Origin of the sequence: Streptomyces sp. ADI95-16 (assembly GCF_003721495.1) — a bacterium.
In the GTDB taxonomy this organism is placed as follows: Bacteria; Actinomycetota; Actinomycetes; order Streptomycetales; family Streptomycetaceae; genus Streptomyces; species Streptomyces goshikiensis.
Map to the genome: position 1 here is coordinate 4,116,001 of NZ_CP033581.1, position 228,751 is coordinate 4,344,751.

Here is a 228,751-nt window from a genome sequence, read left to right on the forward strand (position 1 = left end):
GCGCCTGCGACCTGGTTGACGGAGCTGCCGCGGAGCTGGCGGACGGCCTCGGCGATGCCGTTCATACCGTGCAGGTACGCCTCCCCGAGCTGGCCGCCGTGGGTGTTGACGGGCAGCGCGTCGGAGGCCATGAAGTCGGCGGCCTCTCCGGGCCCGCAGAAGCCGAACTCCTCCAGCTGCATCAGCACGAACGGGGTGAAGTGGTCGTAGAGGATGCCGACGTCGATGTCCGACGGACGCAGCCCGCTGGTCCGCCACAGCTGGCGGGCGACCACGTCCATCTCCGGGAGTCCGGTCAGGTCGTCGCGGTAGAAGGAGGTCATGGCCTCCTGGCGGCGGCCGGCGCCCTGCGCAGCCGCCGTGATCACGGCGGGTGCGTGCCTCAGATCCCTGGCCCGTTCGGTGCTGGTGACGACGAGGGCCTGGCCGCCGTCCGTCTCCTGGCAGCAGTCGAGCAGCCGCAGCGGTTCGACGATCCACCGCGAGGCGGCGTGGTCGGCGAGGGTGATGGGCTTGCCGTAGAAGTGGGCGGCGGGGTTGTTCGCGGCGTGGCGGCGGTCGGTGACCGCGACGTGGCCGAAGGCGTCGGGCGTCAGGTTGTAGGTGTGCAGGTAGCGCTGGGCGGTCATGGCCACCCAGGAGGCGGGGGTGAGCAGCCCCCAGGGCAGTGCCCAGCCGAGGGCGGCGCCCTCGGCGGACGGTTCGCGCTGCTGCACGCCGGAGCCGAAGCGGCGCCCGGACCGCTCGTTGAAGGCGCGGTAGCAGACCACGACCTCGGCGACCCCGGTCGCGACGGCGAGGGCGGCCTGCTGGACGGTGGCGCAGGCCGCGCCGCCGCCGTAGTGGATGCGGGAGAAGAAGGAGAGGTCACCGATGCCGGCCGCCTGGGCGACGGTGATCTCGGGGCTGGTGTCCATCGTGAAGGTGACCATGCCGTCGACATCGGCGGGGCTGAGCCCGGCGTCGTCGAGCGCGGCGTGGACGGCCTCGACGGCGAGCCCCAGCTCGCTGCGGCCTGAGTCCTTGGAGAACTCGGTCGCGCCGATGCCGGCGATGGCCGCGCGGCCGCCGAGTCCGTCGCGGTTGCGCACGCTCATGCCGGGCCCTCCTCGGCACCGAGGGTGACGGTGACGGTTCCGGTGACGTGGTGGCCGATCCCGTTGGCGCCGGTCACCCGGATCTCGGCGGTGTTCCCGTCCAGGGCGGTGACGGTGCCGGACAGGGTCATCGTGTCGCCGGGGTAGTTGGGGGCGCCGAGGCGGATGGCCACCTTGCGCAGGACGGCGTACGGCCCGAGGCGGTCGGTGATGTAGCGGCCGACCAGGCCGTTGGTGGTCAGGATGTTCATGAAGATGTCCGGGGAGCCCTTCGCCCTCGCGAGCTCGGCGTCGTGGTGCACGTCCTGGTAGTCGCGGGAAGCGATCGCGCCCGCGACGATCAGGGTGCGGGTCACCGGGATCTCCAGCGGCGCCAGTGTGTCGCCGACGTTCATGCGTCGTCCCCCTCGGGTGTGTCGGACACGTGCGGCGCGTCCGGTGCGTCCGGCACGTCCGGCACGTCCGGCTCTTCGGCGGATATGAGGGCGCCCAGCTCGGCCAGCAGCTCGCTGCCGCAGCCCAGGTACGCGTCCAGCTGGCGTCCCCACAGGAAGTGGCGGTGGACGGGGTGGTCCAGGTCGGCGCCCATCCCGCCGTGCAGGTGCTGGCCCGTGTGCACGACCCGCTTGCCCGCCTCGGAGGCCCACCAGGCCGCCGTCAGCGCGTGCTCGCGCGCCGGCAGCCCCGCGTCGATGCGCCAGGCCGCCTCGTAGGCGGTGACCCGGATCGCCTCGATGTCCATGTGGGCGTCGGCCGCGCGCAGCATGACCCCCTGGTTCGTGGACAGCGGGCGGCCGAACTGCTCACGGGTGGAGGTGTACTCCACGGCGCGGGCCAGCGAGCCCGCGCAGACCCCCGCCTGGAGCCCGGCGAAGGCGGTCCGGGCGGCGGCGAGGACCTGGTCGTGGGCGTCCCCGGCGCCGAGCCGCTCGGCCGGCGCACCGGTCAGCGTCAGCCGGCCCGCCGACCAGGGGGCCGTGGTCTCGACCGGCTCGGTGCGCACGCCGGGCGCGTCCGTCCGTACGAACCACAGGGCCCGGTCCGCGTCGGGGACCAGGACGTGGGTGGCCTCGCGGAGCCAGGGCACGACGGGCGCGGTTCCGGTGAGCCGCCCGTCCGGCGAGGCGGTGATCCGGCCGCGGGCCGGGAAGGCGCCGGTGGCCACCGCCTCACCCGTCCCGAGGGCGGGCAGCAGCCGGGCCCGCTGCTCGGGGCTGCCGTGTCCGGCGACCGGCAGGATGCCGTACACGCAGGTGGCGGCGTACGGGACCTGCGCGGTGGTGCGGCCCTGCTCCTCCAGCAGCAGCACCAGGCCGAGCAGGCCGACGTCCTCGACGGCGGCGGTCAGGCCGGCGGCGGTGAGGGCCTTCCACAGCTCGGCGCCGCTGCCGGTGCCCGCGGCGGCGAGGCGGTCGTGGGTGGCGAGGTCGCCGAAGATCCGGGCGGCGAGTCCGGCCGCGGCGGCCTGCTCCTCGGTGGGACGGAAGTCCATCAGCCCTCGCTCCCCCGGAAGACGGGCAGTTCCAGGTCTTCGTCCACGCGCAGGAACTCCAGCCGCACCGGCATGCCGATGCGCACCTTGTCGTACGGGACACCGGTGATGTTGCCGATCATCCGGACGCCCTCCGCGAGTTCGACGAGCGCGACCGCGTACGGCGGGTCGAAGGCCGGGAACGGCGGGTGGTGCATGACGACGTACGAGAAGACCGTGCCGGCTCCGGACGCCTCGACGGTGTCCCACTCCGGGCTCGCGCAGGCGTTGCAGCCGGGGAGCCACGGGAAGCGGAGCGTCGCGCAGGAGGAACAGCGCTGGATCAGCAGCCGGTGCGCGCGGACGCCCTCCCAGAACCCGTGGTTGTCACGGTTGATCACGGGGCGGGGGCGCCGGGCGGGCTGCTTCGGCGGCAGTGGCAGCGCGGGTTGCGGTGCCGCGGTCGCCGGCCGGTACTTGAGGATCCGGAAGCGGTGCGTCCCGGCGGGCTCGCCGTTCGCGCGGACGTCCATGCGGGTGGTCACGAAGTGGCCGGTGCCCAGCTTGGTCGTCTTGCGCGGCGACACCGACTCGATGACGGCGTCGAAGGTGACCGCGTCGCCCGGGCGCAGCGGCTTCAGGTACTCCTGCTCGCAGTCGGTGGCGACCACGGAGGTGCAGCCCGCGCCGTCGAGCAGCGCGAGGAGCTGATCGTAGGCGGAGGAGCGGTCACTGTGGCCGGAGAGCCCGCCCATCGTCCAGGCCTGGAGCATCGTGGGCGGTGCGATGGCGTCCGGACCGGTGTAGGCGGGGCTGGTGTCGCCCATCGCCTCGCACCAGTGCCGGACCATCGGCTCGTTGACCGGGTCCTTGGCGCGTCCGGCGGTGGCCGCGGGGCGCCCCTCGAAGGCCTTGAGCAGTTCGTGGAACCGGGCCGCCTCTTCGTCGGCCGTGGCCGTCATCGCTTCCTCCCCTTCATGCCGAGCCGCATCATGGCGACGATCTCCCGTTGGACCTCGCTGACCCCGCCGCCGAAGGTGTTGATCTGGGCGGCCCGGTTCATCCGCTCCAGTTCCCCGCCCGCGAAGGCCCCGGGCCCCCGGACGAGGGCTTCCTCGCCCACCACCTCCTGGCACATCCGGTACACCTCGACGGTGGATTCGGTGCCGAGGAACTTGACGCCGCTGGCGTCTCCGGGGGCGAGGGCGCCGGCGCCCACGTCCTGGACGAGGCGCCAGTTGAGCAGGCGTACGGCGGCCAGGCGGGCGTGCGCCTCGGCGAGCCGGGACCGCACCCAGGGCCGGTCGGCCGGGCGCTCGCCGGTCACCGGGTCGGGGGTGCGGGCGTGGCGGAGCGCGTCCTCGTAGAAGTCCTCGGCCTGCATGCCGATGGCGGCGAGGGCCACGCGCTCGTGGTTGAGCTGGTTGGTGATCAGTCCCCAGCCGCCGTGCTCGGGCCCGACGAGGTTGCCGGCCGGTACGCGCACGGAGTCGTAGTACGTCGCCGTGGTGGTCAGCCCGCCGACGGTCTCGATCGGGGTCCAGGCGAAACCGGGGGCGTCGGTGGGGACCAGGATGATGGAGATGCCCTTGTGCTTGGGTGCCCGCGGATCGGTGCGGCAGGCGAGCCAGATCCAGTCCGCGTTCTGGGCGTTGGAAGTGAAGATCTTCTGTCCGTCGATCACCCAGTCCCCGGCGGCGTCCCTGCCGGCGCCGTCGTCGTCGCGGACGGCCCGGGTGCGCAGTGAGGCGAGGTCGGTGCCGGCCTCGGGCTCGGAGTACCCGATGGCGAAGACGAGCTCCCCCGCGAGGATGCGGGGCAGGAAGTACTCCTTCTGCTCCCGCGTCCCGTACTTCATCAGGGTCGGGCCGACGGTGTTGAGGGTGACCATGGAGACGGGTGCCCCGGCCCGGTAGGCCTCGTCGAAGAACACGAACTGCTCGTCGGCGCCGCGGCCTTGGCCGCCGTACTCGACGGGCCAGCCCAGGCCGAGCAGCCCGTCGGCGCCGATGCGGCGCAGCAGCGCGCGCTGGGCCGCGGGGTCCTCGGGGGCTCCGTCGGGCAATAGATCGCGGAAGTACTCACGCAGTTCGGCGCGGAGCCTCAACTGACCTTCGGTCGGGGCGAGGTGCACGGCGCGGGCCTCCCGGACGACATCGACGAGTGAACCTGACTGTCCGTCAGATTCCTGGTCGGTGTCAAGGTCAGGGACGCGCGAGGGCGCCTGCGGTACCGGACCCCAGCCGGTCCGGTCACACAGGCGCCCTCAGTGGTCAGAGCGACTCAGGAAGCGTCTACGGCCACGGAAGGAAGTTCACCGCGATGTTCTGGCTCTCCTGGTTGAGCACCGTGGAGGCCGAGCCGTTGACCTGCGCGGTGTTGTTCTGGTTCGACGCACCGGAGCCCGTGGCGACCTGCTGCGAGGTGGCGGAATTGCCGTTGTTGTCGCCACCCACGCCGCTGCCGAGGACGCCGGCGACGCTCGCATTCGATCCGTCGTTCGCGAGGGCGCCATTGTCTGCCGAGGCAACCCCGCCGAGAACCGCGAGGGCGAGGGGGAGAGAGGCGATGACGGCGACGACGCGGGCGGTACGGATGCTTGCCATGTATTCATCCTCCAGAAAACCGAAATGGGCTTTGCTCCAGGACAGTTGGCCGACTGCCCGGATCGATCTGCGCGGTGACGTCTTCGCGAGATCAGAGTTGCCCACGAATCCCCGGCGAACCACCCGAGAGGCCCCGAATCCCCCGCAAGCATGAGCAACATCGGATAAACCTCATTCGCGCCCCCAACCCCCCAGGTCAGCGCCCTGTAACCCCTTGAAACCCGGGCGCCCCACGGGATGAACGTTCCGGCAAAACGGCGCACCCCGGACATGCCAATGAGGACCGCGTCGTTCGGGAACCCCACCGTTTCCCGAGCCTGCGGCCCTGCGCTACCAAGCTTCGCGCCCCCTGCGCGCCCCCGGCGCCCGCCGGGGCGATCACGCGGTGCCCCACGCCGGGGCACGGCACGGCGCGATCCACGGCCGTCACCGACCGGTCTCCAGCGCCTGCGTTCGCGTTACGTCTTACATCGACTGCGTGGACTGCGTGGACTGCGTGGACTGTCTGAGTTACATGCTCTGCGTGCTCGTCGTGCCCTGCACGGCCTGTGCGGCCTGTGCGGCCTGTGCGGCCTGCGTGCCTGCGTGACCCATGCGGTCCCGCTCGGCCAACGCGCTCTCCACGACCTCTACGGCTTGTACGGCTTCCACTGCTTGTACGTGGACTCGCAAGGGCTACGCGGCGAGCGCCAGCGCGTCGCGGGCGGCTCCGGCGGACGCTCCGGCCGGCATCGCAGCCGACGTTCGGGTGATCGATCGGCCCGTTGCTCCCGTCGGCGTACCAGCAGACGCTCCGGCAGGTGCTCCGTCGGACAGGGCGGCGGCAGCGGTGGTCGAGCGGCGGACGGACGGGGTCTTGCCGTGGGCCTCGGCGCGGATGCGCTGCTTGATGGTCGGCGGGAGCGAACCGCCCCGCATCATCGCCCGCCACGTCCGCCGGGCCATCATCACCGGGCGGCGCACGGCGGCGGTCGCGGGAACGGCGGCGGCGACGGGGACGCCGGCGGCGGAGGCGGCGGCCGGGGCCGTCTTACGGGCGAACCCGAGGATGGCGAAGAGCGCCACGAGAGCGGCGAGGACAGTGGTCCAGATCGACGTGGTGCTGCGGTGAGCCATGGCGGCGTGCCTCACTTCTCGATAGTCCGACGGACGATGTTCCGACGGGCGGATCTGCATACATTCGTCATGATGTGTTCGCAACCGCAGCGCTCCCACCACGCGCGCCGATCTTCCGACAAACACCACCCGGAAGGCCTACCGACGCCTCCGGGCCCCTGGACTCGCGCCCCGTGGCGATCGGCATGACGCTGATTCCATGAGCGCGTCACGGCCGGACCCGCCACCGCCTTCCGGCCCACCACAGCAGCCCTGGGGCCCGAGACCCCCCGCGCCACGCCGACGCAGGCGCTGGCCGTGGGTCGTGCTGGTCCTCGCGCTGTTGCTGGTCGGGGGCTGTGTGGCCGTCATCGGGGTCGTCGTCAACAAGGTCTCGAAGGAGTCGTCGCGCACCGTGCGGATCGCGTACGCGGCCGCCGGGAACACGCAGGACGTGGACATCACCTACTCGACCTGGCGCGACGGGAACCTGGAAGTGAACCAGGACAACGACGCGAGGCTGCCGTGGACCAAGGAGATCCACACGAAGGGCTTCCTCAAGGGCGGGGCGCTGGTCGTCACCCTCGGCCCGGACGGTGGCACCGCCACCTGCTCGGTGACGGTCGACGACGCCCGCCCGATCACCGCGACGGCCTCCGGAGCGTTCGCCTCGGCCGTGTGCAAGGGCTTCTGACCACCCGCTCCTGCCCCACTTCCGACCGCGCCGGGGGACGAAGAAGGGGCGCCCCTCACGAGGGGCGCCCCTTCGGACCCGCGCATGCGCCGGCCTGGTGCGGTGGGTGTGGGATTTGAACCCACGGTGACTCGCGCCACGACGGTTTTCAAGACCGTTCCCTTAGGCCGCTCGGGCAACCCACCTGGCCGGTACAGAGTACCGGCAGGTGGGGGGCGGGCGGGTCAGGAATTCTGGGCCTTGTCGTAGGCGGCCTTCGCCTCGTTGCCGAAGTACGGCCCGTACATCCGGTTGGGCAGGAAGCTGTAGCCGAAGCTGTTCACCGAGACCTGGGTGCCCAGGCCGGTGGCCTCGTTGAAGTCCTGGAGCCAGGGGCCGCCGCTGGAGCCGCCGGTCATGTTGCAGGCCAGGCTGTGGTCCTTGGTCAGCAGGAAGTCCTTACCGGTGTTCCCGCTGCAGTAGACCAGCTTGGTGCCGTCGTAGGGCGCCGCGGCGGGGAAGCCGAAGGAGTACATCTTCTTGTTGTAGCCGCCGTTGAAGAGGATTCCCTGGGCGCCGACCACCTGGCTGAGCTTCTGGCCGTTCAGCGGGGCGACGACGGCCAGGCCGACGTCCATGTTCATGTCCTCGCTGGCCGCCCACTGGTCGGTCGCGAAGGTCTTGGTGGCCGACCACTGGCCATAGGGCGCGTTGCCGTTGTTGTAGGCCGGGACGAAGACCCAGTTGGTGTGCCAGGCGCCCTGGTACTTCACGCAGTGCCCGGCCGTGATCACCGTGCTGCCGTTGGCGCTGGTGATGGAGTCTCCGGAGCAGGAGGCCGTCCGGTCTCCCATGGTGAAGAAGACCCGGCCGGAGGTCTTCACCACCGCGCCGCCGCCCGTCCACGCGCCGCCCGCCTGCGGGAAGGCCGTGGGGGAGGAGGCTGCCGTCGGGGCGACGGCCGTGGGCCGGTCCGCCGCGGTGACCGCGGTGCGGAGGGATCCCGGGGCCGCCGTCACATCGAGCGGGGTGGCGTTGCGCATCCGCTCGGCGGTCCAGAAGCCCCGGGTGTGCTGCTGCCGGAACGAGGCCGAGTCCGCGGGGGCGGCCGCCGAGGGGGTGGCCGCCGTCAGCGCGCCCGCGATCAGGGCGCCCGCCGCCAGGAGGACCGATGCTGCCGTGCGATGACGATTCACGCAGGACTCCTTCTGCCGTGCCCGGTCCGGTCGGTGCCGGGCAGGGTGGGGGTGAAGAGCTGTCGGTGCGGATCGGCTGCAGGGTCGCACGCAGGGCGCGAGATGTCAGGGGACGGTCAGAACGTTCGGGCGGTTCCGGCCAGGAATTGGCCAACTCCCTTCCCTCCGGGCCTCATACGGTGAGTGCCACCCCGGCGTACGAGACCCCGGCCACCACCACCCAGGCCCCGAGCCCCAGCACCGCGGCCCGCCCTCCCGTCCGGGCCAGCGTCGGCAGGTGCACCGCGCTCCCCAGACCGAACAGGGCCGCCGCGAGCAGGGCCTCCTGCGCGGTGTGCGCCCACTCCAGCGCTGCCTCCGGCAGCACCCCGGTGGCGCGCAGCCCGGCCGCCACCAGGAACCCGGCGACGAACAGCGGCACCGGCGCCGGCCTGCGTCCCGAGGCCGTGCGCACCCCGCGCCGGCGGGCCCGTACGGAGAAGGCCACGGCGGCCACCAGCGGGGCCAGCAGGGCCACCCGCATCAGCTTGACCAGCACCGCCTCGCCGAGCGCCCCCGGGCCGGCCGTCTGGGCGGTGGCCACCACCTGCCCGACGTCGTGGACGCTCGCGCCCACCCAGCGCCCGAAGGCCAGGTCGGAGAGGCCCAATGGCCCCTGGAGCAGCGGAAGTACCGCGATGGCCAGGGTGCCGCACAGCGTCACCAGTGCCACCGAGGAGGCCACGTCCTCCTCGTCGCTGCCGGACACCTCGCTGACCGCGCCGATCGCCGATGCCCCGCATATCGAGTAGCCGGTGGCTATCAACAGCGGCTGATCCCCCGGCAGTCCGAGCTTGCGGCCCAGCCAGAGCGTTCCGAAGAAGGTGGCCGCCACGACTCCGACGACCATCGCCACCGTCGCCCAGCCCAGCCGGAGCACCTGGTCCAGGCCCAGGCCGAGGCCCAGCAGGACGATGCCGATCCGCATCAGCCGTCGTCCGGCCAGGGAGAGCCCGGGGCGGGCGGTGCCGCGCACGAAGGTCCGTATGCCGGGGAGGTGGGCCACCGCGATGCCCAGGACCACCGAGGCCGTGAGCATCGGCACCGCCGGGACCAGCCAGTGGATGCTCCACGCGACGACGGCGCCCGCTGTCGCCAGCGCCAACCCCGGCCAGGAGGTGGATGTTTCACGTGAAACACGAGGCGCCCGCACCACCTGGTGGGTGGGGCGGTTCAGCAGCGCCATCAGTCGGTGGGGAGCGTGTAGACGCGGCGGACGCTGCTGCCGAGGCGGGCGACGTCGGCTCCGTAGACGTGCAGGGAGATCGCCGTCGTACGACAGGAGTTACGGACCTTGTGGATGTCGCCGGGCGGGGCGAACCCGCAGACGTCACCGGGGCCGTTGACCACCTCTTCGGTCGCCACCAGCCGGGCGCCGACGGATCCCGTGGCGGGGGCCAGCCGGTAGCGGAGCTCGCTCTCCTCGCCCTCGTGCACGCCGGCCACGCACCACGAGACGTGATCGTGGATGGCGGTCTCCTGACCGGGCAGCCACACCAGCGCCACCACCGAGAAGCTGCCGTCCGGCTCGGCGTGCAGGACGTGCTGGCGGTACCGGTCGGCGTGCCCCACCCGCTGCTCGGGAGTGAGCAGGTCGCGGGTGCCCAGGTGCGGGGCCACGCGCTCGCCGACCAGGTAGGCGGTCAGATCGGGGGCGAGTCCCCGGTCCACGACCGTGCGGATCTCACTGACGAGTGCGGCCATCCTCGCGGTGGTGCGGGCCTGGGTGGTGGTGGTCATATGGGCAGCGTCGAACAGTCAATCCATCACGTCCAACGACAGTTCTGACCCGAAATCCCAAGTACCGCTTATGGATCGCCCCGGCGAGATCGCCCGGTCAGCAGCCGACCCGGTTCGACGCCACCCGCTTCAGCTCGTCCAGCACCACCGCGGTCGCCGGGATCCGCAGATGGTCCCGGTACACGTACGCGGCGATGTGGCGCCGCGCGGCGGGTTGCAGCGGGCGCCCGCAGACCCGGGTCAGGGAGAGGGAGGGCAGCACCAGGGCGGGCATCATGGCCACGCCGAGCCCCTGGGCGACCAGGGACTGCACCACCAGGTTGTCATCGGTGGCGAACCGGATGTCGGGTACGAAGCCCAGCTCGGCGCACTCGTGCAGCAGGTTCGCCCGGCAGCGCGGGCAGCCCGCTATCCACCGCTCCTCGGCGAGGTCGCCCAGGTTCACGGCGCGGCGCCGGGCCAGCGGATGGCCGGTCGGCAGCAGCACCGTCAGCTGGTCCTCCAGCAGCCTGACCTCGGCGACCTCGTCCGGGATCTCCTCGTGCAGCCCCGGGTAGGTGAAGGCCAGGGTGATGTCGCACTCCCCGCGCTCCAGCCGCCGCAGCGACTCCGGGGGCTCCCCCTCCAGCAGCTCCACCTGTACGCCGGGATGGTTCTTGGCGAGGCCGCTGAGCGCCTCCGGGACGAGGGTGACGTTGGCGCTGGGGAAGCCGCAGAGCCGGACCCGGCCGGTGCGCAGCCGGGCGTACGCCTTCAGCTGGGCTTCGGCGGCGGAGAGACTGCCGAGGATGGACTCGGCGTGCCGGGCCAGGGACTCCCCGGCCTCGGTGAGCTGCATCTTGCGGCCCACGCGGGTGAACAGCGGGGTGCCGACGGCGCGTTCGAGCGCCTTCATCTGCTGGGTGATCGCGGGCTGCGTGTACCCCAGGACGCGAGCGGCCGCCGAGTACGACCCCGAGGCGACCACTTCGTGAAACGTACGTATGTGCCGCGAATCGAACACGGGGGAATCATAAGCGGACGTTGGGAGGGGCCGTAGACGGATTCCCGCCCACGGCCCCGCACCATCAGGCCACGGTTCTCTACTTGTCGCCGACCCGCGAGCCGAGCGTGATGTCGACCGTGTTCGGCTTGCCGTCGCGCACGTAGGTCAGCTTCACGACGTCGCCCGGCTTGTGCGTCCAGATCTCGCTGATCAGGCTCGGGCCGCTGTCGATCGGCTTGCCGCCGAACTGGGTGATGAGGTCGCCGGGCTTCAGGCCCGCCTTGCCGGCCGGACCGTTCGGGTCGACCAGGTCGCCGGCGGAGGCCCCGCTGTCGGAGATCTTGGCGCCCTCCGCCTTGGACTGGATGTCCACGGAGACCGAGATCACCGGGTAGACCGGCTTGCCCGTCTTGATCAGCGACTCGGCGACGTTCTTCGCCTGGTTGATCGGGATGGCGAAGCCGAGGCCGATGGAGCCGGCCTGGCCGCCGCCGAAGCCGCCGTTGCCGGCGGACTGGATGGCGGAGTTGATGCCGATGACCGCGCCGCGGCCGTCGATCAGCGGGCCACCGGAGTTTCCGGGGTTGATCGAGGCGTCCGTCTGGAGCGCGCTCATGTACGAGTTCTTGCTGCCGGAGCCGTCACCGGAGGCCACCGGGCGGTTCTTGGCACTGACGATGCCCGTCGTGACCGTGTTGGAGAGGCCGAACGGCGCGCCGATCGCGATGGTCGGGTCGCCGACCGCGACCTTGTCGGAGTCACCCAGCGGCAGCGGCTTGAGGCCGGACGGCGGGTTCTTCAGCTTCAGCACGGCCACGTCGTAGCCCTGGGCACGGCCGATCACCTCGGCGTCGTACTTCTTGCCGTCGGAGAAGGTCGCGGAGAGCTTGCCGCCGTTCGCGGCGGAGGCCACCACGTGGTTGTTGGTGAGGATGTGGCCCTGCTGGTCGTAGACGAACCCGGTGCCGGTGCCGCCCTCGCCGTCGCCGGCGGAGGCCTCGATGGTGACGACGCTGGGCAGCGCGCCGGCGGCCAGACCCGCGATGGAGCCGGAGTCCCTCTTGAGGTCCTTCGGGGTGTTGCCGGCGGTGATCGTGGTCGAGCCGATGCCGTTGCCGCCCGCGTCGTTGCGCTCGGCGGCCCAGTAACCGATGCCGCCGCCGACGCCGCCCGCGAGGAGGGCCGCCACGAGCACGGCGGCGAGCAGGCCGCCGCGGCCCTTCGGCTTGGGCGCCGGCTGGCCGTCGGCCGCGAGGTGAGCGCCCCAGCCGCCGTGGCCGCCGCCACCGTAGGCCGGGACGGTGGGCGGGGCCGGAGGCCAGCCCTCGGCGCCGTACGCGGCCGGGGCCGGGGCCTGCGGCGCGGGCGGCTGACCAGGGTGACCCGGCTGGCCGGGCTGGCCCGGGTGACCGTAGGCGGGAGCCGGGCCCTGCTGGCCGTAGGCCGGGGTCGGCGGGATCTGCTGGGTGGGCTCGGTCCCCGGTGCCGGGGTCGGCGGGATCTGCTGGGTCACCGGCTCGGCGGCGGCCGGCGCGGGACCCTCGGCGGGCGCCGCGTCAGCGGGTACGGCGGCCGGCGCGGGCGCCGCGGACGTCTCGGCGGCCGGGGCCGCGTCGGCGTTGGGAGCGGCCACCGGCACTGGGGGTGCGGACGGGGCCGCGGGGGGCGTAGGGGCCGCGGTGCCCTCGTTCTCGGTGCTCACAGCGCTCTCTCCTCGTCACACACAACACACACGGCTTCTGCACTATCGGGACCATCGGGGTGATGTCGGACAAGCTGAACGTTCGACATTCCGCACAAGTTCCTGGGCAAGCCTTTCCCATCACCCGTCAGAGCACTGTAAGCCGGACCTGTGCGTCACCCCCCATCCTTTATCCCCGGCATTTCGGACGCATCCCCAGGGCTCCCCCCGACGTACGGCACCCGCTCGGTGGCACCATGACCCGGTGACCCACGCAACGCCGCGCCCCATCCAGGTCGTCGCCCACCGCGGCGCCTCGGAGGATGCCCCCGAACACACCCTGGCCGCCTATCGCAAGGCCATCGAGGACGGCGCCGACGCGCTCGAATGCGATGTCCGGCTCACCGCGGACGGCCACCTGGTCCTGGTCCACGACCGCCGGGTGAACCGCACCTCCAACGGCCGCGGCGCCGTGTCCGCCCTGGAGCTCGCGGAACTCGCCGCCCTCGACTTCGGCTCCTGGAAGGACCGCGAGGAGTCCCCCGACTGGGACGCGGACCCCGAGCGGACCTCCGTCCTCACGCTGGAGCGCCTGCTCCAGCTGGTTTCCGACGCCGGGCGCCCGGTGGCCCTCGCGATCGAGACGAAGCACCCCACCCGCTGGGCCGGACAGGTGGAGGAGCGCCTCCTCTTCCTCCTCAAGCGCTTCGGCCTGGACGCTCCGCCCGCCGACGGCCCGCACCCGGTCCGGGTCATGAGCTTCTCCGCGCGCTCGCTGCACCGGGTGCGGGCGGGCGCGCCGACGATCCCGACGGTCTACCTGATGCAGTTCATCTCCCCGCGGATGCGGGACGGGCGGCTGCCGGCCGGTGTGAAGATCGCCGGACCGGGCATGCGGATCGTGCGCAACCACCCCGCCTACATCCGCAAACTCCAGGCCGCGGGCCACTCCGTACACGTGTGGACCGTAAACGAGCCAGAAGACGTTCAGCTCTGCGCTGATCTAGGTGTCGAAGCGATCATTACGAACAGACCGCGACAGGTTCTGTCACAGCTGGGGCGCTGACATCCCGGTTTGCGCACCCGCCCCGCAGGGCCCGTCCGTCACAGGGTGTGCCCCGGCGCATCCGCTCCGCGTTCAGTGGTCATGAATGCGTCAGAGCTCTCCGTTTCGGCGGTTTCCGGTCCAGGCCACGGGGGCATCCAGACCATGGCGTGGGGCTAAGGAGGTTCCGGGGGTGGCGTTGGTGGTGGCACAAGAAGTGCCCACGTCGTCGTGCGTGGACGTGACCCATGGTCCTGCGGGCGTGGGCGAGGCGAGGCACCGCATGCGCGAGCAATTGCGCATGAGCGGGGTGTCCGAATCGGTCGTGGACGACGCCGTACTGATCCTTTCCGAACTTCTCAGCAATGCCTGCCGACACGGCCGGCCGCTGGGCTCCGGGGAGATCGGGGACGGGGAGATACGCGCCGCCTGGCGCGTCGACAGGGCTGGGCGGCTGACGGTCGAGGTCACGGACGGGGGCGGACCCACCCGCCCGGTTCCGGCCACGCCCTCGGTCACCGCGCGGGGCGGCCGGGGGCTGAACATCATCAGCGCCCTGGCCCAGGACTGGGGTGTCCGGGACGGTGCGGCGGGCGAGGTCACCGTATGGGTGATCGTCGCGTGCGGGGCCCGGCACGAGGATTTCGCTACGCGCGTTGCGCCCCCGGCGATCGACTTCGTCACGGCCTTCGACGATCTGAGTTCCTGACCGGATTCCGCTCGGAATCAGGCCGGGATCCGGACGGAATCCAGACGGAATCCGCTCGTGATTCCACACGCGGCCGACCGGGAGCGCACGCCGACCGTGCTCCCGGCCGCACCCCGCCGGTTGCGGCGGTACGAACGGCTAGGCTCGCGCCAGACACAACGCCGTACCGCCGCAACCGGGAGACACCCACGATGGCCAAGAAGCGCCCCGCAGCGAAGACTGCAAAGCCGCAGCTCAACAACGGGGAGATCCCGGTGGTGGGCGCCCGCGAGCCCTGCCCCTGCGGATCCGGCCGCCGCTACAAGGCCTGCCACGGCGCCGCCGCCGCGCACGCCGTCACCGAGCACGTCCAGCGCCCGTTCGAGGGTCTGCCCGGCGAGTGCGACTGGGTCGCGCTGCGCGAGCTCGTCCCGGCGGCGACCATCCCGCTCACCCTCAAGGGCGGACTGCCCGAGGGCGTCCCGTCCGTCACGCTGGTGACCGTACTCCCCATGGCCTGGCCCGCGCTGCGCCGTGAGGACGGCTCCGTCCTCCTCGGCCTGCAGAACGACTCGACCACCGGGGACCTCTCCCGGGACATGGCCGACACCCTGGAGCGCGCGCTCGTCGCGGAGCCGGGAACTCCGGTTCCGGCCCGCCGAGTTCCCGCCGAGGGTCCCCGACTTCAGGATCTCCTGGACACGGACGGCGCTTTCGAGCCGGTTGTGCACAGCGGCTTCGAATTCTGGATTCCGGAATCGGAGAGTGCCCAGAACTCCTCTCCGGAGATCGCCGCCTCGCTGGAGCGCGCCAACGCGGCCGCCATCCCGACGGTCAAGCTGGCCGGCGTGGACGCGGCCTACTGGTGCGAGACCCCGGAGAAGAACCACCTGCGCTGGGTCATGCCGCACGCCGAGGAGAAGCTGCTCGACGCCCTCGCGCGGCTGCACGCCGCCGGCACGTCCTCCCTCGGCGAAGGCACCAAGCTCGTTGGTTCCTTCCGCGCCCACGGCCTGATGGTCCCCGTCTGGGACCTGCCCACCGGGGTCACCGCCGACGACGTCGAGAAGCCCGCCGCGGAGTTCGCCGAGCGGCTGGTCGCGGCCCTCGCCGCGGACGCCCCGCTCACCACGGAAGAGCGCCGGGCGCGCGGTGGACTGACCAACCGCCAGGTCACGCTGAGCTGACGGCCGCACACGCGCGGGTCCGGTGACTGGGGTCACAACTCCCGCTAATCGCCTGCAAATCGGTGTCTGAATATCAGAGATCGAATTTGCGAACAGGCGATCTCTTGTTACGGTTCTTGTAGCCCGGTCGCTGGTGCATCCCCCGTCGCCAGCGACCGGGCCCTCATATTTCCCACGCTGTTCAACCATCTCGCGGTGCCGGTGAGTTGCTCCCGGACCGCAGCAGCAGCGCCCCTTCATCATCCGGAACTGCAAACTCCGCAACAGCCGAGTAGTCGTCCTGCGTTCCCGTCGATGCCTCGCGCGGCGTCTCGCACAGCCCCGGCTCGTCGCCCGCGTTGATCCCGCAGCGGATCTGCACCGTGCGTCCCGCCGGTCCCATCACCGTCAACACGGCTTCCAGCGGACGGCCGCTGGTGTTGCGGTAGTAGCTGCGGCCCCAGGTCCGGCCCTCGCCCACCAGCACACAAGTCTGCGCTTCCACGCCCTGGGGCGAGGAGAGTTCGGGGCCGCACTGGGAAGCCGTACGGGGCTGCTCCGCCGGACCGGGCGATCCCGCTTCGGCGGCCCGGCCGGCCGGCCTCGCGGAATCGGCGGACTCGCCCGAACGCCCCGAACGGCCCGGCTGGTCCGGGCGCGCCCCACCCGACGTACGCGTGGAGTCCGCCGGATCGGACAGTCCCAGCGAGGTGAGCAACCCCCCGCCCTTTCCGTCATCCTGACCGGCGAAATCCGGCCCGGCGATCGCTCCCGCGAGGGGAAGCGACAAGATGACCAGCACACCGGCACCGATACCGATCAAGCGGAGATTCATTCGCCGAAGATAGCGACGCCGGAATGGGGCTCGGAGATCCCCGCGCCCAATTCCCTTGGAAACTCGCCCCGCTGACACCCGTACGAGTGATGCGGCGAATGGGTTGTCGCGCGGAGAACGATCAGTATGCGAGCCGGCTGCCGCCGCCGGGCGCCCCGCTGCTCGCCTCGACCAGCGCGTGGACGACGTCCTCGACCTCCGGCAGCCACAGGCCGTCGGAACCGGCCACCGGCTCCCGCTCCCAGTGCACCTGACCGCCGCCGGACGCGGCGGAGGGCGGCAGCAGCAGATAGCCGCCCTCGCCGTGGAAGCGCAGCGAGGAGGGCACGTGGTCCTTGGAGTAGAGGAGTTCGCCGAGCCGCTCCAGCGAGTACGGAGCCACCAGCAGCGACCACCGGGTCGGCGACGCGACGATCGGGCCGAGCCGCATGCCCTGCGCGTCCAGCCGTACGACGGCGCGCGCGGCGGCGACCGCCGGGAGGCTCACCGCGCAGGGGGCGGTCCCGCCCGTGGCCAGCAGCACCGGGGCCGAGGGCCGCCTGGCCCACCACCAGGCCACCATGCGGGCGTCGGCGCTGGCGGCGAGCAGCCCCGGATCGAAGGGATGCGCGCCGGGCACCACGCAGTCGGGGTCGGGGCAGGCGCACCGCGCGCTGTCGGCGCCGGAGCGGCCGACTCCGGGCAGCACCGGCCACTGCCAGGCGGTGGCGCAGGTCAGCGCCGCGTCGAGGAGGGTCGGGGTACGGGTCACCGGGGTGCGGTTCGTCGGGGTTCGCGTCGTCGGGGTTCGCTTGGCCGGAGTACGGGTCGCCGGAGTACGAGTCGCCGGGGCATGGGTCGTCGGGGTGCGGGTCGTCGGAGTGCGGCCGTCCGCCGCGCGGTAGCCCGGGAACCGGGCGGCCGAGCACAGGGACCGCAGACGATCGCGGAGCCGCTGGAGACGCCTTCCGAGGATCTCGCGCATGAGCGCTCGTTCCTTTCCGTTGAACGCCGAGGGCCACATCACACCATGTAAGCGGTGTTTCACCACACGTACACGTTTCGCGTCACTGTCCGCCTTGAAGCAGGTTCACACGGTTCGTGCCGGTTTCTTACGGGTCCATGAAACGTCCGGCGGGGCGGAGCGCAACCCGCGCCGATACCCAGACCGGCTGCCGCCGCTAAGGACGACGGCTCGTGCCGGGCGGTTCCCGGCGGGTGCCGGACCACGTCAACTCTCCCTGGGCATCACCGATTACGTACCCGGAGCGACTTCGACGCCCGCTCAGTCGATCGCAAAAACAGCCCGCTTCCAGCTTTTTCCGGCCAAGTTCTAGCCTTGGCTCGACGGTGAGTTGCCGTCTCACGGACACCAGGATTCCCACCTGGGCAATGCTGGACATCGCTCCTCGTGTGCGTGTAGATGTGGATTCAATGATGGCGGCGCAGCACGATCTGGGGGTTTGCGATGCTACGTGGCGAATCGCACCAGGTGGAAAGGCGGACGCCATGAGCGCGCCGCATCTGCCGAAAGTGGCTGGAATCGATCCAGCAGTTACCGCGTCGCCGCACACTGCGGCGCCCGCACCCGCGCGCACCACTCCCGCACCGGCCCCTACCCCTCCCGCCGGCACCCTCATCCAGGACCGGCTGGCGGGCATGGTCTCCGACCTCACCACGCTCAACGAACTCACCGAGCGGCTGGCCCGGGCCGACGACCTCGACTCCTCGCTGCACGAGTTCCTGCGCGCCGGCGCCGCACTCGTCGGCGCCCGCCGCGGCCTGATCGTCCTGGAGCCCTCCGACGCACTCGGCCCCAGCACCACCGTCGGCCTGGGGCTCGGCCGCGCCGACCTCGGCCACATCGAGACCGTGCCGCGCAGCGCCACCTCGTACGGCCGCATCCTCGACGGGCTCCCCGACGCCCGGGGCGGCTCCGAGGTGCTCCCCGAACCCGGCGCGCCCCCCGGCACCGGAGGGTACGGCGCCCCCGTCGACCCCCGTCACCGCGAGGTCGCCGCCCGCCTCGGCTACGCCGCCAGCTACGCGCTGCCGCTGACCGCCGAGGCCACCGGGCGGCTCGGCGCGGCCGTCTGGCTCTACGACGAGCAGGCCGAACCCAGCGAACGCCAGCGCGACCTCGTCGGGCTGTACGTCCGGCACGGCTCCGAGCACCTGGCCCGGATGGTGGAGATCGACCGCTCGCGCTCCCGCCTGGCCAGCGTCGCCGAGGAGCTGCTGCCCAGCCGGCTCCCCCGGATCCCCGGCGTCCAGCTCGCCGCCCGCCACCACACCGGCCCGTTCGGCGGCGGCGACTGGTACGACGCGCTGCCGCTGCCCGAAGGGGCCATGGGGCTCGCCGTCGGCTCCGTCACCGGGGCCGGCCCGAGCGCCGTCGCCGCGATGGGGCGGCTGCGGGCGTCGCTGCGCGCGTACGCCGTCATGGAGGGGGAGGATCCCGTCGCGGTCCTCTCCGATCTGGAGCTGCTGCTGCGCCTGACCGAGCCGGCGCGCTCGGCGACCGCTCTCTTCGCGTACTGCGAGCCCGCCCAGCGGAAGATCATCCTGGCCGGGGCCGGGCACGCGCCACCGCTGCTCATCGGCGAGCGCCGCACCGAGTACGTGGAGACCTCGCTCTCCGCGCCGCTCGGGATGCTGGCCTGCTGGGAAGCACCGAGCGTGGAGATCGAACCCGCACCCGGAGAAACGGTGCTGCTGTACACCGACGGGCTGCTGCGGCGCACCGGTGACCCCATGGACCGGGCGTACGCCCGGCTGCACGCGGCGGCCGCGGGGGTCCCCCGTAGCGCCCGGGACGACCCGGCCGCCATCTGCGACCACATCCTGCGCAACGTGCTCCCCGAGGGAGTCGCCGAGGCGGCACTGGAGGCCGCCGTCGAGGACATCGTGCTGCTCGCCGTCCGGTTTGACTGATCAATCACACATAAAGGGGTTTATCTTCCCCTCGCGCCTACGATGGACGGGGTCCTCACCAGGACCGCGCCCAAACCGTTCCGTCGCAGCTGAGGAGAAGAAGTGGCTGACGAGCTCACCCCGGAGACCCCGGAAGAAGAGCAGCCCCAGAAGAAGCACGAGCAGCGCAAGAACGGGCTGTACCCGGGCGTCAGCGACGAACTCGCCGACAGCATGCGCGCCGGCTGGGCCGACACCGAGCTGCACGGCCTGAAGCCCGTCGCCCAGGCCGCGCACACGGCCGAGCGCCGTGCCGCGCTGTCCGCGCGCTTCCCGGGTGAGCGGATCGTGGTCCCCGCGGGCCGGCTCAAGACCCGCTCGAACGACACCGAGTACCCGTTCCGCGCTTCGACCGAATACGCGTACCTCACCGGCGACCAGACCGAGAACGGCGTTCTGGTCCTGGAGCCCACGGGCACCGGCGGCCACCGCGCCACCATCTACCTGCTGCCGCGCTCCAACCGCGAGAACGGCGAGTTCTGGCTGTCCGGCCAGGGCGAGCTGTGGGTCGGCCGCCGCCACTCCCTCACCGAGGCCGAGCAGTTGCTCGGCATCCCGGCGAAGGACGTCCGCGAGCTCGCCGACGCCCTCGCCGAGGCCGGGGGCCCGGTCCGCGTGCTGCGCGGGCACGACGCGGTCATCGAGACGGCCCTGACCGACAAGGTCACCGCCGAGCGGGACGAGGAGCTGCGCGTCCACCTCTCCGAGGCCCGCGTCGTGAAGGACGCGTTCGAGGTCGCCGAGCTGCAGAAGGCCGTCGACTCCACCGTCCGCGGCTTCGAGGATGTCGTGAAGGTGCTCGACAAGGCCGAGGCCACCTCCGAGCGCTACATCGAGGGCACCTTCTTCCTGCGCGCCCGCGTCGAGGGCAACGACGTCGGCTACGGCTCCATCTGCGCCGCCGGCCCGAACGCCTGCACCCTGCACTGGGTCCGCAACGACGGCCAGGTCCGCCCCGGCGACCTGCTGCTGCTCGACGCCGGCGTGGAGACCCGCGACCTCTACACCGCCGACGTCACGCGCACGCTGCCGATCAACGGCACGTACAGCGACATCCAGCGCAAGGTCTACGACGCCGTGTACGAGGCCCAGGAGGCGGGCATCGCCGCCGTCCGGCCCGGCGCGAAGTTCCGCGACTTCCACGACGCCGCGCAGCGCGTGCTCGCCGAGAAGCTCGTCGAGTGGGGTCTGCTGGAGGGTCCGGTCGAGCGCGTCCTGGAGCTGAGCCTCCAGCGCCGCTGGACCCTGCACGGCACCGGCCACATGCTCGGCATGGACGTCCACGACTGCGCCGCCGCGCGCACCGAGGCGTACGTGGACGGGACGCTGGAGCCCGGCATGTGCCTCACCGTCGAGCCCGGTCTGTACTTCCAGACCGACGACCTGACCGTGCCCGAGGAGTACCGCGGCATCGGTGTCCGGATCGAGGACGACATCCTCGTCACGGAGGACGGCAACCGGAACCTGTCGGCCGGGCTGCCCCGCGCGTCGGCCGAGGTCGAGGCGTGGATGGCGGCGCTCAAGGGCTGACCTCCGGCGCGCGACCGGTGGGCGGGTTCTCGTACGCGAGTCCCGCCCACCGGCGTTCCCGGACGGCGCCGCGGCATCGTCGAGGCGTGCTTCCGCGCGGCGGTTACGACACCTTGAGCAGCGCTCCCTCGCGCCACTTGAGGATCTTGTCGAAGCTGACCTCCGCGCCCCGGCCCGGCCGGTTGCGGAACCGGACGTGATCGGCGAGTTCCGTGATCAGCCCCAGCCCCCGGCCGTGCTCCTTCTCCGAGGGCCCCACCGGCCCCGGTCCGTGCCCCGCCACGGTCGCCGGCGGGAAACCCGGACCCGAGTCGGTCACCTCGATGCGGCAACAGTCCCCGTCCAGATACGCCGTGACGCGGTACGCCGCGCACGCCTCCGGGGCCGGGTCGTCGTCCGGGCCGGGGCCCGCACCGGTGGCCGGGCCGCCGTGTTCCACCGCGTTCGCGCAGGCCTCGCTCAACGCCACCGACAGATCGAAGGAGATGTCCGGGTCCACCCCCGCGGTCTCCATCGTCCCCAGCAGCAACCGCCGGGCGAGCGGGACGCTCGCGGCTTCGCGCCGCAAGTGGAGAGACCACCAGATGCTCATACGGTTACCTATTGCCTCCCGCGGTCGGCCGTAAGCCCCCGGCGACCGCCACAGCCCTCATTCGGCCGATGTGACACTCCCGGGCCCCGGTGTATGACCACGATCGGTCCCAACAGCCGCTGCGCGGACGGCGTCCGGAGCGGCCCGGCGACGGACGCACCGGACGTTTCGGACCTGCCGTATGGGAGACCTAAGCGCAGTGCGATGATGACCCGGCCATGTCTGCCCCCCACACGACGCCCCCCGGAGCCGGTCTCCGGACGATCCGGGCCGCGGTGTTCACCGCGGTCTGCGTCGTGCTGTCCGCGGCCGGGCACGCCGTGGCGTCCTGCGCCACCGTGCCCTGGTGGGTCCTCGGCATCGCCTTCCTGGCCGTCTTCGCGGTCGCGGCCACCCTCGCGGGACGCCGGCACACGCTGCCCGGCATCGCCGCCGGGCTGACCGTCGGCCAGCTGGGACTCCACGCGTTGTTCGGCCTCGGCCAGCACAGCGCCGCGGCCACTCCGGCGGCGGGCGGCGCCGCCTCCTCCGCCGACACCTCGCTGGCGGCGCTCGCCGCCCAGCTGGTCTGCGGCGGCAACTCCGTTCCGCTCAGCCCGGCCGACGCCCGGCGGGTCCTGGAGACCGCCGGCCTCGACCCGGCCGCCATGGCCGGACAGGCCGCCGCGCAGGGACACACGGCCCACGCGCACCTCGCCCAGGCCGCCACGGAGCCCACGACCGGCCTGTTCAGCCCGGCCATGATGATGGGCCACCTGCTGGCCGCACTCGCCGCCGGCTGGCTGCTCGGGCGCGGCGACGCCGCCCTGTTCCGGCTCGTCGAGCTGTCCCGGCTGTCCGGCGACACCGACCCGGTCCGTCCGCTGCGGGCCGCGCTGGCCTTCGTACGCACCCTCGTGTCCGGTCTTCCGGGCACGCCGCCCCGTACCGCGCGGGGTTCCCGGACCGCGGCCGCTCCGGCGGCCCCGACCGGCCGGGAGGCGCTCCAGCACACGGTGATCAGGCGCGGTCCGCCCGCGGCGGCTTTCGTCCTCGCTGCCTGACGCGGCACCCCACTCCCCGGGACACCCGGCGGGAGCACCGGTGCCGCGAACTCCGCGCGCGCCCGCGCCCGGAGCCACCGTCATCCCTGCTTCCGTGGAGTGATCCCGTCATGAAGACCTCTCGCGTCTCGTTCGCCGCCGCCCTTGCCGCCGGCTCCGTCCTCGTCCTCTCCGGCACCGCCTTCGCGCACGTCAGCGTGCAGCCCGGCGACGCCGCCAAGGGCGGCTACGCGACCATCAACTTCAAGGTCCCGAACGAGCGCGACAACGCCTCGACCACCCAGCTGGAGGTCAACTTCCCGATCGACCAGCCGCTCACGTCCGTCATGCCGCAGGACATTCCCGGCTGGACCGTGAAGATCGAGAAGAGCAAGCTCGACAAGCCGCTCACCGTGCACGGCAAGCAGATCAACGAGGCCGTCACCAAGGTCACCTGGAGCGGCGGCAAGATCGAGCCCGGCAAGTTCCAGCAGTTCCCGGTCTCCGTCGGCAAGCTGCCCGAGGACGCCGACCAGATGGTCTTCAAGGCGATCCAGACGTACGACAACGACGAGATCGTCCGCTGGATCGAGGAGACCAAGGAAGGCGCCGCGGAACCGCAGAACCCGGCGCCGGTCCTGAAGCTGACCGCCGCCAAGGACGCCGACCACCACGACGCCGGCGACAAGAAGGCGGACGCGGCCGACGGCGGCAAGAACGCGGACAAGAACCACGAGGACGGCCGGGCCAAGGCCGCCAAGGGCGGCTCCGACACGACCGCGCGCGCCCTCGGCGTCGCCGGCATCGTCGTCGGACTCGGCGGAATCGCCTTCGGTGTCGCCTCGCGCCGCCGCGCCTCCTGACCTGCCGCACCCGTAGAACATCCTCAGCATCCCCGATCCCAGGGACATCTCCTCATGCGCACCACACGCGTGACCGTCGCCGCCCTCGCGGCGGCGGCCGCCCTCACCCTCACCGCCTGCGGCGGCGAGACAGCAAAGAGCAGCTCGGTCAAGCAGATCAGCGGCCAGGCCAAGGCCGGCGCCGCGACCGTGCTCGACCGCCCCTTCAGCAAGCCGGACCTCGTCCTGACGGACACCACCGGCAAGCCCTGGAACCTGCGCGAGCAGACCAAGGGCAAGCCGACGCTCATCTACTTCGGCTACACCAACTGCCCCGACGTGTGCCCCCTGACGATGAGCAACATCGCCGTCGCCAAGAAGGCACTCCCCAAGGCCGACCAAGAGAAGCTCCAGGTCGTCTTCGTCACCACCGACCCCGAACGGGACACCCCCGAATCCCTCGGCGCGTGGCTCAGGTCCCAGGACACCGCCTTCACCGGCCTGACCGGGGACTTCGCCACCATCCAGGCCGCCGCGCGCAGTCTCGGCATCGGTATCGAGGCCGCCAAGAAGGAGGCCAACGGCGACGTCGTCTCCATGCACGGCGCGCAGGTCATCGCGTTCTCTCCCAAGACGGACGAGGGCTACGTCCTCTACGGCGAGAGCACCTCCGTCGATGACTACACCAAGGACCTGCCGAAGATCGTCAAGGGAGAGAACCCGTGAACCGCCGCACCACCCGCACCATCGCCGCCGCCCTCTCCCTGACGGCAGCGCTCGCCATATCCGGCTGCTCCTCCGACTCGGACTCCGGCTCCGGCTCCGGCTCCGGCTCCAAGAGCGGGGCGGCCAAGCCCGAGATGACGGTCAGCGGCGGCTACATGCCCGAACCCGTCAACGACAAGATGGCCGGCGCGTTCATGGTCATCAAGAACGGCTCCAAGACCGCGGACAAGCTCGTCGGCGTCACGAGCCCGCTCTCGGACGATCTCCAGATCCACGAGACCAAGGACCAGAAGATGCAGCAGGTCCAGGCCATGGACGTGCCCGCCAACGGTGAGCTGAATCTGGAGCGCGGCGGGAGCCACGTCATGTTCATGGGGCTCAAGAACACCCCGAAGGTGGGCGAGAAGGTCACCGTCGAGCTGCGCTTCGAGAAGGCCGACCCCGTCAAGGTCGAGCTGGACGTCAAGGAGCGGACGTACAACGCCAAGAACTCCACCGCCCACTGACGGACCGAGGGACTGACACGCCATGACGGCCACCGCCCCATCCACGGCCCGCGTCCGGGCCACGGCACTCCTGCCGCGGCTCGCGCTGGTCCTCGCCGCCCTGCTGGCAACCCTGTTCACCGCGGCCACCCCGGCCACGGCGCACGCCGCACTCACCGCGAGCGACCCCAAGGACGGGGTGGTGGTCGCCACGGCCCCCGCCCAGGTCAACCTCTCCTTCTCGGAACAGGTCGCCATGGGCGGCGACTCCATCCGCGTGCTGGACCCCCAGGGCAAGCGCGTCGACACCGGTGAACTGCGCGACCTGTGCAGCGGGTCGATCATCCGCTACGGCACCGCCCTGCACACCGGCCTGCCGAACGGCACCTACACCGTCGCCTGGCAGGCCGTCTCGGCCGACAGCCACCCGGTCTCCGGTGCCTTCACCTTCTCCATCGGAGCCCCTTCGCAGACCAGCGTCAGCCTGGCCGGCCAGGAGGCGGGCGGCGGTCCCGTCGGGGTCGTCTACGACATCGCCCGCTACGCCGCGTACGGGGGCTTCGCCGTTCTCGTCGGAGCCGCCGCCTTCGTGCTGCTGTGCTGGCGCCGGGGCGCGGCCGAGCGTCCCCTGCAGAAGCTCGTCGTGGGAGCCTGGGTCACCCTCACCGTCGCCACCCTGGCGATGCTGCTGCTGCGCACCCCGTACACCGGCTCCGGGAATTTCGCCGACGCCTTCGACCTCAGCGGGCTGAGGGCCGTGCTGGAGACCAAGACCGGAGCCTCCCTGGTCTCCCGGCTGCTGCTCCTCGGCGCGGCCGCGCTGTTCATCGCCGTTCTCTTCGGGGCGTACGCGCGGAGCCAGAGCGCCGCCGCCGGACGTCCGAAGGCCGCCAGGTCCTCGGGAGGCCCTAACGGGGCGGACACCGCCAAGGACAACAACGACCTCGCGTTCGGCCTGGGCATCGGCGGAGCGGTCGTCGCCGCCGGCATCGCCGCCACCTGGGCGCTGTCCGAGCACGCCTCCACCGGCATCCAGACCGGTATCGCCATGCCCGTCGACATCCTGCACCTGCTGGCCGTCGCCACCTGGCTCGGCGGCCTCACCGCGCTGCTCGTCGCCCTCCACAAGATCCCCGAGATCGAGCGCGAGGCCGTCCAGCGGTTCTCCCGGGTCGCTTTCATCAGCGTCCTGGTCCTCACCGTGACGGGCGTCTACCAGTCCTGGCGCCAGGTCGGCAGCTGGTCCGCCCTGACCGGCACCAGCTACGGGCAGCTCCTGCTCGTCAAGGTCGGCCTCGTCGCCGTCCTGGTCACCATCGCCTACGTCTCCCGGACGTGGACCACGCGGCTCGCCGAGACCCCCGCCGGGAAGAGCGCCAAGGTCGTCTCCCAGCGCGATGTTTCACGTGAAACAGAGTCCGTGACCGTCCCCGCCGACCCCAAGCGCGCCGCCCAGCTCGCCCGGCAGCGGGCCGCCCGTGCCAACGCGCGCGAGAAGCAGGTCCGTGACGCCGACTCCGACCGGGTCGGCCTGCGCCGCTCCGTCCTCGCCGAGGCGGCGGTCGCCGTCGTCCTGCTCGCCGTCACCACCATCCTGACCAGCACTGAGCCCGGCCGGACCGCGGAGCTGGAAGCCGGCAGCACCAGTGCTGACACCGCCACGGCCGTCCCCGACCGCGCCGTCAAGATCAGCCTTCCGTTCGACACCGGCGGCCCGGCCGGCAAGGGAACCGTGCGGCTCGAACTCGACCCGGGGCGGGTCGGCGCCAACGCCGTCCACCTGTGGGCGGACACCCCGGACGGCCAGCCCCTCGACCTCCCCGAGGTCAAGGTCGCCTTCACCCTGCCCACCAAGGACATCGGCCCCCTGCCGCTCGTCCCGGAGCGGGCGGCGCCCGGACACTGGAGCGCCACCGGCGTGCAGCTGCCGCTCGCCGGCGAATGGCGCATCGACGTGACCGTCCGCACCTCCGACATCGACCAGACGACCGTCCAGAAGAACGTGAAGATCGGCTGACCCGCGTGACCGAGAACAACGAGAGCAACGAGAGCAACCCCGACATCGAGATCTCCCGGCGCCGGCTGCTGGGCACGGTCGGCGCCGCGGGTGCCGTCGGGCTCGCACTCGGCGCCACCGGCGGGGCCCTCGTACAGTCCGCGGTGGGCGAGCCGGGGGCGACCGGAGCCCATGGCGGCGCCGGAGCGCTCAGCTCTCTCGGAGCGACCCGGATCGCCTTCGACGGGGACCACCAGGCCGGCATCACCAACCCGCTCCAGGCCAAGGGCCACGTCATCGCCTTCGACCTCGCCCCCGGCGCCGGCCGCAAGGAGGCGGCCGCCCTGCTGCGCCGCTGGTCGCAGACCGCTCGCCGGCTCATGGCCGGTGAAGCCGCCCCGACCGCCGACACCGGCATCGCCCTCGATGCCGGGCCGTCCTCGCTCACCGTCACCTTTGGCTTCGGCCACTCCTTCTTCGACCGCACCGGACTCACCGACCGCCGCCCGCCCGCCCTCGATCCGCTGCCGGACTTCTCCGGCGACCGGCTCGACGCCCAGCGCAGCAACGGTGACCTATGGGTCCAGATCGGCGCTGACGACGGGCTCGTCGCCTTCCACGCCCTGCGCTCCCTCCAGAAGGACGCCGGTGAGGCCGCGCGCGTGCGCTGGCAGATGAACGGCTTCAACCGCTCTCCCGGAGCCACCGGCTCCCCGATGACCGCCCGCAACCTGATGGGCCAGATCGACGGCACCGGAAACCCCAAGCCGGCGCAGCCCGACTTCGACAAGCGGATCTTCGTCCCGGCCGTCGGACCCGGACCCGCCGAGCACGCCTGGATGGGCAACGGCTCGTACGCCGTCGTCCGGCGCATCCGCATGCTCCTCGACGACTGGGACAAGCAGTCCACCGCCGCGCAGGAACAGGTCATCGGCCGTACCAAGGCCACCGGCGCGCCCCTGACCGGCGGCAGCGAGACCACCCCGATGGACCTCGCCGCATTCGGGGCGGACGGCAAGCCCGTGATCCCCTCCAACGCCCACGCCCGGATCTCCGCCCCCGAACAGAACGGCGGAGCCGCCATGCTGCGGCGCCCCTTCTCCTTCCACGACGGGATCGGCGCCGACGGCACCCCGGACGCCGGACTGCTGTTCATCTGCTGGCAGGCCGACCCGCTGCGCGGGTTCGTCCCCGTCCAGCGCAAGCTCGACCGCGGCGACGCGCTGTCCGCGTTCATCCGGCACGAGTCCAGCGGTCTGTACGCCGTACCGCCCGGACCGCGGGCCGGAGAGTACGTGGGACAGCGGCTGCTCGAAGGGTGAACAGGCCCGCCCCGGCCGGTGACCCGGCATTAGGCTGATCGCATGTCGGCCACCCGTTTCACCTATCTCGGTCCCGAGGGCACGTTCACCGAAGCCGCCCTTCGCACCCTCCCGGAAGCCGCCACGCGGGAGCTCGTCCCGATGGTGTCCGTTCCGGCCGCCCTGGACGCCGTGCGGGGCGGTGAGGCCGCCGCCGCGCTGGTGCCCATCGAGAACTCGGTGGAGGGCGGGGTCACCTCGACCCTCGACGAGCTGGCGTCCGGCGAACCGCTGATGATCTACCGCGAGGTGCTGCTGCCCATCGCGTTCGCGCTGCTCGTGCGGCCCGGGACCAAGCTGTCGGACATCAAGACGGTCACCGGGCACCCGGTCGCGCAGCCTCAGGTGCGCAACTGGCTTCGGGCCAACCTGCCCGAGGCGGTGTGGGAGTCGGCCGCCTCCAACGCCGACGGCGCCCGGCTGGTGCAGGAGGGCCGCTTCGACGCCGCCTTCGCCGGTGAGTTCGCCGCCGCCACCTACGGGCTGGAGGCGCTGGTCACCGAGATCCACGACGCGCAGAACGCCGAGACCCGGTTCGTCCTCGTGGGCCGACCCGCGCGCCCGGCGGCGCCGACCGGCGCCGACAAGACCTCCGTGGTGCTGTGGCTCGGCGACGACCACCCCGGCGCGCTGCTGGAACTGCTCCAGGAATTCTCCGTGCGCGGGGTCAACCTGATGCTGATCCAGTCCCGGCCGACCGGCGCGGGCATCGGCAACTACTGCTTCGCCGTCGACGCGGAGGGACACATCTCCGACCGCCGGGTGAGCGAAGCGCTGATGGGTCTCAAGCGGACCTGCCCGCAGGTCCGTTTCCTGGGCTCCTACCCGAGGGCCGGTGTCGCTGTGGGTGACGTACGTCCCGCGCGGCCCGGAACCTCGGAGGGTGACTTCACGGCCGCGTCGGACTGGCTGACGCGTTGCCTCGACGGCCGGGCGTAGGCGCTCGTCCACTGTCCACAGAGTTATCCACAGGGCGAGATGGGGACCTGGGGACAAGTCGACAGAGCAGCGCGACAAGGTCGACAAATCGGTCGGGGGACCCGGGTTTCGCGCTGGCGAGCGGGAGGTGAACGGCGTCACCGCCGTATCGCCGAGCAACTCTTTGGGGCGAGTCATTCCCACCCGAATGAGTGTGTGAGGGCGGTTTGAACCCCGATTCGCCCCGACCGGCCACCGGTCACGAATGATCTATTTCCGTGTCCACAGATACCGCGCACAGCCTGTGGATAAGGTGGGTCCAGCGGGAATTCCTGTGGACAAGGAAGAGCCTGCGAGCCTGTTCAAGAGCCGACGACCGTTCGACGATCTGCCCCATTTCGGGGAATGGGCCGCATTTATTGACAACCTGCCGGGCGATCCCTTCCAGCCAGCAGGCCAGTCTTTTCCATTCACCTCAATTGGGGCATAGCGACACACAGCGTGATATCGGTGTGATCCCCAGAAGCCCGGCCCGGTAGCCTGGAGGGGTGATTGACCTCCGGCTGCTCCGTGAAGACCCTGACCGTGTCCGCGCCTCGCAGCGCGCCCGTGGAGAGGACGTCGACCTCGTCGACGCATTGCTCTCCGCCGACGAGCGCCGCAGGTCCTCCGGCATGCGCTTCGACGAACTGCGCAATGAGCAGAAGTCGCTCGGCAAGCTGATCCCGAAGGCCTCTCCGGAGGAGCGGGCGGAACTCCTGAAGAAGGCCGAGCAGCTCAAGGGCGACGTCAAGGCCGCGGAGGCCGAGCAGAACGAGGCCGACGAGGCCGCCAAGCGGCTTCTCCTCCAGCTCGGAAACATCGTCCACACCGATGTCCCGGTCGGCGGCGAGGAGGACTTCACCGTCCTCGAAACGCACGGCACCATCCGCGACTTCGCCGCCGAGGGCTTCGAGCCCAAGGACCACCTGGAACTCGGCGAGTCGCTGGGCGCCATCGACGTCGAGCGCGGCGCCAAGGTGTCCGGCTCGCGGTTCTACTACCTGACCGGCGTCGGCGCGCTGCTGGAGCTCGCCCTGGTCAACGCGGCGATCGCGCAGGCCACCGAGGCCGGCTTCATCCCGATGCTGACCCCGGCGCTGGTCCGGCCGCGCGCCATGGAGGGCACCGGCTTCCTCGGCCAGGCCGCGGAGAACGTGTACCACCTGGAGAAGGACGACTACTACCTCGTCGGCACCTCCGAGGTCCCCCTCGCCGCGTACCACATGGACGAGATCATCGACGCCGACAAGCTGCCGCTGCGGTACGCCGGCTTCTCGCCCTGCTTCCGCCGCGAGGCCGGTACGTACGGCAAGGACACCCGCGGCATCTTCCGCGTCCACCAGTTCGACAAGGTCGAGATGTTCTCGTACGTCGCGCCGGAGGAGGCCGAGGCCGAGCACCAGCGCCTCCTGGAGTGGGAGAAGCAGTGGCTGACCAGCCTGGAGCTGCCGTTCCAGGTGATCGACGTCGCCACCGGTGACCTGGGCTCCTCCGCCTCGCGCAAGTTCGACTGCGAGGCCTGGATCCCGACCCAGGGCAAGTACCGCGAGCTGACCTCCGCCTCGAACTGCGACGGCTTCCAGGCGCGCCGCCTGTCGATCCGCTACCGCGACGGCAAGAAGACCGCGCCGCTGTCGACGCTGAACGGCACGCTGTGCGCCGTACCGCGCACGATCGTGGCGATCCTGGAGAACCATCAGCAGGCCGATGGGTCGGTGCGCGTACCCGCGGCACTGCGTCCCTACCTCGGTGGCCGCGAGGTTCTGGAGCCGATCGCCAAGTGAGCCCGGTTCCGTTCCCGTACAAGCTCGTCGCGACCGACCTCGACGGCACGCTGCTGCGCGGCGACGACACCGTCTCGGAACGCACCCGTGAGGCGCTCGTCGCGGCCACCGCGGCGGGCGCGGCACACATCATCGTCACCGGCCGGGCCGTGCCCTGGACCCGGGGAGTGCTCGACGACCTCGGCTACAAGGGGATCGCGGTCTGTGGTCAGGGCGCCCAGGTCTACGACGCGGGCGCGCACCGGCTGCTGACCTCGGTGACCCTGGACCGGCAGCTCGCCGGACTGGCGCTGTCCAAGCTGGAGGCCGAGATCGGCCCGCTGGCGCTGGCGGCCAGCCGGGACGGGGTGGACGGCGACGTGCTCATCGGGCCCGGCTACCAGGTGCAGGAGGGCCTTCCGGCCGTCTACCTGGAGGACACCACCGCGGTGTGGACGGCCCCGCTGAACAAGCTGTACATCCAGCACCCGACGCTGGGCGACGACGAGCTCGTCAGAGCGGCCCGGCAGACCGTGGGCAGCCTGGTCGACATCGTCATGGCGGGCGCCGGGATAGTTGAGATCCTGCCGCTGGGGCTGACGAAGGCCACCGGCCTGTCGCTGGCCGCGCGCCGGCTGGGTGTGAAGGCGGCGGAGACGATCGCCTTCGGTGACATGCCCAACGACATCCCGATGTTCGGCTGGGCCGCGCACGGGGTGGCGATGGCCAACGCCCACGCGGAACTGAAGGCCGTGGCCGACGAGGTGACGGCCTCCAACGAGGAGGACGGCATCGCGGTGGTGCTGGAACGTCTGCTCGGCGCCGCCTGACGGCTCCGCCCGGGACGGGGAAAGGTCCGGAACAGCCCGCGCCGTGAGGCGCGCTCGAAGTGGCTGCTCCGGACCTTTTTGTTGCTCCCCGCACGGCTCACTCTGCCCCGGCCGCAGGCCCCGTACCAGTGAATTTCCGCGCATCAGCGGTGAATCCGGCGGCCGCCCCGGGGACGGGTCCCGCTCATGTTTCACGTGAAACGGTGGTCGGCTGCGGGTGCCGGGTGAGCGGCCAGGCGAGCAGGCCGACGGCGAGGGCGATCGCGTGCCCGAGGTCGGTGAAATTGGCTCCGGTGAGGAGCGGGATCCCGAAGAAGGCGACGACCCCGGCGAGGTAGAACCATCGCCACGGATGGGGGAGCCGGTAGGTCAGGACCCCGATGGCGGCGGCGAGTCCGTAGCTGACGCCGATGTCGACGACGTGGACCATGCTGCGCGGGGCGCGGTGGGCCCGGATGGCCGAGAGGACCACTCGCTGGCTGACCAGGGTGGCGGTGATGTGGGCGGTCGCGACGATCACGAACCAGCGCAGGGTGCCGAGCCAGCGTTCGACGGGGGCGTGGAAGAACTCGAAGAGCACGGCGTAGAGGGCCAGGGAGGCCGGGTTCTCGATCCAGAAGGCACTGGAGATCAGGGACCGTATCGGGTGCCGGGTGAGCTCGTGGAGGTTGCTGCTGTTGCGGTGGAGCAGGACGTGATCGAGCTGGTCGGGCGCGATGACCACGATGACGCTGGTGAGGGCGATGATCAGCAGCCACAGATGGGTACCCGGCGAGGAGCGTATCCAGGACCTCAGAGGCCTGGACAGCTCGGGCTCGGGGTGCTCGATCATGCACTGATGATGGCCTGCGCGGCTGTGCCCCGCCTGGCCGGTGGGCCGGGCGGGGCACAGTACGCGGAGCGGGCCGGGCTGGGTCCTACTCCTCGCCCGCCAGGGTGAGGCGGCGCAGCTTCTGCCCGGCGTAGACGGTGGCACCGACGGTCACGACGGCGAGCAGCACCGCCGCGGTGGGCAGGCCGACGCTGGCGTCCACGTATCCGGCGCCGGCGACCTTCTCGGCGACGGACAGGGCCCACTGCTGGACGCTGAGGGTCTTGGCACCGGAGACCAGGCTGCCGAAGAGCGACTCCCAGATCAGCGCGTAGACGAGGCCGAAGACGACCGCGTGCCGGCTGACGGTGCCCAGCAGCAGGAACAGCGCGCTGTAGGCGATCGAGGCGACGAGGGCGGCGACCGTGTAGGCGACGGCGATCTGCTGTCCGTTGCCGTTCAGGATGAAACCGGCGATCAGCGTGGGGATCGCGGAGAAGGCCATGGTGACGGCGATCGCGACGATCAGCTTGGTCATGATGATCGTCGGGCGCTTCACCGGCTTGGAGAGCAGGTAGACGATCGAGCCGTCGTCGATCTCGGGGCCGATGGCTCCGGTGCCAGCGATCACGCCGATCAGCGGGACCATCGTGGCGAGGGCGAACCCGCCGAGCAGGTCGGCGGCGACCTTGTCGTCCACCCCGGTGAAGGCGCGGACGGCGACGGCGATGACGATCAGCAGGGCGGGCAGCGCGAAGAGGATCAGCGCGCGGCGGCGGCCGAGCAGGGCCCGGTAGGTGAGCCGGGCGACGGTGGGGTTGTACATGGTGCCAGCTCCTTCAGGCCGCGACGAGGTAGGAGAAGACCGACTCTAGGGACTCGTCGGAGGGCGAGACCGTCAGCAGCCGGATGCCGTGGTCGCGGGCGACCCGCGGCAGCAGCTCGGTGAAGCGTCCGAAGTCGACGGCCTGGATGCGCAGGGCGCCTTCCTTGTGGTCGACCTCGATTCCGGCGGTGGACGGGTCGGCGATCAGGGCCGCGGCAAGGGCCCGGTCGTCGGAGGAGCGGACGAGGTAGCGGTGCGGGCGGTCCGTCATCAGGCGACGGATCTTGCGGAAGTCGCCGGAGGCCGCGTGCCGGCCGGCGACGACCACCTCGATGTGGGAGGCGAGCTGCTCGACCTCTTCCAGGATGTGCGAGGAGAACAGGACGGTGCGTCCCGAGTCGCCCATCCGCCGCAGCAACTCCATGAGCTGCATGCGCTGGCGCGGGTCCATGCCGTTGAAGGGCTCGTCGAGGAGGAGCACGGACGGGTCGTGGACGAGGGCGGAAGCCATCTTCACGCGCTGGCGCATGCCCTTGGAGTACGTGGAGATCTTGCGGTCCTGGGCGTACTCCATCTCGACGGTGGCGAGCGCCCGCTGGGCGGCCGCGTCGTCGAGCCCGTGGAGTTCGGCGTTGGCGACGACGAACTCACGGCCGGTGAGGAAGTCGTACATGGCCTCGCGCTCGGGTACGACCCCGATCTGCTTGTAGACCTGCTCGTTCTGCCAGATCGGCGCGCCGTCGAGGGTGACGGTGCCGGTCGAGGGGGCGAGGAAGCCGCCCATCATGTTGATGAGGGTGGACTTGCCGGCGCCGTTCGGGCCGAGCAGCCCGGTGACCCCGGGGCCGATACGCATCGAAACGTCGTTCACGGCCACGACGTTTCCGAACCAGCGGGAGGTGTGGTCGATGTCGATGAAGGTCACAGCCCGGCCTTCCGGTAGCGGGCCATCAGGGCGGCGTAGGAGCCGGCGATGAGGCCGAGGACGACGAGCAGGTAGACGATGCCGACACCGGTCGAGGGTGCCTCCTGGCCGGGGAAGGCGGAGGTGGCGTCGAGGAAGGAGGCCTGGACCCCGTCGATCAGGCTGATCGGGGAGAAGAGGCCCATCCACTCGATGGCGCCGGTGGCGCCGGTGGAGTAGGCGACGGCCTGCACCGTGGAGACGGCGCCGTAGGGGATGAGGAGCAGGGCGATGACCGCTGCGACGCCGAACCCGCGGCGCGGGGTGAGCGCGGCCATGACGAGGCCGAGGCCGGCGAAGAGCAGCGACAGCAGCAGTACGGACACGAGGCCCCGCGCGAATCCCCCGGTCTGGTGGGCGAAGTCGAACTTGGCCAGCAGCGAGCCGATGTACATGATCAGCAGCGGCGTGGCGGTGAGGATGAACAGCGCCGAGGCCATGGCCGCGTACTTGGCCAGGACGTAGTCGGCGCGCTCGATGGGCCGCGAGAAGTACAGCGGCACCGTCTTGAAGCGGAGGTCCCGGGAGACCGACTGCGGTGCCTGGGAGGCGAGGTAGAGGCCGATGACCACCTGGGTGGTCAGGGCGTACGTCGTGTACTTGAGCGGCAGGTCGGTGGAGCCGGGGACCGCGATGGCCACCGCGACGATGATCAGCGCGGGCACGCACATCACCGCGAAGAGGATCATCGGGAGGACCTTGGACTTGGCGGACCGGCCCAGCCCGTAGGCGCCGCGCAGGGACTGCGAGAACAGCGACTTGCGGGCGTAGGCGCGGCCGAGGCGGGGCCCTTCGTAGGACCGGTATCCGATGTTGTGGATCTGCGTGGAGGTGTCAGGCGCCATCGGAACCGGCTCCCTTCCGGACGAGCTGCTGCTGGTCGTTGTCGCGGAAGACCTCCGCGATGTGGTGGCGGCGCTGCTCCATACGGACCAGGCCGAGGCCGAGGTCGGCGACGGTGTCGCGAACCCGGTCGTACGTCTCTTCCCCGGTGGCCTCGACCAGCAGGATGTGGCCGGCGCCGGGCAGGCCCTGCTCCTCGCCCTCGTGCAGGGTGAGGCCCGCCGCGGTGAGCGCCTCGCGCAGGGCGGCGGTGCCGTCCGGGTGAGTGTCGGAGTCGGTGACCTCGACCGCGAGGGTCGTGGTGGTCTGGGTGAAGTCGCTGGTGGAGCTGGAGCGCAGCAGCTTGCCGCCGTCGACGACCACGACGTGGTCGCAAGTCCGCTCCAGCTCTCCGAGGAGGTGGGAGGTGACCAGCACGGAGATCCCGAAGTCGGTGTAGACGCGGCGGATCAGGCCGAGCATCTCGTCGCGGCCGACGGGGTCGAGGCCGTTGGTGGGCTCGTCGAGGAGGACCAGCTGGGGGTCGTGGACGAGCGCCTGGGCCAGCTTGACGCGCTGCTTCATGCCGGTGGAGTAGCCGCCGATGGGGCGGTAGCGCTCCTCGTACAGCCCCACGTGGCGCAGGGTGTCGGCGGTCCGCTCGCGGGCCGCGGTCGGCGGCAGTCCAGACATGCGCGCCATGTGGACGACGAACTCGGTGGCCGAGACGTCGGGTGGCAGGCAGTCGTGTTCGGGCATGTATCCGACGCGCTCACGGATGGCGCTGCCGTGAGTGGCGACGTCGAGTCCGAGCACGGCGGCGCGCCCCTCGGTGGCGGGGGACAGTCCCAGCAGGATTTTGATCAGCGTGGACTTGCCGGCTCCGTTGGCACCCACGAGTCCGGTAACGCCGGGCCCGATGTCCAGGGAGAGCCGGTCGAGTGCGGTTACTCGGGGGTACCGCTTGCTCAGGCTTTCGGTCGCGATGACAGTCACGAGTCCGACGTTATCGGCGGGATCCCCGGGAATCGTCAGACCTTGAGCTGGATCCCGTCTCCGCCTTCCGGCGTACACACCCGTACTGGAGGCTGACGGGACAGCGCGGCTACGGACCGTGCGCGGGCCGGGTCCGGCCAACTTTATCCACAGGTGCGCGCACGACCCTTGACGTGATCTCCGGTCATTGTCACATTCATCAGTGTCAACTTACGGGCGCGTACGGCTCTACGGACGGACGGCTGGCATGGCTGGGGACACCAAGCGACGCACGGGGCAACTCTCCGCCGACCTGCGCGGGTTCAGGGAGGTCCAGCGTCTCGCCTACGCGTGCGCGGAGACCGTCGCGGCGCAGCTGCGGCCCGGGGTCACCGAGCGCGAGGCGGCCCGGATGCAGCGCGACTGGCTGCGCGAGCGCGGGGTGCGGGACTGGTTCCACCTGCCGTTCGCCTGGTTCGGGGACCGCACCGCATTCGCGAACTTCAAGATCCCCCTCCAGTTCTTCCCCACCAACCGGAAGCTGGAGCCGGGGATGCCGTTCATCCTCGACATGGCGCCCGTCCACCAGGGGTACGCGGCCGACATCGGGTACTCGGGCAGCCTCGGGCTCAACCCGGTGCAGGACCGGCTCATGTCCGACCTGCGCCACCACCGCGCGCTGATCCTGGAGCAGGCGCGCGAGCGCCGCTCCCTGCGCGAGATCTACGAGAACGTCGAGCGGCTGATGACGCGGCAGGGCTACGCCAACCGGCACCGTGCCTACCCCTTCGGCGTGATCGCGCACAAAATAGACAGGGTCAAGGAGCGGCGCTGGTCGCCGACCGCGTTCGGGTTCGGCACCCAGTCCCTGAAGGGCCTGGCCGGTGATCTCCTGCACGGACACCGCGAAGGCTGGTCCCCGCTGTGGAGCCCGTACCGCTTCTCCGACCATCCGCCGCAGCCGGGTCTGTGGGCGGTGGAGCCGCACCTGGGCTTCCGGGGCACCGGCGCGAAGTTCGAGGAGATCCTCGTCGTCACCGACTCCCGGGACCCCGAGGAGAGCGCGTTCTGGCTGGACGAGGAGCTGCCGCACGTGCGGCGCTGGGCTGAGGAGAAGACGGCATGAGCGGGACTGCATTCGCGGGGGCGCGCGAGCGCCGGGTGAGCACGGGCGGGATCGAGCTGTGCGTGGTCGAGCTCGGCGATGCGGACCGGCCCACCGTGGTGCTGGTGCACGGCTACCCGGACAGCAAGGAGGTCTGGTCGGAGGTCGCCGAGCGGCTCGCCGCCCGCTTCCACGTGGTGCTCTACGACGTACGTGGGCACGGGCGCTCCACGGCTCCGGTTCCCCTGCGCGGCGGCTTCACCCTGGAGAAACTGACGGACGACTTCCTGGCGGTCGCGGACGCGGTCAGCCCGGACCGGCCGGTGCACCTCGTCGGCCACGACTGGGGCTCCGTACAGGGCTGGGAGTTCGCGACGACCGCCCGTACCGAGGGCCGGATCGCCTCCTTCACCTCGATGTCGGGCCCCTCCCTCGACCACTTCGGGCACTGGATCAAGAAGCGGATGGCGCGGCCCACCCCGCGCCGGGCCGCTCAGCTGCTGAACCAGGGCGCGAAGTCCTGGTACGTCTACATGCTGCACACGCCGGTCCTGCCGGAGCTCGCCTGGCGCGGTCCGCTCGGCAAGCGGTGGCCCAAGATCCTCCAGCGGATCGAGAAGGTCCCGGCCGGCTCCTACCCGACGGCCTCGCTGCCCTCGGACGCGGCGCACGGAGCCTGGCTCTACCGCGACAACGTACGGTCGCGGATGCGCCGGCCGCGCGCCGACGCCTATGCCCACGTACCGGTCCAGCTGATCACGCCGACGGGCGACGCCTTCCTGTCCGAGCGGCTCTACGACGATCTGGAGCTGTGGGCGCCGGACCTGCTGCGCCGCACCCTACCCGCCAAGCACTGGGTGCCCCGGACCCGTCCCGACCAGCTGGCCGCGTGGATCACCGACTTCGTCACCTCGCGGGAGGAGCCCGCCACCCGCGCGCCGGAGCGGAAGGCGCCGGGGAGGTACGCCGACCGCTTCGGCGGCCAGCTGGTCCTGGTCACCGGCGCCGCCAGCGGCATCGGGCGGGCCACCGCGTTCGCCTTCGCCGAGGCCGGCGCCCGGGTGGTGTGCGTGGACCGGGACGCGGAGGGCGCGGCGCGCACCGCCGACATGGCCCGTCTCGTCGGGGCCGCCGAGGCCTGGGGCGAGTGCGTCGACGTCAGTGACGAGCAGGCCATGGAGAAGCTCGCGGCGAAGGTCGCCGCCGAGTACGGCATCGTGGACGTGCTGGTCAACAACGCCGGCATCGGGCTGTCGGGGCCCTTCCTGGAGACCACGTCCGAGGACTGGAAGAAGGTCCTCGACGTCAACCTGTGGGGCGTCATCCACGGCTGCCGGATCTTCGGCAAGCAGATGGCCGAGCGCGGCCAGGGCGGCCACATCGTCAACACCGCGTCCGCCGCGGCCTATCTGCCGTCCCGGACCCTGCCCGCGTACAGCACTTCGAAGGCGGCGGTGCTGATGCTGTCCGAGTGCCTGCGCGCCGAGCTCGCGTCGAAGTCCATCGGCGTCTCGGCGATCTGCCCCGGCATCGTCAACACCAACATCACCGCGACCTCGCGGTTCGCCGGGGTGGACGAGGCGGAGGAGAAGCGCCGCCAGGAGCGTTCGTCCCGGCTGTACGGGCTGCGCAACTTCCCGCCGGAGAAGGTCGCCGACGCGATCGTGCTCGCCGTGGTGCGCAACCAGGCCGTGGTACCGGTGACTCCGGAGTCCAAAGGTGCGCTGTGGATGTCCCGTTTCGCGCCGGGGACGCTGCGGCGGCTCGCGAGGCTGGAGCCCAAGCTGTGAGTGAGCCCGGCACGGCCATACCCCGCTCCTCCCGGCGGTCGTACCATCCCTCGCAGGAGGGCTCGCCGCGCAAGGCCGTCGAGTACCTGGCGGCTGCACGTGCCGCCCGGGCCGCGGCGGGCGCGGTCGGCCGAGCCGTCATGTCGTAGGGAGCCGGGATTGTCCGATCAGGCGGTAGCCGAGTACCGGATCGAGGATCTGGCCCATCACAGCGGGGCGACGGTGCGCACGATCCGGGCGTACCAGGACCGCGGTCTGCTGCCGAAGCCTGAACGGCGAGGCCGCTCCAACGTCTACCGGGACACGCATCTGGCGCGGCTGCGCCAGATCGCGGACCTGCTCGACCGCGGCTACACCCTGGCCTCCATCAAGGAATTGCTGGAGGCCTGGGACGCGGGCCGCGGGCTGGGCGGCGTACTGGGGCTGGTCGCCGAGGTGCACGGGCCGTGGACCGACGAGGAGGCGGCCCGGATCAGCCGGGACGAGCTGAACGAGCGGTTCGGCGGCAGGCCCGACGACGACGCGGTGGGCGAGGCGTGCGAGCTGGGCGTGCTGGAGCGGATCGCGGGGCGCCCGGACGAATTCCTGGTGCCCTCACCGCAGGAGCTGGCGGTGGCCGCCGAGCTGTACGCGGCCGGGGTACCGCTGGTGGCGATCACCGGGCACCTTCGGGAGCTGCGCGGACAGGTGGAGCACATCGCCTCGCGGTTCCTGGAGTTCACCACCGAGCACGTCTTCGCGCGCTACCTCGGGCACGTACCGCCGACGGACGCGGACGCGGCGGAGGCGGCGACGATGGTACGGAGACTGCGGCCACTGGCCCAGCAGACGGTGGACGCCGAACTGGCGCGGGCCATGCGCCTGTTCGCCACCCGGCATCTGCAGCGGCACCTGGGCGCCGTCGGCTCCGCGCAGCCGTCCGGGCCGTCCCCGGTGGCATTGCCCGCCGAGACGGTGCGGGCCGTGCAGGAGCTCGTGGGCCCCGACCACGTGGCGGAGTTCGTCCGGGCCGCGACGGAGCGGGAACTCCAGGCCCGGACGATGAACGACTTGGCGCGCCGGGGCGGCCGGTAAAGCTCGCTCGGTCTCGCTCAGTAGTCCACAGGGCGGATCACGCGTTTGGCATCAAAACCGGGCCAACCGGCTGTGGACAACTCGGGTTTCCTTGTGGGCAACCGCGGTCGCGTCCGGGCCGATGGGCTCGCACTCCTCGTTGGTGCGGGTACTTTCGGCCACCGGAGACACGGGCGCCGGCCCGAGGGCGCCGTCGGGCACGCCCTGGCGGGGGTTCCCGTACAGGAGGCCGGCGAGAACCAGTCCGACCACCCCGCCGACCAGTTGGGCGGCGACGAACCCGGGCAGCGACTGCGGGGCTATCCCGGTGAAGGAGTCACTGAACGCGCGCCCGATGGTGCCGGCCGGGTTGGCGAAGGAGCCCGAGGAGGTGAACCAGATCGCGGCGGCGATGTACGCGGCGACCGCGGCCGGGATCAGCTTCGGCCGGCCGATGCGGCCCAGCCCCTGGATGACCAGGACGAGTCCGGCGGTGGCGACGACCTCGCCGACCAGCAGGTGACCGCCGGTGCGGACCTGGGTGGCGAAGGTGCCGGGGACGCGTCCGAACATGACTTCGGCGAGGACGGCGCCGCCGACGGCCCCTGCGGTCTGGGCGGCGGTGTAGACGAGGGCCTCCCCGCCGCCGACCCCCTCACCGCCACTGCGCCGCCCCCACCAGGAGGCGAGGGTGACGACTGGGTTGAGGTGGGCACCGGAGAGCGGCCCGAACAGGGTGATGATCAGGCCGAGGCCGATCGCGGAGGCGGCGGAGTTGGCGACGAGGGCGACGCCGGTGTCGCGGCTGAGGGCCGCGGCCTGGATTCCGGATCCGATCACGACCACGAGAAGGCCGGCGGTACCGATGAGCTCGGCGGCCGCGCGGCGCGGCAGAGATACGCGGACTGTCATGGTTCCCCCCTCTGGGCAGCACTACAGTGGAAAATGTATTCCGTATCTTGGAAGTGCGATAGAGGGGTCCAGGCCTCGGCGCCCGCGGAAATTCCCTGCCGGCAACCCCCACGACCCGGCACGCTGGGGACATGGACGACAGACGCACCGTGAAGGTGTCCAAATACGTCTCGAAACACCTGCGGCATCAGCCGGATCGCATCGGACTGGTGCTCGACGGCCAGGGCTGGGTGGAGATCGACGACCTGCTGCGGGCGGCCGCCGCGCACGGCTTCCACGTCAGCCGCGCCGAGCTCGACCACGTCGTCGCGACCAACGACAAGAAGCGCTTCGCCGTCGAGGGCACCCGCATCCGGGCCAGCCAGGGACACACCGTCGCGGTGGACCTGGACCTCCCGGAGTCCGAGCCGCCGGCGTACCTGTACCACGGCACCGTGGCCTCCGCCCTGGACGCGATCCGCGCCGAAGGGCTGCGCCCGATGGCCCGCCACCACGTCCACCTGTCCCCGGACCGGGAGACCGCGACCCGGGTGGGCGCGCGGCGCGGACGGCCGGTCGTGCTCAGCGTCGACGCCGGGGCGATGCGGGCGGCCGGGCACGTCTTCCGGATCAGCGCCAACGGGGTGTGGCTGGCGGACGCCGTACCGCCGGAGTTCCTGCGCTTCTCCTAGCGGGCGGCGTGGCGGCATGCGGTCGACGACATGCGGTGGGTGGCATGCCCCGGGGCGGGGGAATTCACAGGGAGATTGTCAGATCATCGCCCTACTCTGTCCTCATTCCGGGATCTGTGAGGGGGGGTACCTCGCGATCGCCGAACTTTCCATGCGAGCACGCGAGGTGACACCCCATGACATCCACATCCCCGAACGAGACACCCGAGGCCCCCGCATCCGCCGGAGCCGCCGGCACCTTCCAGGTCGACCTGCGCGGCCTGGTCGACCTGCTCTCCCACCACCTCTACTCCAGCCCGCGCGTCTACGTCCGCGAGCTGCTGCAGAACGCCGTGGATGCCGTCACCGCCCGGCAGGCACACGAGCCCGGCGCGCGGATCCGCATCCGTCTGTCCGCCTCCGCCGGCCGCGTCACCATCGAGGACTCCGGCATCGGCCTGACCGCCGCCGAGACCCACTCCTTCCTCGCCACCATCGGCCGCAGCTCCAAGCGCGGCGACCGCGAGCTGGCGGAGCGTGGCCTGGAGAGCGCCCGCCAGGAGTTCCTGGGCCAGTTCGGCATCGGCCTGCTCGCCTGCTTCGTCGTGGCCCGCCAGATCCGCGTGGTCACCCGCTCCGCCCGCGACCCGCAGGCCGCGCCCGTCGAATGGCTGGCCACGGACAACGGTTCGTACACCGTCCGCGAACTCCCCCACGAGGCCCGCCCGGAGCCCGGCACCACCGTCATCCTGGAGTCCCGCCCGGGCGCCGAGGAGTGGACCACCCCGGCCAAGGTCGAGCAGCTGGCCCGCGACTACGGCTCCCTGCTCCCGTACGACATCACCTTCGACGACGGAGAAGGCGGCGAGCCCCGCCCGATCACCGACCGGCCCGCCGTCTGGGACCGCCCCCACCCCACCCCCGCCGCCCGACGGGTCGCGCTCGCCGGCCACTGCGCGCAGCTGTTCGGCTTCGCCCCGCTCGACAGCATCGACCTCGACCTGCCGGTCGCCGGAGTGCGCGGCGTGGCGTACGTCCTGCCGGAGCCGACCAGCCCCGCCCATCGGGCCGGACACCGCGTCCACCTCAAGGGCATGCTGCTCACCGACCAGGCCGACAACCTGCTGCCCGACTGGGCCTTCTTCGTCCGCGCCGTCATCGACACGGACACCCTGCGGCCCACCGCATCCCGCGAGAACCTGTACGACGACGAGACCCTGGCCGCCGTACGGGAGGCCCTCGGCGCCCGCGTACGGGGCTGGCTCGCCGAACTCGCGGCGAGCGAACCGGAGCGCCTGGCCGCGTTCTTGGGCGTCCACCACCTCGGGGTGAAGTCCCTGGCCCGGCACGACGCGGAACTGCTCGGCCTGATGCTGCCCTGGCTGCCGTTCGAGACCAGCGACGGTTCGATGAGCCTGGAGGAGTTCGCGGCCGCCCACACCGAGATCCACTTCACGCGCACCGTCGAGGAGTTCCGCCAGATCGCCCCGATCGCGGCCGCCCACGGCCTCGGCGTCATCAACGCCGGCTACACCTACGACGCGGACCTGCTGGCCCTGCTGCCCTCCGTACGGCCCGACCTCAAGGTCGCCGAGCTGGACGCGGGAGCCGTCACCGAGCGCCTCGACCCCGTCCCGAGCTCGGCCGAACTGGCCCTGGCCGCCTTCCTGTCCACCGCGCGCACCCGCCTGGAGCCGCAGGGCTGCGATGTGGTGCTGCGTGCCTTCCAGCCCGTCTCCGTCCCGGCCCTCTACCTGGACGACCGGCAGGCCCGGCAGGAACGCGACCGCACCGCCGCGCTGGAGAGCGCCGACTCGCTGTGGACCGGCATCCTCGGCGCACTGCGCGGTTCGGCGCCGCGCGCCCGCCTGGTCCTCAACCACAACAACCCGCTGATCCGACGGATCGCCTCACTGCCCGACGAGACCCTGACCGGCACCGCCGTCGAATCGCTGTACGGGCAGGCCCTGCTGATGTCCCAGCGGCCGCTGCGCCCCGCCGACTCCACCCTGCTCAACCGGGCCTTCCTCGGGCTCCTGGAATGGGCGACCCACCCCGCCGAGGCCCAGGAGGGACCGAAGTGAGCACGATGACGCGCGAGGAGATCGAGCAGGGCCTCCAGGAGAACCGCTTCGCGCCCGGCGGCACCGCCCGCAACGCGCACGCGGAGGTGCTGGCCGCCGCCGCCGAGGCGAGCGGGGACTCCGAGCTGTTCCGCGACGCGCTGGACAACCTGATCAACTCGTACTTGTACAGCTCTGAGTCGACGAAGATGCTCGTGCCCTTCGCCCGGCTGCTCCAGGAGTACGACAAGGACCCCGGCGCCTTCTCCAAGGGGGACGCCCATTCGCTGTTCTGGCAGTTCAAGTGGGTGGCCACGGCCATCAGCGAATCCCCCGAGATCCCCCTGGAGTCCGCCACCGGCTGGCTGGACGAGATGGAGCGCCGCTACCGGATCGCGGGCTACAGCGAGCGGCCCGTACGCGAGTCCGAGCTGTGGTTCGCCGATGTGATCGGTGACGACGAGCGGGCCGAGCGGGCCTACGCGCGCTGGCAGGCCGCCGACCGCGACGACATGAGCGACTGCCACGCCTGCGAGCTCAACGGCCAGGGCCACTACGCGATGCTGCGCGGCGATGACGCCCGGGCCCTGGAGGTCTGGCAGCCGGTGCTGGCCGGCGACAAGACCTGCGCCGAGGAACCGCACCGGGTACTGGCCACCGCGCTGCTGCCGCTGCTGCGGCTCGGGCGGTTCGAGGAAGCCCGTGCCCAGCACCTGCGCGGTTACCGCATGGCCCGGGGCAAGGAGAGCCTGCTGCCCTCGGTCGGCAAGCACATCGAGTTCTGCGCCCTCACCGGCAACGAACCGCGCGGCCTGGAGATCCTGGCCGAACACGCCGCGCACGTGGCGCCGCTGGCCAACCTCGACGACCGGCTGTCCTTCCACGGCGGCGTCCTCGTCCTGCTGCGCCGGCTCAATGACCTGGGGCACGGCCACCTCCCGGCCGTCCCCTACGAGGGCGTGCCGCGCACCGTGGCCGAGCTGTACGAGGTGCTGCGCGCGGACGCCCTCGACATCGCCCGGCGGTTCGACGCGCGCAACGGCACCACCCGGGTCTCGGAGCGGTTCCTCGCCCGGATCGGCGGGACGCCGCTGGTCGACGTACTCCCGCTGGGGGTGCGCAGCGCGGCCCTGCCGCAGCCGGCGCCCGCCGCCGCGCCGGTGGCGGCACCGGTTCCCGCCCCGGCCGCGGACGGCGCCGCTCTCGCCGAGCTGGTGCGGCGCGCCCGGGCGGCGCGTGACCTGGGGCATCCGGGTTCGGACGGCCTCTGGGCCGAGGTGGCCGCACGGGTGGGGACCGGGCCCGAGGACGGGGCGGGCCCCGTTGACGCGGTGGGCCCGGTCGACGCGGTGGATCCGCTGGTGCGGGTCGATGTGGCGGACCACCGGGCCCTGGTGGCCGCGCGCGCCGGGGCCGGCGACGCGGCGACGCTGGTGAAGGCGGTCCGCGACGACTACCGGGCGCTGGGTCGGGAGGAGCGTGCGGCGCTGGCGGAGCTCCGGCTGTCGAGCCTGGCCGCGCAGTCCGGGGCCGCTCCGGGGGAGATCCGGGAACTGCTGGCCGTGGCCCTGCGGGCCGCCGAGGCGCTGGACGCGGACGAGCCGCTGCGGGTCCGCCGGATCGCGCTCGCGGAACTGTCCGCGATCCGCCTGGAGTCGTACCTGCGCTCGCTGGAAGCCACTGACGCCCACGATCACGGCCACGGCCACGGCCACGGCCACGGCCAGGATCGCGGGCACGGGGAGCTGGCGGCGGAGCTCACCGCTTTCGTCGCCGCCTATGCGCAGTCGCTGCCCGACCTGGTGGCGGAGGCCGAGGAGATGCTCGGCCGGATCGCCCTGTCGGAGGGGGACCCGGAGCGGGCCGTACCCCTGCTGGCCGCGGCCGCCGCCCGGGCGATCGCGGCGGGCCGGCCCTGGCAGGCGGTGGACCCGCTGGTGCTGCGGGCCGGGGTGCTGATGTCCCTCGGCCGCCCCGAGGAGGCGGAGGAGGACGCGCGTTCCGGGCTGGCGCACGCCGGGGAGCTGACGGACGCCGAGCAGCAGGCCGTCGTACGGCTCACCCTCGCTGACATCCTGCTGGAGCGGGCCGCCGCCGCGGAGGCGGCGGAGCTCGCGCTCACGGCGGCGCACTGGTTCGACCAGGCCGGCCTCACCGCCGACGGCGGCGCCCAGGCCCGGCTCCTGCTGGCGCGGGCGTACGCGCACCAGCACCGCAACGCGGACGCGGCCGAGGTGCTGCGGTCGACGCTGCCGGACCTGCTGGAGCACGGCGAGCAGCAGGCCCTGGCCGTAAGGGAGTTCCTCGGGGATCTGCTGCGCGAACTCGGGGAACCGCGTGAGGCGGCGGAGCAGTACCTGCTGGCGGCGGAGCTGGTGAAGGGCTGGGAGGACCCGCGTCCACAGGCGGGCCTGGCGCAGTCCGCCGCCGACCAGCTGAGCGAGGCGCGGCTGACACCGGAGGCGGTCGCCGCGTACGAGCGGGCCCTGGAGCTGCACCGGCTCTCGGGGGACGCGCCGGTGGCCGAGGTCCGCGTACTGCGGTCCCTGGCCTGGCTGGCGATCCGCAAGGAGGTCAGTGCCACGGGCGTGGCGCGGGCCCGGGCGCTGATGGCCGAGGCGGCCGGGATCCTGGAGACGGCGCGGGGTGACGCCCCGGACTCGCCGGAGCTGCGTTCCGAGCTCGCCCAGACCTGGCATCAGCTGGCGCAGGTGCTGGACCGGTGGGTCTCCGTCCACGTCCAGGAGGACGATGACGAGGACTCCGGCCCCGCGGAGGCGCTGGAGGACGCCGAGCTGACCGCACTGCGGCTGGAGGAGGTCCTGCTGTGGGACCGCGCGGCCGGTGTCTACACCGACCTCGGCGGCGACCATCTGGCGGAGCGTTTCCAGTGCCTGAACAACGCGGCCTGGACCGAACGCGAGCTGGGCCGCCCCGAGGCGGGCGCCGCCCGGCTCTCGGCTCTGATCGAGGAGCTCCGCACCTGGCCCGAGGACGCCGTGCCGGAGTGGATCCTGCCCCGCGCGGAGCGGACCGTCGCCCATCTGACGGACTGACCGGACGAGCGAGCGACCAGGCCCCCGCCACCTCATGGTGGCGGGGGCCTGGCGTCAGCTCAGTTGGGCGAGCCCCTCGGTGGCGATCTTCTCGAAGACGGTCTCGTCGGCCGCGAAGTCGGAGTCCGGGATGGGTGCGTGGATCGCGATTTCGGTGAAGCCGAGCTCGCGGTGTCGGCCCGCGAAGTCGACGAAGGCGTCCACGGACTCCAGCATCGTGTTGCGCTCCGGGGTGAACCCGGTGAGCAGGATCTTCTCCATCTGCGCCGCGTTCCGCCCGATCTCCGCGCACGCCTTGTCGAGCTTGGCGAGCTGGCCTCGGATGGCCTCCAGCGAATCCTCGGGCGTGCCGTTCTCGAAGACCTTCGGGTCGCCGGTGGTCACCCAGGCCTGGCCGTACCGGGCGGCGAGCTTGAGCCCGCGCGGTCCGTTGCCGGCCACGGCGAACGGCAGGCGAGGCTCCTGCACGCAGCCGGGGATGGTGCGGGCCTCCTCCGCGGAGTAGAAGGTGCCCTGCTGGGTCACCGCGCCCTCGGTCAGCAGTCGGTCCAGCAGCGGAACGAACTCGGCGAAGCGGTCGGCCCGCTCGCGCGGGGTCCAGGCCTCCTGGCCCAGCGCGGTCGCGTCGAAGCCGTCGCCGCCGGCGCCGATGCCGAGAGTGACCCGGCCGCCGGAGATGTCGTCGAGGGAGATGAGTTCCTTGGCCAGGGTCACGGGGTGCCGGAAGTTCGGCGAGGTGACCAGCGTGCCCAGGCGCAGCCGCTCGGTGGCGGTGGCCGCAGCGGTGAGGGTCGGCAGCGCCCCGAACCACGGGCCGTCGCGGAAGGTCCGCCAGGAGAGGTGGTCGTAGGTGTAGGCGGTGTGGAACCCGAGCCTTTCGGCCCGCGCCCACTGGTCGCGGCCTCCTTCGCGCCACGGACGTACCGGCAGGATCACAGTGCTCAGACGCAGACTCATGCCGCCGAGCCTACGGCGCGTGCTGCGCCGCCCGTGCGCCACGCCTACGATGTTTCACGTGAAACATGCGCTCCGAAGCGAATGTTTCACGTGAAACACAGGAGCCTCGAACGGATCTTGCCAACACCTGTCCGGGTGGTCCGGGGCCATGGGCGAAGATGGAGCTGTGACCTCGGCTCCCCAGCGCCCGGACGGGCAGACCCCCGCACCCCGGCTCATCGCCACCGACCTCGACGGCACCCTGCTCCGCGACGACAAATCCGTCTCGCCGCGCACCGTTGCCGCGCTCGCCGCCGCCGAGGAGGCCGGGATCGAGGTCTTCTTCGTCACCGGCCGCCCGGCACGCTGGATGGACGTGGTCGCCGACCATGTACACGGGCACGGCCTGGCGATCTGCGCGAACGGGGCCGCCGTCGTCGATCTACACGCCGGCCGGGAATTCGTGCAGGTGCGGGCACTGCCCCGGGATACCGCGCTGACCGTGGTGAACGCGCTCCGGGCCGCCGCCCCCGGCACGTCCTTCGCCGTGGAGCGCACCACCGGCATCAACTATGAGCCGAACTACCCGCCCTTCTTCCAGGACCCGGGCGCCACGGTGGCGACCGTCGAGAAGCTGCTCCACGAGGAGCCCGACACCACCGCGGCACCCGTGCTGAAGCTGCTCGCGCACCACTCCGAACTGTCGCCGGACAAGTTCCTGACGCTGGCCCGCTCTGCGGCGGGCGACCACGCCTCCATCACCCGGTCCAGCCCGACCGCCCTGCTGGAGATCAGCGGGCTCGGCATCTCGAAGGCCAGCACCCTGGAGCTGTGCTGCGCCGAGCGCGGGATCTCCCCGGCGGAGGTCGTGGCCTTCGGGGACATGCCGAACGACGTGGAGATGCTCCGCTGGGCAGGCACCTCGTACGCGATGGGCAACGCCCATCCGGATGTGATCGCGGCCGCGTCCGGCCGTACCGTCGCCAACAACGAGGACGGGGTCGCCGTCGTCATCGAGCGCATCATCGCCGAGCGGGCCGCGGCCCGGCCCTAAGCCCGGCCCGCAAGCCCCGGCCCGGCCCTAAGCCCCGGTCACAGGGACATCCGCTAGAGCGGCGCTTCCCAGACCAGGGTCGTGCCGCCGCCGTCCTCGCCGATGCCGGGGCGCTGCGAGCTGGAGCCGCCCAGGGATTCCGCCCGGCGGCGCAGGTTCCGCAGCCCGCTGCGGCGGCCGCCCTCCACGATGCCGACCCCGTCGTCGGCGACCTCCAGCCGCACCCCGGGCCGGCCGTCGGACAGGGTGGCCGTACAGTCCACGACCACCTCGATCCGGGTCGCCTCGGCGTGCCGGAAGGCGTTCGACAGGGCCTCGCGCAGAGCGGCGATCAGGTTCTTGCCGACCAGCTCACCGACGACCGCGTCGATGGGGCCGAGGAAGCGGTGCGCGGGCTTGAACCCCAGCGGCACCGCGGCCATGTTGATCTCCCTCAGCACCCGGGTGCGTAGCCCCGAAGGCGCTTCCGCGGGGCCCTGCTGGAGCGCGAAGATCGCGGTCCGGATCTCCTGGATCGTCACGTCCAGCTCGTCCACGGCCTTGCCGACCCCGTCACGCACCTCGGGGACGATGGACCGGCGCTGGGCGCCCTCCAGCATCATCCCGGTGGCGAACAGCCGCTGGATGACGAGGTCGTGCAGGTCGCGGGCGATCCGGTCGCGGTCCTCGAACACCGCGAGCCGCTCCCGGTCGCGCTGCGCCTCGGCCATCATCAGCGCGAGCGCCGCCTGTGAGGCGAACTGCGTGGCCAGGGTCCGCTCGGACTCGGTGAAGGGCCGCTTGCCACGGGCCCGGGGGGTGACGAGGGCGCCCAGGACCCGCCCGCCGCTCTGCAGGGGGAGCATCATGCAGGGCCCGTACTGGCTGGTCAGCGGGCTCATCATGCGCGGATCCGAAGCGGCGTCGTCTGCGAAGACCGCATCGCCCTGGAGCAGCTTCTCCACCACCGGACTCCCGGCCGGGATCACCACACCCAGCGAGGTGGCCGGGTTGTCGGCGGAGACGGCCACGATCTCCATCCCGCCCTCCTCGGTGGGCAGCAGCACGATTCCGGCGGAGGAATCGGCCAGGTGGCGGGCCTGTTCGGCCACGACGGCGAGCGCGTCGTCCGCGTCCCCGCCCGACAGGAGGGCGGTGGTGACGGCCACCGAGCCGTCGATCCAGCGCTCGCGCTGGGTGGCCGCCTCGTACAGGCGGGCGTTGCCGATGGCGATACCGGCCTCGGTGGCCAGTACCCGGACCATGTGGACGTCGTAGTCGTTGAACTCGCCGCCGCCGTTCTTCTCCGCGAGGTAGAGGTTCCCGAAGATCTCGCCCTGCACGCGGATGGGGACGCCGAGGAACGACTTCATGGGCGGGTGGTGCGCCGGGAAGCCGGCCGAGCGCGGATCCTTCGTCAGATCGGGGAGCCGAACCGTGTCGGGGTGCGAGATCAGTGCGCCGAGCAGGCCCCGCTTGCCGTCGGGCCGGTGCCCGATCTTGCGGGCCAGCTCGGTGCTCATGCCGTGGGTGACGAAGTCGGAGAGCCCGCGGCCCTCCGTGTCGACGACGCCGATCGCCGCGTAGCGGGCGTCCGCGAGCTCGGCCGCGGTCTCGCAGATGCGGTCCAGGGTGGAGTGCAGTTGAAGGCCGGTGCCGACCGACCGCATCGCCTCCAGCAGCTGCGGGACGCGGGCGGTGAGCTCGGTGGACAGGCCCTGGAGGCTGTGGGCGGCCCGGGTGGCGGCCTCCAGCGTGTCCGGAGCCGCCCCCGGTTCCGCGGCGTCCGGCCCGTCCGGTGAATCCGATGAGCCCGGTGAGGGCTCGGGTGATTCCTGCGACTCCTGCACTGACATGCCCTTGAGCGTAGTTAGTCCCATTTACTGGGGAAAGTCGGCCAACGTCCTGTCCGCAGCGCGTTCGCGCTCCAGCAGGCTGCGCAGCGGCCCCTCGACGGCGGCCAGCTCCTCGTACGCGCCGCGCTGTACGACCTCACCATGATCCAGCACGATCACCTCGTCCACCGCCTCCAAACCGGCCAGCCGGTGCGTGATCAGGACAGTGGTGCGGCCCTCGGTCGCGGCCAGCAGATCCGCCGTCAGGGCGTCGGCGGTGGCCAGGTCCAGGTGCTCGGCCGGCTCGTCCAGGACGAGCACGGGGAAGTCGGCGAGCAGCGCCCGGGCCAGGGCCAGACGCTGACGCTGCCCCCCGGAGATCCGCGCGCCGTGCTCGCCGACCAGGGTGTCCAGCCCGTCCGGGAGCCCCTCGGCCCAGTCCAGCAGCCGGGCCGCCGCCAGCGCGTCGCGCAGCTGCCCCTCGCTCGCGCCGGTCCGGGCGAGGCGCAGGTTCTCCCGCACCGAGCTGTCGAAGATGTGCGCGTCCTGGGCGCAGAGCCCCACGAACCGGCGTACGTCGTCGCTGTCGAGCGCCCGCGCCTGCGTCCCGCCCAGGCTGTACGCGCCTTCGTGCGGGTCGAGGAAACGCAGCAGGAGCTGCGCCAGTGTGGTCTTGCCCGAGCCCGAGGGGCCCACGACGGCGATGCGCCGGCCGGCCTCCAGCGTCAGGTCCAGCCCGTGCAGCGCGTCGCGCTCCTGTCCGGGGTGCCGGACGGCGATCCCGGTCAGCCGCACCGGGAAGGGGGACTCGGGCACCTCGGCGGCCTGCTCCGGCTCGGCGACGGGGACCGGCGCGTCGATGACCTCGTAGACCCGCTCGGCGCTGCGGCGCACCCGCTGCCGGTACTGGACCGCCAGCGGAAGCCCGTTGACGGCCTCGAAGGCGGCGAGCGGGGTCAGCACGACCACCGCCATGGCCACCCCGGAGAGCCTGCCGTCGGCCACGGCGCCCGCTCCGGCGGCCGCGGCGAGCAGCACGGTCAGCCCGCACACCAGGGCGGTCAGTCCGCTGCCGAGCCCGGTGGCGGCCGCCCCGCGAGCGGCGATGGCGGTCAGCGTGCGGTCGCTCTCGCGGGCCCGGCCCTTGCGCTCCTCCAGGGCGCCGGCGACGGTCAGCTCGGCGGTTCCGGTCAGCAGATCGGCCACCCGACTGGCGAGTTCGCCGCGGGCGGGTGCAAGCCGCCGCTCCGCACGGCGAGCGCAGGCCCCGCTGACGAGCGGCGCGCCGACCCCGGCGGCGAGCAGCCCGAGGGCGAGGGCGGCCCCGGCCTGCGGCAGCAGCCAGGTGGTGAAGGCGACCGAGCCGGTTCCGACGATCAGCGCGGTGCCGACCGGCAGCAGCCAGCGCAGCCAGTAGTCTTGGAGGGCGTCGGCGTCGGCCACCAGCCGGGCCAGCAGATCCCCGCGCCGCTGTTCCCGCAGCCCGGCGGGCGCGATCCGCTCCAGCCGGCGGAACACCGAGACCCGCAGGTCGGCGAGCATCCGCAGCACCGCGTCGTGCGAGACGAGCCGCTCGGCGTACCGGAAGACGGCCCGCCCGATGCCGAAGGCCCGGGTGGCGGTGACCGCCATCATCAGATAGAGCACCGGTGGCTGTTCGGAGGCCCGCGAGATCAGCCAGCCCGAGACGGCCATCAGTCCGACCCCGCATCCGACGGCCAGCGCACCGAGCAGCAGCCCGAGCCGGAACCGTCCCCGCCAGGCCCTCGCCACGTCCCGGACCCTGCGGAGCGGATCGCCCGCGCCCGAGACGCTTCCGGCGGCCCGGGACGGCTGCTCCGGCGCCGCACCGAGGATCCATTCCCCGGGATCCGCCGCCGCGCCCGGGGGCGGCGTCCTGAGAGCCGCCCCGGCGACGGTGCGGGACGCGTCGGGGGAGCGCTCCGCGGGGTCCGTTCCGGCGTCCGCCAGACCCACCGTGACCACCCGGCCGGCGACGGCCAGCAACGCCGGCCGGTGGACGACCAGCAGGACCGTGCGCCCCACGGCGAGGCGCCGGACGGCGTCCACCACGGCGGCCTCGGTCTCCCCGTCCAGCGCCGCCGTGGGCTCGTCCAGCAGCAGCACGGGCCGGTCCGCGAGGAACGCCCGCGCCAGCGCCAGCCGCTGCCGCTGCCCGGCGGACAGCCCGGCGCCGTCCTCGCCCAGCGCGGTGTCCACACCCCGGGGCAGCGCGGCCACGAAGGCCCACGCCCCGGCGTCCTTCAGCGCCTCGGCCACGTCGGCGTCGGACGCCCCGGGCCTGGCCAGTCGTACGTTCTCGGCGATCGTCCCGGCGAACAGGTGCGGCCGCTGGGGCACCCAGGCGATCCGCTCCCGCCACTGCTCCGGCGACAGCTCCGCCAGGTCCACGCCCCCGACCCGGACCCGGCCGGCCGTCGGTGTCACGAACCCCAGCAGCACGTGCAGCAGCGTGGACTTGCCCGCCCCGCTCGGCCCGGTGAGCGCCACGCACTCGCCGGGCTCCACCGTCAGCGACACCGGCCCGGGCGAGTCCTCGCCGCGCCCCTCGTACCGGACGGCCACCCCGTCCAGCTCGATCCTCAGCGGGGCCCCGGCGGGCAGGACGGCGGAGCCGCCCGTGCCCACGGCCGGGGTCTCCAGCACCTCGAAGATCTCCTCGGCGGCCGCCAGGCCCTCGGCCGCCGCGTGGTACTGCGCCCCGACCTGCCGCAGTGGCAGGTACGCCTCGGGCGCCAGGATCAGGATGACCAGCCCGGTGTAGAGGTCCAGCTCCCCGTGGACGAGCCGCATCCCGATGGTGACCGCCACCAGCGCCACCGACAGGGTGGCCAGCAGCTCCAGCGCGAACGACGACAGGAACGCGATGCGCAGCGTCCGCATCGTGGCCTGCCGGTAGTCATCGGTGATCTTGCGGATCGACTCGGCCTGCGCCTTGGCCCGTCCGAACACCTTCAGCGTCGGCAGCCCGGCCACCACGTCCAGGAAGTGGCCCGACAGCCGCGACAGCAGCCGCCACTGGCGGTCCATCCGCGACTGGGTCGCCATGCCGATCAAGGCCATGAAGAGCGGGATCAGCGGCAGCGTGACCACGATGATGGCCGCCGACACCCAGTCCTCGGTGACGATCCGGGCGAGCACCGCCGCCGGGACGACCACCGCGAGCCCCAACTGGGGCAGGTAGCGGGAGAAGTAGTCGTCGAGCGCGTCCACACCCCGGGTGGCCAGGGCCACCAGGGATCCGGTCCGCTGCCCGCTGAGCCAGCCGGGCCCCAGCTCCGTGGCACGGTCCAGCAGCCGTCCCCGTAGCTCCGACTTGACCGCCGCGCTCGCCCGGTGGGCGGCCAGTTCGGTCACCCACGCGACCAGGGCCCGCCCCAGTGCCACCGCGGCGAGCAGCAGCAGTGGCGTCCTCAACGCCGCTCCGTCCAGGCCCTCCTCGAAGGCCCCGACCACGATCTCGGCGATGAGCATCGCCTGGCCGACGACCAGCCCCGCCCCGGCCAGCCCCAAGGCCACCACTGCCGCCAGGAAGAGGCGAGTGGAGCGGGCGTACCGGAGCAGGCGCGGGTCGATCGGTTTCACGTGAAACATCCCCCAGAGCAGGGTCAGGCAGAAGGATCAGGCAACGGCGATCGGTGTGGGGCGGGGCTCAGTGCGCGTCGGCGATGTGCTGTGTGCCGATGCGCTTGCGGAACACCCAGTAGGTCCAGCCCTGGTAGAGCAGGACGACCGGGGTCGCCACGCCCGCGCACCAGGTCATGATCTTCAGGGTGTACGGACTGGACGAGGCGTTGGTGACCGTGAGGTTCCAGGCGTCGTTCAGCGAGGACGGCATGACGTTCGGGAAGAGCGTCAGGAACAGCATCGCGACGGCGGCCGCGATGGTGACTCCGGACAGGGCGAACGACCAGCCCTCGCGGCCCGCCAGATTGCAGCCGAGGGCGCCCAGCAGGGCCACCACGGCGACGATCATCGCGATCAGGCTCCAGCCGTCACCGCGCGAGAGCTGGGTCCAGATCAGGAAGCCGAGGGCCAGCACCGCGGTGACCACACCCAGCCGGGTGGCCAGGGCGCGCGAGCGGTCCCGGATGTCACCGACCGTCTTGAGCGAGGTGAACACCGCGCCGTGGAAGGTGAACAGGGTGAGGGTGACCAGGCCGCCGAGGAGCGCGTACGGGTTCAGCAGGTCGAAGAGGCTGCCGACGTACTCCATGTCCGCGTCGATCTTCACACCGCGCGTGATGTTGGCGAAGGCCACACCCCACATGAACGCGGGGATCAGCGAGGTCCAGAAGATCGCGTGTTCCCAGTTGGTCTGCCACTTGTCCTCGGGCCGCTTGTGCCGGTACTCGAAGGCGACACCGCGGATGATGAGGCAGACCAGGATGAGCAGCAGCGGCAGGTAGAAGCCGGAGAAGAGGGTGGCGTACCACTCGGGGAAGGCGGCGAAGGTCGCGCCGCCCGCCGTGAGCAGCCAGACCTCGTTGCCGTCCCACACGGGTCCGATCGTGTTGATCAGGACCCGCTTCTCGGTGCGGTCACGGGCGAGCAGCTTGGTCAGGACGCCGACGCCGAAGTCGAAGCCCTCCAGGAAGAAGTAGCCGGTCCACAGGACGGCGATGAGTACGAACCAGACGTCGTGGAGTTGCATGGTGTGGTCTCCTCAGCCTCAGTACGAGAAGGCCATCGGCCTGTCGGCGGTGTTGTCGTCCCCGCCGATCTTGGTGGGCGGGTTGAGGTCGGCCTCCGTGAGCTCCGGCGGGCCGGCCTTGACGTACTTCACGAGGAGCCGGACCTCGATCACCGCGAGCACGGCGTACAGCAGGGTGAAGACGACCATCGAGGTGATGACCTCACCCTGGGAGACACCCGGCGAGACGGCGTCCCGGGTGCGCAGGACCCCGTAGACGACCCACGGCTGGCGGCCCATCTCGGTGAAGATCCAGCCCCAGGAGTTGGCGATCAGCGGGAACCCGAGCGTCCAGATCGCGGTGAGCCAGTACAGCCGGGTCAGGCGCGGGCTGAGCGGCTTGTGGAACGGGACCAGGTGCGGCCGCTCGTCCTCGCCGGTCCGCAGGGCCGGCGGCAGCAGGAACTTGCGACGGGTCAGCCACAGCCCCACGGCGCCGATGGCGAAGGAGGCCATGCCGAAGCCGATCATCCAGCGGAAGCCCCAGTACGCGACCGGGATGTTGGGCCGGTAGTCCCCGGGCCCGTACTTCTCCTGCTCGGACTTGTTGACGTCGTTGATGCCGGGCACGAACGAGTCAAAGGTGCTGTCGGCCAGGAAGGACAGCAGACCGGGCACCTCTATGGCGACCTTGTTGTGGCCCTTGTCCACGTCTCCGTAGGCGAAGACCGAGAAGGGCGCGCTGTTCTCGCCGTCCCACAGTGCCTCGGCGGCGGCCATCTTCATCGGCTGCTGCTTGAACATGACCTTGGCGAGGGTGTCGCCGCTGATCGCGGTGAGCAGGCCGCCGATGACGACGGCGACGAGGCCGAGCCGCAGCGAGGTGCGCATCACCGGGATGTGCTTCTTGCGCAGCAGGTGGTAGGAGGCGATGCCGACCATGAAGGCGCCGCCGGTCAGGACGGCCGCGGTCAGCGTGTGGAACACCTGCGCGAGGGCGGTGTTCTGGGTGAGCACGTGCCAGAAGTCGGTCAGCTCCGCGCGCCCGGTCTCCTTGTTGATGCGGTACCCGACGGGGTGCTGCATCCAGGAGTTCGCCGCGAGGATGAAGTACGCGGAGAGGACGGTGCCGATCGAGACCATCCAGATGCAGGCCAGGTGGATCTTCTTCGGCAGCTTGTCCCAGCCGAAGATCCACAGGCCGATGAAGGTCGATTCGAAGAAGAACGCGATCAGCGCCTCGAAGGCCAGGGGCGCCCCGAAGATGTCACCGACGAACCGCGAGTAGTCGGACCAGTTCATGCCGAACTGGAACTCCTGGACGATGCCGGTGACGACACCCATCGCGATGTTGATCAGGAAGAGCTTGCCCCAGAACTTCGTCGCCTTGAGGTACTTCTCCTTCTCCGTCCGCACCCACGCGGTCTGCAGGATCGCGACCAGCGCGGCGAGCGAGATCGTCAGCGGGACGAAGAGGAAGTGATAGACGGTCGTAATGCCGAACTGCCATCGCGCCAGGGTCTCCGGCGCCAGAGCCAGATCCACGTCGTCGTCTCCTTCGGGTCGCCACGGTCACAGCCGAAGTTTGCCTGTGATGTCCCGCCCAGTACGGGACAAACAGGACGCGCTTGTGAACGCGTTCACATTCACAAGCATTATGGCGCACAGGGTTTCGGATCTTTCGCGGGGGGGGTCCCTCTAGGCAACAACTTCAACAGATTGTTGAATGCGGCTCATGCAGATACGCATCTCCTGGCCCTCCGGCCAGCTCACCGCAACCCTCGAAGAGACTCCGACCAGCAAGGCGCTGGCCGAAGCCCTCCCCCTCTCCGCGTCCGCCAACACCTGGGGCGAGGAGGTGTACTTCGACACCGGCGTCCGCGTGGCGCCGGAGCCCGACGCCCGGCAGATCGTCGACCCGGGCACCGTCGCGTTCTGGACCGAGGGGAACGCCCTCGCGCTCCCCTACGGCCCGACGCCCATCTCCCGCGGCGGCGAGAGCCGCCTGGCGAGCCCGTGCAACGTGCTCGGCTCGTTCGACGGCGACCCCCGCCTGCTGTCCACCGTCCGTGACGGCGACCCCGTCCGCGTGGAACTGGCGTAACGGGCCCCTACCGGTCTACAGCTCCTTGAAGAACGCAGCCGCCGTGTGCAGGAACAGGTCGTTCGCCTCGGTCTCGCCGATCGTGACCCGCAGGCCCTCGCCCGCGAAGGGCCGGACCACCACACCGGCCTTCTCGCAGGCCGCCGCGAACTCGGCGGTCCGCTCCCCCAGCCGCATCCACACGAAGTTCGCCTGCGTCTCGGGGACCACCGTCCAGCCCTGGGCGAGCAGCGTCGCGTGGACCCGCGTCCGCTCGCTCACCAGCGACCCGACCCGGCCCATCAGCTCGTCCTCGGCCCGCAGCGAGGCGACCGCCGCGTCCTGCGCGAGCTGGCTGACGCCGAAGGGCACGGCCGTCTTGCGCAGCGCCGCGGCCACCGGCTCGTGCGCCACCGCGAAGCCGACCCGCAGGCCGGCCAGCCCGTACGCCTTGGAGAACGTCCGGAGCACGCAGACGTTCGGGCGGTCGCGGTAGAGCTCGATGCCGTCCGGCACATCGGTGTCGCGGACGAACTCGCGGTACGCCTCGTCCAGCACCACCAGGATGTCCGAGGGCACCCGGTCCAGGAACCGCTCCAGCTCCGCACGGCGCACCGCGGTGCCGGTGGGGTTGTTGGGGTTGCAGACGAAGATCAGCCGGGTCCGGTCGGTGATCGCCGCGGCCATCGCGTCCAGGTCGTGCACGTCCCCGTCGGTCAGCGGGACCTCAACGGACGTCGCACCCGAGATCTGCGTGATGATCGGGTAAGCCTCAAAAGAGCGCCAGGCGTACATGACCTCGTCGCCCGGGCCGGCCGTCGACTGGATCAGCGACTGGGCCACACCCACCGAGCCGGTACCGGTGGCGATGTGCTCGACCGGCACCCCGAAGCGCTCCGCGAGCTCGTTCACCAGGCCGGTGCAGGCCATGTCGGGGTAGCGGTTGAACTGGCCGGCCGCGGCGACGGCGGTCTCCAGCACCCCTTGCAGCGGCGGATAGGGGTTCTCATTCGAGGACAGCTTGTACGCAATCGCCCCGCCCGTGGCCGCGGGCTTGCCCGGCTTGTAGGTGGGAATGCCGTCCAGCTCGGCGCGCAGCTTGGGGCTCTTCTCGCTCACCGCAGGTCCTCCTCGACCGTCCCGTCCGACGTCGCCGTCGACTCAATACTGCTCACCTTATGAGGATTCCGTCGTTCCGAGAATGGAGGGCGCCAGGAATGCGGGGGAGCGCACGCATATATGCGCGCGCCGGTGGCCTGCGCCGTGGCGCGCATCCCTCGTGCAGGTGAGTTGAGACCGACCCCAAACCGCTCCGTTTTGGCATGCTCGGACCCGCCGACAAGCGCCCCAATCACCCTGGGCGACCAAGAACCTTGGTTTCCAAGGTCATTGGGGGTGGCGAACCATGCAGAAACGTGCCTGTCAACGCGTGCATATGCATCCGGACCACCCAGCCCCCCGAGCCCTACTATCGGCTCGCCATGACAGCAGCAGGGAAGCATCAGGTGAGCCGGACCGAGACCACCCGGCGGGCCGCCGGCCGACAGGGCCGGGCAGGCATCAGGGACGTGGCCGCTGCGGCGGGCGTCTCGATCACGACCGTCTCCGACGCGCTCAATGGCAAGGGGCGACTGCCGGACGCCACCCGCCGCCACGTTCGCGAGGTCGCCGACCGGCTGGGCTACCGCCCGTCCGCCGCGGCCCGCACCCTCCGTACCGGCAAGTCCGGCCTCATCGGCCTGACCGTGACGACGTACGGGGATGAACCTTTCACCTTCACCGAATTCGCGTACTTCGCCGAGATGGCCAGGGCCGCCACCTCCGCGGCGCTCGCCCGCGGCTACGCCCTCGTCATCCTCCCCGCCACCTCCCGACACGACGTCTGGTCCAACGTGGCCCTCGACGGCACCGTCGTCATCGACCCCTCCGACCACGATCCCGTCGTCACCGAGCTGGTCCGCCAAGGCCTGCCGGTGGTGTCCGACGGCCGCCCGGCCGGCTCCCTCCCCGTCACCGCCTGGGTCGACAACGACCACGAGGCCGCCGTCCTCAACCTGCTCGACCACCTCGCCGCCGCCGGCGCCCGCCGTATCGGGCTGCTGACCGGCACCACCACCGACACCTACACCCGGCTCTCCACCACCGCCTACCTCAACTGGTGCGAGCGCATCGGCCAGGACCCCGTGTACGAGTCCTACCCCGCCCACGACCCGTGTGCGGGAGCCGTCGCCGCCGACCGCCTGCTCGCCCGCCCCGACCGGCCCGACGCCGTGTACGGGCTCTTCGACCCCAACGGCACCGACCTGCTCGCCGCCGCCCGGCGCTACGGCCTGCGCGTCCCCGAGGACCTGCTGCTCGTCTGCTGCAGCGAGTCCACCGTGTACGCCAACACCGAACCGCCCATCACCACCCTGTCCCTCAAACCCCGTCGCATCGGCACCGCCGTCGTGCAGCTGCTGATCGACGCCATCGAGGGGGTCGGCACGGGGCGTCCCGTCGAACAGGTCGTCCCGACCGAATTGATCATCCGTACCTCCTCCCAGCGCAGGCAGACCCGTACGACCGTCAGCCCACCCCGCTCTCCGGCGTCGGACTGACCGCCCTCACCGGCCCGGATTTGGGCACCGCAAGGCGGGGCTGATGGCCCCGCCGAGATTTCCGCAATACCGATATCGGGAGAAATCGGCAGGAACGATCGGCTCCGGCCAGGATTCACCACCCCTGGTGCGTCACAGAGCGCGAGCCGCATTCCTATGATGGGCGCACGACATCACGGACCCTCCGACCCGGAGGTCAGGAGGGTCCGCAGGTGTACGGCAGCGCGACGGTGGTGGAGGGGTCGATGACTCAGGGGGCCGGTCAGGGACCCGCGATGCGGACGGAGACGCTGCGGGACTTCCGGGTTCCGGTCACCGAACCCGCCCCGTACGCCGGGTCCGCCGGCCTGGACGGGGAGGTTCCCGTCTACGGCGAGTACCCGGCGTACTACGGAGAGAGCCCCGTCGCGCCCGCGCGCCCGGGCTACGCCGCGTCCGTGCCCGCGCAGCCCGATCACGCGCCGCCCGCGCCAGTCGCGCCGCCCGCCGCGCCCGAGCCCGCGGACCGGGACGAGGACTTCGAGGGCTACACCCCCACCCAACGCGACCTGCCGATCATCGGCCGCGGTGGACCGGGGGACACCGTCCAGGTCCAGTACGTCCCCGAGGAAACCGCGGCCGCCGGCCCCGGGCCGCTCTACGTGGTCGGCGACGTGCACGGCTACCTGGACGAACTCGTCACCGAGCTCCAGGCCCAGAACCTCATCGACGCCGATCGCCACTGGTCGGCCGGCAACGCCCGGCTCTGGTTCCTCGGTGACTTCACCGACCGCGGCCCCGACGGCATCGGCGTCATCGACCTCGTGATGCGGCTGTCCGCCGAGGCCGCCGCCTCCGGCGGCTACTGCAAGGCCCTCATGGGCAACCACGAGCTGCTCCTGATCGGCGCCAAGCGGTTCGGCGACGCCCCCGTGGCCTCCGGCGCAGGCACCGCCACCTTCCAGGCCGCCTGGCTCCTCAACGGCGGCCAGCGCACCGACATGGAGCGTCTGGAGGACGTCCACCTCCAGTGGATGTCCCGGCTCGACGCGGCCGTCCTGGAGGACGGGCACCTGCTGCTGCACTCCGACACGACGGCCTACCTCGACTACGGCGACTCCGTCGAGGACGTCAACGACACCATCCACGAGCTGCTCAACCGCAACGACGCCGACATCACCTGGGACCTGTTCCGCAAGTTCACCAAGCGGTTCGCCTTCCGTGACGAGGAGACCGGCCCGGGGGCCGTACGCGAACTCCTCGACACCTACGGCGGCGGCCGCGTCGTGCACGGGCACAGCCCCATCCCGTACCTGCTCGGCGAGGTGGGCACCGAGGACGGCGACGAGCCGCGCGGCCCGGAGGCGGTGGACGGCCCGCACGTGTACGCGCAGGGCCTCGCCATCGCGATGGACGGTGGTGTGACGATGGCCGGGAAGCTCCTCGTCGTGCAACTCCCCCTGAGTGACTGAGCGTCCTTGGGGAGGGGTATTTCAGCAAAGCCCCTGTCACCTCGTGGCATGGTCGCTCTACCATCGCTCTATCCGTAGCAGGCTCTCCTCCGTTTGTGCCGGCGCCCGGGTTCTACGCGGGCAAACCGGCATCTACGGAGCATCGGGGGATGCACATGACCAGCGCTCCGCACCTGCTGTCCGAAGACCGACCGGAGTTCGATCGGCTCCTCGACGAGGCGTTGCGCACCGCGCACGACCGGCCCGAGCTCGCCACGCTCGGCGAACGTCTGAACGCCGAACAGCTGCGCACCATGGCCATGGGTGCCCGGGCGCTGCTGACCGCCGCGGCGGCGGCCGAGTACGACCACTACGTGAAGGTCCGTGAGGACCTGCGCGACGAGGCCCTGTCGGCTCCCCGTACGACGGGGGACGAGGACACCGGCCTGGACGCCGGCGGCGGCGCGGGCGCCGGCGCGGTCGTCGCGGTTCTCGCGCCGGTCCTCGCCGGCACCGCCATGCTGATCTTCCTGCTGATCGGCTACAGCCTGAAGCTGATCGAGCCCGAACCGGCCTTCGCTGAGACGATGCTGACGGCGGGTTGGCTGTTCGGCGCCCTCACCGTCGCCGGGCTGCTCTTCGCGGTGATCGGACTGCTGGTGACGGCCGTCCGCAACGGCTCGACCGAGGTGTCGGCACAGGAGACGGTGTCCATACCCGACGAGCTCTCGCGGGCCCGGGAAGCCTGGCGCCACGCCCTCCTGGAGCGGAGCATCGTGCCGTTCCTGCGGGACGCGCTGGCCGACCCGAGCGCGGGGCCGGGCTATCCGGTACCGCGTACGCCGCGGGCCGGGCGCATCCCCGATCTGGGATACACCCGGCCCGACTTCACCAGCCCGGGTTCCGCCTCGCAGGGGCCCCGGCCCGGCTACACACCGCCGGACTTCACGAGCCCGGACTTCGGCGGCCCGGACCGCGAGCCGGAGTGACGCCGGCCCCTGTTTCACGTGAAACATCGGCGCGGGAGGCCTCCGGGAGGCCGCCAGGAAGCGCCAGAACCGCTCCCTCGGCCCCTACGCCAGCAAGTGCTGTGAACCCTTCCGGTCACAGCACCAGACCGCCTAGCCGGCCGATCGGTCTCCCAGCGGCCGGCGCCGCTGCGCGAGGTCCGTCAGGGACGGCGGCTGCCAGACCCCGTCCGGGCGGTAGAGGTTCGTGCCGGGCGGGACGATCTCGTCGATCCGGTCGAGGACCGCGTCGTCGAGCACCAGATCGGCGCCGTTCACCAGGGCCTCCAGTTGCTCCATGGTCCGCGGGCCGATGATGACCGAGGTGACACCCGGGTGCGCCACCGGGAAGGCGACGGCCAGCTCCGGCAAGGTGCGGCCGATGGAGTCGGCGAGTTCGACGAGCCGCTCCACCGCCTCCAGCTTCGCGACGTTGCCCGGGATCGCCGGATCGAACCGCGCCGGCGTCAGCGCCGCGCGGCCCTGGGTCAGGTCAACGGGCCCGCCGAGCCGGTACTTGCCGCTCAGGAACCCGGAGGCGAGCGGACTCCACGTCAGCACACCCATCCCGTACCGCCGCGCGACGGGCAGTACATCGGCCTCGATGCCGCGCGCGAGGATCGAGTACGGCGGCTGCTCGGTCCGGAACCTCGCCAGTGCCCGCCGCTCGGCGACGTGGTGCGCCTCGACGATGTCCTCGGCGGGAAACGTGGAGCATCCGAAGGCGCAGATCTTCCCGGCCCGCACCAGATCGCCCAGTACGGACAGCGTCTCCTCGATGTCGGTCGAGTGGTCCGGCCGGTGCACCTGGTAGAGGTCGATCCACTCGGTGTCCAGCCGCCGCAGGCTGTCCTCGACCGCGCGCACGATCCAACGCCGTGAGTTCCCGCTGCGGTTGCGTCCCTCCCCCATCCGGAAGTGGACCTTGGTCGCGAGGACGACCTCGTCCCGGCGCCCCTTGAGCGCCTTGCCGACGATCTCCTCGGACTCCCCGGCGGAGTACATGTCCGCGGTGTCGACGAAGTTGATGCCCCGATCGAGGGCGGCATGGAGGATCCGCGCGCACTCCGCGTGATCCGGGTTCCCGACCGCCCCGAACATCATCGTGCCCAGGCAGTGGGCGCTCACCTCAATGCCGGTCCCACCGAGATTTCTGTAGCGCATGGTCATGGGCACGCACTGTAGGAGCTGGAGCGCACTCCAGCGCAAGGGCCGCGGGCCGCGCGTCCCGCCCGGGTCCGGGCGTGCGGGAGCGCCGCTCCGGGGAGTCCCCTCCGCCCCCCGGCGCGGCGCTCACCGCGCTCATGCCGGCCGGGTCAGTCGGCCAGCGGCAGGTACACGCGGTTGCCACTCGCCGCGAACTCGGCGGACTTCTCCGCCATGCCCGCCTGGATCTCATCAGCCTTCAGGTCGCCGCCGTGCTCCCGGCGGATGTCCTGCGAGATCTTCATCGAGCAGAACTTCGGACCGCACATGGAGCAGAAGTGCGCGGTCTTCGCCGGCTCGGCCGGCAGGGTCTCGTCGTGGAACTCGCGGGCGGTGTCCGGGTCGAGGGCCAGGTTGAACTGGTCCTCCCAGCGGAACTCGAACCGCGCGTCCGACAGGGCGTCGTCCCACTCCTGAGCGCCCGGGTGGCCCTTGGCCAGGTCGGCCGCGTGCGCCGAGATCTTGTACGTGATGACGCCGGTCTTCACGTCGTCGCGGTTCGGCAGGCCCAGGTGCTCCTTCGGCGTGACGTAGCAGAGCATCGCGGTGCCCCACCAGGCGATCATCGCCGCGCCGATGCCGGAGGTGATGTGGTCGTAGGCGGGCGCGACGTCAGTGGTCAGCGGGCCGAGCGTGTAGAACGGCGCCTCTTCGCAGATCTCCTGCTGGAGGTCGATGTTCTCCTTGATCTTGTGCATCGGGACGTGGCCCGGGCCCTCGATCATCGTCTGCACGTTGTGGCGCTTGGCGATCGTGTTCAGCTCGCCCAGCGTCTTCAGTTCCGCGAACTGCGCCGCGTCGTTGGCGTCCGCGATGGAGCCGGGGCGCAGGCCGTCGCCCAGCGAGTACGTGACGTCGTACGTCGCGAGGATCTCGCAGAGCTCCTCGAAGTTCGTGTAGAGGAAGTTCTCCTTGTGGTGCGCCAGGCACCACGCGGCCATGATCGAGCCGCCGCGCGAGACGATGCCGGTCTTGCGGCGGGCGGTCAGCGGGACGTACGGGAGCAGCACGCCGGCGTGGACCGTCATGTAGTCGACGCCCTGCTCGGCCTGCTCGATGACCGTGTCCTTGTAGATCTCCCAGGTCAGGTCCTCGGCCCGGCCGTCGACCTTCTCCAGCGCCTGGTAGAGCGGCACGGTGCCGATCGGCACGGGCGAGTTGCGCAGCACCCACTCGCGGGTGGTGTGGATGTTGCGGCCGGTGGAGAGGTCCATGACCGTGTCGGCGCCCCACTTGGTCGCCCAGGTCATCTTGTCGACCTCCTCCTCGATGGAGGAGGTGACGGCGGAGTTGCCGATGTTGGCGTTGACCTTCACCAGGAACTTCTTACCGATGATCATCGGCTCGATCTCCGGGTGGTTCACGTTCGCAGGGAGCACCGCGCGGCCTGCGGCGATCTCCTCGCGGACGACCTCGGGGGAGACGTTCTCGCGGATCGCGACGTACTCCATCTCCGGGGTGATCTCACCGCGGCGGGCGTACGCGAGCTGTGTGACGGCGGCGCCGCCACGGCCCCGGCGGGGCTGGCGGGGGCGGCCCGGGAAGACCGCGTCGAGGTTCTTGAGGCCACCGCGCGGCGAGGTGTGCTTGATGCCGTCGTCCTCGGGGCGCACGGGACGGCCCGCGTACTCCTCGGTGTCGCCGCGGCCGATGATCCAGTTCTCGCGCAGCGGGGCGAGGCCCCGGCGCACATCGGTCTCGATCTGCGGGTCGGTGTACGGCCCGGACGTGTCGTAGAGCGTCACGTCCTTTCCGTTGGTGAGGTGGACCTGGCGGACCGGCACCCGGATGTCGGGGCGGGAGCCCGCGACGTAGCCCTTGTGCCAGCCCGGCTGGCGCTCGGTCTGGCCGTCGGCGTCCTGGCTGACGGCAGGCGTGCGTGCGTCCTGAATGGTCATGAGACCTATCTCCCTACGCCGGCATTACCCGGTAACAGGTTCGGCGGTCGGCGCAGCCTCTTCCCGTGCGCGTCTGTCGACGCGCCTACGGTGATCAGCGCCCTCTCAGCCCGGTGCTCCGAGCTCCCGCGTTGTGCAAAGGTGCCCCCACGCTAGCGTCATCTATGGCGTGCTGAACAGTGGGCCCCCTCATCTCTTGCGATGATCGGGCAGTGACGATCTCGCCGCAGCCCCCCATCGAGCACACCGAACCCTCTGGCCATTCCGGGCACTCGCACACTGCCCCAGGAGCCGGCCACGGGCATTCCCACAGCCACAGTCACGGCCCGGCGGCCCCCGTCTCGAAGCACCTGCGCAAGGTCATCGCCGCCGTGCTGATCCCCTTCGCCGCCGCCGTCGTCATCGGCCTGATGGTGCTCTGGCCGGGCGGTGCTCCCGCCCACGAGCGCTCGGGGGTGGGCTTCGACCGGCAGACCCAGCAGGGCGAGGTGACCGCCCTGGAGCGGGTCGACTGCAAGTCCGTGAACGCCTCGCAGGTGCCTCCCACCGCCGACGTCTCCACTCCCGAGGGGCGCGAGGCACGGGCCGCGCAGACCGGCGAGTGCAAGAAGGCGACCGTCGAGGTCGTCAGCGGTCCGGAGAAGGGCCGCACCTTCATCGAGATCGTCCAGCCCGGCGCACCGCGGCAGTTGGCGGACGGCCAGGAGGTGGTGGTGGCGTACGCGCCCGACGCCCCCCGGGACCTCCAGTACTCCGTGATCGACGTGAACCGCAAGCTCCCGATGGCGGTGCTGGCCGGCATCTTCGCCGTGGCGGTGGTCCTGGTCGGCCGGATGCGCGGGCTGTTCGCCCTGATCGCGCTCGGCGTCAGCTTCGCGGTACTGACCCTCTTCATCCTGCCGGCGATCCTGCAGGGCTCGAATCCGCTGGTCGTCGCGGTCGTCGGGGCCAGCGCCATCATGCTGATCGCCCTGTACATGTGCCACGGGCTGACCGCCCGTACCTCGGTCGCCGTCCTCGGCACGCTCGTCTCGCTGCTGCTGATCGGGCTGTTGGGCTCGGGGTTCATCGACTGGGCGTTCCTCAGCGGCAACACCGACGACAACACCGGGCTGATCCACGGGCTCTACCCGAACATCGACATGAGCGGTCTCCTCCTCGCCGGTGTCATCATCGGATCGCTGGGCGTCCTCGACGACGTGACGGTCACCCAGACCTCGGCGGTCTGGGAGCTCCGCCAGGCCGACCCCACCATGGGGCCCCGGGCCCTGTACCGGGCGGGCATCCGGATCGGCCGCGACCACATCGCGTCGGTGGTCAACACGCTGGTCCTGGCGTACGCGGGCGCGGCGCTGCCGCTGCTGCTGCTGTTCTCCATCGCCAACAGCAGCGTGGGCTCGGTGGCCAACAGCGAGCTGGTCGCGGAGGAGATCGTACGGACGCTCGTGGGCTCGATCGGCCTGGTGGCCTCGGTCCCGGTGACGACCGCCCTGGCCGCGCTGGTGGTCTCCGCGGACCGGCCGGGATCCCCGGACGCCGCACCGGCCTCGGGACCGGTCCTCGGCGGCCGGGGCCGGCGGCGCAAGCGCTGACACGGGCCCGCCCGCTTCGGATCAGTCCGAGCCGCTCCGCACCGGCCGCTCCGGACCGGCGTTTCGGCCCCGGTCAGCCCGCGTTCTGCTCGTTCTGCCGCGACTCGGCCAGGATCTTGCAGAGTGCCTCGTCCAGGCTCTCCTCGAAGTCCCCGAGATTGCGCTCCTGACCGAGGGGGACCAGCCGGTCGGTGCGGTCGAGGAACGCGACGAGGGGCGCCGCGCTCGCGCGGAACAACGCCCGGTCGCCGCCGACCTGAAGGCGGATGTGGACATCGGACAGGCCCTCGGGACTGGTGGGCGCGATGTGCACATCACCGTCACCACATGGCTTGTTGATGCCGTCGAGGAGGAGTTCCCGGCCGAACGCCCAGGTCACGGGCGCGTCTCCGGGAAGGTGGAAGGTCAGGCGGACCGCGTAGGGGTCACGGGCTTCGTACCCGAGTTCCACGGGAATCCGGAACGCGAGCTCCTCGGAAACGAGGAAGCTCATCATGACCTCTGCCTGTACCGACTCGCGCATTGCCTACCCCGCTGTAGTGGAAGTGGCCAAGATTGATCCCCCCAGGCTCTCTTGACAAGAGTGGTGGAAGCACGAGCAGATCACAAGGAGTGAGTTTTCAGATACTGATAGAGAACGAGAGGGTGCTCAACAGCGCGCCTACTTCACTCCGTAGTCGATCGACTACATACAGCAATCGTTCTTCCTGATGCAGTGGTAGAGAAATGGCCATGGTCGCGACGGTGTCCCCGGCGGTGATCGGGATGGCCGCGCACACCGTTCCCAGGGCGTACTCCTGCCGCTCGACCACAGGCCGATTCCGCCCCATCGCGGCGATCCGGTTCTCCAAAGAGCGCAGGTCGGCGACTGTGTACGGCGTGATGGCCCCGACCGGGTGCCGATCGTAGTGGTCCTTGCGCGCCCTCTCGTCGAGCTGGCTCAGCAGACACTGCCCGATGGCGTGCGCATGGCCGGTCGCGCGGAAATCGGCCCACTCCTCGCAGGCCGGGCCGTCCGGAGTGTCCGATACGGCGATCAGCTCGATCTCACCCTCGCGGTACGCCGCGAAGTAGACAGGGGCCCCGACCGCGTCGCGGAAGTACGCGAGCGAGTCGACGATCATGCTGCGACGTTTCTGCTGGAGTCCCCCGTCGGCGAGCCTTCCGGCGGCGGGGCCGAGCACGAAGACTCCGCCCTCCCGGCGCAGGTAGCCCTCGTGCGTCAGGGTGCGCAGCAGGTGGTACGCGGTGGGAAGCGGGAGCCCGGCTTCGCGCGCCAGTTGCTTCGCCGGGGCTCCCTCGCTGTGGGATCCCGCCGCTTCGAGCAGCCTCAGCGCCCTCTGCACCGAACCGATCAGGGTCGGCACACCGGCATTGTGAACCGCAGCCAAAGCTCACCCCCAAGCGTGGCGGCGGGCCTTGGGGCCCACCCTGCGGGGGCCGCCCCCGCGTATGCCGTGGCTCCTGGGGGCGTACGCGCCAGCTGCTCTGTACAACCGCAGGTCAGGGGCGGTGTTACCGACTAGTCGGTGCCCAGGGATCGGCACAGATTGCCACTCTATCCACCGATTCCCGGCCCGTGAGGGGTTTGGCCCCTCACGTTCCCTCACCTGGGTCAATCCCGGTACGGCCCGGACCGGGCCGAACTACCACTCCCCGGAGGAGGACTTCGCGCCGCCGCCGGTGAACTTCTTCACCACGAAGATCAGACCGCCGACGAGAGCGGCGAGCAGCAGCAGCTTGAACACGAATCCGATGAGGGCGCCGATGATGCTGGTGATCACACCGCCGAACACGAAGAGCACGAGCAGCGGAACAGCGACCCACTTCACCCACCAGGGCATGCCCGCGAATATCTGCCGGATCCCGTCCATGTCCACAACCTCTTCCTCGTCCGTGACTTCCTGCTCCCGATGCTAGGAGTCCACCGGTCCGAGCGGGGGCCCGCGAGCCCCCGGAGTCCCCTGATCCGGCCCCTAGGGGGACCAGGGCCGCGCCCCTCACTCCCTGGTACTCCCCGGCGCCCCGCTCCCCCTCAGTTCTCCGGCGGGGAGAAGACCACCATCACCTTCAGGTTCTCCGTGATGTGGTGGAACTTGTGGGGCACACCGGCCGGAACGTAGACCACGCTCCCGTTCGCCACCGTCGTCGTCTCCTCCCCGACCGTGATCGAGGCGCGGCCGCTCACGACGAAGTACACCTCGTCCTGACGGTGCGGCTGCTGGGGGTCGGTCTGCCCCGCGTCGAGCGCGTACAGGCCGACCGACATGTTGCGCTCCCGCAGGAACTGCAGATAGGCGCCGTCGTTGGCGGCCCGCTCCGCTTCGAGCTCGTCCAGCCGGAACGCTTTCATCGTCCTTGTGCCCCTTGTGCTCTCTTGTGCCGCGGCATCCGCTGATCTGCCGATGTCCCGCCGGGATCTTCTCTGCCACGATCAGACACATGACCAATTTCGTAGTCAAGACGCTCGCCAACGCGGCGGCCCTGGCCGTCGCCGTGTGGCTCCTCGCCGGCATCACCCTCGACGACGGCAGCAGCCTGGGCCGCCGCACACTTACCCTGATCCTGGTCGCACTGGTCTTCGGACTGGTCAACTTCATCGTCAAGCCGGTGGTGAGGCTGCTCTCGCTGCCGCTGTTCGTCATTACCCTCGGGCTGTTCACCCTCGTCGTGAACGCCCTGATGCTGCTGCTGACCTCGTGGCTGGCCAAGCAGCTCGACCTCAGCTTCCACGTGGACGGTTTCTGGACCGCCGTCGTCGGCGGCCTGATCATCTCCGTCGTCTCCTGGGCCGTGAACATGGTCCTGCCCGACAAGGACTGAGCAAGCACCGTGTACCGCGTCTGTTTCGTCTGCACCGGCAACATATGCCGCTCGCCCATGGCCGAATCCGTCTTCCGCTCCCACGTCACCGAAGCCGGGCTCGACGGCCTGGTCGAGGTGGACAGCGCCGGCACCGGCGGCTGGCACGAGGGGGACGGCGCCGACCCGCGCACCATCGCCGTCCTGGAGGCCGCCGGATACGAGCAGGACCACCGGGCACGGCAGTTCCGGTCCTCCTGGTTCGACCGTCTCGACCTCGTCATCGCCCTCGACGCCGCCCATCTGCGGGACCTCCGGGCCCTCGCGCCCACCCCCGGACACGCCGCCAAGGTACGGCTGCTGCGGTCCTACGATCCGTCCGCCCGGGCCACCGAGACCGACGTACCGGATCCCTACTACGGCGCCCTCGACGGGTTCGAGGACTGCCTGGAGCTGATCGAGGCGGCCAGTCCGGGCCTGCTGGACGCCGTACGCGAGGCCGTGCGGGCCGGCGCCGTTGAGCCGTGAAGTCCGCCACGCCGCGAAGGAGCACCTCACCGTGACCGACCGCACCCCCGAACAGGCCGGGACCGACCGGATCGGCGACGGCACCCGCGCCGTGCGCGCCGGACTGCCCGAGCCCGTCAAGAACGAACCGCCCCTGCCCGGACCCGTCTTCGCCGCGCACTTCCACCTCCCGGGCGATGTCGAGGGCCCGTACACGTACGGCCGCGACACCAACCCCACCTGGACCCTGCTGGAGCGGGCCATCGGGGAGCTGGAGGCGCCCGGCCCGGACGGCGCGCAGACCATCGTCTTCGCCTCCGGGATGGCCGCGATCTCCGCCGTCCTCCTCTCCCAGACGCGCACCGGCGACACCGTCGTCCTCCCCGACGACGGCTACCAGGCGCTGCCCCTGCTCCGGGAGCAGCTGGAGGCCTACGGGGTCCTCGTACGCACCGCCCCGACCGGGAACGACGCCCAGCTCGGCGCTCTCGAAGGCGCCCGGCTGCTGTGGATCGAGACCCCGTCCAACCCGGGACTCGACGTCTGCGACGTACGCCGCCTGGTCGAGGCCGCCCATGCCGGCGGCACGCTCGTCGCCGTCGACAACACCCTGGCCACCCCGCTAGGCCAGCGGCCCCTGGAACTCGGCGCCGACTTCTCCGTCGCCAGTGGCACCAAGGGCCTGACCGGCCACGGCGACCTGCTGCTCGGCTACGTCGTCTGCCGCGACCCCGAGCTCGCCGCGGCCGTCCGCCGCTGGCGCAAGATCGTCGGCGCGATCCCGGGTCCCATGGAGGCCTGGCTCGCCCACCGCTCCCTGGCCACCATCCAGCTGCGCGCCCAGCGCCAGTGGGCCAACGCCCTGGCCGTCGCCGAAGCGCTGGCCGACCGCGGCGAGGTCACCGGGCTGCGCTACCCGGGGCTGCCCTCGGACCCCTCCCACAAGACCGCCGCGCGGCAGATGGCCGGCTTCGGCTCGGTCGTCTCCTTCACCCTGCCCGACCGCCGGCACGCGGAACGGTTCATGAGCGCCCTGCGGCTGGTCGAGGACGCCACCAGTTTCGGCGGCGTACGGTCCACCGCGGAGCGGCGCGGACGGTGGGGAGGTGACGCCGTGCCGGAAGGGTTCATCCGCTTCTCCGCGGGCGCCGAGGACACCGAGGACCTGGTCGGCGACGTCCTGCGGGCCCTGGACTCGGCGGGCCCGGCCGGCTGACCGGCGGGGCCGCAGGCGCCGCGCTCGCGCGGACGGGCGATCCGAGCCTCCCCCCTGGTGGCTCGGACCGCCCCGGGTTCCGCGCGCGAAGAACCACGGGCACAAGGCTAGTTGACCCTCTGTCAGAGTCCAATCACGGTAACGACAGGGGCCTATCGACATATTTATAGTTGTAGGCCCCCACCGAGAGGGGCCGACATGGACCTGGCCCTGCTGCGCACCTTCGTCGCCGTGCACCGGGCGGGCTCGTTCACCCGGGCCGCCGCACTGCTCGGGCTGTCCCAGCCCGCCGTCACCTCACAGATCCGCACCCTCGAACGCCAGCTGGGCCGACCGCTGTTCCACCGTCGGGCCCGCGGCGTCACCCCCACCGCCGTCGGTGACGAGCTCGCCCACAAGGCCGCCCCCCACCTCGACGCGCTGCTGCGCATCACCGAGACCGAGCGGGAGGACGCCGGCGCACCCCGCACCCTGCACATCGCCGGGCCTCCCGAGTTCCTGTCCCTGCGCGTGCTCCCCGCCCTCGCGCCCCTCGTCGGCCAGGGCCACACCCTGCGCACCGTCCTGCGGGCCGGATCCGAGGAGCTGCTCGACGCACTCGCCGCCGGCCACCACGACCTCATCACCACCACCGCCCGCCCGCGCCGCGCCCTCTTCACCGCCACCGCCCTGTGCGACGAGGAGCACGTGCTGGTCGCCGCGCCCTACTGGGCCGCGCTCGTCGACCCCGACCGGCTGAGCGAAAGCGGTCCGACCGCCCTCGACGGCATCCCGCTCGTCGAGGTCCACGAATCGCTGCCCCTCGTCACCCGGTACTGGGCCGCCGTCTTCGACACCCGGCCGGACACCCGGCCCGACGCCGCCACCGTGGTCGCCCCCGACCTGCGCGCCGTACTGGAATGCGTCCGGGGCGGCGCCGGGCTCGCCGTACTGCCCCGCTACCTGTGTCGGGACGCGCTCGCGCGCGGCGAGGTCGTCGCCCTGCTGGAGCCGGCCGTACCGCCGCTGCGCACCTGGTTCCTCGTCGCCCGCGCCGGAAGCCTGGCCCTCTCCCATGTCTCCCGCGCTCACGACCGGCTACTGCGCGCCGCCGCGCACTGGTGAGCCCCCCGGTTGTGCGGCCCGGCGCGTTTCAGAAGCGGAGTCCTGGGCCACTCTTCTCCCATGACCGAACGTCCCGTGGTCAAACGCACCGCCCGCGCGATCCTGCTCGACGGTGACGACCTGATCCTCATCAAGCGCACCAAGCCCGGCGTCGATCCCTACTGGCTCACCCCCGGCGGGGGAGTGGAGCCCTCGGACGCCACCGTCACCGACGCCCTCCACCGGGAGGTCCACGAAGAACTCGGCGCGAAGATCACCGATGTGGTGCCCTGCTTCGTCGACACGATCGAGCACATCGCCGACGGCGGGGTGACCGGTGTGAAGGTGCAGCACTTCTTCGTCTGCCACCTCGAATCGATGGACCCCGGCCAACGGCACGGACCCGAGGTCGACCAGCCCGACGGGACCTACGAAATCGTCCGGGTTCCGTTCAGCCGGGTCGGCATCGCCGCCGTCCATCTCGTCCCGCTGTCCCTGCGCCACTACCTCGACGGCAACATCGAGGGGGTACGCGCCATGCACGCCCCCGACCTGGGCTGATCCGGGTCCCGACTGCGGTACGTCTGGGGCCGGCGAAAGCCCGTCGGCCTCAGTCCTCGTCGGCCTCAGCCTCCGACGGCTTCCAGTTCCTCCACGGCGTCGTGCCGGATCCGGTCTCCGGGGATCCCGATCCGCTTGAGGGCGTCCACGCCACTGCGGATCATCGCCGACGGCCCGGAGATGAACGCGTCGTACGAACTCCACGGTCCGTGCTCACCGACCGCCTGCGGCAGCTGGCCGGCCAGCCCCTCTCCGACCACCGGGCGCACCGACAGCCACGGATGCGAACGCTGCAGCCCCAGCAGGGTGTCCTTGTCGTACAGGTCGTTGTCACAGCGCGCCCCGAAGAAGACCTCCACCGGGCGCCGTTCGCCGTGCTCGGCGACATCCTCGATCAGGGCCTTGATCGGCGCGATGCCGGTACCGCCGCCCAGGCAGAGCATCCCGTTGTCGGTGCTGTGGTCCACCACCATCGACCCGGCCGGCGGACCCAGCCGCAGTACATCGCCCGGCCGGGCGTGCCGCACCAGCGCGTTGGAGACCCAGCCCGCCGGCACCGCCTTCACGTGGAAGGACAGCAGCCCGTCGGCACGGGGGGCGGAGGCGAAGGAGTAGTGCCGCCACACGCGCGGCCACCACGGGGTCTCCATGCTCGTGTACTGGCCGGCGACGAACGGGTACGGCTGGTCGGGGCGCACCGTCAGCACCGCGATGTCCGGGGTGCGCAGATCGTGGGAGACCACCTCCGCGTGCCACCACGCCGGGCTCGTCCGCTCCTCCTCCGCGGCGGCATCGATCATGATCTGAGAGATCGCGGTGTAGGCGCGCACCCACGCGGCCTGGGGCTCGGGCCCCCAGGTCAGCTGCGCGTACCGGGCCAGCGCGCCGATCAGGGCCTCACCGACCACCGGGTAGTGGCCCGCCATCGTGCCGTACTTGCGGTGGCCACTGCCCAGCCGGCGCAGATAGGGGACGAGTACGTCCGGGTCGTCGATGTGCTCCGCGGCCGTGAGCAGGGCCTTCAGCAGCCGGTCCCGCTGCATGTCCATGGCCGCGGGGAACATGCTCCGCACTTCGGGGTGCCTGGTGAACACCAGGGCGTAGAAATACGAGGTCATCTTGTCGGCGACGGGTCCGATCTCCGCCAGGGTCCTGCGGATGAGCAAGGCATCCGGAGAGGGTTCGACCTCACCGCCCTGGGGGGGTATCCGGCCCGTCCTCGGTCTTGCCGATCTGGTGGGCGCAGCGTCCATGCGGTGCCTCGCTTCGAGCATCTCGGTCGGGTCTGCACACGCCACGGCCTCGAATCCGTGGTTCCGGGTTCCACAGCGTGCCAGCCGACCGAGAGGCCTGCGGGGGAATGCGGGAATTCCGCGTTTCGAACCTTCCTTCCCCTTAGGATGTCTCAACTCCCGGGCGTGCCAACCCCAATAGCTGGTACGCCTCGCGCAGATCCCGCCCCTCATAGACATAGGTCGCACGCTCCGCCAGATAGGGCCGCGCGTTGACCGCCACCGACCTCGGCACCGCTTCGAAGAGCGCCGAATCCGTCAGGGAATCCCCGTACGCGACGCACTGGGACCGGTTCACCCCGAACCGCTCGCACAGCCGGTCCGCCACATCGACCTTGCCCTCGGGCGTCAGGATCCCCGCCACGTCCAACGGCCCGGTGAACGGGACCGACGGGTAGACCGATCCATGGGCGGCGTGCGCTCCCCACTCCAGGAGCAGTTCCACGAAAAAGGACGGAGACAGCGAGATCACCGCGCAGTAGTCCCCGCGCTCGTGGATCTCCCGCCACACCTCGCGGATCCCCGACAGCCAGGGAGCACCGTCGAACGCGGCCCGGACATGCACCGGCGTCAGCTCCGACCACAGCCCGTGTGCCGCGATCGAGAACTCCTGAGGAGTGAGCTCCCGCGCGGCGAACGCGCGCTCCAGCTCGCCGATCTCCGTACTCACGCCGAGCTGCCGGGAAATCTCGACCGGCGCGGCCGAGCCGTACATCAGCGTCCCGTCGAGATCAAAGAGGTGCAGGAGAGTCATAACAGTGGAGGCTAGCCCGTGCGTTTCACCCAGGGCACTGCCGAACGTCAGCTGCGGGAGAAACAGCGTGTTTCACGTGAAACATCGAGCCCTTTCCCGGAAGGCATGTGGATGTTTCACGTGAAACATCCACTCCAAATCCTCTGGACGACCTCCCATCCATGATCCACTCTGAGGCCGTGACACCACCACAGCTCACCGAACTGCCGATCCGCGCGCTGACACCGGGGGACCTCCGCCGCTGCGCCGACCTGTCCCAAGACCGCGGCTGGCCCCGCGAGGACCACAAGTGGGGGCTGCTCCTCGCCGCCGGCGACGGCTACGGCATCGACGCCCCTGACGGGCAGGGCCTCGCCGCCGCCTGCGTCGTCACCCGGTACGGGCCCGACCGCGCCGCGCCTGACCTCGCCGCCATCGGGATGGTCCTCGTCGCCGACCGCTACGCCCGCCAGGGCCTCGGGCGCCGCCTGATGACGCACGTCTGTGACGACGTACTCAAGGGCATCCCGCTGACCCTGCACTCCACCCCCTACGGCCGGCCCCTCTACGAGGAACTCGGGTTCGACACCACGGGCCGCGCGGAGATGCTCCGGGGCACGTTCACGTACGACCCCGAGAACACCACCCCCGCGCCGGCCGCCGTCCAGGTCCGGCCGGCCACCGCCGAGGACCTCTCCCGGATCCTCCGCCTGGACGCCGACGTCTTCGGCGCCGACCGGACCCACATGATCACGCGGCTGCCCGCCTTCGCGGACCGGCTCGTGGTCGCGGAGGACCCGGCCGGCGAACTCATCGGCTACGCCGCCCTCTGGCCCAACATGGAGACCCATGTCATCGGCCCCCTGATCGCCCGCGACACCGCCGGCGCCCAGGCACTCGTCACCGCCCTCGCCGCCACCACCGACCGGCCCCTGCGCACCGACGTCGACGAGCGCCACGAGGAGCTCCTCGCCTGGCTCAAGGACCGCGGCCTCGGCTCCATCGCCTTCAACGCCGTCATGACCCGCGACATCCCGGGCCTGCCGGGTGACTGGACCCGCCGCTGGGCGCCCCTCACCGTGGCAGCCGGCTGAGAAAGGACCACCACATGACCGACACCCCCGAACTGGCCATCCGCCCCGCCACCGAGGAGGATCTGCCGGCCATCGTCGCGATGCTCGCCGACGACCCCCTCGGCGCCACCCGTGAGTCCCCTGACGACCTCACCCCGTACGCCGCGGCCCTGGGGCGGCTGGTCGAGGACCCTCACCAGCACGTGGTCGTCGCCGTACGGGGAGACCGGGTCGTGGGCACCCTCCAGCTCACCATCGTCCCGGGCCTCTCCCGCAAGGGGGCCACCCGCTCCATCATCGAGGGCGTACGCGTCCACGCCGATGAACGGGGCAGCGGCCTCGGTACCCGCTTCGTCGAATGGGCCGTGGACCAGTCCCGCCGTGAGAACTGCCAACTCGTCCAGCTCACCTCGGACGTGACCCGGACCGATGCCCACCGCTTCTATGAGCGGCTCGGGTTCACCGCCTCCCACGTCGGCTTCAAGCTGCAGCTCTGACGAGCGCCCGGCAGGGCCGGGTCGCCGTCGGCGGCCCGGCCTACGATCGGGAGAATGAGCCCCAGCCTCCCCCTCGTCACCACGGCCGAGCGCCGTCACCGGCTCGGGCGCCGGCACCGCCTGGCTCCCTCCGCCCGGGCCACCAGCGCCGCGCAGGCAGCGGACGCCGTCGTCGCCCTGCACGCCACCGACGCCGCGACCGTCTTCCTCTCCGCCCGCGCCCGCCTCTCCGAGGGGGACGGCCCGGCCGAGATCGAGAAGGCCCTCTACGAGGACGTCAGCCTCGTCCGGCTGCTCAGCATGCGCAACACGCTCTTCGCCGTCTCCACCGAACTCGCCCCGTACGTGGACGCCTCCACCGCCCGGGGTATCGCCGCCAAGGAACGCCGCACCCTCCTCAAGCACCTCGCCGAGGACGGCCAGGGCCTCGATGCCGCCTGGCTCGCCCAGGCGGAAGCCGATGCGCTCGCGGCCCTCGATGCCCAGGGGGCGTCCACCGGCAGCCAGATCTCCGCCGCCGTACCCGCCCTGCGCCGGAAGATCACCATCGGCCGGGGCAAGAAGTACGAGACCGAGGCCGGCGTCGCCACCCGCGTCATCCGTCTGCTCGCCGCCGACGGCAGGATCCGCCGCGACCGGCCCCGCGGCTCGTGGACCTCCAGCCAGTTCCGGTGGGTCCACACCCAACCCTGGCCCGCCCTGCCCGCTGCCGAGGCCCGCGCCGAGATCGCCCGCCGCTGGCTCCACGCCTACGGTCCGGCCACCGAGGCCGACCTCAGATGGTGGACCGGCTGGACCCTCACCGACGTACGCAAGGCCCTCGCCGCCGCCGGCGCCGACCAGGTCCGCCTCGACGACGGCAGCACCGCACTCGTCAGCCCCGGCGACACGGCGCCCGAACCCGCCCCGGAACCCTGGGCGGCCCTCCTGCCCGGCCTCGACCCCAGCGGCATGGGCTGGGCCGACCGCGGGTTCCACCTCGACCCCGCGCACCGGCCGGCCCTCTTCGACTACGCCGGCAACCTCGGACCCACCGTCTGGTGGAACGGCGAGATCGTCGGGGGCTGGGCACAGCGCCCCAGCGGCGAGATCGTCTGGCGTCTGCTGAGCGACCCCGGCCGAGCCGCCGGGGAAGCCGTCACCGCCGAGGCCGTCCGCCTCGCCCAGTGGCTGGGCGAGGCCCGTGTCACCCCGCGTTTCCGTACCCCGCTCGAACGCGAACTCGTGGCCTGAGCCCGCGGGAACGGGTCCGGGCGGTCCTGGAGAGGGGTCAGCCGATGCCCCGCCAGCCCTGCGGGTCCACCCCGCCGGGCACCGGCGCCTGGGGGTCGTAGGGCTCCCGGGTGAACACGAACGAGCCCAGATCGAGGTGGCTCACCGAACCGTCCTCCCGGCGAACCGCCCTCAGCGTCTCCCCCGCGTAGTAGCCGGACAGACCCGTCCAGCTGCCGTCCGGCCGGGCGCGGAACCGGGCGGCCCGGCCCACCGCGCCCACCGGGCGGAGCTCCAGCAGCCCGTCCGCCGTCAGCCGCAGCACCTGGGCCGAGGTCCCCCAGTACCAGGGCCCGCACAGCTCCAGCGCCACTTGGTCCGCCTCCCGGAACGGCCGCCACGGCTCCGGGAACCGCGGCTCCGCGTCCGCGACGATCGCCACCAGGTCGGCGGCCAGCGCCGTCGCGGGCAGCCCCGACGTGCAGTTGGCCAGCACCACCGCCGCCACGTCGTCCGCCTCGCTGAGCCACAGCCCCGCGACGAACCCCGGAAGCGAACCGCTGTGCCCCACGAGCCGGCGGCCGTCGCCGTCCATCAGCTGGAGGCCGAGCCCGTAGCCGACTTCGGCGAGGCCGGGCTCCGGCGGAGCCGCCGACGTCCGCATCTCCCGTACCGAATCCGCGCTCAGCACCCGCTCGTCACCGCGCGCCAGGAACGCCGCGAACCGCGCCAAGTCACCGGTCGTGGACCACAGCTGACCGGCCGGGGCCATCAGCCCCAGGTCTTCCAGCGGCTCCGGCATCATCACGTCCGCCCACGGATGCACCGCCCAGCCGCCGGCGTGCGGGGCCTGCGGCAGCGGGCTCGTACGGCCGAGCCCCAGCGGCTCCAGCACCTCGGCCCGCAGCACCTCGGCCCACGGCTTCCCGCGCACGGCCTCGGCGAGCGAACCGAGCAGCGTGTAGCCGGGATTGGAGTAGTGGTGGCGCCGCCCGGGCTCGTGCCGGAACGGCTCCTCCCCCAGTACGTCCGACAGCTCCGGCCGCAACGCCGCCGAGGACCGCTCCCACCACTCACCCGGGGTCTCCGCGGCCAACCCACCGGTGTGGGCCAGCAACTGGGCGACGGTCACCTCTCCGGCGCCGGTCCCCGGGAGGTGCTTCTCCAGCGGGTCTGCGAGCGCCAGCCGGCCCTCGTCGCGCAGCCGCATCACGAGAACAGCGGTGAAGGTCTTGGTGATCGACCCGATCCGGTACTGCACGTTCCCGTCGGGCCCGTGTCCCTCGACCGAGGTCCGGGAGCCCTCCCAGACCAGCTCGCCCCCGCGTACGACGGCCGCCACCACCGACGGCGCCCGCCCTTCGCTCTGGGCGACGGCGATCCGGTGCCTCAGCGCGCGCCGGGTCGCGGGGAGCAGATCAAGATCTTCAGATACGGCATCCATGATCGGATGCTACGTGTTGGCCATGTCCACGAACCGTGAGTAGTGGCCCTGGAAGGCCACCGTGATCGTCGCCGTGGGGCCGTTACGGTGCTTCGCCACGATCAGGTCCGCCTCGCCCGCGCGGGGCGACTCCTTCTCGTACGCGTCCTCACGGTGCAGCAGGATGACCATGTCGGCGTCCTGCTCGATCGAACCCGATTCACGAAGGTCGGAGACCATCGGCTTCTTGTCGGTGCGCTGCTCGGGACCACGGTTCAGCTGGGACAGCGCGATCACCGGGACCTCCAGCTCCTTCGCCAGCAGCTTGAGGTTTCGGGACATGTCCGAGACCTCCTGCTGACGGCTCTCGGGACGGCGCGAGCCACCCGACTGCATCAGCTGGAGGTAGTCGATGACCACGAGCGAGAGGTCGTGGCGCTGCTTGAGCCGACGGCACTTGGCCCGGATCTCCATCATCGACAGGTTGGGTGAGTCGTCGATGTACAGGGGGGCCGCGGACACGTCGGGCATCCGGCGGGCCAGCCGGGTCCAGTCGTCGTCCGTCATCGTGCCGGAGCGCATGTGGTGCAGCGCCACCCGGGCCTCCGCCGACAGCAGCCGCATCGCGATCTCGTTGCGGCCCATTTCGAGGGAGAAGATGACGCTCGGCAGGTTGCTCTTGATGGAGCAGGCCCGGGCGAAGTCCAGCGCGAGGGTGGACTTACCCATGGCGGGCCGGGCCGCGATGACGATCATCTGGCCCGGGTGCAGGCCGTTGGTGAGCGAGTCGAGGTCGGTGAAGCCGGTCGGAACGCCCGACATCTGGCCGCTGCGGGAGCCGATCGCCTCGATCTCGTCGAGGGCGCCTTCCATGATGTCGCCGAGCGGCAGGTAGTCCTCGGAGGTCCGCTGCTCGGTGACGGCGTAGATCTCTGCCTGGGCGCTGTTGACGATCTCGTCGACGTCGCCGTCGGCCGCGTATCCCATCTGCGTGATCTTCGTACCGGCCGCGACCAGCCGGCGCAGGACCGCCCGCTCGTGGACGATCTCGGCGTAGTACTCGGCGTTCGCCGCCGTGGGCACCGACTGGACCAGGGTGTGCAGGTACGAGGCCCCGCCGACCTTGCTGATCTCGCCGCGCCGGGTGAGCTCGGCGCCGACCGTGATCGGGTCGGCCGGCTCGCCCTTGGCGTACAGGTCGAGGATGGCCTGGTAGATCGTCTCGTGCGAGGGCCGGTAGAAGTCGTGTCCCTTGAGGACCTCGACCACGTCGGCGATGGCGTCCTTCGACAGCAGCATGCCGCCGAGGACGGACTGCTCGGCGTCGAGGTCCTGCGGCGGGACGCGCTCGAAGCCGCCGCCTCCGCCGTCCCAGGAGCCGCCCTCGCGGCCCCGGTCCTGCTGGTCGTCCCCGCGGCCGCGTCCCTCGCCGTTACGGCGCGGACGGGCGGGCAGACGGTCGCCTGGACCGCTGTCGGCCCAAGGGTCGTCCATGGGCTCGGGCATGCTCACCGGGCCGCCTCCTCCCGTCCGCAACGCGGACCTCGCCGTGCCACTCTTTCTACGACACGGCTCTGACATTTGGGGCACCCGAATCGGCTCTCGGCACGTCGGGCAACGCACAACGGTAGGGCCGTTGGCGACGTCAGCCAATCTTGTTATCCACAGGGTGTGTGGATGAGATGTGGATGACGGCACCAATGCTGTGGGTAACTCCGCCGAAGCTGTGCACGGACCGGGGGACGGGGCTGTGGACAAAATCACCTGCCCTACCCACACACCCATTTTGACCTGCGATTTCTTCTTCCACTGACTGTGGGGAAGAAAAATCTTGGCCACCACCTCAAGATCGCCTCCAACGGGGTGCGAAGAACGCCCAAGTCAGCACGTTAGTAAGGATCAAAAGACCCTTGTATCTATTACCTGTGGAAGATTAGATTGAGCACATGACACAGGCCACCGCAGCGCCGAAGGCTGCCCCGAGACGGCACGACCGCGAGATCCTCGCACTCGCCGTCCCCGCCTTCGGCGCCCTCGTCGCCGAGCCCCTCTTCGTGATGGCCGACAGCGCCATCGTGGGGCACCTCGGCACGCCCCAGCTCGCCGGCCTCGGCATCGCCGCCGCCCTGCTCACCACCGCTGTGAGCGTCTTCGTCTTCCTCGCCTACGCGACCACCGCGGCCGTCGCCCGCCGCGTCGGCGCGGGAGACCTCCAGGCGGCCATCCGGCAGGGCATGGACGGCATCTGGCTCGCCCTCCTGCTCGGCGCGGCCGTCATCGCCGTCGTCATGCCCGCAGCGCCCTGGCTGATCTCCCTCTTCGGGGCCTCGGACACGGTCGCCCCGTACGCGGTCACCTACCTGCGGATCTCCGCCCTCGGTATCCCGGCCATGCTGATGGTGCTCGCCGCCACCGGCGTCATCCGCGGGCTCCAGGACACCAGGACCCCGCTCTACGTGGCCATCGGCGGGTTCGCCCTCAACGGCGCCCTGAACGTCGCCCTCGTCTACGGCGCGGGTCTCGGGATCGCCGGATCCGCCTGGGGCACGGTCATCGCCCAGTGCGCCATGGCCGCCGCCTACCTCTTCGTGGTCGTCCGGGGCGCCCGCGAGCACCAGGCCTCCCTGCGCCCCGACCCGGCGGGCATCCGGGCCTGCGCCCAGGCCGGTGCCCCTCTGCTGGTCCGCACCCTGTCCCTGCGCGCCGTACTCATGATCGCCACGGCGGTCGCCGCACGGCTGGGCGACGCCGACATCGCGGCCCACCAGATCCTGCTCGCACTGTGGAGCCTGCTGGCCTTCGCCCTGGACGCGATCGCGATCGCGGGGCAGGCCATCATCGGCCGCTACCTCGGAGCCGGTGACACCCACGGGGCCAAGGCCGTCTGCCGGCGCATGGTGCAGTGGGGGATCGCCTCGGGCATCGTGCTCGGCCTGCTGGTCGTACTGGCCCGCCCGGTGTTCATTCCGCTGTTCACCAGCGACCCCACGGTAGAGAAGGCCCTGCTGCCCGCCCTGCTGGTCGTGGCGGTCTCCCAGCCCGTCTCCGGGATCGTCTTCGTCCTGGACGGTGTACTGATGGGCGCCGGCGACGGCCGTTACCTCGCCTGGGCGATGCTGCTGACCCTCGCCGTGTTCACCCCGGCAGCACTGCTCGTCCCGGCCCTCGGCGGGGGCCTGACCGCGCTCTGGTGGGCCATGACACTGATGATGGTGGTCCGGATGGCCACCCTCCAGCTCCGCGCCCGCTCCGGCCGCTGGCTGATCGCGGGGGCGACGCGTTGAGCGGGTTCCCTTGCCGCTGTGTTTCACGTGAAACACAGCGAGAGGTCCGCCCCTGTTTCACGTGAAACATCGCCCGGCAACGACGAAGGGCCGCACCCCATCGGGGTGCGGCCCTTCATGCGCAGCCCTTAGGCGGCGACGACCTCGATGCCCACGTTCGCGGCGACCTCGGCGTGCAGACGCACGGAGACCTGGTACGAACCGAGGGTCTTGATCGGGGAGCCCAGCTCAACGCGGCGCTTGTCGACCTTCGGGCCACCGGAAGCCTCGATCGCCGTGGCGATGTCGGACGGAGTGACGGAACCGAAGAGACGACCAGCGTCACCCGCGCGGGTGGCCAGACGGACCTTCACGCCCTCGAGCTTGGCCTTGAACTCGTTGGCCTGCTCGATGGTCGCGATCTCGTGGATCTTGCGGGCGCGGCGGATCTGCGCCACGTCCTTCTCGCCACCCTTGGTCCAGCGGATCGCGAAACCACGCGGGACCAGGTAGTTGCGAGCGTAACCGTCCTTGACGTCGACGACATCGCCGGCGGTGCCGAGGCCAGAGACCTCGTGGGTCAGGATGATCTTCATTATTCGGTCACCCTTTCCTTATCGCGCGGTGGACGTGTAGGGCAGCAGCGCCATCTCACGGCTGTTCTTCACGGCCGTGGCGACGTCACGCTGGTGCTGCGTGCAGTTGCCGGTAACGCGGCGGGCACGGATCTTGCCGCGGTCGGAAATGAACTTCCGCAGCATGTTCGTGTCCTTGTAGTCCACGTAAGCGGTCTTGTCCTTGCAGAACGCGCAGACCTTCTTCTTAGGCTTGCGCACAGGCGGCTTCGCCATTGTGTCTCTCCTGTGTGATCAAGAAGTGGGGATACGAGCTGCCCTAGAAGGGCGGCTCGTCCGAGTAGCCACCACCGGAGCCGCCGGAGCTTCCGCCCCAGCCGCCCCCGCCGCCGCCCTGCTGCTGCTGGCCGCCGGCCGGCGCGCTGGACGCCCACGGGTCGTCGGAGGGAGCTCCGCCGCCCTGAGGGGCGCCGCCGCTGGGGGCTCCGCCCCAGCCACCGCCGCCGCCACCCTGCTGCTGACCGCCGCCGCCGTATCCACCCTGAGCGCCGCGACCGGTGGTCTTGGCGACCTTGGCCGTGGCGGTCTTCAGGCTGGGGCCGACTTCCTCGACGTCCAGCTCGTAGACCGTGCGCTTGACACCCTCACGGTCCTCGTACGACCGCTGCTTCAGCCGGCCCTGCACGATGACGCGCATGCCCCGCTGAAGGGACTCGGCGACGTTCTCCGCCGCCTGACGCCAGACCGAGCAGGTCAGGAACAGGCCTTCGCCGTCCTTCCACTCATTGGTCTGCTTGTCGAAGATGCGGGGAGTGGACGCGACACGGAACTTCGCGACCGCCGCACCCGAGGGGGTGAAGCGCAGCTCGGGGTCGTCGACGAGATTGCCGACGACCGTGATGACGGTCTCGCCTGCCATGGATGAACCTCTCGGCGGGGATTGCTGCTGGGCTGCTGTGCTACTCGTTCCCGATTACCGCTGAACCGAAGTTCAGTGGGTCTCGGGGCGAAGGACCTTGGTCCGGAGAACCGACTCGTTCAGGTTCATCTGTCGGTCAAGCTCCTTGACGACCGCAGGCTCGGCCTGAAGGTCGATGACCGAGTAGATGCCCTCGGGCTTCTTCTTGATCTCGTAAGCGAGACGACGACGGCCCCAGGTGTCGACCTTCTCAACCTTTCCGTTGCCCTCACGGACGACGGAGAGGAAGTTCTCGATCAGCGGGGAGACAGCGCGCTCCTCGAGATCGGGGTCGAGGATGACCATCACTTCGTAGTGACGCATGTGGAACCCACCTCCTTTGGACTCAGCGGCCACGGTCGTTCCGTGGCAGGAGGGTCGTGATGCGTGGCACGGTGCCTGAGAACAGACACCGCGCAGACCGTACAGACTACCTGCTCGACTCCTTCCGGTTGAAATCCGGCAGGAGGAGGCCACAATCTGTACTCAACGGGTGCGCTCGGTGCTAGGCCCCCGGCTCCTCGCGGAGGCGGCCCCGGTGCACCGCTCTGCTTCAGCCAGGAGGTGCCTTTCCTATGGCACAGGCAATGCGACGCCAGTCCTCCATCTCCCTCTTCGCGACCGACGGCAAGCCCCACCCCCTGCAGGACACCCTGCTGGCGGTCACGCTGGTCCTCGGGGCCGTGGCGTTCGTCACGGCGTTCTTCCACAATCTCCACCTGCTCAGCTCGTGGACCGGGCTGATCGGAATCCTGACCGGCGCGTACGGACAGTTCATCTCCGTCACGACACGCGAGCGCTTCGCACTGATCATCGGCCTTGGCGCCTCGGCCATCGGCTTCTACCTCGGCATGGCGCACGGCGGTCTCTTCGGCGGCTGAGCGGCTGACCGGGGCATCTCCGCGACAAGGGCGCCGGCCGCCACGGGGACGGGCACGGCCCGTCCCCCAGATGGGTGGCGCCCTTGTCGCAGTAGGCTTCGCGCCATAGCCAGCGAAGCCGCCGGAGGAGACGCCCCGCATGAGCCTGTCCCTGAGGACCATCAGTCGAGAGCAGCATCTGGATTACCTCCAGAGCCTGCCCTCGGCGAGCCACTGCCAGGTCCCGGCGTGGGCCGACGTGAAGAACGAGTGGCGCTCCGAGAACCTCGGATGGTTCAACGAGTCGGAGGAACTCGTCGGCGCCGCCCTCGTGTTGTACCGGCAGCTGCCCAAGGTGAAGCGCTACCTCGCGTACCTGCCCGAGGGGCCGGTCATCAACTGGTACGCCCCGAATCTGGAGGAGTGGCTCCAGCCGATGCTGGCGCACCTGAAGCACCAGGGCGCCTTCACCGTGAAGATGGGCCCGCCCGTCGTGATCCGCCGCTGGAACTCGGCGGCCATCAAGGCCGGTATCCAGGACCCGAACGTCAAGCGACTGCGCGACGTGGAGGCTTCGGTCATCGAGCCCCGCGCCTTCGAGGTCTCGGACAAGCTGCGCCGGATGGGCTGGCAGCAGGCCGAGGACGGCGGCGCCGGCTTCGGCGACGTCCAGCCCCGTTACGTGTTCCAGGTGCCGCTGGCCAACCGCTCGCTGGACGACGTCCTCAAGGGCTTCAACCAGCTGTGGCGCCGCAACATCAAGAAGGCCGAGAAGGCCGGTGTCGAGGTCGTCCAGGGCGGCTACGACGACCTGCCGACCTGGCAGCACCTGTACGAGATCACGGCCGAGCGCGACAAGTTCCGCCCGCGCCCGCTCAGCTACTTCCAGCGTCAGTGGACGGCCCTCAACTCCGAGGACCCCAACCGGATGCGGCTGTACATCGCCACCCACGAGGGGGAGCCGCTGGCCGCCGCCACGATGCTCACCGTCGGCCAGCACGTCTGGTACTCCTACGGCGCATCGGCCAACCACAAGCGCGAGGTTCGGCCGTCGAACGCGATGCAGTGGCGGATGCTGCGCGACTCGTACGCGCTCGGTGCGAGCGTCTACGACCTGCGCGGCATCAGTGACACCCTGGACGAGAACGATCACCTGTTCGGTCTCATCCAGTTCAAGGTCGGCACCGGCGGCGAGGCCGTCGAGTACGTCGGCGAGTGGGACTTCCCGCTCAACAAGATGCTGCACAAGGCCCTCGACATCTACATGTCGCGGCGCTGATCCACACCGCACCGCACTGCTCCACACACACCGCACCGCTGCACAGGCAGCTGTTTTCCAGAGAGGCTCCGGACGGGCATGGCGCTCACGCTCTACGTCGACACCGCGCGCTGGCGTGCGCACCAGAAGCAGATCCAGGACCAGTTCCCCGGGCTGATCCCCGTCTGCAAGGGCAATGGCTACGGCTTCGGCCATGAGCGGCTGTGCGACGAGGCGACCCGGATGGGCGCCGACATCCTCGCCGTCGGCACCACGTACGAGGCCGCCAGCATCAAGGACTGGTTCGGCGGCGACCTGCTCGTCCTCACGCCGTTCCGGCGGGGCGAGGAACCGGTTCCCCTGCCGGACCGGGTCATCCGCTCGGTGTCCTCGGTGGACGGGGTCCGCGGCCTGGTCGGCGCCCGGGTGGTCATCGAGTGCATGAGCTCGATGCGCCGCCACGGCATCTCCGAGCAGGACCTGGGACTGCTCCACTCGGCGATCGAGGACGTCCGCCTGGAGGGCTTCGCCCTGCACCTGCCGCTGGACCGCCCCGACGGCTCGGACGCCGTCGAGGAGGTCATCGGCTGGATGGACCGGCTGCGCGCGGCCCGGCTGCCGCTGCACACGATGTTCGTGAGCCACCTCAAGGCCCAGGAGCTGACCAGGCTCCAGCAGCAGTTCCCGCAGACCCGCTTCCGGGCCCGTATCGGCACCCGGCTGTGGCTCGGCGACCACGAGGCCACCCAGTACCGCGGCGCGGTCCTGGACGTCACGCGCGTGTCGAAGGGCGACCGGTTCGGCTACCGCCAGCAGAAGGCCGCGTCCGACGGCTGGCTCGTCGTGGTCGCGGGCGGCACCTCGCACGGGGTGGGGCTGGAGGCTCCCAAGGCCCTCCACGGGGTCATGCCGCGCGCCAAGGGCGTGGCCCGCGCGGGCCTGGCCACGGTGAACCGGAACCTGTCCCCGTTCGTCTGGGCGGGCAAGCAGCGCTGGTTCGCGGAGCCGCCGCACATGCAGGTGTCGATCCTGTTCGTGCCCTCGGACGCGACCGAGCCGAAGGTCGGCGACGAGCTGGTGGCGCACCTGCGGCACACCACCACCCAGTTCGACCGGGTGCTCGACGCCTGATCCACCGGGTGGTGACGGGCCGGCCGCGGGGGCCGCTCAGTCCCTGAGGTCCGCTCCCCACTCGACCCGCTGTCCCTGCGAAGGCGCCGCGTACTGCGGCGCCTTCGTCATGTGCGACAGGGTGAACACGTCCTCGGCGCCGTCCAGGACGCCGCCGGAGGGGTCGTCCGAACCGTCCTGGCGCACCACGTCCCGTTCGGGCAGCAGGATGTCGCGGACGACGACGGCGCACAGGTAGAGCGTCGCGATCAGGTGGGCGGCGATCGCCACCTGGTAGCCCTCCACGGGCAGGCCCTGGTGCTTGTCCCCGCTGGTCGTGTAGGCGAGGTAGAACCAGATGCCGAGGAAGTACATGACCTCGCCGGCCTGCCAGATCAGGAAGTCCCGCCAGCGCGGCCGGGCCAGCGCGGCGAGCGGGATGAGCCACAGCACGTACTGCGGCGAGTAGACCTTGTTGGCCAGGATGAACGCGGCCACGACGAGGAAGGCCAACTGCGCGAAGCGGGGACGCCGCGGGGCAGCCAGGGTGAGCAGGCCGATGGCGGCGCACAGCAGCAGCGTCAGGACCGTCGCGTAGGTGTTGGCGCCGTCGAGGGGGTTGCCGGAGCGCTGGGAGATCAGCAGCCACACGGAGCCGAAGTCGATGGGCCGTTCCTGGCTGAAGACGTAGAACCGCTTCCAGCCGTCCCAGGCGAAGTACATGACCGGCCCGTTGACCAGGAGCCAGGAGCCGGCCGCGCCCAGCAGGGCGGCGCCGAACGCGCGCCACTTCCCGGCCCGCCAGCAGAGCACGAACAGCACGCCGAGCAGCAGTACGGGGTAGAGCTTGGCGGCGGTGGCCAGGCCGATGAACACGCCGAACAGGACCGCGCGGCCACGGGCCCACATCAGCGTCGCGGCGGCGGTCAGGGCGATGGCCAGCAGGTCCCAGTTGATCGTCGCGGTGAGGGCGAAGGCGGGCGCGAGGGCGAAGAGCAGCGCGTCCCAGGGCCGGCGGCGGTGGGTGCGGGCGACACAGTAGGCGATGACCACGGCGCAGATCATCAGCATGCCCGCGTTGACCATCCAGTACATCTGCTCGCGGTGCTGGATGGAGCCGCCGCCCGGGGTGAGCCAGGAGGCGAACTGCATGAAGGCGCCGGTCAGGACCGGGTACTCGACGTACTGCATGTCGCCGTACTTCGGGTCGCCGTCGGGGAACCGGTCGAAGTACGGGACGAGGCCGTCGGCGAAGCCGCGCGCGGAGTACAGGTGCGGGATGTCGGAGTAGCAGGCGTGGGTGTACTGCGAACCCGCTCCCTGGAACCAGGCCCAGTCGTAACAGGGGAGCTTCTGGACCATGCCGAGCGCGAACATCCCGAGGGCGACGAGGATGACGACCCGCACGGGAGTCAGCCAGTGGCCGCCCAGCCGGGCGCGGCGGCCGAGCGGGCCGCCGATGAGTTCGCTGCCGGCCGCGGCGACCTCGTCCTGCTGGGTGGGCAGTACGGGCCGTTCCTCGTGCACCTTCGTCATGCGCACATCCTGCCGTACGGGGCCGGGCATGAGGGAGGGCCGCCGCACGGAGTGCGACGGCCCTCGTCAGCGCGGGGCGGGGCGGGTCAGCCCCCGGTACCGGCGGTGGTCCCGGTGGACGTGCCGCCCCAGCCGGTGATGCCGCCCGGCCGGCCCGGCTTGCCCGTGGGCGGCGACGGAGTCCCGGAGGTTCCGCCGTCGGCGCCTCCGCCAATGGCGCCTCCGCCGTTGACACCCCCTCCGTTGGCTCCGCCGTTGTCGGCGCCGCTGGTGGTGCCCCCGTTGGTCGTCGGGTCGTAGCACACCCGCCACGGCTTGCAGGAGGGCTTGCCGCCGTTGGACGGGCTCGGGGAGACCGGGGGCGAGGTGCTCGGCGACGTGGACGGCGACGGCGGCACGGACGGCGAGGGGGCGACCGAGGGGCTCGGGGAGGGCGCGCCGGAGGCGTCCGCGGTGACGCCGATGTCGTCGGGCTCGGGGAACTCCTTGGACGGGAGTCCCTTGAGCGCCTCGCGCATGTACTCGGTCCAGATCACGGTCGGGATGTCACCACCGTGGATGGAGTCGACACCACCCACGTGGTTCATGGACATCAGCTTCTTGTCCGCCGAGGTGGGGTCGGTACGGAACAGGGTGACCGCGGTGGACAGCTCCGGGGTGTAGCCGACGAACCAGGCCGACTTGTTCTTGTCGGTGGTGCCGGTCTTGCCCGCGACGGGCCGGTTGAGCTTCTTGGCCTTGACGCCGGTGCCGTTCTGGACGACGTTCTCCAGCACCTTGGTGACGTTGTCGGCGACGGCGTTGTCCATGGCGCGCTGCGCCTTGGGAGCCTCGAAGCCGGGCAGCTCCTTGCCGTCCTGCTCGACCTTGGTCACCGAGAACGGCTCGTGGTGGGTACCGGAGGCGGCGAAGGTGGCGTACGAGTCGGCCATCCGGATGGCGCTGGGGGTGGAGGTGCCCAGCGCGAAGGAGGCGGTGTTGTCCGGGTCCATCGAGTCGGTGAGGATGCCCGTGGACTTGGCCACGTCGCGGACCTTGCTGTGGCCGACGTCGAAGACGAGCTGCGCGAACGGAACGTTGATGGACTTCTCCATCGCCTCGTTCAGGGTCACGTATCCGTAGGGGGTCGAGCTCTCGTTCTTCTGCTGGAACGGCTTGCCGTTGCTGCCCGTCAGCGGCTTGCCCTGACGGTTGTTGATCACGGTGAGGTCGTTGGCCGGGTACTTGCTGTCGACCGAGAGGCCCGACCCGTTCGAGTTCTGGGTGCCGTACTCCAGCGCCGCCGCCAGCACGTACGGCTTCCAGGTCGAGCCGACCGGTACACCGATGGTGTTGGCGTTGTTGGTGAAGTGCTTCTTGTCCCAGCCCGGACCGCCGTACATGGCCACGATCGCCCCGGACTTCACGTCCACGGAGGCGGCGCCGAACTGCACGAAGGTGTCGTAGTCAGGACGCTTCTTCTCGTCGAGGAAGTCGTCGCGCGTCTCCTCGACGGCCTTGACCAGGGCGTCCACCCTCGGCTTCTCGAAGGTGGTGTGGATCTGGTAGCCGCCCAGGGCCATCTTCTCGGCCGGGATGTCCTTGGTCTTCATCACGTACTGCTTGGCGGTCTCGACCAGGTAGCCGATCTGGCCGGACATGCCTCGGGCCAGTTCGGAGTCCACCAGCTTGGGGAACTCCTTGATCTGGTCCCGGTCCGCCTTCTGCATCCGGCCGACCTGGACCTCGCGGTCCAGCACCCAGGCCCAGCGCTGCCGGGCTCGCTCGGTGTTGGCCTGCGGGGTGGCGGCGGTGCCGATGCCACCGTCCGGGTTGTACAGGTTCGGCCCCTTGAGCACGGAGGCGAGGAAGGCGCTCTCGGAGGGCGTGAGCTCCTCGCAGTCCTTGCCGAAGTAGGCCCGGGCGGCGGCCTGGATGCCGTAGGCGTCCCGGCCGTAGTAGGCGGTGTTGAGGTAGCCCGCGAGGACGTCGTCCTTCTCGGCGCTCACACCCAGCTTGATTGCGATGAAGAGCTCGGTGACCTTGCGCTTGAGCGTCTGGTCGGAGTCGAGGTAGGTGTTCTTCACGTACTGCTGGGTGATGGTCGAGCCGCCCTGGGTCGAGCCGCCCTTGGCCATGTTCCACACGGCGCGGGCGATACCCATGGGGTCGACGCCCTTGTCGGTCTCGAAGGACTCGTTCTCGGCCGAGATCACCGCGTCCTGCATCGAGCGGGGGATCTTGGAGATCGGGACGATCTGCCGGTTCATGGAACCGCCGGTCGCGACCATCTGAGTGCCGTCGGCCCAGAAGAAGACGTTGTTCTGCGCCTGGGCGGCCAGATTCGGGTTCGGCGTGTTCACCATGGCGATGCCGATGCCGGCGCCGGCGGTGACGACCGCGAAGAAGCCCAGCGCGGTGCCGCCGACGAGCTTCCAGGACGGCACGAAGCGCTTCCAGCCGCCCTTGTCGGACCGCGGGTAGTTGATCAGCCGCTTGTCCGGGCGCCCCGCGCCCCTGCCCGCCTGACCGCGGCCGCGGGGGCCGGACCCCCGCTGGGTGGATCTGCGGGCATCGGCGCGGCCGGCCGGCTCGCCGTAAGGGACGCTCGGGGACGCGGTGGGTACGTCGCGTCCGGCGCCGGGGCGCTGCTGGGCGGCCCGGCGGGGCGCGGCGCGTCCGCCGCCCTGGGGTTCGGGCTGGGGCGGTTTGCGGCGGTGCTCGCTCATCGAACGACTACTCCTCGGCCAGGCGAGTGGCCTGGAAGCGGCAGGTGAGTTCCGGTCCCCCCGGTGTCATGGCGCACAGACTACGCACGCTCAAAACCCAATCAGTGTCGAAGTTCACCCCAAATCAGGCAACTTGCCTCGTACGAATTGGTGATGTGATGCCGGTCACTACGCCACCTCTTGTCGCCGGGGGCAGCCCGTTCTATCGTCTGGATGTATCGAGTCGATACATCAGCTCGACATAATGACTCAGGGGCGGAGGAGAGGCAGGCGGATGAGCAGACGCTCAGGCATCCTCGAGTTCGCCGTCCTCGGCCTGCTTCGCGAATCCCCCATGCACGGCTACGAGCTGCGCAAGCGGCTCAACACCTCGCTGGGTGTGTTCAGGGCGTTCAGCTACGGGACGCTCTATCCCTGCCTCAAGACGCTGGTCGCCAACGGCTGGTTGATCGAGGAACCGGGCAGCGCCCCGGAAGACGCTCTCGCCGCTTCACTCGCAGGGCGCCGCGCCAAGATCGTCTACCGGTTGACGGCGGCGGGTAAGGAGCACTTCGAGGAGCTCCTTTCCCACACCGGGCCGGACACCTGGGAAGACGAGTCCTTCGCCGCCCGCTTCGCCTTCTTCGGCCAGACCGAACGTGAAGTGCGGATGCGGGTGCTGGAGGGTCGCCGCAGCCGGCTGGAAGAGCGCCTGGAGAAGATGCGGGCTTCGCTCGCCCGCACGCGGGAACGCCTCGACGACTACACGCTTGAACTGCAGCGACACGGAATGGAATCCGTGGAGCGCGAAGTCCGCTGGCTGAACGAGCTGATCGAGAGCGAGCGGGCGGGACGGGACCAGAGAAATCCCGGCCCGCCCGACGAAACTGCAAAGTGAGGTCTGCGATCTCGCAGACCTCGTCCGAGAACAAACAGGGAGCAACCGGAATGGGTTCGGTTCGCGTAGCCATCGTCGGCGTGGGCAACTGCGCCGCCTCGCTGGTGCAGGGCGTCGAGTACTACAAGGACGCCGACCCGGCGGCCAAGGTCCCCGGTCTGATGCACGTCCAGTTCGGCGACTACCACGTGCGTGACATCGAGTTCGTCGCCGCGTTCGACGTCGACGCGAAGAAGGTCGGCCTCGACCTCTCCGACGCCATCGGCGCCAGCGAGAACAACACCATCAAGATCTGCGACGTCCCGAACGCCGGTGTGACCGTTCAGCGCGGCCACACCTACGACGGTCTGGGCAAGTACTACCGCATGACCATCGAGGAGTCCGCCGAGGCTCCGGTCGACGTGGTGCAGATCCTCAAGGACCGCCAGGTCGACGTTCTGATCTGCTACCTGCCCGTCGGTTCCGAGGACGCTGCGAAGTTCTACGCGCAGTGCGCCATCGACGCCAAGGTCGCGTTCGTCAACGCCCTCCCGGTCTTCATCGCCGGCACCAAGGAGTGGGCGGACAAGTTCACCGAGGCCGGTGTCCCGATCGTCGGCGACGACATCAAGTCGCAGGTCGGCGCCACCATCACGCACCGCGTGATGGCGAAGCTGTTCGAGGACCGCGGTGTCCGTCTTGAGCGCACCATGCAGCTCAACGTCGGCGGCAACATGGACTTCAAGAACATGCTTGAGCGCGACCGCCTGGAGTCGAAGAAGATCTCCAAGACGCAGGCCGTCACCTCGCAGATCCCCGACCGTGAGCTCGGCGAGAAGAACGTCCACATCGGCCCGTCCGACTACGTCGCGTGGCTCGACGACCGCAAGTGGGCCTACGTCCGCCTCGAAGGCCGCGCCTTCGGCGATGTCCCGCTGAACCTCGAGTACAAGCTCGAGGTGTGGGACTCCCCGAACTCCGCCGGTGTCATCATCGACGCCCTGCGCGCCGCGAAGATCGCCAAGGACCGCGGTATCGGTGGCCCGATCCTGTCGGCTTCCAGCTACTTCATGAAGTCCCCGCCGGTGCAGTACTTCGACGACGAGGCGCTGGCCAACGTCGAGAAGTTCATCAGGGGCGAGGTCGAGCGCTAGTCGAACCCCAAGGGTCCGCGAGGACACCTGGACTTCGGCTGTTCTTCCGCGGAGGGTCCCCGGGCAATACGCCCGGGGACCCTCCGCGTATGTGACCCTTGCCCTCATGCCTGTCGTACGTGATCTGCGCGTACTCCTGCGCTTGAGGGATTTCCGCAACCTGCTCGCCGTACGGCTGCTCTCCCAGGCCGCGGACGGCGTGTACCAGGTCGCGCTCGCCACGTACGTGGTCTTCTCCCCGGAGAAGCAGGCCTCGCCCGCGGCCATCGCCTCGGCCATGGCGGTCCTGCTCCTGCCCTACTCGGTGATCGGCCCCTTCGCCGGCGTGCTGCTGGACCGCTGGCGGCGCCGCCAGGTCTTCCTCTACGGCAACCTGCTGCGGGCCGTCCTGGCCTGCGTCACCGGCCTGCTGATCGTCGCGCACGTCCCCGACTGGCTCTTCTACGCCTCAGCCCTGTCCGTGACCGCCGTCAACCGCTTCGTCCTGGCCGGACTCGCCGCCTCGCTGCCCCGGGTCGTCGGCCCGGACCAACTGGTCACCGCCAACGCCCTGTCGCCCACCGCCGGGACCCTCGCGGCGACCGCCGGCGGGGGACTGGCCTTCCTCGTACGGCTGCTGGCCTCGGACTCCAATGCCCTCGTCGTCCTGCTCGGGGCCCTGCTGTATCTGGCCGCCGCCCTGATGTCCCTGCGCCTGGCCATCGGGCTCCTCGGACCCGACCACCCCCCTGGCCACTCCCATCCGTCCGTAGCCGAGGGGATCGCCCTGACCGTCCGGGGCATGACCGAGGGCCTGCGGCACCTGGCCGAGCGGCGCGAGGCCGCCCAGGCGCTCGCCGCGATGACCATGATGCGGTTCTGCTACGGCGCGCTGACGGTCATGCTGCTGACCCTCTGCCGCTACTCCTGGTCGGACAACGAGTCGGACGGCCTGGCCCTGCTGGGCATCGCGGTCGGGGTCTCCGGCGCCGGATTCTTCACGGCCGCCGTCATCACGCCCTGGCTCGTGGGCCGGCTGGGCACGCGCGGCTGGATCACGGCCTGCTCCGCCGGCGCCGCGGTCCTGGTCCCCGCACTGGGCCTGTTCTTCGCCCCGGGCCCGATGCTGGCCGCTGCCTTCGTACTGGGCCTCGCCACCCAGGGCGCCAAGATCTCCACCGACACCGTCGTGCAGTCACAGGTGGACGATGAGTTCCGGGGCCGCGTCTTCTCCGTCTACGACGTGCTGTTCAACGTCGCGTTCGTCGGGGCCGCCGCGGTCGCCTCCCTGATGCTTCCCGCCGACGGCCAGTCGGTCGTACTGATCATGAGCGTGTCCGTCGTGTACGCCGTGACCGCGGCGCTCCTGCGGCGCCAGGGGCGATGTTTCACGTGAAACATCGGCTCGGGCTGATCCGCTCGGGCTGATCCGCTCCGGCTGATGTTTCACGTGAAACGGGGTCGATGTTTCACGTGAAACATCGACCCCGTCGACCGCTGCGGTCCGGTGTCAGGCCTGTGCGGCCCACCACTCCTTCAGGGCCGCGACCGCCGCTTCGTGTCCCATCGGGCCGTTCTCCAGCCGCAGGTCCAGCAGGAACGCGTACGCCTTGCCGATCACCGGGCCGGGGCCGACGCCCAGCACCTGCTGGATCTCGTTGCCGTCCAGGTCGGGCCGGATCGCGTCGAGCTGCTCCTGCTCCTTGAGCTGCTCGATGCGCTCCTCCAGGCCGTCATAGGTCCGGGAGAGCGCGTTGGCCTTGCGCTTGTTGCGGGTGGTGCAGTCCGAGCGGGTCAGCTTGTGCAGGCGCTCCAGGAGGGGACCCGCGTCACGGACGTAGCGCCGCACCGCGGAGTCCGTCCACTCACCGTCCCCGTAGCCGTGGAAGCGCAGGTGCAGCTCCACCAGCCGGGACACGTCCTTGATCATGTCGTTGGAGTACTTCAGCGCGGTCATGCGCTTCTTGGTCATCTTCGCGCCCACCACCTCGTGGTGGTGGAAGGAGACCCGGCCATCGCTCTCGAACCGGCGGGTGCGGGGCTTGCCGATGTCGTGCAGCAGGGCGGCCAGCCGCAGCACCAGGTCCGGACCGTCCTCCTCCAGGGCGATCGCCTGCTCCAGCACGATCAGCGAGTGGTCGTAGACGTCCTTGTGCCGGTGGTGCTCGTCACTCTCAAGCCGAAGCGCGGGCAGCTCGGGCAGCACGTGGTCGGCCAGGCCGCTGTCCACCAGCAGGCCGAGCCCCTTGCGGGGGTTCGCCGACAGCAGCAGCTTGTTCAGCTCGCCCTGCACCCGCTCCGCGGAGACGATCTCGATCCGGTCGGCCATCGCCGTCATCGCGGCCACGACCTCGGGAGCCACCTCGAAGTCCAGCTGGGCGGCGAACCGGGCCGCGCGCATCATGCGCAGCGGATCGTCCGAGAACGAGTCCTCCGGCGTGCCAGGGGTGCGCAGGATGCCTGCCTGGAGGTCTTCCAGGCCCCCGTGCGGGTCCACGAACTCCTTCTCGGGCAGCGCGACGGCCATCGCGTTCACCGTGAAGTCGCGACGGACCAGGTCCTCCTCGATCGAGTCGCCGTAGGAGACCTCCGGCTTGCGCGAGGTCCGGTCGTAGGACTCGGATCGGTAGGTGGTCACCTCGATCTGGAAGCCGAGCTTGTGGGCGCCGACGGTGCCGAAGGCGATGCCCACGTCCCACACCGAGTCGGCCCACGGCCGGACGATCTTCAGAACGTCCTCGGGGCGGGCGTCGGTGGTGAAGTCGAGGTCGTTGCCGAGCCGCCCGAGCAGCGCGTCGCGGACGGACCCCCCGACCAGGGCAAGACGGAATCCCGCCTCCTGGAAACGGCGGCCGAGCTCGTCGGCGACAGGGGCGACCCGCAGCAGTTCACTCACCGCGCGGCGCTGCACCTGACTCAGGGCACTGGGGTTGTCTTCATTGGCGTTCGGCACAACAGAAAAGGGTACGTGCCCGGCCCGGCGGGGGCTCCCTCGTTTGTGGCCACCCCGGCACACGGCGGCGGGCGGCCGGCCCCGATCATGTGGAGCAAGGCGCGGCACTCGCGCACGGCGGGTCTCGTTACCATGCGTGGACGCACAAACGACGACCACTGACACTTCGAGGACGGGCGGGCGCGTGGCCGAGGCGGCAGACAACCAGGGGGCAGTACCGGCCCCTGCCCGGCGTCGCTGGCTGCGGCGCGCCGTCGTCCTGCTCGCCGGGACGCCGGTGCTCGCCGCTCTGGTCTATGCCCCCGCGCCGCCGGCCGAGGCCGCGGACGCCCCCGTCGATGTCCAATTGGACACACTGGCGCCCACGGCTCCGGTCAAGGGCGACACGCTGACGATCTCGGGCACGGTGGTCAACAACACCCGCGAGAAGATCAGCAACGCCCACGTGGGGCTGCGGGTCGGGTCGGCGCTGGGAGACCGGGCCGCCATCGACGAGGTGGCGGACCGCACGGCCTTCCGGCCCGGCACTGACCCCGCGGAGATCGACTCCGCGTACGCCGCGAAGATCGACTCGCTGCCCGCGAAGGCAGGCCAGGCGTTCACCCTCAAGGTCCCGGTGAACAAGCTGCCGCTGGACAAGGACGGCGTCTACCAGCTCGGCGTGTCCCTGTCCGGGGAGAGCGGGAGCCGCTCGTACGAGCAGGTCCTGGGCATCAAGCGGACCTTCCTGCCCTGGCAGCCGGAGGCTGCCTCCAAGCGCTCCCACCTGGCCTACGCATGGCCGCTGATCTCCACGACGCACCTGACCGCGGAGACCGGCTCGGACGAGACGCAGACGCCCGTCTTCCAGGACGACAACCTCGCCGACGAGCTGAAGCCCGGTGGCCGCCTGGAGCAGATGGTCACGCTCGGCAAGGAGCTGCCCATCACATGGGTCATCGATCCCGACCTGCTCTACACGGTCGACGCGATGACCAAGGGCTACCGGGTCCGCACCCCCGACGGCCGGACCGTCCAGGGCAAGAACAAGGCCGTGGCCGAGCAGTGGCTCAGTTCGCTGGAAAGCGCGGTCCAGGGCAAGAAGGTCGTCGCGCTGCCGTTCGCCGACCCCGACATCGCCTCCCTCGCCCACCGCGGCAAGGACGTGTCGGGCACCCTGGGCCAGCTGCGGCCCGCCACCGACAAGGCGAAGCAGGCCGTCGAGACCGTCCTGCACGTGCCCGCGTCCACCGGCTTCTCCTGGCCGGTGGACGGCGCGATCGACCCGTCGATCGTCAACGTCGCCACCTCGGCCGGCGCCCACAACGTGCTCACCCGCAGCGACAGCCTCCGTGAGACCGGCTCCCTGGGCTACACCCCCTCGGCCGCCCGGCCCATCGGCGCGGGCAGCACCGCGGTCGTGGCCGACGCGGACCTCTCCACCACCTTCGAGGGCGACATGCTCGGCGCCGGGAACTCCACGCTCGCCGTGCAGCGGTTCCTCGCCCACAGCCTCGCCCTCAACCTGCAGAACACCGGGGAGCAGCGCAGCTTCGTCGTCGCCCCGCAGCGGATGCCCTCGTCCAGCCAGGTGCAGACGATGGCGGCCGCCCTGCGCGGCCTGCAGAGCGGCCGCTGGACGCAGCCGACCGATCTGGAGGCCGCGGCCGCGGCGAAGCCCGACCCGGGCGCCGCCACCCAGGTGCCGGGGGCCGGCCAGTACCCGGATTCCCTGCGCAAGCAGGAGCTGCCGGTGTCCGCGTTCGAGGACATCCGCACCACCCAGAACACCCTCGACCACTTCAAGGTGATCCTCTCCGCGCCGGACCGCGTGGAGATCCCCTTCGGCAACACCATGAACCGCGAGATGTCCTCCACGTGGCGCGGCCGCCCCGAGGAGGCCAAGGACTACCGGGACCAGGCTCAGCGGTACCTGCTCGGCCTGACCGAGAAGGTCAAGGTCATCCCGAAGTCCGACGCCACGCTGTCCGGGCACAGCGCGACGATCCCGGTGACCGTGCAGAACAGCCTGGTCCAGGACGTCCACGACCTCGTGCTGCGGGTGAAGTCCGCCAACCCGACCCGCCTGATGTTCGGCGACAGCGGCACGGCCCAGCAGGAAGTCACCGTCCAGGCCGACCACAGCCAGACGCTGAAGTTCACCGCGAACGCCACGGCGAGCGGTCCGGTCGAGGTCTCGGCGCAGCTCTTCACGAAGGACGGGGTGCCGTACGGCAAGGAACGCAAGTTCACCGTCGACGCCACCGAGATCACTCCCACCGTCATGCTGGTGATCGCCGGCGGCGTGCTCCTCCTGGTACTGGCAGGCATCAAGATGTACGCCAGTCGCAAGCGCGTCGCAGCCCGCGCGGCCGCCGAGGAGGACACGCAGCCGAGTGACGAGTCCCCGGACACCGGACCGCAAAGCGCGAGCGGGTCCGGCACGGGTGAGACAGTGGACCGTTGAGCGATGCCGTGGCCGGTCGGGCCTGGGACGATGAGGTGGGGTTTCGATGAACGCGCCGTACAACGGTGACCGCGCGCAGGGCACTGGCGGGCCAGCGCCCTCCCAGGGCACTGCCCCGGGCACACCGGTGCCCGGGCAGGTTCCCGCGCCTGCGCCCGCGCCGGATCATGACCCTTATGTCCAGGACGCCTACGATCACGACCCCTACCGGTCGCAGGATCTCTCGGCCCAGGACCCGGTGGCGGAGGTGCTCTACGACCGTGCCTCCCACCCGCCGCCCCCGCCCGGTACCTTCCAGGAGCCCGGCCCCCTCTACGCGGCCCCGGCCACGCCCGTGCACGGTCCCGACCCGCGCGTGTGGGCCCAGACCCCGCCGCCCGAGCCCGACGGCCCCTCCCGCCACCTGCCGTACGGGGACCACGCCACCACCACGCAGTTCGTCGGCGTGGACTCCCTCGTGACCGGCGCGACGGACGACCGGCCCGGGCCCGACGCGTTCGCGCACCTCTACCGGGACCAGCAGGCCGCGCCCCGCACCCCGGTCGAGGAGGCCCCCGTCGCCGCCCCGGCACCGAGCAAGCCCGCCGGGCGCGCCGCGGGTCTGCTCAAGTCCAGCGCCCTGATGGCCGCCGGAACGATCGTCTCCCGCATCACCGGCTTCCTGCGGACCCTGGTCATCGCCGGCGCGATCGGCGTCGCCACCCTCAACGACAGTTACCAGGTCGCCAACACCCTGCCGACGATGATCTACGTCCTGGTCGGCGGCGGCGCCCTCAACTCCGTCTTCATCCCGCAGTTGGTGCGCGCGATGAAGAACGACGAGGACGGTGGCGAGGCCTACGCCAACCGCCTGCTGACCCTCGTCATGGTGCTGCTCGGCGCGGTCACCACCATCTGCGTCCTCGCGGCCCCGCTGTTCATCGGCATGATGTCGCAGAAGATCGCCGACGACCCGCAGCGGATGGACGTCGCCGTCGCGTTCGCCCACTACTGCCTGCCCACCATGTTCTTCATGGGCGTGCACGTGGTCCTCGGTCAGATCCTCAACGCCCGCGGCCGGTTCGGCGCCATGATGTGGACCCCCGTCCTCAACAACATCGTCGTCATCGCCACCTTCGGCGCCTTCATCTGGGCCTTCGGCGGCTTCACCAGCACCGGCGTCACCGAGGCCGGCATCACCCCCGAGGGCGTCCGCCTGCTGGGCCTGGGCACCCTGCTCGGCCTCGCCGTGCAGTCCCTCGCGATGATCCCCTACCTGCGCGACGCCGGCTTCAAGCCCCGTCTGCGCTTCGACTGGAAGGGACACGGCCTCGGCAAGGCAGCCGGCCTGGCCAAGTGGACGTTCTTCTTCGTCCTCGCCAACCAGATCGGCCTCGTCGTCGTCACCCAGCTCGCCACCTGGGCGGGCGGGGTCGCCGACAAGCAGGGCCACGGCGGTACCGGCATCACCGGCTACAACTACGCGCTGCTGCTCTGGCAGATGCCGCAGGCCATCATCACCGTGTCCGTCATGACGGCCGTCCTGCCGCGCATCTCCCGCTCCGCCCACGACGGCGACGCCGCCGCCGTCCGCGACGACATCTCCTACGGTCTGCGCACCTCGGCCGTGGCGATCGTGCCCTGCGCCTTCGCGTTCCTCGCGCTCGGCGTCCCGATGGCCACCCTGCTCTACTTCAAGTCCGGTGTGGAGAGCGCCCAGAACATCGGCTTCATCCTGATGGCCTTCGGCCTCGGACTGATCCCGTACTCCGTCCAGTACGTCGTCCTGCGCGGCTTCTACGCCTACGAGGACACCCGGACGCCCTTCTACAACACCGTCATCGTCGCCGCAGTCAACGCGGGTGTCTCCGCCCTCGCCTTCGTCGTCCTCCCGGCCCGCTGGGCCGTGGTCGGCATGGCGGCGGCCTACGGCCTCGGCTACGCCGTGGGCGTGGGCGTCGCCTGGCGCCGGCTGCGCGCCCGCCTCGGCGGCGACCTCGACGGCGCCCACGTGATGCGCACCTACACGCGGCTCATCGGCGCCTGTGTCCCGGCCGCCGCCGTCGCCGGGGCCGTCGCGTACGGGATCACCCAGTGGCTCGGCAGCGGACCCCTGGGTTCCACCGCGGCCCTGGTCGCCGGACTCGTCGCCCTGGCCGCCGTGTTCCTCGCCGCCGCCAAGCGCATGCGCATCGAAGAGCTCAACGCGATGGTCGGAATGGTCCGCGGGCGCATGGGGCGCTGATGCGCACAACCGTTGCCCCTCTTCGCGTGTCGTGCATAGCGCCAGACTGTGGGCACAATTGGCATGGCTTCGCAGACTGGCCGACAGCGCGCAACGGATGGGGAGGCAGGGACGACGGTGGCGGAACGTAGCACGGCTGCCGTCGACGTGGCCGACAACAGCGGCGACGAGCCGCTGGCCGCAGGAGCGGCCAAGGCCACGGCCGACGGGGTGGACACCCAGAACCGACAAGCCGCGGACGGACCCATGCCCGAGAAGGAAGGCGAACGCGCGAGCGTGGCCCCCTCGGCTGCGCCCGAACTCCACAGCGGTCACAAACTCGCCAGACGCTACCGGCTCGAAGAGTGCGTCACCCGTCTGGACGGATTCAGCAGCTGGCGCGCGATGGACGAGAAGCTCCGCCGCGCCGTGGGCGTCCACCTGTTGCCCGCGGACCACCCGCGGGCCCGCTCCGTGCTGGCCGCGGCCCGCTCCTCGGCCCTCCTCGGCGACCCCCGGTTCGTCCAGGTCCTCGACGCGGTCGAGGAGAACGACCTCGTCTACGTCGTCCACGAGTGGCTGCCCGACGCCACCGAGCTCACCGCGCTCCTCGCGGTGGGGCCGCTGGAGGCCCACGAGGCCTACCAGCTCGTCAGCCAGGTCTCCCAGGCCATGGCCGCCGCCCACCGCGAAGGCCTGTCCCACCTGCGCCTGACGCCCAGCGCGATACTGCGCACCTCCACGGGCCAGTACCGCATCCGCGGCCTCGCCGTGAACGCCGCCCTGCGCGGCATCACCAGCGAGACCCCGCAGCGCGCGGACACCGAGGCCATCGGCGCCCTCCTGTACGCCGCCCTCACCCAGCGCTGGCCGTACGAGAGCGACGCCTACGGCCTCACCGGCCTGCCCAAGGGCGTCGGCCTGATCGCTCCCGACCAGGTCCGCGCCGGCGTCCACCGGGGCCTGGGCGAGCTCGCCATGCGCGCCCTCGCCAACGACGGGGCCACCGCCTCGCGCCAGGAGCCCGCCTGCACCACCCCCGAGGAACTGGCCAAGGCCGTCGCCGCGATGCCCCGCATCCGGCCGCCGGAGCCCGTCTTCACCGCCCCGCCCGAGTACCAGCACACCACGTACCAGCAGGGCAGCTACGGCCGTCCCACGCCTCCCGGCGGGCCCGCCGTCCAGACCCTCTCCGTCGCGCCCCCGCCGCCCCCGCTGCAGAGCCGCACCGGCAAGGCCCTCAAGTGGGGTGTCGCGGCCCTGCTGATCGCCGCCCTCGGCCTGGGCAGCTGGCAGCTCGCCGACACGCTCCTGGAGCACAGCAACCAGAGCAGCGACAACCAGCACCAGCAGACCACCACCGGCGACGACGCACCGGAGAAGAAGGCGCCCGAGCCGATCGCCATCAAGCGGGGCGAGGAGTACTACCCCGACGGCACGCCCCAGGACCTCGACGGCGTCCCCCACACCTACGACGGGGACTCCTCCACCTTCTGGCGCACCCGCACCTTCTACGACGGTCCCGAGGTGAAGGTCAAGGAGGGCCTCGGCATCGTCTACGACCTCGGCGCCGAGCACGACGTCAGCGCCGCCGAGATAGCGCTGAAGTACGCCGGCAACCACACCACCGTCACGCTGTACGCGACCAAGAACATGTCCTCGCAGACGCCGGTCTCGTCCATGAAGAAGATCGTCGGCGCCACCAGCTCGGGCAGCGCGCTCAAGCTGACCGCGGAAACCCCGGTCAAGACGCGCTACGTCCTCCTGTGGATCACCGCCATGCCGCAGGCCGGTGCGGACGACTACACCAAACCGGGGTACAAGCAGGCCATCACGGATGTGAAGTTCGCCGGCTGACGCCGCAGGGGAGGGGCTCACCGTTGGACGACGCCGAGACCGGCGGCCGCAGCGACCAGGAACTCCTGGCGCTGCACGCCGCCGGAGACCCCGACGCCTTCGGTGAGCTCGTACGCCGTCACCGGGACCGGCTGTGGGCCGTCGCCCTGCGCACCCTCGGGGACCGCGAGGAAGCCGCCGACGCCGTCCAGGACGCCCTCGTCTCCGCCTACCGGGCCGCCCACACCTTCCGCGGCGAATCCGCCGTCACCACCTGGCTGCACCGCATCACCGTCAACGCCTGCCTCGACCGGGCCCGCAAGGCGGCCTCCCGCAAGACCTCGCCCCTGGACGACACGGAGCGCCTGGAGCGCCTCCTGGAGCCCCACGAGTCCGCCGAGGCACCCGCGGAACGCCAGGACCTGCACCGCCAGCTGCTGGCCGCCCTGGCCACCCTCCCGGCCGAACAGCGGGCCGTGCTCGTCCTCGTCGACATGCAGGGATACCCGGTGGCCGAGGCCGCCCGCATCCTCGACGTCCCCACCGGCACCGTGAAGAGCAGGTGCGCGCGCGGTCGGGCGAAGCTCCTCCCGATGCTCACCCATCTACGCACCAATGCCGGGGATAACACCGCCACCGAGCGGGGAAGGAACCGAACGCCGGGGACACCCGTCCCACCAGCGGCAAGCCCCGTGCATCCGGCCCCGCACCCGGCCCCGGATCCAGACGCTGTGAAGGGCGGAGGTGGACGAGCGTGACTCACACAACCGGCACGATCCGGCACCCGGACGTCTCGGAGATCTCCGAACTGACCGAAGGACTCCTCTCCCCGGTCCGCACCGCCGAAGTGCGCCGCCACCTCGGCGACTGCGGCCTGTGCGCCGACGTCCAGGCCTCCCTCGAAGAGATCCGCGCGCTCCTCGGCACGCTCCCGGGCCCTGCCCGGATGCCCTCGGATGTCGCCGGGCGCATCGACGCGGCCCTCGCCGCCGAGGCGCTCCTCGACGCCACCGCGCACCGCACCGATGACCCGCCTTCCGCTCAGGACCACACCGGTGTCCCGCCGGTGGCGTCGCCCGCGGAAGCCGACACGGACACATCGGCCGCACCGGCCGCACCGGCCGCGGGATCCGGCGGCCGCCGGCCCGCCGGTCACCCGTCCGGCGCAACCGGACCAGGCCGGCGACGCGCCCGCCGCCGGATCGCCGTCGTGGCGGGGCTCGCCGGAGCCGGCGCCTTCGCCCTCGCCGTCTTCCTGCTGGGCGGCCCCACCGGCACGCCCTCCCACGACACGGCCACCCGCGGCAGGGCCGAAAGCAGCGCCGCCCAGCCCTCGACGGACACCTACACCGCGCAGGGCCTGCGGAGCAGCGTCCAGCAGCTGCTCGCCGCCTCGGACGGCGCCAAGCCCGAGACGGGAGGGGGCAACAAGACCTTCGGGCTGGAGAACACCACGCCCGCTCCGGGAGTCGCCCCCGAGGACCGCGCGGTCCCCTCCGTCCCGCCCTGCGTGCAGGACGCCACCGGCCGCCCGGACGCCCCGCTGGCCACCGAACGCGGCAGCTACCAGGGCACCCCCGTGTACCTCGTCGTCCTCCCCCACCCCGGCGACGCCGCCCGAGTGGACGCCTATCTCGTCGACGCCGGCTGTGTGAACACCCCCACGACAGCCCCCGGAAAGCCCCTGCTGACCAGCACCTACCCGCGAAGCTGACCCGATCGGGGCGGCACGCGGACAAGTGGGGAATGTGCGCGCCTTAGGATCCGTTGGGTGGGGTGAGAGTCCGCACCGGCCCCCAGTAGGCAGCACGCAGTCCGCAGAGACGAGGAAAGTACCCGTGAGCGACGTACGAAACGTGATCATCATCGGCTCCGGGCCGGCCGGTTACACGGCCGCCCTGTACACCGCCCGCGCTTCGCTCAAGCCCCTGGTCTTCGAAGGCGCCGTGACCGCCGGCGGCGCGCTGATGAACACCACCGAGGTCGAGAACTTCCCCGGGTTCCAGGACGGCATCATGGGTCCCGACCTCATGGACAACATGCGCGGCCAGGCCGAGCGCTTCGGTGCCGAGCTCATCCCCGACGACATCGTCTCCGCCGACCTGACGGGCGAGATCAAGACCGTCACCGACACGGCCGGCACCGTGCACCGCGCGAAGGCCGTCATCGTCACCACCGGCTCGCAGCACCGCAAGCTCGGCCTGCCCAACGAGGACGCCCTCTCCGGCCGTGGCGTCTCCTGGTGCGCGACCTGTGACGGGTTCTTCTTCAAGGACCAGGACATCGCCGTGGTCGGCGGCGGCGACACCGCGATGGAGGAGGCGACCTTCCTCTCCCGCTTCGCCAAGAGCGTCACCATCGTCCACCGCCGCGACAGCCTCCGCGCCTCCAAGGCCATGCAGGACCGCGCCTTCGCCGACCCGAAGATCAAGTTCGCCTGGGACAGCGAGGTCGCCGAGATCCACGGCGATCCGAAGCTCTCCGGTCTGACCCTGCGCAACACCAAGACCGGTGAGACCTCCGAGCTGCCCGTGACCGGCCTCTTCATCGCCGTGGGTCACGACCCCCGCACCGAGCTGTTCACCGGCCAGCTGGACCTGGACGAAGAGGGTTACCTCAAGGTCGAGGCGCCCTCCACCCGCACCAACATCACGGGTGTCTTCGGCGCCGGCGACGTCGTCGACCACACCTACCGTCAGGCCATCACCGCCGCCGGCACCGGCTGCTCCGCCGCCCTCGACGCCGAGCGTTTCCTCGCCGCCCTCGCGGACGCCGAGCACGCCACCGCGACTGTCTGACCCCCCAGTTCACCCCCACACCACACCCCGCAGGAATAAGGAGGCCGCTGTGGCCGGCACCCTCAAGAACGTGACCGACGCTGACTTCGACACCGAGGTCCTCGCCAGCGACAAGCCCGTGCTGGTGGACTTCTGGGCCGCCTGGTGCGGCCCGTGCCGTCAGATCGCGCCGTCCCTGGAGGCCATCGCGGCCGAGTACGGCGACCAGATCGAGATCGTCAAGCTCAACATCGACGAGAACCCGGCCACGGCCGCCCGCTACGGCGTCATGTCCATCCCGACCCTGAACGTCTACCAGGGCGGCGAGGTCGCCAAGACCATCGTCGGTGCCAAGCCGAAGGCCGCCATCCTGCGCGACCTGGAGGGCTTCGTCCAGGCCAAGGCCGTCTGACGCACCCGCTTTGTTTCACGTGAAACGGGGCCGCCCCCTACCGGGGCGGCCCCGTTCGCGTAGCGCCGCTCACAGCGGGCGCAGTACCGGTTCCTTACGGGCCGCGCCCAGCAGCCGGTCCAGCGCCAGCTCTACGTCTTCCTTCCACGACAGCGTCGAACGCAACTCCAGCCGCAGCCGTGGATGAACCGGATGCGGCCTCACCGTCTTGAACCCCACCGACAGCAGATGGTCCGCCGGGAGCAGACAGGCCGGCCCGTCCCACCGCGCGTCCCCGAACGCCTCGATGGCGCGGAAGCCCCGCCGCAGCAGATCCTTCGCCACCGTCTGGACCATCACCCGCCCCAGGCCCTGCCCCTGATAACCCGGCATGATCCACGCCGTGATCAGCTGTACCGCGTCGGGGGAGACCGGGCTGGTCGGGAAGGCCGTCGAACGCGGCACGTACGCGGGCGGCGCGTACATCACGAACCCCACCGGGACCTCGTCCACGTAGACCACCCGGCCGCACGAGCCCCACTCCAGAAGGACGGCGGAGATCCACGCTTCCTTCTCCAGCTCCGGAGTCCCCGCCTTCACGGCGGCCTCACCACTCACGGGATCGAGTTCCCAGAACACACAGGACCGGCAACGCTTGGGCAGGTCCTGGAGGTTGTCCAGCGTGAGCGGTACCAGCCGACGACCCATGACGGCATCGTATCCAGAGCTCGAATCAGGTGAAACCGCAGCAAGGCAAAGGGGCGGACCGCGCCGGCTCCCACCGGTACGGCCCGCCCCCACGGCGGAACCCGGGCATCACTCCCCGGGAAGACCCTGCTCCAGCACCCGGCCCTCGCCCGGCGCCAGCGTGCCCAGAATCCGCTCCAGATCCTCCATCGACGCGAACTCGACGGTGATCTTGCCCTTCTTCTGGCCCAGGTCCACCTTCACCCGCGTCTCGAACCGGTCGGACAGCCGCGTCGCCAGCTGACTGAGCGCCGGAGCCACCCGGGTACCCGCACGCGGTCCCTTCGGCTTCACCACGCTCTCGGGCTCCGAGGACATCAGCGCCACGATCTCCTCGACCGCGCGCACCGACAGTCCCTCGGCCACGATCCGGTGCGCCAGCTTGTCCTGCGTCTCGGAATCGCTTACCGACAGCAGCGCCCTCGCGTGCCCCGCCGACAGCACGCCCGCCGCCACCCGGCGCTGAACCGACGCCGACAGCTTCAGCAGCCGCAGCGTGTTCGACACCTGCGGACGCGAACGCCCGATCCGGTCCGCCAGCTGGTCGTGCGTGCAGTTGAAGTCCCGCAGCAGCTGGTCGTACGCGGCCGCCTCCTCCAGCGGATTCAGCTGCGCCCGGTGCAGGTTCTCCAGGAGCGCGTCCAGGAGGAGCTTCTCGTCATCCGTCGCCCGGATGATCGCCGGGATGCGCTCCAGCCCGGCTTCCCGGCAGGCACGCCACCGGCGCTCGCCCATGATGAGCTCGTAGCGGCCCGGGGCCGCCTGCCGCACCACCACCGGCTGGAGCAGACCCACCTCCTGGATGGAGGTCACCAGCTCCGCCAGCGCGTCCTCGTCGAACACCTCACGCGGCTGCCGCGGATTCGGGGTGATCGAGTCCATCGGAAGCTCCGCGAACGTCGCCCCCGCCACCTCGTTCGTCGCCGGCTCCGGCTCACTCGGCGACGTCGCTCCCCCGGCCACCGCCGGGGACGCCTCCAGTGATCCATCCGCCTGCGCCAGCGCGGCAAGCTTCGCCGCCGCGATCCCGCGCTCCGAGGTCAGCACCGGAACGACCGACGCGGACGCAGACCCTCCGCCCATCGCCTGCGGCGTCTTCTCCTGCGGAGCGGCGGGAATCAGCGCGCCGAGCCCCCGCCCCAGACCCCTACGTCGCTCACTCACTGTGGATCCCCTCCGCCATACTCTGCGTGCTGTTCATGCCCGCGCCCAGATGGGCCTGCGAGGCGTCGTACGAAATTCCGGCCCCCCGCAGCGCGATCTCCCGCGCCGCTTCGAGGTAGGACAGCGAACCGCTGGACCCCGGGTCATAGGTGAGCACCGTCTGCCCGTAGCTGGGGGCCTCGGAGATGCGCACCGACCGCGGGATGCTCGTGCGCAGCACCTCTTTGCCGAAGTGCGTACGCACCTCCTCCGCCACCTGCGAGGCCAGCCGCGTCCTGCCGTCGTACATCGTCAGCAGGATCGTCGAGACGTGCAGCGTCGGGTTCAGGTGCGCCCGCACCAGGTCGACATTGCGCAGCAGCTGCCCCAGACCCTCCAGCGCGTAGTACTCGCACTGGATCGGGATCAGCACCTCCGCGCCCGCCACCATGGCGTTCACCGTCAGCAGGCCCAGCGAAGGCGGGCAGTCGATCAGGATGTAGTCCAGCGGCTGCTCATACGCCTGGATCGCCCGCTGAAGCCGGCTCTCCCGCGCCACCAGCGACACCAGCTCGATCTCGGCACCCGCCAGGTCGATCGTGGCCGGAGCGCAGAACAGGCCCTCCACATCCACCACCGGCTGGACGACCTCCAGCAGCGGACGGCTGTCCACGAGCACGTCGTAGATCGACGGCACATCCGCGTGGTGGTCGATACCCAGGGCCGTGGAGGCATTGCCCTGCGGGTCGAGGTCGACCACCAGGACGCGCGCCCCGTGCAGGGCCAGCGAGGCCGCCAGATTGACGGTCGTGGTGGTCTTGCCCACGCCGCCCTTCTGGTTGGCGACCACCATGATCCGGGTCTGCGCCGGACGCGGCAGACGCTCACCGGCACGGCCCAGCGCATCGACGGCCAGCTGAGCGGCTCGGCCGATGGGGGCGTCGTTGTCTACAAGGGGCGGAGACGATGTTTCACGTGAAACATCGTCCGCCGCCGATTCAGAGCGGGGACCGGGGACCGGATCGGCCATCGGCCCCGCGAGGTTGGCGTCGGACCGCACGGTGTCACTCTCCTCGACAGCGGGCTCGCGATGAACAGAGCCTGCCATGTCCCCGGGGTCGCGAACCAGCGGGGCCCGTACTCCTGTGGATGAATCCACCGATGTGGACAACTCCGTCCCCCCTGCTCCCTTGCGGGGACGGGGGGACGCAGCGGCGCGACCGCGGCTGATGATTCCGTGCAGCAGAGAGCGACGTTTCACGTGAAACACGATGCCCGGGCCGAGTCATCCGGCCCCTACGACACTCCGAAATCCATACCTATAGGGCGCAACGGGCCCTCATTCCCAAGGGAACAGGGGTGTCAGCGCCGCCGACGCGTACGGCTCACCCGAGCCGCCTTCGCCCGCTTCGTCGCGAAGCGCACGCCGCCGGGGCTCTCCCCCACCTCGACCCGCACCACGGTCGACAGCGGATCCACGACGCCCTCGCCCACATGGAGCACCGAGGTCTTCACCACACCGAGCTTCGTCAGCGCGACCTTCGCCGCCACCAGCTCCTCCTCGGCGGTGTCACCCTTCAGGGCCAGCATCTCGCCGTAGGGACGCAGCAGCGGCACACCCCAGCCGGCCAGCCGGTCCAGCGGAGCCACCGCTCGCGCCGTCACCACGTGCACCGGCTGCAGCTTGCCCAGAACCTCTTCGGCCCGTCCGCGCACCACCGTGACATGGTCCAGGCCCAGCAGCTCCACGGCCTCCTGGAGGAAGTTCGTCCGTCGCAGGAGCGGCTCAAGCAGCGTGATCTTCAGGTCGCGCCGCACCAGGGCCAGCGGGATGCCCGGCAGGCCGGCCCCCGAGCCCACGTCGCACACGGTGACACCCTCGGGCACCACCTCCGACAGCACCGCGCAGTTCAGCAGGTGCCGCTCCCACAGCCGCGGCACCTCGCGCGGACCGATCAGGCCCCGCTGGACACCCGCATCCGCCAGCAGCTCCGCATACCGCACAGCTTCCGGGAAAAACTCACCGAACACCGCGCGCGCCTCTTCAGGCGCCGGGGGAAGCTCCGCTGCCTCCGTCACGGGGACCGTCCTTCCGTACAGAACCGATGGTGTCGTCAACTGTCAGGCTTACAAACATCGGCCCCGCCTGCGATCCAGACGGGGCCGACCACACACACTTCCGGTCAGGCCGGGAGCACAACGACGAAGCGCTGCGGCTCCTCGCCCTCGGACTCGCTCTTGAGACCGGCGGCCGCCACGGCGTCGTGGACGACCTTGCGCTCGAACGGCGTCATCGGAGCGAGCTTCAGCGGCTCGCCCGAGGCCTTCACATCGGCCGCGGCCTGCGCGCCCAGCACCGCGAGCTCCTCGCGCTTCTTCGCACGGAAGCCGGCGATGTCCAGCATCAGACGGCTGCGGTCCCCGGTCTCCCGGTGCACGGCGAGGCGGGTCAGCTCCTGCAGAGCCTCCAGAACCTCACCGTCGCGGCCCACGAGCTTCTGCAGGTCACGGGCGGAGTCACTGACGATCGACACCGCGGCACGGTCGGCCTCGACGTCCATGTCGATGTCGCCGTCCAGGTCGGCGATGTCCAGCAGACCCTCAAGGTAATCGGCCGCGATCTCACCCTCCTGCTCAAGGCGGGTCAGGGTGTCGCCACTCTCAGCGGCGGCGGTGGTGGTGCCTTCCGTCACGGGAGGGACTCCTTCTTACTTCTTGGAGGGCTTGCTGGGGGGCGTCTGACGCTGCGACTTCGACTGCCTCTTGGGCTGCTGTCGCTTCGAAGCACCACCGCTCGCCGCATCGGCGTCGGCCGTGGCCTCGGAACTCTTGATCACGGAACCGTCCGCCTGAGCGGCCATGCCCTGCTTGGTCAGCGCCGTGATGAACTTGCGCTCGTTGTCGTTGCGGTCCGGGCCCTTGGCCACGATCGCCGCGACGATCTTCTTCTTGCCCCGGCCCTTGACGTCACCGTGCGAGCTCACGTGCTTCAGCAGACGGGTCAGGTACTGGTCCTGCGCCTTGCTGCCCGGCGTCGGGTTCTGGTTGATCACGTACATCTGCTGACCCATGGTCCACACGTTCGTGGTCAGCCAGTAGACGAGGACACCGACGGGGAAGTTGATGCCCATCACGGCGAAGATCACCGGGAAGATGTACATCAGCATCTTCTGCTGCTGCATGAACGGCGTCTTGACCGAGAGGTCGACGTTCTTCTGCATCAGCTGGCGCTGCGTGTAGAACTGCGACAGCGACATCAGGACGATCATGACCGCGGTGACGATGCGCACATCGGTGATCGAGGCGTTCAGGCTCGCGGCCTTCTCGGCGCTGTCCGTGAACTTCGCGGCCAGCGGCGCACCGAAGATGTGCGCCTGACGGGCGCTCTCCAGCAGCGACTGGTTGATGACGCCGATGGTCTGGCCGTTGGCGATGGCCGACAGCACGTGGTACAGCGCGAAGAAGAACGGGGACTGCGCCAGGATCGGAAGGCACGAGGAGAGCGGGTTGGTACCCGTCTCCTTGTACAGCTTCATCATCTCTTCGGACTGACGCTGCTTGTCGTTCTTGTAGCGCTCCTGGATCGCCTTCATCTTCGGCTGGAGCGCCTGCATGCCTCGCGTCGCCTTGATCTGCTTCACGAAGAGCGGGATCAGGCAGATACGAATCAAGATCACCAGGGACACGATGGACAAGCCCCAGGCCCAGCCGCTGTCCGCGCCGAAGATCGCGCCGTACACGCTGTGGAACTGGACGATGACCCACGAGACAGGCGTGGTGATAAAGCTGAACAGACCGGCAATCGTGTCCACTAATCAGGCTCCTTGAGCATTGCGAGATCTACGCAACGCACTGCGCAGCTGCTCGTGCCAACGCGGGCGTTTACGGGGTGGGACGTGATCCACGCCACCCGGGGACCACGGATTGCACCGCAGGATCCGCCAGGCGGTCAGGACCGTCCCCTTGACCGCACCATGCCGGTCGATGGCCGTGAACCCGTAGCGCGAGCACGACGGGTAATAACGGCACACCGGGCCGAGCAGCGGACTGATCGTCCACTGGTACAGCTTGATCAAAGCGAGCAGCGGGTACTTCATCGAGCCGTGCCTCCCAGCAGCCGCGCCAAGGCGGCATCCAGGTCACGGGCCAGCTCGTCAAGGCCGGCATCACCCGATCCGGGCAGAGCCCGCACCACCACCAGGCTACCGGGGGGCAGCTGAGACAGCCGCTCCCGTACGAGATGGCGCAAACGGCGCTTCACCCGGTTACGGACCACAGCGATGCCGACAGCCTTGCTGACGACGAAACCCGCACGCGTCGAGGGATCGATCTCCCCCGGCTCGTGCGGGTCCGTTGCACCGCTTGTACGTAGGTGGACGACGAGGAGCGGGCGACCTGCCCGCCGCCCTCGGCGCACCGCGCTCGCGAAGTCCTCGCGCCGCCTCAGCCGATTTTCGGGAGACAGCACGACGTCACGACCTGCGTGTTGTTACGCGGAAAGGGCGGCGCGGCCCTTGCCACGACGGTTCGCGAGGATCGCGCGACCGGCACGGGTACGCATCCGCAGGCGGAAGCCGTGGGTCTTGGCACGACGGCGGTTGTTCGGCTGGAAGGTGCGCTTGCTCACTCGGGGGCTCCAGAGAATGAATCGTTGTGGCGGGACATCGCCTGGCTGTCACCGTGCGCCCACGAAGGAAAACTCGCGTGTTCGCCCGAGTGGCACCGCTAAATGATCACAATTCAGTGATCTTCGCCCATCGGTAGGCAGGCGGCAGCAGCCATCGACAACTCGACCTCGTTACGGTACGCGCGGCTACGCCATCCGGTCAAACCGAGCCTTCGGTGCCCCACACTGTGCACAGGCTGTGGACAACGACTTGAACCCTACCCACCGGCCTGACTACCGTTGTCTGATCCCGGATTCTTTTGTCCCGACCGTCCCAAAGAACCACACATACGTGGGACCGGGACCTGTGAGAGAGCGTGCTCTGTGGCTGACGTACCTGCCGATCTTGCCGCAGTGTGGCCACGAGTGCTCGAGAAGCTCCTCGGGGAGGGCCAGCAAGGGATCGAGCCCAAGGACAAGCAGTGGGTCGAACGCTGCCAGCCCCTGGCCCTCGTCGCCGACACCGCACTCCTCGCCGTCCCCAATGAATGGGGCAAGCGCGTCCTCGAAGGCCGCCTCGCCCCCCTCATCAGCGACGCCCTCAGCCGCGAGTGCGGCCGCCCCATCCGGATCGCCATCACCGTGGACGACTCCGCCGGCGAGCCCGCGCACCCGGCCCCGCCCTCCTCCTCGCAGCGCGACGCCTACGAGCCGTACGGCGGCCAGCGCCCCGGCGGCCCGGGCGGCCACGGCGGCGGCCCCTCCGACGACCAGCTGCCCACCGCCCGCCCCGCCTACCCGGACTACCAGCAGCAGCGCCCCGAGCCCGGCGCCTGGCCCCGTGGCGGACAGCAGGACGACTACGGCTGGCAGCAGCCCCGCCTCGGCGGCTTCCCCGAGCGCGACCCCTACGCCTCCCCGCAGCCCGGGTACCTCCAGCAGTCCGAGCCCTCCGGCTACGACCAGGGCTCCTACGAACAGCAGAAGTACGAACAGCAGAAGTACGAGCAGTCCGGGTACGAGCCCCAGCAGAACCACCAGTACGAGCAGCAGCAGTACGAACAGCCGGCCCCGCGCCCCGCGCCCGGCCGGCCCGCGCCTCCGGCGTCCTCCGGCGGCTCCACCTCGGGCCCGCTGGAGCCGACCGCCCGGCTGAACCCCAAGTACCTCTTCGACACGTTCGTCATCGGCGCCTCCAACCGCTTCGCGCACGCCGCCGCGGTGGCCGTCGCCGAGGCGCCCGCGAAGGCGTACAACCCCCTCTTCATCTATGGGGAGTCGGGCCTCGGCAAGACCCACCTGCTGCACGCGATCGGGCACTACGCGCGGAGCCTCTACCCCGGCACGCGCGTGCGCTACGTGAGCTCCGAGGAGTTCACCAACGAGTTCATCAACTCCATCCGCGACGGCAAGGGCGACGCGTTCCGCAAGCGCTACCGCGAGATGGACATCCTGCTCGTCGACGACATCCAGTTCCTCGCGAGCAAGGAGTCGACGCAGGAGGAGTTCTTCCACACCTTCAACACGCTCCACAACGCCAACAAGCAGATCGTGCTCTCCTCCGACCGGCCGCCCAAGCAGCTCGTCACCCTGGAGGACCGGCTCCGCAACCGCTTCGAGTGGGGCCTGATCACCGACGTCCAGCCGCCCGAGCTGGAGACCCGTATCGCGATCCTGCGCAAGAAGGCCGTCCAGGAGCAGCTCAACGCCCCGCCGGAGGTACTGGAGTTCATCGCCTCCCGCATCTCGCGCAACATCCGCGAGCTGGAGGGGGCGCTGATCCGGGTCACGGCCTTCGCGAGCCTGAACCGGCAGCCGGTCGACCTGGGCCTGACCGAGGACGTCCTCAAGAACCTGATCCCGGGCGGCGAGGACAGCGCACCGGAGATCACCGCGTCGGACATCATGGCCGCCACCGCCGACTACTTCGGCCTGACGGTGGACGATCTGTGCGGCTCCTCGCGCAGCCGGGTGCTGGTCACCGCCCGGCAGATCGCGATGTACCTCTGCCGGGAGCTCACCGACCTCTCGCTGCCCAAGATCGGGGCCCAGTTCGGCGGCCGCGACCACACCACCGTCATGCACGCGGACCGCAAGATCCGCGCCCTGATGGCGGAACGCCGCTCCATCTACAACCAGGTCACGGAGCTCACCAACCGCATCAAGAACGGCTGACGCGCGCCCTGAGGGGGCCGTGTGAGGGTCTGCGAGGGCTCTTCCGCGGCCCCCTCAAACGTTTCTACAGGGCGCTCCCGGAGTACTTGGGGGGCGCCCTCCTTCAGCCCCGCGCCCCCAACCTGTTCGAATGCGCCCCCAACGGGCCAACTCATCCACAGATTCGCGGACTTTTTTCCGTCCACACCCTGGGGACGGGTTCCGTCACCCACAATCTGTCCACAGGGCCGCTGGTTGAGGCACCATCAGCCCAGGTCAGCCACCTGTGGAATTGTGCGCAAGCGTCATCCACAACCTGTGGACGGAATATTCATCCACAGGCTCGTCCACGCCTCTGTCCACCGCCGACCCACAGGTTGCCGCATCCTGTGCACAGGATCCGATGAGTTACCCACACCGTTGTCCACTGTTCGGCAACACACCACCCCCTCTCACCGCCCCGAGTGAAAGCGGTCACACGGAAGTAGACGTTTGGGCTGTGGAGTACTGGGGAAAAGCTGGGGACGCAGCTGTGGAGTACTCGGGGTCACCTGGGGACGGCCTGTGCAGAACTTTTCGTTCTCCACAGCACACCCCTGTTTTCCACCGGTGTCACCCACAGGGTGTGGGGATAAAAAACGTGGGCTGACCTGCGAGAACGGGCTTATCCACCGTTTCCACAGGCCCTACTACTACCCCCATAGAGATTGAGGCCGGTTTCGGTTTTCAAGCAGGTCCTGTGCACAACTCGGTGGGCAGCCTCGCCGCCGCCGCGCTCCCGACTTGACCGCCAGCCGCGACGACTGTCGGCGCCGTACGTCAGACTGGTCCCCGGCACCGAGGCCCCGGTCCGCTGAGACCGGGAGGCACCGGGAGCCGACGACGAAGGCCGGCCAGACGAGCGAGCAACAGCAGGAGGCGGTTCCGGTGAAGATCCGGGTGGAGCGCGACGTACTCGCGGAGGCGGTGGCCTGGGCGGCCCGTAGCCTCCCGGCCCGGCCGCCGGTGCCCGTCCTCGCGGGCCTGCTGCTCAAGGCCGAGGACGGCACGCTGAGCCTCTCCGGCTTCGACTACGAGGTCTCGGCCCGCGTCTCCGTCGAGGCGGACGTCGAGGAGGACGGCACCGTCCTGGTCTCCGGCCGGCTGCTCGCCGACATCTGCCGCGCCCTCCCCAACCGGCCGGTGGAGATTTCCACAGACGGTGTACGGGCGACCGTGGTCTGCGGCTCCTCGCGATTCACACTCCACACCCTTCCTGTGGAGGAGTACCCGGCGCTGCCGCAGATGCCGACCGCGACCGGCACCGTGCCCGGCGAGGTCTTCGCCTCCGCCGCGGCCCAGGTCGCCATCGCCGCCGGCCGCGACGACACGCTGCCCGTGCTGACCGGTGTCCGCATCGAGATCGAGGGCGACCGCGTCACCCTGGCCTCCACCGACCGCTACCGCTTCGCGGTCCGCGAGTTCCTGTGGAAGCCGGAGAACCCGGACGCCTCCGCCGTGGCCCTGGTGCCGGCGAAGACGCTGCTGGACACCGCCAAGTCCCTGACCAGCGGTGACACCGTCACCCTGGCGCTGTCGGGCTCCGGTGCGGGCGAGGGCCTCATCGGCTTCGAGGGCGCCGGCCGCCGCACCACCACCCGGCTGCTCGAAGGCGACCTGCCGAAGTACCGCACGCTGTTCCCGACGGAGTTCAACTCCATCGCCGTGATCGAGACCGCCCCGTTCGTCGAGGCCGTCAAGCGCGTGGCCCTGGTCGCCGAGCGCAACACCCCGGTCCGCCTGAGCTTCGAGCAGGGCGTGCTCATCCTGGAGGCCGGTTCCTCCGACGACGCACAGGCCGTGGAGCGCGTCGACGCCATCCTGGAGGGCGACGACATCTCGATCGCCTTCAACCCGACCTTCCTGCTGGACGGCCTCAGCGCGATCGACTCACCGGCCGCCCAGCTCAGCTTCACCACGTCCACCAAGCCGGCGCTGCTCAGCGGCCGCCCGGCGGTCGACGCCGAGGCGGACGAGGCGTACAAGTACCTGATCATGCCGGTGCGCCTGTCCGGCTGACGCCCTCGTACGTCGGGCCCGGTCTCGCAGGCTGCGGGACCGGGCCCGACGGCGTTCGTCCCCCTTCGTCCACCCCGGCGCGGGGGGCTCACGGACCCTCCTCCGAGCGCTCTGGAGCGCCCGTGGGGCCCGGCGGGGCGGCCGGGCGTAGGCTCGGGGCCGGGGGTGTCCCCGGGTAGCAGGGGAACCCCGGCACAGACGGCCACAACGCTTAAGGAACCACCTGATGGAGCTTGGTCTCGTCGGTCTCGGCAAGATGGGCGGCAACATGCGCGAGCGCATCCGCCGCGCCGGCCACACCGTCATCGGATACGACCGCAACCCGGACCTCGCCGATGTCCACAGCCTGTCGGAACTTGTGGACAGCCTGCAGGCCCCCCGCGTGGTGTGGGTGATGGTCCCCGCGGGCGCGGCGACGCAGTCCACCGTCGACGAGCTCGCGGAGCTGCTGTCCCCGGGCGACATCGTCGTCGACGGCGGCAACTCCCGCTGGACCGACGACGAGAAGCACGCCGAGGAACTGAAGGCCAAGGGCATCGGCTTCGTCGACTGCGGCGTCTCCGGCGGCGTGTGGGGTCTGGAGAACGGCTACGCGCTGATGTACGGAGGCGACAAGGAGCACGTCGCGACCGTCCAGCCGGTCTTCGACGCCCTCAAGCCCGAGGGCGAGTTCGGCGCCGTACACGCGGGCAAGGTCGGCGCCGGCCACTTCGCGAAGATGGTCCACAACGGCATCGAGTACGCCATGATGCAGGCCTACGCCGAGGGCTGGGAACTCCTGGAGAAGGTGGACTCGGTCACCGACGTCCGCGAGGTGTTCCGGTCCTGGCAGGAGGGCACGGTCATCCGCTCCTGGCTGCTGGACCTCGCGGTGAACGCGCTGGACGAGGACGAGCACCTGGAGCAGCTGCGGGGCTTCGCGCAGGACTCGGGCGAGGGCCGCTGGACGGTGGAGGCGGCGATCGACAACGCCGTGCCGCTGCCCGCGATCACCGCCTCGCTGTTCGCGCGGTTCGCCTCGCGTCAGGACGACTCCCCCCAGATGAAGATGATCGCCGCGCTGCGCAACCAGTTCGGCGGCCACGCGGTGGAGAAGAAGTAGCGGCCCCGTCCACAGACCGGGCCGCACAGCGGTGACATCGTAGGAAAAGAGCAGCAGGAAGCCGGGGGAGGTCGGCGCCGTATGCACGTTTCGCATCTCTCACTGGCCGACTTCCGCTCGTACGCCCGGGCCGAGGTTCCCCTCGACCCGGGCGTCACGGCTTTCGTGGGCCCCAACGGCCAGGGCAAGACGAACCTGGTCGAGGCCATCGGCTACCTGGCGGTGCTGGGCAGCCACCGGGTGTCCTCGGACGCCCCCCTGGTACGGATGGGCGCGGACCGGGCGGTCATCCGCGCGGCCGTCACCCAGGGCGAGCGCCAGCAGCTGGTGGAGCTGGAGCTGAACCCGGGGCGGGCGAACCGGGCCCGGATCAACCGGTCCTCGCAGGTCAGACCCCGGGACGTGCTGGGGATCGTACGCACGGTGCTGTTCGCACCGGAGGACCTGGCGCTGGTGAAAGGGGATCCGGGCGAGCGGCGCCGGTTCCTCGACGAACTGGTCACGGCGCGCTCGCCGCGGATGGCGGCGGTGCGCTCGGACTACGAGCGGGTGCTCAAGCAGCGCAACACGCTGCTGAAGTCGGCGGCGATGGCCCGCCGGCACGGTGGCCGGTCCATGGACCTGTCCACCCTCGACGTGTGGGACCAGCACCTCGCGCGCGTGGGCGCGGAGCTGCTGGCGCAGCGCCTCGACCTGATCGCGACGATGCTGCCGCTGGCGGACAAGGCGTACGAGCAGCTCGCGCCCGGCGGTGGCCCGCTGGGGCTGGCCTACAAGTCCTCGGCGGGCGAGGCGGTGGACGGCGGCGAGGCGCGGACCCGGGAAGCGCTGTACGAGGTGCTGCTGGGCGCGCTGTCCGACGTGCGCAAGCAGGAGATCGAGCGGGGCGTGACCCTGGTGGGTCCGCACCGCGACGACGTGCTGCTGCGCCTCGGCGAGCTGCCGGCCAAGGGGTACGCGAGCCACGGCGAGTCCTGGTCGTACGCGCTGGCGCTGCGGCTGGCCTCGTACGAGCTGCTGCGCTCGGAGGGCGCGGAGCCGGTGCTGATCCTGGACGACGTGTTCGCGGAGCTGGACGCGCGGCGCCGGGAGCGGCTGGCGGAGCTGGTGGCCCCGGGTGAGCAGGTGCTGGTGACGGCGGCGGTGGACGATGACGTTCCGGGTGTGTTGGTGGGAGCGCGGTTCGGGGTGTCCGGCGGTGAGGTGACCCGGCTGTGAACGAGCAGGAGCGGGAGCCGCGCAAGGCCCCGGAGCCGTCCGGGGTCGACCTGGCGCGGCAGGCGCTGGCGGCGGCCCGGGAGCAGGCGCGGGCGCGGGGCAACGCGGCGGCCGGGAAGAAGCGGCAGCATCCGGGGCTGCGGTCGGGCGCGCGGGCGGACGGCCGGGATCCGATGCCGTTGATGGCGGCGCTGGACCGGCTGCGGACGGAGCGCGGCTGGGAGATGCCGATGGCGGTGGCGGGCGTGATGGAGCGCTGGCCGGAGATCGTCGGACCGGAGATCGCGGCGCATTGTGAACCGGAGCGCTACGAGGACCGTGAACTGGTGGTGCGGTGCGATTCCTCGGCGTGGGCGGCGCAGCTGAAGCTGCTGGCTCCGCAGCTGGTGGCACGGCTCAACGCCGACCTGGGGCAGGGCACCGTACGGCTGATCAAGGTGCAGGGCCCGGGCGGGCGGCCGAAGCGGTACGGGCCGTGGCGGGCGCCGGGGAGCACGGGTCCGGGGGACACGTACTCCTGAGGCCCGCACCGCCCGGCGGTTCCGGGAGGCTCGGAGGCTGCCCGGCGGCGGTTCCGCGAGCCCGCCCTGCGGGGGTCCGGCACTGCGCCGAACGGGTGTCCGGCGGCCCGGGCGAGCGTCTGCCGCGCCCCCGCCGCGACCCGGCGCCGGGTGGCGTCCCTCACCGTAGCGGGAGGTTGACAGGCCGAAGCGCTGGATGCCCGCGTGAGCCTCTTTGAGCCCCTTCCCGGATATGGGGAGTCGGAGAGAGGAGGTTCAGGGCGGCACATGCGGACTCAGGTACCGGCAAACCCCCATTCATGTCCGTGGTACCGGTAGACTGAAGCGAATCCCGCGCGCTCGCGGGATCTAGCTGATACACGCTGACAACGCAGATCGACGCAGCCGCTCCCGCTTGCATGCCTGCTGGCCCGGAGTACGGCCTGTGCTGTGCCAGAAAGGGCGCTTCGTGGCCGATTCCGGCAACCCCAACGAGAAGAACGAGTCCACAGCCGGCGAGAACGGCGAGGTAACCGCCTCGTACGACGCCAGCGCGATCCAGGTCCTCGAGGGCCTGGACGCGGTCCGCAAGCGCCCGGGCATGTACATCGGCTCGACCGGTGAGCGCGGGCTGCACCACCTTGTCTACGAGGTTGTGGACAACTCGGTCGACGAGGCCCTGGCCGGGCACGCGGACACCATCGACGTGACGATCCTCGCCGACGGCGGTGTGCGGGTCGTCGACAACGGCCGCGGCATCCCGGTCGACATCGTGCCGTCCGAGGGCAAGCCGGCCGTCGAGGTCGTGCTGACGGTCCTGCACGCGGGCGGCAAGTTCGGCGGCGGCGGCTACGCCGTCTCCGGCGGTCTGCACGGTGTGGGCGTGTCCGTCGTGAACGCCCTGTCGACGAAGGTCGCGGTCGAGGTCAAGCGCGACGGATACCGCTGGACCCAGGACTACAAGCTCGGCGCTCCCACGGCCGCCCTCGCGAAGAACGAGGAGACCGACGCGCACGGCACGACGGTCACGTTCTGGGCCGACGGCGACATCTTCGAGACGACCGAGTACTCCTTCGAGACGCTGTCGCGGCGCTTCCAGGAGATGGCCTTCCTCAACAAGGGCCTGACCCTGACGCTGACGGACGAGCGCGAGTCGGCGAAGGCGACCGTCGGTGCGGACGACCCCGACGCGGACGCGGTCGAGCCCCCCGCGCGCACGGTCAAGTACTACTACGAGGGCGGCATCGTCGACTTCGTGAAGTACCTGAACTCGCGCAAGGGCGAGATGATCCACCCGACCGTCATCGACGTCGAGGCCGAGGACAAGGAGCGCATGCTCTCGGTCGAGATCGCGATGCAGTGGAACTCGCAGTACACGGAGGGGGTCTACTCCTTCGCGAACACGATCCACACGCACGAGGGCGGTACGCACGAGGAGGGCTTCCGTGCGGCGCTGACGGGTCTGGTGAACCGCTACGCGCGCGACAAGAAGCTGCTGCGGGAGAAGGACGACAACCTCGCCGGCGAGGACATCCGCGAGGGTCTGACGGCGATCATCTCGGTCAAGCTGGGCGAGCCGCAGTTCGAGGGCCAGACGAAGACCAAGCTGGGCAACACGGAGGCCAAGACCTTCGTGCAGAAGGTCGTGCACGAGCACCTCAACGACTGGTTCGACCGCAACCCGGTCGAGGCCGCGGACATCATCCGCAAGTCGATCCAGGCGGCCACGGCGCGCGTCGCGGCCCGCAAGGCCCGCGACCTGACGCGCCGCAAGGGTCTGCTGGAGAGCGCCTCGCTGCCGGGCAAGCTGTCGGACTGCCAGTCGAACGACCCGACCAAGTGCGAGATCTTCATCGTCGAGGGTGACTCGGCCGGTGGTTCCGCGAAGTCCGGCCGCAACCCGATGTACCAGGCCATCCTGCCGATCCGTGGCAAGATCCTGAACGTCGAGAAGGCCCGTATCGACAAGATCCTCCAGAACACCGAGGTCCAGGCGCTGATCAGCGCCTTCGGCACCGGTGTGCACGAGGACTTCGACATCGAGAAGCTCCGCTATCACAAGATCATCCTGATGGCGGACGCCGACGTCGACGGCCAGCACATCAACACCCTGCTGCTGACCTTCCTGTTCCGCTTCATGCGGCCGCTGGTCGAGGCGGGTCACGTGTACCTGTCGCGCCCGCCGCTGTACAAGATCAAGTGGGGCCGGGACGACTTCGAGTACGCGTACTCGGACCGTGAGCGCGACGCCCTGGTCGAGCTCGGCAAGCAGAACGGCAAGCGGATCAGGGAAGACTCGATCCAGCGCTTCAAGGGTCTGGGCGAGATGAACGCCGAGGAACTGCGCATCACCACCATGGACGTGGACCACCGCGTGCTCGGCCAGGTCACCCTGGACGACGCCGCGCAGGCCGACGACCTGTTCTCGGTGCTGATGGGTGAGGACGTCGAGGCGCGGCGCTCCTTCATCCAGCGCAACGCCAAGGACGTTCGGTTCCTCGACATCTGAGTCGGCTCAGCTGACCGCCTGAAAGGATTTCTGACCAGCAATGGCCGACGAAACCACCCCCACTGCCGAGAACTCCGCGGAGGAGCAGCCCGTGCTGCGGATCGAGCCCGTCGGGCTTGAGACGGAGATGCAGCGCTCCTACCTCGACTACGCGATGTCCGTCATCGTCTCCCGCGCGCTGCCCGACGTACGGGACGGCCTCAAGCCGGTCCACCGTCGTGTGCTGTACGCGATGTACGACGGCGGCTACCGGCCCGAGAAGGGCTTCTACAAGTGCGCCCGTGTCGTCGGTGACGTCATGGGCACCTACCACCCGCACGGTGACTCCTCGATCTACGACGCCCTGGTCCGCCTGGCCCAGCCGTGGTCGCTGCGGATGCCGCTGGTGGACTCGAACGGCAACTTCGGCTCTCCGGGCAACGACCCGGCGGCCGCGATGCGCTACACCGAGTGCAAGCTGATGCCGCTGGCCATGGAGATGCTCCGGGACATCGACGAGGAGACCGTCGACTTCACGGACAACTACGACGGCCGCAACCAGGAGCCGACCGTCCTGCCGGCGCGGTTCCCGAACCTGCTGGTCAACGGCTCCGCCGGAATCGCCGTCGGTATGGCCACCAACATCCCGCCGCACAACCTGCGCGAGGTCGCGGCCGGCGCCCAGTGGGCGCTGGAGCACCCGGACGCCTCGCACGAGGAGCTGCAGGACGCGCTCATCGAGCGGATCAAGGGCCCCGACTTCCCGTCGGGCGCGCTGGTCGTGGGCCGCAAGGGCATCGAGGAGGCGTACCGGACCGGGCGCGGCTCGATCACGATGCGCGCGGTGGTGGAGGTCGAGGAGATCCAGAACCGCCAGTGCCTGGTGGTGACGGAGCTTCCGTACCAGACCAACCCGGACAACCTGGCGCAGAAGATCGCCGACCTGGTGAAGGACGGCAAGATCGGCGGCATCGCCGACGTGCGCGACGAGACCTCGTCGCGGACGGGTCAGCGCCTGGTGATCGTGCTCAAGCGCGACGCGGTCGCGAAGGTCGTGCTGAACAACCTGTACAAGCACACCGACCTGCAGACGAACTTCGGCGCGAACATGCTGGCGCTGGTGGACGGCGTGCCGCGCACGCTGTCGATCGACGCGTTCATCCGCCACTGGGTGACGCACCAGATCGAGGTCATCGTCCGGCGCACGAAGTTCCGCCTGCGCAAGGCGGAGGAGCGGGCGCACATCCTGCGCGGTCTGCTCAAGGCGCTGGACGCGATCGACGAGGTCATCGCGCTGATCCGGCGCAGCAACACCGTCGAGATCGCGCGCGAGGGCCTGATGGGCCTGCTGGAGATCGACGAGATCCAGGCGAACGCGATCCTGGAGATGCAGCTGCGGCGCCTTGCGGCGCTGGAGCGGCAGAAGATCGTCGCCGAGCACGACGAGCTCCAGGCCAAGATCAACGAGTACAACGAGATCCTGCGCTCCGAGGCGCGGCAGCGCTCGATCGTCAGCGAGGAACTGGCGGCGATCGTCGAGAAGTTCGGCGACGACCGGCGTTCCAAGCTGGTGCCCTTCGACGGCGACATGTCCATGGAGGACCTGATCGCCGAAGAGGACATCGTCGTCACGATCACGCACGGCGGCTACGTCAAGCGCACCAAGACCGAGGACTACCGCTCGCAGAAGCGCGGCGGCAAGGGCGTGCGCGGCACGAAGCTGAAGCAGGACGACCTCGTCGACCACTTCTTCGTCTCGACCACGCACCACTGGCTGCTGTTCTTCACGAACAAGGGCCGGGTCTACCGCTCCAAGGCGTACGAGCTCCCGGACGCCGGGCGCGACGCGCGCGGGCAGCACGTGGCGAACCTGCTGGCCTTCCAGCCGGACGAGAAGATCGCCCAGATCCTCGCGATCCGCGACTACGAGGCCGCGCCGTACCTGATCCTGGCCACCAAGGGCGGCCTGGTGAAGAAGACGGCGCTCAAGGACTACGACTCGCCCCGTTCGGGCGGCGTGATCGCGATCAACCTCCGGGAGACGGGCGCCGACGGCGCCGACGGCGCTGCCGACGAGCTGATCGGCGCCGAGCTGGTGTCCGCCGAGGACGACCTGCTGCTGATCAGCAAGAAGGCGCAGTCGATCCGCTTCACGGCCACCGACGAGGCGCTGCGTCCGATGGGCCGCGCGACCTCGGGCGTGAAGGGCATGAGCTTCCGCGAGGGGGACGAGCTGCTCTCCATGAGCGTGGTGCGCCCCGGTACGTTCGTCTTCACGGCGACCGACGGCGGTTACGCCAAGCGGACCCCGGTGGACGAGTACCGCGTCCAGGGCCGTGGTGGTCTGGGCATCAAGGCCGCCAAGATCGTGGAGGACCGCGGGTCGCTCGTCGGGGCCCTGGTCGTGGACGAAACGGACGAGATTCTCGCCATCACGCTCGGCGGTGGTGTGATCCGTACGCGCGTCAACGAAGTCAGGGAGACCGGCCGTGACACCATGGGCGTCCAGCTGATCAATCTGGGCAAGCGGGATGCCGTGGTGGGTATCGCGCGCAACGCCGAGGCCGGTCAGGATGCTGACGAGGTCGACGAGAACGACATCGACATCGATACCGAGACGACCGAGGCGGCAGTCGAAGGACAGGCCGCCGAGGCCGCCGGGGGCACGTCGCCTTCGGCTGGGGAGCACGAGGAGTAAGCGTGAGTGGAGCCACGGGCGCCGGACCGGCAAAGACTGGAGCGGATGGTGCCCGTGGCCCCGCCGCGGACTCCCAGGGTGGGGACACCACCGCCGAAGGCAGGGGGACAACGGTGACGGATACCCGAGGACCGCAGTCGCAGTCGAAGCCGAAGAACGGCTCGAAGGCGGGCGCGGGCAAGGGTTCGGGCACGGGCACGGCGGCGGGCGCCGCCGGCTCGGGCGCGGCCGCGGGCAAGGAACAGGGCGGCGGCGCACAGCCGTACCAGCCGTCGCAGGCTCACACGGCGCCTTCGGGCCCGGTCGCCCCGCGGAGCGGCTCGGAGACCGCCGCGGGCGCCGCGGCGCAGAAGAAGGCCCGTACGGCGGTCCGTACGGCGCCGAGGACGCGCAAGGCGCGGCTGCGGGTGGCGAAGGCCGACCCGTGGTCGGTGATGAAGGTCAGCTTCCTGCTGTCGATCGCGCTCGGCGTCTGCACCATCGTGGCGTCGGCGGTGCTGTGGATGGTCATGGACGCCATGGGCGTCTTCTCGACCGTCGGCGGCACCATCAGCGAGGCCACCGGGTCGAACGAGGGCAACGGCTTCGACCTGCAGTCGTTCCTGTCGCTGCCGCGCGTACTGATCTTCACGTCGGTGATCGCGGTGATCGACGTGGTGCTGGCGACGGCGCTGGCGACGCTGGGCGCGTTCATCTACAACCTGTCGGCAGGGTTCGTCGGCGGCGTGGAGCTCACGCTCGCCGAGGACGAGTGACCTGCTGATTGACCTGCGCGGACGCCCGGCAGGAACGGATTTTGGCGGGACCGCGTCTGTGCGCTAATCTTCAGGAGTCAGCGCGCAGCGCGGATGGGGCTATAGCTCAGTTGGTTAGAGCGCATCCCTGATAAGGATGAGGCCACAGGTTCAAATCCTGTTAGCCCCACAGTGTCGAAGACCCCCAGGCCCACCGGCCCGGGGGTCTTTGTCGTTGGGTCAGTTGGCGGGCCGGTGGCTCACGGGCGTCGTGCCGGTGCCGTGCCGGTGCCGTGCCTGGTGCCGTACCGGCTGGGGTCTGCCGGGGCCTTCCCAGGTAACCGATCGGTATCGGTCGGTGTGTATTGTTGGCCGCCAGAAGTCCCCAACGTCAACGAAAGACGAGGTCGCGCGGTGAAGAAGCTGCTCCTGGTCGCACTGGCCGCCATCGGCGGGCTCCTCGTGTACCGCCAGATCCAGGCGGACCGCGCCGAGCAGGACCTGTGGACGGAGGCAACTGACTCCGTGCCTTCTGGTTCCGGTGTGTGAGACCCGAGATTGATCTCATGGAGCCCCGGTTGCCGCTGCGGCCGGGGCTTTGTGCTGTTCCGTGACGGAAAATTGCGGTTTGCAAGGATTTGGCTTGCGCTAGCAAATGCGGGGTGGGCGTGATGGGTCGGGGCCGCGTTCGGAACCGGGTGCCGCGCACGGCGGTGGCCGGGGCGGTGGCCCTGGCCGCGGCCGTCGCCGTCCTGGGGTCGCCGGGGGGCGCGTATGCGGCGCGTGCCGGGTACGCCGCCGAGCCGTCCCCGCAGGCGGGGGCGGCGGCGTACCGGCCGGCCGAGGGCGCCAGGAAGGTCGAGGGCAAGCCCACCACGGCCGACGCCCCGCTCGTGGACGTGGGCGGGGTCTACTCGGACACCCTCGGCCCCGGGGAGCGCCTCTACCGGCTGAACCTCGACGACGACTCCAGCGTGTACGTCTCGGCCGTCGTCCAGCCGCCGCGGGGGGCCAAGGTCGGCTACGGCGACGGCATCGAGGTGGAGATCATCACCACCGAGGGGCGGCGCTGCCAGAACAACACCGGCCGGGCCGGCTTCGGTTACGATCCCGTCCCCGTCAGCGCCGTGGCCGTACGGCGGCTGGAGGAGGACGCCGAGTGCCAGGGCCGGGGCACCTACTTCGCGCGGGTCACCCGTACCGCCGCCAAGGACTCCGACCAGCGGGCGTGGCCCGTGGAGTTGAAGATCCAGCGCGAACCGGGCCTCGGCACCGGCAGCGCCCCGACCACCGCGCCCAGCGTCTGGCCCTCCGCCTCCCCCGCGCTCCCCGGCACCGATCCGGTGGCCCGCACCGGCGGCACCGGGTTCAACGACGCCCGGGCCCTGGACAGCGGGGTGTGGCGCGACGACCTGCGCCCCGGCCAGACCCGCTACTACCGGGTCCCGGTCGACTGGGGGCAGCAGCTCGGGCTCAGCGCCGAGATCGCCAAGGCCGCCATGACCAAGCAGTACGGCTCCGCCTCCAACGGGCTCTCCGTCGCCCTGTACAGCCCGTACCGCGCCCTGGTGGACTCCAAGGAGACCTCCTACGACGGCAAGCAGGCGGGCGTGACCCTGCCGAAGACGGCGCCCGTGGCGTACGAGAACCGCTTCTCGGGCGACGCCGAGGTGCGCGGGGCCCGGCTGGCCGGCTGGTACTACCTGGCCGTGACCCTGGGCGGGAAGGTCGCGGAGTTCACCGAGGACGCGACCCCGGTCCCGCTGACCCTGCGCGTGCAGGTCGGCGGCGACGCGGCCAAGGCGCCCGCGTACGAGGAGAGCCTGAGCGCCGCCGGGTTCGGGGTGGGCGCCGACGAGCGGAACGCTGCCAGGGACGGGCTGACCGCGCCGGAGGCCGCCGACGCCGCCGAGAACCGCTCGGCGATGCGGGTCGTGGCCGGGGCCGGGTTCGGCGCCGGGGCGCTGCTGCTGCTCGTGCTGGGCGGGTGGATCCTGCTCGCGCGGCGGGGGCGCGGGACCCCGTAGCCACATCCGTCGCCACATCCGGAGCTACATCTGGGTCAGCGCCCAGACGCCGAGGGCGAAGCAGAGCAGCGCCGCCGCGAGGAAGGCGGCGGTGACCAGCGGCGCGGGCGGGGCGATCCCGCCGGGACGGGCGGGCGGCGCCGTCGGTGTCGTCGGGGCCGGGGGAGACGCGGGCGACGGCGGGGAGAGGTGGAAGCTGCCCGTCTGCGAGGGCCCGTACGACGCCGGCGGCGGCCCGAACCCGGCGGGCGCGGCAGCGGGGGCCGGTGCCGGGGCGGTGGCCGGGTTCGGGGCCGTGGCCGTGGCCGGTGCCGGGACGGTGGCCGGAGCCGGAGCCGGAGCCGGAGCCGGAGCCGGAGCCGGAGCCGGAGCCGGGACGGTGGCCGGGGCGGTGGCCTGAGCCGGGGCCTGAGCGGTGGCCGGGGCGGCGACGGTTGGCGAGCTCGGGGTGACGGCGCCGGTGCTCGACGGCCCCTGGGGGCCGAAACCGGCCGGGAGCGGACCGAGTTGGTCGAACACCTCCACCGGGTACTCGTCCGGCGAGGACACGGGCAGCAGCTCCACTGCCTCGGCAAGGGCCTTGCGGGCCCCTGTGGCGGTCCGGAACCGGCTCTGGGGGTCCGGACGCAAGAGGTTCGCGATGACGTCCCACAGGGGCGCGGGGACGCCCTCGGGCGCGCCGGGCGTGCCGTGGGCGAGGTAGTGCTCCACCAGGGCCCGGGAATCGGGCTTGCTGCCCGTCAGGAGGTAGAGCGCGACCAGCCCGACGGCGAAGAGGTCGGCCGGGAAGTCGGGCTCGGCGCCCAGCATTTGCTCGGGGGCGAAATAGCCGGGCGTGCCCACCACGTAGTCGGTCTCGGTGAGCCGGGGCTCGCCCTTGCGCATCGAGATGCCGAAGTCGGACAGCCGCAGGTGCGGCCGCCCGGTTCCGGTGGCCTCCATCAGGATGTTGGCCGGTTTGATGTCGCGGTGGACGACCCCCTCGGCGTGCACGGCCGCCAGGCCCGAGAGCAGCTGGTCGAGCAGGGTGCACACGAACCGCGGAGGCAACGGTCCGTAATCCCCGATCACATGGGCGAGGGAACCGCCGGCGACGAGGTCCATGGTGAACAGGACCTTGTCGTCGTCCGCCGCCCAGCTGGCGGGGGCCAGCACATGGGGGTGGTCGATCCGCACCGCCTGCTCCCGGACGAACCGGAGCAGGGTGTGGGCGTCGCTCTGCAGGAGCACCTTCGCCGCGACGTACCGACGGCGCCGGTGGTCCCAGGCGCGCCAGACGGCACCGGCGCCGCCGCGCCCGATCGGATCGGCCAGCTCGTACCGACCGGCGAAGATCTCACCCATCGCTGCGCCCGTCCCCCGTCACCCTCGTCGTCCTCGTGTCAGTTCTGGTGCGCCTCGTAGTGGGCCACCGCGTCCGCGGTGCGGCCGGCGCCGTACACCCGGAGGAACTCTGCCAGCTCGGGATGGCTGGGAGCGAGGGTGTCCGCGGCGTCGATGATGTCGCCGGCCGCGGAGACCGAGCGCAGCAGCGACTGGATCTCCCGGACGACCCGCTTGACGGTCGGCGCGCCGCTGCTGGTGGCGGTCTGACCGCTGTTGCTGAGGACCGAACCCCCCTGGGTCTTCTTGATCTCGTCCATCCGGTCGGTCGCCTCCACCGCGCTGACGCTCCCGTCGGCGACCTGGCCGGCGAGATCCTGGAGGGCCTGGACCCGCTGGACCACGGCCGGGTTCCCGATCTTGGCGCGCTGGCCGCTCATCAGCTGGGACAGCATCGGCGCCGACAGCCCGAGGACGGCAGCGAGGCGAGCCTGGTTCAAGCCGAGGTCATCTATGAGCCGGCGGAAGAGCGCCCCCAGCGGCTCCCCGTACCAACTGCGCTGAAGCTCTCTGGCTCTGGCCGTGGCCTCTTGCTGTACTGCGTCCACTCTGACTACTCCCCTTCGCTGGTGCGAACCTCGCGAGCATCTTACGGAGAGTGGTCGCACGGCGGGAGTCCCTATCATTTTGCGGGAAGAGGGGGTACACCCGGTACTCTGTTCTGCGGAACGGCCAATCCCTCCCGGGAGACGGTCGCGTCCGGTTCCACGGGGCTTTAGCTCAGTTGGTAGAGCGCTGCCTTTGCAAGGCAGATGTCAGGAGTTCGAATCTCCTAAGCTCCACAGTAAAAAGGTCCCCTGACCTGCGGAAACGCGGCCAGGGGGCCTTTTGTGTTTCACGTGAAACATCAGCTGCCGCGTCCGGCGGCGAGGGCATCGCCGAGGGTGAAGGCCAACGGGCAGCCGGCCGTGAGGGATTCGCCGCGATGCCCGCGGAGACCGCGCCGGCCGGGGTGTCGCTCGGATGGGTCGGTCGTGGGGCCGTCCGGGGGTTCGTGGTCGACAGTGGGGGGAGGCACCCAGACCGGGAAGCCACGGCCCGCCGGAGGCGTATGTCCATGGGAATCTTCGACTTCCTGAAGTCCGACAAGAAGAAGGCGCACGAGGCCGCCGACATGGCGAAGGAGCAGGTGGAGGAGAAGGGCGCCGCGCCGCCGGTCGTCGCCGCCGGCCCGGGTTCCGCGATGGGCGGTAAGTACGTGGACGCCGCCGAGGCCACCAAGGCCGCCGCCGAGCGGATGGCGGCCGCGGCGCCGCCGAGGCGCGTGTCGCACACCCCCACCCCCGGTTCCGCGGCGCACAAGTCCGTCGCCGCTGCCCCCGAGCCCCCCGTCGCGCGCACCCGGCCGGCGCCTCCCCCGGCCATGCACGCCCCCTACACGCCCACCCCCGGTTCCGCCGCGCACAAGTCCGTCGCGGCGGCGCCCGTCGCCGCGAAGCGCGCGTACACCGTGAGGCCGGGTGACTCGCTCTCCGAGATCGCCCGCCGTGAACTCGGCAACGAGGCGCGCTGGCGCGAGCTCTACGCCATGAACCGGGGCGTGATCGGCTCCAACCCCGACCTGATCCGGCCGGGGATGATCCTCACGCTCCCCCACTGATACGGAAAGGGGCCCGGACGTGGTCCGGGCCCCTTTCCGCGTGGCGTCAGCTGTCGTCCGAAGACGTCCGCGCCTCGCGCTCCTTGTCCGCCAACTCGTCATCGAAGCTGGCCGGTTCGGAGTCCTGCGCCGACAGTTCCGTCGCCGCCGGCGGTTCGACCAGCCAGTCCGGGTTCGACTGCTGGTCCCACCAGCGCCACGCGAGGTAGACGCCGCCCGCGACCAGGCCGACCACGGCCACGCCCTTGGCCAGGCGGGCCAGGTGCGCACGCCGCTCGTGGCGCCGTACCAGCCGCCGTACCTCCTCGGCCGTCACCTGGCCGCGCAGCGCCGCCACGGTCGCCACCGACCGCGACGCGGCCTCCTCCGCCACCGGCTGGGCCGAGGCGATCGCGCTCTCGATACGGGGCTGGGTGTACTCGGCGGCCTGCCGGGCCGCGCGCCGCGTCTCGTGGACCGCCTTCGTCGCCGCCCGGTCCACGTTCGGCGGCACGTAGGAGCGGGCGGCCTGCATCCGGGGATGCAGATGGGTGTCATACGTCGAACGCGCGTGCCGCGAGGCCTCCAGGGCCGCGTGCGACACCATCGGCGCCAGCCGCTCGTTCGCTTCCTGCGCGTAGTGCACGGCAGCGCCCTTGGCGGTTTCCGCGTATGGCGCCACCGCTTCCGCCGCGTGCTTCACGGTGTCCCTGGCGCTTTCGGCGGCCAGGCGCACGCTGTCCTTGCGGGTCACAGGATCCTCCTCCTCGGTGGCGGACACAGTTCACCTTTCCACCCTTTGTCGGATCATGCCTGCCATCTTGTCGAGAGGCATGCGCGACAGGGCATCCGGGTGGGCGAATCTCTGTACCTGGATGCGCAGCGTGGGAGTATCTGAAACCGACAGTGATGACTATGGAAGGCAGATCCGTGGCCGAGAAGCTCTACGCCACCCTGAAGACGAATCACGGCGACATCGAGTTCGAGCTCTTGGAGAACTTCGCGCCGAAGACGGTCCGCAACTTCGTGGAGCTGGCCACCGGCGCCCGTGAATGGACACGTCCCACGGACGGCCAGAAGACCACGGACCCGCTGTACGACGGCACCGTCTTCCACCGTGTCATCTCCGGCTTCATGATCCAGGGCGGCGACCCGCTCGGGAACGGCACGGGCGGCCCCGGATACCAGTTCGGCGACGAGTTCCACCCCGACCTGGCCTTCACCAAGCCCTACCTGGTCGCGATGGCCAACGCGGGCCCGGGCACCAACGGCTCGCAGTTCTTCATCACCGTCGCCCCCACCGCCTGGCTGACCCGCAAGCACACCATCTTCGGCGAGGTCACCGACAAGGCCAGCCGGAAGATCGTCGACGCGATCGCCGGCGGCCGGACGAACCCGCGCACCGAGCGGCCCCTCGACGACGTGATCATCCAGTCCGTCGTCATCGAGAGGCGCTGACGAGCCGCCGGCCCTTCCGCAGCGACCGCCCGGGAACCTTTCCGCCCCGCCCGTCCGTCCTGGATACATGGACCGGCGGGGCATCCCTGTCTCCCGCCTCTGATCGAGGGGACCGATGGACACCGACCGCCTCCCGGGCTGCTATCGCCACCCGGACCGCGACACGGGGATTCGCTGCACCCGCTGCGAACGCCCCATCTGCCCGGAGTGCATGATCAGCGCCTCGGTCGGCTTCCAGTGCCCCGAATGCGTCCGTGAGGGCTCCGGCACCGGCCACCGCCCGGCCGCCGGCGTCCCGCGCACCATCGCGGGCGGCGCGATCGCCGCCGATCCCCACCTCGTCACCAAGGTCCTGATCGGGATCAATGCCGCGGTGTTCCTGCTGGGCTTCGCCGTCCCGGGGCTGGTCGTCCAGGCGGAGCTGCTCGGCCGCTACGTGGACTACCTCGGCGGTCCCGTGCAAGGCGTCTCCACCGGCGAGTACTACCGGCTGCTGACCTCGGTGTTCCTGCACGTGCAGTGGTGGCACATCGCCGGCAACATGCTCGGCCTGTGGGTGATCGGCTCTCCACTGGAGGCGGCCCTCGGCCGGTCCCGGTACCTCGCCGTCTACCTGCTGTCGGGGCTGGGTGGCAGCGCCCTCGTCTATCTGCTCACCCCGGTGTACGTTCCGACGCTCGGCGCGTCCGGCGCCGTCTTCGGTCTGCTCGGCGCGACCGTCGTGCTGGTGCGCCGGCTGCGGTACGAAATGCGGCCCGTCATCACGATGGTCGTACTGATGCTGGTGCTGACCTTCGTGCCGTTCGGCGGTCTGAGCGTGTCCTGGCAGGCCCATGTGGGCGGCCTCGTGACCGGTGCGCTGGTCGCGGCCGGGCTGCTGCGGCCGGCGACGGGCCGCAGACGCACCCTCATCCAGTGGGGAACCTGTGTGGCGGTGTTCCTGCTGGCAGCCGCCCTGGTAATGGCCCGGACGGCCGCACTCACCTGATCACACCGGCGTCAACTCTCCACAGAGTTATCCACAGATCTTCTGTCTTTTCCTCAGGTGTGGATGACGCTGTGGATAACTCATGGGGAGAGCTTTCGCGGAGGCCCCGACTGCGCTAAGGCGGGGGGCTTACTTCCACTGCGTGGAGACGCCGAATCCCGCCGCGATGAATCCGAAACCGACCACGATGTTCCAATTGCCCAGCGCCTCGATCGGCAGCTGGGTGTCGGTCACGTAGAAGACGACAATCCAGGCCAGGCCGATCAGGAAGAAGGCCAGCATGACCGGGGCGACCCAGCTGCGGTTGGTCAGCCTGATGGTCTGCGCCTGCTTCGCCGGCGGCGGCGTGTAGTCGTCCTTCTTGCGGATACGTGACTTCGGCACGAGGGGCTCTCCTGTCGATGCGCTGGGGACCTTGCCTGCCCCGGGCGTCCGTTAGCGTAGTGGACCTGTGGCGTTGAAGGAGAAGGGTACGTTGAGCAATTCCGACGACTCCTCCGCGGGTCCCCGTCGCCGGCTGCGACCGGCCCGGCTGCTGACGGCCGCCGTTTTCGCCTTGGCAGGCCTGATTTTCGTCACCAGCTTCAACACGTCCAAGGGTACGAACATCCGGACGGACGCGTCCCTCCTGAAGCTGTCCGACGTGATCCACGAGCGCAGCCAGAACAACGCCCAGCTGGAGCAGAGCACCGCGGCCGTGCGCGGCCGGGTGGACGCCCTTGCCGAACACGGCGACAGCAGCACCAAGGCCGAGGACGCCAAGCTCGCCGCCCTGCGCACCGCGTCCGGTACCGAGGAGCTCACCGGCAAGGGCCTGACCGTCACGCTCAACGACGCCCCGCCGAACGCCACCGCCCGCATCCCCAACGTGCCCGAGCCGCAGCCCAACGACCTGGTGATCCACCAGCAGGACCTCCAGGCGGTGGTGAACGCCCTCTGGCAGGGCGGCGCCGAGGGCATCCAGGTCATGGACCAGCGACTCATCGCCACCAGCGCGGTGCGCTGCGTCGGCAACACCCTGATCCTCCAGGGCCGCGTCTACTCGCCCCCCTACAAGGTGTCGGCGGTCGGCGACCCGGCGGCGCTGCGCAAGGCCCTGGCGGCCTCCCCGGCGCTGCAGAACTACCAGCTGTACGTCAACGCGTACGGGCTCGGCTGGAAAGTGGACGAGCACAGGTCGCTGACACTGCCGGGGTACTCCGGCACAGTGGACCTCCACTATGCGAAGCCCGTGGTCCCCTCGTCCGCGACGAGCACGCCCTGACGTCGTACTGCGCCTGGTGGTACGGACGTTCAGCGAGGCGTGCCTGACCGTCGGCACCCTGATCGTGCTGTTCGTGGCGTACGTCCTGCTGTGGACCGGGGTCAAGGCCGACCGGGCCATGGACGAGGAGATGGCGCGGCTGCGCGACAGCTGGTCGGCGGCGGCCCAGGCTCCGGCACCCGTTCCGGCACCCGCTCCCGCACCCTCGCCCGGCGCGGAGGCGTCGCCCGAGGCGCCCGCCGGCTATCCCGCGGGCCGGGCCTTCGCCGAGATGTACGTCCCGCGCTTCGGCGCCGACTGGCACAAGCCCGTGCTGGAGGGCACCGGCACCGAGTTGCTGAAGAAGGGGCTCGGCCACTACGCGGGCACGGCCCGTCCCGGCGGCACCGGGAACTTCTCCGTGGCGGGACACCGGCGGACGTACGGGGACCCCTTCAAGGACTTCCCCGAGCTGCGCCCGGGGGACGCCGTCATCCTCAAGGACGCGACGAGCTGGTACACGTACACCGTCCGCGCCGAGCCGCTGCGGATCCTGCCGACCGAGACCGGGGTGGTGGGCCCGGTGCCGGACAGGTCGCCGTTCACGGTCCCCGGCCGGTACCTGACGCTGACGACCTGCGATCCGGAATGGGGGCACAGCCACCGGCTGGTCGTCTGGGCGGAGCTGACCGGGACCCGGCCCGTCGCACGGGGCGGACCGGAGGGATTGCGCAGCTGACCCCCCGGGCGGGGCCGCTGCCTTTAGTCTGTTGCGGTACCGCCTCCCGCGGTGTGCGGGACGAACGTGGAACGGAAGGCAAGCAGACGGCATGTACGGCTGGATCTGGCGGCAGCTGCCGGGCAACGCGTGGGTGCGCGCGCTGATCTCCCTCGTACTGGTCCTCGCGGTGGTGTACGTGCTCTTCCAGTACGTCTTCCCGTGGGCGGAGCCCCTGCTTCCGTTCAACGACGTGACGGTGGACGAGGGATCGGGAGCCACTCCGTGAGCGCGCGCATTCTGGTTGTCGACAACTACGACAGCTTCGTCTTCAACCTGGTCCAGTACCTCTACCAGCTCGGCGCCGAATGCGAGGTGCTCCGCAACGACGAGGTCGGGCTCGCACACGCGCAGGACGGCTTCGACGGCGTCCTCCTCTCGCCCGGACCGGGCACCCCGGAAGAGGCCGGCGTCTGCGTCGACATGGTCCGGCACTGCGCGGACACCGGAGTTCCGGTCTTCGGCGTCTGCCTCGGCATGCAGTCGATGGCCGTCGCCTACGGAGGGGTCGTGGGCCGGGCGCCCGAGCTGCTGCACGGCAAGACCTCGCCGGTGGTCCACGAGGGCCGGGGCGTCTTCGAGGGCCTTCCCTCGCCCTTCACCGCGACCCGCTACCACTCCCTCGCCGCCGAGCCCGGGACCCTGCCGGACGCGCTGGAGGTCACGGCGCGCACCGAGGACGGGATCATCATGGGGCTGCGGCACCGGGAGCACGACGTGGAGGGTGTGCAGTTCCACCCCGAGTCGGTGCTGACCGAGTGGGGCCACCGGATGCTCGCGAACTGGCTGGTGCGGTGCGGTGACGCGGGAGCCGTGGAGCGGTCGGTGGGGCTGGCCCCGGTGGTGGGCAAGGCCGTCGCGTGACCGCCCTCGCGCCGTCCGCGCCCGCCGAGGGCCGGGCCGCGCGGCGCAGGGCGGCGCAGGAGGCCGCGAAACGCGCGCGCAGGCGCGGCGGCGGCCGGCGGCGGCGCCGTCCGCGCTCGGGCGGTCCGCTGGTGGTCGCCAGCCGGCTGGCCGGGGAGCTGTTCATCACGCTGGGCCTGGTGATGCTGCTCTTCGTGGCCTACCAGCTCTGGTACACGAACGTCCTGGCGGAGCGGACGGCGAACGGGGCCGCGGGCTCGCTGCGCAAGGACTGGGAGCAGCCGGCCCCGGACGGGGCCGCCGCGCCGCCGGTGACGGCGTTCGAGCCCGGGCAGGGCTTCGCGATCCTGTACATCCCGAAGCTGGACGTAAAGGTTCCGGTGGCCGAGGGGATCAGCAAGCCGAAGGTGCTCGACAAGGGGATGGTCGGGCACTACGGCGAGGGCGCGCTGAAGACGGCGATGCCGGCGGACAAACAGGGCAACTTCGCGGTGGCCGGGCACCGCAACACCCACGGCGAACCGTTCCGTTTCATCAACCGGCTGGTGCCCGGTGACCCGATCGTGGTCGAGACGCGGGACGCGTACTACACGTACGAGATGACCTCGGCGCTGCCGCAGACCCCGCCGGCGAACGTGTCGGTGCTGAAGCCGGTTCCGCAGGGTTCCGGCTTCACTTCGGCCGGCCGGTACATCACGCTGACGACCTGCACGCCGGAGTTCACGAGCACCTTCCGGATGATCGTGTGGGGCAGGATGATCGATGAACGCCCGCGCAGCCAGGGCGCTCCGCCCGCGCTGACCAGCCCGTAAGGACGGATCCGCAGTGTCTCGTTCCCGCCGCCGCGCCGCGGCACCGACCGGCAACCGCAGCGTGCTCGCGGGGTTCCTGAGCCTGCTGGGCGAGTTCCTGATCACGCTGGGCCTGGTGCTGGCGCTGTTCGTGGCGTACTCGCTGTGGTGGACGAACGTCCTCGCGGACCGGCAGGCGTCGGCGCGGGGCGACGAGGTCCGCCAGCTGTGGACGCGGCCGCCCACGGCGGGGGCGCAGGCCGCGCCGGGGGCGCTGGACACGCAGGGCGGGGTCGGGTTCCTGCACGTTCCGGCGATGCGCAACGGCGAGGTGCTGGTCAAGCGGGGTACGGCGCCGGACGTCCTGAACGACGGAGTCGCGGGGTACTACACGGAGCCGGTGAAGGCGGGGCTGCCGTGGGACGCGTCGGGGAACTTCTCGCTCGCCGCGCACCGGGACGGGCACGGGGCGAAGTTCCACAACATCGACAAGGTGAAGAACGGCGACGCGGTCGTCTTCGAGACCCGGGACACCTGGTACGTCTACAAGGTGTTCGCGGAGCTGCGGCAGACGTCGAAGTACAACGTGGACGTGATCTCCGCGGTCCCGAAGGAATCGGGCAGGACGGCCCCGGGCCGGTACATCACGCTGACGACCTGCACGCCGGTGTACACCTCGAAGTACCGCTACATCGTGTGGGGCGAGCTGGTGCGGACCGAGAAGGTGGACGCGAAGCGGACCCCTCCGGCGGAGCTGCGCTAGCACCGGAGCCGCCGGAAGGCCGCTGTGGGGCGTCGTGGAACCCCCCCGGGCGGCGATGGCCAAGGCTTCACGTGTGACGCCTCAGACGGCCACACAGCGGCCCGTGTGAGCCCGCTGCGGCCCGTGTGAGCCCGCTGGGGCCCGCGTGAAGCCCGCTGGAGCCCGCGTGAGCCCGCTCGAACCCGCTGAAGCCCGCGAGACCCCCCGAGCGGGCGCACGACCACGGCCCGGACGACGAAAAGCCCGGCCCCTCGCACACGACGAGGGGCCGGGCTTTCGCGTCTGGCTAGCGGCGGCCGGTGAGCCCGCCGAAGAAGCCGTTGCCGCCGTCCTGCTGACCGCCGCCACCGGCGATCGTGGTCACGTTCACCACGGTGCCCGGCGGGACCTGCGTACCGGCCGGCGGGTCCGAGATGATGACCTTCGCGTTCTCGTCACCCGGGCCCGCGACGACCGCGCCGAAGGTCAGGCCCTTGCCGGCCAGGATGCCCCGGGCCTGGGACACCGTCTTGCCGGCCAGGTTGGGGACGTCGGTCGTCTGCGCGGCCTTGGCGACCGTGATGCTGACCGAGCTGCCCGGCTTGAGCTGCTCGCCGGGCGGGAACTGCTGCTGGAACACCGTCTTCGGCGCCGTCCCGGCGGGAGCGTCGGCCTCGGTGGTGCTGCCGAGCTTGAGGTTCGCCTGCTGGAGCAGCTTGGCGGCATCCTCCTTGGTCTTCCCGGTGAGGTCGGGCACCTCGGTCTTCGAGACCTCCTTGGCCACGATCAGCGTGATCACCGAGTTCCTCTCGGCCTCGCTGCCGGCCTTGGGGTTCTGGTCGAGGACCGTCCCCGCCGTGCGCTCGGACTCCTGGGTCTTGCGCTCGACCTGGAAGCCCTTGTCCTTGAGCGTCTTCTCCGCGTTGTCGAACGTCAGGTTGATGACGTCGAGCACCGGCACCTTGGGGGCGCCCGAGGAGATCTTCACCTTGATCGCTTCGCCCTTGTCGAGCTTGGTGTCGGGCTGCGGGTTCTGCGAGCAGACCTTGCCCTTGGGCTGGCTGTCGCAGGGCTCGTCGGCTTCCTTCACCACCTTGAGGCCCACGTTGTTGGCGTCGCTCTGCGCCGCCTCCAGCGTTTCGCCGATCAGCTTGGGCACGTTGGGCCGGTTGTCGGCGCCGCCGTTGAAGACGGAGCGGCCGATCAGGATGGCGCCGACGAGGACGAGCACGCCGGCGAGGACCAGCAGGATCGTCGAGGCCCGGCTCTTCTTCTGGCGCCGGCCGTGGCCCTGGTCGTAGCCGCCGTGACCGCCCTGGTCGCCGTACCCGTAGCCGTTGTCGCCCGGGGGCATCGGCGGGAGCATCGACGTCTGGCCGCCGGAGTCGGTGGCGCGCAGTGCGGTGGTGGGCTGGTCGTAGCCCTGGTGTCCGTAGCCGCCCTGGTCGGGGTAGCCGTATCCGGCGGCGCCCATCGAGGCGGTCGCGGCGACGGGCTGGCCGTCGAGGCAGGCCTCGATGTCGGCGCGCATCTCGTCGGCGGACTGGTAGCGGTAGTCGGGGTCCTTGACCAGAGCCTTCAACACGATCGCGTCCATCTCGGGCGTGATCTCGGGGTCGAAGTTCGACGGGGGCTGGGGCTCTTCCCGTACGTGCTGGTAGGCGACGGCCACCGGGGAGTCGCCGATGAACGGCGGCCGGACGCTGAGGAGCTCGTAGAGCAGGCAGCCGGCGGAGTAGAGGTCGGACCGCGCGTCGACCTGCTCGCCCTTGGCCTGCTCCGGGGAGAGGTACTGGGCGGTGCCGATGACGGCGGCGGTCTGCGTCATGGTCATGCCGGAGTCACCCATGGCGCGGGCGATGCCGAAGTCCATGACCTTGACCTGGCCGGTGCGGGTCAGCATGACGTTGGCGGGCTTGATGTCGCGGTGGACGATGCCGGCCCGGTGCGAGTACTCCAGGGCCTGGAGGATGCCGGTCGTCATCTCCAGGGTGCGCTCGGGCAGCAGCTTGCGGCCGGAGTGCAGGAGTTCGCGCAGGGTGGAGCCGTCGACGTACTCCATCACGATGTACGGGATGGAGATGTTGTCGACGTAGTCCTCGCCGGTGTCGTAGACCGCGACGATCGCCGGGTGGTTGAGCGACGCGGCCGACTGGGCCTCGCGCCGGAACCGGGCCTGGAAGGACGGGTCGCGGGCGAGATCGGCGCGCAGGGTCTTGACGGCGACGGTACGGCCGAGCCGGGTGTCGTGACCGAGGTAGACCTCGGCCATGCCACCGCGGCCGAGCACGTGGCTCAGCTCGTACCGGCCGCCGAGGCGACGCGGCTCTTCCATAACGTTGCAGCCCTCTCCGTCAGTCCCGACCGCACCCTCGTGTGGTCCGGCGGTGTGCTGTTCGCGCAAAGGCTACCGGCCGATCGTCGGTGATCGGTTCGCGGCCACAGGCTGATACCGGACCGGTACAGTACGCTCCGATCCGGGCGTCTTCTGTGGCCCGTATCACTCCGGTGGGGTCGTTCAGCCCTTGTTGCTCTTGAGTACGGCTTCCATGACCGCCTTGGCGACCGGGGCCGCGAGACCGCCGCCGCTGATGTCCTCACGGCTGGCGTCACTGTCCTCGACGACGACCGCGACCGCGACCGGCGAGCTGCCGTCCGGGTTCTCGGCGTAGGAGATGAACCAGGCGTAGGGGCGCTTGGCGTTCTTCTCGCCGTGCTGGGCGGTGCCGGTCTTGCCGCCGACGGTGACGTCCTTGATCTTGGCGTTGCCGCCGGTGCCCTTCTCGACGACGTTCACCATCATCTGCTGGAGCTTCTGCGCGTTCGCGGCGGAGAGGGGCCGGCTCATCTCCTGCGGCTCGTGCTTCTCGATGACGTCGAGGTTGGGGGCGGTCAGCTGGTCGACCATGTACGGCTTCATCAGCTTGCCGTCGTTGGCGATCGCGGCGGTGACCATGGCCATCTGGAGCGGGGTGGCGGCGGTGTTGAACTGGCCGATGGAGCTCTGGGCGTTGCCGTCGCGGCTCATGGTCTTGTCGTAGACGCTGGAGAAGGCCCGGACCGGGGTGTCGATCTTGTCGTCGTTGAAGCCGAACTTCTCGGCGGTCTTCACCATGTTGTCCCGCCCCACCTTGTCGCCGACGTTGGCGAAGACGGAGTTGCAGGACACCTCCAGCGCCTTGTTGAGGCTGGCCTTCTCGCACCCGCTGGCGTGGTTGACCATCGGGGTCTTGGTGCCGGGGAGGATGTACGGCTCGGGGGTGTCCGTCGGGGCGTTGATGTCGGTGACGACGCTGTTCTCCAGCGCGGCGGCGGCGGTGACGACCTTGAACGTGGAGCCGGGCGGGTACGTCTCGCGCAGGGCGCGGTTGACGAGCTTCTTGTCCTCGCTGTCCTTGAGGGACACCCAGGCCTTCTCGTCGTTCTTCGAGTTGCCCGCGAAGCTGGAGGGGTCGTACGAGGGGGTGCTGACCAGGGCCAGGATCGCGCCGGTGCGCGGGTCGATGGCGGCGACCGCGCCGACCTTGTCGCCGAGCTTCTCGAAGGCGGCCTTCTGGGCGGCCGGGTTCAGGGTGGTGACGACGTTGCCGCCCTGCTTCTTCTCCCCGGTGAACATGCCGACGGTGCGGTCGAAGAAGAGCCGGTCGTCGTTGCCGGTGAGGATGCCGTCTTCGAGGGATTCGAGCTGGGTGGAGCCGAAGGCCTGCGAGGCGTAGCCGGTCACGGGGGCCCAGAGCGGGCCGTCCGTGTAGGTGCGCTTGTACTTGTAGTCGCTGCCGTCGGTGGTGGCCGAGCCGGTGATGGGGTCGCCGCCCTTGACGATGATGTTGCCGCGCTGGGTGGCGTACTGGGCGATCTGGACCCGGCGGTTCTCCTTGCGCGTGCTGAGTTCCTCGGCCTGGACGTACTGCAGCCAGTTGGTCCGGATCAGCAGCGCGAGGACGAGCAGCCCGCAGAACAGCGAGATGCGGCGCAGGGGCTTGTTCATGACGGGCGGACCACCTGTGTCATCTCGGAGTCGGGGGACGGGGCGGGTGCCGGGGCAGGTCGGCGTGCGGTGTCGCTGATCCGGATGAGGATGGCGATGAGCACCCAGTTCGCGAGGACGGAGGAGCCGCCGGACGCGAGGAAGGGCATGGTCATGCCGGTGAGGGGGATGAGGCCCATGACTCCGCCGGCGACGACGAAGATCTGGAGCGCGAAGGCGCCGGAGAGGCCGATGGCGAAGAGCTTGCCGAAGGGGTCCCGGGCGGCCAGGGCGGTGCGGACGCCGCGCTCGATGATCAGGCCGTAGAGCAGCAGGAAGGCCATGACCCCGGCGAGGCCGAGTTCCTCGCCGACGGTGGAGAAGATGAAGTCGGAGTTGGCCGCGAAGCCGATGAGGTCGGAGTTGCCCTGTCCCCAGCCGGCGCCGAGGACGCCGCCGGAGCCGAAGCTCATGATCGACTGCCCGACCTGCTCGCAGGCGCCGGAGGTGCTGTAGCAGTCGAAGGGGTCGAGCCAGGCGGTGACACGGGCCTTGACGTGGCTGGCGGTGGCGCCGACGACGACGGCGCCGCCGATGCTCATCAGGAGGCCGATGACGATCCAGCTGGTGCGCTCGGTGGCCACGTACAGCATGATCACGAACATGCCGAAGAAGAGCAGCGAGGTGCCGAGGTCGTTCTCGAAGACCAGGACGAGCAGGCTCATCGCCCAGATCATGAGGATCGGGCCGAGGTCGCGGCCGCGCGGCAGGTAGAGGCCCATGAAGCGGCGGCTGGCGAGGGCCAGGGCGTCGCGCTTCACCATCAGGTAGCCGGCGAAGAAGATCGCGATGACGATCTTCGCGAACTCACCGGGCTGGATGGAGAAACCGCCGACGCTGATCCAGATCTTGGCGCCGAAGACGTCGGCGCCCAGGCCCGGGACGACGGGCAGGATCAGCAGGACGAGCGCGGCGGCCATGGAGATGTACGTGAACCGCTGGAGCACGCGGTGGTCCTTGAGGACCAGCAGCACGACGGAGAACAGGGCGATGGCGAGCGCCGTGTAGAGCATCTGCCGGGGGGCGGACTCGGTGAAGAGGCCGAACTGGCGCTTGGCGAGGTTCTGCAGGCGCTCGGACTGGTCGAGGCGCCAGATGAGAACGAGGCCGAGGCCGTTGAGCAGGGTGGCGATCGGCAGCAGCAGCGGGTCGGCGTACTTGGCGTAGCGGCGCACCACGAGGTGGGCGACGCCGGCGAGCGCACCCAGGCCGAGGCCGTAGAGGAACATGCCGGGCGGCAGCTTGCCGTGGATCGCGAGGCCTACGTTGGCGTAGGCGAAGATCGGGATGACCACGGCGAAGCCGAGCAGCAGGAGCTCGGTGTTCCGCCGGCTCGGCAGCTCGATGGCGCCGATGGTGGTCGTATTGGTGACAACGCTCATGGTGTGGCAGGCCCCCTGTGCCCGCGGGTGTCTACTTGCCGCAGAGGCCGACCAGCGCTTGCTCCGCGGGAGTCAGGCTGGGGCTGGGTGTCTGGGCGTTCTGCGATTCGGCGTTGCGGCGTTCTTCGTCCTTCTTGCAGGCGGACACCTGGACGCCGAGTTCGTCGATCTTCTGGCGGGCGCCATCGAGGCTGTTTTCGGTGATGGTGGCCTCGACCTGCTTGCGCTTGAACGGCGGCAGGTACTTCAGCTCGATGTCGGGGTGGTCCGTCTCGACCTGGTTGAGGTGGATCCAGCCGAGGTTCTGGCTGATCCCCCGGTAGAGCGCGACGTGCTCACCCTTGACGCCGACGTAGTACTGCGTCTGCGTCCAGCGGTGGGCGCCGTAGAGACCGCCGCCGATGGCGCCGGCGACGATCAGGAGGAGCAGCGTACGCGTCGTCCACTTGCGGCCTTTGCCGCGCCGCCTGCGGGGGTGGTCGTACGTGTCCTCGTAGCGCTGGTCTCCCTCGAAGGAGTTCGCCTCGGGGTCGCCGTAGCCGCCGCCTCCACCGTAGCCGCCGCCCTGGCTCTGCTCGGGGAATCCGTAGCCGGGGTTCTCGCCGCTGCCGGGCGGGCCGAAGGAGCCGGCGGGCGGGGAGGCCTGGCGGCCCAGGCCCGAGGCCCGGCCGGCCGGGGTCTGCATGGCGTTGCCGTCGAAGAGCTGGTGCTGGTTCTCGGCGACCGCGCCGACGACCACCGGGGTGTCGTTCAGCTGGGCGGCGAGGGTGTCACCGCTGTCGGTGCTCAGGACGTCGGCGACGATGCAGGTGATGTTGTCGGGTCCGCCGCCGCGCAGGGCGAGCTGGATGAGGGCCTGCACCGTCTCGTGGGGGCCGTGGTAGTCGGCGAGGGTCTCTTCCAGGGTCTGGTGGGAGACGACGCCGGAGAGCCCGTCGGAACAGATCAGGTAGCGGTCGCCGGCCCGGACCTCGCGGATGGAGAGGTCGGGTTCGACGGTGTCGCCGCTGCCGAGCGCCCGCATGAGCAGGGAGCGCTGGGGGTGGGTGGTGGCTTCCTCTTCGGTGATGCGGCCTTCGTCGACGAGGCGCTGCACCCAGGTGTGGTCCTGGGTGATCTGGGTGAGGAGGCCGTCGCGCAGCAGGTAGGCGCGGGAGTCGCCGACGTGGACGAGGCCGAGGCGCTGGCCGGTCCACAGGAGGGCGGTGAGCGTGGTGCCCATGCCTTCGAGCTGGGGGTCTTCCTCGACCATGACGCGCAGCTGGTCGTTGGCCCGCTGCACGGCGGTGGCGAGGGAGGTGAGGATGTCGGAGCCCGGGACGTCGTCGTCGAGCTGCACCAGGGTGGAGATCACCTCGGAGCTGGCGACTTCGCCGGCGGCCTGGCCGCCCATGCCGTCGGCGATCGCGAGGAGACGGGGGCCGGCGTAGCCGGAGTCCTCGTTCCCCTCGCGGATCATGCCCTTGTGCGATCCGGCGGCGAACCGCAGGGACAGACTCATGCGCACCTCGCCGGTCGGCTCCGGGTACAACCGGTCTTGAGCCACACTGCCCACCCTCCGGTCGGGAGCGCGCGCGGGTCCGTGTCCTGGATGGGACGGACCGTCGCGGCTCGCTCGCTCCGCTCGCTCATTCTCGTACTACTTCCGCAGCTCGATGACGGTCTTGCCGATGCGGATCGGGGCGCCCGGCGGAATGGGCGTCGGTGTGGTCAGCCGGGTCCGGTCGAGATACGTGCCGTTGGTGGACCCGAGATCCTCGACGATCCACTGGCCGTCACGGTCGGGATAGATCCTGGCATGGCGGCTGGAGGCGTAGTCGTCGTCCAGCACGATGGTCGAGTCGTGCGCCCGGCCGAGCGTGATCGTCTGGCCCGCCAGGGCCACCGTGGTGCCCGTGAGGGTGCCCTCGGACACGACGAGCTTGGTGGGCGCTCCGCGGCGCTGGCGCTGCTGTGGCGGCGCGCTCTGCCGGCCACCCGCCTGCTGTGGCGCGCTGGTGGCGCCGCCGCCGCCGCGGCGTGAGCCGCGTTGCGTGACTCGCGTACCAAAGAGGTCGCTGCGGATGACCTGTACGGCCACGATGACGAACAGCCACAGAACGGCCAGGAAACCCAACCGCATGACCGTCAGGGTCAGCTCTGACATTGCCCCCGCTTCACCCTTCGGCTTGCCGGTAAATGATGGTGGTGCTGCCCACGACGATCCGCGAGCCGTCGCGGAGCGTAGCGCGGGTGGTGTGCTGCCCGTCCACCACGATGCCGTTGGTGGACCCGAGATCCTGGATCGTCGGAGGCGTTCCGGTCCGGATCTCACAGTGCCGGCGGGATACGCCGGGGTCGTCGATCCGCACGTCGGCTTCGGTGCTTCGGCCGAGTACGAGCGTGGAGCGCGAGATCTGGTGGCGTGTGCCATTGATCTCGATCCAGCGCCGCGTCGTGCCGGGGGCGCCGGGTGGTACGGGTGCTGCGGGTCCGCCGGGGGCGGGCCTGCGTGCGGCTCCGCCGGGAGGCGGGGCCGCGGGCATGGGGGGAGCGGCGGCCGGGGGGTAGCCGTAGCCGCCGGGCTGCTGCTGCTGGCCCTGGGGGGCCTGCGGCTGAGCCTGGGAGGTGCTGGAGGCGAGCGTACGGCTACGGACCCGGTAGAGACCGGTGTCGAGGTCGTCGGCCTTCTCCAGGTGGACCTTGATCGGGCCCATGAAGCTGTAGCGCTGCTGCTTGGCGTAGTCGCGGACGAGGCCCGCGAGCTCGTCGCCGAGCTGGCCGGAGTAGGGGCTCAGGCGCTCGTAGTCGCCGGTGCTGAGCTCCACGATGAAGTCGTTCGGGACGACGGTCCGCTCGCGGTTCCAGATGGTGGCGTTGTTGTCGCACTCCCGCTGGAGGGCGCCGGCGATCTCCACCGGCTGGACTTCGGACTTGAACACTTTGGCGAAGGTGCCGTTCACCAGACCTTCGAGTCGCTGCTCGAACCGCTTCAGGACTCCCATGGGGCACCTCCTCCGTCGTTGTCGCCCTGTACTGCTTACTGATCGTATCCACGCGTGGCGGATTCGGCTGGTTCCCCATCGGTCCTGTGGCGAGGAGTGTTGGTCCTCACAAGGGATCGTAGGGGCGCTCCGATGACAGTGTCCCGCACCGGGAGCGGAGTGCGGGAGGGGCCCGTCGTGGCGGGTGCGCGGGGTGCGGGGAAAGCGATGTGAATCCACCCCCTCCGACGTGCTAATGTTCCGATGTCGCCAGGGGAACGGCCCGCAAGGGAAGAACCACTGGGACGCTGCTCGGGCGAGTGGCGGAACGGCAGACGCGCTGGCTTCAGGTGCCAGTGTCCTTCGGGACGTGGGGGTTCAAATCCCCCCTCGCCCACATCGACGAGACGGTCGTCACCACGAAAGTGGTGGCGGCCGTTTCGTGTTTCCCCCTGCGGGTCAGGTGAGTTCGGGGCCGGACCGCGGCCCGTCTCCCGCCCGCCGCCCCAGCGGCGTTGCGCCCCGGGCGGGTTGTCGAGTGATCCCGGCCACATCTGTTCGGGCGGGGGGTGTTGACGGGGGGTCGGCCGTCCGACTTTCGTCGGGCCGGGCGCGACGAAAGAGGGCGGCGGGCGGCGGGTGCGGATGTCTAGGGTCGGGCCCGTGGATGCGACGGCGAGGGTGCGGGCGGGCTGGGACTGGCTGAAGGGGCCCGAGCCCTGGACCCGGCGGATGCTGGCGGGAGACCTGGCGCTCGCGACGGTGGCGGCGGTGCTGGGGCTCGGCGTCGAGGAACTCGACCGGGGCTCCGGGGCGCGGATGCTGGCCAGCGCCGTGCTCGTCGTGGCGCTGACGCTGCTGCGCCGCAGGCTGCCGGCGGCCACGCTGGTGGCGGGCTCGGCGCTGAGCGCGGTCCTCCCCGGGGCGCTGCTGGTGACCGGCCTGCTCGGCTGGTCGGCCGGGCGCCGGATCGAGGGGGTGGGCCGGGCGCTGGCCGCCTTCAGCCTGGCGTTCGTCGCGGCCGTCGGCCTCGGTGTCGTCAGCGAGTCCGAGATGCGGCCGCTGCTGGTGATCGTGTTCACCATGCTGCTGTTCATCGTGACGACCGTCATGCCGGGTCTGGCCAGCCGGTACTGGTCGCAGCGCCGGACGCTGCTGCGCGCGCTCCAGGAGCGCAACGCGCAGCTGATGCGGGAGCGGGCGATGATCGCCGGGCAGGCCCGGCTGCTGGAGCGGCAGCGGATCGCCCAGGACATGCACGACAGCCTGGGGCACCAGCTGGCGCTGATCTCGGTGCACACCGGGGCGCTGGAGGTGGACCCGAAGCTCACCGACCGCCAGCGCGAGGCCGTCGGCGTACTGCGGCAGGCGTCGGTGGCGGCGATGCACGAGCTGCGCGAGGTCGTCGGGATCCTGCGGGACGGGGTGGCGGCGCCGGTCCCGGTGGAGGAGGCCGCGCAGCCCGCGGCGCGCGGGGTGGCCGGGATCGCGGGGGTCGTGGAGTCGGCGCGGGGCGCGGGCACGCACGTCGGGCTGGCCACGACCGGGCGGCCCCGTCCGCTGGTCGCGGCCTGCGACCACGCCGCGTACAGGATCGTGCAGGAGGCGCTGACGAACGCGTACAAGCACGCGCCGGGCGCGGCGATCGCGGTGGAGCTGCGGTACGAGGACGACTCGCTGGTGGTGGAGATCGCCAACGGGCCCGCGGCCGGGCCGGGCGCCGGCGAGGTGGTCTCGGGCGGGCAGGGCCTGACGGGGCTGCGCGAGCGGGCGCGGCTGGTGGGCGGCATGGTGCACGCGGGCCCGACCGAGGGCGGCGGGTTCCGGGTGGCCGGGGTGCTGCCGTACGGCGCCGAGCCGGCCGGGGTGGAGGAAGCGGCGGACGACTTCGGGCAGCGGCTGCGGCCGCACGTACTGGACGGCACGCCGCCGATGGACTGGGCGGCGGTGGACCGGGAGCTGACCGTACCCCGCCGCAGCCGGGCCGGTGGCGTCGCGATGGGCTGCGGGATCGCGTTCGCGGCGGGGGTGCTGTTGCTGGTCGCGCTCGGGGTCGTGGTCGTCCTGATGGCGGGTTCGTTCAAGGACGGGGTGATCGACAGGGAGGAGTACGACGCGGTACGGATCGGCACCGCCGAGCAGGAGGTCCGCGACCGGCTGCCGAGCGGGGACTCCGTCCTGACCTCGGGACTCGACCGCAAGGGCCCGACGCGGCCGGCCGGCTCGGAGTGCCTGGCGTTCCTGGCGGCGGACGGGCCGTCGGATCTGGGCAAGGATCTGGTTTTCCGGTTCTGCTTCACGGACGGCAAGCTCGTCGACAAGCAGGCGTACGAGGTCAAGCAGTAGGAGCGCGGGTGACAGCCAGGGTGGTCCGAGTGGTGATCGCTGACGATGAGCCGCTGATCCGGGCCGGGATCAGGATGATCCTGACCTCGGCGCCGGACATCGAGGTCGTCGCGGAGGCGGCGAACGGGCGGGAGGCGGTCGAGCTCGCGCGGGCGCACGCGCCGGACGTGATGTTGCTGGACATCCAGATGCCGGTGATGGACGGGCTGACGGCCCTGGGCGAGCTGGGCCGGGCGGCGCCCGAGGTGCGCGCGCTGATCCTGACCACCTTCGGGGAGAAGGAGAACGTGCTGCGGGCCCTCGGTCAGGGCGGCGCGGGGTTCCTGCTGAAGGATTCGGCGCCGGGCGAGCTGATCGGCGCCGTACGGGCGGCCGCGGCCGGGGACGCCTACCTGTCACCGGCGGCGACCCGGCACGTGGTGGACCAGCTGGCCTCGGGGCAGGCCGCGGGGCGCGGTGAGGCGGCCCGGCGCCGGGTGGCGGAGCTGAGCGAGCGGGAGCGCGGGGTGCTGGCGCTGCTGGGCGAGGGCCTCTCGAACGCGGACGCGGGCCGGCGGCTGCACATGAGCGAGGCCACCGTGAAGACGTACGTGAGCCGGATCCTGGCGAAGCTCGGGTGCGAGAACCGCGTACAGGCGGCCCTGCTGGCCAGGGACGCCGGCCTGTAGATACGGTTCGGGCCGGAATTGATGATGTTGGCCGGGACAGTACGACGGGTACGGGTGGGGGCGGCGCGCATGGTGGCGATACCGGAGCAGCGGGTGGCGGGGCCGGACCGGACGACGGGGGGCGGGCGGATACCCGTCGTCGCGGGGTTCGCACCCCGGACGGTCTCCGGTTCGCCCCGTGCGGCGGGCAAGGCCCTGCGGGAGCGCGTACCGCGCGCGGCGCACGCGGGCTTCGAGGCACCCGCCGGCCGGCCGGACGCCGTGCGCGCGGTCGAGGAGTCCAATGCCGGGCGGGTCGCCGAGCTGGCGCCGATCCGGGTGGGACGGATGGCCGCGAACCCGTTCGCCTTCCTGCGCGGGTCGGCCGGGCTGATGGCCCACGACCTGTCCGGCGGGCCGGTGACCGGGGTGGGCGCGCAGATCTGCGGTGACGCGCACGCGGCCAACTTCGGCCTGTACGGGGACGCGCGCGGGCGGCTCGTCATCGACCTGAACGACTTCGACGAGACCGTGTTCGGTCCGTGGGAGTGGGACCTGAAGCGGCTGGCGACCTCGCTGGTGCTGGCCGGACGGGTGGCCGGCGCGGACGAGGACACCTGCCGGGCGGCGGCGCTGGACACGGTGGGCGCCTACCGGCGGACCATGCGGCTGCTGGCGAAGCTGCCCGCCCTCGACGCGTGGAACGCCATCGCGGACGAGGAACTCGTCTCGCACACCGACGCCCGGGACCTGCTGGGCACGCTGGAGCGGGTCTCGGAGAAGGCCCGCAACAACACCTCCGCCCGGTTCGCCGCCAAGTCCACCGAGGCCGGTACGGACGGCGTACGGCGCTTCGTGGACGCCCTGCCGGTGCTGCGCCGGGTCGGCGACGGCGAGGCGGCGGCCGTGGCGGCCTCGCTGGGCCCGTACCTGGAGACCCTGCAGGGGGACCGGCTGCCGCTGCTGGCCCGGTACGCGATCCATGACGTGGCCTTCCGGGTGGTGGGCACCGGGAGCGTGGGCACCCGCTCGTACGTCGTGCTGCTGCTGGACCACCGCGGCGAACCGCTCGTCCTCCAGGTGAAGGAGGCACGGCCCTCGGCACTGCTGCCGTACCTGCCGGCCCTGGGGTTCACCTCCGCTCCGGAGGAGCACGAGGGGCGGCGGGTGGTGGCCGGCCAGAAGCGGATGCAGGTGGTCTCCGACATCCTGCTGGGCTGGACCACCGTGCGGGGGCGGCCCTACCAGGTCCGCCAGTTCCGCAACCGCAAGGGCAGCGTGGATCCGGCGGCCCTGGCCCCCGAGCAGATCGACGACTACGGGCGGATGACCGGCGCGCTGCTGGCGCGGGCGCACGCGCACAGCGCCGATCCGCGGGTCCTGGCCGGGTACTGCGGCAAGAACGACGAGCTGGACGAGGCGATGGCCACGTTCGCCGTGGCGTACGCGGACCGGAGCGAGGCCGACCACGCGGACCTGGTGGCGGCGGTGCGGAGCGGCCGGATCGCGGCGGAGGCGGGGGTCTGAGCCGCTTGCCGACCGGCTTTCTCGGGTCTCGGTCCCGGGCCGGTGTTTCACGTGAAACACCGGCCCGGGCGGACCGGCCTTAGGCTGGCCGGGTGAGCGAGCAGCAGACTGAACAGACGGTCCCCGGCGAGGAGCGCCCCGAGGCACGCCTGGAGCGGGCCGTCCGGGCCGCCGAGCAGGCGCTGATCGAGTTCGAGATCGCGGTGGAGACCTTCCGGGTGGAGGTCGAGAACTTCTCCCGGCTGCACCACCAGAAGCTCGGGCCGATGTACTCGCGGCTCGACGAACTGGACGCGCTGATCGCGGAGGCGAAGGCGGCGCGCAGCGGTGATCCGGAGGATCTGCGGCGGGCCCGCGAGGCGCGCTCGCTGGTCATGCCGATGCCGGGGGTGGACGAGCTCTTCCACGACTGGCTCGACACCGACGGGATCTCGGACGACGCGGGCGCGATGCTCACCGAGCGGCCGGTGCGGCCGCCGGAGCGGGTGCGGCCGTCGGAGGAGGTACGCCGGCTCTACCGCGACCTGGTCCGCCAGGCGCATCCGGATCTCGCCCAGGACGAGGCCGAGCGGACGCGGCGCGACGAGTTCATCGCGCGGGTCAACGCGGCGTACGGGCGGGGCGACGAGCGGTTGCTGCGCGAGCTGGCGCAGGAGTGGGCCGAGGGTCCGGCGCCGGAGGCGGCGGGGCCGAGCGAGAGCGAGGAGCTGTACGCGCGGCTGGAGTGGCTGTCGCGGCGCAAGGAGCTGCTGGCGATGGTGGCCAAGGAGCTGGAGGACAGCGCGATCGGGTCGATGCTGCGGATGGCGCCGGAGGATCCGGACCGGTTGCTGGAGGAGATCGCGGAGCAGTTGCTGGCCACGGTGTCCGAGCGGGAAGCGGAGCTGGCGGGGCTGGCCTGATCCCTGCCGGGCCGTGGTGAAGGTCGGGGCCGAGGGCCGTGCGGGGCTGTGCCGCACGCGGCCCGGGCTGCGCCCGGCTTTCCGGGGCTCCGCCCCGGACCCCGCGCCTCAAACGCCGGCGGGGCTGGATGTGGCCCGCGCCTGTGGCTGATGCGTTGGCGGGGCTCGGATAGGTTGAGGGTCAGACCTGCGATGAGAGAAGGCGACGTATGAACTTCGGACCGCTCCCCTCGGTGGACGCCGCCGCGGTGCCCTCCGAAGGCTTTGTCCTGGACGTCCGCGAGGACGACGAATGGGCGGCCGGGCACGTGGAGGGTGCGCTGCACATTCCGATGAGCGACTTCGTGGCCCGCTTCGGTGAGCTGACGGAGGCCGTCGAGGACGGCCGCCGCGTCCATGTGATGTGCCGGGTCGGCGGGCGTTCCGCCCAGGTGACCCAGTACCTGGTGCGCCAGGAGATCGACGCCGTGAACATCGACGGCGGCATGCAGGCTTGGGAGGGCGCCGGGCGCCCGATGGTGACCGACAACGGGAACCCGGCCTTCGTGCTCTAGCGGGGCGTCACGCGAGGGGATGGGCGGCCAGCAGGTCGCCCAGGGCCTCCTCGTGTGCCGCGGCCGGGCCGAGCTGGAGCTCCAGCTGTTTGGCCCAGGCGTGGTAGCGGTGCAGAGGGTAGTCGGTGTCGGCGCCGAAGCCGCCGTGCAGGTGCTGCGCGGTCTGTACGACCCGGCGTACGCCCTCCGAGGCCCAGATCTTGGCGACGGCGACATCGCCCGCGCTCGGCAGCGGTCCGCCGGCGCCGCCGGTCGTGGCGTCGAGCCGCCAGGCGGCCTGCCAGAGGGTGACCTCCATGGCGCGCAGGTCGATGTAGCGGTCGGCTGCCTGGACGGCGACGGCCTGGAAGGTGGCCACCGGAAAGCCGAACTGCTCGCGCTTGCCGGTGTACTGGCTCGTCATGGCGAGCACGTTCTCGCCGAGTCCCAGTGCCAGGGCGCAGGTTCCGGTGGCGAGGAGCTGGCGGAGCCGGTCCCAGGCGCCCGGGGTGTCGATGAGGTGCGCCTCGGGCACCCGTACGCCGTCCAGGGTGAGTTCGGCGAGCCGCTCCCCGCTGGTGGAGTACTGGTCGGCGAGGGTGAGCCCGTCGGTGGTGCGCGGGACCAGCGCGAGGACGGCCTCTCCTTCGCCGGTGTGGGCGGGTACGGCGATCCAGTCGGCGCTGTGGGCCCAGGGCACGGAGGTCTGCACCCCGTCCAGGGACCACCGGGTGCCCTCGCGGCGGGCGCTGACGGCGAGTTCGGCGGGGTCGTGGCCGGTGCGGCCGTGGGCGGCGGCGGTGAGGACGAGCTCGCCGCGCCCGGCGCGGGGCAGCAGGGCGGAGGCCAGTTCGGGGCTGCCGTGGGCCTGGACGGCCATCGCGGTGGCGCAGTGCTCCAGCAGGGGCACCCGGGCCAGTACCTTCGCCGCCTCGCGCAGCACCAGGCACAGGGCGACGGCGTCGAGGCCGGCCCCGCCGTGCCGCTCGGCGAGGACCAGGCTCAGCAGGTCGGAGGCGGCCAGCTTGGCCCACAGGGGCCGGTCGAACTCCTCTGCCACGGCCCCCGGGGTGAGCGCCGGGCTGGGCACGCTGTCGGGCGCGACATCCGCGAACACGGCCTTCGCCGCCTCGACGGCGGCCTGCTGTTCCTCGGTGAAGGTGAAGTCCACTGCCTGTCCTCCCGCGTGCACCGGATCCCGGATCCCGTTCAGATCTGACGGAGCGTCAAGATAGAACAGGTTCCCGGAATTGCCCAGTGCGCGGGGCTCGCGGGCAGCGGACGCCGGGCCTCAGCGGTCGAAGTCGATCTCCACTTCCTCCGTCACCGGATGCGACTGGCAGGCCAGCACGAATCCGGCCTCCGTCTCCTCCGTCTCCAGCGCGAAGTTGCGGTCCATCCGGACCTCGCCGGCGACCACGAACGCCCGGCAGGTGCCGCACACCCCGCCCTTGCAGGCGTACGGGGCGTCCGCGCGGTTGCGGAGCACCGCGTCCAGCAGGGATTCCCCGTCCCGGACCGGCCAGGTGCCCGAGCGGCCGTCGAGCCGGGCGGTGACGCGCCCGCGGGCACCGGCGTCCGAGGCGGCGACGGGGGCCGGCGGCGCGGTGTCCTCGACGTGGAAGATCTCCTCGTGGACCCGGGACCGGGCGACACCGAGCCCGCCCAGGGCCCGCTCCGCGCCCTGCACCAGCCCGTACGGCCCGCACAGGAACCAGCCGGCCACCTCGGAGACCGGCAGCAGCGCGGGCAGCAGCTCCGCCAGCCGGGCCTCGTCGAGGCGCCCGGACGGCAGTCCGGCCTCCTGCTCCTCGCGGGAGAGCACCGTGACGAGCTGGAAACGGTCCGGGTAGCGGTCCTTGAGGTCGGCGACCTCCTCCAGGAACATCGTCGACGCCGCCGAGCGGTCGCTGCGCACCAGGCAGAACCGGGCCTCGGGCCGGGCCCTCAGCAGGGTGGCGGCGATGGACAGCACCGGGGTGATCCCGCTGCCGCCGACGATCGCCGCGTAGTGCCCGGTGGCCGGCGCGGCGGCCGGATCCAGCACGAACCGCCCGGCCGGGACCATCACGTCCAGCGTGTCCCCGGCGGCGATCTCCTTGTGCGCGAACGTGGAGAACTCGCCGCCCTCCACCAGCCGCACCCCGACCCGCAGCAGGGCGGGGCCCGGGCCGTCCGGGTCCGGGGCGGGAGAGCAGATCGAGTAGGTGCGGCGGACCTGCCCGCCGCCGGGGGCGGTCCGGCGCAGGGTCAGGTGCTGGCCGGGCGCGTGCCGGTACTCGGCGCGCAGCTCCTCGGGAACGACCAGGGTCAGGGCCACCGAGTCGTCGGTGAGCCGGTCGACCGCCGCCACGTTGAGCGGGTGGAACGCGCCGTGCCGTGCGGGGCGCGGGTTCACCAGCGCGGCGGACGGCGCGGACGGCGAGGTCGCAGCCATCTACAGCTCCTTGAAGTGGTCGAACGGTTCGCGGCAGGCGACGCAGCGGCGCAGCGCCTTGCAGGCGGTGGAGGAGAACCGGCTGAGCAGCTCGGTGTCGGTCGATCCGCAGTGGGGGCACCGGACCGACAGGGTGAGCGACACCGGCCCGCCGGCCGCGTGCGGGCGCGGCGGGGCGATGCCGAACTCGGCGAGCTTGCGGCGGCCCTCGGCGCTGATGTCGTCGGTGGACCAGGCGGGCGAGAGCACGGTGGTGACCCGTACCTCGGGGATGCCGTGCTCGGTCAGCGCCCGCTCGATGTCGGCGGACATGGCCTCGATGGCCGGGCAGCCGGTGTACGTGGGGGTGAGGGTGACCTCGGCGTGCCCGTCGTCATGCATCCGCACCCCGCGCATCACGCCGAGCTCGGAGAGGGACAGCACGGGCAGCTCCGGGTCGGGGACGGAGCCGGCGATCTCGGCCAGCTCCGTCTCCAGGCGGGTCATGCCGGTGTCGGCGAAGGTCACCACGACGCCCCCGGGTGACTGCGGTGCAGGTGCTGCATCTCGGCGAGCATCCGCCCGAACGGCTCGGTGTGCAGACCCTGACGGCCGGCGCCGGCCGCCCAGGCCCCGGTGCGGGGCCCTTCGGGCAACGCGAGCCCGGCGCGGTCCAGCACACCGGTCAGCGAGGCCAGCCAGCGCTGCTCCAGGGCGGCCCAGTCCACCTCGACCCCGTCCACGGGCGCGAACATCTCGCCGGTGAACTTCCACAGCGCGTCGAGCGCGGTGCGCATCCGGAGCCGGCTCTCCTCGGTGCCGTCGCCGAGGCGCAGGGTCCACTGCTCGGCGTGGTCGCGGTGGTACGCGGTCTCCTTGACGGCCTTCGCGGCGAGCGGCCCGAACGGGCCGTCCCCGACGGCGAGTTCCGCGTAGAGCTCGTGCTGGTAGAAGGAGAAGTACAGCTGTCGGGCGATGGTGTGCGCGAAGTCGCCGTTCGGCTGCTCCACCAGCTGGAGGTTGCGGAAGGCGCGCTCCTCGCGCAGGAACGCCAGTTCGTCCTCGTCGCCCGCGAGGGAGAGCAGGACGCGGGCCTGGCCGAGCAGGTCGAGCGCGATGTTGGCGAGCGCGACCTCCTCCTCCAGGACGGGCGCGTGCCCGGCCCACTCGCCGAGGCGGTGGGACAGGATCAGCGCGTCGTCCCCGAGGGCGAGGGCGGCTGCCGTACGGACGACATCGGTGCCGGAGGTGCTGGTCACAGGTGGCGCACCCCCTCGGGGATCTCGTAGAAGGTGGGGTGCCGGTAGGGCTTGTCGGCGGAGGCGGCGAAGAACGGGTCCCGCTCGTCCGGGGAGGAGGCGGTGATCTCCGTGGAGGGCACCACCCAGATGGAGATGCCCTCGCCGCGCCGGGTGTACAGGTCGCGGGCGTTGCGCAGGGCCATCTCCGCGTCCGGGGCGTGCAGGCTTCCCGCGTGCGTGTGCGAGAGGCCGCGCCGCGAGCGGACGAACACCTCCCACAGGGGCCAGTTCTGCGTCATACCCGTGCCTCGCTTTCCGTACGAACGTGCTTCTCGGCATACGCCGCGGCCGCCTCGCGGACCCAGGCGCCTTCCTCGTGGGCGGCGCGCCGCTGGTTGATGCGCTGGTCGTTGCACGGGCCGTTGCCCTTGAGCACGTCCCAGAACTCCGCCCAGTCGATCGCGCCGAAGTCGTGCTGCCCGCGCTCCTCGTTCCACTTCAGGTCCGGGTCGGGCAGGGTCAGCCCCAGCGCCTCGGCCTGCGGGACGGCGATGTCGACGAAGCGCTGGCGCAGCTCGTCGTTGGAGTGGCGCTTGATCCGCCAGGCCATCGACTGCGCCGAATGCGCCGATTCGTCGTCCGGCGGGCCGAACATCATCAGCGAGGGCCACCACCAGCGGTCCACCGCGTCCTGCGCCATGGCGTGCTGCGCCTCGGTGCCCTTGGACAGGGCCATGAGGAGCTCGAAGCCCTGGCGCTGGTGGAAGGACTCCTCCTTGCAGATCCGGACCATGGCGCGCGCGTACGGGCCGTAGGAGCAGCGGCAGATCGGCACCTGGTTGGTGATCGCCGCGCCGTCCACGAGCCAGCCGATCGCGCCCACGTCGGCCCAGGTCAGGGTGGGGTAGTTGAAGATCGACGAGTACTTCTGCTTGCCGGAGTGGAGCTTGTCGAGGAGCTCGTCGCGGCTGGTGCCGAGGGTTTCGGCGGCGCTGTACAGGTACAGGCCGTGGCCGGCCTCGTCCTGCACCTTGGCCATCAGGATCGCCTTGCGGCGCAGCGAGGGCGCGCGGGTGATCCAGTTGGCCTCGGGCTGCATGCCGATGATCTCGGAGTGCGCGTGCTGCGCCATCTGGCGGACCAGCGAGGCCCGGTACGCCTCGGGCATCCAGTCGCGCGGTTCCACTCGCTCGTCGGCCGCCACGGCCGCGTCGAAGGCCGCGGCGAGCTGTGCGCCGAGGTCCGGCATGCCGAGTTCTTGCACGCCGGAGTCCTGCGCGCCCGCTTGCCCGGCGTCTGTCCCGGGGGCCGCGTTCGGCCCCGTCTCCGGGGTCACTGCCACCATCACGGCCCCCTGTCAGAGTTTGTCGGCCGTCCGTCGATCTACCCGACCGACCGATCGTTCGGTTCGTCCTCTTCAATGGTGAGACGGCGGCCCGTAGGGTGTCAACCTCTGTGGTCAACCCTGTGGACGCCGGATGATCGGGGCGGGATGGATTCGAACGAGCGCGAGCGCGCGGAAGGGGCCCTTCCGGTGGATGTCCCGCCGTCGCCCCGGGCGCCCGGGATCGCCGGTCTGTCCACGCCGTACCGGGTCGTCACGGCCCTGGCACTGGGCGCCGTGGCCGTCGCGGCCTGCTGGCACCTGGCCCTGGTGTTCCTGCACGTGGCCCCCTCGAACACGCTGAGCAAGCGGCACGCGGGAATGATCGACGGCTGGATCTACCCCGAATTCGAACAGAACTGGAAGCTCTTCGCGCCCAACCCGCTCCAGCAGAACATCGCGGTCGAGGCCCGCGCGCAGGTACGAACGGATGACGACCGGCTGGTCACCGGCACCTGGCGCGACCTGTCCGCCGAGGACGGCGCGGCGATCCGGCACAGCCTGCTGCCGAGCCACACCGAGCAGAACGAGCTCCGGCGGGCCTGGGACTTCTACACCGGCTCCCACGACGAGGACGAGAAGCCGAGCGGTGAGCGCGGCAGGCTGTCGGAGGAGTACCTGCGGCGGATCGCGGTGGACCGGCTGACCGCTCACGGCGCGGACGGCGCCGACGGTCGTGTCGTACGGATCCAGTTGCGCTCGGCGACCCGGGCGGTGCCCGCGCCGGCGTGGTCGACGGAGCGGACCGACACGCAGACCTACTACCGGGAGCTGCCGTGGTGGACGGTGTGACACGGCTCCGGGCTGCGGCGGGCCGGGGACTGGCGAAGGTCACCGGGCAGGCGCTGGGTCCTTACCAGAGCGCGGTGGTCCGGATCGGGTTCTCCGCGACCTGGCTGTTCTTCCTGCTGCGGGAATTCCCGCACCGGCGGGAGCTGTACGGGCCGGACGGGCCGTGGAGCTGGGACCTGGCGCACCGGCTGACGGACTCGAACGAGGCGTTCAGCGTCCTGATGTGGTCGGACTCCACGCTGTGGTTCGAGCTCGTGTACGCCGTGTCCGTGCTGGCGAGCGTGCTGCTGATGCTGGGCTGGCGGACGCGGACCTCGGCCGTGGTGTTCATGGTCGGGGTGCTGTCGCTGCAGAACCGCAGCGTGTTCATGGGGGACGGCGGGGACAACGTCATCCACCTGATGGCGATCTACCTGGTGCTGACGCGGTGCGGGCGGGTGTGGTCGCTGGACGCGCGGCGCGTGGCGCGGCGCGCGGGCTCTGGGCCGGGGGCGGGGCGGGACGTGGCCGGGCCCGTGTTGTGGGGCGTGCTGGGCGTGGTCCTCGCGTACGGGGCGGTCAGCGGGCGGTTCACGGCCGGGTGGCTGGTCGCCTTCGCGGCGGTGTGGGTGGCGCTGGGGCTGTGGTGGACGGTCGAACGGTACGAACCGGAGGGTGAGGGGCGGGCGGTCCTCGACGTCCTGGCGAACCTGCTGCACAACGCGGGGATGCTGGTGATCATGGCGGAGGTCTGCCTGATCTACGCGACGGCGGGCTGGTACAAGATCCAGGGCTCGCGGTGGCAGGACGGGACGGCGCTGTACTACCCGCTCCGGCTGGACTACTTCACGCCGTGGCCGGCGCTGTCGGGGGTGCTGGCGGGGAGCGGGGTGCTGGTGATGCTGCTGTCCTACGGGACGGTCGCGGTGCAGGTGGCGTTTCCGTTCACGCTGTTCAACCGGCGGATCAAGAACGTGCTGCTGGCGGCGATGATGCTGGAGCATGCGGGGATCGCGGTGCTGCTGGGGTTGCCGTTCTTTTCCATGGCGATGATCGCCGCCGATGCGGTGTTCTTGCCCACGGGGTTTTTGGTGTGGCTGGGGGCCGGGGCGGGGGCCTTCGGCCGGGTGGGCCGTGGCTTTGGCCTTGGCCTTGGCCGGGGCCGCCGGGGCGGGGCGGGGGCGGCGGATGCCGAGGTGGTGTCTGTGCCGGTGCCGGTACAGGCGGGGCCCGGCGGGGGCTGACCGGTCCGCTGCGCGGGCTTCTCCCCGCCCCACGGCTCCGCCGCCAGGACCCCGTACAGGTGCGGCGCCGTTGTCGGGGGCCAGCCCCCGAACCCCCGCGCCTCAAACGCCGGCGAGGCTGGAGGTGCGGGGCTGGGTTCCCGGAGGGGCCGGGTGGGGAAGGGCTGGAGGGGCCGGCAGGGTCTGATCGGCGGTGCGGCGGGGCCGGGTGGGGAGGGGGCGACGCCGGAGGGGCTGGCGGCGGCTGGTCGGCGGTGCGGCGGGGGTTGTCGGCGAGGCTGGCGGGGCCGGCTGGGTTGCTGCTGGGGGTGGGTGGGGGACGTAGGGTCGGGGGTATGAGTGAGCAGTTGGGGGTTGGGGAGTGGCGGGAGGGGGCCGGGCGGGGGGATCTCGTGCTCCTCGACGGGTTTCACGCGCTGAAGCACGCCCTGCGGTTCGGGGCCGATGTGCGGGCCGTCGTCGCCGATGATCCCGATGCCGTGCGGGCGCTGGCCGAGCAGCTGGCCCCGGACGTGGCGGCGGAGGTGGGGCGGCTCGTGCGCCCGGCGGAGCTGCGCGCGCTGCTGACCCGGGTGCATCCCACCGGGGTGGCGGCGCTGGCCGTGCGGCCCGACCGGGAGCAGGGCAGGGCCAGGCTGGAGCGGCGGCCGCGCAGCGCGCCCGTGGTCGTCCTCGACAACCCGCGCAACCTCGGCAACGTCGGCGCCGTCGTCCGGCTCGCGGCCGGGTTCGGGGCGACCGGGGTGGTGACCCGGGGCGACCTCGACCCCTGGCACCCGAACGTTGTCCGGGCCGGGGCCGGGCTGCACTACGCCACCACCGTGGACCGGGTGGAGATCGACACCCTGCCCGCCGGGCCGCTGTACGCGCTCGACCCGGAGGGCGAGGACATCCGTGCCCTCACCCTCCCGGACGACGCCCTGCTCGCCTTCGGCTCGGAGCGGCACGGGATCTCACCCGAGCTGCGGGAACGAGCCGATCATCTGGTGTCCCTGCCGATGCGGCCGCAGGTGTCCAGCTACAACCTGGCCACGAGCGTGGCCATGACGCTCTTCCACTGGGGCGGGCCCCACCCCGGTTAGCCGCTTCCTAGGCCTGGCGGCGGACTTCCACCACGCGGAAGCGGTTCGCGACGAAGGCGCCGTCGCACAGGGCGGCGTTCGCCGCCGGGTTGCCGCCCGAGCCGTGGAAGTCGGAGAACGCCGCCGTCTGGTTGACGAACACCCCGCCGGTCAGGTTCAGCGACAGCTGCGCCGACTCCTCCAGGCAGACCTCCTCGATGGCCCGCTCGGTGTCCGGGGAGGTGGTGTACGCGCCGACCGTCATCGCGCCCTTCTCACGCACCGTGCGGCGCAGGAGGTCCAGGGCGTCCGCCGTGGAGTCGACGGCGACCGCGAAGGAGACCGGGCCGAAGCACTCCGAGAGGTACGGGGCGGAGTCGTCCGGCTTCGCGGCGTCCAGCTTCACCATCACCGGGGTGCGGACCACCGCGTCCGGGAACTCCGGGTTCACGACCTCGCGCGAGGCCAGCGCGACCTCGCCCAGCCCGGCGGCCGCCTCCAGGCGGGCCTTCACATCCGGGTTGACCAGCGCGCCCAGCAGCGCGTTGGCCCGGGCGTCGTCGCCCAGCAGGCCCCCGACCGAGGCCGCGAGGTCGGCGACGACCTCGTCGTACGTCTTGTGGCCCGCGTCCGTCGCGATGCCCTCGCGCGGGATCAGCAGGTTCTGCGGGGTCGTGCACATCTGGCCGCTGTACAGGGAGAGCGAGAAGGCCAGGTTGGACAGCATGCCCTTGTAGTCGGAGGTCGAGTCGAGGACGACCGTGTTGACGCCGGCCTTCTCCGTGTAGACCTGCGCCTGGCGGGCGTTGGTCTCCAGCCAGTCGCCGAACTCCGTGGACCCGGTGTAGTCGATCAGCTTGATCTCGGGGCGGACGGCGAGGGCCTTGGCGATGCCCTCGCCCGGACGCTCGACGGCCAGCGCCACCAGGTTCGGGTCGAAACCGGACTCGGCGAGGACCTCGCGGGCCACCTTCACGGTCAGCGCGAGCGGCAGCACGGCGCGCGGGTGCGGCTTGACCAGCACCGCGTTGCCCGTGGCCAGGGAGGCGAACAGGCCCGGGTAGCCGTTCCAGGTCGGGAAGGTGTTGCAGCCGATCATCAGCGCGATGCCGCGCGGCACGGCCGTGAAGGTCTTGCCGAGCTCCAGCGGGTCCTTCTTGCCCTGCGGCTTCGACCAGTCGGCCTGCCCCGGGACCCTGGTCTGCTCCTCGTACGCGTAGGCCACCGCCTCCAGGCCGCGGTCCTGCGCGTGCGGGCCGCCGGCCTGGAACGCCATCATGAACGCCTGGCCGCTGGTGTGCATGACCGCGTGCGCGAACTCGTGCGTCCGCGCGCCGATGCGGGCCAGGATCTCGATACAGACCAGGGCGCGGGCCTCGGGTCCGGCGTCGCGCCAGGCGCCCATGCCGGCCTTCATCGCGGGCAGCAGCACGTCCGGGTCGACGTGCGGGTACTCGACGCCCAGCTCCGGGCCGAACGGGGACACCTCGGCGCCGGCCCAGCCGTCCGTACCGGGCTGGCCGAGGTCGAAGCGGGTGCCGCGCACGGCCTCGAAGGCGGCGAGGCCGTCGGCCGGGGCGGTCTCCCCGTAGGCCTTGGGGTGCTCGGGGTGCGGGGACCAGTAGGCGCGGCTTCGGATGGCGGCCAGCGCCTGTTCCAGGGTGGGCCGGTGCTTGGCGGACAGCTGGGGGACGGTGAGCGCGGCGGCCATCAGGGACCAACTCCTCGTTGAGCCGGGCAAGATCAGGCTGGTTCGCAGACTGAGATCAGGCAGGGGCGGGTGAAGAAGAGCAGACTGGAGTTAGAGTAACCGAACGATCGGTCGGGACAAGAGGGCCCGGCAGACCTGTGGATAAGTCGGTGCGGGAGGATCGGGTCATGACAGCAATCGAGCGGTCCCGCACAGTGGCGGTCGTCGGCGCCGGCACCATGGGGCAGGGCATCGCCCAGGTCGCCCTCCTCGCAGGTCACCGCGTGCTGCTCTACGACATCAACCCCGCGCTCGCCGCCGACGGCGCCGGGATCGTGCAGGACCGGGTCGAGCGGATGGCCGCGAAGGGCCGTCTGGACCGCGCCGAGGCCGAGGACGCGGTCGGCCGGATCGCGCCGGCCGGCGAGCTGGAGGACCTCGCGGACGCCGCCCTCGTCATCGAGGCCGTCGTCGAGGACGTCACCGTCAAGCGCGCGCTCTTCGCCGCACTCGAAGAGGTGGTTTCGCCGGACGCGCTGCTGGCCACCAACACCTCCTCCCTCTCCGTCACCGAGCTCGCCGCCGGTCTCGCCCACCCCGGCCGCTTCCTGGGCCTGCACTTCTTCAACCCGGCCCCGCTGCTCCCCCTCGTCGAGGTGGTCAGCGGTTTCGCGACCGACGCGGCCGCCGCCGCCCGCGCCTACGCCACCGTGCTGGGCTGGGGCAAGACGCCCGTCCGCTGCGCCGACACCCCCGGCTTCATCGTCAACCGGATCGCCCGCCCCTTCTACGCCGAGGCCTTCTCGGTGTACGAGGAGCAGGGCGCCGACCCGGCCACCATCGACGCCGTGCTCCGCGAGAGCGGCGGCTTCAAGATGGGCCCGTTCCAGCTGACCGACCTGATCGGGCAGGACGTGAACGAGGCCGTCACCCGCTCGGTCTGGGACTCGTTCTTCCGGAGCCCGAAGTTCACCCCGTCGCTCGCGCAGCGCCGGCTGGTCCAGTCGGGCCGCCTCGGCCGCAAGTCGGGGCACGGCTGGTTCCCGTACGGCCCGGACGCGCAGCTGCCCGCCCCGCACACCGCGGGCCCCGAGGAGGCCCCGGACAAGGTCACCGTCGTCGGCGACCTCGGCCCGGCGGCGGACCTGGCCGACCTCCTGGAGGAGGCCGGGATCGCGGTGACCGCGACCGAGCACGGAGGCCCGTACATCCAGCTGCCCGGCGAGGGCCAGCTCGTCCTCGCGGACGGCAAGACCTCGGTCGAGTTCGCCGACGTCGTCTACTTCGACCTCGCGCTCGACTACCGGGGCGCCACCCGGATCGCGCTCTCGGCCAGCGAGGACACCAGCGAGCGGACCCTGGCCGAGGCGATCGGGCTGTTCCAGAAGCTCGGCAAGCAGGTCTCCGTCATCGGCGACGTCCCCGGCATGATCGTCGCCCGGACCGTCGCGATGCTGATCGACCTCACCGCCGACGCCGTCGCGCGCGGGGTCGCCACGGCGCAGGACATCGACACCGCGATGCGGCTCGGCGTCAACTACCCGCTCGGGCCGGCCGAATGGCACGACCGGCTCGGCCAGGACTGGGCGTACGACCTGCTGCACCACCTGAACGAACGCTGCCCGGGCGGGCGATACGCGCCCTCCCTGGCGCTGTTCCGGCTGGGCTACGCGGCCGGGGACGAGGGGGAGGAAACGGAATGACCACCGTCAGGCGGGACACGTACACCCCGGAGACACTGCTGACCGTCGCGGTCCAGGTCTTCAACGAGCGCGGCTACGACGGCACCTCGATGGAGCACCTCTCCAAGGCGGCGGGGATCTCCAAGTCCTCGATCTACCACCACGTGGCCGGCAAGGAGGAGCTGCTGCGGCGCGCGGTCAGCCGGGCGCTCGACGGGCTCTTCGCCGTCCTGGAGGAGTCCGGGGCGGTGCGCGGCCGGGCGGTCGAGCGGGTCGAGTACGTCACGCGGCGCACCGTGGAGGTGCTGCTCGCCGAGCTCCCGTACGTGACGCTGCTGCTGCGGGTGCGCGGCAACACCCGCACCGAGCGGTGGGCGCTGGAGCGGCGGCGCGAGTTCGACCACCAGGTGGCGGACCTGCTGAAGGCCGCCGCGGCCGACGGGGACCTGCGGGCGGACGTGGACATCCGGCTCGCCACCCGCCTGCTGTTCGGCATGGTGAACTCGCTGGTCGAGTGGTACCGCCCGCACCCCGGCGCGGACCACGGCCAGCTCGCGGACGCGGTCGTCCACATGGCCTTCGAGGGGCTGCGCACCTCGCGCTAGCCGGACCGTGTCGGCCGCGGCGATCGCGGCGATCGCTTCGGCCGCTTCGGCCGTGTCTGTGCCTCCCGCCGCCCCGGCGCCGTGCCCGCCGCGACCCGGACGGCCTAGTCCTCCGTGATCGGCGGTCCCGCGGGCGGTCCCGGGGCCAGCAGGTCCGTTTCCTCGAACACCAGCAGCGTGCGCGTGGACAGCACCTCCGGGATGGACTGGAGGCGGGTCAGGACCAGCTCGCGCAGGGTCCGGTTGTCCGGCGTGTGGACCAGCAGCAGGACGTCGAAATCCCCGCTGACCAGCGCGATGTGCGCCGCGCCCGGCAGCTCCCGGAGCTTTTCGCGCACCGTCCGCCAGGAGTTCTGGACGATCTTCAGGGTGATGTACGCCGAAGCGCCCTGACCCGCGCGCTCGTGGTTGACCCGGGCGGTGAAGCCCCGGATGACCCCGTCGTCGATCAGCCGGTTGATCCGGGCGTAGGCGTTCGCCCGCGACACGTGCACCTGCTCGGCCACCGACCGTATCGAGGCGCGGCCGTCCGCCTGGAGCAATCTCATGATCGACCGGTCGATCGGATCCAGCGGGCGCGGTGGGACCTGAGGGCCCGTGGGGGCACCCCCCGGTGGGACCGGTGCGGAACCCGTTCCGGCCATTTGTTCATCCGGCATTGCCCACTGCCTCCCTCTCCTGGACGTCCTGCACCCATCCCAGGGCCCCGGCGCCACTTTGTCCACAGCCTGGAGCCGCCTGTAGCCAAATTGCGCAGACAACCGAACAATCGGTTGGTGAGGCGCCTCACACCCGGTGCGCCCCCTGCCCGCTTCCCACGAGGAGGTGTACGCCGCCATGACGGTCCAAGAGCTGCCCGGTGCCGGTGCGTCCCACCGTTCGACCCCGCCGCCCGCCTGGAGTCCGCGTACGGATGCCGCCCCGCTGCTCCCGGACCCGGAGCCGTACCGGGTGCTGGGCACTCCGGCGGCCGAGGGGCTCGACCCCGAGCTGATGCGCCGGTGCTACGCCGAGCTGGTCAGGGGCCGCCGCTACAACGCCCAGGCCACCGCGCTGACCCGGCAGGGCCGCCTCGCCGTCTACCCGTCCACGGTCGGGCAGGAGGCCTGCGAGATCGCCGCCGCGCTGGTCCTGGAGGAGCAGGACTGGCTCTTCCCGTCCTACCGCGACACCCTCGCGGCCGTGGCGCGCGGGCTGGACCCCGTACAGGCCCTGACGCTGCTGCGCGGCGACTGGCACACCGGGTACGACCCGCGGGAGCACCGGATAGCCCCGCTGTCCACCCCGCTCGCCACCCAGCTGCCGCACGCGGTGGGCCTGGCGCACGCCGCCCGGCTGCGCGGGGACGACGTGGTCGCGCTCGCCATGGTCGGCGACGGCGGCACCAGCGAGGGCGACTTCCACGAGGCGCTGAACTTCGCGGCCGTCTGGCAGGCCCCGGTGGTCTTCCTGGTCCAGAACAACGGCTTCGCGATCTCCGTCCCGCTCGCCAAGCAGACCGCGGCCCCGACGCTGGCCCACAAGGCCGTCGGATACGGGATGCCGGGCCGGCTGGTCGACGGCAACGACGTGGCCGCGATGCACGAGGTGCTGTCCGAGGCGGTCCAGCGGGCCCGCTCCGGCGGCGGCCCGACCCTGATCGAGGCGGTCACCTACCGGATCGAGGCCCACACCAACGCCGACGACGCGACCCGCTACCGCGGTGACGCCGAGGTCGAGGCGTGGAAGGCGCACGACCCGGTGCAGCTGCTGGAGCGCGAGCTCACGGCGCGCGGCCTGCTGGACGACGCGGGCATCCAGGACGCCAAGGACGCAGCCGAGCTGATGGCGGCGTCGCTGCGCGAGCGGATGAACGCCGAACCCGTGCTGGACCCGATGGACCTGTTCGAACACGTCTACGCGCGGCAGACCGGCCGGCTGCGCGAGCAGGCGGAGATGCTGCGCGCCGAGCTCGAAGCGGAGGAGCAGTGAGCACGGTGGCGGAGAAGCGGGTCGCCAAGCCGGCGACGATGGCGCAGGCGCTGGGCCGCGCGATGCGCGACGCCATGGCCGAGGACCCCACGGTCCACGTCATGGGCGAGGACGTCGGCACCCTGGGCGGCGTCTTCCGCATCACGGACGGCCTGGCGAAGGAATTCGGCGAGGACCGCTGTACGGACACCCCGCTCGCGGAGGCCGGCATCCTCGGCGCCGCGGTCGGCATGGCCATGTACGGGCTGCGGCCGGTCGTCGAGATGCAGTTCGACGCGTTCGCCTACCCGGCGTTCGAGCAGCTGATCTCGCACGTCGCCAAGATGCGCAACCGCACGCGGGGCGCGATGCCCCTCCCCATCACGATCCGGGTGCCGTACGGCGGCGGGATCGGCGGTGTGGAGCACCACAGCGACTCCTCCGAGGCGTACTACGTGGCGACCCCCGGGCTGCACGTGGTGACCCCGGCGACGGTGGAGGACGCCTACGGGCTGCTGCGCGAGTCGATCGCGAGCGACGACCCGGTGGTGTTCCTGGAGCCGAAGCGGCTGTACTGGTCGAAGGCCGACTGGAACCCGGACAGCCCGGCGCCCGTGCCGGGCATCGGCAACGCGCTGGTCCGCCGGGCGGGCACGAGCGCGACGCTGATCACCTACGGACCCTCGCTGCCGGTGTGCCTGGAGGCCGCCGAGGCGGCCCGCGAGGAGGGCTGGGACCTGGAGGTCGTGGACCTGCGCTCGCTGGTCCCGTTCGACGAGGACACGGTCGTGGCGTCGGTGCGCCGCACCGGGCGCGCCGTGGTGGTCCACGAGGCGAACGGCTTCGGCGGGCCGGGCGCGGAGCTCGTCGCCCGCATCCAGGAGAAGTGCTTCCACCACCTGGAGGCGCCGGTACTGCGCGTGACGGGCTTCGACATCCCGTACCCGCCGCCGATGCTGGAGAAGCACCATCTGCCCGGTGTGGACCGGATCCTGGACACCGTGGCGCGCCTGCAGTGGGAGAACTGATGCCGCAGGTCATGGAATTCAAGCTGCCCGACCTCGGGGAAGGACTCACCGAGGCCGAGATCGTCCGCTGGCTGGTCGCGGTGGGCGATGTGGTCGAGGTGGACCAGCCGGTCGTCGAGGTCGAAACGGCCAAGGCGATGGTGGAGGTTCCGTGCCCCTACGGCGGTGTCGTCACCGCCCGTTTCGGGGAGGAGGGCACGGAACTTCCCGTCGGCTCCCCGCTGATCACCGTGGCGGTGGGAGCGGGGAGCGAGCCGGAGCCGGCCGCCGTCGCCGAGTCCTCGGGCTCGGGGAACGTCCTGGTCGGCTACGGTACGGACCACTCCCGGCCGGCGCGTCGCAAGCGGGTCGCGCGGCCCGCGGCGATGGCCTCGGCCGCCGTGGTGGCCCCCGTCGCGGCGGTGGCCGCCGTGGCGGCTCCGGCCCCGGCGGCTCCGGCGCAGGCCTCCGGGCCGGTGCCGGTGATCTCGCCGCTGGTGCGGAAGCTGGCCCGGGACAACGGGGTGGACCTGCGCGCGCTGCGCGGATCGGGCCCCGAGGGTCTGATCCTGCGGGCGGACGTGGAGGCGGCCCTGCGGGCGCCGGCCCCGGCCGCCCAGCCCGCCGCCACCCCGGTCGCGGCGCCCGAGGGCGCGACGCGGATCCCGCTCAAGGGGCTCCGCGGGGCCGTCGCGGAGAAGCTGTCGCGCAGCCGCCGGGAGATCCCGGAAGCCACCTGCTGGGTCGACGCGGACGCGACGGAGCTGATGGCGGCCCGGGCGGCGATGAACGCCGCCGCGGGTCCCAAGATCTCGGTACTCGCGCTGCTCGCCCGCATCTGCACGGCCGCGCTCGCCCGCTACCCGGAGCTGAACTCCACGGTGGACCTGGCGGCGAACGAGATCGTCCGGCTTCCGTCGGTGCACCTGGGCTTCGCCGCGCAGACCGAGCGGGGCCTGGTGGTCCCGGTGGTCCGCGACGCCCAGTCGCGCAGCCCGGAATCGCTGTCGGCGGAGTTCGGGCGGCTGACGGAGCTCGCCCGGACGGGGAAGCTGGCGCCCGCCGACCTGACCGGCGGGACGTTCACCCTGAACAACTACGGGGTGTTCGGGGTGGACGGCTCCACGCCGATCATCAACCACCCCGAGGCGGCGATGCTCGGCGTGGGCCGGATCGTCGACAAGCCGTGGGTCCACGAGGGGCAGCTGGCGGTCCGCAAGGTCGTCCAGCTGTCGCTGACCTTCGACCACCGGGTGTGCGACGGCGGCGCGGCGGGCGGTTTCCTGCGCTACGTGGCCGACTGCGTCGAATCCCCGGCGGTCCTGCTCCGCTCCCTCTGAGCGGACCCCGGCCCGACCGGAGCCCGTCCACCGGGTCCCCGCACCGCCACGGACGGCGCGGGGACCCGGTCCGGTCCCGGTCGGCGGGTCACACGGTCAGCAGCAGCTTGCCCACGTGAGCGCTCGATTCCATGACGCGGTGGGCCTCGGCGGCGTCGCGCATCGGGAACGCCGCGTGCACGACCGGGGCGACGCGGCCCGTCGAGACCAGGGGCCAGACGTGCTCCCGGACCGCCGCGACGATGGCCGCCTTCTCGCCCAGCGGCCGCGCCCGCAGCGAGGTGGCGGTGATCGCCGCCCGCTTCGCCAGCAGCGCGCCCAGGTTGAGCTCCCCCTTCACCCCGCCCTGGAGGCCGATCACCGCGAGCCGGCCGTTCACGGCCAGCGCGTCCAGGTTCCGGCCCAGGTACTTCGCCCCGACGATGTCGAGGATCACATCGGCCCCGACCCCGTCCGTCGCGGCCCGCAGCTCCGCCACGAAGTCCTGCTCGCGGTAGTCGATCAGGACGTCCGCGCCCAGCTCCCGGCAGCGCGCGAGCTTCTCCGGGCCGCCCGCCGTGACCGCCACCTTCGCGCCGATCGCCTTGGCCAGCTGGATGGCCATCGTGCCGATGCCGCTGGAGCCGCCGTGCACCAGCACGGTCTCCCCCGGGCGCAGTTGCGCGATCATGAAGACGTTCGACCAGACCGTGCACGCCACCTCCGGCAGTGCGGCCGCCGTCACCAGGTCCACGCCCTCCGGCACCGGCAGCAGCTGGCCCGCCGGGACGGCCACCCGCTCCGCGTACCCGCCGCCGGCCAGCAGCGCGCACACCTCGTCGCCGACCGCCCAGCCGGACACGCCGGGGCCGATCGCGACGATCCGGCCCGAGCACTCCAGCCCGGGATGGCGCGAGCTGCCCGGCGGCGGATCGTAGAAACCCTGCCGCTGAAGGATGTCGGCGCGGTTCACGGCGCTCGCCGCGACCTCGACGAGCACCTCCCCCTCGCCCGCCACCGGATCGGGTACCTCGGCCCAGACGAGTGCCTCGGGGCCGCCGGGCTGTTCGATGGTGATCGCATGCATGGCCCGGAGGTTACGCCAACTCCGGCCGCTATTCAGCAGACCCCAGTGTCACCGGCGAGGACGTCGGCGGGGCCGCGCGGACGATCGTGATCAGACGGTCCGTCGCCTGGATCGGGCTCGCGTGCGGATCGTCGTACGCCAGCAGCCGGTGCCCGCGCAGCACGCTGACCACCAGATCGCTGGTCTCCCGCACCGACTTGCCGACCTCGGCCTTCCTGGCGGGCCGTTCGACCAGGTCGAGGCCGCTGCCCTGGTGGATGAGGTCCTCCATCACGGTGCCCGCGCTCGGGCTGAGCACCGACAGGCCCAGCAGCCGGCCGGCGGCGCTCGCGCTGGTGATGACCGCGTCCGCGCCGGACTGCTTCAGCAGCGGCGCGTTCTCCTCCTCGCGGACCGCCGCGACGATCTTCGCGCCCCGGTTGAGCTGGCGCGCCGTCAGCGTGACCAGGACCGCCGTGTCGTCGCGCTGGGTGGCGATGACGATCTGACGGGCCTTCTGGAGCTCGGCGCGCAGCAGGACATCGGAGCGGGTGGCATCGCCCACCACGCCCGTGAAGCCCTCCGCGTTGGCGATGTCGATCACCTTGGCGCTCGGGTCCACGATGACGACCTGCTCCCTCCGGAGGCCGGTGGCCAGCAGCGTGTGCAGGGCCGAGCGGCCCTTGGTGCCGAAGCCGACGACGACCGTGTGGTCACGCAAGTTCTTCCTCCAGCGGTTCAGCCGCCACTCCTCCCGGGTCCGCTCCGTGAGCACTTCCAGGGTGGTACCGACCAGGATGATCAGGAACAGCACGCGCAGCGGCGTGATCAGCAGGATGTTGATCAGCCGCGCGCTGTCGCTGTACGGGACGATGTCGCCGTAACCCGTCGTCGACAGGGTCACGGTGGCGTAGTAGACGCAGTCGAGGAAGTCCACCGACCCGTTGGCGTTGTCGTGATAGCCGCCGCGGTCCACCCAGACGAGCATCACCGTCAGGAACATCACGAACAGGGCCATCAGCAGACGCCGGGTCACCTGCCGCAGTGGCTTCTCCACCACGCGCGTGGGCAGTTTGACGCGCCGTGAGACGAGCTTCTCGTCCGCGTCCCGCGCCATCGCGTCAGAGCCCTCAAGTTTCACGTGAAACATCCCCCCGCCACCCAGGGCAGATCGAGAATTTCCAGGTCCTGCCCCGCCCGCGCGCCGTGCGGCGGTACGACGGCCAGCGCGTCGGCGGCGGCCACGCCGCGCAGCATCGCCGGGCCGTGGTAGCGCAGCGGTACCGCGTGCTCGTCGCTCAGCAGTACGGGGACGAGCCGGGTGTCGTCCGGGTGGCCGGGTACGTCGTCCCGCACGGGAGCGGTGTAGCGGGGGCGCCGGCGGCGGCCGGCGAGCGCGCGCAGCAGCGGGTCGGCGAGGGTCAGCAGCCCGGAGACGGCGGCGAGCGGATTGCCGGGCAGGCCCACGAGGTGGCGGCCGTCGGCCCGGTCCCCGAGCCGGGCGAGCAGCATCGGGTGTCCCGGGCGCACGGCGACCCCGTCGACGAGCAGCTCGGCGCCGGCCCGCTCCAGTACGGGGTGGACGTGGTCGACGGGGCCTGAGGCGGTGCCGCCGGTGGTGACGATCAGATCGGCCTCGGAGCCGGTGACGGCCTCGAAGAGGGCCTCCGCTCCGGCGGGGTCGTCGCCGAGCCGCCGGGTGCCGGTGACCTCGGCGCCGAGGCGGGTGAGCCAGGGGCCGAGCATCGGGCTGAGGGCGTCCCGGATCAGGCCGTCGTGCGGGAGTCCCTCGGTGAGCAGCTCGTCGCCGAGCACCAGGATCTCCACGCGGGGGCGGCGGCGGGTGGGCAGCTCGTCGTAGCCGGCGGCGGCGGCGAGGCCGAGCACGGCCGGCGTCACGAGGGAGCCGGCGGGCAGCAGCAGGTCACCGGAGCGGCACTCCTGGCCGCGCGGACGGATGTCCTGGCCGGTGCTGACGGGCCGCTCGGCGAACAGCTGGGACCCGGCCTCGTGGCAGTGCTCGCTGCGGATCACGGCGGTGGTGTCGGAGGGGATCCGGGCACCGGTGGCGATCCGTACGGCCTGGCCGTCGGCGAGGGGCGCGGGCCGGCCGGAGCCGGCGAGGACCCCGCCGCCGGGGCGGACGGTCCAGGGCCCGGGGCCGGAGACGGCCCAGCCGTCCATGGCGGAGGTGTCGAAGGACGGCAGGTCGGTGAGGGCGTCGAGGGGCACGGCCAGTACCTCGCCGAGGGCGTCGGCGAGGGATGCCCGGTGGGTGCGGGCACGGACGCCGGAGCCGGCGTACGCGGCGATCTCCCGGGCGCGGAGCCAGGGGACGGCGCGGTGCCCGGCCCCGCCGGGGGCGCCGGTGGTGGCGGGGGCGGCGCGGCTGACCAGGGCGAGGGCCTCGTCGAGGGCCTGTTCGGCGGAGGCGGGGGCCGGGCGGCCGGCGTCGGCGTTGGCTTCGGCGTTGGCGTCGGCGTCAATGGGGGTCATCCGGAGCCGCCCTCCTGGGCATCGGTGTCGGCCTCGGCCTCGGCGGCCCAGCGCAGGGCCAGGTCCCCGGCCTTGCGGGAGGCCTCGGCGACGGCCTGGGCGGGGTCGGCGCCGGACGCCGCCGCCTGGGCGGCCGCGTAGCCGACCAGGAAGGTGGTCAGCGGGGCGGCGGGCCGGGCGACACCGTGGGCGGCGTCACGGGCGAGGTCGAGGAGGGTCTTGGTGTCGACGGCGACGTCGATGCCCAGCTCGTTCTTGACTGCGGTCATCCATTCGTCCAGCACGTTCCCATGCTCCCTGATGCGGGCGCGGGCGGCGGCGAGATCCTCCCAGGTGTCGCAGTCGAACGAGGCGAGGGGCGCGCTCTCGGTGACGCTGACCGGGGTCAGGTCCAGCCCGGCGGTGAGGGCGCGGAGGGGGAGGCCCCGCAGGGAGCCGTGTTCGGTGGCGAGGAGGGCGATCTCGCGGCGCAGCGCTTCCGTGCGGTAGACGGCCACGAGGGGCTGGTCGCGGCCGTCGGGGTCGCGGAGGGCGGCGCCGTCGCCGACGGCGGCGGCGGCGTCCAGGAGGGCCCGGACGGCCGGCCGGTCGAGGAACGGGAGGTCGGCGGAGAGGACGAGGATCAGGGGCGCGGTGGTCTCGTGGAGCCCGGCGTCGAGCGCGGCGAGGGGGCCGCCGCCGGGAGGCGTCTCGCGGGTCCAGCGGACCGGGCGGGCGGTGGGACGGCGGTCGCCGACGACCACGGTGGTGCGGGCGTCGGGGCAGGCGTCGAGGACGCGGTCGAGGAGGGCGCGGGCGCCGACGGACAGGGCGGGTTTGTCCACCCCTCCGAGGCGATGCGCGCCGCCCCCGGCCAGGATGACTGCGTCGAAGATCATAGGCCAGGGTATGCCGCCGTACCCCCTGCGGGGCCGCCCGATTACAGCCCGTTTGCGCCCTGCTGCGCCCGCGCCTGCTGCGCCTGCGCCTCGCTGCGCCCGCGCCTGCGCCTGCGCCTCGCCTGCGCCTCGCCGCGCCTGCGCGTCGCCGCCCGCGCCCCGCCCCGCTCCCGCCCCGCCCGTGCCCGCCCGCGCCCTGTTCGGCCCCCGCCCCGCCTGAGCCGCCCCGCCCCGCCGCGCCTGCGCCTCGCCGCGCCTGCGCCTCGCCGCGCCTGCGCCTCGCCGAGCCCGCGCCCCGCTGCGCCTGCGCCTGCGCCTGCGCCTCGCCGAGCCTGCGCCTCGCCGAGCCTGCGCCTCGCCGCGCCTGCGCCTCGCCGAGCCCGCGCCCCGCTGCGCCTGCGCCTCGCCGAGCCTGCGCCTCGCCCCGCCCCCGCGCCGCCCGTGCCCGCCGGCGCCCTGTTCGGTCCCCGCCCCGCCCCGCCCGCCCCGTGCCCGCCCGCGCCCCGTTCGGCCGGTCCGGCGCAGGGCCGCGTTGCGGCCCGGACATGGGAAGGCCCGGAGCGCCGTGGGCGGTCCGGGCCGGGTGGAGGTTAGAGGTACGGGCCGGAGCGGATGGCTCCGTGGGGGCCCTCTTCGTCTTCGTGGGAGGCGCCGGGCGGGAGGGCGCGGCGCATTTGTTCGAGCTGGGCCCGCGCCGCCATCTGCTGCGCGAACAGGGCTGTTTGGATGCCGTGGAAGAGCCCCTCCAGCCATCCGACCAACTGGGCCTGCGCGATGCGCAGTTCCGCCTCGGACGGAATGGCCTCCTCCGTGAACGGGAGGGATAGGCGTTCCAGTTCTTCGACCAATTCGGGCGCCAGGCCGTCCTCCAGCTCCTTCACCGACGCGGCGTGGATGTCCTTGAGCCGGACCCGGCTCGCCTCGTCGAGAGGAGCGGCACGTACCTCTTCCAGGAGTTGCTTGATCATGCTGCCGATCCGCATGACCTTGGCGGGCTGTTCGACCATCTCCGTCACCGGGACCTCGCGCGACTCGTCATCGGCGCCGCCGACCGCCGTCCCGTCCTGTCCCACGATCAGGACGTGCGGGGGACTGTCCTGCGACCGTTCACTCCTCGGCATCTCCATGCCGCCATTCTCTCGCACACCTTCGCTCTCACACGGTGTGCCCCCGTACAGGCGTGATCCACCCTGTACGGGGGCACGGGGATCAGCCCGCCGCGCGCCGCGCCAGGGCGCCGCTCGACTTCGTGACCAGTGCGGCCAGCAGCGCCGCGCCCAGCGGGACCAGGACGAGCAGGCCGCCCAGGGTCTCCCACGGCACCGAGATGGGTACGTACGGCGCGAGTTCCGACTTGCTGATGTGCCCCTGGGCGATCCCGGTCTCGTACAGGGCCTGCGCTTCCCGCCGCGCGGTGAGCCGCAGCCCGACCGCGGGCAGGATTCCGGCCGCCGAACCCAGGACGACGCCCATCAGGGCCACCACACCGCACTGGAAGCCGCTCAGCGTCCGCCGCACCCGCGGGGGCGCCCCGACGGCCGCCAGGGTCTTCAGATCGGCCTCGGCGTCCGCCTGGGCCAGCCCGGTGGCGATACCGGCCGCGCCGATGGTGACCAGGCCCGCGAAGACGGCCAGGGCGAGCATCACCAGGGAGTTGTTGGCCTTGTAGCCCTCCTCGATGCTGACCTTGGTCTCCACGCCCATCGTGTCGAGCGTCCCGTCCAGCTTCTGCCGCTGCTCGGAGCTGGCCTTGCCGTCGAGGGTGAAGTACGAGCCGAAGGGCGCGGTGGTCAGCCCCGCCGTCTTGGCGGTGGCGGGCGGCAGCACGAGGTGCAGGCCGTAGCCCTTCGCCGTGGCGGGCGCCTGGTAGGCGGCGAGGACCTTGTCCTCCCCGGGCGGGTCCTGCCTGTTCTCCGTCAGGGCCGAGGCGGCCTTGTTGTCGGTGACCAGCCGGAGGGTGACCTTGCCGTCCTTCACGATCTTCTTGTCGAAGGAGACGGCCTTGCCGGACTTCAGCGCCGCGGCCGCGCCGGGATCGCCGACGCCCAGGACGGTCAGCAGCTTCTCGTCCGCGACGACGGTGGAGACCTCGATGCCGAGGCGCTCCTCCTCGCACCGCCAGTCGTTGCGCAGGGTCCGCTGCTGCTCGGTGGTGAAGGAATCGGAGCCGTTCTCCGCCTCCCAGAGCGGGCAGCGCTGGTCCTTCGGGGTGATGATCTCGGCGCGGCCGCAGCCGGGCTCGTCCGACCAGGAGTCACAGCCGGGCTTGCCGACGACGAGCCGGTCCACGTCGGCCCGGACGGCCAGCGGGAGCTCCCGGGCCAGTGCCTGCCGCACGGCGGGCACTTCCTTGTGCCCGGAGTTCTCGGTGACCTGCGCCAGTCCGGTGCCGAACGGCAGGCTGGCGACGTACTCGTGCCGCCGCTGGAGGTCGTCGCTGTGCTGGAACGTGGCGATGGCGACGGTCCCGGCGACGGCGGCCAGTACGGCGGCCACGGCGGGGGCCGTACGTCCCCGGTTGCGCACGGCGTCGCGCAGCGCGAGCCGGGGAGACAGCGGCAGCCACCGCCCGATCCGCCCGAACAGGCCGACCAGCACCGGGGTGAGGGCGACGATGCCCAGCTCGGCGAGGGCGCTGCCGCCGGCGACGACCACGGAGCCCATCTTGGAGACGGTGCCGAACAGGGCGATCGAGACGCCACCGCCGATGGCGACCAGGCCGATGACGGGCAGCACCCGGCTGGCCCGGCGGACGCCGCGGCGACCGGTGAGCGAGGCCAGCACCGTCTGCCGCGAGGCGGTGACGGCCGGGGCGATGGCGGCCAGCAGCCCGGTCAGGACGGCGAGCAGCCCGATGCCGAGGAGCTCCAGCGGCCGGACGTCGAAGCTGCCGAAGCGGCTGCCGATCTGAGCCTCCAGCACCGGCTGGAGCCCGAAGGTCAGGGCCACGCCGATGACGGTGCCGATGACGGCGGACGCGGCGCCGATGACCAGGCCGCCCGACAGCACGATGGCCCGGATGTGGCGGCGGTCGCCGCCGTTGGCGCCGACCAGGCCGAGCTGGCGGCGGGAGCGGCGGGCGCCCACCGCGAAGGCGGGTCCGGCCAGCAGGCAGATCTCCAGCATGGCGAGGCCCACCACGGTGGCCAGGACGGCCAGTTCGGTCGCCTGCATCGAGCTGCTGGCGCCGTACACGTTCTTGGACTCCTGCCGGTACAGCGGCACCTCGGAGTCGGCGGGCGGGTCGAGCCACACGGCACGGGAGGTGACGAGGACGCCCTTGGCGTTGGTCTCCTTCATCATGTTCCACGTGAAACCATCACGGCCGACCTTGACCAGGTAGCTGTCCTCGGCCCGCAGCCCCGGATTCCCGGCGGCCGTCAGGGTCTTCTCCAGCGGTTCGAGGAGGCTCCCCGGCACGGCGATGAGCTGCGACTGCTTCAGCGCGTCGGGCAGTTCGTACGCGCCGACGATCTTGTACGAGGCCGTCGAGCCGCGCGGGGTCACCGTCGACCCGACGAAGTACCCGGAGTCCGTCAGGAAGGACTGGGTGGCGATGACCTCGCCCGCCTTCTCGGGAAGCCGGCCGCGGTCCAGCGTCAGCATTCCCTTGACCAGCGGGCTGTGCGTGTCCAGTTCGCGCAGCCCGGTGTCGAGCAGCCCGTGCGTGGTGTGGACCTTGGCGTGGCCGATGCTGTCCTTCAGGGACCGGGCGCCCGCCGGGAGCGCGGCGGCCAGCCGGTTCGGGTCCTCGGTCCGGGAGGAGGAGTGGTAGTTCTCGTATCCGCCGACCGGCGCGTAGTCCGAGCCGTCGGGCTGCTGGTAGAGCGGGCCCGTGGTCCAGCCGGTGGTCAGCTTGGCGTCGGCGGCGCCGAGGACGCGCTCCAGCTTCTGTTCGGTGGAGAGCTCGGCGCTGCGCAGGGTGAGGTCGGCGGCGCTCACGCCGACGATCGGCAGGGCGATCATCGAGAGGACGAGGGCGCTGCGGCCCTTGGCCCGCCAGGCGTCGCGGCGGGCGATCCGGATCGCCGCGACCCAGGAGTGGTACCAGCCTCGGGGGGATGAGCTCACTGGCCGGCCGCCTGCCCCGAGAGCAGCGAGTCGGCCCCGCTGCGCAGGGTCTCGTCGACGACGCTGCCGTCGCGCAGGAACACCACGCGATCGGCCCAGGCGGCGAACCGAGGCTCGTGCGTGACGAGGACGCCGGCGGCGCCCGCGTCGCAGCGGGAACGCAGCAGGGCGAGGACGGACTCACCGGTCTCGGAGTCGAGGGCCCCGGTGGGTTCGTCGGCGAGCACCAGGCGGCGGTCGCCGACCAGGGCGCGGGCGATGGCCACGCGCTGCTGCTGGCCGCCGGACATCTCGTCGGGGAACCGGTCGGCGAGGTGGCCGAGGCCCATTTCCTCCAGGGCGGCGAGCGCGGAGACGCGGGCCTTGCGGGCGGATATCCCGTCGAGTTCGCGGGGCAGGGCCACGTTCTCGGCGGCGGTGAGGGCCGGGATCAGGTTGTAGTCCTGGAAGACGTAGCCGATGCTGCGGCGGCGCAGCGCGGCCAGTTCCTTGCGGCTCGCGGTGGTGATGTCGGTGCCTTCGACGAGCACCCGGCCGCTGCTGGGGCTGTCGAGGCCGCCGGCGAGGGTGAGCAGCGTGGACTTGCCGGACCCGGAGGGGCCCATGACGGCGACGAGTTCACCGGGGTACACGGACAGGTCGATACCGCGCAGGGCGTGTACCTCGGTGGCTCCGCTGCCATGGGTGCGGACGAGTTTGTCCAACTGCAATACGGGCTGGTCGGGCATGAAAGGCTCCCCCTGGGGCGGTGGTTCAGCCTCGGCGCGTGCGGGCGCGACGGGGCAGGTCGGTGGCGGTGGCGGTGGTGGTGGTGGTGGCGGCCTGGGGCGGTGTGGGCTCGGCTCCCCGGTCGGCCGGGCCGGCGAGCCGTACGAGCCGGGACTCGCAGTGGTCGAGCCAGCGGGCCTCGGCCTCGGTCTGGAAGATGAGCTGTTCCACGACGAGCAGCCACGCCAGGTCGTCGCGTTCGCCGGAGCGGCCGCTCTCGATCTCGGCGAGTGCCTGAGCCTTGAGCCGGGTGTAGTCCTGCATCGCCTTGATCGTGGCGTGGCGCTGGGACTGGATGACGGCGCGGATGTCCACGCCGGGGGCGCCCACGGCCATGGCGAGCTTGATGGACAGCTCGTCGCGGGGCGGGTTGGCGCGGTCGACGGGGCGCTCGTACCACTGCCGGAGTTCGGTGCGTCCCGGATCGGTGATGGCGTAGAGGGTGTGCCCGGCGGGGTCCTCGCCGTCGGGGGCGACGAGTCCGTCGCGCTCCAGGCGGGCGAGGGTGGTGTACACCTGCCCGACGTTGAGCGGCCAGGTGGAGCCGGTGCGGGATTCGAACTCGGTACGCAGCTGGGAGCCGTACCGAGGGCCCCGTTCCAGTAGGGCCAGAAGGCCGTGGCGGATCGACATACTCAGTATGTATACCGAGTATGCCCTCCCTCACAACCCTCCTCGGGCGTACATCCCAAGGGGGATGCCCGCCGCCCCCTCCGCCGCACGGCCCCCTCCGGCACCGCCGCACGGCCCCTTCCGGCACCGCCTACGGCCCGCGCCGCAGCCGCATCCCCATGAAGCCCAGACCCAGTCCCATCAGGGCGAGTCCCGTGCCGAGCGGCAGGATGTGCGCGGCCAGATCGGCGGCCCGCCCGTTCGGCTCGGTCCCCTGGGCGAAGGCCGGGCGGGACGGCTCCGGTGACGGGCTCGGTACGACGGGCCGGACCGGGCGCGCCGGCGGCGCGGACGGCCGAGACGGCGCCGTCGGCGGTTCGGCGGGTTCCTGGCGCGGCCGCAGCCGCAGCGGCCGGGAGGCGAGCACCGTCTCGGGGTTGGCGGGCTCGGCCACGGGCCACCCGGGCCGCTCCCGCCCGGCGCCGGCGACACTGCCGGCGAGCTCCTCGTAGGCCTCCTGCGGTACGTCGCCCACGGGCCCGGCGTCGTCGGGCGCGCCCGCGCCGGGCACCGGGGCGAACGCCGCCGCGCCGAAGGGCGAGACGGGGGACAGGGCGATCCGCCCCGGGGCGCCGGGTGCGACGGCGCAGGCGGTCACGGGCGCGAGCACGGCGGCCGCCAGTACGGCCGAGGCCAGCCAGTGCGGCGCGCGCGGACGATGAGCCACGGGATGCCCCTCCCGTCCCTGAGGGCCTCCCCGGATGTCTGGCCCGGGGCAAACCGCGATGTTTCGCTCAGGCTTACATGGTGGGGCAAAAGCGGCATCCCGGGCAGCCCATCAGGGCGGCCCGGGATGCCGGAGTCCTGGATCTACCGCGAACGGCTCCCTACTCGGGGTTGCCGGTCGACACCGTCAGCGTGAACTCGGTGCCTTCCTTGTCGACCTTGTCGAGCGCCGCCGGGTTCTGCTCGATGACGATGTCCTGGCCGTACACGGCCTCGTCCTTCTCCACGACCTTGTACTTCCAGCCGGCGGCCTGGATGCAGGCCTTCACCGAGAGGATGTCCTTGTAGCGGAAGTCGGGCGCCGTGTACTTGGTCGCGTCGTTGTAGTACTTGGTCGGGTTCTTGCACTTCGCGTCCTCGATCAGGCGCGAGCGGTCCGGCCCCTTGTGACCGGCCTTCGCCGACGCCGAGGCGGAGGAAGAGCTGTCCGGACCGGCCTGGTTCCCGCCCTTGTCGTCGCCGTTGTTCGCGACCGCCCAGATCAGACCGCCTATCGCGATCAGGGCCACCGCGATCGCGCCCACGACCACCGGAGCGTTGCGCTTGCCGCCACCGCCGGCGCCGCCCGAGCTCCCGGAGGAGGTCGTGGCCGGCGAGATCGTGTACGGCGGCGGGGTCTGCGCGCCGAACTGCTGCGGGTGGTGCTGACCGGGCGGCGGCGTGTGCGGCTGCGGGTAGGCGTACCCGCCCTGCGCGTGCTGCTGCTGCGCGTGCTGCGGCTGCCCGTGCTGCTGCTGCGGCGCGTACGGGGACGGCGCCGGGGTGTGCGGCGCCTGGTACGGCTGCTGGAGCGCGTGCGGCGGCGGCGACCGGAACCCGGACTCCACCGGCGGGAACACGGCCGAGCTGACGCCGGCGCCGCTGCTCACGGGCCCGGAACCCGGGACGATCGCCGGGGCACCGGTCTGACCGGCCGACAAGACCCGCACGACCTCGTCCCGCATGGCCTCGGCCGTCGGGAAGCGCTCGTTCGGGTTCTTCTTCAGGGCCCGCGCCACCAGCGCGTCCATCGCCGGGCTCACCGACCGGTTGATGGAGGACGGGGCGACCGGCTCCTCCTGGACGTGCGCGTACGCGATGGCCAGCGGCGAGTCCGCCTCGAAGGGCAGCCGCCCCGTCAGCAGCTGGAACAGCATGATGCCGACCGAGTACAGGTCGGAGCGGGCGTCCACGGCGCGCCCCAGCGCCTGCTCGGGCGACAGGTACTGCGGGGTGCCGACGACCATGCCGGTCTGCGTCATCGAGGTGACGCCGGACTGCATCGCGCGGGCGATGCCGAAGTCCATCACCTTCACCACGCCGCGCTTGGTCATCATCACGTTGCCGGGCTTGATGTCGCGGTGGACCAGGCCCATCTCGTGGCTGGTCTCCAGCGCGGCCAGTACGTCGGCCGTCACCTTCAGCGCCTTCTCCGCCGGCATCGCCCCGTGCTGGGTGACATCCGACTGCAGGACGGAGCCGAGCGGCTTGCCCTCGACGTACTCCATGACGATGTACGGCATCAGCGCGCCGTCGAGGTCGCCCTCGCCCGTATCGAATACCGAGACGATGTTCGTGTGCGACAGTTTGGCAACAGCCTGGGCCTCACGACGGAACCGCTCGCGGAACGAAGCCTCCCGGCCGAGTTCGCTGTGCAGGGTCTTGATGGCGACCTGGCGGTCCAGTGCGGAGTCGTACGCGAGGTAGACGGACGCCATGCCGCCCTCGCCGAGCAAATCCCTTAGCTGGTAACGGCCACCGGCCAGGGAGCCGCCTGCGTACCGGCCCTGAGTGCCGTCCTGGCTCATGACTGTTGCTTCCCCTCGGGATGTGTCCCTACGCGTCTGGCTGAGCGCATGTCGCGCCCAGTCTGCCGGAGGGCAAGCACACGTCAAGCCGGGTACGCGTTCCGTGACCACAAGGCCACCGCGCGCCATTGTCCGAACGGTGAGCGGTTGCGAGGCTGTAGCGTTCACCGCAGAACCCCGAAAAGGCCCTTGACGCAGGGCCCACCGCGAGCGCGGACGAGAGAGACGACGGCGAGGACTGATGGCACCCGAACCCGAGGGAAACGGCGCCGGGATGGCCGACGGTCCTGAGCACTGGGGCGCGGGCGGCCTGGTGGGGGACGGCCGTTACCGGCTGACCCACAGGCTGGGCCGCGGCGGCATGGCCGAGGTGTTCGCGGCCGAGGACGTCCGGCTCGGGCGCACCGTCGCCGTGAAGCTGCTGCGGGCCGACCTCGCCGAGGACCCGGTCTCCAAGGCGCGCTTCACCCGTGAGGCACAGTCGGTCGCCGGCCTGAACCACCACGCCGTCGTCGCCGTGTACGACTCGGGCGAGGACCGGGTCGGCCCGACCGTCGTCCCGTACATCGTGATGGAGCTCGTCGAGGGCCTGACCATCCGCGAGCTGCTGCTCAGCGCGGAGGCGCCGGGGCCCGACCAGGCGCTCATCATCGTGTCGGGCGTGCTCGAAGCGCTCGCCTACTCGCACCAGCACGGCATCGTGCACCGCGACATCAAGCCCGCCAACGTCATCATCACCAACACCGGCGCGGTGAAGGTGATGGACTTCGGCATCGCGCGCGCCCTGCACGGCGCGCAGTCGACGATGACTCAGACCGGCATGGTCATGGGCACTCCGCAGTACCTGTCGCCGGAGCAGGCCCTCGGCAAGGCCGTGGACCACCGCAGCGACCTGTACGCGACCGGCTGTCTGCTCTACGAACTGCTCGCGCTGCGGCCCCCCTTCACCGGCGAGACCCCGCTGTCGGTGGTCTACCAGCACGTCCAGGACGCCCCGGTGCCGCCCTCGCAGCTGCCGGAGGGCGCGAGCATCCCGGCGGAGCTCGACGGCCTGGTGATGCGGTCGCTGGCCAAGGATCCGGACGACCGGTTCCAGAGCGCCGAGGAGATGCGCGGGCTCGTCCAGTACGCCCTCCAGATGCTCCAGGACCAGGGGCCGAACACCGGCACCTGGAACACCGGTCCGGTCACCATGGCGCTGCCGCACGGCCGGGGCGGCGCCGCCCCGACCGCGGCGATGCCGGTGAGCGGGACGGGCGGCCAGCAGCAGTACCCCTCGCACGCCACGACCTCGCAGTTCCAGAAGCCGATGGTGCCGCCGCTGAACCCGGACGACGGCTCGGCCTTCCCGGGCGGCGGCGGCCACGGCGGCGGTCAGGGCGGGCCCGGCGGCCACGGCGGCCACGGCGGCCACGGTGGTTACGACGGCTACGACGACCGCCGGGGCAACGGCCGCTGGAAGATGTGGCTGTTCGCCGTGCTCGCGGTCATCGCGATCGCGGGCGGTGTGGCGTACGCCGTCAGCAACGTGGGCTCGAACAACCAGAAGGGCGGCAGCGGTGGAACCACCGCCGTGACCCCCTCGAAGAAGAGCAGCGAGGGCAGCCAGGAGAGCACCCCGAGCACGCCGGAGACCGAGCAGCAGCACAAGACTCCGGAGAACTCGCGCTCGTACGAGGGCAGCTACCAGCCGAGCCCGAGCCGCAGCAAGTCCTCGCCGAGCTACAGCCCGTCGAGCTCGCCGTCGGGCTCCCCCTCGGCCTCGAAGTCGACCTCGCCGAAGCCGTCGACGAGCCCGGTCGTGCCGTCGGGCAAGCCGTCGGTGCCGCCGGTCACCGGTGGCAATACGGGCGGTCCCGGCGGCGGCGCCGGCGGTGCCGGCGGCACCGGCACCGTGGCCGGTGCCGGTGGCGGCGGAGGAACCGAGAACGAGTAGCGCGTACATACGGAAAGGGCCGGGCGGAAGTAATAATTCCGCCCGGCCCTTTCCGTATGCGCACAGTGATATCGGCTGATCAGAGGCCGATCAGAGGCTGATCAGAAGGTCATAGGGCGGCGTGCTGAAAGCGGCGCTCCTGCCGGGCCTCATTACCGGCCAGCGTGTGGACGGTCACGAACTGCGGCTCGATTCGCAGGTGGACGGGGTCGAAGGCCGCGCCGTCCACGAAATGCGGTCCCGGACCGAAAAGCGCCGCTTCGGCGGTGGTCGGTTCGATGATCCTGGCGGTGCCGGTGAACTGGACCGACCACAGCCGGGCGTCCCCGGAATTGAAGTTGTCGGCCCCGTACGACACCACGCTGCCGTTGCAGGCCTGGTGGTGGCCGAAACCGGCGTGCATCCGCAGCACCACCGCGTGCCCGGCCACGATGTGGCGGGCCGGGGCGAGGAAGGGCAGCGCGCGCAGACTGGTGGCGACCCGGCCGTACGGCACGCGCCGCAGCAGTTCGATCGCGTGGAGTTCCTCTGTGGACATGCGGTCCACTCTCGGTGACCGTTCCCCGCCGGGGAAGGGGATCAGGCCCCGATGATCGAGGACGTTGGTCCCGAACCGGCCGGTATCAGCGCTTCTCGGCCTGGAGGCGGGCCACGTACGCGGCGGCCTGGGAGCGGCGCTCCATCCCCAGTTTGGACAGCAGGCTGGAGACGTAGTTCTTGATGGTCTTCTCGGCCAGGTGCAGCCGCTCGCCGATGACGCGGTTCGTCAGGCCCTCGCCGATCAGGTCGAGGATCTTGCGCTCCTGCTCCGTCAGATTGGCGAGCCGGTCGTCGCCCTTGCCGTTCTTGCCGTCGCGCAGCCGCTCCAGCACCCGGGCGGTCGCGACGGGGTCGAGCAGGGACTTGCCGGCCGCGACGTCCCGTACGGCGTTCAGGAGTTCATTGCCGCGGATCGCCTTGAGCACATAGCCCGAGGCCCCGGCCATGATGGCGTCGAACAGCGCCTCGTCGTCCGCGAAGGAGGTCAGCATCAGGCACTTGATGTCCTCGTCCTGGGAGCGGACCTCCCGGCACACCTCCACCCCGCTGCCGTCCGGCAGGCGCACGTCCAGGACGGCCACGTCGGGGCGCGTGGCGGGGATCCGGACCAGCGCGTCCGCCGTGGTACCCGCCTCGCCGACGATCTCGATGTCGTCCTCCACCGACAGGAGCTCGTGGACGCCGCGACGGACCACTTCGTGGTCGTCCAGGAGGAATACCTTGATTTTTCCGTTTTCGCGCACGGAGTCAGTTTCACACACTCACCCCTTCCCTGGCGGGGTTACCCGGGATAACGTGCCGTTGTTCCGGCCCCCTGCAAGGCTGTGACCAGTGGTTGTTCCCGCTTCCTCGGATTTACTTGGAAATCCAAGCAAAAACCCAGGTCAAGTGAGGTTTCGCAGTCATGCGAAGCACTGGGTAACGTGCATTGCGCAGGGCACTCGCCGGGGCACCTGTCACGCCTGAATCCCGTACGGGCCGCGCACCCACCCCGTGGGCGGGTACGGATACAGGTGAGCCGCACTGGACCCCGGAGAACCCGGGTGCCGGACCGACGGAGGAGCACACGTGACCGTGGAGAGCACTGCCGCGCGCAAGCCGCGACGCAGCAGCGGCACCAAGCGGGCGGCAGGCGCGGCCAGCGCCGCCAAGGCCGCCGCCGCCACCGCGCAGAACGCCGAGCCCCAGCTCGTACAGCTGCTGACGCCCGAGGGGGAGCGGGTCGAATCCGCCGAGAACGCGGAGTTCGCCCCCTTCGTCGCCGACATCACCACCGAGGACCTGCGCGGGCTCTACCGCGACATGGTCCTGACCCGCCGTTTCGACGGCGAGGCGACCGCCCTGCAGCGCCAGGGCGAGCTGGGCCTGTGGGCCTCGCTCCTGGGCCAGGAGGCCGCGCAGATCGGCTCCGGCCGGGCGCTGCGCGACGACGACTACGTCTTCCCGACCTACCGTGAGCACGGTGTGGCCTGGTGCCGTGGCGTCGACCCGACCAACCTGCTCGGCATGTTCCGCGGTGTGAACCACGGTGGCTGGGACCCCACGATCAACAACTTCCACCTGTACACGATCGTGATCGGCTCGCAGACGCTGCACGCGACCGGTTACGCGATGGGTGTGGCCAAGGACGGCGCCGACTCGGCGGTCATCGCCTACTTCGGCGACGGTGCCTCCAGCCAGGGCGACGTGGCCGAGGCGTTCACCTTCTCGGCCGTCTACAACTCCCCCGTGGTGTTCTTCTGCCAGAACAACCAGTGGGCGATCTCCGAGCCGACCGAGCGCCAGATGCGCGTGCCGCTGTACCAGCGCGCGCAGGGCTTCGGCTTCCCGGGCGTCCGCGTCGACGGCAACGACGTCCTGGCCTGTCTGGCCGTGACCCGCTGGGCGCTGGAGCGCGCCCGCCGCGGCGAGGGCCCGACCCTGGTCGAGGCGTACACGTACCGCATGGGCGCGCACACCACCTCCGACGACCCGACGAAGTACCGGCGGGACGAGGAGACGGCGGCGTGGGAGGCCAAGGACCCGATCCTGCGCCTGAAGGCCCACCTGCTGGCGACCGGCGGCGCCGACGACGCCTTCTTCGAGGGCCTGGAGGCGGAGAGCGAGACGCTGGGCAAGCGGGTGCGCGAGGTCGTGCGCGCCATGCCCGACCCGGACACCATGGCGATCTTCGAGAACGTCTACGCGGACGGGCACGCGCTCGTCGACGAGGAGCGCGCCCAGTTCGCCGCCTACCTCGCGTCCTTCGAGGAGGGTCACTGATGGCTGTCGAGAAGATGTCGATCGCGAAGGCGCTCAACGAGTCGCTGCGCAAGGCCCTGGAGACGGACCCGAAGGTCCTGATCATGGGTGAGGACGTCGGCAAGCTGGGCGGTGTCTTCCGCATCACCGACGGTCTGCAGAAGGACTTCGGCGAGGAGCGGGTCATCGACACCCCGCTCGCCGAGTCGGGCATCGTCGGCACCGCCATCGGCCTCGCGCTGCGCGGCTACCGGCCGGTCGTGGAGATCCAGTTCGACGGGTTCGTCTTCCCCGCCTACGACCAGATCGTCACGCAGCTCGCGAAGATGCACGCGCGGGCCCTGGGCAAGATCAAGATGCCCGTCGTCGTCCGCATCCCCTACGCGGGCGGCATCGGCGCGGTGGAGCACCACTCGGAGTCCCCCGAGTCGCTGTTCGCGCACGTCCCGGGCCTCAAGGTGGTCTCGCCCTCGAACGCGAGCGACGCGTACTGGATGCTCCAGCAGGCGATCCTCAGCGACGACCCGGTGATCTTCTTCGAGCCGAAGCGGCGCTACTGGGACAAGGCCGACGTCGACGTCGAGGCCATCCCGGACGCGCTGCACGCCTCGCGGGTGGCCCGCGAGGGCGCGGACATCACGCTGGCCGCGTACGGCCCGATGGTGAAGGTCTGCCTGGAGGCGGCGGCCGCCGCGGCCGAGGAGGGCAAGTCGGTGGAGGTCGTGGACCTGCGCTCGATGTCCCCGATCGACTTCGACGGGCTGCAGGCCTCGGTGGAGAAGACCCGCCGGCTCGTGGTCGTCCACGAGGCGCCGGTGTTCCTGGGCACGGGCGCGGAGATCGCCGCCCGCATCACGGAGCGGTGCTTCTACCACCTGGAGGCGCCGGTGCTGCGCGTGGGCGGTTTCCACGCCCCGTACCCGCCGGCCCGCCTGGAGGACGAGTACCTGCCGGGCCTGGACAGGGTGCTCGACGCCGTCGACCGCTCGCTGGCGTACTGAGGAGCCACGTTCATGACCATCCGCGAATTCAAGATGCCCGACGTGGGCGAGGGCCTCACCGAGGCCGAGATCCTCAAGTGGTTCGTCCAGCCGGGTGACACGGTCACCGACGGGCAGGTCGTGTGCGAGGTCGAGACGGCGAAGGCGGCCGTCGAGCTGCCGATCCCCTTCGACGGCGTCGTGCACGCGCTGCTCTTCGAGGAGGGCACCACGGTCGATGTCGGCCAGGTGATCATCTCCGTCCAGACCGGTCCCTCCGGCGAGGCGGCCGCGGCCGAGGTGCCCGCCACGGTCACCGCCACCGCCACCGCCCCCGCCCCCGCCCCCGCCCCCGCCCCCGCCCCCGCTCCGGCGCAGGTCGAGGAGCCGGCCGTCGCCGCGCGTCAGCCCGTACTGGTGGGCTACGGCGTGTCCCAGGCCTCCACGAAGCGCCGTCCCCGCAAGGCGGCCGGTGACGTGGCCACGCAGAACGGCACGGCGGCCCCGGCCGTCGTTCCCGCGCAGCCCGTGGCCGCGGCCACGCAGAACGGCACGGCCGCCCCGGCCGCCGCCGGCGCGGCCCGCGCACTGGCCAAGCCGCCGGTGCGCAAGCTCGCCAAGGACCTCGGCATCGACCTGGCCACGGTCGTCCCCACCGGGGACGGCGGCGTCGTGACCCGCGAGGACGTGCACGCCGCGGCCGCCGCGGCGATCGTCCCGCAGGTGGCGGCCCCGGTCGTCGCGGCCCCCGCGCCGGTCCAGGCTCCGGCCGAGGTCCCGGCCGAGGTCCCGGCCGAGGTCCCGGCCGCGACCGGGCGCGAGACCCGCATCCCGGTCAAGGGCGTCCGCAAGGTCACCGCGCAGGCCATGGTCGGCTCCGCCTTCACCGCCCCGCACGTCACCGAGTTCATCACCTTCGACGTGACCCGGACGATGAAGCTGGTCCAGGAGCTCAAGGAAGACCCGGACCTCGCCGGTCTGCGGATCAACCCGCTGCTCCTGATCGCCAAGGCGGTCCTGGTGGCCATCCGCCGCAACCCGGACGTCAACGCGTCCTGGGACGAGGCGGCCCAGGAGATCGTGCTCAAGCACTACGTCAACCTGGGCATCGCCGCGGCGACCCCGCGCGGCCTGATCGTCCCGAACATCAAGGACGCCCACGCCAAGACGCTGCGCGAGCTGTCCGAGTCCCTGTCGGGTCTGGTCGCCACCGCCCGTGACGGCAAGACCTCCCCGGCGGACATGCAGAACGGCACCCTCACCCTCACCAACGTCGGCGTCTTCGGCGTCGACACCGGTACGCCGATCCTGAACCCGGGCGAGTCCGCGATCCTGGCGGTCGGCGCGATCAAGCTCCAGCCGTGGGTCCACAAGGGCAAGGTCAAGCCGCGCCAGGTCACCACCCTGGCGTTGTCCTTCGACCACCGTCTGATCGACGGCGAGCTCGGCTCCCGCTTCCTGGCCGACATCGCGGCCGTCCTGGAGCACCCGCGCCGCCTGGTCACCTGGGCCTAGCCCCCGGTACGACGGCACGCGCCGCGCCGATGGCCGGTCTCCCCACCCGGGAGGCCGGCCATCGGCCGTGAGCGGGACCCGCGCACACGGCGGCGGGCCGGCCGAAACTCCTGGCCAGGGGGGTTGCCCCGTGTGATCATCAGCGCATGATCTTCCGCTGTGCGGCCGCAGACCCCGCCGACCTCGACCGTGCCCTCGCCTACGAGGGCGACGAGCCCGTAGAGGCGCTCACCGCCGAGGCGATCCGCGAGGAACTCGCGGAGAACCGGTTCCGGCCCGAGTGGATCTGGTTCGCCGAGGACGAGGAGGGCGAGATCCTCGCCCGCGCCCTGTGGTGGGGCCGCACCGACAGCGAGCGGCCCGTCGCGCTCGACTGCCTCCAGGTCCGCGCCGGCGCCCCGGACCCCGGCGCGCTCGCCGCCGGGCTGCTCGCCGCCGGGCACGAGGCCTTCGGGACCCTGCCGCTCTACAACGTCTCGCTGCCCGGCGACTGGCGGACCCGCCCCGAGTTCGCCGCCGCCCTCGCGTGGCGGCAGGAGGCCGCGTACGCGGCGGGCCTGACGCGGGAGATCGAGCGGCTGCGCTACGAGTGGACCCCGGCCGCCGGCACCGCCGAGCCCACCGGGCGGCTCGTCTTCCGCGAGGCCACCGACGAGGAGTTCCTCGACGCGTTCGTCCGGCTGTCGCAGGGCAGCCTCGACGTGGCCACGCAGAACGAACTCCGCTCGGTGGACGCGGAGGAACTGGCCCGCGAGGACATGGAGTTCTACCTCGACTGCCCCGGCGAGCGCTCCTGGTGGCGGCTCGCCCACCTCCCGGACGGCACCCTCGCCGGCCTGGCGATCCCCTCCGCGACCCCCTACCACCGCAACGTCGGGTACCTCGGCGTCGTCCCGGAGCAGCGCGGCAAGGGCCTGATCGACGAGGTGCTCGCCGAGATCACCCGCTTCCACGCGGCCGCCGGCGCCCAGCGCATCACCGCGACCACGGACACCGTGAACGCCCCGATGGCCGCCGCCTTCGACCGCGCGGGCTACGAGGTCACGCAGATCCGCCTGGTCCTGGAGCGGCCGTCGCAGGCCTGAAGCGCGCGCGGTAGCCTCCTGCCCGGAGAGAGGGGGCCGGGGTTGCCCATCGCCGAGTTGCAGGTGTGCTCCGTCGAGGAGGCCGACGTCACGGGCGGGGTGTGCATCGTCCGCGTCATCGGCGGGACCGCCCGCGCCGGGCAGGTGTACGTCGCAGGCGGCCTCCGGCTCGGCCTGACCCGGATAGAGACGTGCGGGCGCACGGCGGAGTTCGTCGACCCCCCGCACGCGGCGCGCGCCCACCTCACCGGGCCGATGGTCGCGCTGCTCACCCGGGGGCAGGTGCTGACGGCCGTACCGCCCGCCGGGCACGCCCTGGAGGACCTGGAGGCCTGGCTGGCCACCGACCCCCCGCTGCGGGAGGAGCCGCTCCCGCCGGCCCTGCGCAGCCTGGCCGCGGGGCGGATGCAGGACGACGCGCTGCCGGACGGTACCCGGCTGCGCTGGGGCCGGGTGGCGCTGGCCGCGACCCGGCGCGGCGCCACGGCGACCGGCGCGGACCCGCTGGTGCGGGGCGCGGAGCTGGCCGCCGTACGGGGCTACCTGATCGACCGGTTCGGCCCGGGCCCGGACGCCGGCGGGGACCCGGCCGCGCTGTGCCGGGAGCTGCTGGCCCTGATCGACCTGACGCCGGCGGAGGCGGCCGCGGCGGCCCGCACCTGGCGGGACCTGCCGCGGGACCGCATCCGGCACCTGCGGCGCATCAAGAACCTGCTGCCCTGGATGGCCCTGGTGCGCCCGCACCTGGCGGACGGCGACCCGCTCGCCCGGGCGGTCGACGCCTGGACGGCCGTCCGCCCGCGGCTTCCCTAGAACCCGGCCCCAGCCCCAGCCCTAGCCCGCCTTCGTCGCGTTGCCGAGCACCTTGTCCGGGGTGATGCGCGCGATCACCCGTACGTTCTCCGCCGGGGCGTTCGCGTACTCCTCGCCGCCGCCCGGGCCCAGGTACTTCTCGGCGATGCGGACGGTGACGGCCCGGCCGGCGTCCTCGGTCAGGGTGGCGGTGCCGCGAATCTCCACGTAGAGGAAGGGGTTGGCCAGGTCGAAGACGGTCAGGCCGGCCCGCCCGTCCCGCAGGAGGTTGCGCTCCTTGCGGCGGCCGCGCTCGGTGGACACCAGCAGGTCGGTGCCCTCGCGGATCACCCAGACCACCGAACTCTGCGGCCCGCCGTCGGGGTTGAGGGTGGTGAGGACCGCCGGGTGCGGGGCGTCCAGAAGCTTGCGCACGGTGTCGTTCATCTCAACAGTCATGAGCAGCAGGCTAGTTGCCCCGTACGGCCGGTACCGGGCCTTTTCCGCGCGGGGTCCGACTACGCGAGGTCCGGGGGAGAGTTCGTCAGGTCCGCGACCACGGGAGGTTCAGCCAGGGGCTGCCGGGGTCGGTCATCAGCTCCCGGTGCGTGGTGACCATGTCCCCGTACCAGTGCCCGAACTCCTCCTCGTCGAAGTGCAGGCAGCGCCCCAGGACGAACCCGGCGGACAGGTCCTCCCAGGACCGGTACGCCAGCCGGCAGGCCTCTCCGGCGCGGACCACGGCGTCCTCGGTCTCCGCGAGCGTCCCGAACCGGGCGCCGAGGCCCCAGCGGGCCATCTGGGAGGCCCGCCCGTAGTCCCAGGCCTCCACGGAGCGCACGAACCGGCCCTCGCCGAGCAGTCCGTCGGCCCGGAACCGCTGCTCGTAGCGGGCGATCCGGCCGATCAGCCGCCGTACGCCCGCGATCTCCCCCTCCACCTCGGCGGCCGGCCGGGGCGCGGCCGTCGTGACGCCCTCGGGGGTGAGCCGCGGTTCGGCGGCCCTGCGGGCGCCGGCGCGCAGGCTGTACTCGGCCGCGTGCCGCCAGTGCTCCGTGTCCACCGCGCCCGCGAAGTCCTGGGCGAGGGAGCGGCGCACGCGCAGCGCGTACTCCCACACGGGGCTGACCATCTCGGCGCCGAGCAGCCGCCGGGTGGTGTCCAGCCAGTCCTCGCGGGTGGTGACGCCCCACCACTTGTCGAGCTTCTCGCGCTCCCTCGTGTAGCCGTCGCCGTGGTAGGCGAGGGAGTTCCAGAACATCCCGCCCCGGACGGAGAGGTGCGCGCCGCAGGCCAGCCCGAAGGCGACGGGACCGTGCAGGGGGCCGCCGACGTGGAGGGCGTGCACCTTGTCCGTCTCCAGGCCCGCGTAGCGCGGCTTGTTGCGGTAGTGGGCGTCCCAGGTGGCGCGGTGGGCGGGCGAGGCGGGCAGGAACACCTCGAAGGGGGTCCCGGGGTTGACCGCCAGGTACGCCGCGCCGTCGGCCGGGACGTGGTCGGCGAACCAGGCCAGGTCCTGGCGCTCGAAGACCAGCTCGGGCGTGGGGACGGGCAGCATCCCGGCGGTGAACACGGCGTACGCCCGCGCGCGGACCTGCGGGAAGTAGGCGGGCTCCAGGCGCAGCCGGGTGGGGTGCGCGTCCTGGTAGGCGCGGGACTGCGGGACGAACAGCTCGGCGAGGGCGAGGGCGTCGAGGAAGGCGGGCCAGTTCCCCGCCGCCCTGGCATCGTCCAGCTGTCGTTCTACGGCGCTCGGCGCGGTCCAGGTCCCCATGCGGAAACCCTAGCCGGGCCCCTCGGGCGGGCGCCCGGCCCCCGCCTACGGCCGGGCGCCCGGCCGGGGAAGGTCCGGCCGGGCGCCCCGGTGCGTACCGAGCAGCGGGCGGGCGGCGTTACGCGGTGACGCCGCCGTCGGCGACCAGGTCGTGGCCGACGACGAAGCCCGCCTCCTCCGAGGCCAGCCACAGCACCGCGGCGACGACCTCGTCCGTGCTGCCGACGCGGCCGAGCGGGACGACGCCGGCGAGGCGCTCGGCGCGGGCGGCCTCGTCCTCGCCCGGGCGGAAGGACATCGTGGTGTCGGTGGCGCCCGGGCTCACCGAGTTGATGCGGATGCCGTCCTTGATGTGGTCGAGGGCGGCGATGCGGGTCAGCGTGCTGACGGCGGCCTTGGAGGTGGCGTAGGCGGCCAGGCCCGGACGGCGGCCGTGGTAGCCGATGTTGGAGGAGGTGTTGACGATGACGCCGCCGCCGTTGGCCCGCATGTGGACGATCTCCTGCTGCATCGCGTGGAGCGTGCCGTTCAGGTTCACGTCGAAGGTCTTCTTCCAGGTGTCCAGGTCGATGTCGCCGACCGGGCTGGGCTTGGTGAAGATGCCGGCGTTGTTGTGCGCGATGTGCAGCGCGCCGTGCTCGCGCACCACCGTCTCGACCAGAGCGGCCATGTCCTCGGGCTTGCTGACGTCGGCGGTGACGGCGCTCGCCTTGCCGCCCTCCTCCTCGATCAGCCGGACGGTCTCGGCGATCGACTCGGGGCGGACCCCGGAGGCCACGACGGTGGCACCCTCACGGGCGAAGGCCAGGGCGCTGGCCCGGCCGATGCCCGCGCCGGCGCCGGTGACCAGTACGACCTTGTCCGCGAAACGGTTCGTCATGTCGGGAACTCCTCAATCAATGAATGGTGTGGCGGTGTGGGGGTTGGAGCGGTGCGCAGGTGGAGCGACCGGCCGTCCCGCTCCCGTCCCCGCAGCCTCACACGGCGCCCCGGGCCGCCGCGAAGCCCGCCGGGGGACTTCGTCAGAGCCGGGAGACTTCGTCAGGTACGGGGGCGGCCGTACGACCCCCGTGCCACCGCGCGACCGCCCGGACCCCCTTGACGGGCCCCGGCGGCAGGTGGACGCTCCCGGGTCTCGCTCGCATCCGTACGGGCGATCGCGCATGGGGGGCCAATGCCACAGGAGTACGTCCGGACGGCGGGGGAGCTGCGGGCACGGCTCGCGCGGCAGCGGGCGAGGTGGTCGGTCAGCGAGCACCTCGCGGACGACGATCCCCTCCCGCGCCCCTCGCTGGGCCTGGAGCCGGGGGCGAACCTGACGGCGGCGAGCGAGGTGGGGCCGGTCGACCTGCGGGGGCTGATCGGGCGGGCCAGCGGCAATCCGCACCTCACCCGGCGCAGGGCGGCGCACGGGCTGCTGCCCGCCGCCGAGGGGGTGGCGGGGACGGCGCGGCCGGCCGCCGTGGACTGGCGCGGCCGCTGGGGCTGGCCCTGGATCACCAAGGTGAAGGACCAGAACCCCTGCGGCTCCTGCTGGGCGTTCGGCGCGGCCGGCCTCGTGGAGTCGATGGCCCGCATCGAGCACGACGTCTGGGCGCGGCGCTCCGAGGGCGACGTCCACGACGGCCTGCGGTTCAGCTGCGGCCAGGGCAGCAACCCCGAGACGGCGCTGGACTGGATCCGGACCAACGGCGGTCTCGCCGACCCGGACTGCTGGCCCTACGGCACGCCGCCCGCGGGGCTGCCCGCCGACCGGCGCGACGCCTGGCGCGCCGAGTACACGCCGAGCTGGGACCGGTCCGGGCGGACCGTCCGGATCACCGACTACGTCCGGCTGGGCGACGTGGAGCAGCAGAAGGTGTGGCTGGACACCGTCGGCCCGCTGACCGCCTGCTTCGACGTCTACGACGACTTCTTCGCCCTGGGCTCCGGGGTCTACCACCGGACCGACGACCGGCTCGCGGGCGGCCACTGCGTGCTGGTCGTCGGCTACGACGACGCGGCGGGCTGCTGGCTGTTCAAGAACTCCTGGGGGACGGGCTACCACGTCGGCGGCTTCGGCCGGATCGGGTACGGCGAGGTCAACATCGACCACTGGGCCAAGTGCGGTCTGCACGGCACCAACATCGACCCGTGGACCAAGCGACGGCTGCACGCGGGCAGCGTCTACGAGAGCGGCAACGGCCGCGCCCACCGCAACTTCGAGATGTCCGCGACGGCCGGCGGGGGCCGGCTGCGGCACTGGTGGCGCGAGGGTGACGCGCCCTTCGCGTGGGCCCGCGCGGCCGCCTACGCGACGGACGCGTCCGGGCAGCCGGCCTTCACCGGGAGCACGTACAACCGGAACATGGAGTCCCTGCACGTGACCACGGACGGGCGGCTGCGGCACTGGTACTACGAGCAGTCCGGCGGCGCCTGGCGCGACGGCGGGGTCTTCGGCCCGGGGGACGCGGCGATCGGCTCGACCCCGGCGTTCATCCAGAGCGACTACGGCAAGCCGGGCAACTTCGAGGTGGTCGTCCGGACCGCCGACGGCCGGCTGAACCACTGGTGGCGGATCAACGGCGCCCCCTGGACCTGGAACGACGGCGGCCGGTTCGGGTCCGGCATCGCCCACTACGGGCCCGCGCTCGTCCAGACCCGCTCCCGCCACCTCGACCTCGTCGCCACCCGCACGGACGGGCGGATGCAGCTGTGGTGGCGGGACGACCCGAACGGCTTCGCCTGGCGCGCCGGGGAGGTCTTCGGCAGCGGGATCACCTCCGCGCCCTGCCTGATCGAGGGGCAGTACGGGGCCGCGGACGAGGACACCGCCGGGAACTACGAGCTGTGCGCGGTCGCCGGCGACGGGCGGATCGAGCACTGGTGGCGCGGGAACGCGGGCGGCTCGCCCTGGCAGCGGAGCGCGGTCTTCGGGCACGACGCGCTCGCCGTCACCGGGATGCTCCAGGGCAGTTTCGGGTTCAACCTGGAGGTCATCGTCCTGCGCACGGACCGCCGCCTCCAGCACTGGTGGCGGGACGGCGAGGGCTGGCACGAGGGGCCGGTGATCGGCCCCGCCTGAGGAGGGAAGGGGCCGTACGGATGGAGGTGCGGGAGGTCGCGCTGCGGGCGGGTGAGGGGTACGAACTGCGGCTCACCGGACGCGGGGCGCGCGGGTACGTGTGGACCTGGCAGGTGAGCGGTGACGCCGACGCGGTCGCGGTGGCCGAGGGCGGCGCGGCCCCGGCCGGGGCCGCGCCGGGCGCGCCGGTGGAGCGGACGTACGTGGTCCGGGGCCGCCGTCCGGGCGGGCGGGCCAGGATCCGCTTCGCGCAGGTCCGGCCGCCCTACCCGCAGGAGGCCCCGTACGACGAGTTCGTCCTGGACGTGCGGGTGACGTCCTAGGGCGTGTCGCGCGGCGTCCGGATGGTGGACCGGGGTCCCGGACGCACCCCTGTTGTATCTATCCTGTGCGCATGCCATCCCCCGCCGCGGCGCAGAGCGCCCCCACCGCCGCCGAACGCGTCTACGCCCACGTCAAGCGGGGCGTCCTCGACCGCCGCTACGAAGGCGGCGTCCTCCTCACCGAGGGCGAACTCGCCGAGGCCGTCGGGGTGTCCCGCACTCCGGTGCGCGAAGCGCTGCTGCGTCTGGAGACCGAGGGACTGCTGAAGCTGTACCCGAAGAAGGGCGCGCTGGTCCTGCCGGTCTCCGCGCAGGAGATCGCCGATGTGATCGAAACCCGGCTGCTGGTCGAGGAGTTCACGGTGCGCAGGGCCGTGCCCGCGCCGCCCGGCCTGCTGGACCGGCTCGCCGCCCTGGTCGAGGAGCAGCGCCGGCACGCCGCCGCGGGCGACCTCGCCGCCGTGATGGCCGCCGACCGGGGCTTCCACGCGGAGATCGTGCGCGGCGCCGGAAACCAGATCCTGTGCCGCCTCTACGACCAGCTCCGCGACCGCCAGCTGCGGATGGGCGTGGCGCTGCTGCACGCGCACCCCGACCGGATCGAACGGTCGTTGACCGAGCACACCGAGATCCTGGACGCGCTGCGCGCCGGGGACGCGGAGACGGCGGCCGCCGCGGTACGGGCGCACGTGGGCCGGGTCGAGGCGCTGGTGCGGGGGACGGCCCGATGAGCCGGGCGGCGGGCGCGGCGGCGGGCGCGGCGGCGGCCGCGCCGAAGGATCCCGAGGGCGGGCGGACGGCCGTGGCCGTCTGGTCGATCGGCGTCTGCGTCTACTTCGTCGCGGTGATCTTCCGTACCAGCCTGGGCGTGGCCGGACTGGAGGCGGCGGACCGCTTCCACGTGAACGCCTCGGCGCTGGCCACGTTCTCCCTGCTCCAACTGCTGGTCTACGCCGGGATGCAGATACCCGTCGGCCTGATGGTGGACCGGCTCGGCACGAAGAAGGTGCTGACGCTGGGCGCGGTGCTGTTCACCGCCGGCCAGATCGGCTTCGCGCTGTCCCCGACGTACGGGATGGCGCTGGCGGCCCGCGCCCTGCTGGGCTGTGGTGACGCGATGACCTTCATCTCGGTGCTCCGGCTGGGCACCCGGTGGTTCCCGGCCCGGCGGGCCCCGGTGATGGCGCAGCTGGCCGGGCTGGTCGGGATGGCGGGCAACCTGGTCTCGACGCTGGTCCTGGCGCCCGTACTGCACGGGGCCGGCTGGGTACCGGCATTCGCCGGGAGCGCGGTCGCGGGGCTGGTGGTGCTGGTGCCTCTGACGCTGTTCCTGCGGGACCAGCCCGAGGGCCACGAGCCGGCCCCCCGGCCGCGCGGCACGGGCGGGTTCGTACGCCGCCAGATCGCGGAGTCCTGGCGGGAGCCGGGCACCCGGCTGGGGCTGTGGGTGCACTTCACGACGCAGTTCCCGGCGATGGTGTTCCTGCTGCTGTGGGGCATGCCCTTCCTGGTCGAGGCGCAGGGGCTGTCGCGGACCGCGGCCGGCGGGCTGCTGACGCTCGTGGTGGTCTCGCACATGTGCTGCGGCCTGCTCTACGGGCAGCTGGTGGGCCGCCGGCAGTCGGCGCGGCTGCCGCTGGCGCTGGGCACGGTCGCCCTGACGGCCCTGCTGTGGGCCTCGGTGCTGCTCTACCCGGGGGACCGCGCCCCGATGGGGCTGCTGGTCGCGCTGTGCGTGGTGCTGGGGACCTGCGGTCCGGCGTCGATGATCGGCTTCGACTTCGCCCGCCCGGCGAATCCGGCGGAGCGTCAAGGGACGGCCTCCGGGATCACCAACATGGGCGGTTTCATCGCCACGATGACGACGCTGCTGGCGGTGGGGCTGCTGCTCGACGCGACCGGTGACGACTACCGGGTGGCGTTCTCCTCGGTGTTCGTCCTGCAAGCGCTGGGCACCGCCCGGATCCTGCGGCTGCGGGGCCGCGCCCTCGCCCGCGAACGGGGACACCTGGGCGCGCTGCGGACCGGCGGCACCGCCACGAGCGGGGCGGGGCTCAGCCGGACCGCTACGGGGTCACGGCGAAGTGCGTGAGGATCGCCTCGGCGAGCGCGGGGTCGCCCTCGGCCTTCACCCGGTCGGCCACGACGCGCGGCCGGACCCGGCCCGCCGCCAGCCGGACGTACGTCTCCCAGTCCATGGTCAGCGTCACCGCCGGGCCGAGGGAGGGCGCCATGTCCAGGGTTCCGCGCCCCTGCGCGTCGACCCGTACCGTCCGCATGAACTCCACCGGGCCGTGCACGTCCAGGACGACCGCCGAGTTCGCCGGGGCGCCGGCCCGCTTGGCGACCACCTTCGCCAGCCCTTCCAGCAGCACGTCCCGCGCGATGAACGCCCCCGGCGCGTCCCAGTTCCCCGGTGCGCCCAGCGCGGCCCGCAGGTCCTGCTCGTGCACCCACACGTCATAGGCCCGCAGCCGCAGCGCGTGCTCCAGGGTCACCTGCTCGCCCAGCGGCCCGCGCACCATCGTGGCCGGATCCCGCTTCTCGCCCCGCAACTGCCGCGCGCGCCGGATGACGGTGTACTCCAGCTCCGAGGTCATCTCGGGCGCGGTGTGGTGCCGGCGGACGTCAACCTGCACCTCCATGTAGCGGGTGAACTCGTCCACCACGTGCCGCAGGTCCCGGGGCAGCGTGTGGATCGGCCGGGGGTCGCCGAGCTGTTCACACTCGATGCCGATGATGTGTGACACCACGTCACGGACGGACCAGCCGGGGCAGGGGGTCGCCCGGTTCCACTCGCCCTCGGGGAGGGGGAGGACCAGCTCGGATATCGCCTCGATGGAATGGGTCCACGCGTCGGCATAGGGCTGAAGGCTGGGATGGACGGTCAACGGGACCCCTCGCGTGCTGTTCAGTGGCGCGTTGTGGACTGTTCCCAAAACTACGCTGCCGGTGAGCACCCCGGCAGTGCTTTCGTGTGACGATCGTAGGCCCGAGTTGACATCCCTCTTGCCAGGACGGTGGTAGTGTGCGCGCCTCGCTGATTCAAATCGCGGTGAACGAAGGGGAGTCGGTGGCCTCCCGGCGCTCCCGCGTCGCCGACCTCGTACGGGAGCAGTCCGCTTCCGACCTCGTCGTGCTGCCCGAGCTGTGGACGGTGGGCGCCTTCGCCTACGAGCAGTTCGAGACCGAGGCGGAGCCGCTGGACGGCCCGACCTGCCAGGAGATGGCCCGGGCCGCGCGCGACGCCGGGGTGTGGCTGCACGCGGGCTCGTTCGTGGAGCGCGCGGGCGACGGCTCCCTCTACAACACCGCCCTCGTGCTCTCCCCGGAGGGCGAACTGGCGGCGACCTACCGCAAGATCCACCGGTTCGGCTTCGACCAGGGCGAGGCGGTGCTGATGTCGCCCGGCGACACCCTGACGACGGTGGCCCTGCCGGAGCAGACCCTGGGCCTGGCCACCTGCTACGACCTGCGCTTCCCGGAGCTGTTCCGGGGCCTGGTGGACGCCGGGGCGACCACGATGGTGGTGGCCGCGGGCTGGCCGGCCCGGCGGCTGGCCCACTGGACCCTGCTCAGCCGCGCGCGGGCGGTGGAGGACCAGTCGTACGTCCTGTCCTGCGGGCTGGCGGGCACCCACGCGGGCGTCGAGCAGGCCGGGCACAGCCTCGTGGTCGACCCCTGGGGCGAGATCCTCGCGCAGGCGGGCCCGGGCGAGGACGTCCTGACGGTGGAGCTGGACCCGGGCAAGGTCGCCGAGACCCGGGAGCAGTTCCCGGCGCTGAAGGACCGCCGGCTGCGGCGCTGAGAAGGGTGTCCGGGCCCCGGGTTGGGACCGGCGCCGCCGGGTACACGAAGGGCCGCGGCCGACCGGGCCGTGGGGCCGGGAGACCGTCACGGCCCCGGGGCCGTGACGAGGGAAGCGGGTACGCCGTGAGCGAGGAGACCGAGGTCGCGGTGGCGGCCGCCCTGGAGCCGCACGAGCCGCTGGCCGGGGAGATCGCGGCCCGGGAGCGGGTGCGTGGCGAAGCCGCCGGCCTGACGCACCACCAGAGCGCGCGGGCCCTGGAGGCGGCCCTGGCGGAGGCCGGCGACCTGGCCTCGGCCGACGCGTCCGTCCGGGCGGCGGTCGCGGAGTGGCAGCGCATCACCGACCTGCTCTTCGACCACGGCGGCCCGTACGCGCCGGAGACGGACGCCTACGTCCAGGGCCAGCTCACGGCCCGGGAACACCACCGGGGCTGAGGTCCTCGCGCTCCGTCTCCTTCTCCTTCTCCTTCTCCGTCATCCGGATCACGCGCATTTTGTTCCGTACGAGGTATTTCATGCGCTGATCGCTGCCCGCGATAGGTTGCGGCCATGCCTCTCCTCTACGTGACCGACCTGGCCTACCCGGCGCGCGGCCGCCGCTACGGCGACGAGGACATATTCCTCACGTCCCGGCTGCGCGAGCACTTCGGCCTCGCCCTGTGCCACCCCCGGGACGCCCGGGCCATGCTGGCGCTGGGCTTCGACGCCGTCGTCGTCCGCAACAGCGGCCCGGTCCTGCACTACCAGCAGGACCACGACGCCTTCCGCGCCGCCGCGCTCGCCGCCGGGACCCGCGTCTACAACCCGCTCACGGGGCGCGGCGACATGGCGGGCAAGCAGTACCTGCTCGACCTGACGGCCGCCGGCTACCCGGTGATCCCGACGGTGGACGACCCGGCCGACCTCGGACTGCTCCCGTCGGTCCCCACGTACGCGGTCAAGCCCAAGCGGGGCGCGGACTCCATCGGCCTCACCCTCACCGACCGCCCGCAGGGGGCGGCCGGGGAGATCCTGATCCAGCCGCGCGTCGACTTCGCGTACGAGGTGTCCTTCTACTTCGTCGACGACGCCTTCCAGTACGCGCTGTACGCTCCGGACCCGGCCCGCCGCTGGGAGCTGACCCCGTACGAGCCCACGCCCGCCGACCTGGACTTCGCCCGCGCCTTCATCGGGTGGAACACCCTCGCGCACGGCATCCAGCGCGTGGACGCCTGCCGGGCGCCGTCGGGCGAGCTGCTGCTGGTGGAGCTGGAGGACCTGAACCCGTACCTGTCCCTGGACCTGGTCGCGCCGGAAGTCCGCGACGCCTTCGTCACGGCCCTCGCGCAGTCCCTGTTCGCCTTCCTGAAGGCCTGATGTCAGACCGGGGTGCCAGGCTCTGCACCCATGGACAAGCAGACGTTCTGGAAGCTGATCGAGACGGCGCGCGCGGACGCGGCAGCCGATGAGGTGGCGGCGCGGGCGGCCGTGCTCCTCGCGCTGCGACCGGAGCGGGAGATAGCCGCCGCCCAGCAGGTGTTGTGGGACCTGCTGGCGGAGTCGTACAGCGCCCCGCTCTGGGCCGCCGCCTACGTGATCAACGGGGGCTGCTCCGACGACGGCTTCGACTACTTCCGCGGCTGGCTCCTCACCCAGGGCGAGGCGGCCTTCACCGCCGCCCTGGCGGACCCGGACTCCCTCGCCGATCACCCGGCGGTCCGCGAGGCCGCCACCGAGGGCGTGGAGCTGTGGGACGAGTCGGCCCTCTCGATCGCCTGGACGGCCCACGAGGCCGCCACGGGCCGCGAACTCCCGGCCGACTCCTTCACGATCAGCTACCCGGAGCTGGACCCGGCCTGGTCCTTCGACTTCGACGACGCCGCGGAGACCGCCGCCCGCCTCCCGCGCCTGAGCGCCCTGTTCGACGCCTAGGGCCTGTCTTTCGGATCAGGCCCTAGAGTCCGCTGGTGTCGAGGTCGATCCCGAAGGGCTCCGGAAGCCGGACCGGAGTCCCGAAGGGGTGCGGCCCGTCGACCTCGGTGTAGCCGAGCCGCCCGGGCCCGGCGAACAGGGTGACGGTCTTGTCCATGCGGTCGACCAGCAGGTAGAGGGGGGCGCCGTACTCGGCGTACCGCTTGCGCTTGACCACCCGGTCGGTGTCGGCGTTCGACTCCGACGTCACCTCGACGATCAGGAGGGTCTGGTCGGGGAGCAGCGCCCCGCCACCGTCCGCGAGCTCATCGGGGACCACGGCGATGTCCGGTACGTACCAGTTCGGCGACTTGGGCAGATCGAGATTTCCCGAACCCTCGACACAGTCGAGCTCATCCACCCGCGCCTCGATCTGGCGGCGGATGAGCTTCGCCGCCCGCTCATGGGCCCAACTCGGTGTCACGGTGCTGATGACCCCTTCGACGATCTCCGTGCGGTCCCCGCTGTGGTGCTGGATGGCGTACTTCAGGGCGTGCTCGGGGTCGATGCCGGAGCTGTAGTCGTGCGCGGTGGTCATACCGGGCGCCTCCTTCGCTGCCTGGGGCCAGCGTCCCACGGGGCCGCGCGCCGCGTCGTCACCCCTGCGGGTGCATATGCCGGGGGGTGGCACCCTTGAGCCATGACTTCTGCCGCGTCCGCACCCCGACGTGCCCGTGTCCGTGCCCCCGAGCTGATCGGCGAGGGGGGCTGGCTCAATACGGGCGGGAAGGATCTGACCCTCGCCGACCTGCGAGGACGGATCGTCATCCTGGACTTCTGGACCTTCTGCTGCATCAACTGCCTGCACGTCCTCGACGAGCTGCGCGAGCTGGAGGAGAAGCACCGCGACACCGTCGTGATCATCGGTGTGCACTCCCCGAAGTTCGTGCACGAGGCCGAGCACGCGGCCGTCGTCGACGCCGTCGAGCGGTACGAGGTGCACCACCCGGTGCTGGACGACCCGAAGCTCGCGACCTGGAAGCAGTACGCCGTACGGGCCTGGCCGACGCTCGTCGTGATCGACCCCGAGGGCTACATCGTCGCGCAGCACGCCGGTGAGGGGCACGCCCACGCCCTCGCGCGGCTCGTGGCGGAGCTGGAGGCCGAGCACGAGACCAAGGGGACCCTGCGGCGCGGGGACGGGCCGTACGTGGCGCCCGAGGCGGTCGCGACCGACCTGCGGTTCCCCGGGAAGGCGCTCCTGCTGCCGTCCGGGAACTTCCTGGTGTCGGACTCGACCCGGCACCAGCTGGTGGAGCTCACCGCCGACGCGGAGAGCGTCGTACGCCGTGTCGGCAGCGGAGAGCGCGGCTTCGGGCCGGACGCCTTCAGCGAGCCGCAGGGGCTGGCGCTGCTGCCCGACGGCTCCGTCGTCGTCGCCGACACCGTCAACCACGCGCTGCGCCGCTTCGACCCGGCCACCGGCTCCGTCGAGACCGTCGCCGGGACCGGGCGGCAGTGGTGGCAGGGCTCGCCGACCTCCGGCCCCGCGCTGGAGGTCGACCTGTCCTCGCCGTGGGACGTGGCCTGGTGGCAGGGCAAGGTGTGGATCGCCATGGCCGGCGTGCACCAGCTGTGGACCTGGGACCCGCGGACGCGGACCGTGGAGGTCGCCGCCGGCACCACGAACGAGGGCCTGGTGGACGGGCCCGCCGCCGAGGCCTGGTTCGCGCAGCCGTCCGGGCTCGCGGCCACCGAGGACCGGCTGTGGGTCGCCGACCCCGAGACCAGCGCCCTGCGGTACCTCGAAGCGGCCCCCGACGGCGAGGGCTACCTCGTCACCTCCGCCGTCGGCACCGGGCTCTTCGACTTCGGCCACCGCGACGGCGACGCGGGCCAGGCGCTGCTCCAGCACCCGCTCGGGGTGACCGCCCTGCCCGACGGCTCGGTCGCGGTGTGCGACACGTACAACCACGCGCTGCGCCGCTTCGACCCGGCGACCGGCCAGGTCACCACGCTCGCCACCGATCTGCGCGAGCCCAGCGACGCGGTGCTCGCCGGGAACGACATCGTCGTCGTCGAGTCGGCCCGGCACCGGCTGACCCGGCTGCGGCTGCCCGAGGAGGCGGTCCGGGTCGACGCGGTCGCGCATCGCACGCAGCGCGCCGCCACCGAGGTCGCCGCGGGCACGCTCCGCCTCGACGTGGTGTTCCAGGCGCCGAGCGGCCAGAAGCTCGACACCCGGTACGGGCCCTCGACGCGGCTGCTGGTTTCCTCGACGCCGCCGGAACTGCTGCTGGGCGGGGAGGGCGCCGGGACGGACCTGTTCCGCGAGCTGGCGCTCAACCCGGAGCTCACCGGGGGCGTGCTGCACGTCTCCGCGATGGCGGCGTCCTGCGACGACGACCCGGACAACGAGTACCCGGCCTGCCACGTCCACCAGCAGGACTGGGGCGTCCCGGTGACGGTGACCGCCTCCGGCGCGACCCGGCTCCCGCTGGTCCTCGCCGGCATGGACGGCTAGGACCAGCGCGGAAGGGACGGCCGACAGGGGCCTAGTGGGCGGCGCGGCAGGCGCCGCTCGCCACGTTCGCGGAGATGCCGACCGCCGTCAGGCTCGCGGCGCAGCTGGTCTGATTGCCGATCGAACCCTCGTAACAGGCCTGGCCGACGCCGGCCGTCCCCTTCTTGCCGTGCTGCGCGACGTACTGCTCGCAGTCCTGGACGCTGGCGGGGGCGGCGGCGGTGGCGGCCGGGGCGGCGATGACGATGCCGCCGGTGGCGAGGACCAGAGCGGCCAGGATGCCGGGGATACGGGCCGACGGACGCATGCGGATGCACCTGCTCTCACGGTCGGTCACGCGGTCCGCGGGTGCGCCGGACCGCGGGCGGGGGCGACGCGGAGCCGGCACTGCGGGGGGCGGCCGGCTCGCGCTGCGCTCACCCTCGCCCTTCCGACGCTAGAGCACCCCACCGGCCCCCGCACCCCACCGGCCCCCGCACCCCGCCCGCGCCGCACGCCCGGCGGCGCCGGCCGTCAGCCCCGCAGGAACGCCACCAGCGCGTTCGCCAGCAGGTACGGGTCGTCCGCCCCGCACAGCTCCCGGGCGCTGTGCATCGAGAGGATCGCCACGCCGATGTCCACGGTGTGGATCCCGTGCCGGGCCGCCGTGATCGGGCCGATCGTGGTCCCGCACGGCATCGAGTTGTTGGAGACGAACGTCTGCCACGGCACCCCGGCCCGCTCGCAGGCGGCCGCGAACACCGCGCGCCCGGTGCCGTCCGTCGCGTACCGCTGGTTGACGTTGACCTTCAGGATCGGGCCGCCGTTGGCGCGCGGGTGGTGCGTCGGGTCGTGCCGCTCCGGGTAGTTGGGGTGCACGGCGTGCCCGGTGTCGGAGGACAGGCAGATGGTGCCGGCGAAGGCCCGCGCGCGGTCCTCGTACGAGCCGCCGCGCGAGAAGACTGAACGTTCCAGCACGTTCCCCAGGAGCGGCCCGTCCGCCCCGGTGTCGGACTGCGAGCCGTTCTCCTCGTGGTCGAACGCCGCCAGCACCGGGATGTACTCCAGGCCCTCGGAGGCCGAGACGGCCGCCAGCGCCGCGATGCCCGCGTGCACCGACACCAGGTTGTCCATCCGCGGTCCGGCCACCAGCTCGCGGTCCCGCCCCAGGTACGACGGCGGCTCGATGGAGTGCACCATCAGGTCCCAGCCGGCCACCGAGCCCTGCGGCAGGCCCTCTTCCTCCTCCAGGAACGCGATCAGGTCGCCCTCCTGTACCTCGCCCAGACCCCAGATCGGCTGCATGTGCCGCTGCTTGTCGAGCTTCAGGCCGTCGGAGTTCGCCGACCGGTCCAGGTGCACGGCGAGTTGGGGCACGCGCAGCAGCGCGCGGTCCACGTTCACCAGGCGCTCGGTGCCGTCGCGCAGGGTCAGCCGCCCGGCCAGCCCCAGGTCCCGGTCCAGCCAGGTGTTGAGCAGGGTGCCGCCGTAGACCTCGACGGCGATCTGCCGCCAGCCCTGCGAGCCCGTGTCGGGAAGCGGCTTCACGCGCAGGTTGGGGGAGTCGGTGTGCGCGCCGACGATGCGGAACGGGGTGTGCGCGCGGGCGCCTTCCGGCACGTACCACGCGATGAGCGCGCCCCCGCGGAGGACGAACTTGCCACCGGTCCCCGCGTCCCAGGCGTCCGTTTCCGACAACTGCCTGAAGCCTGCCTTTTCCAGCCGCTCGGCCGCATTGGCCACGGCGTGGTACGGCGACGGACTGGCCGCCAGAAAGGTCATCAGATCGTCGGTGTGGCCGCGGTCGAAGCGGGCGGGAGAGCTCATGTGGTTCACCTTAACGACGGTCGTGTTCGCCATGGCCGGACTGCGGCGGATAGCCCAGGGTCGGGGCCGCGTGCGGGGTCCGGCCCCGCGGGCCCCTCGCTCTCAGCCCGGCGGACGCTCGAATCTGCGCTGCAACTGACGGCGCTCGCCCCGCTTGATGCGCGGGAGCATCTCGGGGGTCTGCGCCGGGCGCTGCGCGCGCCTTTTGCGTCCGGCGCAGAAGATACAGCCCTCACCGGGAGGCGCGTCCGGGTCGATGGGGGCGCCGGGGTGTTCGGAGCAGCCGGAGGGGTTGCGCGGCCGGGACAGTTCGCGGGCCACGATGAACGCGCGGTGCAGGTCGTCCGCGATCCGGACGAAGTCCTCGGCGGGGGAGGAGATGCTCAGGTGGAAGCGGCGGTCCTCGACGGTGCGCAGCTGTGCCCGCAGCACCTCGTGCGTGTACGGGGGCTCCGGGACGGGGTAGCCCAGCCTGCGCTGCTCCCCGGCGGGCGGGGCGGCGGCCGCCGGGCGGCCGCCCCGGGAGCGCAGGCCGAGGCGGCGGCGGTCGTTGCAGATCAGGCAGCGGCCCCAGCCGTCGGGGGCCTCGGGGTCCAGGGCGCCGTTGGGGTGCTCGGGGCAGCCGGTGTAGCTCTTGGCGGGAGCGAGCCCGGCGGCGGTCTGGAACGCGGTGTAGAGGGCGTCGGCGATGCCCTCGTACTCGGCGGGGTGGGAGCCGTCGTACAGCTCCCGCAGGTGGTCGCCGAGGCTGCCCAGGCCCGCCTGCAGCTCCTTGAGGGCGTACGGCCGCCCGGTGGGGACGGAGTACCCCCTGCTGCCGTGCTGATCCTGTGGACTCATGCTACGAGCGTGCCATGAACGACCGACAAGACGGGAACGCGGCGGCCCCGCGGCCCGGAGCCACAACGCGGCGGCGGCCGGACCCCCCCGTACGGAGGTCCGGCCGCCGGCGTGCGTGACGGGCTGGGCGGTGCGGCCTAGAAGGCGGCCTCGTCGAGCTCCATCAGGGAGTTGTCGACCGACTCGGCGAGCGCGCGGGCGACCGAGACGTTCGGCAGGACCTGGGACGCGAAGAACTTCGCGGCGGCGATCTTGCCGGTGTAGAAGGGCACGTCCTTCGCGGAGGCGGTGGCCAGCTTCTCGGCGGCCACGGCCGCGCCCTTGAGCAGCAGGTAACCGACGACCACGTCGCCGGACGCCATCAGCAGGCGGGTGGTGTTCTGACCGACCTTGTAGATGTTCTTGACGTCCTCGCCGGTGGCGGTGAGGTCGACGATCATCTGGCCGACGATGGCCTCCAGGTCCACGGCGGCCTTGGCGAGCGCGTCGCGGGCGCCGGCCAGCTCCTCGCCGCCGACGGCCTCGGCCAGGAACTTCTTGATCGTCTCGGAGAGGACGTTCAGCGAGGCACCCTGGTCGCGGACGATCTTCCGGAAGAAGAAGTCCTGGCCCTGGATCGCCGTGGTGCCCTCGTAGAGGGTGTCGATCTTGGCGTCCCGGATGTACTGCTCGATCGGGTATTCCTGGAGGTAACCGGAACCGCCGAAGGTCTGCAGCGACTGGGCGAGCTGCTCGTACGAGCGCTCCGAGCCGTAGCCCTTCACGATCGGCAGGAGCAGGTCGTTCAGGCCGATCTCGGCGGAGGCGTCCTCGCCCGCGGCCTGCTTGAGCTGGATCTCGTCCTGGACGGAGGCGGTGTACAGCACGAGGGCGCGCATGCCCTCGGCGTAGGCCTTCTGCGTCATGAGCGAGCGGCGCACGTCGGGGTGGTGCGTGATGGTGACCTTGGGCGCGGTCTTGTCCATGAAGTTGGCCAGGTCCGGGCCCTGCACGCGCTCCTTGGCGTACTCCAGCGCGTTGAGGTAGCCGGTGGAGAGCGTGGCGATGGCCTTCGTGCCGACCATCATGCGGGCGAACTCGATGATCATGAACATCTGGCGGATGCCGTCGTGCTTGTCACCGATCAGCCAGCCCTTGGCGGGGTGCTGGTCGCCGAAGGTCATCTCGCACGTGTTGGAGGCCTTGAGGCCCATCTTGTGCTCGACGTTCGTCGCGTACACGCCGTTGCGCTCGCCCAGCTCGCCGGTCTCCCAGTCGAAGTGGAACTTCGGGACGAGGAAGAGGGACAGGCCCTTGGTGCCCGGGCCGTGGCCCTCGGGGCGCGCGAGGACGTAGTGGAGGATGTTCTCCTCCATGTCGTGCTCACCGGAGGTGATGAAGCGCTTCACGCCCTCGATGTGCCAGGAGCCGTCGGCCTGCTGGACGGCCTTGGTGCGGCCGGCGCCGACGTCCGAACCGGCGTCCGGCTCGGTCAGCACCATGGTGGAGCCCCAGCGCTTCTCGACCGCGATCTCGGCGACCTTCTTCTGTGCCTCGTTGCCCTCTTCGTAGAGGATGCCGGCGAACGCCGGGCCGGAGGAGTACATCCAGACGGCCGGGTTCGCACCGAGGATCGTCTCGGCGAACGCCCAGATCAGGGAGCGGGGCGAGGTGGTGCCGCCGATCTCTTCGGGCAGGCCCAGGCGCCAGTACTCGGAGTCCATGAAGGCCTTGTAGCTCTTCTTGAAGGACGCCGGGACGGGCGCGGTGTTCGTGGCCGGGTCGAAGACCGGCGGGGTGCGGTCGGCGTCCTCGAAGGAGGCGGCCAGCTCGTTCTCCGAGAGCTTGGTCATCTCGCTGAGGATCGTCTTGGCGGTCTCGGTGTCCATCTCACCGAACGGGCCGGTGCCGTACAGCTTGTCGCGGCCGAGCACCTCGAAGAGGTTGAACTCGATGTCGCGGAGATTCGACTTGTAGTGCCCCATGGCGACGGCTCCGTTAAGGCTCGGGGAGACAGGGTTCCTCGTACATACCAATCGGTAATGTCATGATGCTACCCGTCGGTAATAAGACGCAACCCCTCACCGGCGACTGTGACCAGCGTCAAGCGCGGCCGGAAGTGGCCGGAACGCGTGCCCGGGGGCCCGGGGCCGCTCGGTAGGCTTCGCCCCATGTACGGCTACGACCAGAACGTGAGCGCGGGGCAGCAGCAGCAGTACGCCGCCCCGCAGCAGATGGCCGGCGGGTACGGCGAGCAGCCGCTCTACCCCGAGCCCTCGCCGCCGTCGCTCGCCGACGCGGTGCGGGCCTTCACGACCGGGTCGCTGTCCGCCGAGGACTTCCAGCAGATCTTCGCGACGTCGAAGGTCTACTGCCCGCGTGGCGATACGCCCGGCTTCCTCGCGCTGCACAACACGCAGCAGCCGGTGATCCCGATGTTCACCACGCTGAAGGAACTCCGCCGGTACGCCGGCAAGGAGTCCAAGTACTTCGTGATCACGGGCGCCGAGGTGATCGACCTGCTCCCGACCGGGTACGGGTTCGTCCTCGACATGGAGGGCGACCACCGGATGGTGTTCGACGCGAAGGCGGTCGAGCAGATGGTCGACTACGCCATGCGCCGGATGTACGGCTAGACGTTCGGCGCCGAGCCGCATGAGCCCGCCCCCGCCGCTTCCTTCAGCGGCGGGGGCGGGCTTCTTCGTGCGGGCGGGAATGACATCGCGGGGCGCGCTGTTCTGAGGGGTGGCAGAAAGTTCGGGTTTCAACTAAACTCGACGCAGAAGGAGGTTCCGACCATGCCTGCAGTGACTGTGGAGAACCCGTTGACGCTCCCCCGCGTCGCGGAACCGGCCCAGGAGACCGCCGCCCGCAAGGTGCTGGCCGTCACGACCGCCCCCGGTGGTTTCGAGGGCGAGGGATTCCCGGTGCGCCGCGCGTTCGCCGGGATCAACTACCAGTACCTCGACCCGTTCATCATGATGGACCAGATGGGCGAGGTGGACTACGCGCCGGGCGAGCCCAAGGGAACCCCGTGGCACCCGCACCGGGGCTTCGAGACCGTCACGTACCTGATCGACGGAACCTTCGTCCACCAGGACAGCAACGGCGGCGGCGGCGTCATCAACGGCGGCGACACCCAGTGGATGACCGCCGGCTCGGGCCTCCTGCACATAGAGGCCCCGCCGGAGTCCCTCGTCGTCAGCGGCGGGCTCTTCCACGGCCTCCAGCTGTGGGTGAACCTCCCCGCCTCCGACAAGATGATGCCCCCGCGCTACCAGGACATCGGCGGCGGCAAGGTCCAGCTGCTGTCCACCCCCGACGGCGGCGCCCTGCTCCGGGTCATCGCCGGCGAGCTGGACGGGCACGAGGGCCCCGGCATCACCCACACGCCGATCACGATGATCCACGCGACCGTCACACCGGGCGCACAGGTCACCCTGCCGTGGCGCGAGGACTTCAACGCCCTCGTCTACGTCATGGCCGGGCGCGGCAGCGTCGGCGGCGACCGGCGGCCGATCCACACCGGCCAGACGGCGGTGTTCGGCGAGGGCGGTTCGCTGACCGTCCGCGCGGACGAGTCGCAGGACTCCAACGCCCCGGACCTGGAGGTCATCGTCCTCGGCGGCCGCCCGATCCGGGAGCCGATGGCGCACTACGGGCCGTTCGTGATGAACAGCCGGCACGAACTCCAGCAGGCCTTCGACGACTTCCAGGCCGGCAAGCTCGGGACCATCCCGACGACGGAGCGGAAGAAGTAGGGGCGGCGGCGGCCGTCAGCTCGCGGGTCCGGCGGGCGCCTCCCCGGGCGTCCCGTACCGGGCCCGCAGCTCCGAGGCCACCCCGAACGCGGCGGCGGTCATCGGCACGGCGAGCAGCATGCTCAGGATCCCGGCGACGCTCGCCCCCACGGTGATCGCCAGCATGACCACGGCCGGATGCATCTGCACGGTCCGGCTCTGGATCAGCGGCTGGAGCACGTACCCCTCCAGCATCTGTACGGCCAGCACCACGCCCAGCACCCACAGCCCGATGACCCAGCCCCGGTCGGCGAGGGCGACGAGCACCGCGACCGCGCCGGACAGGATGGCGCCGAGGTACGGGATGTAGGCGGTGATGAACACCAGCGCGCCCAGCCCGAGCGCGCCCGGTACGCGCAGCGCCAGCAGGGCGGCCGTGATGAACACGGCGTCGATCAGGGCCACGAAGGTGGTCCCGCGCATGAAGCCCTCGACGGCCAGGAACGCCCGCCGGGCCATCGCCTCGACGGTGTCGGCGGCGCTGCGCGGGCCGAGCGCGCGCAGGGCGCCGGCGACGCGGTGGGAGTCCCGCAGGAAGAAGAAGATCAGCACCAGCGCCAGGATCGCGGTCGCGATCATCTCCCCGGCCACGCTGATGCCGGTGATCACGCCGGAGGCGGCGGTGCCGCCGAACTTGGCGAGCAGTTCCTTGGCGTTGGACGCCAGGTCCTGCAGCGAGGTCCCGGCGGCCCCGAAGTGCTCGGCGAGGTCCTGGCCGGCGCGGACGAGGGCGCTGACGATCTGGTCGCCGGTGTCGAGCAGCGCGCCCACGACGACGTACGTGGCCCCGCCGACGACGGCCACCACCGCCAGGCAGGTCAGCGCGGCGGCGAGGGAGCGGCTGACCCCCATCCGCACCAGCCGCCGGTGCATCGGCCCGAGCAGGGCCGCCCCGAGCAGCGCGAGCAGCGCCGGGGTGACGGCGGCCTGGAAGGTGACGCACAGCCAGACGCCGACGGCGGCCACGCCGGTCACCAGCAGGACGACCGCACACCAGGCGGCGAGCCTGCGCACGGGCTCGGGGAGCAGGGAGCTGAACATCCGGTCATCCAACCACGGCGGCCGCCACGGCTCCCCGAACGCGTGCGGCCCGGAAGGGCGTTGCGGGCCGGCCCCGCGTCAGCGTCCGCGTCCGCCTCCGCGTCCGCCTCCGCGTTACTGCTCGGCGCGTTCGTGCAGCTCGAACCAGATCGACTTGCCCTCGCCGCGCGGGTCCACGCCCCAGTCGTCCGCGAGCATCTCCATCAGCAGCACCCCGCGCCCGCTCGACGCCATCTCCCCCGGGTGCCGCTTGTGCGGGAGTTCGTCGCTGGCGTCCGCGACCTCGACGCGCAGCCGCCGGGCGCCGAGTTCGCCCACCGCCTCGGCGACGAGGGCCGCGTCCCCGTCCGTGTGCACGAGGACGTTCGTCACCATCTCGGAGACCATCAGCACGGCCGAGTCGACCTGGTCCGCGTCCGCCCAGTCGTGCAGCAGCTCCCGGACCTGGTGCCGGGCGCCCGCGATCCGCTCGGGCTCCGCCTGGGCGACGGTCAGCATGGTGCGCCGGGCCGGGCGGGCCGGATGCGCCACCGGGGCGCCGCAGCCGCGGTCCGCGCCCTCGCGGCAGAGCAGGACGACGGCTATGTCGTCCTCGCGCCGGTCGGCCAGCGGGCCGGTGGTGTGGTGCGAGGAGGGCCCGTGCACCGCCTGGACCAGCAGGTCGGCCAGTTTCTCCAGGTCCTCGCCGCCGTCGTGGGCCTCTGACTCCAAGATCGCGCGCAGTCGCGCCCAGCCGGTGTCGAGGTCGTGGCCGCCGGTCTCGATGAGCCCGTCGGTGCACAGCATCATCGTCTCGCCGGGTTCGAGGGCGAACCGGGTGGTGGGGTAGTCGGTGTCCGGGACGATGCCGAGCGGGAGCCCGCCCGCGGTGGGCCGCATCAGCACCGTGCCGTCCGTCATCCGGACGGCGGGGTCGGGGTGGCCGGCGCGGGCCACCTCCAGCACGCCCGTCCGCGGGTCGCACTCCACGTAGAGGCAGGTGGCGAAGCGGGGGCTCTGGAAGTCCGCGTCCTCGGAGGGGTCGGGGTCCTCGTTGCCCTGGCCCGGGCTCCCGCTCCGGTCGCGCTCCTGGGAGGAGCACAGCCCGGCGAGGAAGCGGGAGGCGCGGGAGAGCACGGCATCGGGCCGGTGGCCCTCGGAGGCGTACGCGCGGACGGCGATCCGGAGCTGCCCCATCAGGCCCGCCGCCCGGACGTCGTGGCCCTGCACGTCCCCGATGACCAGCGCGAACCGCCCCGAGGGCAGCGGGATCATGTCGTACCAGTCGCCGCCGACCTGGAGGCCGCCGCCGGTCGGGACGTACCGCGCGGCGATGGTCATGCCGGGGATGTCGGGGCCGAGCTGCGGCATCATCGACCGCTGGAGGCCGGTGGTGAGTTCCCGCTCGGATTCGGCCACGCCGGCGCGCTGGAGGGCCTGGGCCAGCATCCGGGCCACCGTGGTCAGCACGGAACGCTCGTCCGGGGAGAAGGTCACCGGGTGCTTGAACGCGGCCATCCAGGCGCCCAGGGTGCGCCCGGCCACGATCAGCGGGAGGAACGCCCAGGAGACCCGGCCGAAGCCCTGGGCGAGCGGCCAGGTGGCCGGGAAGCGCCGTTTGTACTCCTCGGGGCTGGGGAGGTAGATCGCCCGCCCGGTACGGACCACCTCGGCCGCCGGATAGTCCGTGTCCAGCCGCATCTGCGCGAAGGGGCCGTCGTCACCGGGGTCGTGCCCGTGGTGCCCGATGATCGACAGCCGGTCGCCGGCCATCCCGAAGACGGCCAGCCCGTCGGGGCTGAACCCGGGCATGGACAGCGACGCGGCCACCCGCAGCACCTCGGCGGTGGACCGGGCCTCGGCGAGCGCGCGGCCCGCGTCGAGCAGGAAGGCCTCGCGGGAGCGCCGCCAGTCGCCGGTGATCGGGGTGTGCGCGGCGGTGGTGCCGGGCTGGGGCTCGGCGATCTCCTGGATGGTGCCGATCAGCTCGTAGTCCACGCGGCCGTCCGGGCCGTGGTTCTCCAGCGCCTTCGAGCGGCTGCGTACGGTGCGCAGCACCCGGCCGTCCTCGTCCATGATCCGCAGGCGGGCCTCGGCGAGGGTTTCCTCGGCGACCGCGAGGGCGACGATGCCGTTGATCTCGTTCCAGTCGACCGGGTGGAACCGGGACCGGACGGCGACCTCGGGGAGGGTGACGGGCTCGGCGGGCAGCCCGAGGAGCCGGGCGGCCACGCTGTCGAGGCTGACCGTCCCTGAGGCGTTGTCCCACCGCCACAGGCCCGTCGCGATGGCTGCCAGGACGTCCTCGGTGCGCACCCGGTCATCTTTACAGGTCGTACCGGTGTCGTGCCGGGCGCGGTGGGTGCCCGGTGGGTGCCTGCGGGGTGCCTGGTGGCTGCCCGGTGGGTGCCCGCGGGGTCCCGTTCGGGGGGTGCTCCGGCCGTGCCCGTCCCGGTCCCGGCTCGGGCGGTAACCTGGCAGGGTTGAATCCACCCTGGTATCGCGAAGAACTGGATGACTGATGCATCGGTACAGGTCCCACACGTGCGGCGAGCTCCGAGCCTCTGACGTCGGCGCCGACGTCCGGCTGAGCGGCTGGCTGCACAATCGTCGAGACCTGGGCGGCATCCTCTTCATCGATCTCCGTGACCACTACGGCATCACGCAGCTCGTCGCCCGCCCCGGCACCGCCGCGAACGAGGCCCTGAGCAGCGTCACCAAGGAGACCGTCGTCCGCATCGACGGCAAGGTCGTCTCCCGCGGCGCGGACAACGTCAACCCGGAGCTGCCCAGCGGCGAGGTCGAGATCGAGGTCTCCGAGGTCGAGGTGCTCGGCGCCTCCGCCCCGCTGCCCTTCACCATCAACACCGACGACGGTGTGAACGAGGAGCGGCGCCTGGAGTACCGCTTCCTCGACCTGCGCCGCGAGCGCATGCACCGCAACATCATGCTGCGCTCGGCCGTCATCGCGTCGATCCGCTCCAAGATGGTGGCCCTCGGCTTCAACGAGATGGCGACCCCGATCCTCACCGCGACCTCCCCCGAGGGCGCCCGTGACTTCGTCGTCCCGTCCCGCCTGAACCCGGGCAAGTTCTACGCCCTGCCGCAGGCGCCGCAGCAGTTCAAGCAGCTGCTGATGATCTCCGGCTTCGACCGCTACTTCCAGATCGCGCCCTGCTTCCGCGACGAGGACGCCCGCGCCGACCGTTCGCCGGGCGAGTTCTACCAGCTCGACGTGGAGATGTCCTTCGTCGAGCAGGAGGACGTCTTCCAGCCGATCGAGCGCCTGATGACCGAGCTCTTCACCGAGTTCGGGGGCGGCCGCGAGGTCACCTCCCCCTTCCCGCGGATCCCGTTCCGCGAGTCGATGCTGAAGTACGGCAACGACAAGCCCGACCTGCGCGCCAAGCTGGAGCTCGTCGACATCACCGACGTGTTCGAGGGCTCGGAGTTCAAGGCGTTCGCCGGCAAGCACGTGCGCGCGCTGGCCGTCCCGGACACCGCCGCGCAGCCGCGCAAGTTCTTCGACGGCCTCGGCGAGTACGCGATCTCGCTGGGCGCCAAGGGCCTGGCCTGGGTCCGCGTGGGCGAGGACGGCGGCCTGACCGGTCCGATCGCCAAGTTCCTCACCGAGGAGAACGTCAAGGTGCTCACCGAGCGCCTGGGCCTGGCGGCCGGGCACGCGGTGTTCTTCGGCGCCGGCGAGTTCGACGAGGTCTCCAAGATCATGTCCGGCGTCCGCGTCGAGGCGGCCAAGCGCGCGGGCCAGTTCGAGGAGAACGTCTTCCGCTTCTGCTGGATCGTCGACTTCCCGATGTACGAGAAGGACGAGGAGACGGGCAAGATCGACTTCTCCCACAACCCCTTCTCCATGCCGCAGGGCGGCATGAAGGACCTGGAGGAGAAGGACCCGCTCGACATCCTGGCCTGGCAGTACGACATCGTCTGCAACGGCATCGAGCTGTCCTCCGGCGCCATCCGCAACCACGAGCCCGAGGTCATGCTGAAGGCCTTCGAGATCGCGGGCTACGAGGCCGAGACCGTCGAGCGCGAGTTCGCGGGCATGCTGCGCGCGTTCCGCCTGGGCGCCCCGCCGCACGGTGGCATCGCCCCGGGCGTGGACCGCATCGTGATGCTGCTGGCCGATGAGCCGAACATCCGCGAGACCATCGCGTTCCCGCTGAACGGCAACGCGCAGGACCTGATGATGGGCGCGCCGACGGTGCTGGAGGAGGCCCGCCTGCGCGAGCTGAACATCGCGCTGCGCAAGCCGGTCGAGACGAAGGCGGCGGACGCGAAGCCGGTCAGCGAGGCCGTCCACCCGGACGCCGGGTCGCCGCGCGGCTGAGCCCGGCCCCGTCCCGTCGTACGAAGGCGGCGCCCCCTCTCCCGGCTGGGAGAGGGGGCGCCGCCGTTTGCCGTGCCGGGTGCTCAGTAGGACTGCAGCAGGCCCTTGAGGAGGGCGGCCGGGGTCAGCGCGGCCGGGGCCGGGCCGGCGTGGAAGAAGCCGGCGTTCTCGGCGTCCAGCTTGCGCAGGAAGTCGAAGGCCTTGTTCTCGTGGTCGCCGAACGCGACGAACTGCCAGTGGACGTCCGGTGCGGTGGCGGCGGCGTCGATGATCGCCTGGCGGGCGGGCTGGCGGTTGTCGGGCGCGCCGTCCGTCTGGAACACGACCAGGGCCGGGCCGGTGCCGCCGTCCTTCTGGTAGTGCTCCAGGACGGCCTCCACGGCCACGTGGTAGCTCGTGCGGCCCATGCGGCCGAGCTCGGCGTGGCGGGCCTCGGCCCAGGCGGCGTCGTGCGAGCCGAGGGTCAGCTCGGCGGTGCCGTCCACGTCCGTGGAGAAGAACACGGTGTGCACGGTCGCGTCGGCGTCGAGGTGCGCGGCGAGGGCCAGGGTGTGGTCGGCGAGGAACTGGGCGCTGCCGTCCTTGTAGAACGGCCGCATCGACCCGGAGCGGTCCAGCACGAGGTAGACCTTGGCGCGCGCGCCGGTCTTCCCCTTGGCGCGCAGCACCTGCCCCGCCGCCCTGTACGCTCCCGCGACCCCGGCCGCCTCCCGCTTCACCACGGCCGCCGCGACGGCGGCCCCCCGCGCCGCCACCGCCTCCGCCTCGGGCGCGGCGACGCCGACCTCGGCGGCCACCGCTTCCGCTTCGGGCGCGGCGATGCCGACCTCGGCGGCGACTGCTTCCGCTTCGGGCGCGGCGATGCCGACCTCGGCGGCGACTGCTTCCGCTTCGGCGGGCGGCTCGGCCGGTGCCTCGTCCTGCGCCTGCGGCGCGGTCGCCTCGGCTTCGGCTTCGGGCGCAGCGACGTCGGCCTCGTCGGCCTCTGCGGGAGCGTCCCGGCTTTCGGCCGGAGCCTCGGGGACTGCCTCCGCTTCGGGGGCGGTTACAACGGCCTCCGGCCCCGCTTCGGCGGGGGCGTCCTGGCCTTCGGCCGGGGCTTCGGCGGCCGCCTCGGCCGCCTCCTGCGCCTGGGGCGCGGCCGCCACCGGCTCCGCCTCGGGGGTGGCCTCGGCGGCTTCCGGCTCCGCCTCGGCCGGTGCCTCTTCCTGCGCCTGCGGCGCCGAGTCGGCAACGTTGGCCACCGGTTCCGCTTCGGCGGGGGCGTCCTGGCCTTCGGCCGGGGCTTCGGCGACCGTCTCGGCCGCCTCCTGCGCCTGGGGCGCGGCCGCCACCGGCTCCGCCTCGGGGGTGGCCTCGGCGGCTTCCGGCTCCGCCTCGGCCGGTGCCTCTTCCTGCGCCTGCGGCGCCGAGTCGGCAACGTTGGCCACCGGTTCCGCTTCGGCGGGGGCGTCCTGGCCTTCGGCCGGGGCTTCGGCGACCGTCTCGGCCGCCTCCTGCGCCTGGGGCGCGGCCGCCACCGGCTCCGCCTCGGGGGTGGCCTCGGCGGCTTCCGGCTCCGCCTCGGCCGGTGCCTCTTCCTGCGCCTGCGGCGCCGAGTCGGCAACGTTGGCCACCGGTTCCGCTTCGGCGGGGGCGTTCTGGTCTTCGGCCGGGGTTTCGGCGACCGTCTCGGCCGCCTCCTGCGCCTGGGGCGCGGCCGCCACCGGCTCCGCCTCGGGGGTGGCCTCGGCGGCTTCCGGCTCCGCCTCGGCCGGTGCCTCTTCCTGCGCCTGCGGCGCCGAGTCGGCAACGTTGGCCACCGGTTCCGCTTCGGCGGGAGCCTGCGCTTCGGCCTCGGCGGCCTCTGCGGGAGCGGTCCGGCCTTCGGCCGGGGTCTCGGGGAGCGCCTCCGCCTCGGGGGCGGTTACGGCGGCCTCCGGTTCCGCTTCGGCCGGCTCGGCAACGTCCGCTTCGGCGGGGGCTGCCGGGGTGGCGGGCGGCGTCGCGGGCGAAGGGCGGCGGGCTTCCGGGACCGTGGGGTCCGGGGCCGGGGCGCCGGCGCCGCCGCCGGTCAGGAGGGTGCCCGGTTCACGGTCGCGCGGAGCGGACTGCGGCGGGACCGTCGGGCTGTCGAAGGACGCCGCCACAAGTTCGTGGGCCGCTTCGATTGGGGTGCGTTCCGCCTGGCTCGGGACAGCCGCCGAAGTGGCGTCCGTAGTCTGCGGAACAGGTTCCGCGGATCGTCCGAACACCTTGCGCAACAAGCTCCGAATACCCATGGGCCAGGCCTTTCGCATGAGTGCGTGCGTCAATTTGTCCGTACTGTGCGGTAGATCCCTGCCCAGAGTGGACACGTAAGGTTATCGGCCCCGTGGCTGGAACTTCGGCAGGGGCGCCTTTCGTGGCGTCCGGCGCCCACCCACGCACAAGGCCGTCCCGAACTTCCGCACCGACGTGCCGGGTTCACCCATCGTTCATCCTGGCGCCGCCGCATCGGCGCAACCCACGCCTACCGTCACGGCTGGATTCGTACCGACACGTTGTCGGCGCCCACGCAGCTACTCGGAGGACACTCGTGCGCAAGCTCCTGCCGTTCATCGGCAACCAGCATGGGGGCGGCCGTTCCGCCCTCACCTGCCGCTACCGCTGTGGTGACGCCTGCTTCCACGAGGTGCCCAACACCAGCGACAACGAGTACGTCGGCGATGTCATAGCCCGCGCCTACTCCCGTCGCTCCATGCTGCGCTCCGCCGCCGTCGTGACGGTCGCCACCGCCGCGGGTTCCGCGATCACCCTCGGTGGCGACGGATCCTCCGCCAGTGCCGTCCCCTCCGCCGACGCCCAGACCGCCGGCAAGGGTGCCGCCGGCTCCGACGGTGCCCGCGGCCTCCGCTTCAAGCCGGTCGCGCCGAACACCGCCGACCAGGTCAGCATCCCCGAGGGCTACGAGCAGAACGTGGTCATCCGCTGGGGCGAGCCGATCGTCAAGGGCGCCCCCGGGTTCAACCCCGACAAGCAGACCGCCGCCGCACAGGCCGGTCAGTTCGGCTACAACAACGACTTCCTGAGCCTCCTCCCGTACGGCGACGACTACGAGCGTCGCCAGCTCCTCGTGGCCAACCACGAGTACACGGACGAGAACCTCATGTTCAAGGGCTATGACCCGGCCAACCCGACCCGCGAGCAGGTCGAGATCGCCTGGGCCGCGCACGGCCTCTCCGTGGTCGTCGTCCAGGAGGACCACCGCAGCGGCAAGCTGACCGCGGTCACCCGCCACCAGCTCAACCGCCGGCTGACCGCGACCAGCGAGTTCAAGCTGACCGGCCCGGCCGCCGGCTCCGCGCTGCTGAAGACCTCCGTCGACAGCACCGGAACCAAGGTGCTCGGCACGCTGAACAACTGCGCCGGCGGCACCACCCCGTGGGGCACCACCCTCCACGGCGAGGAGAACTTCAACCAGTACTTCGGCAACGCCGGTGCGGTCACCGACCCCACCGAGGCGGCCCGCCTCAAGCGCTACGGCGTGACCGCCGGCGCCACCGAGCGCAAGTGGGAGCGGTTCGACAAGCGCTTCGACTGCGTCCAGGAGCCCAACGAGTCGCACCGCTTCGGCTGGGTCGTCGAGCTCGACCCGTACGACCCGAACTCCGTCCCGCGCAAGCGCACCGCGCTCGGCCGCTTCAAGCACGAGGCCGCGCAGCCCCGCCTGACCGAGGACGGCCGTCCGGTCGTCTACATGGGCGATGACGAGCGCTTCGACTACTTCTACAAGTTCGTCTCGTCGAAGCAGATGAAGAAGGGCGACTCGCGCGCCGCGAAGCAGCACAACCTCACGCTGCTCGACGAGGGCACGCTCTACGTGGCCAAGCTGACCGGTGACTCCCCGGCCGCCGAGATCGACGGCACCGGCAAGCTGCCCTCCGACGGCCAGTTCGACGGCTCCGGCGTCTGGATCAAGCTCGCCACCGGGAACGTCTCGCACGTCGAGGGCATGACCGCCGAGGAGGTCTACGTCTTCACGCGCCTGGCCGCCGACAAGGTGGGCGCCACGAAGATGGACCGTCCCGAGGACGTCGAGCCCTCCCCGCGCACGGGCCGCGTCTACATCGCGCTGACCAACAACGCCGACCGCGGCAAGCCCGGCAAGGAAGGCGCCACCGAGCCCAACCCGCGCAACCTGAACAAGCACGGCCAGATCCTGGAGCTCGCCGAGAACTTCGACGACCCGGCGGGCGACGGCTTCGCCTGGCGCCTCTTCCTGGTCGCCGGTGACCCGAACGACCCGGCCACCTTCTTCGCGGGCTTCCCGAAGGACAAGGTCAGCCCGATCTCCTGCCCGGACAACGTGGCCTTCGACCCGCACGGCAACCTGTGGATCGCCACCGACGGCAACCAGCTCGGCTCGCACGACGGCCTGTTCGGTGTCGCGACCGCCGGTGAGCGCCGTGGTGAGCTGAAGCAGTTCCTGACCGTGCCGCGCGGAGCCGAGACCTGTGGCCCGCTGATCCAGGACAGGCGCGTCCTGGTGTCGGTCCAGCACCCGGGCGAGATCGACGGCGCGTCCGTCGAGAAGCCGCAGTCGGTGTGGCCCGACGGTCCCGGCAAGATCGTCCGTCCCGCGGTCGTCTCAGTCTGGCGCAAGGACGGCAAGAACATCGGTGTCTGAGCAGTCGAGTTGACCGCTCGAACCACCTCGGCGGGCCGTGTTCTCCGTGGATGTTTCACGTGAAACACGGCCCGTCGGCGTTCAACTGCCGTCTGTCAACCGGCCGACGGGGAGGCGGAGGGTGGTCACCGCGCCCCCGTCCGGGGCGTTGGCGAAGGCCAGGGTGATGTCCAGGACCGCAGCCTGGCCGACGACGATGGTCAGGCCGAGTCCGTGGCCGCGGCCACGGCCGGGGTCCCCGGTGCGGAAGCGCTGCGGGCCCTGCTCGATCAGCTGGGACGGGTAGCCGGAGCCGTGGTCGCGGACCGCCACCACCGGGCCCTCGACCGTCACCTCGATCGGCGGCCGGCCGTGTTTGTCCGCGTTGACCAGCAGGTTGGTCAGGATGCGGTCCAGACGGCGCCGGTCGGTGAGGACCACCGCGTCCCGCACCACCTCGACCTCTGCCGACAGCCCGGTGGCGGTGACGGCCCGCCGCACCGCCCGGCCGAGTTCCACACGGGCCAGGTCGGCCTGCTCCACACCGGAGTCCAGCCGGGAGATCTCCAGCAGGTCCTCGGTCAGCAGGTGCAGTGCCCTGAGCCGGTCGTTGATCATCTCCTTGGGGCGGCCCTCCGGCAGCAGGGCCGCCGCGGCCAGGGAGCCCGTGAGCGGGGTGCGCAGCTCGTGCGCCACGTCCGCCGTGAAGCGCTTCTCGGCCTCCAGCCGCTCCTGGAGCGACGCGGCCATCGAGTCGAGGGCCTGTGCCACGTCCCGTACCTCGTCCCGGGAGCGCGGGCGGCGCGGGTCCTGGCCCTCCTCCGGCAGGCCCACGCGCGCGTCGAGGTCTCCGGCGCTGATCCGGCGGGCCACGGCGGCGGTCCTGGCGAGGCGGCGGCTGATCCGGTTGGCGAGGAACAGACCGGCCAGGGCCACCACTCCCGCCGCGAGCAGCGAGGAGGCCAGGATGGCGGTGTCGATCTCGCGCAGCCGGGTGCGGGTGCTCTCGTAGGGGATCCAGACGGCGAGGGCCTGGTCGTCGGCGGGGCCGGCGGCCCACATCACGGGTTTGCCCGCCCGATCGCCGACCATGCTGCCGGTCAGTCCCTTCGCGACGAGGGCGCGCAGCGGCGGTGGGAGGCCGGGCGGGTTCAGGGAGCTGTTCACATCGCCGTGCGTGGTGCCGTACTGGTAGTGGCCGAGCGCGTGGTCCAGTTCCCGGTCGGCGTCCTTGCGGACCTCCCCGACGATCTGCCGGGCGACCACGTTGTGCACCAGGATCCCGAGTACGGCGGCGACGGCGCAGCACACCGCCGTGGTGGTCAGGGCGATCTTCCAGCGCAGACTGCTCGTCACCCGCATCGGCGGCCGCCTCCTCAGCCCGTGCCCGGGTCGCAGGAGCCGGAGCCGTCGGTGTGGCAGGCGTCGAGGGTGAGCTGGGAGAGGTTCATGATCCCGGCGTCGGGGTCCCAGACGTAGTCGGAGACGGCGACCTCCTCCGGGTTCGAGGTCGGTTCGCGCACGGCGAGGTGCTCGGCGGCGACCTCCACGCCCTCCAGTACGGCGCGCCGGGACAGGATCCGGGTGATCACCCCGTCGTCCCGGACGGTGTAGACGCGCAGTTCGCTCAGCCGTCCGTCGAGGTCCAGGGCGGTGATCAGCTCCTCCTTGCCGTTGCCGGTCACGTCCCGCAGGACGGCGGGGCGCACGGGGCAGTCCGGGCCGCCGTCCGCGCTCCGGTCGCAGAGCGTGAGCCGCTGGACGGCCCGGGGGTCGACCAGCCGGCCGGTGCCGCCGTCCTGCCGGGCGGAGGAGGCGAGGTCGGCCCGGAGCACCTCCAGGGCGTTGGCGTCCCGCATGCCGGCGCCGGGCACCTTGTCCAGACCGGGGACCACGGCGGCCGTGCCCGGATCCTGGCCCGCGGGCGGCGGGTCGGGGTGGATGTCCTTCCACAGGGTCTGCGGGGCGCGCACCGTGCCCAGGTCGCCCTCGTCGTGCAGCCCCTCCACGTCGGCGCAGCCGGCCGCCGCCGCGAGGGCGGCGGCCAGGACCGGTACGGCCAGGACGCGGGGCAGGGGGAGCCGCATGCCCCGATGCTCTCCCGCCCCGGTCCGGCGGGCCCGGGCTCAGGGCCGTTCGGGGGACGGCCCGGAATCCCGGCGCCACCGCGACGACGGGACCCGACCCGGCGCGGGCCCGCCGGGGTCAGCCGGCGGGGGCGGTGATCGCGCGGGCCGCCGCGATCTCCTGGCGCACCGGGGCCAGGACGGAGGCGTCGTCCTCGGCCCCGGCCGGCGGCGGGGTGCGGGCGGGCGCCGGGACCCGGCTGCTGCGGACCCCTTCCGCCAGGCCGCGGAGCTCGGTGACCACGGCGGTCACCTCGCCCGCAGCGGGCGCCCGCGCCCCGTGGTTGACCCGGACCCGGGCGGCGGTCGTCGCGTCCACGATCCGCTCCACGGCCACCACCAGCGGCCACCAGGCGGCGGCCCGCGCCCCGGTCGGCGGCGGCTCGGTCAGTGCCCGCTGGAACTCGCTCCGTACGCCCGACAGGTCCCGGTAGATCCGGCGCCGGGCCTGGAGCCGCGCGGTCCGCGCCGCCTGCCGTCCGCCCTCCGTATCGGGCTGTACGACGCCGAACGCCCGCTCCACGTACCGGGCGGCGTCGTCCACGGTGTCGGCGAGCCGGTCCCCGATCCGGGTGCTCCAGCTCTCGGGCCACAGCAGATAGCCCGCGACCAGGGTGATGGCGCAGCCGATCAGGCTGTCCAGCAGCCGCGGCCGGATCAGGTCGAAGCCCTGGTGGTTGAGCAGGTCCGACAGCAGCAGGATCACCGGGGTGATCGCGGCGGTCTGGAAGGCGTACCCCTTGGCGGAGAACACCGGGATCAGCGCCCCGAGCACCATCATCACCGGCACGTCCCACCAGCCGCGCGGCACCTCGGCCAGCACGGCGGCCGCCACGACCAGCCCGCCGGCGGTGCCCACCGCGCGGAGCACGGCCCGCGAGAACACCGACCCGAAGTCGGGCTTGAGGACGAAGGTGACGGTCAGCGCGACCCAGTAGGACCGCTCGATCGCCACCACCGAGACCAGGATCTGCGCCAGCCCGATGCACAGCGCGAGCCGCAGCCCGTACCGCCAGGAGGCCCCGGACAGCATCATGTCGCGCACGGCCCGCCGGGCCCGCACCCGCAGCGCGGCGGGCCGGCCCAGCCGGTCGTCCACGTTGAACGGGTCCGGTTCGGCCAGCAGCACGATGGTCGCGGCGTGCCGCAGCGCGGCGTCGATGGCCCGCTCCGCCGGGCTGTGCGCCGGGGGCAGCGACAGCGCGGGCGTCCCGGTGCGGCCGTTCTCCACGGCCGTCGCCAGCTCCCGTACGGCCGCCGGGATCTCGGGCGGCAGCGGCCGGCCCCGCAGGTGCGCGGCGGGCGCGGCCTCCACCAGCGGGATCACCACGTTGAGCTGGGCCAGCAGCCGTACCAGCGTCGGGCTGCGCCCGTGCACCCGGGCCCGGCGGCCCAGCACCAGGTCGTAGGCCTGGTTCAGGGCGTGGGTGACCTGCTGGCGGCGCTCCTCGTAGGCGGGGCCGCCGGCGGCCTCCAGGGTGTCGGCGAGCGCCCGGTAGGTGGCGGCGACGGCGGCCCGCTCCGGCTGCCGTCCGCGCAGCGGCCAGCCCAGCAGGCTGAGGGCGAGGACGAACAGGCCGCCCGCGCCGAGCAGCAGCGGCGCCGTCCACCAGGGCTGCGGCAGCGGCAGTCCGGCTCCGACGACGGCGTTGAGCAGGAGCAGCAGTCCGGACACGGAGGCGACCGTGCCGATCGAGGAGATCATCCCGGACACGAGGGCGATCACGGTGACGACTCCGACGGCGACCCAGCCGTGCCCGAACACCAGGGTGCCCAGCGCGACGCCGACCGCGCCGAACAGCTGCGGTACGGCGATGTGCAGGACCCGCATCCGGTAGGCGTCGGCGGTGTCGCTGATGACCCCGGACAGGGCACCCATGGAGACGAGCGCGCCGTACTCGGGCTCGTCCAGGGCGAAGCCGACGGCCAGCGGCGCGGCCAGCGCGACGCCCGCGCGCGCGGCGGCCGCCCAGGGGACGGGGGCGCTGCTCGGCCGGAGTGCCTTGAGCAGCCAGTCGGGCGGGGCGAGCGGATGGTGCCGGGATCGCCCGGACGGTATGTGCTCGGTGCGTCGTTCGGTGGTCATTCCGGTTTCCGTGCCGCCACTCGCGAATCGGTTCTTCTGGGGTGTAGTGCGGAGCTCTCGGTACGTTCCGAGCTTATGGGGTGCGGCGCACGCGGCCGACAACCCATGCGGCCAGAGCGGCCGCGAGCCCGATGGCGAGGATCACCCAGGCCGCGGTGCGCAGGAACGCGGTGAGGGCGTCGTACACCGCTTCGGCGGCCCGCGGGTCGATGTCGGAGGGCAGGTCGTCCAGGGTGAGCCGGCGGCAGACGTACACCGCGATCCACAGCAGTACGGCGCCGGCGGCGACACCGAGGCCGGTGGCCATCACGGCCCGGCGGCGCCGGACGGCGACGGCGATCGCCGCCGCGGCCAGCACCACGGTCAGCGCGGGAAGCCAGACACCGGCGACCTGGAGCATGCGGAAACCCTTCCGGAGCGCGCCGAGATCGTCGTACTCCATGACTTTGACCGATATGTGGCTCACCGGGATGCGGTCGGCGAAGGGCACCTCGTCGGCGACGAGTTCCCCCTTCACCTGGGCTGTGACGGGCGCGAGGTCGATGGTGACCGCGTCCCCGTGACCGGTGGTGAGGGCGTCGAGGAACTCGGCGTGCGCGGCCCGGTTCGCCGCGTCCCAGGCGGTGCGGTAGGCGGGGGTCCCGGCGAAGGAGCGCAGGGCCTCGCCGAGCAGGGCGTCCACCCCGCCCTGGAAGGGACCCGCGTCGATCTGCCCGGAGAGCGCGCGGGTGACCTGGGTGACGACGACGCCCTGTACGGCCGGGTCGCCCGCGAGCGGCGACATGGCGGCGGTGTAGCGGTCGGCGTCACCCAGCTCGCGGTCGGCCCAGTACGCGACGGCGCTCGCGGGCACGAGGAGGGCCACGAGCGTGATGAGTACCGCCGACAGGAAGGTGCGCACGTCACCAGGGAAAGGCGGCGGGGCGCCGGGCGCGAGCGGTGTTGCTGCGGGCGGGTGGTACCGGCCCCGGAGCGCCGGGAACCGCACCGGGAACGGCGGCCCCGACGGGTGATCCAGTTGCCGGTCGGGGGCGGCGGGTGTGCCCTGGAGGATGGGAGAGAGGAGCCCGTCATGGCACATGCGGCACCCACCGCCTCGCAGCGGTACCGGCAGACGCTGACCGACCACGCGAAGCACGTGAACGCGTTCTCCTTCGTGGGCCCGCTGGTCCTCGGACTCTTCTACGGGCTCTGGACCGCCTTCCTGGAACGCGACAAGGGTCCGGTCACGGCGGGCAACGTCTTCTACGGCATTCTGTGCGGCGCGCTCTTCGCCGCCTGCCTGTTCGGCCTCGACCGGATGGGCACCAGGATGCTCGCGGAGCTGCGGGCCGCCGCGTACGGCGCGTTCGCGGCGATCGCCATGGGCTACCTGTACAGCCTCAGCGGGCAGTCCATCTTCCGCTCCGTCGTGATCGCCCTCGCGGTCGGCCTCGCCGTCGGGGCGGGGGCCTTCTACCGGTTCCACATGCGCGAGCCCTGACGAGCGGGGCCCGCGCGCCGTAGCAGCGGCCGGGCGGGAACCGTCCGTACGCCCCAGGCGTGCGTCGGTTCCCGCCCGGTGTGCGGTTACGCGGCCGAGTCGGCGGGGGCGGCCTGCCGGCGTTCGCTCTCGGACGAGCCGGACTCGGCGCCGGACTCGCTGACCGGCCCGCACTCGCGGGCGGCCGGGGTGCTCGCCGCAGGGGCTTCGGCCGTGCGGACCGGCGGGGCGAAGCGGGCGGCCTCGGCGCGGATCATCGCGTTCAGGGCGGCGTACGGGTCGATGGGCATGGCGGAACCTCACGTGTTCGAGGGGGGTGTGGGGGGTCCTGCGCTGCTGCTCGGCCCGCTCAGCAGCGCAGGACCACACTCCGCACCGTCCGCCCGGACAGCGCCGGTTCGGCCGTCCCGGACGGGGCCACCCGGGTGGGCCCGTCCGGGTGTTTCACGTGAAACACCGCCCGCGGTAGTTGCCGCGCACCCGGTAGCCCGCGCGCGGCCGTCCGTACCGCGACCCGCACTTCGGGCTCCGCGGCCGGATCGGACGGGCTCTCGGAGGGCTCGGCCGGGGCGCTGGAGGACGCCGGACGGGAGTCCGCGACCGTGGTGGCGGCGGGGCCGGCACCGAAGACGCACAGCAGGACGACGCAGGCCACCGTCAGGGCCCTGGCCATCACCGCCCGGGTGTGCCGGGCGTACCGCGCGCCGCTCATGCCCGCTCTGTGCCCCGCCGCGCCGGGGGGCTCTCCGCCGGGGCCGCGTTCGTCCCCCGACCGGGGGAGGAAGACACCCCCCTCGGCTGAGCGGGGTCCGCGTGGCGCCACCTCAGCCGGTGCGGTGGCGCCCGGTGAGGCGCGCCAGGACCGCGGTCTCGCCGTCCAGCAGGCGCAGCCCGGCGCGCCGGTGGCCGGGCGCGGACCGGGACCGGCTCGCGGGCACCGGCCCGGCGCCGGGCCCTGCCGGATCCGCCTCGCCGCCCGGGGCTCCGGCGGGCGAGATCCGCTCGACGGTGAACACGGCCGTACGGTGGTCCGCGCGGGCGATCTCGATGGTGGCCCCGCGCCGCAGCCCGGCGAGGCGCAGCCCGTTCCCGGTGACGACGGCGATCCCGGCCGCCCCCGGCGTCGGGCGGTCGGCGTCCCAGGTGACCCCGGTGTCCGCCCCTGGTCCGGTGCTCGCCCCTGGTCCGGTGCTCGCCCCGGGTCCGGTGCCCGCCCCGGCCCCGGATCCGTCCGCCCCGGTCCCGTGTCCACGCCCGGGGCCGTCCCGGCGGGTGGCCGGCGCCTCCAGCGGTACGTCCACGCCCAGGCTCGGGATCCGCAGCCGCAGCGGTCGCGCCGAGTGCAGCGGCGGCACTCCGCTCCGCGCGGGCCGGGCCCCCTTGCCGGGCGCGTGCTCGCCGGCCTGCTCCAGCTGGCGGACCAGACGCCGGTGCCCCGACAGGCCCAGCGCGTGCGAGGGCAGCGCGTCGGTGGTGGTGGCCGCCGGCGCGGCACCCTCCGTGCCGCGCAACATCCCTACACCGGTGCAGAGCAGAGCGACCGTCAGCCCACCGACGACCCACTTGGCGCGGGGCATGGCATTCCCTCCTGGTCGTCCGGCCCGCTCGGCCGGGTCCTGTGTGCAGTGGACCTTTCCTCTGCCCATCCGCACATCGGCAAACGCTCAGGACCGGGGGGACGTCACCGGTGAGTCGTGCCGGGTTTCTGACGTCGCGGCAGGTCGCGGAGGGTGTGGGCGTCCTGCTCCGAGGGATTGCGGGCGTACCGCCGAAAGGGTGAGGAATCGCTAGAGCGGGCGCTCCGGCCAGTCCAGCAGGCGGGCGCCGATCACCGCGGTCTGCAGGGTGTACCGCTGTACGGGGTCGCCCGGATCGGTCCCCGTCAGCCGGTGGATGCGCTCCAGCCGGTACGTCAGGGCCCGCACGCTCAGGTTCAGCCGCCGGGCCGCCTCGGCGCCCACGCAACCGGAGTCGAAGTACGCGGTCAGGGTGTCCAGCAGCGGCCCGGGCCCGCCGCGGCCGGCGCGCAGCGGCCCCAGCACGCTCAGCACCAGATCGGCCATCGCCGCCCGGTCCCGCGCCAGGACCGGGAAGACCAGCAGGTCGGCGGCGCGCAGCACGGGGCCCTCGAAACCGAGCCGGTCCGCGAGGTCGAGGGCGCCGCGGGCCTCCTCGTAGGAGGTGACGACGCCGCCCGCGCCCGAGTGCGGGCGGCCGATCGCGACGAGCCCGCGGTCGTCGGACGCCGCGCGCGCCTGCGCGGCGAAGGCGTTCAGGACGTCGTCCGCGTCGCCCGACGCGACGCATACGAGCAGCCCGTCCTTGGTGGAGAGGAGGACGGAGCGGTCGCCGAACCGCCCGGTCAGCGCGGCCTCCACACGTCTGATGGCCCGGCCGGTGTCCTCGTACGGCTCCGGTCCGAGGGCCACGGCCACCGCGTGCGCGTGCGCCAGGTGCAGGCCGAAGCGGGCCGCGCGTTCGCTGAGCCGCCCGAGGTCGCTGCGGCCGAGCAGCAGGTCGTCGATGAACTCCCGCCGGGCGGCCTCCTCCTGGCGCACCGCGAGCCGCTGGGCCCGCTCGTGGCCCTCGGCGAAGGCGTCGACGGCCTGTTCCACGGCGGCCATCACATGGTCGGGGATGATCCTCCCGCCGAGCGCCGCCCGGGTGGCGGCGAGGTGCGCGCCGATTAGGGAGCGCAGCCCGTACCCGGCCTCGGCGGCCTTCTCGCCGCACGTACGCCGTTCGTCGAGCTCGTCCCTCCCGGCCCGGCGCCCGGACGCCGCCACACCGTCGAGGATCCGGACGAACCCGGCCACGTACTCCTCGGGTATCCCCTGCCCTGCCGCCACACCAGCCCCTGAGTCTCGCCCAAAGGCCCCATTCTCCCCGGCAGTCCGGAGGGGACCGGAAAACTGGGGAGATCAGGCCACGACGACGGCGACCGTGGCCGCGCCCATCAGGGCGCCGCAGACATGGACGGCCGGGTGGCCGTAATCGCCGAACCAGAGCTGGCGGGCCAGGCCGCCGAGGGCCGCCAGGGCCGTGATGACGCCGATCTGGGCGAGCAGGGTCACGGCGGTGAAAGGGGCCAGGAGCAGGAGGACCGAGTTCAGCCAGAACGGTGCGGCGCCCGTCCAGCCTCGCCAAGCGGAGATCTCGGTCTGCATCTGCTCCGGCCCCTCGTCACGTCAACCCGTCGGCTGCACAGCCTTCTTGGCCGTGGCACCCGGCACAAGGGCACGTTCGGCTAGATAACCGAAAGCCAGGCCGAAAGTCGCCCAGAGCGCGACCTGGATGGTCAGGGTCGTGATGCGGAACTCCCAGATCAGGGCGGCCGGGAAGCCCTTCGGGACCTCGTTGATGCCGGGAAGCAGCGCGTAGGCCAGGCCGATCGCCGCGACGAACGCGATCGAGGCGACGATCGAGGCGTTCCAGTTGCCGAGCCCCGGAGCCAGCCTGCGGCCCAGGATCAGCGCGCCCGCCGCGAGGAGCACGCTGAGCGCGATCATCAGCACGAAGAGGGTGGTCCGCTGGACGACCGTGTCGGGGTCGCCCACGGCCGGCGGGTTGGAGGGGTACTTGAGGAACGGCACCAGGTTGACGGTGAGGAACAGCCCGCCGGAGACCAGCAGCGCCGTGGCCCGCGGCCCGAAGCGGCCGACCCGGCCGAGGGCGTAGCAGAACACGAGCGCGGCGATGCCGCCGATCGCGACTCCGTAGAGCAGGGTGCCGGTGCCGAGACCGGCCGTGGCCTGGAGGGCCCG

At 71.6% G+C, this 228,751-nt stretch carries 205 protein-coding genes, 4 tRNA genes, 2 pseudogenes and 1 riboswitch (2 of these 212 running past the window's edge); of the genes and pseudogenes, 105 read left to right on the forward strand and 106 right to left on the reverse strand.

What is annotated here, in order from left to right; all coding sequences use genetic code 11:
* The 7 genes from EES41_RS18155 to EES41_RS18185 all read right to left on the reverse strand — a co-directional run.
* Positions 1–1,097, reverse strand: the 5' portion of a protein-coding gene (locus tag EES41_RS18155; protein ID WP_123079492.1) for a lipid-transfer protein. Its footprint begins 70 nt before the window's first position; 1,097 of the gene's 1,167 nt are visible here — the first part of the coding sequence; its start codon is at positions 1,095–1,097; its stop codon lies off the left edge, out of view.
* Positions 1,094–1,492 (reverse strand): MaoC family dehydratase, encoded by a 399-nt coding sequence (locus EES41_RS18160; protein WP_073797714.1) that lies wholly within the window; start codon positions 1,490–1,492, stop codon positions 1,094–1,096. Before EES41_RS18160 ends, EES41_RS18155 begins: the two co-directional genes overlap by 4 nt.
* The gene (locus tag EES41_RS18165; RefSeq protein ID WP_123079493.1) at positions 1,489–2,589 is read right to left on the reverse strand and encodes an acyl-CoA dehydrogenase family protein; all 1,101 of its coding nucleotides are present in this window, start codon (positions 2,587–2,589) and stop codon (positions 1,489–1,491) included. The genes EES41_RS18160 and EES41_RS18165 overlap by 4 nt, the downstream gene beginning before the upstream one ends.
* The gene (locus tag EES41_RS18170) at positions 2,589–3,530 is read right to left on the reverse strand and encodes a bifunctional MaoC family dehydratase N-terminal/OB-fold nucleic acid binding domain-containing protein (RefSeq protein WP_123079494.1); all 942 of its coding nucleotides are present in this window, start codon (positions 3,528–3,530) and stop codon (positions 2,589–2,591) included. The genes EES41_RS18165 and EES41_RS18170 overlap by 1 nt, the downstream gene beginning before the upstream one ends.
* Entirely contained in the window at positions 3,527–4,702 is a 1,176-nt protein-coding gene (locus EES41_RS18175; RefSeq protein WP_123079495.1) for an acyl-CoA dehydrogenase family protein, read from the reverse strand. Before EES41_RS18175 ends, EES41_RS18170 begins: the two co-directional genes overlap by 4 nt.
* Before the next feature lie 160 nt (positions 4,703–4,862).
* The gene (locus EES41_RS18180; RefSeq protein WP_123079496.1) at positions 4,863–5,174 is read right to left on the reverse strand and encodes a hypothetical protein; all 312 of its coding nucleotides are present in this window, start codon (positions 5,172–5,174) and stop codon (positions 4,863–4,865) included.
* Positions 5,175–5,849: 675 nt separating this feature from the next.
* The gene (locus EES41_RS18185) at positions 5,850–6,290 is read right to left on the reverse strand and encodes a DUF6344 domain-containing protein (protein WP_123079497.1); all 441 of its coding nucleotides are present in this window, start codon (positions 6,288–6,290) and stop codon (positions 5,850–5,852) included.
* A 304-nt stretch (positions 6,291–6,594) separates the two neighbouring features.
* Between EES41_RS18185 and EES41_RS18190 the strand changes: the two genes are divergently transcribed.
* The gene (locus EES41_RS18190) at positions 6,595–6,963 is read left to right on the forward strand and encodes a hypothetical protein (RefSeq protein ID WP_123079498.1); all 369 of its coding nucleotides are present in this window, start codon (positions 6,595–6,597) and stop codon (positions 6,961–6,963) included.
* Positions 6,964–7,063: 100 nt separating this feature from the next.
* Here EES41_RS18190 and EES41_RS18195 read toward each other — a convergent pair.
* The 6 genes from EES41_RS18195 to EES41_RS18220 form a co-directional block, all read right to left on the reverse strand.
* Positions 7,064–7,148 (reverse strand) — tRNA-Ser (locus tag EES41_RS18195).
* Between the two features lie 39 nt (positions 7,149–7,187).
* Complete coding sequence (locus tag EES41_RS18200) at positions 7,188–8,138, reverse strand: serine protease (RefSeq protein ID WP_123079499.1); 951 nt, start codon at positions 8,136–8,138, stop codon at positions 7,188–7,190.
* Between the two features lie 172 nt (positions 8,139–8,310).
* Positions 8,311–9,363, reverse strand: coding sequence for a YeiH family protein (locus EES41_RS18205; protein WP_123079500.1), 1,053 nt, complete (start codon positions 9,361–9,363; stop codon positions 8,311–8,313).
* On the reverse strand, positions 9,363–9,917 hold the full coding sequence (locus tag EES41_RS18210) for a cysteine dioxygenase family protein (protein ID WP_123079501.1): 555 nt from the start codon (positions 9,915–9,917) through the stop codon (positions 9,363–9,365). Before EES41_RS18210 ends, EES41_RS18205 begins: the two co-directional genes overlap by 1 nt.
* Positions 9,918–10,014: 97 nt before the next feature.
* The gene (locus EES41_RS18215) at positions 10,015–10,920 is read right to left on the reverse strand and encodes a LysR family transcriptional regulator (RefSeq protein WP_123079502.1); all 906 of its coding nucleotides are present in this window, start codon (positions 10,918–10,920) and stop codon (positions 10,015–10,017) included.
* A gap of 79 nt (positions 10,921–10,999) precedes the next feature.
* Positions 11,000–12,604, reverse strand: coding sequence for a S1C family serine protease (locus tag EES41_RS18220; RefSeq protein ID WP_123079503.1), 1,605 nt, complete (start codon positions 12,602–12,604; stop codon positions 11,000–11,002).
* A 244-nt stretch (positions 12,605–12,848) separates the two neighbouring features.
* Between EES41_RS18220 and EES41_RS18225 the strand changes: the two genes are divergently transcribed.
* The 3 genes from EES41_RS18225 to EES41_RS18235 all read left to right on the forward strand — a co-directional run bounded on the left by EES41_RS18225 (position 12,849) and on the right by EES41_RS18235 (position 15,503).
* On the forward strand, positions 12,849–13,649 hold the full coding sequence (locus EES41_RS18225; RefSeq protein WP_123079504.1) for a glycerophosphodiester phosphodiesterase: 801 nt from the start codon (positions 12,849–12,851) through the stop codon (positions 13,647–13,649).
* An 85-nt stretch (positions 13,650–13,734) separates the two neighbouring features.
* Entirely contained in the window at positions 13,735–14,337 is a 603-nt protein-coding gene (locus EES41_RS18230) for an ATP-binding protein (protein ID WP_123079505.1), read from the forward strand.
* Between the two features lie 191 nt (positions 14,338–14,528).
* Positions 14,529–15,503: a DUF5926 family protein gene (locus EES41_RS18235; RefSeq protein ID WP_008741027.1), complete on the forward strand. Its 975-nt coding sequence runs from the start codon at positions 14,529–14,531 to the stop codon at positions 15,501–15,503.
* A 181-nt stretch (positions 15,504–15,684) separates the two neighbouring features.
* On the opposite strand, the gene EES41_RS18240 is transcribed toward EES41_RS18235, so the two are convergent.
* Entirely contained in the window at positions 15,685–16,317 is a 633-nt protein-coding gene (locus EES41_RS18240; protein ID WP_164495876.1) for a hypothetical protein, read from the reverse strand.
* Positions 16,318–16,438: 121 nt separating this feature from the next.
* Positions 16,439–17,281 carry a bifunctional DNA primase/polymerase gene (locus tag EES41_RS18245; protein WP_308299603.1) on the reverse strand — a complete coding sequence of 281 codons (843 nt, stop codon included), beginning with the start codon at positions 17,279–17,281 and terminating at the stop codon, positions 16,439–16,441.
* 407 nt (positions 17,282–17,688) lie between these two features.
* Between EES41_RS18245 and EES41_RS18250 the strand changes: the two genes are divergently transcribed.
* Together EES41_RS18250 and EES41_RS18255 are read left to right on the forward strand one after the other, a co-directional pair.
* Positions 17,689–19,230, forward strand: coding sequence for a PP2C family protein-serine/threonine phosphatase (locus EES41_RS18250; protein ID WP_123079508.1), 1,542 nt, complete (start codon positions 17,689–17,691; stop codon positions 19,228–19,230).
* Between the two features lie 102 nt (positions 19,231–19,332).
* Positions 19,333–20,799 (forward strand): aminopeptidase P family protein, encoded by a 1,467-nt coding sequence (locus EES41_RS18255; RefSeq protein ID WP_123079509.1) that lies wholly within the window; start codon positions 19,333–19,335, stop codon positions 20,797–20,799.
* A 103-nt stretch (positions 20,800–20,902) separates the two neighbouring features.
* Here the strand turns inward: EES41_RS18255 and EES41_RS18260 are convergent, their stop codons facing one another.
* Positions 20,903–21,391 (reverse strand): ATP-binding protein, encoded by a 489-nt coding sequence (locus EES41_RS18260; RefSeq protein WP_123079510.1) that lies wholly within the window; start codon positions 21,389–21,391, stop codon positions 20,903–20,905.
* Between the two features lie 218 nt (positions 21,392–21,609).
* Between EES41_RS18260 and EES41_RS18265 the strand changes: the two genes are divergently transcribed.
* From EES41_RS18265 to EES41_RS18305, 10 genes are all read left to right on the forward strand, one after another.
* Positions 21,610–22,434 carry a hypothetical protein gene (locus EES41_RS18265; RefSeq protein ID WP_123079511.1) on the forward strand — a complete coding sequence of 275 codons (825 nt, stop codon included), beginning with the start codon at positions 21,610–21,612 and terminating at the stop codon, positions 22,432–22,434.
* Positions 22,435–22,544: 110 nt separating this feature from the next.
* Entirely contained in the window at positions 22,545–23,276 is a 732-nt protein-coding gene (locus EES41_RS18270; RefSeq protein WP_123079512.1) for a YcnI family protein, read from the forward strand.
* Positions 23,277–23,330: 54 nt separating this feature from the next.
* Positions 23,331–23,981 carry an SCO family protein gene (locus EES41_RS18275; protein ID WP_008741036.1) on the forward strand — a complete coding sequence of 217 codons (651 nt, stop codon included), beginning with the start codon at positions 23,331–23,333 and terminating at the stop codon, positions 23,979–23,981.
* On the forward strand, positions 23,978–24,487 hold the full coding sequence (locus EES41_RS18280) for a copper chaperone PCu(A)C (RefSeq protein ID WP_123079513.1): 510 nt from the start codon (positions 23,978–23,980) through the stop codon (positions 24,485–24,487). Before EES41_RS18275 ends, EES41_RS18280 begins: the two co-directional genes overlap by 4 nt.
* A 22-nt stretch (positions 24,488–24,509) precedes the next feature.
* Positions 24,510–26,483: a copper resistance protein CopC gene (locus EES41_RS18285; protein ID WP_123079514.1), complete on the forward strand. Its 1,974-nt coding sequence runs from the start codon at positions 24,510–24,512 to the stop codon at positions 26,481–26,483.
* Entirely contained in the window at positions 26,480–27,784 is a 1,305-nt protein-coding gene (gene efeB, locus EES41_RS18290) for an iron uptake transporter deferrochelatase/peroxidase subunit (RefSeq protein WP_254211770.1), read from the forward strand. The genes EES41_RS18285 and efeB overlap by 4 nt, the downstream gene beginning before the upstream one ends.
* A 42-nt stretch (positions 27,785–27,826) precedes the next feature.
* Positions 27,827–28,762 carry a prephenate dehydratase gene (gene pheA / locus EES41_RS18295; RefSeq protein WP_123079515.1) on the forward strand — a complete coding sequence of 312 codons (936 nt, stop codon included), beginning with the start codon at positions 27,827–27,829 and terminating at the stop codon, positions 28,760–28,762.
* A gap of 313 nt (positions 28,763–29,075) precedes the next feature.
* Positions 29,076–29,231 (forward strand): hypothetical protein, encoded by a 156-nt coding sequence (locus tag EES41_RS41470; protein WP_164495877.1) that lies wholly within the window; start codon positions 29,076–29,078, stop codon positions 29,229–29,231.
* Between the two features lie 58 nt (positions 29,232–29,289).
* Positions 29,290–30,567, forward strand: a complete 1,278-nt coding sequence (serS, locus tag EES41_RS18300) for a serine--tRNA ligase (protein ID WP_008741721.1) — start codon at positions 29,290–29,292, stop codon at positions 30,565–30,567.
* Complete coding sequence (locus EES41_RS18305; RefSeq protein ID WP_123079516.1) at positions 30,564–31,376, forward strand: HAD family hydrolase; 813 nt, start codon at positions 30,564–30,566, stop codon at positions 31,374–31,376. The genes serS and EES41_RS18305 overlap by 4 nt, the downstream gene beginning before the upstream one ends.
* 184 nt (positions 31,377–31,560) lie before the next feature.
* Here EES41_RS18305 and EES41_RS18310 read toward each other — a convergent pair whose 3' ends face one another.
* The 5 genes from EES41_RS18310 to EES41_RS18330 form a co-directional block, all read right to left on the reverse strand.
* Positions 31,561–32,208 carry a rhomboid-like protein gene (locus tag EES41_RS18310; RefSeq protein WP_123079517.1) on the reverse strand — a complete coding sequence of 216 codons (648 nt, stop codon included), beginning with the start codon at positions 32,206–32,208 and terminating at the stop codon, positions 31,561–31,563.
* An 85-nt stretch (positions 32,209–32,293) separates the two neighbouring features.
* Positions 32,294–33,013, reverse strand: a complete 720-nt coding sequence (locus EES41_RS18315) for an ABC transporter permease (protein WP_123079518.1) — start codon at positions 33,011–33,013, stop codon at positions 32,294–32,296.
* 13 nt (positions 33,014–33,026) lie between these two features.
* Positions 33,027–33,938, reverse strand: a complete 912-nt coding sequence (locus EES41_RS18320) for an ABC transporter ATP-binding protein (protein WP_123079519.1) — start codon at positions 33,936–33,938, stop codon at positions 33,027–33,029.
* Positions 33,935–34,822, reverse strand: coding sequence for an ABC transporter permease subunit (locus tag EES41_RS18325; RefSeq protein WP_123079520.1), 888 nt, complete (start codon positions 34,820–34,822; stop codon positions 33,935–33,937). Before EES41_RS18325 ends, EES41_RS18320 begins: the two co-directional genes overlap by 4 nt.
* Positions 34,812–35,795, reverse strand: coding sequence for an ABC transporter ATP-binding protein (locus tag EES41_RS18330; protein ID WP_123079521.1), 984 nt, complete (start codon positions 35,793–35,795; stop codon positions 34,812–34,814). Before EES41_RS18330 ends, EES41_RS18325 begins: the two co-directional genes overlap by 11 nt.
* Positions 35,796–36,042: 247 nt before the next feature.
* Here EES41_RS18330 and EES41_RS18335 point away from each other — a divergent pair, with 247 nt between their 5' ends.
* The 3 genes from EES41_RS18335 (at position 36,043) to EES41_RS18345 (ending at position 39,743) form a co-directional block, all read left to right on the forward strand.
* Positions 36,043–36,900, forward strand: coding sequence for a M24 family metallopeptidase (locus EES41_RS18335; protein ID WP_123079522.1), 858 nt, complete (start codon positions 36,043–36,045; stop codon positions 36,898–36,900).
* Positions 36,897–38,669, forward strand: coding sequence for an SDR family oxidoreductase (locus EES41_RS18340; protein WP_123079523.1), 1,773 nt, complete (start codon positions 36,897–36,899; stop codon positions 38,667–38,669). Before EES41_RS18335 ends, EES41_RS18340 begins: the two co-directional genes overlap by 4 nt.
* 159 nt (positions 38,670–38,828) lie before the next feature.
* Entirely contained in the window at positions 38,829–39,743 is a 915-nt protein-coding gene (locus EES41_RS18345; protein WP_123079524.1) for a MerR family transcriptional regulator, read from the forward strand.
* A 51-nt stretch (positions 39,744–39,794) separates the two neighbouring features.
* Here the strand turns inward: EES41_RS18345 and EES41_RS18350 are convergent, their stop codons facing one another.
* Positions 39,795–40,634 carry an aquaporin gene (locus tag EES41_RS18350; RefSeq protein ID WP_123079525.1) on the reverse strand — a complete coding sequence of 280 codons (840 nt, stop codon included), beginning with the start codon at positions 40,632–40,634 and terminating at the stop codon, positions 39,795–39,797.
* Positions 40,635–40,765: 131 nt separating this feature from the next.
* Between EES41_RS18350 and EES41_RS18355 the strand changes: the two genes are divergently transcribed.
* The 3 genes from EES41_RS18355 (at position 40,766) to EES41_RS18365 (ending at position 46,403) form a co-directional block, all read left to right on the forward strand.
* The gene (locus tag EES41_RS18355) at positions 40,766–41,305 is read left to right on the forward strand and encodes an RNA 2'-phosphotransferase (RefSeq protein ID WP_123079526.1); all 540 of its coding nucleotides are present in this window, start codon (positions 40,766–40,768) and stop codon (positions 41,303–41,305) included.
* Between the two features lie 176 nt (positions 41,306–41,481).
* A complete protein-coding gene (locus EES41_RS18360) occupies positions 41,482–43,368 on the forward strand; it encodes an HSP90 family protein (protein WP_123079527.1) in 1,887 nt (628 codons plus the stop codon).
* Entirely contained in the window at positions 43,365–46,403 is a 3,039-nt protein-coding gene (locus tag EES41_RS18365; RefSeq protein WP_123079528.1) for a tetratricopeptide repeat protein, read from the forward strand. Before EES41_RS18360 ends, EES41_RS18365 begins: the two co-directional genes overlap by 4 nt.
* A 54-nt stretch (positions 46,404–46,457) precedes the next feature.
* On the opposite strand, the gene EES41_RS18370 is transcribed toward EES41_RS18365, so the two are convergent.
* Positions 46,458–47,360 carry an LLM class flavin-dependent oxidoreductase gene (locus tag EES41_RS18370; protein WP_123079529.1) on the reverse strand — a complete coding sequence of 301 codons (903 nt, stop codon included), beginning with the start codon at positions 47,358–47,360 and terminating at the stop codon, positions 46,458–46,460.
* 148 nt (positions 47,361–47,508) lie between these two features.
* On the opposite strand from EES41_RS18370, the gene EES41_RS18375 reads away from it, so the two are divergent.
* Positions 47,509–48,393: a Cof-type HAD-IIB family hydrolase gene (locus tag EES41_RS18375; protein ID WP_174261698.1), complete on the forward strand. Its 885-nt coding sequence runs from the start codon at positions 47,509–47,511 to the stop codon at positions 48,391–48,393.
* Positions 48,394–48,446: 53 nt separating this feature from the next.
* On the opposite strand, the gene EES41_RS18380 is transcribed toward EES41_RS18375, so the two are convergent.
* The 4 genes from EES41_RS18380 to EES41_RS18395 form a co-directional block, all read right to left on the reverse strand.
* The gene (locus EES41_RS18380; protein ID WP_123079531.1) at positions 48,447–50,228 is read right to left on the reverse strand and encodes a GAF domain-containing sensor histidine kinase; all 1,782 of its coding nucleotides are present in this window, start codon (positions 50,226–50,228) and stop codon (positions 48,447–48,449) included.
* Positions 50,229–50,252: 24 nt separating this feature from the next.
* Entirely contained in the window at positions 50,253–53,813 is a 3,561-nt protein-coding gene (gene cydD / locus EES41_RS18385; protein ID WP_123079532.1) for a thiol reductant ABC exporter subunit CydD, read from the reverse strand.
* 67 nt (positions 53,814–53,880) lie between these two features.
* A complete protein-coding gene (cydB, locus tag EES41_RS18390; protein WP_123079533.1) occupies positions 53,881–54,882 on the reverse strand; it encodes a cytochrome d ubiquinol oxidase subunit II in 1,002 nt (333 codons plus the stop codon).
* 18 nt (positions 54,883–54,900) lie between these two features.
* Complete coding sequence (locus EES41_RS18395) at positions 54,901–56,406, reverse strand: cytochrome ubiquinol oxidase subunit I (protein ID WP_008741699.1); 1,506 nt, start codon at positions 56,404–56,406, stop codon at positions 54,901–54,903.
* 190 nt (positions 56,407–56,596) lie between these two features.
* Between EES41_RS18395 and EES41_RS18400 the strand changes: the two genes are divergently transcribed.
* Positions 56,597–56,965, forward strand: a complete 369-nt coding sequence (locus tag EES41_RS18400) for a cyclophilin-like fold protein (protein WP_123079534.1) — start codon at positions 56,597–56,599, stop codon at positions 56,963–56,965.
* Positions 56,966–56,980: 15 nt separating this feature from the next.
* Here EES41_RS18400 and hisC read toward each other — a convergent pair whose 3' ends face one another.
* Positions 56,981–58,063, reverse strand: coding sequence for a histidinol-phosphate transaminase (hisC, locus tag EES41_RS18405; RefSeq protein ID WP_123079535.1), 1,083 nt, complete (start codon positions 58,061–58,063; stop codon positions 56,981–56,983).
* Between the two features lie 362 nt (positions 58,064–58,425).
* On the opposite strand from hisC, the gene EES41_RS18410 reads away from it, so the two are divergent.
* The 3 genes from EES41_RS18410 to EES41_RS18420 all read left to right on the forward strand — a co-directional run bounded on the left by EES41_RS18410 (position 58,426) and on the right by EES41_RS18420 (position 61,960).
* Positions 58,426–59,541: a LacI family DNA-binding transcriptional regulator gene (locus EES41_RS18410; RefSeq protein ID WP_123079536.1), complete on the forward strand. Its 1,116-nt coding sequence runs from the start codon at positions 58,426–58,428 to the stop codon at positions 59,539–59,541.
* A 230-nt stretch (positions 59,542–59,771) separates the two neighbouring features.
* Positions 59,772–60,992: a metallophosphoesterase gene (locus tag EES41_RS18415; RefSeq protein WP_123082547.1), complete on the forward strand. Its 1,221-nt coding sequence runs from the start codon at positions 59,772–59,774 to the stop codon at positions 60,990–60,992.
* A 149-nt stretch (positions 60,993–61,141) separates the two neighbouring features.
* Positions 61,142–61,960, forward strand: a complete 819-nt coding sequence (locus tag EES41_RS18420) for a hypothetical protein (protein WP_123079537.1) — start codon at positions 61,142–61,144, stop codon at positions 61,958–61,960.
* A gap of 132 nt (positions 61,961–62,092) precedes the next feature.
* Here EES41_RS18420 and EES41_RS18425 read toward each other — a convergent pair whose 3' ends face one another.
* Both EES41_RS18425 and thiC read right to left on the reverse strand, forming a co-directional pair.
* Entirely contained in the window at positions 62,093–63,142 is a 1,050-nt protein-coding gene (locus EES41_RS18425) for an aldo/keto reductase (protein ID WP_123082548.1), read from the reverse strand.
* Positions 63,143–63,294: 152 nt separating this feature from the next.
* Positions 63,295–65,082 carry a phosphomethylpyrimidine synthase ThiC gene (thiC, locus tag EES41_RS18430; protein ID WP_008741692.1) on the reverse strand — a complete coding sequence of 596 codons (1,788 nt, stop codon included), beginning with the start codon at positions 65,080–65,082 and terminating at the stop codon, positions 63,295–63,297.
* A riboswitch (TPP riboswitch) is annotated at positions 65,076–65,222 on the reverse strand. Its footprint overlaps the gene before it by 7 nt.
* A gap of 39 nt (positions 65,223–65,261) precedes the next feature.
* Between thiC and EES41_RS18435 the strand changes: the two genes are divergently transcribed.
* Positions 65,262–66,674, forward strand: coding sequence for a YibE/F family protein (locus EES41_RS18435; protein WP_123079538.1), 1,413 nt, complete (start codon positions 65,262–65,264; stop codon positions 66,672–66,674).
* Between the two features lie 73 nt (positions 66,675–66,747).
* Here EES41_RS18435 and EES41_RS18440 read toward each other — a convergent pair whose 3' ends face one another.
* From EES41_RS18440 to EES41_RS18455, 4 genes are all read right to left on the reverse strand, one after another.
* Entirely contained in the window at positions 66,748–67,197 is a 450-nt protein-coding gene (locus EES41_RS18440; protein WP_073774019.1) for an SsgA family sporulation/cell division regulator, read from the reverse strand.
* A gap of 97 nt (positions 67,198–67,294) precedes the next feature.
* Positions 67,295–68,041 carry an IclR family transcriptional regulator gene (locus EES41_RS18445; RefSeq protein WP_123079539.1) on the reverse strand — a complete coding sequence of 249 codons (747 nt, stop codon included), beginning with the start codon at positions 68,039–68,041 and terminating at the stop codon, positions 67,295–67,297.
* Between the two features lie 279 nt (positions 68,042–68,320).
* Entirely contained in the window at positions 68,321–68,548 is a 228-nt protein-coding gene (locus EES41_RS18450; RefSeq protein ID WP_174261699.1) for a DUF5326 family protein, read from the reverse strand.
* Between the two features lie 161 nt (positions 68,549–68,709).
* Positions 68,710–69,027, reverse strand: a complete 318-nt coding sequence (locus EES41_RS18455) for a cupin domain-containing protein (RefSeq protein WP_008741687.1) — start codon at positions 69,025–69,027, stop codon at positions 68,710–68,712.
* Between the two features lie 89 nt (positions 69,028–69,116).
* Between EES41_RS18455 and EES41_RS18460 the strand changes: the two genes are divergently transcribed.
* The 5 genes from EES41_RS18460 (at position 69,117) to EES41_RS18480 (ending at position 72,843) form a co-directional block, all read left to right on the forward strand.
* Positions 69,117–69,497 (forward strand): phage holin family protein, encoded by a 381-nt coding sequence (locus tag EES41_RS18460; RefSeq protein ID WP_123079540.1) that lies wholly within the window; start codon positions 69,117–69,119, stop codon positions 69,495–69,497.
* Positions 69,498–69,506: 9 nt separating this feature from the next.
* Entirely contained in the window at positions 69,507–70,004 is a 498-nt protein-coding gene (locus EES41_RS18465; protein WP_123079541.1) for a low molecular weight protein-tyrosine-phosphatase, read from the forward strand.
* A gap of 31 nt (positions 70,005–70,035) precedes the next feature.
* Positions 70,036–71,199: a cystathionine gamma-lyase gene (locus EES41_RS18470; protein WP_123082549.1), complete on the forward strand. Its 1,164-nt coding sequence runs from the start codon at positions 70,036–70,038 to the stop codon at positions 71,197–71,199.
* Positions 71,200–71,397: 198 nt separating this feature from the next.
* Positions 71,398–72,303, forward strand: a complete 906-nt coding sequence (locus tag EES41_RS18475; protein WP_123079542.1) for a LysR family transcriptional regulator — start codon at positions 71,398–71,400, stop codon at positions 72,301–72,303.
* Between the two features lie 60 nt (positions 72,304–72,363).
* On the forward strand, positions 72,364–72,843 hold the full coding sequence (locus EES41_RS18480) for an NUDIX domain-containing protein (RefSeq protein WP_123079543.1): 480 nt from the start codon (positions 72,364–72,366) through the stop codon (positions 72,841–72,843).
* 65 nt (positions 72,844–72,908) lie between these two features.
* Here EES41_RS18480 and EES41_RS18485 read toward each other — a convergent pair whose 3' ends face one another.
* Positions 72,909–74,315 carry a globin domain-containing protein gene (locus tag EES41_RS18485; protein WP_123079544.1) on the reverse strand — a complete coding sequence of 469 codons (1,407 nt, stop codon included), beginning with the start codon at positions 74,313–74,315 and terminating at the stop codon, positions 72,909–72,911.
* Positions 74,239–74,889, reverse strand: coding sequence for an HAD family phosphatase (locus tag EES41_RS18490; RefSeq protein ID WP_123079545.1), 651 nt, complete (start codon positions 74,887–74,889; stop codon positions 74,239–74,241). The genes EES41_RS18485 and EES41_RS18490 overlap by 77 nt, the downstream gene beginning before the upstream one ends.
* Before the next feature lie 179 nt (positions 74,890–75,068).
* Here EES41_RS18490 and EES41_RS18495 point away from each other — a divergent pair, with 179 nt between their 5' ends.
* The 3 genes from EES41_RS18495 to EES41_RS18505 are packed head-to-tail and all read left to right on the forward strand — an operon-like array spanning position 75,069 to position 77,671.
* Positions 75,069–75,962, forward strand: coding sequence for a GNAT family N-acetyltransferase (locus EES41_RS18495; RefSeq protein ID WP_254211493.1), 894 nt, complete (start codon positions 75,069–75,071; stop codon positions 75,960–75,962).
* Between the two features lie 14 nt (positions 75,963–75,976).
* On the forward strand, positions 75,977–76,438 hold the full coding sequence (locus tag EES41_RS18500) for a GNAT family N-acetyltransferase (RefSeq protein ID WP_123079547.1): 462 nt from the start codon (positions 75,977–75,979) through the stop codon (positions 76,436–76,438).
* A gap of 54 nt (positions 76,439–76,492) precedes the next feature.
* On the forward strand, positions 76,493–77,671 hold the full coding sequence (locus tag EES41_RS18505; protein ID WP_123079548.1) for a winged helix DNA-binding domain-containing protein: 1,179 nt from the start codon (positions 76,493–76,495) through the stop codon (positions 77,669–77,671).
* Positions 77,672–77,708: 37 nt separating this feature from the next.
* On the opposite strand, the gene EES41_RS18510 is transcribed toward EES41_RS18505, so the two are convergent.
* Both EES41_RS18510 and dnaB read right to left on the reverse strand, forming a co-directional pair.
* On the reverse strand, positions 77,709–79,094 hold the full coding sequence (locus EES41_RS18510) for a serine hydrolase (protein WP_123079549.1): 1,386 nt from the start codon (positions 79,092–79,094) through the stop codon (positions 77,709–77,711).
* 9 nt (positions 79,095–79,103) lie between these two features.
* Positions 79,104–80,567, reverse strand: a complete 1,464-nt coding sequence (dnaB, locus tag EES41_RS18515; RefSeq protein WP_123082550.1) for a replicative DNA helicase — start codon at positions 80,565–80,567, stop codon at positions 79,104–79,106.
* A gap of 452 nt (positions 80,568–81,019) precedes the next feature.
* On the opposite strand from dnaB, the gene EES41_RS18525 reads away from it, so the two are divergent.
* Positions 81,020–82,357, forward strand: coding sequence for an MATE family efflux transporter (locus EES41_RS18525; RefSeq protein ID WP_123079550.1), 1,338 nt, complete (start codon positions 81,020–81,022; stop codon positions 82,355–82,357).
* Positions 82,358–82,485: 128 nt separating this feature from the next.
* On the opposite strand, the gene rplI is transcribed toward EES41_RS18525, so the two are convergent.
* The 4 genes from rplI to rpsF form a co-directional block, all read right to left on the reverse strand.
* Complete coding sequence (rplI, locus tag EES41_RS18530) at positions 82,486–82,932, reverse strand: 50S ribosomal protein L9 (protein ID WP_008741674.1); 447 nt, start codon at positions 82,930–82,932, stop codon at positions 82,486–82,488.
* 18 nt (positions 82,933–82,950) lie between these two features.
* A complete protein-coding gene (gene rpsR / locus EES41_RS18535) occupies positions 82,951–83,187 on the reverse strand; it encodes a 30S ribosomal protein S18 (RefSeq protein WP_005315025.1) in 237 nt (78 codons plus the stop codon).
* Positions 83,188–83,230: 43 nt separating this feature from the next.
* Complete coding sequence (locus EES41_RS18540) at positions 83,231–83,830, reverse strand: single-stranded DNA-binding protein (RefSeq protein ID WP_123079551.1); 600 nt, start codon at positions 83,828–83,830, stop codon at positions 83,231–83,233.
* Between the two features lie 72 nt (positions 83,831–83,902).
* Positions 83,903–84,193: a 30S ribosomal protein S6 gene (rpsF, locus tag EES41_RS18545; RefSeq protein WP_004950685.1), complete on the reverse strand. Its 291-nt coding sequence runs from the start codon at positions 84,191–84,193 to the stop codon at positions 83,903–83,905.
* A gap of 251 nt (positions 84,194–84,444) precedes the next feature.
* Here rpsF and EES41_RS18550 point away from each other — a divergent pair, with 251 nt between their 5' ends.
* The 3 genes from EES41_RS18550 to EES41_RS18560 all read left to right on the forward strand — a co-directional run bounded on the left by EES41_RS18550 (position 84,445) and on the right by EES41_RS18560 (position 87,118).
* The gene (locus tag EES41_RS18550) at positions 84,445–84,750 is read left to right on the forward strand and encodes a hypothetical protein (protein ID WP_073774007.1); all 306 of its coding nucleotides are present in this window, start codon (positions 84,445–84,447) and stop codon (positions 84,748–84,750) included.
* A 139-nt stretch (positions 84,751–84,889) separates the two neighbouring features.
* Positions 84,890–86,008 (forward strand): peptidoglycan bridge formation glycyltransferase FemA/FemB family protein, encoded by a 1,119-nt coding sequence (locus EES41_RS18555; RefSeq protein ID WP_008741671.1) that lies wholly within the window; start codon positions 84,890–84,892, stop codon positions 86,006–86,008.
* 78 nt (positions 86,009–86,086) lie between these two features.
* The gene (locus tag EES41_RS18560; RefSeq protein ID WP_073774006.1) at positions 86,087–87,118 is read left to right on the forward strand and encodes an alanine racemase; all 1,032 of its coding nucleotides are present in this window, start codon (positions 86,087–86,089) and stop codon (positions 87,116–87,118) included.
* 36 nt (positions 87,119–87,154) lie between these two features.
* Here the strand turns inward: EES41_RS18560 and EES41_RS18565 are convergent, their stop codons facing one another.
* Entirely contained in the window at positions 87,155–88,633 is a 1,479-nt protein-coding gene (locus EES41_RS18565; protein WP_123079552.1) for a glycosyltransferase family 87 protein, read from the reverse strand.
* Between the two features lie 86 nt (positions 88,634–88,719).
* A complete protein-coding gene (locus EES41_RS18570; protein WP_123079553.1) occupies positions 88,720–91,341 on the reverse strand; it encodes a transglycosylase domain-containing protein in 2,622 nt (873 codons plus the stop codon).
* A 274-nt stretch (positions 91,342–91,615) separates the two neighbouring features.
* On the opposite strand from EES41_RS18570, the gene EES41_RS18575 reads away from it, so the two are divergent.
* From EES41_RS18575 to EES41_RS18585, 3 genes are all read left to right on the forward strand, one after another.
* Positions 91,616–92,218: a PadR family transcriptional regulator gene (locus EES41_RS18575; protein ID WP_123079554.1), complete on the forward strand. Its 603-nt coding sequence runs from the start codon at positions 91,616–91,618 to the stop codon at positions 92,216–92,218.
* Between the two features lie 50 nt (positions 92,219–92,268).
* Positions 92,269–93,351: an inositol-3-phosphate synthase gene (locus EES41_RS18580; RefSeq protein ID WP_123079555.1), complete on the forward strand. Its 1,083-nt coding sequence runs from the start codon at positions 92,269–92,271 to the stop codon at positions 93,349–93,351.
* A 106-nt stretch (positions 93,352–93,457) separates the two neighbouring features.
* Positions 93,458–94,726: an MFS transporter gene (locus EES41_RS18585; RefSeq protein ID WP_123079556.1), complete on the forward strand. Its 1,269-nt coding sequence runs from the start codon at positions 93,458–93,460 to the stop codon at positions 94,724–94,726.
* Between the two features lie 114 nt (positions 94,727–94,840).
* On the opposite strand, the gene EES41_RS18590 is transcribed toward EES41_RS18585, so the two are convergent.
* A complete protein-coding gene (locus tag EES41_RS18590) occupies positions 94,841–96,283 on the reverse strand; it encodes a CCA tRNA nucleotidyltransferase (protein ID WP_123079557.1) in 1,443 nt (480 codons plus the stop codon).
* Positions 96,284–96,467: 184 nt separating this feature from the next.
* On the opposite strand from EES41_RS18590, the gene EES41_RS18595 reads away from it, so the two are divergent.
* The 7 genes from EES41_RS18595 to trxA all read left to right on the forward strand — a co-directional run bounded on the left by EES41_RS18595 (position 96,468) and on the right by trxA (position 105,957).
* The gene (locus tag EES41_RS18595) at positions 96,468–98,729 is read left to right on the forward strand and encodes a DUF6049 family protein (RefSeq protein WP_123079558.1); all 2,262 of its coding nucleotides are present in this window, start codon (positions 96,468–96,470) and stop codon (positions 98,727–98,729) included.
* A 46-nt stretch (positions 98,730–98,775) separates the two neighbouring features.
* Positions 98,776–100,953, forward strand: coding sequence for a murein biosynthesis integral membrane protein MurJ (gene murJ / locus EES41_RS18600; RefSeq protein WP_123079559.1), 2,178 nt, complete (start codon positions 98,776–98,778; stop codon positions 100,951–100,953).
* A 117-nt stretch (positions 100,954–101,070) separates the two neighbouring features.
* Positions 101,071–102,789, forward strand: a complete 1,719-nt coding sequence (locus EES41_RS18605; protein WP_123079560.1) for a protein kinase family protein — start codon at positions 101,071–101,073, stop codon at positions 102,787–102,789.
* A 23-nt stretch (positions 102,790–102,812) separates the two neighbouring features.
* Complete coding sequence (gene sigM / locus EES41_RS18610) at positions 102,813–103,526, forward strand: RNA polymerase sigma factor SigM (protein WP_123079561.1); 714 nt, start codon at positions 102,813–102,815, stop codon at positions 103,524–103,526.
* On the forward strand, positions 103,523–104,482 hold the full coding sequence (locus EES41_RS18615) for a hypothetical protein (RefSeq protein ID WP_123079562.1): 960 nt from the start codon (positions 103,523–103,525) through the stop codon (positions 104,480–104,482). The genes sigM and EES41_RS18615 overlap by 4 nt, the downstream gene beginning before the upstream one ends.
* A 124-nt stretch (positions 104,483–104,606) precedes the next feature.
* Complete coding sequence (gene trxB, locus EES41_RS18620; RefSeq protein ID WP_123079563.1) at positions 104,607–105,566, forward strand: thioredoxin-disulfide reductase; 960 nt, start codon at positions 104,607–104,609, stop codon at positions 105,564–105,566.
* Positions 105,567–105,615: 49 nt separating this feature from the next.
* A complete protein-coding gene (gene trxA, locus EES41_RS18625; protein ID WP_008741654.1) occupies positions 105,616–105,957 on the forward strand; it encodes a thioredoxin in 342 nt (113 codons plus the stop codon).
* Positions 105,958–106,026: 69 nt separating this feature from the next.
* Here the strand turns inward: trxA and EES41_RS18630 are convergent, their stop codons facing one another.
* From EES41_RS18630 to rpmH, 9 genes and pseudogenes are all read right to left on the reverse strand, one after another.
* A complete protein-coding gene (locus tag EES41_RS18630) occupies positions 106,027–106,644 on the reverse strand; it encodes a GNAT family N-acetyltransferase (protein ID WP_123079564.1) in 618 nt (205 codons plus the stop codon).
* Positions 106,645–106,752: 108 nt separating this feature from the next.
* Positions 106,753–107,847 carry a ParB/RepB/Spo0J family partition protein gene (locus EES41_RS18635; RefSeq protein ID WP_123079565.1) on the reverse strand — a complete coding sequence of 365 codons (1,095 nt, stop codon included), beginning with the start codon at positions 107,845–107,847 and terminating at the stop codon, positions 106,753–106,755.
* Positions 107,840–108,934, reverse strand: coding sequence for a ParA family protein (locus EES41_RS18640; RefSeq protein ID WP_008741651.1), 1,095 nt, complete (start codon positions 108,932–108,934; stop codon positions 107,840–107,842). Before EES41_RS18640 ends, EES41_RS18635 begins: the two co-directional genes overlap by 8 nt.
* Before the next feature lie 254 nt (positions 108,935–109,188).
* Positions 109,189–109,905 carry a 16S rRNA (guanine(527)-N(7))-methyltransferase RsmG gene (gene rsmG, locus EES41_RS18645; protein WP_123079566.1) on the reverse strand — a complete coding sequence of 239 codons (717 nt, stop codon included), beginning with the start codon at positions 109,903–109,905 and terminating at the stop codon, positions 109,189–109,191.
* A gap of 104 nt (positions 109,906–110,009) precedes the next feature.
* Positions 110,010–110,519, reverse strand: coding sequence for a R3H domain-containing nucleic acid-binding protein (locus tag EES41_RS18650; RefSeq protein WP_123079567.1), 510 nt, complete (start codon positions 110,517–110,519; stop codon positions 110,010–110,012).
* 15 nt (positions 110,520–110,534) lie between these two features.
* Entirely contained in the window at positions 110,535–111,638 is a 1,104-nt protein-coding gene (gene yidC / locus EES41_RS18655; RefSeq protein WP_123079568.1) for a membrane protein insertase YidC, read from the reverse strand.
* 30 nt (positions 111,639–111,668) lie between these two features.
* Positions 111,669–111,923 (reverse strand): annotated as a pseudogene (gene yidD, locus EES41_RS18660) (membrane protein insertion efficiency factor YidD); the annotation flags it as partial.
* Complete coding sequence (rnpA, locus tag EES41_RS18665) at positions 111,920–112,294, reverse strand: ribonuclease P protein component (protein ID WP_008741646.1); 375 nt, start codon at positions 112,292–112,294, stop codon at positions 111,920–111,922. The gene rnpA and the pseudogene yidD, both read right to left, overlap by 4 nt.
* 21 nt (positions 112,295–112,315) lie before the next feature.
* Positions 112,316–112,453, reverse strand: a complete 138-nt coding sequence (gene rpmH / locus EES41_RS18670; protein ID WP_008741645.1) for a 50S ribosomal protein L34 — start codon at positions 112,451–112,453, stop codon at positions 112,316–112,318.
* A gap of 363 nt (positions 112,454–112,816) precedes the next feature.
* Between rpmH and dnaA the strand changes: the two genes are divergently transcribed.
* The 11 genes from dnaA (at position 112,817) to EES41_RS41475 (ending at position 127,411) form a co-directional block, all read left to right on the forward strand.
* A complete protein-coding gene (gene dnaA / locus EES41_RS18675) occupies positions 112,817–114,607 on the forward strand; it encodes a chromosomal replication initiator protein DnaA (RefSeq protein WP_123079569.1) in 1,791 nt (596 codons plus the stop codon).
* Positions 114,608–115,513: 906 nt separating this feature from the next.
* Positions 115,514–116,644 (forward strand): DNA polymerase III subunit beta, encoded by a 1,131-nt coding sequence (gene dnaN / locus EES41_RS18685; RefSeq protein WP_123079570.1) that lies wholly within the window; start codon positions 115,514–115,516, stop codon positions 116,642–116,644.
* Between the two features lie 226 nt (positions 116,645–116,870).
* A complete protein-coding gene (gene gnd, locus EES41_RS18690) occupies positions 116,871–117,746 on the forward strand; it encodes a phosphogluconate dehydrogenase (NAD(+)-dependent, decarboxylating) (protein ID WP_037797877.1) in 876 nt (291 codons plus the stop codon).
* Between the two features lie 81 nt (positions 117,747–117,827).
* Complete coding sequence (gene recF, locus EES41_RS18695; protein ID WP_123079571.1) at positions 117,828–118,964, forward strand: DNA replication/repair protein RecF; 1,137 nt, start codon at positions 117,828–117,830, stop codon at positions 118,962–118,964.
* Complete coding sequence (locus tag EES41_RS18700) at positions 118,961–119,485, forward strand: DUF721 domain-containing protein (protein WP_008743891.1); 525 nt, start codon at positions 118,961–118,963, stop codon at positions 119,483–119,485. The genes recF and EES41_RS18700 overlap by 4 nt, the downstream gene beginning before the upstream one ends.
* A gap of 424 nt (positions 119,486–119,909) precedes the next feature.
* Complete coding sequence (gyrB, locus tag EES41_RS18705; RefSeq protein WP_123079572.1) at positions 119,910–121,973, forward strand: DNA topoisomerase (ATP-hydrolyzing) subunit B; 2,064 nt, start codon at positions 119,910–119,912, stop codon at positions 121,971–121,973.
* A gap of 40 nt (positions 121,974–122,013) precedes the next feature.
* Positions 122,014–124,650, forward strand: a complete 2,637-nt coding sequence (gene gyrA / locus EES41_RS18710) for a DNA gyrase subunit A (protein ID WP_123079573.1) — start codon at positions 122,014–122,016, stop codon at positions 124,648–124,650.
* Positions 124,651–124,652: 2 nt separating this feature from the next.
* On the forward strand, positions 124,653–125,405 hold the full coding sequence (locus tag EES41_RS18715; RefSeq protein WP_123079574.1) for a DUF3566 domain-containing protein: 753 nt from the start codon (positions 124,653–124,655) through the stop codon (positions 125,403–125,405).
* Positions 125,406–125,500: 95 nt separating this feature from the next.
* Positions 125,501–125,574 (forward strand) — tRNA-Ile (locus EES41_RS18720).
* A gap of 224 nt (positions 125,575–125,798) precedes the next feature.
* Complete coding sequence (locus tag EES41_RS42340; protein WP_208809277.1) at positions 125,799–125,933, forward strand: DLW-39 family protein; 135 nt, start codon at positions 125,799–125,801, stop codon at positions 125,931–125,933.
* Positions 125,934–126,055: 122 nt separating this feature from the next.
* The gene (locus EES41_RS41475) at positions 126,056–127,411 is read left to right on the forward strand and encodes a hypothetical protein (RefSeq protein WP_164495878.1); all 1,356 of its coding nucleotides are present in this window, start codon (positions 126,056–126,058) and stop codon (positions 127,409–127,411) included.
* 24 nt (positions 127,412–127,435) lie between these two features.
* On the opposite strand, the gene EES41_RS18735 is transcribed toward EES41_RS41475, so the two are convergent.
* Both EES41_RS18735 and EES41_RS18740 read right to left on the reverse strand, forming a co-directional pair.
* Complete coding sequence (locus EES41_RS18735; protein ID WP_123079575.1) at positions 127,436–128,755, reverse strand: serine/threonine-protein kinase; 1,320 nt, start codon at positions 128,753–128,755, stop codon at positions 127,436–127,438.
* A 38-nt stretch (positions 128,756–128,793) separates the two neighbouring features.
* Positions 128,794–129,342, reverse strand: a complete 549-nt coding sequence (locus EES41_RS18740; protein WP_008743899.1) for a transcriptional regulator — start codon at positions 129,340–129,342, stop codon at positions 128,794–128,796.
* A 161-nt stretch (positions 129,343–129,503) separates the two neighbouring features.
* Between EES41_RS18740 and EES41_RS18745 the strand changes: the two genes are divergently transcribed.
* Positions 129,504–129,576: transfer RNA gene (locus EES41_RS18745), tRNA-Ala, on the forward strand.
* Positions 129,577–129,851: 275 nt separating this feature from the next.
* Complete coding sequence (locus EES41_RS18750) at positions 129,852–130,394, forward strand: LysM peptidoglycan-binding domain-containing protein (RefSeq protein WP_254211494.1); 543 nt, start codon at positions 129,852–129,854, stop codon at positions 130,392–130,394.
* Positions 130,395–130,440: 46 nt separating this feature from the next.
* On the opposite strand, the gene EES41_RS18755 is transcribed toward EES41_RS18750, so the two are convergent.
* Positions 130,441–131,127 carry a DUF5324 family protein gene (locus EES41_RS18755; RefSeq protein ID WP_123082552.1) on the reverse strand — a complete coding sequence of 229 codons (687 nt, stop codon included), beginning with the start codon at positions 131,125–131,127 and terminating at the stop codon, positions 130,441–130,443.
* 176 nt (positions 131,128–131,303) lie between these two features.
* Here EES41_RS18755 and EES41_RS18760 point away from each other — a divergent pair, with 176 nt between their 5' ends.
* Positions 131,304–131,831: a peptidylprolyl isomerase gene (locus EES41_RS18760; RefSeq protein WP_123079577.1), complete on the forward strand. Its 528-nt coding sequence runs from the start codon at positions 131,304–131,306 to the stop codon at positions 131,829–131,831.
* Positions 131,832–131,946: 115 nt separating this feature from the next.
* The gene (locus tag EES41_RS18765) at positions 131,947–132,819 is read left to right on the forward strand and encodes a rhomboid family intramembrane serine protease (RefSeq protein WP_123079578.1); all 873 of its coding nucleotides are present in this window, start codon (positions 131,947–131,949) and stop codon (positions 132,817–132,819) included.
* A gap of 129 nt (positions 132,820–132,948) precedes the next feature.
* Here EES41_RS18765 and crgA read toward each other — a convergent pair whose 3' ends face one another.
* Positions 132,949–133,203 carry a cell division protein CrgA gene (gene crgA, locus EES41_RS18770; protein WP_037797883.1) on the reverse strand — a complete coding sequence of 85 codons (255 nt, stop codon included), beginning with the start codon at positions 133,201–133,203 and terminating at the stop codon, positions 132,949–132,951.
* 91 nt (positions 133,204–133,294) lie between these two features.
* Here crgA and EES41_RS18775 point away from each other — a divergent pair, with 91 nt between their 5' ends.
* The 6 genes and pseudogenes from EES41_RS18775 to EES41_RS18795 all read left to right on the forward strand — a co-directional run bounded on the left by EES41_RS18775 (position 133,295) and on the right by EES41_RS18795 (position 137,258).
* Positions 133,295–134,083, forward strand: coding sequence for a DUF881 domain-containing protein (locus EES41_RS18775; protein ID WP_123079579.1), 789 nt, complete (start codon positions 133,295–133,297; stop codon positions 134,081–134,083).
* On the forward strand, positions 134,040–134,801 hold the full coding sequence (locus EES41_RS18780; protein ID WP_123079580.1) for a class E sortase: 762 nt from the start codon (positions 134,040–134,042) through the stop codon (positions 134,799–134,801). The genes EES41_RS18775 and EES41_RS18780 overlap by 44 nt, the downstream gene beginning before the upstream one ends.
* A 91-nt stretch (positions 134,802–134,892) precedes the next feature.
* Positions 134,893–135,069, forward strand: coding sequence for a hypothetical protein (locus tag EES41_RS41480; protein WP_037797887.1), 177 nt, complete (start codon positions 134,893–134,895; stop codon positions 135,067–135,069).
* The gene (locus tag EES41_RS18785) at positions 135,066–135,704 is read left to right on the forward strand and encodes an aminodeoxychorismate/anthranilate synthase component II (protein WP_073797768.1); all 639 of its coding nucleotides are present in this window, start codon (positions 135,066–135,068) and stop codon (positions 135,702–135,704) included. Before EES41_RS41480 ends, EES41_RS18785 begins: the two co-directional genes overlap by 4 nt.
* Positions 135,671–136,516 (forward strand): annotated as a pseudogene (locus EES41_RS18790) (class E sortase); the annotation flags it as partial. The gene EES41_RS18785 and the pseudogene EES41_RS18790, both read left to right, overlap by 34 nt.
* A 13-nt stretch (positions 136,517–136,529) precedes the next feature.
* A complete protein-coding gene (locus tag EES41_RS18795; protein ID WP_123079582.1) occupies positions 136,530–137,258 on the forward strand; it encodes a class E sortase in 729 nt (242 codons plus the stop codon).
* A 286-nt stretch (positions 137,259–137,544) separates the two neighbouring features.
* Here EES41_RS18795 and pknB read toward each other — a convergent pair whose 3' ends face one another.
* From pknB to EES41_RS18830, 6 genes are all read right to left on the reverse strand, one after another.
* On the reverse strand, positions 137,545–139,572 hold the full coding sequence (gene pknB, locus EES41_RS18800; protein WP_123079583.1) for a Stk1 family PASTA domain-containing Ser/Thr kinase: 2,028 nt from the start codon (positions 139,570–139,572) through the stop codon (positions 137,545–137,547).
* A 183-nt stretch (positions 139,573–139,755) separates the two neighbouring features.
* The gene (locus EES41_RS18810) at positions 139,756–141,225 is read right to left on the reverse strand and encodes a penicillin-binding protein 2 (RefSeq protein ID WP_123079584.1); all 1,470 of its coding nucleotides are present in this window, start codon (positions 141,223–141,225) and stop codon (positions 139,756–139,758) included.
* Positions 141,222–142,646: an FtsW/RodA/SpoVE family cell cycle protein gene (locus EES41_RS18815; protein WP_073773975.1), complete on the reverse strand. Its 1,425-nt coding sequence runs from the start codon at positions 142,644–142,646 to the stop codon at positions 141,222–141,224. Before EES41_RS18815 ends, EES41_RS18810 begins: the two co-directional genes overlap by 4 nt.
* 31 nt (positions 142,647–142,677) lie before the next feature.
* Positions 142,678–144,147: a PP2C family serine/threonine-protein phosphatase gene (locus EES41_RS18820; protein WP_250569678.1), complete on the reverse strand. Its 1,470-nt coding sequence runs from the start codon at positions 144,145–144,147 to the stop codon at positions 142,678–142,680.
* A gap of 138 nt (positions 144,148–144,285) precedes the next feature.
* The gene (locus tag EES41_RS18825) at positions 144,286–144,792 is read right to left on the reverse strand and encodes an FHA domain-containing protein (RefSeq protein WP_100581279.1); all 507 of its coding nucleotides are present in this window, start codon (positions 144,790–144,792) and stop codon (positions 144,286–144,288) included.
* Between the two features lie 10 nt (positions 144,793–144,802).
* Entirely contained in the window at positions 144,803–145,630 is an 828-nt protein-coding gene (locus tag EES41_RS18830; protein WP_123079586.1) for a DUF3662 and FHA domain-containing protein, read from the reverse strand.
* 293 nt (positions 145,631–145,923) lie between these two features.
* Between EES41_RS18830 and EES41_RS18835 the strand changes: the two genes are divergently transcribed.
* The 6 genes from EES41_RS18835 to EES41_RS18860 all read left to right on the forward strand — a co-directional run bounded on the left by EES41_RS18835 (position 145,924) and on the right by EES41_RS18860 (position 151,585).
* A tRNA-Leu gene (locus EES41_RS18835) sits at positions 145,924–146,006 on the forward strand.
* A 266-nt stretch (positions 146,007–146,272) separates the two neighbouring features.
* Complete coding sequence (locus EES41_RS18840) at positions 146,273–147,955, forward strand: sensor histidine kinase (protein WP_355797209.1); 1,683 nt, start codon at positions 146,273–146,275, stop codon at positions 147,953–147,955.
* Between the two features lie 20 nt (positions 147,956–147,975).
* Positions 147,976–148,623, forward strand: coding sequence for a response regulator transcription factor (locus tag EES41_RS18845; protein WP_164496114.1), 648 nt, complete (start codon positions 147,976–147,978; stop codon positions 148,621–148,623).
* Positions 148,624–148,692: 69 nt separating this feature from the next.
* Positions 148,693–150,129 carry a DUF2252 domain-containing protein gene (locus tag EES41_RS18850; RefSeq protein ID WP_174261702.1) on the forward strand — a complete coding sequence of 479 codons (1,437 nt, stop codon included), beginning with the start codon at positions 148,693–148,695 and terminating at the stop codon, positions 150,127–150,129.
* Positions 150,130–150,221: 92 nt separating this feature from the next.
* Positions 150,222–151,031 carry a J domain-containing protein gene (locus EES41_RS18855; protein WP_073773971.1) on the forward strand — a complete coding sequence of 270 codons (810 nt, stop codon included), beginning with the start codon at positions 150,222–150,224 and terminating at the stop codon, positions 151,029–151,031.
* 209 nt (positions 151,032–151,240) lie between these two features.
* Positions 151,241–151,585, forward strand: coding sequence for a rhodanese-like domain-containing protein (locus EES41_RS18860; protein ID WP_123079588.1), 345 nt, complete (start codon positions 151,241–151,243; stop codon positions 151,583–151,585).
* A gap of 7 nt (positions 151,586–151,592) precedes the next feature.
* Here EES41_RS18860 and EES41_RS18865 read toward each other — a convergent pair whose 3' ends face one another.
* From EES41_RS18865 to paaA, 6 genes are all read right to left on the reverse strand, one after another.
* Positions 151,593–152,735: an acyl-CoA dehydrogenase family protein gene (locus EES41_RS18865; protein WP_123079589.1), complete on the reverse strand. Its 1,143-nt coding sequence runs from the start codon at positions 152,733–152,735 to the stop codon at positions 151,593–151,595.
* 120 nt (positions 152,736–152,855) lie between these two features.
* Positions 152,856–154,001 (reverse strand): 2Fe-2S iron-sulfur cluster-binding protein, encoded by a 1,146-nt coding sequence (locus EES41_RS18870; RefSeq protein ID WP_254211495.1) that lies wholly within the window; start codon positions 153,999–154,001, stop codon positions 152,856–152,858.
* Positions 154,002–154,487 (reverse strand): 1,2-phenylacetyl-CoA epoxidase subunit PaaD, encoded by a 486-nt coding sequence (gene paaD, locus EES41_RS18875; RefSeq protein ID WP_123082555.1) that lies wholly within the window; start codon positions 154,485–154,487, stop codon positions 154,002–154,004. It lies immediately after the preceding gene.
* A gap of 17 nt (positions 154,488–154,504) precedes the next feature.
* On the reverse strand, positions 154,505–155,239 hold the full coding sequence (paaC, locus tag EES41_RS18880) for a 1,2-phenylacetyl-CoA epoxidase subunit PaaC (RefSeq protein ID WP_123079590.1): 735 nt from the start codon (positions 155,237–155,239) through the stop codon (positions 154,505–154,507).
* Positions 155,236–155,520, reverse strand: coding sequence for a 1,2-phenylacetyl-CoA epoxidase subunit PaaB (gene paaB / locus EES41_RS18885; protein WP_008739989.1), 285 nt, complete (start codon positions 155,518–155,520; stop codon positions 155,236–155,238). The genes paaC and paaB overlap by 4 nt, the downstream gene beginning before the upstream one ends.
* A complete protein-coding gene (gene paaA / locus EES41_RS18890) occupies positions 155,517–156,470 on the reverse strand; it encodes a 1,2-phenylacetyl-CoA epoxidase subunit PaaA (RefSeq protein ID WP_037799747.1) in 954 nt (317 codons plus the stop codon). Before paaA ends, paaB begins: the two co-directional genes overlap by 4 nt.
* 171 nt (positions 156,471–156,641) lie before the next feature.
* On the opposite strand from paaA, the gene EES41_RS18895 reads away from it, so the two are divergent.
* From EES41_RS18895 to EES41_RS18905, 3 genes are all read left to right on the forward strand, one after another.
* The gene (locus EES41_RS18895; RefSeq protein ID WP_123079591.1) at positions 156,642–157,397 is read left to right on the forward strand and encodes a DUF5819 family protein; all 756 of its coding nucleotides are present in this window, start codon (positions 156,642–156,644) and stop codon (positions 157,395–157,397) included.
* A complete protein-coding gene (locus tag EES41_RS18900; RefSeq protein ID WP_123082556.1) occupies positions 157,394–158,620 on the forward strand; it encodes an HTTM domain-containing protein in 1,227 nt (408 codons plus the stop codon). The genes EES41_RS18895 and EES41_RS18900 overlap by 4 nt, the downstream gene beginning before the upstream one ends.
* Positions 158,621–158,955: 335 nt before the next feature.
* Complete coding sequence (locus EES41_RS18905; protein ID WP_123079592.1) at positions 158,956–159,702, forward strand: RNA methyltransferase; 747 nt, start codon at positions 158,956–158,958, stop codon at positions 159,700–159,702.
* Between the two features lie 7 nt (positions 159,703–159,709).
* Here the strand turns inward: EES41_RS18905 and paaN are convergent, their stop codons facing one another.
* Positions 159,710–161,392, reverse strand: coding sequence for a phenylacetic acid degradation protein PaaN (paaN, locus tag EES41_RS18910; RefSeq protein WP_123079593.1), 1,683 nt, complete (start codon positions 161,390–161,392; stop codon positions 159,710–159,712).
* A gap of 167 nt (positions 161,393–161,559) precedes the next feature.
* On the opposite strand from paaN, the gene EES41_RS18915 reads away from it, so the two are divergent.
* Together EES41_RS18915 and EES41_RS18920 are read left to right on the forward strand one after the other, a co-directional pair.
* On the forward strand, positions 161,560–163,074 hold the full coding sequence (locus EES41_RS18915) for a 3-hydroxyacyl-CoA dehydrogenase (protein ID WP_123079594.1): 1,515 nt from the start codon (positions 161,560–161,562) through the stop codon (positions 163,072–163,074).
* The gene (locus EES41_RS18920; protein ID WP_123079595.1) at positions 163,071–163,658 is read left to right on the forward strand and encodes a TetR/AcrR family transcriptional regulator; all 588 of its coding nucleotides are present in this window, start codon (positions 163,071–163,073) and stop codon (positions 163,656–163,658) included. The genes EES41_RS18915 and EES41_RS18920 overlap by 4 nt, the downstream gene beginning before the upstream one ends.
* A 104-nt stretch (positions 163,659–163,762) precedes the next feature.
* Here the strand turns inward: EES41_RS18920 and EES41_RS18925 are convergent, their stop codons facing one another.
* A complete protein-coding gene (locus EES41_RS18925; RefSeq protein ID WP_123079596.1) occupies positions 163,763–164,302 on the reverse strand; it encodes an Lrp/AsnC family transcriptional regulator in 540 nt (179 codons plus the stop codon).
* A 193-nt stretch (positions 164,303–164,495) separates the two neighbouring features.
* Here EES41_RS18925 and pdhA (EES41_RS18930) point away from each other — a divergent pair, with 193 nt between their 5' ends.
* From pdhA (EES41_RS18930) to EES41_RS18940, 3 genes are read left to right on the forward strand one after another with little or no spacing between them, the layout of a single operon-like run.
* The gene (gene pdhA / locus EES41_RS18930; RefSeq protein WP_073774137.1) at positions 164,496–165,629 is read left to right on the forward strand and encodes a pyruvate dehydrogenase (acetyl-transferring) E1 component subunit alpha; all 1,134 of its coding nucleotides are present in this window, start codon (positions 164,496–164,498) and stop codon (positions 165,627–165,629) included.
* 38 nt (positions 165,630–165,667) lie between these two features.
* Complete coding sequence (locus EES41_RS18935) at positions 165,668–166,636, forward strand: alpha-ketoacid dehydrogenase subunit beta (RefSeq protein WP_047961063.1); 969 nt, start codon at positions 165,668–165,670, stop codon at positions 166,634–166,636.
* The gene (locus EES41_RS18940) at positions 166,636–167,955 is read left to right on the forward strand and encodes a dihydrolipoamide acetyltransferase family protein (RefSeq protein ID WP_123079597.1); all 1,320 of its coding nucleotides are present in this window, start codon (positions 166,636–166,638) and stop codon (positions 167,953–167,955) included. Before EES41_RS18935 ends, EES41_RS18940 begins: the two co-directional genes overlap by 1 nt.
* 88 nt (positions 167,956–168,043) lie before the next feature.
* Here EES41_RS18940 and EES41_RS18945 read toward each other — a convergent pair whose 3' ends face one another.
* The 10 genes from EES41_RS18945 to EES41_RS18990 form a co-directional block, all read right to left on the reverse strand.
* Entirely contained in the window at positions 168,044–169,021 is a 978-nt protein-coding gene (locus tag EES41_RS18945; protein ID WP_123079598.1) for an NAD(P)H-quinone oxidoreductase, read from the reverse strand.
* Between the two features lie 28 nt (positions 169,022–169,049).
* A complete protein-coding gene (locus EES41_RS18950; RefSeq protein ID WP_123079599.1) occupies positions 169,050–170,150 on the reverse strand; it encodes a TrkA family potassium uptake protein in 1,101 nt (366 codons plus the stop codon).
* The gene (locus EES41_RS18955) at positions 170,138–171,496 is read right to left on the reverse strand and encodes a molybdopterin molybdotransferase MoeA (RefSeq protein WP_254211496.1); all 1,359 of its coding nucleotides are present in this window, start codon (positions 171,494–171,496) and stop codon (positions 170,138–170,140) included. Before EES41_RS18955 ends, EES41_RS18950 begins: the two co-directional genes overlap by 13 nt.
* Positions 171,493–172,374, reverse strand: coding sequence for an NTP transferase domain-containing protein (locus EES41_RS18960; protein WP_123079600.1), 882 nt, complete (start codon positions 172,372–172,374; stop codon positions 171,493–171,495). Before EES41_RS18960 ends, EES41_RS18955 begins: the two co-directional genes overlap by 4 nt.
* A gap of 590 nt (positions 172,375–172,964) precedes the next feature.
* Positions 172,965–173,501, reverse strand: a complete 537-nt coding sequence (locus EES41_RS18965) for a bacterial proteasome activator family protein (protein WP_008740015.1) — start codon at positions 173,499–173,501, stop codon at positions 172,965–172,967.
* 82 nt (positions 173,502–173,583) lie between these two features.
* Complete coding sequence (locus EES41_RS18970) at positions 173,584–176,340, reverse strand: ABC transporter permease (protein ID WP_250568362.1); 2,757 nt, start codon at positions 176,338–176,340, stop codon at positions 173,584–173,586.
* A 101-nt stretch (positions 176,341–176,441) separates the two neighbouring features.
* Positions 176,442–177,173 carry an ABC transporter ATP-binding protein gene (locus EES41_RS18975; RefSeq protein WP_008740019.1) on the reverse strand — a complete coding sequence of 244 codons (732 nt, stop codon included), beginning with the start codon at positions 177,171–177,173 and terminating at the stop codon, positions 176,442–176,444.
* Between the two features lie 25 nt (positions 177,174–177,198).
* Positions 177,199–177,846 carry a PadR family transcriptional regulator gene (locus EES41_RS18980; RefSeq protein WP_123079602.1) on the reverse strand — a complete coding sequence of 216 codons (648 nt, stop codon included), beginning with the start codon at positions 177,844–177,846 and terminating at the stop codon, positions 177,199–177,201.
* Positions 177,847–177,976: 130 nt separating this feature from the next.
* Positions 177,977–178,552: a hypothetical protein gene (locus EES41_RS18985; RefSeq protein ID WP_123079603.1), complete on the reverse strand. Its 576-nt coding sequence runs from the start codon at positions 178,550–178,552 to the stop codon at positions 177,977–177,979.
* Positions 178,553–178,712: 160 nt separating this feature from the next.
* On the reverse strand, positions 178,713–180,398 hold the full coding sequence (locus tag EES41_RS18990; protein WP_123079604.1) for a protein kinase: 1,686 nt from the start codon (positions 180,396–180,398) through the stop codon (positions 178,713–178,715).
* Positions 180,399–180,639: 241 nt separating this feature from the next.
* Between EES41_RS18990 and EES41_RS18995 the strand changes: the two genes are divergently transcribed.
* The gene (locus tag EES41_RS18995; RefSeq protein WP_123079605.1) at positions 180,640–182,334 is read left to right on the forward strand and encodes a protein kinase; all 1,695 of its coding nucleotides are present in this window, start codon (positions 180,640–180,642) and stop codon (positions 182,332–182,334) included.
* 109 nt (positions 182,335–182,443) lie between these two features.
* Here EES41_RS18995 and EES41_RS19000 read toward each other — a convergent pair whose 3' ends face one another.
* Entirely contained in the window at positions 182,444–182,872 is a 429-nt protein-coding gene (locus EES41_RS19000) for a pyridoxamine 5'-phosphate oxidase family protein (protein WP_123082558.1), read from the reverse strand.
* Positions 182,873–182,957: 85 nt separating this feature from the next.
* Positions 182,958–183,617 (reverse strand): response regulator transcription factor, encoded by a 660-nt coding sequence (locus EES41_RS19005; RefSeq protein ID WP_073773953.1) that lies wholly within the window; start codon positions 183,615–183,617, stop codon positions 182,958–182,960.
* 325 nt (positions 183,618–183,942) lie between these two features.
* Between EES41_RS19005 and pdhA (EES41_RS19010) the strand changes: the two genes are divergently transcribed.
* From pdhA (EES41_RS19010) to EES41_RS19030, 5 genes are all read left to right on the forward strand, one after another.
* Positions 183,943–185,136 (forward strand): pyruvate dehydrogenase (acetyl-transferring) E1 component subunit alpha, encoded by a 1,194-nt coding sequence (gene pdhA / locus EES41_RS19010; RefSeq protein WP_123079606.1) that lies wholly within the window; start codon positions 183,943–183,945, stop codon positions 185,134–185,136.
* Entirely contained in the window at positions 185,136–186,116 is a 981-nt protein-coding gene (locus tag EES41_RS19015) for an alpha-ketoacid dehydrogenase subunit beta (protein WP_123079607.1), read from the forward strand. Before pdhA (EES41_RS19010) ends, EES41_RS19015 begins: the two co-directional genes overlap by 1 nt.
* A gap of 12 nt (positions 186,117–186,128) precedes the next feature.
* On the forward strand, positions 186,129–187,610 hold the full coding sequence (locus EES41_RS19020; RefSeq protein WP_123079608.1) for a dihydrolipoamide acetyltransferase family protein: 1,482 nt from the start codon (positions 186,129–186,131) through the stop codon (positions 187,608–187,610).
* Positions 187,611–187,756: 146 nt separating this feature from the next.
* Positions 187,757–188,695 (forward strand): GNAT family N-acetyltransferase, encoded by a 939-nt coding sequence (locus EES41_RS19025; protein WP_123079609.1) that lies wholly within the window; start codon positions 187,757–187,759, stop codon positions 188,693–188,695.
* 42 nt (positions 188,696–188,737) lie between these two features.
* Complete coding sequence (locus tag EES41_RS19030) at positions 188,738–189,508, forward strand: hypothetical protein (RefSeq protein WP_123079610.1); 771 nt, start codon at positions 188,738–188,740, stop codon at positions 189,506–189,508.
* A 21-nt stretch (positions 189,509–189,529) separates the two neighbouring features.
* Here the strand turns inward: EES41_RS19030 and EES41_RS19035 are convergent, their stop codons facing one another.
* The 3 genes from EES41_RS19035 to EES41_RS19045 form a co-directional block, all read right to left on the reverse strand.
* Positions 189,530–189,946, reverse strand: coding sequence for a PPOX class F420-dependent oxidoreductase (locus tag EES41_RS19035; RefSeq protein ID WP_250568345.1), 417 nt, complete (start codon positions 189,944–189,946; stop codon positions 189,530–189,532).
* An 85-nt stretch (positions 189,947–190,031) separates the two neighbouring features.
* On the reverse strand, positions 190,032–191,261 hold the full coding sequence (locus EES41_RS19040; RefSeq protein ID WP_123079612.1) for a DUF1266 domain-containing protein: 1,230 nt from the start codon (positions 191,259–191,261) through the stop codon (positions 190,032–190,034).
* A gap of 118 nt (positions 191,262–191,379) precedes the next feature.
* Positions 191,380–192,141 carry an SDR family NAD(P)-dependent oxidoreductase gene (locus EES41_RS19045; RefSeq protein ID WP_008740046.1) on the reverse strand — a complete coding sequence of 254 codons (762 nt, stop codon included), beginning with the start codon at positions 192,139–192,141 and terminating at the stop codon, positions 191,380–191,382.
* Positions 192,142–192,435: 294 nt separating this feature from the next.
* Between EES41_RS19045 and EES41_RS19050 the strand changes: the two genes are divergently transcribed.
* The 4 genes from EES41_RS19050 to EES41_RS19065 all read left to right on the forward strand — a co-directional run bounded on the left by EES41_RS19050 (position 192,436) and on the right by EES41_RS19065 (position 196,740).
* Positions 192,436–194,325 (forward strand): C1 family peptidase, encoded by a 1,890-nt coding sequence (locus EES41_RS19050; RefSeq protein ID WP_123079613.1) that lies wholly within the window; start codon positions 192,436–192,438, stop codon positions 194,323–194,325.
* 20 nt (positions 194,326–194,345) lie between these two features.
* Positions 194,346–194,648: a protease inhibitor I42 family protein gene (locus tag EES41_RS19055; protein ID WP_123079614.1), complete on the forward strand. Its 303-nt coding sequence runs from the start codon at positions 194,346–194,348 to the stop codon at positions 194,646–194,648.
* 71 nt (positions 194,649–194,719) lie between these two features.
* Positions 194,720–195,379 carry a GntR family transcriptional regulator gene (locus tag EES41_RS19060; protein ID WP_123079615.1) on the forward strand — a complete coding sequence of 220 codons (660 nt, stop codon included), beginning with the start codon at positions 194,720–194,722 and terminating at the stop codon, positions 195,377–195,379.
* Complete coding sequence (locus EES41_RS19065; protein ID WP_123079616.1) at positions 195,376–196,740, forward strand: nitrate/nitrite transporter; 1,365 nt, start codon at positions 195,376–195,378, stop codon at positions 196,738–196,740. The genes EES41_RS19060 and EES41_RS19065 overlap by 4 nt, the downstream gene beginning before the upstream one ends.
* Here the strand turns inward: EES41_RS19065 and EES41_RS19070 are convergent.
* Positions 196,715–197,539: a maleylpyruvate isomerase family mycothiol-dependent enzyme gene (locus EES41_RS19070; RefSeq protein WP_123079617.1), complete on the reverse strand. Its 825-nt coding sequence runs from the start codon at positions 197,537–197,539 to the stop codon at positions 196,715–196,717. The genes EES41_RS19065 and EES41_RS19070 overlap by 26 nt on opposite strands.
* Before the next feature lie 137 nt (positions 197,540–197,676).
* On the opposite strand from EES41_RS19070, the gene EES41_RS19075 reads away from it, so the two are divergent.
* The 4 genes from EES41_RS19075 (at position 197,677) to EES41_RS19090 (ending at position 200,369) form a co-directional block, all read left to right on the forward strand.
* Entirely contained in the window at positions 197,677–198,456 is a 780-nt protein-coding gene (locus EES41_RS19075; RefSeq protein ID WP_123079618.1) for a carbon-nitrogen family hydrolase, read from the forward strand.
* A gap of 125 nt (positions 198,457–198,581) precedes the next feature.
* Positions 198,582–198,893 (forward strand): hypothetical protein, encoded by a 312-nt coding sequence (locus tag EES41_RS19080; protein ID WP_254211497.1) that lies wholly within the window; start codon positions 198,582–198,584, stop codon positions 198,891–198,893.
* A gap of 114 nt (positions 198,894–199,007) precedes the next feature.
* Entirely contained in the window at positions 199,008–199,814 is an 807-nt protein-coding gene (locus EES41_RS19085) for a hypothetical protein (protein ID WP_123079619.1), read from the forward strand.
* A 30-nt stretch (positions 199,815–199,844) separates the two neighbouring features.
* Complete coding sequence (locus EES41_RS19090) at positions 199,845–200,369, forward strand: DUF4240 domain-containing protein (protein WP_123079620.1); 525 nt, start codon at positions 199,845–199,847, stop codon at positions 200,367–200,369.
* A gap of 22 nt (positions 200,370–200,391) precedes the next feature.
* Here EES41_RS19090 and EES41_RS19095 read toward each other — a convergent pair whose 3' ends face one another.
* The gene (locus tag EES41_RS19095) at positions 200,392–200,946 is read right to left on the reverse strand and encodes a Uma2 family endonuclease (protein ID WP_123079621.1); all 555 of its coding nucleotides are present in this window, start codon (positions 200,944–200,946) and stop codon (positions 200,392–200,394) included.
* A 102-nt stretch (positions 200,947–201,048) separates the two neighbouring features.
* On the opposite strand from EES41_RS19095, the gene EES41_RS19100 reads away from it, so the two are divergent.
* Positions 201,049–202,872 (forward strand): NHL domain-containing thioredoxin family protein, encoded by a 1,824-nt coding sequence (locus EES41_RS19100; protein ID WP_123079622.1) that lies wholly within the window; start codon positions 201,049–201,051, stop codon positions 202,870–202,872.
* A gap of 31 nt (positions 202,873–202,903) precedes the next feature.
* Here the strand turns inward: EES41_RS19100 and EES41_RS19105 are convergent, their stop codons facing one another.
* The 4 genes from EES41_RS19105 to EES41_RS19120 all read right to left on the reverse strand — a co-directional run bounded on the left by EES41_RS19105 (position 202,904) and on the right by EES41_RS19120 (position 207,482).
* A complete protein-coding gene (locus tag EES41_RS19105; RefSeq protein ID WP_123079623.1) occupies positions 202,904–203,179 on the reverse strand; it encodes a hypothetical protein in 276 nt (91 codons plus the stop codon).
* A 206-nt stretch (positions 203,180–203,385) separates the two neighbouring features.
* Positions 203,386–204,678 carry a M18 family aminopeptidase gene (locus EES41_RS19110; protein ID WP_008740066.1) on the reverse strand — a complete coding sequence of 431 codons (1,293 nt, stop codon included), beginning with the start codon at positions 204,676–204,678 and terminating at the stop codon, positions 203,386–203,388.
* 102 nt (positions 204,679–204,780) lie between these two features.
* Entirely contained in the window at positions 204,781–205,518 is a 738-nt protein-coding gene (locus EES41_RS19115) for a hypothetical protein (RefSeq protein ID WP_123079624.1), read from the reverse strand.
* A gap of 137 nt (positions 205,519–205,655) precedes the next feature.
* Complete coding sequence (locus EES41_RS19120) at positions 205,656–207,482, reverse strand: acyl-CoA dehydrogenase (protein WP_123079625.1); 1,827 nt, start codon at positions 207,480–207,482, stop codon at positions 205,656–205,658.
* A 186-nt stretch (positions 207,483–207,668) separates the two neighbouring features.
* On the opposite strand from EES41_RS19120, the gene EES41_RS19125 reads away from it, so the two are divergent.
* Both EES41_RS19125 and EES41_RS19130 read left to right on the forward strand, forming a co-directional pair.
* Entirely contained in the window at positions 207,669–208,133 is a 465-nt protein-coding gene (locus tag EES41_RS19125) for an SseB family protein (RefSeq protein ID WP_008740070.1), read from the forward strand.
* Positions 208,134–208,295: 162 nt separating this feature from the next.
* Positions 208,296–209,258, forward strand: a complete 963-nt coding sequence (locus tag EES41_RS19130; RefSeq protein ID WP_123079626.1) for a pirin family protein — start codon at positions 208,296–208,298, stop codon at positions 209,256–209,258.
* A 15-nt stretch (positions 209,259–209,273) separates the two neighbouring features.
* Here EES41_RS19130 and EES41_RS19135 read toward each other — a convergent pair whose 3' ends face one another.
* Together EES41_RS19135 and EES41_RS19140 are read right to left on the reverse strand one after the other, a co-directional pair.
* On the reverse strand, positions 209,274–210,338 hold the full coding sequence (locus tag EES41_RS19135) for an AI-2E family transporter (protein WP_123079627.1): 1,065 nt from the start codon (positions 210,336–210,338) through the stop codon (positions 209,274–209,276).
* 114 nt (positions 210,339–210,452) lie between these two features.
* A complete protein-coding gene (locus EES41_RS19140) occupies positions 210,453–212,633 on the reverse strand; it encodes a SpoIIE family protein phosphatase (protein WP_123079628.1) in 2,181 nt (726 codons plus the stop codon).
* Between the two features lie 205 nt (positions 212,634–212,838).
* On the opposite strand from EES41_RS19140, the gene aspS reads away from it, so the two are divergent.
* Entirely contained in the window at positions 212,839–214,665 is a 1,827-nt protein-coding gene (gene aspS, locus EES41_RS19145; protein WP_123079629.1) for an aspartate--tRNA ligase, read from the forward strand.
* Between the two features lie 83 nt (positions 214,666–214,748).
* Here aspS and EES41_RS43040 read toward each other — a convergent pair whose 3' ends face one another.
* On the reverse strand, positions 214,749–216,794 hold the full coding sequence (locus EES41_RS43040) for a VWA domain-containing protein (RefSeq protein ID WP_254211498.1): 2,046 nt from the start codon (positions 216,792–216,794) through the stop codon (positions 214,749–214,751).
* Positions 216,795–217,222: 428 nt separating this feature from the next.
* Between EES41_RS43040 and EES41_RS19155 the strand changes: the two genes are divergently transcribed.
* Positions 217,223–219,313: a PhoX family phosphatase gene (locus EES41_RS19155; RefSeq protein WP_123079631.1), complete on the forward strand. Its 2,091-nt coding sequence runs from the start codon at positions 217,223–217,225 to the stop codon at positions 219,311–219,313.
* A gap of 81 nt (positions 219,314–219,394) precedes the next feature.
* Here the strand turns inward: EES41_RS19155 and EES41_RS19160 are convergent, their stop codons facing one another.
* The 4 genes from EES41_RS19160 to EES41_RS19175 all read right to left on the reverse strand — a co-directional run bounded on the left by EES41_RS19160 (position 219,395) and on the right by EES41_RS19175 (position 224,405).
* On the reverse strand, positions 219,395–220,654 hold the full coding sequence (locus tag EES41_RS19160) for a HAMP domain-containing sensor histidine kinase (RefSeq protein ID WP_164495879.1): 1,260 nt from the start codon (positions 220,652–220,654) through the stop codon (positions 219,395–219,397).
* A gap of 14 nt (positions 220,655–220,668) precedes the next feature.
* Positions 220,669–221,379 (reverse strand): hypothetical protein, encoded by a 711-nt coding sequence (locus tag EES41_RS19165; protein WP_254211499.1) that lies wholly within the window; start codon positions 221,377–221,379, stop codon positions 220,669–220,671.
* 118 nt (positions 221,380–221,497) lie between these two features.
* Positions 221,498–223,504: an FUSC family protein gene (locus EES41_RS19170; protein WP_123079632.1), complete on the reverse strand. Its 2,007-nt coding sequence runs from the start codon at positions 223,502–223,504 to the stop codon at positions 221,498–221,500.
* A gap of 73 nt (positions 223,505–223,577) precedes the next feature.
* Entirely contained in the window at positions 223,578–224,405 is an 828-nt protein-coding gene (locus EES41_RS19175) for a hypothetical protein (RefSeq protein ID WP_254211500.1), read from the reverse strand.
* Positions 224,406–224,576: 171 nt separating this feature from the next.
* Here EES41_RS19175 and EES41_RS19180 point away from each other — a divergent pair, with 171 nt between their 5' ends.
* A complete protein-coding gene (locus EES41_RS19180; RefSeq protein ID WP_123082563.1) occupies positions 224,577–224,987 on the forward strand; it encodes a hypothetical protein in 411 nt (136 codons plus the stop codon).
* A gap of 86 nt (positions 224,988–225,073) precedes the next feature.
* On the opposite strand, the gene EES41_RS19185 is transcribed toward EES41_RS19180, so the two are convergent.
* The 6 genes from EES41_RS19185 to EES41_RS19210 form a co-directional block, all read right to left on the reverse strand.
* Positions 225,074–225,277 carry a hypothetical protein gene (locus EES41_RS19185; protein ID WP_123079633.1) on the reverse strand — a complete coding sequence of 68 codons (204 nt, stop codon included), beginning with the start codon at positions 225,275–225,277 and terminating at the stop codon, positions 225,074–225,076.
* Between the two features lie 59 nt (positions 225,278–225,336).
* Positions 225,337–225,699 carry a hypothetical protein gene (locus EES41_RS41485; protein ID WP_164495880.1) on the reverse strand — a complete coding sequence of 121 codons (363 nt, stop codon included), beginning with the start codon at positions 225,697–225,699 and terminating at the stop codon, positions 225,337–225,339.
* Between the two features lie 112 nt (positions 225,700–225,811).
* The gene (locus EES41_RS19195) at positions 225,812–226,564 is read right to left on the reverse strand and encodes a hypothetical protein (protein ID WP_123079635.1); all 753 of its coding nucleotides are present in this window, start codon (positions 226,562–226,564) and stop codon (positions 225,812–225,814) included.
* Between the two features lie 210 nt (positions 226,565–226,774).
* Positions 226,775–227,836 carry a CdaR family transcriptional regulator gene (locus EES41_RS19200; RefSeq protein ID WP_123079636.1) on the reverse strand — a complete coding sequence of 354 codons (1,062 nt, stop codon included), beginning with the start codon at positions 227,834–227,836 and terminating at the stop codon, positions 226,775–226,777.
* Between the two features lie 72 nt (positions 227,837–227,908).
* Positions 227,909–228,154, reverse strand: coding sequence for a hypothetical protein (locus tag EES41_RS19205; RefSeq protein WP_073773921.1), 246 nt, complete (start codon positions 228,152–228,154; stop codon positions 227,909–227,911).
* A gap of 21 nt (positions 228,155–228,175) precedes the next feature.
* Positions 228,176–228,751: the 3' portion of a CbtA family protein gene (locus EES41_RS19210; protein WP_123079637.1), read on the reverse strand. The gene runs 174 nt beyond the window's last position; only the last 576 of its 750 coding nucleotides appear in the window; its start codon lies off the right edge, out of view; the stop codon is at positions 228,176–228,178.

Excerpts from the sequence above, each read along its gene's own strand:
- EES41_RS18160 (WP_073797714.1), bottom strand. The coding sequence starts at position 1,492 with ATGAACGTCGGCGACACACTGGCGCCGCTGGAGATCCCGGTGACCCGC.
- EES41_RS18165 (WP_123079493.1), bottom strand. The coding sequence starts at position 2,589 with ATGGACTTCCGTCCCACCGAGGAGCAGGCCGCCGCGGCCGGACTCGCC.
- EES41_RS18170 (WP_123079494.1), bottom strand. The coding sequence starts at position 3,530 with ATGACGGCCACGGCCGACGAAGAGGCGGCCCGGTTCCACGAACTGCTC.
- EES41_RS18180 (WP_123079496.1), bottom strand. The coding sequence starts at position 5,174 with ATGGCAAGCATCCGTACCGCCCGCGTCGTCGCCGTCATCGCCTCTCTC.
- EES41_RS18185 (WP_123079497.1), bottom strand. The coding sequence starts at position 6,290 with ATGGCTCACCGCAGCACCACGTCGATCTGGACCACTGTCCTCGCCGCT.
- EES41_RS18205 (WP_123079500.1), bottom strand. The coding sequence starts at position 9,363 with ATGGCGCTGCTGAACCGCCCCACCCACCAGGTGGTGCGGGCGCCTCGT.
- EES41_RS18210 (WP_123079501.1), bottom strand. The coding sequence starts at position 9,917 with ATGACCACCACCACCCAGGCCCGCACCACCGCGAGGATGGCCGCACTC.
- EES41_RS18230 (WP_123079505.1), top strand. The coding sequence starts at position 13,735 with ATGCGTCAGAGCTCTCCGTTTCGGCGGTTTCCGGTCCAGGCCACGGGG.
- EES41_RS18235 (WP_008741027.1), top strand. The coding sequence starts at position 14,529 with ATGGCCAAGAAGCGCCCCGCAGCGAAGACTGCAAAGCCGCAGCTCAAC.
- EES41_RS18240 (WP_164495876.1), bottom strand. The coding sequence starts at position 16,317 with ATGAATCTCCGCTTGATCGGTATCGGTGCCGGTGTGCTGGTCATCTTG.
- EES41_RS18245 (WP_308299603.1), bottom strand. The coding sequence starts at position 17,281 with ATGCGCGAGATCCTCGGAAGGCGTCTCCAGCGGCTCCGCGATCGTCTG.
- EES41_RS18250 (WP_123079508.1), top strand. The coding sequence starts at position 17,689 with ATGCTGGACATCGCTCCTCGTGTGCGTGTAGATGTGGATTCAATGATG.
- EES41_RS18260 (WP_123079510.1), bottom strand. The coding sequence starts at position 21,391 with ATGAGCATCTGGTGGTCTCTCCACTTGCGGCGCGAAGCCGCGAGCGTC.
- EES41_RS18265 (WP_123079511.1), top strand. The coding sequence starts at position 21,610 with ATGTCTGCCCCCCACACGACGCCCCCCGGAGCCGGTCTCCGGACGATC.
- EES41_RS18270 (WP_123079512.1), top strand. The coding sequence starts at position 22,545 with ATGAAGACCTCTCGCGTCTCGTTCGCCGCCGCCCTTGCCGCCGGCTCC.
- EES41_RS18275 (WP_008741036.1), top strand. The coding sequence starts at position 23,331 with ATGCGCACCACACGCGTGACCGTCGCCGCCCTCGCGGCGGCGGCCGCC.
- EES41_RS18285 (WP_123079514.1), top strand. The coding sequence starts at position 24,510 with ATGACGGCCACCGCCCCATCCACGGCCCGCGTCCGGGCCACGGCACTC.
- pheA (WP_123079515.1), top strand. The coding sequence starts at position 27,827 with ATGTCGGCCACCCGTTTCACCTATCTCGGTCCCGAGGGCACGTTCACC.
- EES41_RS18310 (WP_123079517.1), bottom strand. The coding sequence starts at position 32,208 with ATGATCGAGCACCCCGAGCCCGAGCTGTCCAGGCCTCTGAGGTCCTGG.
- EES41_RS18315 (WP_123079518.1), bottom strand. The coding sequence starts at position 33,013 with ATGTACAACCCCACCGTCGCCCGGCTCACCTACCGGGCCCTGCTCGGC.
- EES41_RS18325 (WP_123079520.1), bottom strand. The coding sequence starts at position 34,822 with ATGGCGCCTGACACCTCCACGCAGATCCACAACATCGGATACCGGTCC.
- EES41_RS18335 (WP_123079522.1), top strand. The coding sequence starts at position 36,043 with ATGGCTGGGGACACCAAGCGACGCACGGGGCAACTCTCCGCCGACCTG.
- EES41_RS18340 (WP_123079523.1), top strand. The coding sequence starts at position 36,897 with ATGAGCGGGACTGCATTCGCGGGGGCGCGCGAGCGCCGGGTGAGCACG.
- EES41_RS18350 (WP_123079525.1), bottom strand. The coding sequence starts at position 40,634 with ATGACAGTCCGCGTATCTCTGCCGCGCCGCGCGGCCGCCGAGCTCATC.
- EES41_RS18355 (WP_123079526.1), top strand. The coding sequence starts at position 40,766 with ATGGACGACAGACGCACCGTGAAGGTGTCCAAATACGTCTCGAAACAC.
- EES41_RS18360 (WP_123079527.1), top strand. The coding sequence starts at position 41,482 with ATGACATCCACATCCCCGAACGAGACACCCGAGGCCCCCGCATCCGCC.
- EES41_RS18370 (WP_123079529.1), bottom strand. The coding sequence starts at position 47,360 with ATGAGTCTGCGTCTGAGCACTGTGATCCTGCCGGTACGTCCGTGGCGC.
- EES41_RS18375 (WP_174261698.1), top strand. The coding sequence starts at position 47,509 with ATGGGCGAAGATGGAGCTGTGACCTCGGCTCCCCAGCGCCCGGACGGG.
- EES41_RS18380 (WP_123079531.1), bottom strand. The coding sequence starts at position 50,228 with ATGTCAGTGCAGGAGTCGCAGGAATCACCCGAGCCCTCACCGGGCTCA.
- cydB (WP_123079533.1), bottom strand. The coding sequence starts at position 54,882 with ATGCAACTCCACGACGTCTGGTTCGTACTCATCGCCGTCCTGTGGACC.
- EES41_RS18400 (WP_123079534.1), top strand. The coding sequence starts at position 56,597 with ATGCAGATACGCATCTCCTGGCCCTCCGGCCAGCTCACCGCAACCCTC.
- EES41_RS18410 (WP_123079536.1), top strand. The coding sequence starts at position 58,426 with ATGACAGCAGCAGGGAAGCATCAGGTGAGCCGGACCGAGACCACCCGG.
- EES41_RS18420 (WP_123079537.1), top strand. The coding sequence starts at position 61,142 with ATGCACATGACCAGCGCTCCGCACCTGCTGTCCGAAGACCGACCGGAG.
- EES41_RS18425 (WP_123082548.1), bottom strand. The coding sequence starts at position 63,142 with ATGCGCTACAGAAATCTCGGTGGGACCGGCATTGAGGTGAGCGCCCAC.
- thiC (WP_008741692.1), bottom strand. The coding sequence starts at position 65,082 with ATGACCATTCAGGACGCACGCACGCCTGCCGTCAGCCAGGACGCCGAC.
- EES41_RS18440 (WP_073774019.1), bottom strand. The coding sequence starts at position 67,197 with ATGCGCGAGTCGGTACAGGCAGAGGTCATGATGAGCTTCCTCGTTTCC.
- EES41_RS18450 (WP_174261699.1), bottom strand. The coding sequence starts at position 68,548 with ATGGACGGGATCCGGCAGATATTCGCGGGCATGCCCTGGTGGGTGAAG.
- EES41_RS18455 (WP_008741687.1), bottom strand. The coding sequence starts at position 69,027 with ATGAAAGCGTTCCGGCTGGACGAGCTCGAAGCGGAGCGGGCCGCCAAC.
- EES41_RS18460 (WP_123079540.1), top strand. The coding sequence starts at position 69,117 with ATGACCAATTTCGTAGTCAAGACGCTCGCCAACGCGGCGGCCCTGGCC.
- EES41_RS18475 (WP_123079542.1), top strand. The coding sequence starts at position 71,398 with ATGGACCTGGCCCTGCTGCGCACCTTCGTCGCCGTGCACCGGGCGGGC.
- EES41_RS18480 (WP_123079543.1), top strand. The coding sequence starts at position 72,364 with ATGACCGAACGTCCCGTGGTCAAACGCACCGCCCGCGCGATCCTGCTC.
- EES41_RS18485 (WP_123079544.1), bottom strand. The coding sequence starts at position 74,315 with ATGTCTATGAGGGGCGGGATCTGCGCGAGGCGTACCAGCTATTGGGGT.
- EES41_RS18490 (WP_123079545.1), bottom strand. The coding sequence starts at position 74,889 with ATGACTCTCCTGCACCTCTTTGATCTCGACGGGACGCTGATGTACGGC.
- EES41_RS18500 (WP_123079547.1), top strand. The coding sequence starts at position 75,977 with ATGACCGACACCCCCGAACTGGCCATCCGCCCCGCCACCGAGGAGGAT.
- EES41_RS18505 (WP_123079548.1), top strand. The coding sequence starts at position 76,493 with ATGAGCCCCAGCCTCCCCCTCGTCACCACGGCCGAGCGCCGTCACCGG.
- EES41_RS18510 (WP_123079549.1), bottom strand. The coding sequence starts at position 79,094 with ATGGATGCCGTATCTGAAGATCTTGATCTGCTCCCCGCGACCCGGCGC.
- dnaB (WP_123082550.1), bottom strand. The coding sequence starts at position 80,567 with ATGGACGACCCTTGGGCCGACAGCGGTCCAGGCGACCGTCTGCCCGCC.
- EES41_RS18525 (WP_123079550.1), top strand. The coding sequence starts at position 81,020 with ATGACACAGGCCACCGCAGCGCCGAAGGCTGCCCCGAGACGGCACGAC.
- rplI (WP_008741674.1), bottom strand. The coding sequence starts at position 82,932 with ATGAAGATCATCCTGACCCACGAGGTCTCTGGCCTCGGCACCGCCGGC.
- rpsR (WP_005315025.1), bottom strand. The coding sequence starts at position 83,187 with ATGGCGAAGCCGCCTGTGCGCAAGCCTAAGAAGAAGGTCTGCGCGTTC.
- EES41_RS18540 (WP_123079551.1), bottom strand. The coding sequence starts at position 83,830 with ATGGCAGGCGAGACCGTCATCACGGTCGTCGGCAATCTCGTCGACGAC.
- rpsF (WP_004950685.1), bottom strand. The coding sequence starts at position 84,193 with ATGCGTCACTACGAAGTGATGGTCATCCTCGACCCCGATCTCGAGGAG.
- EES41_RS18550 (WP_073774007.1), top strand. The coding sequence starts at position 84,445 with ATGGCACAGGCAATGCGACGCCAGTCCTCCATCTCCCTCTTCGCGACC.
- EES41_RS18555 (WP_008741671.1), top strand. The coding sequence starts at position 84,890 with ATGAGCCTGTCCCTGAGGACCATCAGTCGAGAGCAGCATCTGGATTAC.
- EES41_RS18560 (WP_073774006.1), top strand. The coding sequence starts at position 86,087 with ATGGCGCTCACGCTCTACGTCGACACCGCGCGCTGGCGTGCGCACCAG.
- EES41_RS18565 (WP_123079552.1), bottom strand. The coding sequence starts at position 88,633 with ATGACGAAGGTGCACGAGGAACGGCCCGTACTGCCCACCCAGCAGGAC.
- EES41_RS18570 (WP_123079553.1), bottom strand. The coding sequence starts at position 91,341 with ATGAGCGAGCACCGCCGCAAACCGCCCCAGCCCGAACCCCAGGGCGGC.
- EES41_RS18575 (WP_123079554.1), top strand. The coding sequence starts at position 91,616 with ATGAGCAGACGCTCAGGCATCCTCGAGTTCGCCGTCCTCGGCCTGCTT.
- EES41_RS18580 (WP_123079555.1), top strand. The coding sequence starts at position 92,269 with ATGGGTTCGGTTCGCGTAGCCATCGTCGGCGTGGGCAACTGCGCCGCC.
- EES41_RS18585 (WP_123079556.1), top strand. The coding sequence starts at position 93,458 with ATGCCTGTCGTACGTGATCTGCGCGTACTCCTGCGCTTGAGGGATTTC.
- murJ (WP_123079559.1), top strand. The coding sequence starts at position 98,776 with ATGAACGCGCCGTACAACGGTGACCGCGCGCAGGGCACTGGCGGGCCA.
- EES41_RS18630 (WP_123079564.1), bottom strand. The coding sequence starts at position 106,644 with ATGGGTCGTCGGCTGGTACCGCTCACGCTGGACAACCTCCAGGACCTG.
- EES41_RS18640 (WP_008741651.1), bottom strand. The coding sequence starts at position 108,934 with ATGGCAGGCTCTGTTCATCGCGAGCCCGCTGTCGAGGAGAGTGACACC.
- gnd (WP_037797877.1), top strand. The coding sequence starts at position 116,871 with ATGGAGCTTGGTCTCGTCGGTCTCGGCAAGATGGGCGGCAACATGCGC.
- recF (WP_123079571.1), top strand. The coding sequence starts at position 117,828 with ATGCACGTTTCGCATCTCTCACTGGCCGACTTCCGCTCGTACGCCCGG.
- gyrA (WP_123079573.1), top strand. The coding sequence starts at position 122,014 with ATGGCCGACGAAACCACCCCCACTGCCGAGAACTCCGCGGAGGAGCAG.
- EES41_RS41475 (WP_164495878.1), top strand. The coding sequence starts at position 126,056 with ATGGGTCGGGGCCGCGTTCGGAACCGGGTGCCGCGCACGGCGGTGGCC.
- EES41_RS18735 (WP_123079575.1), bottom strand. The coding sequence starts at position 128,755 with ATGGGTGAGATCTTCGCCGGTCGGTACGAGCTGGCCGATCCGATCGGG.
- EES41_RS18750 (WP_254211494.1), top strand. The coding sequence starts at position 129,852 with ATGGGAATCTTCGACTTCCTGAAGTCCGACAAGAAGAAGGCGCACGAG.
- EES41_RS18765 (WP_123079578.1), top strand. The coding sequence starts at position 131,947 with ATGGACACCGACCGCCTCCCGGGCTGCTATCGCCACCCGGACCGCGAC.
- EES41_RS18780 (WP_123079580.1), top strand. The coding sequence starts at position 134,040 with ATGCGAAGCCCGTGGTCCCCTCGTCCGCGACGAGCACGCCCTGACGTC.
- EES41_RS41480 (WP_037797887.1), top strand. The coding sequence starts at position 134,893 with ATGTACGGCTGGATCTGGCGGCAGCTGCCGGGCAACGCGTGGGTGCGC.
- pknB (WP_123079583.1), bottom strand. The coding sequence starts at position 139,572 with ATGGAAGAGCCGCGTCGCCTCGGCGGCCGGTACGAGCTGAGCCACGTG.
- EES41_RS18810 (WP_123079584.1), bottom strand. The coding sequence starts at position 141,225 with ATGAACAAGCCCCTGCGCCGCATCTCGCTGTTCTGCGGGCTGCTCGTC.
- EES41_RS18815 (WP_073773975.1), bottom strand. The coding sequence starts at position 142,646 with ATGAGCGTTGTCACCAATACGACCACCATCGGCGCCATCGAGCTGCCG.
- EES41_RS18820 (WP_250569678.1), bottom strand. The coding sequence starts at position 144,147 with ATGAGTCTGTCCCTGCGGTTCGCCGCCGGATCGCACAAGGGCATGATC.
- EES41_RS18825 (WP_100581279.1), bottom strand. The coding sequence starts at position 144,792 with ATGTCAGAGCTGACCCTGACGGTCATGCGGTTGGGTTTCCTGGCCGTT.
- EES41_RS18830 (WP_123079586.1), bottom strand. The coding sequence starts at position 145,630 with ATGGGAGTCCTGAAGCGGTTCGAGCAGCGACTCGAAGGTCTGGTGAAC.
- EES41_RS18850 (WP_174261702.1), top strand. The coding sequence starts at position 148,693 with ATGGTGGCGATACCGGAGCAGCGGGTGGCGGGGCCGGACCGGACGACG.
- EES41_RS18860 (WP_123079588.1), top strand. The coding sequence starts at position 151,241 with ATGAACTTCGGACCGCTCCCCTCGGTGGACGCCGCCGCGGTGCCCTCC.
- EES41_RS18870 (WP_254211495.1), bottom strand. The coding sequence starts at position 154,001 with ATGGCTGCGACCTCGCCGTCCGCGCCGTCCGCCGCGCTGGTGAACCCG.
- paaD (WP_123082555.1), bottom strand. The coding sequence starts at position 154,487 with ATGACCCGCCTGGAGACGGAGCTGGCCGAGATCGCCGGCTCCGTCCCC.
- paaB (WP_008739989.1), bottom strand. The coding sequence starts at position 155,520 with ATGACGCAGAACTGGCCCCTGTGGGAGGTGTTCGTCCGCTCGCGGCGC.
- paaA (WP_037799747.1), bottom strand. The coding sequence starts at position 156,470 with ATGCCGGACCTCGGCGCACAGCTCGCCGCGGCCTTCGACGCGGCCGTG.
- EES41_RS18895 (WP_123079591.1), top strand. The coding sequence starts at position 156,642 with ATGGTGAGACGGCGGCCCGTAGGGTGTCAACCTCTGTGGTCAACCCTG.
- EES41_RS18905 (WP_123079592.1), top strand. The coding sequence starts at position 158,956 with ATGAGTGAGCAGTTGGGGGTTGGGGAGTGGCGGGAGGGGGCCGGGCGG.
- paaN (WP_123079593.1), bottom strand. The coding sequence starts at position 161,392 with ATGGCCGCCGCGCTCACCGTCCCCCAGCTGTCCGCCAAGCACCGGCCC.
- EES41_RS18915 (WP_123079594.1), top strand. The coding sequence starts at position 161,560 with ATGACAGCAATCGAGCGGTCCCGCACAGTGGCGGTCGTCGGCGCCGGC.
- EES41_RS18920 (WP_123079595.1), top strand. The coding sequence starts at position 163,071 with ATGACCACCGTCAGGCGGGACACGTACACCCCGGAGACACTGCTGACC.
- EES41_RS18925 (WP_123079596.1), bottom strand. The coding sequence starts at position 164,302 with ATGGCCGGAACGGGTTCCGCACCGGTCCCACCGGGGGGTGCCCCCACG.
- pdhA (WP_073774137.1), top strand. The coding sequence starts at position 164,496 with ATGACGGTCCAAGAGCTGCCCGGTGCCGGTGCGTCCCACCGTTCGACC.
- EES41_RS18935 (WP_047961063.1), top strand. The coding sequence starts at position 165,668 with ATGGCGCAGGCGCTGGGCCGCGCGATGCGCGACGCCATGGCCGAGGAC.
- EES41_RS18940 (WP_123079597.1), top strand. The coding sequence starts at position 166,636 with ATGCCGCAGGTCATGGAATTCAAGCTGCCCGACCTCGGGGAAGGACTC.
- EES41_RS18945 (WP_123079598.1), bottom strand. The coding sequence starts at position 169,021 with ATGCATGCGATCACCATCGAACAGCCCGGCGGCCCCGAGGCACTCGTC.
- EES41_RS18950 (WP_123079599.1), bottom strand. The coding sequence starts at position 170,150 with ATGTTTCACGTGAAACTTGAGGGCTCTGACGCGATGGCGCGGGACGCG.
- EES41_RS18955 (WP_254211496.1), bottom strand. The coding sequence starts at position 171,496 with ATGACCCCCATTGACGCCGACGCCAACGCCGAAGCCAACGCCGACGCC.
- EES41_RS18960 (WP_123079600.1), bottom strand. The coding sequence starts at position 172,374 with ATGATCTTCGACGCAGTCATCCTGGCCGGGGGCGGCGCGCATCGCCTC.
- EES41_RS18965 (WP_008740015.1), bottom strand. The coding sequence starts at position 173,501 with ATGGAGATGCCGAGGAGTGAACGGTCGCAGGACAGTCCCCCGCACGTC.
- EES41_RS18970 (WP_250568362.1), bottom strand. The coding sequence starts at position 176,340 with ATGATCGCCCTGCCGATCGTCGGCGTGAGCGCCGCCGACCTCACCCTG.
- EES41_RS18975 (WP_008740019.1), bottom strand. The coding sequence starts at position 177,173 with ATGCCCGACCAGCCCGTATTGCAGTTGGACAAACTCGTCCGCACCCAT.
- EES41_RS18980 (WP_123079602.1), bottom strand. The coding sequence starts at position 177,846 with ATGTCGATCCGCCACGGCCTTCTGGCCCTACTGGAACGGGGCCCTCGG.
- EES41_RS18990 (WP_123079604.1), bottom strand. The coding sequence starts at position 180,398 with ATGAGCCAGGACGGCACTCAGGGCCGGTACGCAGGCGGCTCCCTGGCC.
- EES41_RS18995 (WP_123079605.1), top strand. The coding sequence starts at position 180,640 with ATGGCACCCGAACCCGAGGGAAACGGCGCCGGGATGGCCGACGGTCCT.
- EES41_RS19000 (WP_123082558.1), bottom strand. The coding sequence starts at position 182,872 with ATGTCCACAGAGGAACTCCACGCGATCGAACTGCTGCGGCGCGTGCCG.
- EES41_RS19015 (WP_123079607.1), top strand. The coding sequence starts at position 185,136 with ATGGCTGTCGAGAAGATGTCGATCGCGAAGGCGCTCAACGAGTCGCTG.
- EES41_RS19020 (WP_123079608.1), top strand. The coding sequence starts at position 186,129 with ATGACCATCCGCGAATTCAAGATGCCCGACGTGGGCGAGGGCCTCACC.
- EES41_RS19025 (WP_123079609.1), top strand. The coding sequence starts at position 187,757 with ATGATCTTCCGCTGTGCGGCCGCAGACCCCGCCGACCTCGACCGTGCC.
- EES41_RS19035 (WP_250568345.1), bottom strand. The coding sequence starts at position 189,946 with ATGACTGTTGAGATGAACGACACCGTGCGCAAGCTTCTGGACGCCCCG.
- EES41_RS19040 (WP_123079612.1), bottom strand. The coding sequence starts at position 191,261 with ATGGGGACCTGGACCGCGCCGAGCGCCGTAGAACGACAGCTGGACGAT.
- EES41_RS19045 (WP_008740046.1), bottom strand. The coding sequence starts at position 192,141 with ATGACGAACCGTTTCGCGGACAAGGTCGTACTGGTCACCGGCGCCGGC.
- EES41_RS19050 (WP_123079613.1), top strand. The coding sequence starts at position 192,436 with ATGCCACAGGAGTACGTCCGGACGGCGGGGGAGCTGCGGGCACGGCTC.
- EES41_RS19055 (WP_123079614.1), top strand. The coding sequence starts at position 194,346 with ATGGAGGTGCGGGAGGTCGCGCTGCGGGCGGGTGAGGGGTACGAACTG.
- EES41_RS19060 (WP_123079615.1), top strand. The coding sequence starts at position 194,720 with ATGCCATCCCCCGCCGCGGCGCAGAGCGCCCCCACCGCCGCCGAACGC.
- EES41_RS19065 (WP_123079616.1), top strand. The coding sequence starts at position 195,376 with ATGAGCCGGGCGGCGGGCGCGGCGGCGGGCGCGGCGGCGGCCGCGCCG.
- EES41_RS19085 (WP_123079619.1), top strand. The coding sequence starts at position 199,008 with ATGCCTCTCCTCTACGTGACCGACCTGGCCTACCCGGCGCGCGGCCGC.
- EES41_RS19090 (WP_123079620.1), top strand. The coding sequence starts at position 199,845 with ATGGACAAGCAGACGTTCTGGAAGCTGATCGAGACGGCGCGCGCGGAC.
- EES41_RS19095 (WP_123079621.1), bottom strand. The coding sequence starts at position 200,946 with ATGACCACCGCGCACGACTACAGCTCCGGCATCGACCCCGAGCACGCC.
- EES41_RS19100 (WP_123079622.1), top strand. The coding sequence starts at position 201,049 with ATGACTTCTGCCGCGTCCGCACCCCGACGTGCCCGTGTCCGTGCCCCC.
- EES41_RS19105 (WP_123079623.1), bottom strand. The coding sequence starts at position 203,179 with ATGCGTCCGTCGGCCCGTATCCCCGGCATCCTGGCCGCTCTGGTCCTC.
- EES41_RS19110 (WP_008740066.1), bottom strand. The coding sequence starts at position 204,678 with ATGAGCTCTCCCGCCCGCTTCGACCGCGGCCACACCGACGATCTGATG.
- EES41_RS19115 (WP_123079624.1), bottom strand. The coding sequence starts at position 205,518 with ATGAGTCCACAGGATCAGCACGGCAGCAGGGGGTACTCCGTCCCCACC.
- EES41_RS19120 (WP_123079625.1), bottom strand. The coding sequence starts at position 207,482 with ATGGGGCACTACAAGTCGAATCTCCGCGACATCGAGTTCAACCTCTTC.
- EES41_RS19125 (WP_008740070.1), top strand. The coding sequence starts at position 207,669 with ATGTACGGCTACGACCAGAACGTGAGCGCGGGGCAGCAGCAGCAGTAC.
- EES41_RS19130 (WP_123079626.1), top strand. The coding sequence starts at position 208,296 with ATGCCTGCAGTGACTGTGGAGAACCCGTTGACGCTCCCCCGCGTCGCG.
- EES41_RS19135 (WP_123079627.1), bottom strand. The coding sequence starts at position 210,338 with ATGTTCAGCTCCCTGCTCCCCGAGCCCGTGCGCAGGCTCGCCGCCTGG.
- aspS (WP_123079629.1), top strand. The coding sequence starts at position 212,839 with ATGCATCGGTACAGGTCCCACACGTGCGGCGAGCTCCGAGCCTCTGAC.
- EES41_RS19160 (WP_164495879.1), bottom strand. The coding sequence starts at position 220,654 with ATGCGGGTGACGAGCAGTCTGCGCTGGAAGATCGCCCTGACCACCACG.
- EES41_RS19165 (WP_254211499.1), bottom strand. The coding sequence starts at position 221,379 with ATGCGGCTCCCCCTGCCCCGCGTCCTGGCCGTACCGGTCCTGGCCGCC.
- EES41_RS19170 (WP_123079632.1), bottom strand. The coding sequence starts at position 223,504 with ATGACCACCGAACGACGCACCGAGCACATACCGTCCGGGCGATCCCGG.
- EES41_RS19180 (WP_123082563.1), top strand. The coding sequence starts at position 224,577 with ATGGCACATGCGGCACCCACCGCCTCGCAGCGGTACCGGCAGACGCTG.
- EES41_RS19185 (WP_123079633.1), bottom strand. The coding sequence starts at position 225,277 with ATGCCCATCGACCCGTACGCCGCCCTGAACGCGATGATCCGCGCCGAG.
- EES41_RS41485 (WP_164495880.1), bottom strand. The coding sequence starts at position 225,699 with ATGAGCGGCGCGCGGTACGCCCGGCACACCCGGGCGGTGATGGCCAGG.
- EES41_RS19195 (WP_123079635.1), bottom strand. The coding sequence starts at position 226,564 with ATGCCCCGCGCCAAGTGGGTCGTCGGTGGGCTGACGGTCGCTCTGCTC.
- EES41_RS19205 (WP_073773921.1), bottom strand. The coding sequence starts at position 228,154 with ATGCAGACCGAGATCTCCGCTTGGCGAGGCTGGACGGGCGCCGCACCG.